The following is a 230686-nucleotide window of genomic DNA, read 5'->3' as shown; positions in this document are numbered from 1 at the left end:
TCAAAACCACCCGTGACCTTGGCGAAGTCGAAGCCGCACTCAGCAAGGCGTTTGTCCATTATGCAAGGGACATGAAAACAGGTCTGCTGGTTCCGTCTCGCATCGATGATGGGATGGTGCGCAAAAAGGCTACGCTGGAAGCAGATGTTCTGCTGGCCGGACTACAGGCCAGCCAGCCTGCGGCTTATATGCGGTCGCTGGTTCCGGATTCCGCCCAATACCGCGCTTTGATGCGGGAAAAACTCCGCCTTGAGCAGATCGCCACCAATGGCGGCTGGGGCAAATCCGTGCCTCAGGGTAAATATGAACCCGGCGACACCGGCGCGGGAGTTATTGCGCTGCGCAACCGGCTGATAGGGATGGGCTATTTGGCACGCAGTGCCTCCGCGACCTATGATGCGGCGCTCTCCAATGCGGTTATGACCTTCCAGGCCACCCATGGGTTGGAACAGGATGGAGTCGCCGGAGAGGGCACCATCAAGGAAATCAATGTCACCGCACGTGAGCGGTTGAAATCTATCATCGTTGCGATGGAGCGCGAACGCTGGTTGGCGCCGGAACGCGGCGAACGTCATGTTCTGGTCAACCAGACAGACTTTAGCGCCAAGATCGTGGACAATGGCGAAATCACCTTCCAGACCCGTTCTGTTATCGGCAAGAACGTGAGCGACCGCCGCTCGCCCGAGTTTTCGGATGTGATGGAACATATGGTCATCAATCCAAGCTGGTATGTGCCGCGCTCCATTATCACCAAGGAGTATTTGCCCAAGCTGCGCGCAAATCCCAATGCGGTGCGCCACCTGCAGATCACTGACAGCCGTGGTCGTGTTGTGAACCGCGGATCAGTGGATTTCTCGCAATACACTGCGCGCACGTTCCCCTTTGCCATGAAGCAGCCTCCAAGCACCCGCAACGCGCTTGGCCTGGTCAAATTCATGTTCCCGAACAAATACAACATCTACCTGCACGACACGCCCGAGAAACACCTGTTCTCGCGGGAGATACGCGCCTATTCCCATGGCTGCATCCGACTGCATCAGCCATTTGAATTTGCCTATGCGCTATTGGCAAAACAGACCGAGGATCCCCAGGCCTTTTTCCAACGTATCCTGAAATCCGGCAAGGAAACCAAGGTGGAACTGGAAAAACACGTACCGGTCCACATCATCTATCGCACCGCTTTTGTTCCGAACAAAGGTCCGGCGGAATTCCGTCGTGATGTATACGGACGTGACGCTAAAGTTTGGGCTGCATTGGAACGAGCAGGGGTGGCGCTGCCCGGCGTTCAAGGGTAAAGATCGGGGCCAATCCAACAGTTTGAGGAGAGGCCCCGATGTTCACTGTTCGCGAGATTGCACAGGCCCTTGGAGCCGAGGCCGCCGGAGATCTGGATCTGGTTATTTCCGGCGCCAGTGAGCCACAGGATGGCGCCATTGGCCTTCTGTCCATGGCGATGGATCCCAAATATGCCGAAAAGCTGAATGATGGAAATGCGGAAGCCGCGATCTTGTGGGAAGGGGCTGATTGGCAGTCTTTCGGACTAAAGGCGGCCATTTTTGCCACGCGGCCCCGCATGGCCATGGCGGGCATCACCGCGCAGCTTGATCCGGGCCAGCACTTTGGTGACGGCATTCATCCTTCTGCCATTATTGACCCGACAGCGGAGCTGGACGACGGCGTTACCGTTGGCCCACTTGCGGTCATCGGCCCGCGTGCAAAAATCGGCGCGGGCTCTGTAATTGGTCCGCAGTGTTTCATAGGGGCTGACGTGACCATGGGCGCGGGTGCCTATGTGCGGGAAGCGGTAACCATCGGTGCACGCGCAACAATCGGCGATCATTTCCGCGCTCAACCCGGCGCACGGGTGGGCGGTGATGGGTTTTCCTATGTCACCCCCGAAGTCTCCGGCGTCGAAAAAGCCCGCGAGTCCCTTGGCGATCAGGGAGAGGTCAAGGCCCAAGCCTGGGAACGTATTCACTCGCTGGGAGCTGTGAGCATCGGCGACAACGTTGAGCTTGGCGCGAACGTTACAATCGACAATGGAACCATTCGCGACACGGTTATCGGCGATGGCAGCAAGCTCGATAACCAGGTTCATATCGGCCACAACACCCGTGTGGGCCGCGACTGTCTTTTGTGTGGACAGGCTGGGGTTTCCGGTTCAGTTGAGATCGGAAATAATGTGGTTCTGGGTGGAAAAGTTGGTGTCAGTGACAATATCTTTATCGGCGATGGCGTCATCGCCGGCGGCAGTTCGATCATTTTGTCCAATGTTCCCGCAGGCCGTGTGATCCTTGGATACCCGGCTGTCAAAATGGAGACACATACTGAGATGTATAAGGCACAACGGCGTTTGCCGAGGCTGATGCGCGATATCGACGCGCTGAAAAAGGCTGTTTTCAAATAAACAACCTGCCGCTACATCAACACAAGAACCAAGGATTGGAGAGGCCCTATGAGCATTCAGGATCAGGTCATTGAAATCATCGCCGAGCAGGCGGTCCTGGAACCCTCCGACGTTAAACTGGACAGCACTCTTGAAGATCTTGGCATTGACAGCCTGGGTCTGGTCGAGAGCATCTTTGCCATCGAAGAAGCCTTTGACATTTCGGTTCCCTTTAATGCCAACGAACCGGAGCAGAGCGACTTTGATATTTCGAGTGTCGCGGCGATTATCGCGGGCATCGAAAAGCTGATTTCCGAAAAATAAGCCAGAATTAGCAATGAAACGCGTAGTCATCACCGGAGCTGGAACCATCAACGCATTGGGCCACTCGGTGCCCGAAACGTTGGCCGCAATGAGCGAAGGCCGTTGCGGCATCGGCCCATTGGAATTTCAGGACGTGGACCGTTTGTCGATCAAAATCGGCGGCCAGGTGCGCGGATTTGAAACCGACGGGCGGTTCAACCGCCAACAAATGGCGCTTTATGACCGGTTCACCCAATTCACCTTAATCGCGGCCAAAGAGGCAATTACGCAATCCGGCCTGGAATTTGTTGGCGATCTCGCTGCACGATCCGGCGTCATTCTGGGCACCGCCGGGGGCGGGGTTTCAACCTGGGATGCCAATTACCGTTCGGTTTACGAGGACGGCAAGAACCGAGTGCACCCGTTTGTGGTGCCAAAATTGATGAACAACGCGGCCGCCAGCCACGTGTCCATGGAGTATAACCTCAAAGGGCCAAGTTTCACCGTTTCTACGGCCTGTGCGTCCTCGAACCACGCGATGGCGCAAGCCTTCCAGATGGTGCGGTCGGGCATGGCGCCATCAATGGTGACGGGTGGCTCCGAATCCATGTTGTGTTTCGGCGGCGTAAAAGCCTGGGAAGGCCTGCGTGTGATGTCCAAGGACGCCTGTCGCCCATTCAGCGCCAACCGCAATGGAATGGTGCAGGGCGAAGGCGCGGGTATCTTTGTGTTCGAGGAATACGAACACGCCAAGGCGCGCGGAGCAGAAATCCTGTGCGAGGTGATTGGCTCTGCCATGTCATCGGATGCCTCGGATATTGTAATGCCGAGCAAACAAGGCGCAGCACGCGCGATTGCCGGTGCTTTGTCCGATGCACGTATTAATCCGTCCGAGGTCGGATATATCAATGCCCATGGCACCGGTACGGCGGCCAATGACAAAACGGAATGTGCTGCGGTTGCTGACGTTTTTGGCCCGCATGCGGACAATCTGATGATTTCATCAACAAAATCCATGCACGGCCACCTGATCGGAGGCACCGGCGGCGTTGAACTGCTGGCCTGTATCATGGCGCTGCGTGACGGCGTGATCGCGCCAACAATCGGCTATGAGGAAAACGACCCGGAATGCGCTTTGGATGTTGTTCCAAACGAAGCGCGTGAAGCAAAGGTCAATGTGGTTCTCAGCAATGCTTTTGCGTTTGGCGGCTTGAACGCCGTTCTTGCGCTGCGCGCGATCTAGACAGCACCTCCAAACACAACAAAGGCCGCGTTGAACATCAAACGCGGCCTTTTTCGTTGCGTGTTTTTCCTGTCGTCCTGGACGGTTACTGTTTTACCACATCCACAACATTGTAACCGGCGGTAAAGCCGCTCAACGACAGTTTCATATTGATAACACGATCTGGCGCAGGGGCAGGGCGAATGGTCATAACAGCCTCTTTGCCACGTTTATACGCGTCGATGTCTTCCTTGGTCAGACCAATCTGCGCCACACATCCGAGCGGGTTGCAAAAGGAGTAGTTGTATCGTTTGGCCGGTGCCCCATCAATCGAGACAGTCAGCCCAGCAGGCAGCAGGGTTTCCAGCGGCACAATTACGGTTGCGCCAGCAACGGCAGGGCTGCCTTCCTGTTCCAGACGGAACAGTGACATTTCAGCCATCGGATTGTTTTGCGAGTCGACGACGATCTGCAACAGCGAACACGGGTCTTGTTCCGCTTCGGTCTTTACACAGGCCAGATCCCAGTCACCGTGTTGCTCTTTGGAATAGCGTTCACCCAGTCGCGGGCCGTCTTGAACCGGCTGACCCAGATCCAATGCCGGACCGGTCGAAGCGGCGTCGGATTGACTGTCTTGGGGTGCGTCCTGCTCTGCTGCTGTTTCGGGCGCTGCCGTCTCTGTATCTTGTGCCATTGCTGCGGGCGCGGCTGCTGCCAGCATCACCGCCAGGGAAATTGGCGTCAGGGACTTAAACATGAATGCCTCTTTGTATTATGAAGGTCTCTCCGTCAGCGGGTTTAACATGCAACAGCACCGGTGTCAGTGGCATATCCACGCCCTCGCGTTGTTTTGCAAATGCCGAATGTGCTGAAAAGTTTCGGCCCGCCGCAGGACCTGATGCGGAAAAAAATAAAAGGAAACCCGAAGGTTTCCTTTTGAATTGGATCTCCCCGTCGGACTGGCCGACTTAGTTATTGAGTGAACGTTACGAGAGGGGAGCAATCCGGTCAACAGTCAATGACAAGAAAATGACAGTTTTCGGGCAGCCATGCGAACTTTTCCTGCGCGGAGATGTCTTATGGGCTGTTCTGCCTGTAATTACAAAAAAAATGGTCGTGCACTAGGCACGACCAGTCTGACAGGGAGGAAATGACCAGCGACACATCCGCATATGTTTCGTTGGTCACCTTTAACGCTAGTTGGAATTCGTTAATCATGTGTTTCTAATGATATTCGATCACGGAAAGGCCGGAGACGCGTATGATTCATGAAATATTCATTGGTGGCGGTGGTGAAAATCATTCTCAAAAGCAGTCACTTAACCCCAAATTCGCGAATAGGCATGGCCTAATTGCAGGCGCAACGGGAACTGGCAAAACTGTAACATTACAGATTTTGGCCGAAAGCTTTTCCAATTTAGGGGTGCCCGTGATTCTCACCGACATAAAAGGTGACCTGTCCGGCCTTGCAAAATCGGGCAGTGATACGCAAAAGCTGCATGATGCGTTTCAAAGCCGGGCAGCCCAGATTGGTTTTCAGGACTATCACTATCACGATTGCCCGGTAACATTCTGGGATCTTTTTGGGGAACAGGGCCATCCGGTGCGAACAACTGTGGCAGAAATGGGGCCGCTGCTTCTGTCGCGCCTGCTGGAGTTGAGCGAAACCCAGGAAGGTATTCTGAACATCGCGTTTCGCCTTGCCGATGAACAAGGCATGCCGCTGCTGGATTTGAAAGATCTACAGGCGCTGTTGGTTTGGGTCGGAGAAAACCGGGCGGATCTGTCCTTGCGCTATGGGAATGTCTCGACTGCATCCATCGGCGCGATTCAACGCCGTTTGCTGGTTCTGGAAAACCAGGGCGGCAATGATTTCTTTGGCGAACCGGCGCTTGCGCTCTCGGATCTGATGCGCATTTCAGCTGACGGGCGTGGCATGGTAAACATTCTGGCCGCCGACAAGTTGATGGCGTCGCCGCGGCTCTATTCGACCTTTCTTCTTTGGCTGCTAAGCGAACTTTTCGAAGAACTGCCCGAAGTAGGAGATCCCGAGAAACCGCGCCTTGTCTTCTTTTTTGATGAGGCACATTTGCTGTTTGATGATGCACCCAAGGTTTTGATCGACAAGGTTGAGCAGGTCGCGCGCCTGATCCGTTCCAAAGGGGTTGGTGTGTATTTCATCACCCAGTCACCTGCAGATGTGCCCGAAGATGTTCTGGGCCAGCTCGGAAATCGCATACAACATGCGTTGCGCGCCTTTACCGCACGCGACCGACGCAATCTGAAACTGGCTGCCGAGACCTATCGCGAGAACCCGGACTTTTCCACCGAAGACGCCATTCGCGAGGTTGGGGTTGGTGAAGCGGTGACCTCACTGCTTGAGAAAAAAGGCATCCCTGGCGTTGTTCAGCGCACCCTGATCCGCCCGCCCAGCACACAGTTGGGTCCCATTACACAGGCAGAGCGGGCTGAAATTCTGTCCCGATCCGACCTTGCGTCCAAGTATAATGACAGGGTTGATCGACTTTCCGCCTATGAGATTTTGCAAAAACGCGCAGAAGACGCCGCCCGGAATGCCGAAATTGCCGAGCAGAAGGCAGAAGAGGACCCAACCCCCATGGCGCGGGAATTCAGCGCCGCCCGGCGTTTTTCCGGTGGGCGTGTGGGCCGGTCGACCTCGCGGAGCTATCGGACACAAGACACCTTTGCCTCGGCCATGTCTGAAGCCGTGATCAAGGAGTTAAAAGGGACCACCGGTCGTCGCATTGTGCGCGGTATACTGGGCGGGCTGTTCAAAGGCAGATAGCCCCGCGCAAATGTGATCCGACAGGAGGGCATTTCGTATCATAATTAACCCGTGACAGGGTTGCAGCCCAAGCAGGAAAGAGGAAGAGGCGATGAAACATCCGATACTGGCATCCATATTGACCGGCGCGTTTGTGGCGATGGCTTCTTCCTCATGGGCCCAAGTGATGGAGACCAGCACCGGATCATTGAAGATCACCAGAATGGCAGATGGATTTGATGTGCCTTGGGGGTTTGATTTCCTGCCAGACGGGTCCGTTTTGATCACCGACCGTGAAGGCATTTTATACCGTGTCACACACGGTGCAAAATCCCGCATCCAAGGCTTACCCAAAGTTTCCGCGGTCGGGCAGGGTGGTTTGCTGGACGTGTTGGTGCCCCGTGATTTCAATGAAAGCCAGGAAATCCTTTTGACCCTATCGCGACAGGACAATGGTGGGTCAGGCACCGCACTGGTCAGTGCAACCCTGTCAAAGGATGCCAGCCGCATCACCCATTCAAAAGTGTTGTTGCAGGTTCCCGGCGCTGATGGCGGGCGGCATTTCGGCTCCCGTATTCGAGAAGCCGATGACGGCTCTATTTACCTCACCTCAGGGGAGCGCGGCGACCGTGACAGCGCGCAGGACCTCAACAGTTTGCAAGGGGCCGTGCTGCGCCTTAACCGTGATGGGACGCCTTTTGCGGGGAACCCGTTTCTTGGCCAATCAACCGTCCGTCCGGAAATCTGGTCCTATGGCCATCGAAACCCGCAAGGTCTGGCGATTGATGATACCGGTCAGGTCTGGGCTGTGGAGCATGGCGCAAAGGGCGGCGATGAGGTCAACCAGATTCGTAAGGGCGCAAATTACGGCTGGCCGGTGATTTCATACGGGCGCAATTACTCGGGAACCCGGATCGGCACGGGCACTGCCAAGGACGGAATGGAACAACCCGCATTTTATTGGGATCCATCCATTGCGCCGTCTGGGATGCTGGTCTATTCCGGCAAACTCTGGCCGCAATGGGCCGGTGATATGTTCATTGGCTCTCTAAAATTCGACTATATCGCGCGCCTTGATGGCACACCGCTTCAGGAGCAAGAACAGCTGCGGCATGCGCTGACCGGGCGGGTTCGCGACATTCGCGAAGCGCCCGACGGCAGTATCTGGTTTGCCTCCGAATATGAGGGGGCGCTGTTCCGGCTTACCCCTGCACCTTGACCCGGATTGGCTTACTCAACCGGGCCCGAGCGGGAACCGCGCTCGCGGTAGGGGGTCGTGTCGTAATGGGACCGATAGCATTTGGAGAAATGCGACGGGGATGCAAAACCACAGGCCAAGGCCACGTTGATGACGCTCAGATCTGTCTGCATCAACAGGTTGCGCGCCTTCTGCAAACGCAGTTCCATATAATATCGTTTGGGAGACCGGTTCAGATACCGCCGGAACAGCCGTTCCAGCTGACGGGTTGACATGCCAACTTCCTGCGCCAGAACGGCCGGGCTGATTGGCTCTTCGATATTGGTTTCCATTTTCTGGATTACTTGAGCCAGCTTTGGGTGACGGATTCCAATCCGCGTCGGCACCGAAAGTCGCTGACTGTCTTGTTCGGTGCGAATGTTGGAATAGATCATCTGATCCGCCACCGCATTGGCCAGATCTTCCCCCTCACGGGTCGCAATCAGCTTCAGCATCAGATCAATGGCCGAAGTCCCGCCCGCAGCCGTCACGCGCTTGCCATCCACCACATAGACGGATTTGGTCAGATCCACATCCATAAATTCTTCGGTAAAACTGTCGATATTTTCCCAATGTATGGTGGAGCGCTTCCCATCCAATAGCCCGGATTTCGCCAATGCGTATGAGCCGGTGCACAAGGCCCCCATTGTGGCCCCCTTGCGGGCTTCGCGGCGCAGCCAGCTGATCAGCTTGGGCGTGGTTGCGTCCCGCACATCGACGCCACCGCATATCAAAACCGTATCGTCGCGCGTAAGTTCGCAGAAATCACCGTCCAACAGGAAGGACGGGCCAGCAGAACATTGCGCTTCATCTCCGCCTTCGCCGATCAATACCCATTCAAATAGCGTTCGGCCGCTCATTTTGTTGGCCAAACGCAACGCATCCATGGCTGACGCGAACGGCAGCAATGTAAATCTGTCCAACAATACAAAAACAAACCGCTGAACCGGATTTGTTTGCGCAAGCTGAGTGGTCATGCCCTGCACCTGTCGATTTTAGTATATCATTGAATCAGACAAGTTGTGGCCTGTCCATCCAAATCCTGACGGCGACCCTGTTCACAGGATTTGGATTTGGTCAAGCCTTGGTAATTCTGAACTGGCCACATAGGATACGATTTTGTATAGGATGCCTCCAACGATCCCAATTCGCGATCACGGAGAATGAGCGATGACTGACTGGCAAAAATCGAGCTGGCGCAATAAGCCACGTGTTCAAATGCCGGACTATACCGATGCAGAGGCGCTGCACTCAGTTGAAGCACAGCTGTCCAAGTTCCCGCCGCTGGTCTTTGCCGGTGAAGCCCGTCGCCTGAAAGAGCAGCTGGGCGCGGCCGGTCGGGGCGAGGCCTTCTTGTTGCAAGGGGGCGACTGTGCTGAGAGTTTTGATCAATTCAGCGCTGACGCAATCCGCGACACGTTCAAGGTCATGCTGCAAATGGCATTGGTTCTGACCTATGCGGCCAAGGTGCCGGTGGTCAAAGTAGGCCGGATGGCCGGCCAATTTGCAAAACCTCGTTCTGCGCCGACTGAGACGATCGATGGCTTGGAACTGCCCAGCTATCGGGGCGACATCATCAACGATCTTGCCTTCACACCAGAGGCCCGCATTCCGAACCCGCAGAAAATGTTGCAAGCCTATACACAGGCCTCGGCTACATTGAACCTTCTGCGCGCCTTTTCCACCGGTGGTTACGCGGATCTCAACCAGGTGCATGCCTGGACCCTTGGGTTTACCGAGACCGAAAAAGCCGAAACCTACCGCGAGATGGCAAGCCGGATCACCGACGCGCTCGACTTCATGAAAGCCGCTGGCGTAAACGCGGATGTGGCCCATACGCTCCAGTCCGTAGACTTTTACACCAGCCACGAAGGCTTGCTGCTGGAGTATGAAGAAGCGCTGACCCGTATGGATTCGACCTCTGGTAAATGGCTGGCAGGCTCCGGCCATATGATCTGGATTGGCGACCGCACCCGTCAACCCGATGGGGCTCATGTGGAATTCTGCCGCGGCGTTCTGAACCCGATTGGCCTGAAATGTGGCCCGACCACAACCGCCGAAGACCTGAAAATTCTGATGGCCAAGCTGAACCCCGACAACGAAGAGGGTCGTCTGACCCTGATCGCGCGTTTCGGCGCGGGCAAAGCAGGCGACCACCTGCCGCGTCTGATCAAAGCCGTCAAAGAAGAAGGGGCCAATGTGACCTGGGTCTGCGATCCGATGCATGGCAACACTATCAAATCCGCCACAGGGTATAAAACCCGCCCGTTTGATCGGGTCTTGGGCGAAGTTCGTGATTTCTTTGACGTACACAACGCCGAAGGTACGGTTCCGGGGGGCGTTCATTTCGAAATGACCGGCCAGGACGTGACCGAATGCACCGGTGGTGTTCACGCAGTTACCGAAGAAGATCTGTCGGCACGCTATCACACCGCTTGCGACCCGCGCTTGAATGCAAGCCAGTCACTGGAGCTGGCGTTCCTGGTTGCGGAAGAGATCACCAAACAGCGCGGAACAACTCCGGCGCGCGCCGCAGGCTAATCTTTTCTGGAAAAGACATCTCAAAAGGCTCACCCTTGCGGTGGGCCTTTTTCATGTGCACCGCATATCACATGCACGCCTAACAAAGAGAAACGCCCCGAGCGTTCTGCTGCGAGGCGTTTGAGCTTAAAAAACGATGACCAATTCGTTCTAAAAGCGGGATAAATTTTCACTATCGGGCAGGGGTCAATCCTTGCTGACCACAAGACGCAGATGGGTGCCACGGGCTGACTTGGGCTGCTCCGGCTCATCCTTGGCACTGGCTTCACTTTGCTGAGAGGCTTTGTCTGCCTCTTCGTGACGCCGCTTCAACAGCTTGCGCGCTTCTTCCATGATGCTGGGTTCTGCCTTGAAACGCGACTGCGTTTCAGCAAAGCCCGGATTGACCACATTGGTCTCTTTCTTGGCATAGGCCGGGTCACGGTCTTTGGCCTTGAACTCCATATCCTGGATCGGATCGGCTGCAACGGAACGCATTTCTATATTGGTGATCGAGAAACGCTGTGAAGAACCTGTCGGGTTCCCCTCGGATACAAACACACCCAAGGCCCGGCTGATGTCACCAAGGTCGCTGCGCAGCGGTAGCAGCAGGATATGGGCTTCACGGGCACCGCGCATACGGGTGGTCTCGGTGTGCAGGCTCAATTCGATGATCGCGGGTGTTTCGAACATATGCTCCATCGCCGCGCTCAGCTGTTTGCGCGCATCCGGCGTGAAAAACGCGCTAAGCGGCATGCCACGTACTTCCATACCGGCCATTTCGTTTACCTGCTGACCGGCCAGACGGAAACGGGCAATCCCAGGCGCGATACGTTCAATAATGAAAGTCTGGCTCAGAATGTTTTCCAGGCCACGCGGATCCACTTGCGAACGGTTCGGAACGTCGTCTCCACGACGCAGAGCCGTCCAATAGGCCTCGGCCTGACGCATTGGTGTCATCGACACTTTGTTACGGAAGCGACCCATAGAAACCACCTTGTCCTGCTCCGACCCCTGTTTGGACCCTTTGCGACCGCCGAAAAACATATCTGTCATCCTCATTGCATCCGTTCAGAACCCGGTCCTCGCCAATGCATGATCGCATGTTAAGGCTTAGCTCTATTTTGGTTACCCATGAGTTAACATGCCATAATATGAATCAATTTTGGACGACTTCTTTAAGCAATGGTTAACGCATTCGTATAGTGGGCTAGCCTAACCGACTTGTACATTACATATCCAAAGGGATAGGTATTGCCTACGTCCTTGATTTTATACGGAGAACATCCATGCCCATTCGCTCCATGACCGGTTTTGCCTCTTCCCAGGGCACTTTGGACCTGCATGCCTGGAGCTGGGAAATCCGCTCAGTTAACGCAAAAGGATTGGATTTGCGCCTTCGGGTACCTGATTGGTTGGAAGGTTTGGAACAGCACCTGCGCAGCCAGCTGAGCAATGCGCTTTCACGTGGGAATGTTTCGCTCGCGTTGCGCATTTCCAATGAAGCCGCTGATGGCCAAACATTTTCTCTAAACGAAGCCGCGCTCAGCTCGGTTCTCAAGGCGGTGGGCATAGCGGAAAAGGCGGCCGAATCCGCCGGAGTTGTACTGGGTCAACCCAATATCGCCGACATTCTGGCGATCCGCGGCGTGTTGGAACAGGAACAAACTGCAACAGACCCCGCGCCATTGGTGGAAGCTCTCAAAAAGGATTTCGAAACCCTTTTGTCGGAATTCGTTCAAATGCGTGACAGCGAAGGTCGCGCGCTGGAGAAAGTATTAACCTCTCAGCTCGCCCAGATGGAGGAGCTGCGCCGCCAGGCCCTGGACTGTGTTGCTGCCCGCAAGGAGGACACCGCCCAGGCCTTCAAAGCCGCATTGGCGCGTGTCGTGGATAACATAGATGGCCTGGACCCGGACCGCGTTGCCCAGGAACTGGCGCTGCTGTCGGTCAAATCGGATGTGACCGAAGAGCTGGATCGGCTGGAAGCCCACATCGCCGCCGCGCGGGATCTTCTGGAAAAGGGCGGTGCAATCGGGCGCAAGTTCGATTTTCTCATGCAAGAGTTCAACCGCGAGGCCAATACATTGTGTTCCAAATCGCAGCACAGCGCGCTCACCACTGTGGGACTGGAGATGAAAGCAGTCATTGACCAAATGCGCGAGCAAGTTCAGAACGTCGAGTAACACCGACACGAAAGGGACACCCACATGAGCAACCGCCGCGGCCTTTTGATCATCCTCAGCTCTCCCTCTGGAGCAGGCAAATCCACATTGGCCAAACGGTTACGCGCCTGGGATCCTTCGATCTCTTTTTCAGTGTCGGCAACCACTCGAAACCCGCGCCCTGGTGAGGAAGACGGCAAGGACTATCACTTCTCGACCGTCGAGGATTTCAAAAGCGCGGTCTCAGACGGTGAAATGCTGGAACATGCCTTTGTCTTTGGCAATTTCTACGGTTCCCCCAAAGGGCCGGTCAAAGCAGCCATTGAGGCCGGGCAGGACGTGTTGTTCGACATCGACTGGCAGGGCGCACAGCAGATCCGCAATTCGGATCTGGGTCAGCACACGCTGTCGATCTTTCTTCTGCCGCCATCCATTCATGAACTGAAGCGCCGTCTGGAAAGCCGGGGACAGGATGATGCGGAAACAATCGAACGACGCATGCAAAAGAGCTGGGATGAAATCAGCCACTGGGGATCCTATGATCATGTGCTCGTCAATGATGATCTGGACGCAACGGAAGAGGCGCTGAAGACCATTATCACGGCCACCCGCCTGCGCCGCATTCAGCAACCTCAGCTGGTGGATCAGGTCCGTGCACTTCAATCCGAGTTTGAGGAGATGTCATGACCCTTTACGCACTTGGAGAGCTGAAGCCCGAGGTTGCCGAAGATACCTGGGTGGCACCGGATGCCAATCTTATTGGTCAGGTCATCCTGGAAAGCGGCGCATCGGTCTGGTTTGGCACTACAATTCGCGCGGATCACGAGGTGATCCGAATTTGCGCCGGGACGAATGTGCAGGAAAATGTCGTGATGCACATTGACCAAGGCTACCCGATGACAATCGGAGCCAATTGCACCATCGGTCACAAGGCGATGCTGCATGGTTGCGTGATTGGCGAAAACACTTTGATCGGCATGGGCGCGACCATTTTGAACGGTGCCAAGATCGGTAAGAATTGCCTGATCGGGGCCGGGGCCTTGATCACCGAGGGCAAAGAGATCCCTGACAATTCCCTGGTCATGGGGGCTCCGGGTAAAGTGGTGCGCACAGTCGACGCCACACTGGCAGCCAAACTCACCCAGAGCGCTTTGGGGTATCAGGAGAATATGCGCAAATTCCGGGACACATTGCGCCCGCTGTAGGCACATCCGCCACGGTTTGAGTGACGGATTTGCGGTAGTTTGAAAGGGTTGCCATGTGACCTTTACAATACCGGGGTAGGGAGCCGCACCCAATTCAGGATAGAAGACATGTCTGACGATCTTATTCGCGGTTTTTTGGACGCGATCCCTCAACCTGCTCTGCTGATAGACCAAAGCGAGCGTATGATTGGTGCCAATTCCGCGGCTGTGGCGCTTTTGGGGAATTCCATAGTTGGACGCCACTTTGCGACGATCTTGCGCCAGCCTCAGGTGATTGCCGCAATCGAAGCCTGTCTGCACGACCGCGCGCCAAAGGCCGCGCGCCATTTGTCCAACGATGGGGCGCAGGATACCAGCTTTGACGTGACATTGCGTTATGTTCCGGGGATCGGTGCCGTCAACGGCGGCGCTGCACTTCTGACCTTCATGGATGTGACAGACCGAGAGCAAGCCAGCCAGATGCGCCGGGATTTTGTCGCCAATGTCAGCCATGAGCTGCGCACGCCGTTGACGGCGTTGATGGGGTTTATCGAAACCCTGCGTGGCCCTGCACGGGACGACGCCGTTGCCCGCGACCGTTTCCTGGACATCATGGAAGGCGAAGCAAACCGGATGAACCGGCTGGTCGGAGATCTTCTGTCCCTGAACCGTGTTGAAACAGAAGAAAGGGTCAGACCCAAAGAAGACGTGGATCTCAACGGGCGTCTCGCATCGACGATCAAGACGCTTGACCCGCTTGCAAAAGCACAAGCGGCGCAGCTTGACCTGTATGTGCCCCAAGAAAACATATTTGTGAAAGGCGATCCCGATCAGCTGCAGCAGGTCTTCACCAACTTGGTAGAGAACGCCATAAAATATGGCGGCGACCGGGTGGAAGTGCGGCTGCACTCTTCTGAACGGGATCCTGCGATACGCGCCGCGGCAGCCCGCATCCAAGTCATTGATAACGGACCAGGAATAGACGCCGTCCACCTGCCGCGCCTGACAGAGCGATTTTATCGGGCAGACAGTCACAGATCTCGGGAAATGGGGGGCACAGGCCTTGGTCTGGCGATTGTGAAACATATCGTTAACCGTCATAGAGGCCGCATGCGGGTCGAAAGCCACCTCGGCAAAGGATCCGTTTTCACCGTGATTTTGCCTTTAGGCTAAACGACTTATTTATTTGCGGAAAAAACGTCGGAAATTTGCAAAGCAGGGTCGGCGCCCGGCTTTTACGGTGTTTTTTTGTAACCTAGATCACCATTGTCATGTATCTGTTACATAGCCGTCACAAAAGACACATGAGGCATGCTTAGGACGTGCCTCAGATCATCGTGGGGGTGATCGAATAAACTCTTACTCATGGAGACAGATATGTCCTTTGTGAAACTGACCGCATCCGCGCTGGCAATTGCCGCCGTTTCTGCAACTGCCGCTTCAGCACGTGACCAAGTGCAGGTTGCTGGTTCGTCCACCGTTCTGCCTTATGCTTCCATCGTTGCTGAAGCGTTTGGCGAAAACTTCGACTTCCCGACACCGGTTGTTGAATCTGGTGGTTCTTCCGCTGGCTTGAAGCGCTTCTGCGAAGGTGTTGGCGAAAACACCATCGACGTTGCAAACGCATCGCGCAAAATCAAAGAAAAAGAAATCAAAGCCTGTGCCGAAGCTGGTGTAACCGACATCATCGAAGTTCGCATCGGCTATGATGGCATCGTTTTTGCATCCGACATCAAGGGTAACGAATTCGCTTACACCCCGACCGACTGGTTCCTGGCTCTGTCCGACAAGGTTCTGGTTGACGGCAAGCTGGTTGACAACCCGAACAAAACTTGGGCCGACGTAAACGCAGCGTTCCCGGCACAGGACATCCAAGCCTTCATCCCGGGCACCAAACACGGCACCCGTGAAGTGTTCGAAGAAAAAGTGATCCTGGCTGGCTGTGAAGAAACTGGCGCCTTCGAAGCGCTCCTGCACGCAAATGGCGACGACAAGAAAGCTGCCGAGAAAGCCTGTATCGCTCTGCGTACCGATGGCGTTTCCGTTGACATCGACGGCGACTACACCGAGACCCTGGCACGTATCGAATCCAACAAAGACGGCATCGGCGTCTTCGGTCTGGCATTCTACGAGAACAACACCGACAAACTGCAAGTTGCAACCATGTCCGGTATCGTTCCCTCGACCGAGTCCATCGCGACCGGTGAATACCCTGTGTCCCGCCCGCTTTACTTCTATGTGAAGAAAGCACACATCGGCGTGATCCCTGGCCTGAAAGAATACGCTGAGTTCTTCGTATCTGACGAAGTTGCAGGTTCTGAAGGTCCTCTGTCCGAGTACGGCCTGGTTGCAGACCCCGAGCTGGCCAAAACTCAGGAAGCAGTTGCAGCAGAAGCAGTAATGGGCGGCAACTCCTAATCGCCCCGCGCAGCTAACGATAGTGGCCGGGGTAGGGGAACCTGCCCCGGCCTACTTTATTTCCCAGCAACAGATCCTTTCTGTCGGTTTCCGAACGGAGCTTTAAATGCCCACTCTTTGGCTCGTTGCTTCTCTTCTCGCTCTGGCCGCTGCCGGTTTTGTCGTCGGACGCCAGCGTGCGCTGTCTACGGCAGGAGGAGACGCAAAAGAACTTCACTCGTTGCCCTCGTACTATGGGCATAACGTCGCTTTCACCACTCTGCTTCCGGCATTGGGAGCTCTTGCGATCTGGCTGCTGGTCCAGCCGCTGTTTATTGAATCCCGCATCTCGAAGATGATCCCCGAGCACCTGGCCTCAGACAAGTCCACGATTGGTCTGGTCATGAGCGATGTGCGCCGCGTCGCCGAAGGTCTGGACGTCGCAGTGGCCGAAGGGGCCCTGACGGCGGATGAGGCCGGATCCTTGCGGTCAGAATTGACAAATGTTCGCGGACGCCTCGGCGAAGTGGGTGTCGCGCTTGGATCTGATGTCAGCCCCGAAGTTCTCAAAGCGGCGCAACGTTACCGCGTCATGAGCAAGACGGGTTCACGGATCATGGTGTTTGTGATCGGCGCGCTTGCCCTTGGCGGCTTTGCGTGGTCCTACATGCAGACGCATAAGGACTATCGTGCGCGCAACGTCGTGGAACAGGGCGTGCTTGCGCTTCTTATCATCGCGGCCTCGCTTGCGATCTTGACAACCATCGGCATCGTTTTGTCGATGTTCTTTGAAACGATCAACTTCTTCAAGCTCCATGATTGGACAGACTTCTTCTTTGGCACGACCTGGGCGCCAAACTTCCGTGGCGACTCGGAGCTGTCGTTCCTGCCTTTGCTGTGGGGAACGCTTTATATCTCCGTCATCGCGCTGTTGGTTGCTGTTCCCGTAGGTCTTTTTGCAGCGGTTTACCTGTCTGAATACGCCAATAAGACCGTTCGGTCTTTTGCCAAGCCGCTTCTGGAGATCCTTGCGGGTATCCCGACCATTGTTTACGGTCTTTTTGCCTTGCTGACTGTTGGTCCGCTTTTGGCGAATACCTTTGGCAAAGGTGGCCTGTTGGGCGTTGAATGGATGGCGGGTGCCACGTCAGTTCTGACGGCAGGCGTTGTGATGGGCATCATGTTGATCCCCTTTGTGTCCTCGCTGTCCGATGACATCATCAACGCGGTTCCTCAGACAATGCGCGATGGCTCTCTGGGTCTTGGCGCGACGAAGTCGGAAACCATCCGTCAGGTGGTTCTGCCTGCCGCTTTGCCAGGTATCGTGGGCGCCATTCTTCTCGCCGCCTCGCGTGCCATTGGTGAAACCATGATCGTGGTTATGGGGGCAGGTGCCATTGCGAAATTCTCGGCAAACCCGCTGGAGAGCATGACCACAATCACCACCCGTATTGTGAGCCAGCTGACCGGTGACACCGACTTTGCCTCAGCGGAAACGCTGGTTGCCTTTGCATTGGGTCTGACCCTCTTTGTTCTGACACTGGGTCTGAACGTTCTCGCGCTTTACATCGTGCGCAAATACCGGGAGCAGTACGAATAATGTCGGATACATCCAAAACCTCGCTGCTGGCTTTGACGCCGCGCACCCAAAAGCGCAACGCAGCCGAAAAGCGCTTCCGCGCCTATGGAATTGCCGCAATCGCCGTTGGCCTGATGATGCTGCTTGTCCTGGTTACCACAATCGTCGGCAAAGGCACTGGCGCGTTCCAGCAGACCTTTATCACCCTGAATGTGGACCTTCTCGAAAGCAAGCTCGACAAGAAGGGCAACCGCGACCTGGAAGACATCAAGAAGGTCACAACCTTTGGCTATAACCCGCTGATCCGCGGTGCAATGGAGGCCAAACTGGCCGAAATTGGCATTGAAACGGACATGAAAGGCAAAGACTTGGAAGGGATCCTTTCCAGAGGGTCCGTGGGTCAGCTGCGCGAATATGTGATCGCGAACCCGGACAAGATCGGTGAAACGGTTGAGTTCCGCTTCCTCGCTCAAAGCCGTGTGGATGGTTATCTGAAAGGGCGTGTCCATCGGGAAAGCATCGGCAACGACAAGGCGATCTCGGTTGAACAGCTTGACCTCGTGGATCAACTGGTTGAGGCAGGCGTGATTGTCAAAACCTTCAATATTGACTTCATTGTAGGTGCAGATGCCTCGGACCAACGTCCCGAAGCTGCCGGTATCGGTGTTGCCATGCTCGGCTCATTGTTCATGATGCTGGTGGTTCTGGCGCTGGCGCTTCCCATCGGTGTTGCTGCTTCGATCTACCTGGAAGAGTTCGCTCCCAAGAACCGCCTGACAGATATCATCGAGGTGAATATCTCAAACCTCGCGGCGGTTCCGTCGATCGTTTTTGGTATCCTTGGCCTTGCGGTTTTCATCAACTACCTGCACCTGCCGACATCAGCCCCGCTGGTGGGTGGTCTGGTGCTGACCCTGATGACACTTCCAACCATCATCATCTCGACCCGTGCCGCGCTCAAGGCGGTTCCGCCGTCAATCCGCGATGCGGCTCTGGGGGTCGGGGCATCAAAAATGCAGGCCGTGTTCCACCACGTTCTGCCACTGGCAGCACCAGGCATCCTAACCGGTACAATCATCGGTCTGGCACAGGCTTTGGGGGAAACTGCACCGCTTCTGCTGATCGGTATGGTGGGCTTCATCGCATCGAACCCGCCGGAAACACTGGTCGATGGCCTGCTGGCTCCAAACTCGGCCATGCCCGCACAAATCTACGAGTGGGCCAAACGGGCCGACCCCGCGTTTTATGAGCGCGCTTGGGGTGGCATTATCATCCTGCTCGTGTTCCTTGTCACAATGAACACTCTCGCCGTCATCCTGCGTCGTCGCTTTGAGCGCCGCTGGTAACTGGAGGACACTGTTATGAACGATATGCAATTTACGGATAGAGCCGTGGAACAAAAAGAAACCAAGATCGCAGCGCAAGGTGTCAACGTCCATTACGGTGAGGCCCACGCCATCAAGGACGTTAACGTAGAGATCGAGGACAAGACGGTTACGGCCTTTATCGGCCCGTCCGGTTGCGGCAAGTCGACTTTCCTGCGGTGCCTGAACCGGATGAACGATACCATCGACGTGTGCAAAGTCTCCGGCAACATCCTGCTGGATGGCGAAGACATCTATGACAAACGTGTGGATCCGGTTCAGCTGCGTGCCAAGGTTGGTATGGTTTTCCAGAAGCCGAACCCATTCCCCAAGTCGATCTATGACAATGTGGCCTATGGCCCGCGCATTCACGGCCTGTCCAAGAACAAGGCAGAACTGGATGAGATCGTCGAAAGAGCCCTGCGCCGGGGTGCGATCTGGGACGAGGTAAAAGACCGTCTGGATAAACCGGGCACCGGCCTTTCGGGTGGTCAGCAGCAGCGTCTGTGTATTGCACGCGCCGTTGCAACCGAGCCGGAAGTCCTGCTGATGGATGAGCCGTGCTCGGCGCTTGACCCGATTGCAACAGCACAGGTCGAAGAGCTTATCGACGAGCTTCGCGAGCAGTATTCGGTGGTGATCGTCACGCACTCCATGCAACAGGCCGCGCGCGTCAGCCAGAAGACGGCGTTCTTCCATTTGGGAACATTGGTTGAATTTGGTCATACCGGCCAGATCTTCACCAACCCGGAAGACCCGCGCACCGAAGCCTATATTACCGGCCGTATTGGTTAAGGTTAGGATAGTTTATGGACGAACAACACATCACTTCAGCCTTTGATCGTGACCTGGAGGCCATGCAGGCCCAGATCATGAAAATGGGTGGCCTTGTCGAGGCCGCAATCATGGAAGCCGCTGGTGCATTGGAAACCCGCGACGAAGAACTGGCCCAAAAGGTACTTGAGAACGACGCGGCCATTGATGGTCTCGAAGAAATCATCGATTCCGAAGCCGCCCGTGTGATCGCGCTGCGATCACCTACGGCGGTGGACCTGCGACTGATCCTCTCGGTCATGAAGATCGCGTCAAATCTGGAACGTATTGGCGATTATGCCAAGAACATCGCCAAACGGACCGGTGTTTTGGCCCAAAGCGGTCATATCCTTGACAGCGGACCGGCCCTGCGCCGTATGGCCCGCGAAGTAGAGCTGATGCTGAAGGATGCGCTGGATGCGCATGTTCAGCGTGACGCCGAACTGGCACAGGATGTGATCAACCGCGATCTGGATGTGGACCAGATGTACAACGCGATGTTCCGCGAGTTCCTGACATATATGATGGAAAACGCGCATAATATCACGCCCTGCATGCATCTGCATTTCATTGCCAAAAACATCGAGCGCATGGGTGACCATGTGACCGCGATTGCCGAACAGGTGATCTATGTCGTTGCCGGTGAAACCCCTTCCGAAGAACGGGCCAAAGGGGACACCACCTCGACCGTCTCTCAGGAGGGATAAGTCATGTCAGCCGATCAGCCTACCGTTCTGGTCGTCGAAGACGAACTCGCACAACGCGAGGTCCTTGGATACAACCTGGAAGCCGATGGCTTCCGGGTGATCAAGGCGGAAAACGGCGAAGAAGCGCTGTTGGTCGTCGACGAAGATACCCCAGACATTATTGTGTTGGACTGGATGATGCCCAATCTCAGTGGCATTGAAGTCTGTCGCCGCCTGAAGACCCGACCGGACACCCGTTCGATCCCGATCATCATGCTGTCCGCCCGCTCCGAGGAAGTGGACAAGGTTCGCGGCCTGGAAACCGGTGCGGATGACTATGTGGTGAAGCCCTATTCGGTGATCGAACTGATGGCACGTGTCCGCACGCAGCTGCGCCGCGTCCGTCCTGCCACAGTTGGGATGCGCCTGGAGTTCGAGGACATTATCCTCGATTCAGAGACCCACAAGGTCAGCCGCAGCGAAAAGTCTTTGAAACTCGGCCCAACCGAGTTCCGTCTGCTGTCGACCTTTATGGAAAAGCCGGGCCGTGTCTGGAGCCGTGAACAGCTTCTGGACCGCGTTTGGGGGCGTGACATCTATGTGGATACCCGCACCGTGGATGTTCACATTGGCCGTCTGCGCAAGGCTTTGACCCAACATGGCGGCGCTGATCCGGTTCGCACCGTTCGTGGTGCCGGATACGCTCTGGGCTAAGCCTCAAACAAAACAAGTGTCCGCTGCCTTAACGGGGCAGCGGATCTTCTGCCTGCGCCTGTGGCGCCAACCATGTGCGGAACTTGTCAAGCCCGGGATTTCGACGCCCATTTTTGGCCCAGACAAGGAAATAGGCCCCGCCGGTTTCAACCGGACGATCATAAAGCGCCACCAGTTTTCCCGTCGCAAGTTCTTGCTCCACCAGATAATCCGGCATCAGGGCCACGCCCATTCCATGCTGCGCGGCTTGGTTGATGGTTGCAAATTGATCAAAAACAGCGCCATCCAACGGACCCTCCGCCGTAACATCAACTGTCTTGAACCAATCGTTCCACGCAGATGGGCGCGTTTGAATGTGGAGGAGGGGGCAGGACAGCAGATCCGCCGGTTGATCAATCCGGCGTGTCTCCAGAAAGGCCGGCGAACACACAGGCAGCAGATGTTCGTGGCGCAACAGCAATGCCTCTGTATCTGGCCAGTCTGACGCATGCCCATAGTGGATCGCCGCGTCGAAACTTTCGCTGGCAAAGGCAAACGGGCGCAGGCGCGTGGCCATATTGATCGTCACATCCGGATGCAGGCGCGAAAAATCCGGCAAGCGTGGCATCAGCCAACGCATTCCGAACGCAGGCAAAATCGCCAGATGCAGGGTTCCAGCCACCGGCACCTGCTGCACGCGATGGCTCGCTTGGGCAATCACAGTCAAAGCCTGACGAATTTCCGCAGCATATTCAGACGCGTTTTCTGTCATCGTCAGTTGCTTATGGCTCCGATCGACCAAATCAACACCCAACTGCGCCTCCAGGGATTGCAGCTGACGGCTGACTGCGCCCTGTGTCAGGTTAAGATCGGCCGCAGCCCCAGAGGCGCTGCCCAGGCGATCCAGAGCTTCAAGGGCGCGGAGTGCGGAAATGGAAGGGAAATATCTTCTAGGTGCAACCATGTATTACATTTACTCATAGAAATGCGCAAATGTCTCGTTTTTCTTTGCCAATTTTTCGGAATACCAATGGGTCAAACCTGAATTCAACCGGAGCCTTCACATGCTGGACAACAAACCCTCCCTTCGCACCAAAGACGCCCCCGATCTTGGCCGGTTTTCCTGGGATGACCCGTTCCGTCTCGAGGATCAGCTGGGCGAAGATGAGCGGATGGTCGCAAATTCCGCCAGAGCATATGCCCAGGAAAAACTGGCCCCGCGTGTGCTGAACGCGTTTGAAAACGAAGAAACAGATCCCGCGATTTTTGCCGAAATGGGCGAGATGGGCCTTTTGGGCACAACCTTACCCGAAGAATACGGCGGGCTGGGCGCTGGCTATGTCACCTATGGCCTGGTCGCGCGCGAGATCGAGCGGGTGGACTCTGGCTACCGCTCCATGATGTCGGTACAAAGCTCGCTTGTGATCTATCCGATCTACGCCTATGGCAGTGAAGAACAGCGCCAGAAATATCTCCCCAAACTGGCCAGCGGCGAGTGGATTGGCTGTTTTGGCCTGACAGAACCCGATGCCGGATCGGACCCCGCGTCCATGAAGACCCGCGCCGAAAAAATTGACGGCGGCTATCGCCTGACGGGCTCTAAAATGTGGATCTCAAACGCGCCGATCGCGGATGTCTTTGTGGTCTGGGCCAAATCCGACGCACATGGCGGTAAAATCCGGGGCTTTGTCCTGGACAAGGGAACCAAGGGGCTGAGCGCGCCCAAGATCGCTAACAAAGCCTCCCTGCGCGCATCGATCACCGGTGAGATCGTGATGGATAATGTCGAAGTGGGAGAAGACGCGCTTTTGCCACATGTCGAAGGTTTGAAAGGTCCATTTGGCTGTTTGAACCGCGCCCGGTATGGCATTGCCTGGGGCACCATGGGCGCGGCAGAATTCTGTTGGCACGCGGCACGCCAGTATGGGTTGGACCGCACCCAATTTGGCCGACCACTGGCCAACACTCAGATTTTCCAGCTGAAATTGGCCAATATGCAGACTGAAATCGCATTGGGACTGCAAGCCGCGCTGCGGGTTGGTCGGTTGATGGACGAGGCCAATGCCGCACCCGAGATGATCTCGGTCATCAAACGCAACAACTGCGGCAAAGCTCTGGAGATCGCCCGCATGTCCCGCGACATGCATGGCGGGAATGGCATCAGCCTCGAGTTTGGCGTGATCCGCCATATGGTCAATCTGGAAACAGTGAACACCTATGAAGGCACTCACGACGTGCATGCTTTGATTTTGGGACGGTCCCAGACAGGGCTTCAGGCCTTTTACTAAGCATTTCTGCAAAGGCAAAAGCGCAAAATCACCTTTGCGCTTTTGCATTTCTTAACGAGGGACGTGTTCCTGTGGCCAGGCTCGGAGAAAAAACAGGTAAATTTATGCTCTCGCCACTATCAAAGCGCAAAATGACCAATGCATTTTTGCAAATATAGGCAAATCATGCAATTTTGCAAAGAAACCGCGCGTAGTCGCGCGCAGCTTGTGAAAAATTCCAAAAGCAAAACCACGCGGTCCCGACCCGTAAGTCAACGTTTTTAATGTTCCCTCAACTAAGGTTGCCAGCGCCCTACTATAAAACCTGATGAATCTACATTTCAGAGGAAACTCTGCGAGCTTTTGCAAAACGACACAGGGTTTACCGCAACGACTAGCCCCTTTTTACAAAATATACGGCGCAGCGTGAAACGCCGCAGAAGAGCATCCTCGAACACTTCCAAAAGGTTAACCCGCTAGCGGGAATAAAGCCAGGACAGCGGGAAACATGGTTAACGCCATTGCGCAGATACCCCGACGTACACAAGAATTACCGCACGCCTTTTGCAATTTATGCCCATTAAGGTTTCATTTCTCCCAGATTAACGGATATGCGCTGGCCCCAACGCGGCCACAAACGTTTCCTTGGGGGAAGATCCGATTGCGCAGGGTCAATGCCCACTCCAGGACAAAGCGGCGCAGCGGTCGCTTGGGGTCAACCAACTACAACTTGGGTCAGGACTGCGAACCAATAGGTAACGGTTGCAGCGAGGGCGATCGCGGGAAAGAAGATTTTGGGACAGCGATCATAACGTGTCGCAACGCGCCTCCAGCCCTTGGGCCTATCAAAACCATAACCTCAATACGGCTAAGCCAGTTCGTATCGGCGTTTATTTCACCTCATGGTTGGCTTGCGTTGCTTACGACCTGGGATGCAGGAGTATATTCCTTTGGCTATCAACACGTCTCGGAAACAGCTTGCATCAACAAACCTGCATCATAGTCGCGATCATCAAACAGTCAGAAGACGTCGCACAGATGGCCGGTCGGTTTTTAAAACTGCTGGCCGTGGAGTGCCTTAAAAATTCATGCAATCTGAGCCTAAGTAGATTGATCCCTCTAAACACACGTAAAAAAGGTCGTGCAAATCGCGCTCTGGTGGACCTCACGCCTGCGAGCGGGACCGGATCTGACCGAAGGCGCAGATTTGAAGGGCAGCTTATTCGCGGCTGAGTTCGACATCCTCTGCCCATTCAGGAGCAGGCAGGACACAGCCGGTTTCCTGGCAGATATGTGACAGCAATGCCTGCGCAAACAGTTTTCTATAGCGCAGCTTGGCCCCGCCGAAATTGCGGATAGGAACAATCAGACGCAGGCTGTTTGTGGCAAAGACTTCGTCAGCGTCTTGCAATACGTCGAGGGTCACGGAGCCGCCGCATAGGCGCAGTCCCAACGATGGCGCCAGGGCCAGAATACGGGCGCGGCAGATCCCGTCCAACGCACCGTCCGTCACAGGCGGTGTAAACAACAGATCCCCCTTTATCGCAAAAAGGTTCGCCATGGTGGTACATGTAACGTGCCCTTGGGTATTTAGGAACAACGCATCCCCTGCACCGGCGTCACGTGCCTGCCGCAACGCGATAATACCCTCAAGGTAGCAGGCTGATTTATGCCAAGACACCGGGCTGATCTCGTTACGGGGAAACGTGGCAACCGCCAGGTCAACAGGTTGAAACTGGATACCCGATGGCAAGGGCGAAAGCTGGGCAACCACGCGGGCGCGCTGCGTCGGCGTGATCGCCAGCCCGCGCGCGCCGGGCCCGCGACTGACCGAAATACGCAAGACCGATGGATCGGTCGCCTGTCGCGCCAGGTCATAGGCATCTTCGATCTGGCCGGGCGCGCAGTTATATCCGAAATACGCAACCGAACGGGTGAGCCGCTCCAGATGCGCAGCCCCATCGACGATAGACGCCCCACCGCACAGGGCGGTGTCAAAAACACCATCCCCCAAGGTAGCCCCGCGATCACTGGCCTGAAAGACCTCTGCATCCGGGGGGCGCAACGTTCCATCAACCCATAGCAGTGCTGTCATGCAACCTCCGCCCTGACCGGGCTCTGCTCCGAAAACTCAATCGAGCGGGCCAGCGCAGCGCGGAACGCTGGGATCAGCTCATTTTTCATATCGTCACTGCTGATCGCATCTTCATCCCACAAAAAGATCGCGCGCACCGTATCTGGCGTTGTGGTCATCAACAGCATAATTTTCCCCGGAGGAAACAGCTGCGGAAAGCTGAAATAGCGGCGAACAGGAAGGGAGCTGTTGGTCAAAAGCTCCGGTGGTACTGCACCGATATTGGACATGATAAAACGTGTTTTAAGTACGATCTTCAGCAGAAGCTTGGTTGTCAGCACCGTCGGCAGCACGTGCATCATCTTGTGATAGATCTCATAACGGGTCAGCTCGCGCAGGATTTTACCAGCCCGCAACTGTTCAACATGCGCAAAGATCTGCTGACGTTTTTCACGACTCGAGGGGCCGCTTGGCACTTCGATTGCGTAAGGAACCGCGCAAATATCGAAGAACCCATCGAGATTTCGCTCTGAGAACGGGCGTAGCGAGAAATTGTCCATGAATTTTACACGCGGACCAACCCGTTCTCCACGCGCTGCGTTAAAGGCACTAAGGGCTTCTGACCATGCCGCAAGATAAAACGGATGTCGACTGACGCCTTCGGCCCGTGCAAAACTGCGCAGCTGCTGCCACAGCTCAGGACCCAAATCCACAAATTCGACCCGCGCGCGACCACGTTTGGCGATATCGGTGCGGTCTCCGGCAAGCGGCATCGGCGAGGTAAACACTTCGCGCATCAGGTCCGCAGAAGTTGCAACAGCGGCCTTGAAGTGATCCATCAAGCGCCAATTTTTCTGAAACAACTGGGCATTTCGGCGATCGGGAACCTCAACCGGTGTATCATCCGGGCGCAAACCCCGTGCCAGCAAATCATAGGCTCGGAACAATTCGACCGATATCAAGTTCGCCGATTTCCCGCAGGTAAAGATATGTGTGGTGACACTTTGCAGGATCGTCAGGTCGTCGTATTGCGTCACATGCAACCGCCAAGGGGGGCCGGTTTCAACGTCCAGCGGCAGGTCCCAAATATTTTTGCGGACCAGTTGGTCCGGCGCGTCAGCGGGGCAGGCGCCGTTGATCCGCTCAAACTGGATCTGCGGTCGTGCCTCGGGATCGCGAATCCAGCTCCAGCCGTGTTTGCGCCCCAGAGAGGTGACCGCCTGCAACGCGGCGTGGCGGCGGCACACGCATTCGGCCGCCTGCGCCAACAGGTCAAGATCCGGCGCCTGATCCAGTTCGAACCAATCGCATGAGTTCGAGTTATGACCCTGCGGTTCCAACAGCCGTTCCAGATACCCGTAGGTCTGGTTCAGTGTGGTCATACGGTTGCGGTCTGACATGTCTCGGCCTCCTGCTGGCTGCGTGTTTGAGCGATCTGCTCTCCGACGGGGCCCGCACGCAGGCTGTCGCGCAGCGTCCGTTTAAGAACCTTTCCGGTCAAACCACGTGGGATTTCCCCAGGGGCGGCGACAACAATATCACTGACATGTTCTGCCCAACGACAGCTCAGCTTGAGCTGGGACAGCAAGTGGGCGGGATTGGCTACACTGCCTGGTTCCATCTGCACCATCACCACCGCATCGTCGCCTGTTTCACCCGGACGGGCCAACAGAACAGCTTCGGTCACGCCCGGTAGCTTCAGCGCCTCTTCTTCGATGGGAAGGCCGTACACAGGGCCATTTATGGTGTTGACCGTGTCCACATCGCGGTCGATCTGGTAAAACCGTCCAAAGTGGTCGCGATACCCGACGTCACCGCTCCACCACCAGCCTTCGCGGATCACGTCATGCCCGCGGTCATGGTTGTTCCAGTATCCTTTGAACAGCGTTGGTCCTTTGACCATGATGCGTCCGATGGTATGGGCGGGCAGGGGGCGGCCTTCGGCATCGCCGATCTGTACCGCGGGGCTTGCCGGAGTCGGTCGCCCAACCATGCGCGCATATTGGCGGGTGCGCCGCTCGCTGATTTTGACCAGCGCCGCAAAGCCGATTTCAGAGGTGCCGAAGAATTCCATAAAGAGAGAGCTGATCACGGGTTTTCCAAACATCCGCAAGAAAGCCCCTTGGGCCGTCAGCTGTCGAATAAACGTCTCGTGCATGGCGTCGCCGCTGGACATCCACATGCGCACCGAAGACAGATTGTAATGCGCAAGCCCGGCCTCGCACATACGTTGATAGACGTCAGGGAAGGACAGCAATAGACGGGGTTTTAGCCGCTCAATATTCTCTAGCACATGGGCGGCATCGTGGTTGGTGATCACGTGACACTGCACGCCCGCGGCCAAGGAGGTGAGGCAAGCCGCCTGGCTAATGTGGTGATTCATCCAGACCGGACACATCAGCGCGTTGCGGCGGGTAACAAACTGGATCTTCATTTGTCCCTTGGCCGCAGTGATAAAACTGTCCGTGCCATGCAGGACCCCTTTGGGAAGGCCCGTTGTGCCCGAAGTGTGGCAAATCATAACATGCTGATCCAGGCTCATATGGGGCACTTCAAACTCTGGCTGGGCCGCAGGGAGCCAGTCCTCCAACGGTTCCACCCGCGTCTCTGGCAAACGTCCTGTCCCATCGGTGACAAACACCTGCTCCAGAGCATCCAACGGGGCCCCACAGGCAGCCAGACGTTCCAGCCCGGCCTGGTCAGTGATCAGGGTCCGTGCGCCGCAGTGGCGAATGAAACGCAGCATGTTTTCGGCCGGCATTCCGCCATTGACCGGCACAGATATCGCGCCACGGCGCATAACTGAAAAACTCCACAGGAAGTAATCCAGAGAATTCGCCTTCCAGATTGCAACCCGGTCAAATCGCTGTACGCCACTGTTCAGGATGATGTTGCTGAGACGGTTAACGATTGAGCGCAGCCCGGCCCCTGTCAGGCCGCCGCGGTTGATGCCATAGTGTGCAAGACACTCATCCGAGGTAAAGAAGACCTCATCCTCGCGCCCCTCGATGGATTTTTCCAAAAGATTGGCAACCGTTAATTTGGAGTCCAAAATTAGGCTAAGACGTTTTGAAAGCATGGTGCGGTCCTTCTCGTTAGAAGAAAAATCGATATTCGAGGCTGAGGTTTGAGCTTTCGCTGAACACGCCATACAGGGTGTCCTGCGGGCCATCCGCCCAGCTTCCATTGAGGTAAAGCGCGCTGGTGTCAGAGACCCGGTAGCGCGCGCGTAGGGTCAGGTAGGTATCGCCTTCAAACCAGCTCGAGGCGGCAGCCTCTGCGCTCCATCGCGTGTCGTCGCTGGTCCAGGTGTAGGTGAGGCTGGCACCATTTTGCGTGGTGTCAAACTGGCCGTAGATATCGCGTACTGCGTCCGCCAGCGGTGCCGCCGCACCGGTCTGCGGGCTGCGCTTGTTCTGAAGCCTGCGATGAAACAGCTGTGCCCCAAGCGTGCTGTCGCCCTTTAGCTCCCGCTCCACTCCAACGACGGATTGAAGTTCGTCGTCTGGCAAAAAGCCATCACCTATCTCAAACTCACCGGCTGAGTAGCGGAAATATGCGACCTCCCCATAAACCCGCCACGGTCCAAAAACGAGGTCCGCGTCAAGACCCAACATTTCAAGCTCAGGCACCACTCCGCGGACGCTTGTTGTCGTTGGCACCAGCACGGGAAAGGCTGCGCCACCACTGTAATAGCTGAGCCCGATGTCACCAGCCGCCGTCAGATAGGCAAGGCGGCCGCCATATACGGCATCGTCGCTTTCGACGGGATCATCAGGCAAAGAGAGCTCGCCAGTATACAGGCCAGAGGGCAGCACACTGCTGCGTCGCCCGTCATAGGCATAGCCTTCCAAACTGAAACTGTCGGACAGAAAAACCGTCCCCCATACACCATCCAGACCAAAGCGGTTGCCCTCGGTCTCATAGCGTGTCAGGCGAAAGTTTCGCGGCGCGACCACATCTGTGGGGATAAACCCATCCGCCACGCCCTGAACGCGCACCTGTCTGCCAAATCCGATGCTTCCGGCCGCGCCGCTGAATTCGACGAAACCCTCGCGAAGCAGATGGGTTTCATTCAACTCCGGCTCGGATGCCCATGCTTCACCACCCAGCACAATGTTCACGCCGGCTGGACCGATCTGACCGTCATGTGTCAGCCGGTATTCCAACCGCCCGATCCCCTGCAGGCCGCTATTGTCAAAATCCGCGTCCCCGACATTGACGCCCAGCGCGATATGACCCTCCAACTCTGCGGCGAGCACAGGAGAGACGCAGATCGTTGCCAAAACCGCGCAGCCGAGGGTAAAGCGCACCGTCATGCCAGCAGTTCCTTACCAACATAGGATGAACAGAAATCGCGGAGGCGGTCGGAGCTGCAGATCAACTCGTCAAGCTGAGTCAGTTTGACCTCGTTTTCAAACGGGTTGCGATCAGGGGGAGCGTGCAAAAGATCGGTCATCCGCCATGACAAGGCCTGACCAGCCCAGGCCCGTTGTTGTGCCGCATCTGCATAGCGGGCCATTCCGTGGGCATCGGCCCCGGACAATACGGCATCCAGCGCATCCACCAGATGGGCCACGTCCGCAATTGCCATATTCAGCCCTTTGGCAGCGGATGGCGGTACGATATGCGCGGCATCTCCGGCCAGAACGACACGCCCCCGCTGGATCACACCTGCGACATAGCCTTGCATCCGAACAATCACGCGTTCGGTTGTGGGACCGGGCGAAATTTGCGCTTCCGGCCCCATGCGATGGCTGAACTCGGTCCAAAAACGATCATCGCTCCAATCATCGCTGGTGTCGTCCCGCCCACATTGCAAATAAGTCCGCGACACACTGGGCGAGCGCATAGACCAAAGCGCGAACCCATGGGGGTGGTACACGTAAGTCAACTCGTTTGAGATGGGCGCTGTTTCGCTTAGCAGGCCGACCCATGAAAATGGCAATCGCTGGGAAAAGGCCGCGGTGTCGCCATTCAGATAGGCACGGGTGACTCCATGCGCCCCGTCACACCCCACGATATAGTCGCACTCAAGCCGCTGCGTTTCGCCTGCGTGCTGGAAATGGATTGTGGCCGGATCCGAGATCGCCACATCGCTCACCTCATACAGCGGGGAATGACCCGCATCCGTGAGGGTCTCCATCAACTCGCGTGTCAGATCTGACTGCCCGTAAACCGTACAATAGGCCCCACCTGTGAGTTCTTCGAGGTTGATCCGCCGCGTCTCGTTGCGAAAGCGCAGGTTCATGCCACGTTGAGGCAACCCCCGCTCATCAAGCCCTGTACCCAGACCAATCCGGCGCAGATATTCCACGCTGGCGTGATCCAGCTGACCGGCTCTGACACGGGCCGCAACGCGGGCGCGGCTTCGATGTTCAAGGACGGTATTTTCAATTCCCATCCGGTCCAAAAGATAAGACAGCAAAAGCCCCGTAGGCCCGCCGCCGATGATGCCAACAGTCGTTTTCATGCCGGTCCGTGCTCCGTCCGTCATCACAGTTACCGCCCTGCCTAGTGCATCACGCCCCGGTGCTGGAACTGTCAAAGTCCGCAGGTGACAGCGTCCAGAGCCTTGCACTAGCAACCAAGGCAGTACGAGGCGAAATCTCCCCTCGTGAGTGTGGTTGTTCAAAGGAGGCAGCAGTCGTGAAGGTTCTCATCGTTGACAATTTCGATAGCTTTACCAACAATATAGCCGACTTTCTGCGTGGATTACGAAACAACATCACGGTTGATGTGATGCGCAATGACAGCTTTGACCAGCTGGGAAGCGAGCAGTTTAAAAGCTACGATGCCATTGTGATTTCCCCCGGCCCGGGCAATCCTGCCGAGCCTCAGGACCTGGGCATTTCAAAACAGATTCTGGCGGAAGAAACCCGGCCAGTTCTGGGCGTCTGCCTTGGACATCAAGCGATGGTTTTGGCTGCTGGTGGCAGCACACAGCTTGCGCCGGAACCGATGCACGGCCGCATTTCACAGATCGCGCATAATGGGCAGGGGGTCTTTGCCAACCTTCCGGATCCACTTCCAGTGATGCGCTATCATTCGTGGGCGGTCAGCCCTGAAATGCCGGACGGCTTTGTTGTTGATGCTTGGACAGAAGACGGCATTGTTATGGGAGTTCGCGCGCTGGACGCCCCGCGATGGGGGGTGCAATTTCATCCTGAATCCATCGGCACCGACTGTGGCCGCAAGCTTCTGGACAATTTCCTGAGCCTGGTAGAGGCCCATATGCACCCCGCCGCAGTGGCACCACTGCAGACCCCGCGTCAGGAGGCCCGGGCCCTCTATTGGAGGAAAATTGCCCCAGCGTTGGATCCGGCCTCCCTGGTCGAGGTACAGGGGCAGATTGCCGGGCGGCGGCCACTGCTGCTGGACAGCAGCCTCATTCGCGAAGGGCTGTCACGGTTTTCGGTAGTCGAGGTTCCCGATACTGCCGACCGCAGCGTCACCTATTGTGTGCAGTCCGGAACGATAAAGCTGTATGAGGGAACGCAGCTGGTCTCTGCTGAACAGAAGTCCATTTTTGACGTCTTGAACGACACCCAGTCCGAGGTCACCTTTCCCGACGGAGCACCACCTTTCGACTTCCACGGAGGCCTGGTCGGCTGGTTGGGCTATGAGCTGAAATCCGAGCTGATGGGCGTGACATCGTGGAAAAGCCCCACTGCCGATGCGGCGTTTCGCTTTGTGAACCGGTTCTTTGTCATCGACCACGAAAAAGACGCCACCTACGCGGGGGTATGCCTGTCACGGTCGCAGCAAGCGGACGACGTGGACGACATTCTATCGCAGATGCGCAGTATGGCCGCGGTGGCGACCGTCTCTCCTCCCACGCCGGAGCGGACGGCTGCGATCGTGCAGGACACGTTGGACTTTACGCCACGCCACCAGCCGGACACCTATCTGGAACTGATCCGAGAGTGCCAACGCCAGATCCGATTGGGCGAGAGCTACGAGCTTTGCCTTACCAATACAATAACAGGTCAGATGCCGCTGGATGCGTGGGGCTTTTACAAACTTTTGCGCGAACGCAATCCGGCGCCCTATGGTGCGTTCCTGCAAATCGGCGACACTGAAGTAATGGCCTCGTCACCAGAGCGTTTTTTGACCGTTGATGCACAGGGGCAAATGGAGAGCAAACCTATCAAGGGCACCACGCGGCGCGGCGCAACTCCTACCGAGGACAATGCGCTGAGCGAGGCACTCGAAAGCTCCGAAAAAGAACGGGCCGAAAACATCATGATTGTCGATCTGGTCCGGCACGATTTTGCAAATGTATCGATCCCTGGTTCGATCGACGTGTCCAAACTGTGTGGAATTGAGTCCTTCAAGGCAGTGCACCAGATGGTTTCTAGCGTGCGCGGTCGCCTGCGCCCTGGACTGACCGCCGTGGATGCGATCAGCGCAACATTTCCAGGCGGCTCCATGACCGGGGCTCCGAAAAAACGGTCTGTCGAAATTCTCGACCGGCTCGAACAAGGGCCGCGAGGGATCTACTCGGGGGCAATCGGCTGGATTGGATACGGAGGACAGGCAGATCTGTCGATTGTCATCCGGACCGTCGTCAAACAGGGCAACCACGTCACCATTGGCTGTGGCGGTGCGATCACCTACCTGTCGGACCCCCAAGCCGAACACGATGAAATTATCCTGAAATCACAAGCGCTTCTGCGCGCCATTTCCGAATATGTCACCGGCGATCCGGAGCAGTACAAACTGTCCCCGGCCTGCGTCGAAGCCTTCGCCTGATTTTTTTGCGAACTGCCCCTCAACAAGGAGGTTGATATGTCCAAAGTTTCTCTGCCTGTCACGCGACGTTTCCTGATCGGGACTGTCGGCGCGTCAGTTGCAACGGCGCTGTGTACGCCTAATATTCTGCGCGCAGCGACCGATGCGCTTGAGATTGCCCAAGCGATCAATGATATCGAACGCACCGCTGCTTATTCTGCCTTTGCCACGGTGGAACTGATCCGCAAGGGTGCACAGACGCGGACGCGAGGGCTTGAGGTCACAGCAGCGCGCCAAGGAGCCCAAAGTCTCAGCTTGCGGCGGTATGAGTTCACCGACCCAGGAGACATCCGTGGCACCAAGCTGTTGGTCCAGGAAAACACTGGCAAGGACAACAGCCTTTGGCTGATGCTTCCAAGTGTGGGCAAAGTGCGCCGCGTGTCTTCGTCAAACCAGTCAGATGCCTTTGCGGGCACCGACTTTAGCTATGCAAATCTGATGACACTGGATCTGGCCGATTTCGACCATGCCGTGACCGGGCAATCAGGCGGAACAATTACGCTTGAAAGCAGTGCCAAAACATCAAGCTTCGCCCGCAATATCGGATATGCCCGTGCGGTGACCGTAGCGGCCGCCAACAGCATGATCCCCAGCCGGATCGAATACTTTGACAGCAAAGGTCGTCCGGTCAAGACGCAGACCATGGGCGGTGCCAAACGTTCCCCGGATGGGAAATACATCCTGCAGTCGCGCCACATGGTGGTTCACGGCAAAGGCCGTGAGACCAAAATCAACCTCAGCAAACTGGACTTCGCGCCAAAGTTCTCGGGCGGGCATTTCCGTTCGCAAAGCCTCTGACAAGATTGGACTATACCTTATGCCGCTGGAATATTCAGAGGGCGCCAAGCACGGCGACCCGATCAATGCCCGTCTGTCTCGAAAACTGCAGGCCACTGGGCTTTACGCCGATTTTGTAAACGCCAACGACAACATCCTGACCGATGTAAACGGCCGACATGTGCTTGATATGGTGCCCGGTCACGGTGCGTTGCCCCTGGGCCATGGACCGACCTCGGTCACCCAGGCGGTGGCCAACGTGATGAACACTGAAAGCCCCAACCTGATCCAACCTTATTTCACCAACACGGCGCTGGCGCTGGCGCGTCGACTGATGGCACTGGCGCCAATGGTCACCGAACAGGTCAACCTGGCCACCACCGGCGCCGAAGCCGTTGAAATCGCGCTCAACAGCGCACGCCTGAAAACAGATCGTCTGCGTTTTATTGCGGCGATTGGCGGAGCTCATGGCAAATCCATAGGGGCGCTGTCAGTTACGCATACGCGCGAAGACAATGATTTTGCAGAACTGGCCGGAACAATTTTTGTCCCCTTTGGCGATGCGTCCGCGCTGGCCGAGGCCCTGAAAGCCGAAGGCGACAATATCGCCGGCGTGATCCTTGAACCGATGCAGTGCGAGGGTGGCGTCCATATTGCTCCAAAGGGATATTTCGACGAGGTGCGCGCGCTCTGTGACACCTATGGCGCGCTGCTGATCCACGATGAACAGATGTGTGGGCTGGGTCGCACCGGTCATGTCTTTGCAACCGAATGGACCGGTGGCAACCCCGATATCATCATTCTGGGCGAATCTCTGGGTGGTGGTGCAGCGCCGATTTCTGCCTGCCTTTTGGGCCCGCGCGCGGTATCCAAGTCGCTGGAGTTCCAACAACTGTCTTTGTTTGCGGGCAACACCTATGCGGCCACCGCGGCCCACGCATATCTGGATGCCCTGCTTGAGGAAGACGGCGGGCTGCTGCGCCAGGTGCGTCGACGCAGCGCGCGACTGTTAGACATCCACACACGCCTACAGAAACGCTTTCCAGAAATAATCAAGGACGTCCGTGGCTGTGGTTTGATGCATGGGGTCGAAATCTCCCCCTGTTCTGAGGTCGTATCCGGCAGTGAGGGCGGCTTTTTGCAGCTGGCACGTGCCGGTGATCAATACCCGTTTTTGATGATGGGGTACATGTTGTCGGAAGGTGTTCGTGTAAGCCCGGCGGCGAACACAGTGAATGTCCTGCGCGTGCTGCCCAGCCTGACCATTTCCGATGCGGATTGCGACGCCTATGGAGCCGGGTTGGAGGCCTGCCTCGAAGTTCTGGATGCCTCTGACACTGTCCGCGCCACCAAACATGTCACCGGCGCAACCATGGAGGCCCGCGTCGAGACCGCTGTAGAATTCACCGGTGCGGAACCTGTTGGAGAGATCGGCCCGGACGAAGGCAGGTTTGGTTTTTTTGTTCACCAGCTGGAGGTCGATGATCTGCAGAACGTTGATCCGCTATTGCGGCAGGTTACGGAAGAACAACGCCATTTGCTGACGGAAATGCTTGGCCAGTTTGACGAACCGCTGCTTCTAAGCCGGTCACGCATTCGGGGAACAGATGGCTCGTCAGCTGTGGGGGACATCTTCCTGCTCCCACGCAGCGCCCAGCAGTTGCTGGACATGCCCAGAGACGAAGCCGTTGAGATTGTACAGAAAGGCGTAAACGCGGCTGTCCGTCGCGGAGCCAAAATCGTGGGGCTGGGGGGGTATACCTCGGTTGTGACCCGTGGGGGTCAGCTGGTCGACCCATTGGGCGCGGCACTCACTACAGGAAACGGGTTCACCATCGAGGCCGCCCTGATGGCCGTAGATTACGCCTGCACGCTTCTGGGACGTGATCAAAGCCAAAGTACAGCGGCCATAATTGGTGCCGCAGGATCGATCGGGACCGGCCTTGTTCAGATGATCTCTGCACGCGCTCGGCGACTGTATCTGTTCCTCAATCCTGCAACCCCGATGGAAAAATCCGTTCGCCGTCTCAAGCGGTCTGTTACCTCGGCGATTGAAGCGGCTCAAGCCGGTGAGCTTGACGTGATGGAGGGGTCCCTGCTGTCCCGAGCGTTGCCGATGCTTGAGCAGGGTGACACGCCAGCAGAGATCGCAGTGCGGGTTTTGGAGGATCCCAGCTTTTTTGTCCTGTCCACCAGCTGCGCAGATGATCTTTATAACGCGGATGTCGTCTATTCCGCGACCAGTTCAACGGACCGGTTGATCAACCCGGAAGATCTGCGCACAAAATCCATCGTTTGCGATCTCTCGCGTCCCGGCAACATCAGCTTTCGCTGCCGTGAAGAGCGCGATGATGTGCTGTTGATGGACGGCGGTGTCATCGCGTTTCCGGGACGTCCCGAAATGGCGATTGGTATCCCAATGCCACGTGGGATTGCCTATGCCTGTATCGCTGAAACGGTCATGTTGGCGCTACGCAGACACTATCAGGATACGTCGGTGGGAGCCTCCCCATCCCCGCGTGAGATCTCAATGCTGCGCGGCATTGCAGCAGAAACCGGTTTTACGCTGGCCGATCTACGTGCGTTCGACAAACCCATTGGGCGCGTGGATTGGACGGGGCTGATTGACGAGACAATGCGAAGCGGCCCCAGCGAGACTGAAGCCCTGTCACGCACCAGCTTGCCTGCTGACCCGCGCTCGATCCATGGCGACACATTGATCGACTATTACGAGCGCCTTGTCGGAATGCGGGCGCTGGGGACTGAATGCGACGATCCCGCGCTCATTGCAGCCGACGGGACGGTCTATACATGGGCACAGCTCCATCAGGCTGCCGGCAATGTTGCGGGATATCTGCAAGGGCTTGATGTGGTGCAGGGGACACGGGTCCTGTTGGTGGCACGCGGGAACTTTGAGCACATCGCCTGTCTTGCCGGGCTCTGGCGCATTGGCGCATCTGCGGTGATCCTGGATGCGGACCTGCCCAAGGCGATCCTGGCGGAGATGATCCGCAGCACCCGGCCAACCTTGTGCCTGCATGCTCCGGGATCAGGTGCATGTCTTGAGGATCTTTTGCCGATGCATCCGATCCCGTCTGCTGCAGCCCTTTTGACACCTGGCGGACCGGTACCGAACTCGGTCTGTATGGCCGCAGCCTCCGAAGCGTTTGTGATCTTTACGTCTGGCTCTACCGGCGCCCCGAAAGCGGTCTCCCACAGCCTGCGCGATCTGGTCAATATGGCCGAGAACTATGGCCGTGTCATCGCGAACCTCAGCCCGCGGGACAACGTCCTGGTGACATCCAAACTGTGCTATTCCTACGGGATGTCGGTTTCAATGACTGCGCTGTATCACGGAGCGTCATTGCTGTTGGGCACCGGGCAGTTCGACCCCGAAGCGATCATGGACCAGATCGTCAGCCAACATGCCACCGTGATGTTCTCGGTTCCGACGATCTATGGCATCTTGCTGAAACAGCCGGAGCGCGAAGTCACCTCGTTGCGGCTCTGTGTTGCCGCAGGTGAGCCATCGTCTGTTTTTGTGGGCGACGCCTGGGAACGATTGACCGGTGTGGCAATTCAGGACGGTCTTGGCACCACGGAAATCATGTCATTTGCCTGCGCAACCCCGGCTGGGGAACGTGGTGGCAGATCCATTGGCAAGGTCACCCCCGGATTTGAGATTGAACTTCGCAATATGCAGGGCGAAGTCACCCGGATTGGAGAAGCGGGTGTCGCATGGGTGCGCGGCAATACACAGGCCACCAGCTATGTCGGGAACGCCAAAGCCCAAGCCGAAGTATTTGCCGACGGTTGGTATTGCACCAATGACCTGATGCGTATGGATGAAGCTGGATACCTCTATTACCTGTGTCGCGCCTCCGACACGATAAAGGTCGGCGGGGTTTGGATGTCTCCAACTGAAACCGAACAATTCCTGCTGCGCCATCCATTGGTTGCAGAATGCGCGGTGGTGCTTCGCGAACATCCCGAACCTCTGGTACGCCCTTATGCCTTTGTTGTGCCCGCAGCCGGGGTTCCTGCAAACGCGGACACCGAAGAGCGCATTCGCGCCGATCTGGCGGCCTGCCATGCGCGCTCACAGGTCCCACACAAGATTTTCTTTTTGGAAGAGCTGCCCCGCTCGGGCAACGGCAAGGTGCAACGCTTTGCCCTGTCCAGAACGGTTCAGGATTTCCTGAGCCTCGAACATCAGGATTGAGGAGATGAATATGCAACACGCAAAAACAGGGCTGGGCCGCATCATGCGCGGCTTTGCAGCCTGGGTTCTTGGCTACAAATTCATGGCGCTGGCTATTGTCTTTGTAACTGCCGCAGTCATGATGAGCGGTCTGGCGCGTCTGGGGTTTGATACCTCACCAGAGAGCTTCTTTCTGGACGGAGCGCCTGAGATCGGGAACTGGAAAGCCTTTAAGGACAAATACCAATCCGATGAGTTCTCCTTCATCGTCCTGAGACCGGAGGTTGCAAATGTCGAGTTTGTCGACGGTCTCCGGACCCTGGCAAACGAACTTGAGAACGTGGACGGGGTCGAGCGTGTCACATCCTTGCACAATGTGCGCTCCATCACCGGTGAGGACAGTTTCATCGACGTCGGAGACTACCTCAACGAGGATCTGACAGAATCCGAGGTGCTTGCACGCCTCGAAACCGCAGCCCAGCACCCCTATTATCGGGGATTGTTTGTCGATGATACCGGGCAGAAGTTTGGCATTTTGGTTGAAACTGTCAGCAGTTTCTCGGACGCGGATAAAGCCGGATTCACAGCCAGTCTGCGTGACATCCTGAGCCAGCCGCAACACGCCCAGTGGAACGGGGTTGCCATCGGAGCACCGCTTCTGGACCATGATGTGCAAACCATTGTTGGCACCGAAAGCGGCACCTTTGGGGCGATTACATTCGTGCTTGTGATGGCTGGTTTTGCAGTGGTCTTTCGCAGCAGACTGGCGCTTGCGCTGCCCCCTCTCATCTCGATCCTGTCGATTTCCTGTGCCTTGGGCGCGATGGGGCTTTGGGGGGCTGACGCAGGCCTCCTGACACCCATTGTTCCCTCGTTCCTGATCTCTGTCGGGCTGGGCACAGCCGTTTATTTGATGTCTGACTTCACAAGTCGACGCCGCCGCGGAGAAGACACCCGCAGCGCCATCATCGAAGCAATGGGAGACGCCGGCGGCGCCGCGCTTTTGGCCAACCTAACCACAGCCGGAGCCTTGTTTGCCTTTTCCGGATCGAGGGTTTTGCCGGTGCGCGATGTGGGTCTGTCCCTGGGTCTTGGTCTGCTGGCGGCCTGCCTGTTCACACTGATCCTGTTCCCCATCCTCGCCAACCTTTGGGGTGATCGGATCAAACCCGCGCCGGTACGTGACACGGACAATGCCTTGATGACACGCGCTGCCAATTTGGCGCTGTCTGCACCCTGGCTGGCGACCGGTGTATTTGCGGCAGCCGTTTTGTTCGCTCTGGCCGGTGTGGCAAAGTTGAACACCGACTATTACTATCTTGGCACGTTCAAGCGCAGCAGCGTTCTGTACCAAACCTACGAGACCACCAACGCGGCAATCCCTGTCTCCAATTCAATCGAGGTCCTGGTGTCCTTGGGGCAGGTGGACGCGCTCAAGGAACCTGCAGCACTGCGAGCCGTGGACGAGCTTGCCAAACGGGCCCTCGCCTCGGTCGAGCAGGGCGTGCCCGTCAAGGCCTATACCCTGGCGGATGTGGTCAAGGAGCTGAACGAGCAGAACCTCGGCAGCTATGCAATTCCTGATGACCGCGCGACCATTGCCCAGCTCATCCTATTGTTCGAAAGCTCGGGCAGCGATGAACTGACCCGTGTGAGCAACCCTGATTTCGAAGAGGCACGCCTGACGTTCCTGGTGCCGTCGCGCCCCTACAGTGCCTTCATCCCCATGGTTCAGCTGATCGAGGAACAGGCGCCCAAGCTTTTGGCAGAGGCCGGTTTCCCTGAGGCCAAGGTGATTGTCACCGGTGTTGTTCCCCTTTGGATGCAAATCTCGACGTTCCTCACGGAGACGCAGATCTCTTCGTTTTTGATGGCGTCGGTTTTTGTGACGCTTGTCATGATCCTGATCGCGCGCTCCGTTGTTGTGGGCTTGGCCATGGCGGGGATCAACATCGGCTGTGTGGCCATTGTGCTTGGGGCAATGGGACATCTGGGCATCTTGCTTGACCCGTTCACCATCCTGATTGGCGCAATTGCATTGGGGATCCTGGATGACGACACCATACACTTTGCCCGCAGCTATCTGGACCGCCGCAAAGAGGGGACCGGCCTGGACGATGCCATTCACCAAACGTTCCAGAGCTCCGGCAAAGCCATGGGCATCCAGACCCTGGTCCTGATTGTTGCGTTCATCGTCTACACCACAGGAACGGTACAAAGCCTGGCTCTCTTTGGGTGGGTCACAACCCTGACCATCTTGCTTGGATTGGTGGTCGAATACACGGTTACGCCGGCGCTTTTGATCTTGCTCACCCGGGGGCGCAAATTGCGCACCGCAAATGCCCCCATGCCAGCTGCCAACCCCGCACAATACCGGTCGCAGCCCGATCTTCCAGATGCGGTCTCTGTGCAGAGCTAAGCCTCGCTCCGGGCCCAACACCCGCTGTGCGGCGGGGGCCCGGTCTTTCACCAGAAGAACTCCACGAATGATGAAACACCAGGGGTGAGACCCCGATGCGGAAGGAACACGACGACATGGCGATCATACATCAGGCAGACCTGCTTAACCCTGCCACGGATTATCCAGAATGGCACCGTCAGGTAGCACGCGACTTGGATCAGCGCCTTGCCCAATCCATCCATTTTCCCTGCACGTTTGCCCGCAACGCTTTTGCGCGCGAGTTGGTCCGGTTTATCTTTGTCGAAGACGCAAGCGACGCTGCGATGGACAAACTCGCTGCGTCACTCTCTGAATATGTGGCCTTGTCGCGTGAATGGGACGGCAAACTTAGCTCGGCATATCCGATGGTTGTGGCGTTTTCACGCGCCGCCATCGCGGCAGACACCATAGAGGATTATCACGCGTTTGGTTGGAATGTCCTGCAAAAGCTTCATCTGCGCGACCCCGCGCCCTGGCCAGACGATGTGGCAGTTGATCCTCATTCGCCATATTGGACCATGTGCTTTGACGGGATGCAGATTTTTGTCAATATGAGCTGCCCCGCACACGAAAAACGCCGCAGCCGTAATCTGGGGGAGCATCTGTTGTTTATCGTCAACCCCCGTGAACGTTTTGACGTGGTGGCAGGCGCGTCGCCGGCTGGCCGCAAAGTCCGCGAAACAATCCGTGGCCGTATCGAAGCCTATGATGAGCAAGCACACTGTCCTCAGCTGGGCAGCTACATCATCGGTGAGATCGAATGGTGGCAGTATGGGATCACCGACACCAATCAGGATCGTGAGGATCGGTGCCCCTTCAAGGTCTATAAAAAAGAAGACGCGTGACGCCAATGAAACTTCTCTGTTTGCAGCGCAGCTTTGACGACGCGGGTCTTGCCGGGCAGCTTGATACCTTGATATCAGAGCTGGCTGCCCAGTCCCCCGATGCGGTTTTGTTGCCCGAAATGCCAGTCGGCCCTTGGCTGGCAGGATCCGGCAAACCGTCGTTTGACGCTGCGCAGCGCAGTGTGGCAGCGCATGACGAACTGGTCGAGCGTTTAGCTGAGGCGGGGGGGACATGGTTCCTCACCCGCCCGGTGCTTGAACAGCAGCGGCTTATCAACCAAGCCGGTGTGATCCGGGGAGGGCGATTTGAACCAACTCACTCAAAGCAAATCTTCCCATCAGAAGAGGGATGGTCAGAGGCAGCCTGGTTCAAGGCCGACACACTGCGTTTCAACGTGATCGACCATCTTGGCGTGCGGTTCGGCTTTGCCATTTGCACCGAAATGATGTGGTCCCAGATTGCGCGCGCCTATCTCAGGCAGAATGTCGATGTCTTGCTGTGCCCCCGTGCAACAGGAGGGGCATTGGACAATTGGATCCTGGCCGCCCGCATGCTGTCACTGGTCTCTGGTTGCTATGTTGCAAGCAGCAACCACGACGCCAGCCCGCAATTTAATGGCGGCGCATTTCACGTTCGGCCGGGGGGCGTTTCCTTGCAGCCAACGACGGCGCAGCACAACACAGATATGATCGAAATCGACCTGGCAGAGGTTGCGGTCGGACGCGCGGCATACCCGGCCTACATCGAGGAACCAGATTTGATATTTCCGAATGCTCGGAAGTGAAACCCATGCATGTTTCAAGATGTGAAAATCTTCGATAAATCTCCCTATGGTCGTGTTTTTTTCATTTTACACACGCTATAGGTGCGCTATTCATCCAGGCGTAGCTATTAACTATTACCTGACATGAGTTTGTTGACATTATGATTAATTTTCCTCTGGCAGACAGCGACTTCGTGGATCTGCACCCTCGCGGTGTGTTCGAAGAATTGCAGAAGGTTTTGGATGTTGATTACTGGTCGGGCTATCACATCCCAAAGGTAAACCGTCCCAAATTTAGCATGGCCTCTGAAAACCTTTGGTTCGACTATCAGAAGGAATGGACCGACCACTACACTGAACAGATGCTGCATGAGGTCGACCCGGTTTTACGATTTGCCGCGCGGACCAGTTTTGCAAGCAGCTGGGATGAGCTTGTGGAGCGGTTCTGCCGCACAGGGGCCTGTAAAAAGTTTCTCAAAAGCGCTGCAAAGCACGACATTAACTCGGGCGTTTGTCTGGCTACGCGTCAAATAAACGGAGACATGCAGATCATCTCCTTCGCCAGCGGTCGCAAAAAAGGATTTAAAGACACAGAACTGGTTGTGGCAACCTATTTTGGCCAGCTTATGGGACGAACGATCAGCCGCCAGCGTACAGAAGCCGAAACAAACGAAACAATCGAGATCTCACCGCGCGCATTGGAATGTTTGGAGCTGTGCGCACTGGGCAAGACGTCCTCGGAGATAGAGAGCATCCTTGGCATCAGCCGACACACGGTGGATTTTCATATTCGCAACGCAATGACAGCGCTGGACTCCAGCTCGCGCACCTATGCGGTCGTGCAGGCGGTCCAATTGGGGCTCTTACTCCCCGGCTGACATTCGCCAATACTGTAAAATTCGGTTGGAACCTCCGCGGTCCGCACGTAGGGAAGAAGCAGTCATTCTACTATTGCGGGCATTTCCATGCGGTTGATCAAGCGTTTTCTTCTGATTGTTTTTGTATTGGTCGTCGGGTTCGGGGCCTCCGGCTTTTTTGCAGTTCGGATGTGGCCGGACCGCTCGGCCCAGGCGATGTTGACGGCCTACTCATCCTCTGCCGGGCTTAGCATTAAATCGGTTCAGACCGACTTTGGACCGGTCGGTTATCTGGCAGGGGGAACCGGCGATCAAACGGTTGTCTTGCTACATGGTCTGTTTTCGAGAAAAGAGCATTGGATCGACATGTCACGCCAGATTTCTGACGGATATAACGTAGTCATCCTTGACCTTCCCGGCTTTGGCGATAACGAAATCCTGGGCAAGGGCGCGTATACCTATGCAAACCAGGTCACCAACATCGAATCGGTTTTGGACGCGATTGGCCTTCAGAAGGTCCATCTGGTTGGAAATTCCATGGGTGGTCAGATCTCGGGAATGCTAGCTGAAGCGCTTCCTGACCGGATCATGTCTGTGGCCTTTGTCGGCAGCCCTGTTGGGATCGACACCCCAACCAAAAGCCGTTTTGAAATCATGATGGAAAAGGAATCCTACTCTCTTGTCGTGCATGACATGGCAGAGTTTGAGAAACGGAATACTTTTTTATTCCCCGAGAAACCCTTTGTTCCGCAGACAATCGAGCAATACTGGGCCAAGGCTGAGATCGCGCAAGCCAAGGAACACGAGCGTATTTGGAATGAGGTCAATTCATCAAACCAGCAACCGCTGCAAACAATCGCACCCCGGATTGAACAACCCGCGCTTGTGGTGTGGTGCAAAGAAGACGAAATCTTTGATTTCAGCGGCGCACAGATCCTGGCTGACTCGCTCCAGCACGGCCAGATGGTGACCCTGACCGGCTGCGGTCATGTTCCCAGTCTTGATGCGCCAACCGAGACAGGCAAAGCCGTAAGGCAATTTCTGGACGGGTTGTGACCACCAGACCTGCCAAACTATCAAAGTCCAGTATGGACCAGCTATGCCCCGCCACGCGAGTCTGCCCGCAAGGGGCATACGCCTCGAATCGGACGTCCAGACTGCCCTCCGCGCACTTGCAAGCGCCAAGGGTGAAAGCCATCAAAATTGAAGAGAAGGCAGACATATCTCATGGTTCAAACACCTATCGGGACCGCCCCGCTGACCCCCCGCGACCGCATTTGTTTGACCGGAGGTGGCGGCTACCTCGGGCGGCACGTTGCGGTCGCGCTATTGGAGCAGGGGTTTGACCTGTTGATTACATTACGTAATCTCGACAAGGCAGAAGCCCTGCGCCAAGATCTGAAACGGCATCTAGGGCGCGATGAATTGCCGGTCGATTTTGTGCAGGCGGACCTGACATCGGACAGGGGCTGGGATCTCGCAACCGGGACCTGCAAAGCCGTGGTGCACACGGCGTCGCCCTTCCCAGATCGCGCTCCCAAAGACCCCCGCGCTCTGATCCGGCTTGCTGTAGAAGGCACAGAACGTGTTCTGCGATCTGCCCATGCGCAGGGCGTCAAACGGGTTGTGTTGACGTCATCCATTGCAGCGGTGACCAACACCGATCTTCCTGACAACCGAAAGGTGTATGACGAACGGGACTGGAGCCAGCCCGACGATCCGCGCACAGATGGCTATGCGATGTCCAAACTGGCCGCTGAACAACGTGCCTGGGAGCTGGCTGATGAACTGGGGCTCGCGCTTACGGTCCTGAACCCCGGCCTTATTTTTGGCCCTCCCATCGGCGAGAGCGGGGCAACGTCTGTGGGTGTCGTAAAGCGGTTCCTGCGCGGTCGAGATCCTGCGCTTCCGGATGCGGGCTTTCCCTCGGTCGATGTTCGCGATGTGGCTGCAGCTCATGCCCGCGCGCTTTTGCACCCGAACAGCATCGGCGCTCGCTTTATCTTGGTGCAGGAAACCCTCAGCATGGCCGAAATTGCCGCGATCATTGGCAAGCTCTACCCCAGCCGCGCCATCAAGACTGGAACCGCCACTCATGGGATGGTGCGCCAGGCCGCGCGGTTCGACCCAACATTGGAGATGCTTCTCCCACATCTGGGGGAGGCCCCGCAGGCTTCTGGAGATCGGGCGTGTGATGTGTTGGGGATGACGTATCGCCCTGTTCGCAACGCCGTCGCCGACACCGCGCGTAGCCTTATGCAACAGGAGCTGGAGAGCGCCGAAGCAGCGATCTAGCATCCACTTCTTACAGAACTCATAAAGTTGGTCGCCGCAAGCGAGTTCAAAAACACGGCATGCAGCTTTGTGACAAGAGAGGGCACGGGAGCCAATCCGCGTGTCCTCTTTGTGCTGAATGCAAACGCCATAAGACCGAAAGATTGTATCGGACCAAAAGAGGACAGCATGCGCGATCACATTACGCGGTGCGATCTGTTCTCTTGGGTCTTCTGGGCAAACTCATATGCGCCTATCTTCAGGCTCCTGGCGAACCCTGCTTTGTGCGGCGAACCATAGTGCCATTCAGACGGCGTCGTCTATCAAGTTAAGGCAAATACCTGGGGGTTCTGATCGTCCCCGCCGTGGATGCATTCTTGATCGCTGGCTTTGCAGAGAATTCAATGCTCCCCATATACCATAACCACATTATACATAAATGTGTTAGGCTGGGTTTGCTGGCCCAAGGGGGTATGGCGGGCCAAGAAGGAGAAACTTCGAACGCCCTTTTTGAGACTTTAGCGGAATGGAATGAGCAACTCCAGCACGTCCAAACGGTTATCCCCAAGGGACCGGAGGCGCGGCCATGAGACCGAAATCTGCCTCACTCCCCAAACTGCAACCCGCATTCGCGCGCAGTGGAGAAAAGCCCAAACCGGCAAAGACAGCCTCGGTGTTGTCTATTCGTGTATCGGCAAAAGAGCGTGCTGAACTTGAACGTCAGGCCGCCGGGCAAAACCTCAGCACATATGTGCGTTCTGCTCTGTTTACATCTGATCGCTCTGCCAAGGTCAAAACCGTTGAGTACAAACAGGCTGTCGCGCAAGCCCTCGGCAGGCTGGGAAAATCAGCCCATGTCGACACACTGAAAGGTATTCTGCGCGCTTGTGATGATGGCGCATTGCTCATGCAAGACGATGCAGAGGAGGCACTTCGGCGAGCCTGTGCACAGGTCGAAGACATGCGCCTTGAATTGTTGCAGGCATTGGGCCTGCGGCCAAAGTGAGGCTGATTTGATACTCAAGGGAAATCAGCGTGGAGGTGCCAGAGACTTGTCTCAGCACCTCCTTAAATGTGAGAATGAACGCGTTGAAGTGCATGAAATCCGAGGTTTCTTGGCTGATGATTTGCATGGCGCGTTGCAGGAGAGTTATGCTGTCAGCCGTGCGACACGCTGTAAGCAGCACCTCTATTCGCTGAGCCTAAACCCGCCGAAAAATGCCATTGTCGAGAACCATGAGTTTGTCGCCACCATTGACCGGGTGGAGCAGGAACTTGGCCTCAGCGACCAACCACGCGCCATTGTGTTTCACGAAAAGAACGGTCGGCGTCATGCCCACGCAGTTTGGAGCCGGATTGACACGGAACGCGGTCGCGCCATCCATCTGCCTTTCACAAAGAACAAGCTGCAAGAGATTTCACGCGATATCTATATTGAGCGCGGCTGGGATATGCCGCGCGGGTTTGTGGACAAGGAATTTGTCGATCCGCGCAATTTCACACTCGCTGAATGGCAACAAGCCAAGCGCGCCGAAAAGGACCCCAAAAAACTGAAAGGGTTCTTTCAGGACAGTTGGGCTATCTCTGACTCTCGCGCATCTTTCTCAAACGCGTTGGAAGAACGCGGGTTCTATCTGGCGCGGGGTGATCGGCGCGGTTTCATTGCGGTCGATCATACGGGCGAAGCCTATTCGTTATCTCGTTGGGTTGGTGCGAAAACTAAGGCGCTCAAAGAACGTCTGGGGGAGCCGAGCAAACTACCGAGCAAAGAAGACGCGCACGCCAAAGCTGCCCTGACCATAACGACCCGTCTTGAAGAGCTTCAGGCGGAACTCTGCAAGAAGGCCGATGAGGAGCAAAAAGCGCTTATCGCGGCGCAAGAGAAACTCTCCGCAGAGCAAGGACAGGCTGAAGCTCGATTGAAAGCTGAACAAACCGCACGCGCATCAATAGAAAACCAAACCCGCGAAGGCCGCTTGAGAAAGGGGCTCTTCGGTCTGTGGGATCGAGTGACCGGGAAGAGGCGCAAAACAATACGAGAGAACACCAAAGAGGAAGAACGTTGCCTTGCCCGTGATGTTGGAGAGATCGAAGGTTTAAGAGCCAAATTCGAGGCGGAAAAGCAACTGCGTGCGGAACGGGCGAAAGTTCTTGCCGACTCTGCTCTAACACAGTCCACTTGCATTGCCTCGGATATCGCAGCTTTGAGGCAAGAGCTTAGACTACCGGCAGAAAGAGAAATAAAACGCAATCGCAATAGGAAACTGCATGGCTCAGGACATACAAAAAATCAAGTTAGGTAGCGCTACTAGATATGCTGGCCTCTCATTTTCAATCTCTAGAGCTTGGACTTCGTTACGAAGATGCCAGGACATCTGCCGAACACCAAAAAAGGGCGCTTACAAAAACTGCACGTCGATCTGGCCCATCAACATCAGGTTCGTCGCCGTCTCGCCCTTGGGCGTGTAGTTAAACGACGACCGCGAGAGCGACAGCAGCTTGCACTGTTTACCAATCGACAGGTTGGTATTGACAGGCTCAACCATCTTGCGCCCCACTTGCCGATCCACGGCTTAAGCTTTCGTGACAAAAATCATTGGCGACGACTAGTTCCCCGATCTTGGCGTGCAGTTCTTTGATCTGCTCTTTGTCGATCTCTGGGAACTTCTTTCCGCCGCGTTCAAACACGCCGGACGCGCCTTCCAGCAAAGCGCGTTTCCAACTGTGGATCATCGTGGGATGGACGCCAAATTGGCTGGCAAGCTCAGCCACAGTTCGCTCACCCTTCAAAGCCACTTGAGTGGTAGGAGCTCATCTTGAACTAATTGTCTGTCACGATGGTAACGTAAGCTACAAGAGTAGGTCAAACATGTGGCTCGCCTCCCTCCGGTTCCATGTGGGTGCACAGTATTTTTCCTTGCATTCCAAGTAGCGACCACTAGCATTAGTTGAATGTAAATTTTTCTTTTTGCATGGCTGCCGATGTTTATTGAACAAAATTCAGTACCAAGATTTAGTGTTCAGGCCATGGAGGTCGGTTTTAGACAGGGACCGCAAAGAGCGAGCCGCACATTGGCTTTGCTCAATCAAGGTTTCATATTGCGTGCAAATGATGCTGATCTGGAAACCCGGTTTCGGGAGCGTGCTCCATTAAACGCTACTATTGCTCCAATTTCAGACACCCAACTGGAAGTACCAGCCGAAATCACATATCGCGGTCGCCACCGTCCAGACCTGCCTATGTTAGGTTTAAGATTCCGGGTTGGCGATACTGACCATCGCTGCCATGTGATTTTTCAAGATAGCGCCGACACGGACTACAGCTCAGACTTAGCATTCCGGAAAGTCTCAGCTTCCGAAGTATTTGCAGCCGAAAGCTATTCTTACTCAATACTAGAGCAGCTCACTAGCATCGCCTTAAGGTCATGCAGGGTAGAAGTAACTTGCGGCACTTCGAAACTCCGATGTCTGTTAGTCGAAGACCTTGAGCAAGGGGTAGAAGAGCGAGGGGGGGAGCTTTACAAGGGCGAAACACCACAGTTTGAAGCTTCAGATCTGTTTAATTTCTTCCTGATGCAATTCCTAGTCGGTAACAGCGATTTCAGCTTCGACTATTCAAATGCTGGCCGATTGGTAACCCACAATACAGTACTTTGGACCATCAAAGGTACTACGATTCCAGTCCCTTACGATTTTCAATACGTGTGGTCCGTCGCTCCTAACTATTGGAGATTCAGGACACCGCATGAATTGCCCGTCGCAACGTGCAACGGACGTCTATTGCTAGACATGATGACGACCTTAAGTGATGATTTTCGATCTCATTGTCTAAGTGCAATTCAAGCAGCAACGGGGATGACAGAAGAAAGTTACCTTCCCGAAAATTTGAAGCAGCGCCACATGGCGTATTTAGATGATCTACGCTCAATAATTGAGCACAACCGAGAGGCCATTTAGCATGCCATTATTTGAATCAGTTGCCAAAATTTCCGCGTCAGCAGCTACCTCAAAAATTGGGGACAGTTTAGTCGGATCCATTTTAGATGACGTGCAGGAAACCGTTGAAAGCATCGCAAGCAACACATCGATTTTGATCAAGAATGTGGTTGAGGACTTGCTGGTACAACTCACCACTGCGTTGGAGGAGATTCGGCGTGATGTGTTCCGCGATCTCAACAAGCTGGTCCAAGATGTATCCGAACAGGTTCGTGTGCAGCTGTATAGCTTGACGCTTGCAGCCGAAAAACTAATTATTTTGGCTGCGGAGGAGTTTGACAACGTTACAGAAGAGGCTATACGCGAAATCCGGCAAACTCTTAGCCGTACTGTAATCTACCCTGAAGACTTCGCTTTGGACGAAATAGACGGCACTTTGATTCAGGCTAACATTCAAAAAGACCCGATCATAACAGTAACTGGACTGAATGTGGGTTATGATTCTGAAGATATTCAGTCTTCACTTACACTGGTTTTAGATCCACCAAACTCTCCACCGCTACGCATTCCGGCGATGGAACTAAGCGCCAGCAAGGCCGAGTTTGTCATTCCTATAGAACTGATCGAAGAACTTCGCACCGACTATACAGCCACAATATTGGTGGGCTACTTGGATATTTTGATCAAGAAAGACCGTTTCTTGGTCTTCGACAAGAAGTTTCGAAAGAAGCAACCAATCAAGATCATCGTAGCCGCCCGGATTTCTGGGCAAATCGAAGCTGCTTCAGTCGTTGAAACGCTTGATTGGGTGAAACAGCCCGAATTGGATCAGGATTTATCAATTGAATTGCCAAGCGGGCATCACAAGAGTTCAAGCAAAGTGCGCATGCACACGACGACTCGAACAATGTCGGTACCACGTGCTTCCGTTCCACCCATTCTAAATGATAAACGGTTTTATAGTGCAAGTTATTCAGGTTGTTCAGGAGGCGGATGTTCTCATATTTGGACACATGATGCGAAGCTTGCCAACAACGGCTCGCAGGTCAACATTACGGTCCGCAACAATAGCCACGCATCCACAGTCACATTTAAAGCCAAGGTCGAACGGTTCGAAGTTGTTTCCAAAGAAACATCTGATGAACAAAGCGTACCAATCCGCCATGGCCAAATAATCGTTTGTACCTTTGATGCGCGTGCAACACGCTTTCGGTTCGAAGGTATGGACGCGGACTTTGGTCCGATCAATTTAGTTGCGAAACGCGCCAGCCAACAGGATAGTTATCCTATGCCCGAAGGGCACTTCGGAGGTCTCAACTACCTTGGTGCTGACGTAGACGGAAAACTGGTGCGCTATCGTTTCATGCGGAAAATACCACGGTAAGGTGCGACGGAGCCAAATCTTGCAGAACGATCACTGGATTGATCCGACTGCAAGAGCAGCAGTTACTAGGCAGTTCGTTTACGCCCAAACTTGTTCCGTAGGACTTTGAAATCGGGAGGATAGCAGTATTCGGTATCACTCATTCGTCGGCAGAAAGACCCGCCCGTAGCATGGCGCGTTCGGTGATATGGGCAAGGCACTCCTCGTGCGACATGCCCTTGCTCAGCATATCATCGAACATCGCCTCCTGCTCGGCGTCAAGCGGGTTGCCCTCAAGCGCTTGAAGATGCTTTGCTTCTCGCAAAACAGCTTTCTCGATCAACATGTCTTTTTGTGTGTTTGCCATCGATCTATCGTATCATTTTCTCGGAGATTTGTCAGTTTTTCCGCATCTTGGAACGGTTGTACTCTGGCGCATCAACGTTCCCCTGAAATAATGGGATCTCTTGTCCCAACTTTGGGCTCGGTTTCACCAAACCATCAAACATCGTCAGTTTTTGGGAAGTAGACTTTGTGATCCACGCGGGTGTGATTTGGTGCCGCAATGCGGTTCAGCCGAGAGGGCGGACGAGATGCGACCATCAGGGAAAACAACGGTATTCCATTCGCTGCTGTTTCTCATAAGAGTGACCTTTGCCTGACCGTCTACAAAAGGCCACGCGCAGGTGAAACGCGCCGGGATTACGATATTGAGATCGGGGTCGATGAATCCTATCAGGCCATTGTCAGCTACATACCTTGCCAGCCGTTCTTTTTCGGAGAAATAGTCCGGCCCGTTGTCAAAATTATATACGCGAATGAACCGCCCGGACTTCGAGGCATAGTGGAGCACATGTTCGCCACATATCACGCCAGTCAGCCCGTTTTCATTAAAAGAGAGCGTAGACAGAAACTCAGGGGCCAGCAGGCCCTCGGTAACTTCAACGGGCTGGAAATCCCCGTCGGGGAAGTCTCGGCAGTTTATCGATTCTGCGCTTGCGGCTCCGCTCAACAGCGAAATTAGCAACCCTGCGGTTCCAATCCCTTTTCTGCCGCAGGAGATTGTGTTTTCAAAAACAATTTGGGCAGTCATCATCATTGATATCCTTGCTATTTGTATTTGGTCTGCCTGAATTACCGTACAGTTTAGGCTCGCAACCCGTGCCGACGTAGGGCGCGTGTCAGGCTCCACGGGGCAACATCAAAACTCTGGGCCACCGATTTGATGGTCTCGTCCTTTGAAATGCGGGCTGCGGCACTCTCGAGCTTTGATTGAGTAAGCTTGGGTGGTGCGCCTAATCGTTTCCCCCGTCGGCGGGCGGCACGTAGACCGTCCTTGGTGCGCTCGGAAATACGCATACGTTCGTGTGTGGCGACGGCAGCGATGATGGTGAAGGCGAACATGCCGTCGGCAGTGGCCGTATCCACATCAAGGTTTGCTATCTGGATACGGACGCCACGCGCCATCAGGGCTTGAACTTGATTGACGGCATCCACGGTCGAACGAAACGCGCGGTCGATGGTCAGGACAACCAGAGTGTCACCGGGCGTGAGGTTGGAAACCACTGCGTCAAATACGGGGCGTTGTGGCGCAGCGGCGGAAATATACTCTACATGCATCTCGTCACAGATTGCCGCCAATCCGTCCTGCTGACGGGCGATATTTTGATCCTGCGTGGACACACGAAGGTAACCAACTTTTCTCATAGACATGCCCGCAATCCCTTACTGAGTGGGCGACAACCCGCTCAACACAATCGACCCTTTCTGTTGAATCTTCCATTTCCAGCAGTCTCCCCAAGCTCGACCGGGGCAAATCACCTGATTTCCTGCTGTTGTTGTTGATTATACCAGATTTAGCGGACATAAAGGAAATTTCAACACAAACGGTCCTATATGTTGTGGGCAAAACAGGCGGTGTTGGCGGGGATTTTGGCAGGATTGAGCACTTCTGCGCTGGCAGATGGCCAGATTACGGCTGGCTCTCTCGGTGACAATCTCAACACCAAAGAAGAATTTGCCTTTATCGCAGGCATTGTCGAAGGGCTAGCCTCCGCGCGGTATTACGCGGATGGAAAAGATCCAAGCGGCATGAAGTGTATTTACGACTGGTTTTACGGTGGCGACCGAACTCAAGCCAAGATTCAGGACGCCTTTGATCGCTATCCAGACAGTGCACCGGGACAAATAATTGCCATCCTCGCAAACAGAAAATGTGGTGCATAGATGAGTTGGCTTGATCGAAATTTAGGACAGGTATTCAGCGACAGCGCGGAGCGCGAACGCGTTTTACTCGCGCAACGCAACCGCCGTCGCGAAAAAGAGCGCGCGCAGGATAAGGATGCGCAAGAAGACGCCACTACTAACGATCTTGTCTCAGCTCTCGAACAGGTTGTCCAAATCCGCGAGATGGAACGCCGCCTTGATGCGTTGGAAGAACAAGTCACCGAAGCCTTGCTTGAAAACGACAGGCGCTTGGATTTGGTTAGAGAACGCCTCGACCTTCTGTTGTCGCAGGCCGTTGTTCTGCCTGATGGTCGAAGAGTGTTCAAAACTGAAGACGGCGCACAGGTGTTCGATGAACACGGGGAAGAGATCTCACCAGACGTGATTGATCCTGAAAGCATAAGTGACGATGCGCCATCTTGGGAATCTTACAAAGCTGAACTTGATGAGCTAGAGGCGCTTAAATCCCAAAGAGAAGAACTGCTTGATCTGCAACAGGATATTGATGCGGCGCGAGACGCTTCCGAAAACGGTGAACTCGGCATGAGCGAACTAGACGCGCTTGAAGCAGAGTTTGGAGAAATCAGGGATATAGACGCTAATTCCGCATCAGGGCCTGACAGTTCCGCTGAAACGCATTCGCCGTCCGGGCTCAGCGGGCAAGACCTTAATTCAAAATTCGAAATGTAGTGCCGCTGTAGTCGGCACGCCCCCCTAGCGCTGTTTCAGCCGCGCTTACAACGTGTGATCACGCGCAAATCTCGACCAACCTATCTGGCAAATCTGTAACGACTTCAAAACGTAGGAGCTGAAATGACCTATACAAGTTCGAGAATTACCCAAACAAAGACCTGCCCATCCTGCCGGGGCTCCGGTGGCAGCTATAAAAAACAACGATGTGGGAGCTGTGGAGGCAGTGGTCGCAGTTGGGGCAGCGACAAATGCTATTCCTGCGGCGGATCAGGCGGCAAGGACACTTATCAGACCTGCCTGAGCTGCAATGGATCGGGCCGCGTCGTGGCTTAGATCGGATATCCCAAAATGCGTTCTAAATAGCATTTCGCGCCGATGGCGAACATCGGCGCGTTTCGAAATTCTTCTTCCTTCTCATCTTGGTTCTCACGAAAGGCAATAGATCAGGTTTGTGCCGCCAAGGGTGATCTCGCAGTAATCGAAGGACAGATCCCGCGCGATGGCGTCATAGTCGAGGTAACCGCTCAGCCGTTCGGGAATGTCGCCAAACAAGCCTTCGTCAATGAAAAGCTCTGCAAACTCGCGCAGGCTGTCCACGTGGTACAGATCAATGTCATAGCTGTCGGGATCGACCTTGGGATCGAAGGCATAGCCTCCTTCGCCCACCGCGATGATCACGCAGGTCTTTTGATCTGTGTCCCAATCCTCGGCGCAGCTCAGGAAATCGGCAAAATTGGCTTGGTTCAATCCAATGGCCTTGGCCAGTTCCGCGTCCAACTCCTCGCCATCAATGAACTGGATTTCGAACTCTTCCACGGGTTGGCCAAAACGATCCTGATGACGGTGGCTTTTGTCGTAGAACTCTTCCGCGCTTTGAAAGGAAAAGCCAATTGCATCAATGTTATAGGGCTGGGCATAAAGGGTAATCATAGTTCGTCCTCGCTTTTGGTGGGTTCAAAAGCCCGGAGATCAACCATCACCCCGCGCTTGAACCTCTGCCCAGCGGCGAGCGTCCAAGACAGATCAGCGATAAAGCCGCCCCAGCCTGCTGGGGCGACAGCTGTTGGACGATCGGTCACAAGAAAGACGCCCCAAAGGTCAAATGCGGCCACACGGGAGGGCGGGTTTCCCGCCCGAATGGAGCGGGCAGACGCATTTGATCTATTGGGAAAGCGGCTTTTGGTGACACAAGCTGAAGGATCAGGTTCTCAAGCGTGGCACACGCGAAAAAAAGTGACGGGAACCGTAACAAAGACAGACCAAATCCCAACTCTTAAAGAGCATTTAGCAATACACCTGTATCGACCCAGCGGAATCTGTACAGGTTTCCCTCAAGAGGAAAAGATTTCTGAATTTCAATGTGTTGCAGTCATAAACTCAAGATTTGCTCCAAACGGACTCTCTAGTTTCCAGTGTCGAGAAACCCTTAGAGCAACATGGCGCACTTTAGAATTGAAAATTTAAGATCCTTGTGTTGGTGGTTTAATTTCGACCTGAGTAATCACGTCAGACCTGATTAATGCGAGCATAATCTGTGGCATGACCGTGGACCAACTATGGGATATAAATCGACACAGGTCTAACTTTCACCACTCTACAACTTATTTGGTCTTAACAGTTCCCGTTGGTACCGTCTGCAACGCAACAGTCAGGGCCGTTTTGTAGTGCGTCAAACATTGGTCGATACGAGACAAAAGCTCCGAAAAACCTGAAAAATCTACGGTTGACGCATTTGCGCGGACAACTTTCTCAGCAAAGACAACTTTTCCGTAAGCGGTTTCATCGCCGTGATCCTTCTTTTTATCGAAGAGTTTTCCGTCGAGGACAGTCGCTAGCAACTCAGACTGAAAAAGATCTTCAATGTCCCTATCTACCGGAGGTGTAGCTTCGGGAACTTTAACCAAATAAAGGTTGTCGCCAAGGTGGTAAAACGGATCGGTCGTTGTCTTGGAGATCTTCTTTCCGCATTTTTTGCTGGCATTTTTAAAGACTTTGTCTGGCCCCCCATCGTTGTCGCAGAGGATAATCACGGGGTGCTGGAGAGGTTTGTGGACATACTTTTTGAGGATGTTTGAGTATTGTGAAACAAGAGAAGCTTGTCCTGCTGCACCATGCCCCAAGTTCAACACATCACGTGTCGTTCCTGTAGGGCGAAGGAAATTGATAAAGTGTGTTGTCTTTCCATCCTTTTCCTCTACCAATGAAGGAAATGATTTGGCCAAGGACCTGATCGCACATTTTAGGTAGGTGATATCAGAAACCCCTTCCGTCACGATAACGGGAGCCGAAGGTGCTACAAAGTGCTTATACAGAAGGAATTTTCTGTAGAGATCGACAGGCGCATGAGGCGGCTGGAATTCTCCTGCTTTGACGGCGAGACGATTTACTTGTGGCTTTCGATCCCTTCGAGCTTTCACAAAATAGATGTGTGACAGCACCCCTTCCAGAGGATTGAGATTGTCAATTGTTTCTAAGGCATCGCCCGATTTCCTGTAATAGGTGCCGGTACGGAACAGTGAATTGCACATCGAACGAGCGGTTCGATAGTAGTCGGCATTAATGTTCGCCTTTGCGTTGACAACCAACCCTGTCACTGTTTGTCGAGACTGACGCAAGGACATTCTCGTCTTACCTTCATTCAGTGTGAACCCAGCGCGTTCGATTTGTTTGTTCAGTCGCTTACCAACTATCCATTCGCTGCCGTGAACGTTAATGGCAATCTCAGTCGGGAAAAGTTTTTCATTTGTTGAAAAGGTTAAGTCATCAGCATAGCGAGTATATGTACACTTTGCATCACGCGCCAATGCCAGCAATCGAAGATCAAGAATGTTACCGATTAAATTTGAAATTACTGGAGAACAAGGGCTCCCTTGGGGGAGCGCATTATCGTGGCAGGCAATTTGCGCGATAATAGTCGCGATAGCTGGGTCAAGCGAAAAGGCTTTGTCGTGAATGAAAAAGCCACGTACTCGTCCAAAATTCAAGGTACCAAAAAAATTCTCTATATCCACGTTGAAGACAAATCGGCGGCGACGATGTACCTCCGCATTTGAGATTATCGTGCGATCTTTCTGAAATCCATGTGATGCGTGCCAAAATCTTGGATGGCTTTTTTGGTGTTCGGCCACGCACTCATAAAGCAGCTCACCTAACCGCTTTTGTAACAACGAAAGTGATTTCTCTGGTGCACTAATCGTTCGCGTACCGCCACTCTTTTTCGGGATCTCAAACGTTCGGTATTTTTGAGAGGTGGGAAGTTGGTAGAGGATATAGCTTGCGCCCTTCGGGGTAAACCCAAGAAGCTTGGCAAGGTCTTTTAAGTTTTTTGCGCTTTGTAATTTCTCTAAGGTGCTCAAAATAAACCCATGTTGTTAGTTGCTTACGGGCACTCTTAAGCGAGGTTTACCGATCATCAGAAAATCGACAATACCGAAAGGAACTGAAGGTAGCAGCCTACCTGCCGTTGTTGTCATATGCCGCGATGCGCAGCAGAAAGTCTGCCCGTAAGCTTGCATGAGCTTGAATGAAACACGCTTGAATTGCAAGACTATCTGTTTGATTTTGTTCCAATATTCTTCACATGAAAAACCGGAAATCATAAACACGATCAACCATATCTGGGTTCTGCTGAAGAATCTCAGCGAATGCCTTTGAGTATCCGAGTGTTACGGGCAATTTCTTGTAAAGCGTGTTGTTGTTCCAGTCCATCTTGGTTAAACCAAGAACCCCTGAACAGGTATCATGCCACCCACCTTCACCTGAGTAGCGCCGCAGAAGGACAGGAGATGGTGTCGGTTTGAGTCCTCCTTCCTTGTAGACATTGTAGCGTGGGTTATCGACGTGAACTCCTTGCACGCTGCCTTGTGTCCAAAGTAAAGCTTCGTTTTTGCTGAGGGGAACATACGTGCCCCGATCTACTGGATATCCATGAGCAACAAGTGGCGAACCCTCGAAGCGAACACCTTTCCAGTCCGTGCCTTTAACAATTTGTACAAGCTCGACTTCTGTACCATCCCGAAAACTATCAAGTGCGCCAAGAATTTCATCTTCCTTGAACGGTGTGTTCTTGTGAATTGTCACTTTTTTCGGAATCGCACCGAAGTGGCCGCGCTGGTATATTTCGAGGCTGCGGGTCAACACTGATTGGATTTCGTAATATGACAAATAGGGGTTTCGCTGCTGGTCTTGCGTGAATTCTCGCGCATCATAAGCAACAAACTTAAACCCTGTACCATCTGGATCAAATACTTGACTGCAACAAGTACTATACTGCGTTCCAGTTTCTTTGTCGGTTTTCATGGCATAGCTAATGCCGATGAAGGCCTCATCCACATTAAGTCCGGCTAGTTTCCAAGGGATTCCGCCGGCTTTTGCATAGATGGCGACACTCAAACCCCACATGACGTTGGCGCGGCATTGTCTTTTGAAACTGGCCTCCCGAACAATTTGGATGGGAATATTTGAAGGTGCGCAATACGCTTTCAAATAGTCATGAAAGTCGAAATTTTCGCCGTCAAAGCAAGCCGCCCAGCTATCTGGAAGGTACACCAGAGCAACATCAAAATTGCTAGCATGCTTTTGCAAAGTGGCAATGTGTTGAAAAAGTCCGTGCGCCAGACCAACCTTGTCTCGTTTTCGGGCAAATGCGTCGAGCTCCTGAGGGAAAGCTAACATCAAAGCATTGTCTTGGGTGGCAATTGGTACTCTAAAAAGAGTGCTGAAACCCGGGTAATCAGGGTAATAATTTTTTGCTTCACGCGGGCGAGCTGTTCTGTTCATCTCCGTTGTAAGGCCTCGAAGGCGATCCATATCAGTCTGTGGAGCGAGAAGAGCAAAACGAACGGTTGCTGGAAACCCAAGCTTTAATCCGTAGGGACCATGCTGAATTAGGCCAAGTAGGGGATGTTTATGCTGCCTGCCATCGTTGAAAAGTAATTCAGGCTCCGCAATGCGGGAATATCCCCCAAGGGCGTTGTCTGATGCAGCCATTACACTAACCTCTTTGCAAAAGCAGTGCGCGTACCAATCGAGAACTCTGGATTCTCCGCTTGGTCACCATCGTCGAAAGCAGATAGTTTAACCTCAGTGTTACGCGCGTTCGTACCTAACGAAATACGAACCCAAGCATCGAGCAGCGCATTAAATGTCTTATTGAAACGATTGGAGCGGCGCTTGTCCAAAACCGGAATAGCATCCCTTCTTGCCCTCGGTGGCCAGACCCAGATATCAGGTTCAATTTGCAACCAAGCCTGCCCATTTTTGACCTCCAACGAGACGCGTGCGGCTTCTGCCCACCTTACCTGTTCTTGATAGGGATGTTCGTCGGTCACTTCAGTAAAAAGTCCCGAAATCTTAGCAGAGAAGAATCCTACGACTGACTTTAAGGGATCAAGCTGATCCAAATCGTCACTGTGAGGATCAACAATTAGCCAAGACGCATAGCGGTTCGACCTTGAAAGGAGCGGTTTATCCTTGGCAAGGGCCTTACAAAGAGCAGCTTCAATGAAACCTTTTATATGTAAGTTCTCTGGTGCAGCTGGGTCGCTTGGCAATTTCACTTCGCCAATAGAGGAAATCTCGCTTCCAAAATATTCCTCTACTAGTGATCGCTGCCCCCAACACCATACACTTTCGGCCTTGGTGAAAAGGAGTTTTCCCTCCGAGTCACCCTGCGCCTTGCGGAGGTCGGACCATGCCTTCGGTTTTCTGAAGTCTAGTGACAAGCAAGTATTCGGAATTACTTTGATGGGAAGAGCATTAAAGCGCACCAACGGGTTCGCTGTTCCCTTTGACGGCATCGGGATAGAAACCGTCGCGACGCTAGATCTCCTGACTTTAAGGTCCAATTTGGCGGTTTTGTCTTCTATGTTCCGCCAAATGCGTGAAAGTAGTGAATCAAAAGTTTCGACAGGCACGTAATGGGCGTTAATGCCCTTTTCAGTCGCTTGATCCAGCAAGTTTTGAACGGCGGGAAGCGGACGGCTCCCTTTCATACCAGTCCAGAATAAGCCATGAGGAAAAGGATTTGGCCCGCTAAGTGCAGAGCGAAAGAGTGCCATAATACTCTCATCACGACCACTATATCCGGTGACGACGAACCCAAAACGGCTACTTGCATTCTCTAAGCAGCGGGATAAGTGCGCGTTTTGACTTGCGAGATCAGTAGACAAATTCTTGAGGCTGTCGTAGCGAAAATCGCCATGGAGCTTGCAGTAGATTGGGAATTCTTCGTTGTTTAAAGCGTCGATAGCGGAATGAGCCCCCTCCAAGTGGAATGCTGACAACGACATGCCTCCCACTTCAGCCACCGCTTTTTCGATGACGCTATCAAAATTTGTAGTAAAAACAGCCCGTGTCATCCCAGATGTTAGCATTGCACCTAAGACGCGCTGTCCAACGGAAAGTGATACTTTCTCTTCCGATAACTTTGCTTTCAAATATCGTCGCTGCCGCTCTCTATCTTCACCAAAAATTTTCTCAAAACACAAAGAGTACTCTTCATCATCCCAAAGAGGTGGAAACCCTCTAGTCAACAGAAATGACTGGATTTTTTCCTGAACTGACCCAAGCTGCATGTCTTGACGAGATATCTCTTGATTTTCTTCTCTACAATAATAACGTCTTTTCATGTCCCACAGCAGGTCGGTAGCCGTCGGAAGACCTGCTGAACGAGATGAGCCTGCCCCCAGAAACCAAGCGAAGTTTTCTGGGCGTTCACATATTGATGCTGTTAATTGTGCTTGATCGATCAAATTACTGCTTCTACCATAATGCTAGTAAGTACTAGCTGCCGCTAGCATAGATTGTAACCACCGACATTTCCACAACAATATGTGGTGGCGTTGAAAGTGGCAGGGCCTTTTAGGTGTCACTGAATTCTTCGTTTTTCACAATTCACTAGATTGTACAAATGACCACTCTTAAGTTGTCGGTTGACAAAACTGCGATCAAAAAGTGTGGTCGATACCTGAGATGGAACGATGGATGCATGAAGAGATGGTCTCTGGTGAGTGAGGACCGTCAAAGCGGTCTACTGGCTCAGGGGAATATTCAACGCCCGCAAAGTGACATGGCTGGAGGGATGCAACGGGAGCGCGCAGCGGGCTCCCTTGCCGAGGACGGCGAAGCCGCCCGCAGCCAAGATGCTCAGTGTATGACACTGAGCACATCTTGCGCGCAGCGCAAATGAGCTTTCACCATACTGCCTTTCCGCAAAGGCTTGGATGTTCCTTGACATAAAAGTTAACGCAACCAGTATGATTAAGAAGTGCCTTTGATCAAACAATGCGGTTTCAACAATCGGAGAGCCAATGTCGGCAGAGCAATCAGTTAGGAAACCGCAGGAGGTGCTAGGTGTCTTTATCGAGCGCACCGGTGGGTATTTGTTGAGATCTCGTGCGACCCCCATGGCGGATGATAACTGGTCAATCGAATACCTGGAGGATGAAACCGTCGAATGGCACCCCGCCAACAAGAACTCTGTTGACAGTGGCTTAAGCCTATTGGGAGCCCTTGTCAGTTACTACAGAAATGAAGTCACGAGCGTCGCTGTAGCAAGCTATGGCCCGTTTGAATCTCTGTCTCCGGGTCCGAAATACGGAAAAATCCGCCGAAACAGGGCTGACGCTCCATTAGCCGGTTATGACATATGTGAATTATTTCAACGTTTCTTAGGTCGTGATTGGCTGGAAAAATCTGACACAAGGTTTCAGGTGCAAACTGATGCATCAGCTTGTGCCGTAGGAGAGGCCCACCGATTGGGAACGGGCCAAGATCACGTGCTAGCCTATTTGTTTGCAACAAAGGGAATAGGTCTTGGCTTTGTTCAAGGTCGCAAAATCTTAGCTAACGCTCTTCATCCCGAAGTAGGTCTTCTCACTGCATTACCACACCTCCGCGACAAAGAGGCAATCCAATTCGGAACTTCCCCGATACCTATCAACCACCGAAGTCCTCTAGCATTTCAAAGCATTTCAGCACTGGCAAAAGAGGAAACCCTCGTCTCACGTTACAATAAGATGAGGCACCATTCTGATCAGGAATTTAAATTTAAGAATAAGAACGATGAGGATCTGTTCTGGAATATTCGCGCGTGCTACTTGGCTGAAGCCTGTGTAGCCTGCACTGTTGTGCACCCACCGCATTCAATAGTCATTGGCGTCGATATAGACCCACTCGGAGACGCGCCAGAACGAGTATGGAATTATTTTAGTAATTTTCGAACTGGCTGGTCAAAGTCCGAAGAACCATACTTCGACTATGAAGAACTGCAAGAAGGCTTCATTAGCGCACCAAGACCTATCGAAATAAATGGACAGAGAAAACCCGCTCCGCCCAAAGCAAGCGGAGCAATAGGACTATGTTACTTGGCCGCAGCTTCAACCGCTGAAAGCAAGGATTATAGCTCACGACCAAAATACGAGATCAACCATGGCTAAGCCGAATTCAAGAAAGAGTGCAGAGCAACTCAAAACTTCACACGAATCTCCGTTGGGTTTGCCGAGAGCTTCTGATCGTTTGAAGTTAGACAAATCTCTATCCACAAAACTTGAAAATTCCCGACTAAAAGAGTATGATTTAAAGGGAGGTACAAAGGGGGATGAAAAAAGCACTCCGCTTAACCCAAAACTGAAAAAATTTAATCCTAATCAATTTCTAGATTTCATTTCCACACACGGAACTCAAGAAGATCGTGCTTGGGCTGCGGATATTTTGATTAAAGCAAAACCATCCTTGCTGTCGCACTTTGAAACTGCGGGAAAGCAATCCGACGTTTCTGTCCCCACCGACGAAAATGGGACCGTGAAAAGAACGGTTCAATGGGCTGACCGCACTACCGGCAGAGAAGTTTCTCCTGCCGATTTCATCAAACTAAACTACGGCAAAACACACGATGATGGTTCTTGGGACCCTTGCGGACTTACGCGTGCACAAATTGGGCATCTCGACCCAAAGCTATATGCTGCCTATGCGAGACAAATAAGCCGTTCGCCGGAGAAAGCTCTCAGCGAACTACTGTCGCAAGACCGTCAAAAAATTGACGACCCGAACACTGCTATTGAAAGAGTTCGGGAGCAAGCAAGAAATCGAATGAAGCGGCATCGAAAAAGGGATGTTACGTAACTTGACTAACTGAACGAATCGAGCGAAGCTTCTTACATCAGCAAATGCTGATAAACTTTTGCGTGAAAAGGAGAAGCAAATGTCCACCCCCGGTTTCCGTGCAGGCTACAACGCGCGCCAAAACAATCAGAACAAACCATACAGCCACAACTACACAACCCGTGTCCAAATTTCGCAGGGTTGGAACGCTGGCGGCAATAAATAGCTCTGCATCAGTGTTTCGCTTTCCGGGTAGGAAAGCGAAACCGCTCATAACAGCAATTGTGAACACCATGGGAACTGATCAGTATGGCATATATCGAGCACACAAACTGCCGTTTCTGCGAACGGTTTACAGCAACACCCGAAATTGAAACTACTGGCAGAAAACAGAGGCGCACTTGTTTCGGCTGTCGAAGACGCTCAACTGTGCATCTTCCCGAAGCGCCGCAGACTATAGTCTTCTGAAGCTAGACCGGCCCAAAACACTCAATACAAAGCTCTTAGTTTAATGCCCCCAGCGATGCCATCGTTGGGTAACAATACAGGATTGCGATATCATGAACAAAGCAGCGAAGGGAAATATCAAAAAAGCTGTCGAACAATTTCTAACCTACGCAGCGTTTGGACTAGCCGCCTATGGCATCATGAGCACCGAAATTGTTCGAAACCTGACGACGACCAACATCCATATCGTCTCGCGCGACACACGCTACGTTAAAAATCCAAACTATCGGCTCGGAAGTTCTCTCCCGATAGGAGAATACGCCTTTGATGTCACGCTTCAGAACACAGGACGTGCTGGCCAAGCCTATTTTTACGTCGTTCAAAACAAAAACCAGATCGTCTGCCGCGATCAGTTCTATATGAACTCAGGCGAGAGACGGTCATTCACGCTGGAATGTAAGCGTGCAAAAGACGGAAAAATTGAATTCATCGCCAGCAATCGCAAGCGGCACAGCTAAAAGTCTAACGCCCCAATGAAAATTGAATCGAAGCTTCATCGCTCGCCTTGAGCGAACGGTGAAGCTTTGCCTGAACCATAGGAGTAACCAATGAAAACGAAAAGGAACTTTCTTAGAAACACAGTCGCAATGGGGTTGATCTGTTTTGGCCTGTCAGGCTGTTTTGCAGCAAAACAACCTTTAGGAAGAACCGGTCAAGGTGCCATGAGCGTTCAAGAAATACATGAACTCTTTGGCTCGAACAGCCCGGTCCAATTCTCAGATATCGCCGGAGGCATGGATAATCAAACCTACGGTTTTGTTTCCGCCACGGCGGATGGGAAGGATTACATCGTTCGACTTTTCCCGTTTGAAAACGGAATTGCCATCGAGCTTGCACCGATTGAAGGTGTCAGCCCGTTATGGATCTATGGAGCCGTAATACCGCACAAGGACGGTGGTGCGGTTTACTTCGACGAATTTCAAAGTGTGCGTGCCCAAAACGGTGAGCGCGATCCGCAACTTGCACCGATGGTTCGAGCGCTGCCGGGAATCCGAAAAGCGGCGAAATACTATCCAGTGAACGAAAAGACCGGCGTCTGGGGGCCCAACAGCTTACAAGGCGTTGTCAATGCATATGAAGCAATGGCCGCTGCGGGTGTTAAGCCGATGTCAGTCATTCCTTTCAGCAAGGGATCACACTGATGCAGATTACGACGATTTTGACAGGTGCTGCGGCAGTCGCTGTGGCATGGACACTCCTCGCACCACCTCAATACACTCTGCCTGCTCAACTCGGCAGGTTGCTTGGGGAATTTGAAACCCAATGGACCAATGCGCGCAAGGAAGCCGTCGCGGCTCAGGCAGAGGAAATTGCGAGTGCAAATGCGCGAGTGGAACGCGAAACCTACGTTGCTAAAATCGCCACGGATGCTGAGGCGAGCGTAATTCAGCAGCAAGTTCAAGACACAAGCGCAACACATTGGGCTGCCCGCATCGGTGCCAATCTTGCAGATATCGGTTGCGGGTTTGGAATATTGGGCAGTGTGCAGGGCAATGAAGCATCAGAAAAGTACCTAGCTCTTTGCGGGATGAGTGATGGTGCCCGCAGGAATATGGCCCTGAACTATGGTGAAGCCTTAAATCAAGGGCGCACCAATGTCATGGAAGACATGAAGCGCACATTTCAACGTGCGCAAGGGACACGGTGATGCCCCCTGATTTTTCCAACGACCACTTAAACCGCATTGGATCTGGCAAAGGACAAGTTGGGCCATTCACCCAAATGATCAAAGCACTTGCTTTGCTTTTTAAAGCAGGTCGGTCTGCCTATGTTATGCATGAGACCGCGAAAATAAATCGCAGCATTGCGATGGGCCAAACATCTGGACTTCAGGGCAATGCGAGATTGGGTGGTCTAGAAGATCTTCGCAGGATGAATATGCTGGAACCGGGAGGCTTTCTGCTTGGCTTCCTCGAAGACCAGCCCGTCTATCTTAAAGAAGATTGGCACGTATTGATAATGGGAACAGCAGGGTACTTCAAAACTACGTCCCTGACCCTTGTTAATGCTGTGAAACTGCTGATGGGCGCTCCTGATGGCTCTCAACGGGAGTCCGTCGTCCTCCTTGACTGGAAAGATGGAGAACTTGCAAAAGCCCTTAAACGGGGAATTCGCACGATAACTGGCAAGCCAGCCATCGTGTTCGCGCCGTTTGACCCGGACAACCAAGTCTTTTTGAATGTTTTTCAGGACCTGATTGAAGCGGCGCAACGCGGGGAACTCATAACCGACGATGCAAAGGCGAGAATTCACTCTTTCTTCGCAAAACAACTGAAAAAAGCCGGTTCCAATTCATGGATTGTGTTAGATGCGCAAAACTTGGCGCATTTAGTATTGGTTTCAAGGTGTTATCTCACGCCAGAAGAAGCGACGTTGGGTGACCTTTGGGATTTTTCCGGGGCTTCGCTGGAACAAATAATGCTCTTTATGGAAGTCGCGTCCGAACATGAAGATATCGCAGGGGGCTTTGTGAGCGCCGCCGCAATTGGGTTTTTGAACAAATACGGTTCACCCGACAACGAAAAGGAACTTCGCTGGATCTTGCAGTGCATGAGTGAAACGTTTTCGCTTTTTGCACAGGGCTCCCGCCTCAGAGAGGCCACAAGCGCAACGAACGTTGATGTAGCAGCGCTTAAACGGGAACCTACGGCATTTACCATCAGTATATCTGAGCGATACTCAGACGTCGCATCAGAGTTTGTGATGGCAACCCTCGAATACACGGTTGAGACAATTGCACATTCACCCGGTCCCTACAGGGTCTCGATCTTAGCCGAAGAGGCAAGCGTGTTGCCGCCTTCAGCCTCAATTCTAAAATGGATCAGGGTCTATAGATCGTTGGGTTTGCGGATGGTGACGGTGGTGCAGGACCGTAGCGGCCTGTCTCAATTTAAAGATCAAGGTGGTAGCCAAACCTTTGAGTCTAATTCGGTGCAGATACTCTGCGGTACATCCGACACAAACCACATGCGTGACATTGAACAAAGGGCTGGAAAGCGTGCTGTTCTTGTTGAGACACGCTCCACATCGCTAGGCGTAAGCATTCCCGGCGGCACTCACGGCGGAAACGAAACACTTACGCCCGTTCTGCCAGTTTCGGAAATAGCACGCATTGGACCCAAACAATCAATACTGCTGATGAACGGTCATCCGCCATTCATCATCGAACGCAAACCTTGGTGGGAACACGATGATGAAGTCAGCACACTAATCGACGACACACGTTTCAACCGCCCGTAACGGGCTCCTACAGGAGTATGTCAGATGACATCGAAACTGCCACCCTCGCGGGTAGAGCGGAATGCACTTGTGCGCGCCCGCAAACGTGACCTTCCTAAAATAGCCCCGTCTCTTACGCCAAAAGGAATGGGGCATGGCAATGATCCAGCTCTTACCAAACAGCAACGAGACGCCAAGCTCAGAGAGCGGCGCATCAAAGAGATCGATACGCGCCTGCACCGGCAATCAGGCCGTGCAATTCGTGCATTTGATCGTGGACGCTAGATAGGACGAAAGTCCTATTTTTATTGAATGTTCTTAATTTGTTCTGTATGTTCAATTCCTTTTGGCAAACGAAAGAGAGGTACGCCATGGAAAACAACGAACCAGCCTTCACACTGCGAGACGGAGCACTGAAAGCGCGCGGGTGGAGAAACGAGCGAAAAGACGGCAAAGGCCAGTTCACCACAATAGAAATTTCAAAGAGCTACCGGGATGAAAACGGTGACTTTCATGAATCCCATAGCTTCAAACCCGATGAAATCCTTCGTGTGTCAGAATTATCTCGCCGCGCATACAATAAAGATCGGGAACTGCACCGGGAAAACGCTCCCGCAAAGTCTCGTCAGATCGAGTTGGAGCGCCGCTAATGAAGAAATTACACGCTACGAAAAGTGCCGAGGATGAAGAGCCTGAATGCCTCCGAATGAATTTCAACTCCCATGGAATAAAGAAGCCTCTATACCCGGCACTCATTCTTGAGCCCGCGCTCTACACTGAGCACGTCAAAGACCTCGACTTGAGCGAAACGCAGCAACGGGAGCTGTTGGAAACGCTTTGGTCAATCATGGTCGCATTTGTCGATCTTGGCTTTGCTGTGGATAAAATCGACCCAATTCTCGACGGCATTTTTGCAGCAGGAAGCGAAATCCGTCACAGTAAAGGAGACCTCGCAAACAACAAAAAACCACAAGGAGGAGAGTAATGAACGAAATCAACAACCTAGCACCGCAACCAGATCAATACATATCGCGACCAGCGGTGATCTATTGCCGTGTTTCCAGCACGCGGCAGAAAACCCAAGGTAGCGGCTTACAGAGCCAAGAGCACCGCTGTCGCCAATATGCAGAAGAACGCGGCTATGAGGTCGAAATGGTCTTCCCAGATGACGCTTCTGGCGGTGGCACATTCCTCAAACGCCCCGGCATGGTGGCGCTTCTCAGTTATCTCGATGCACAACCCGACAAAAACTATGTGATAGTCTTTGACGACCTTAAACGTTTTGCCCGCGACACGCAGTTTCATATACAACTTCGGAACGAACTCTCGGCACGCGATGCTGATGTTGAATGTCTCAATTTCAAATTCGAAGAAACACCGGAAGGCCGCTTTGCCGAAACCATCTTTGCGGCACAGGGGGAGTTGGAGCGGGAGCAAAATCGCCGCCAGACCATCCAGAAAATGAAGGCACGGGTGGAAAAGGGATATTACGTTTTTAGTGCCCCTGTGGGCTATCGGTTCGCTCGTGATCCGGCTCATGGCAATATTCTTGTGCGTGATGAGCCCGTGGCCTCTCTCATCCAAGAGGCTCTTGAAGGCTTTGCTTTGGGACGTTTCCAGACCAAAGCTGAAATCCAGCGCTTTCTTCAGGATCAACCAGCGTATCCCAAGAGCACGAAAACAGGTCATATCCACCCGCAACGCATCGACAATCTGCTGCATCGTCCTGTCTATGCTGGCATTATCGAAGCGCCATCTTGGGGCGTGTCTCCGCGCAAAGGTCATCATGAGCCAATTGTCAGCATCGAGACCCATGAGAAGATTCAAGACCGCTTGAATGGCAAAAGCGTCAAGGCAGCAAACCGCCAAGACATCAACGAAGCCTTCCCATTGCGCGGCTTTGTCACCCGTTCCTGTTGCGGTCAGCGCCTGACGGCCTCGTGGTCGCGCAGCAAAACTGGCAAACGCCACGCCTACTACTGGTGCAAAACGCGCGGCTGCTCACAGCACCGCAAATCCATTCGTCGCGATGACATTGAAGGGGCCGTTGAAGAAGTCCTAGCCGAATTAGAGCCCCAGCCAGCGCTTGTAGCCGCCGCTACGGCCATGTTTAGGCGCGCATGGGACATTCGCACCCAGCAAGCCAACGAGAGCCTCAGCGCCATAAAATCATCACTCACGGCCCTTGATCGCAAAATCGAGTCTTTGCTCGACCGCATTGTTGACGCGGAACAACCGACCGTGATTGCGGCCTATGAACGCAAAATAGCGGGGCTGGAGCGAGAGAAGCTAATTCTGCAAGAAAAAGCGGAGAAACCAACTGTTCCAACCTGCACCTTCGAGGATCTATTCGAACTCGCCCTTCAATTCCTCTCAAACCCTTGGAGTATATGGCAGAATGGCGGATTAGAGTGGAAGCGTACTGTCCTGAATTTGGCCTTTGTTGAGCCGATTTCATATGACAGAGAAAAGGGTATTCGAACCCCACAAATCACCTTGCCGTTCAAGGTGTTAGGAGGAAATCATATGCATGATTTGAAAATGGCGGAGAGACAGGGATTCGAACCCTGGGTCCCCGTGAAGGGACAACGGTTTTCGAGACCGCCCCGTTCGACCACTCCGGCACCTCTCCGCGGTGGAGTGTGAGGGGGCGTTTAAAGGTCGGGGGCAGGGGGTGCAAGCGGAAAATCAAACTTTTGTTGTATGAGTGCATTTTTCCTTGTCCTGAACAGTCTTTGGCTTAAGCTCTTGTTCATGGCTCCAAAAAACTTACTCCCCAGAACCCTGATTTTCGTTGTTGGTCTTTGCATTTTGACGGTGCAGTCGGCCGCTGTTTACGCCGCAGATCGCACGCGGATCGAGACTTTCCTGAACGTAACCGGATTTGACGTCGCGCTCGACAGTATCGCTCTGTCAGCAGAAAATGCACCGGGTATCATCGGACTGAATGCAAAAGACTTCGGCCCAGAATGGACCGGCATCGCCGATGATGTGTTCGCGCTGGATAGTATGCGCAAACAGGCCTTGGATTTCCTCGAAAAAGCGCTGAGCGACGACGCACTTTCCCATGCCGAAGCGTTTTATGCGACAGACCTTGGTCAACGGCTGGTCAAAGCAGAAAATGCAGCTCATCTGATCGAAGATGATGAGACAAAGCACATAGCGGGAGAGCGGATCATTTCCGATCTTCTGAAGGATGGCGATGCCCGTATCGAAATCCTAAAACGAATGGGACGGGCAGTTGATGCGGGGGATACCGCCGTCAAAGCAGTGCAGGAAGTACAGTTCCGCTTTATCATGGCGGCCACCGCAGCTGGCATCATCGAGCTTCAGATGGAGTCCGAAGACCTAAAAGAGCTGTTGGCCGAACAAGAGAGTGAAATGCGTCTGGATATGCAGGCCAGTAGCCTGACATCTTCAGCCTATGCCTATCAGGACTTTACCAATGGAGAGCTGGAGACCTATTCAGCCGCCTTGGAAACGCCGCAGATGCAGGAAGTCTACGGCTTGCTGAATGCAATCCAGTTTGAAATAACCGCCTCGCGTTATGAAGAGCTTGCGTATCGTCTGGCAAAGATCGGGCCTAGCGAAGATATTTGAGCCTTGCCCATTAAAACAGTTGACATCCGATCTTTTGGGCTGCAAAAGGCCACATCCCGGCACGGATTCTATCTGCGCCGGGATTATTCTGTCATACGCCCTTAAGGGCGCGCTGTTCGAGGTGGGACCATACGGCCCCTAAAACACCCTAACGGGGACCGTAGGACGCGGGTAACAAAAGGAAAACGCAATGTTCGCGGTCCTAAAGACTGGCGGCAAGCAGTACAAAGTACAGGCAGGTGATATCCTGCGTGTCGAAAAACTGGCTGCTGACGCTGGCGAAACTGTTCAATTCAACGACATCCTGATGCTGGGCGGTGACGCTCCGGTTGTTGGCGCACCTCTGGTTGACGGCGCAGCCGTACAAGCGGAAGTGATCGACCAGATCAAGGGCGACAAGGTCATCAACTTTGTCAAACGTCGTCGTAAACACAGCTCCAAGCGCACCAAAGGTCACCGTCAAAAACTGACCCTTGTCAAGATCACCGAGATCCTGGCGTCTGGCGCAGACAAAACCGGTATCAAAGTTGCAACCGGCAAAGGCGAAACTTCCGCTGCTCCGGCAGCTGCTGCAAAAGCCGCTCCGGCTGCTGCCGCAGGTGACGCAGACGATCTGACCAAGCTGACTGGTGTTGGCCCCGCAGCTGCCAAGAAATTGGTAGAAGCAGGTCTGTCTACTTTCGCCCAGATCGCAGCCTTGTCCGAAGACGCAATTGCTGCTATCGACACCATCAAAGTGAAGCCCGAATGGGTGGAACAGGCCAAAGAGCTGGCCTGAGGCTAAGGAGAGACACTTATGGCACATAAGAAAGCTGGCGGTTCATCCCGTAACGGTCGCGACTCTGCCGGTCGTCGTCTTGGCGTAAAACTGTTTGGTGGTCAGGCTGCAAACGCAGGCAACATCATCGTACGTCAGCGCGGCACCAAATTCTGGCCGGGCGCAGGCGTTGGCATGGGCAAAGATCATACCATCTTTGCAACTGTTGACGGCGCGGTAAGCTTCCAAAAAGGCCTGAAAGGCCGCACCTTTATTTCGGTTCTCCCGGTGGCGGAGGCCGCTGAGTAAGCCGAAACCTGAAAGGTTTATAAAAAATTCAGGGGGATCGGCTATAAGGCCGGTCCCTTTTCGTTTTTGACGCTGGACACATGTTAGAGTTAAGAAATATCAATATCACTCCACCTAAGGGAGAGGGTCGTATCGGTTGGCGGGTTCTGGCCGTTGCGTCGCGGAGCGATATTGTACGACGACATGTCGCTTCCTATCTCGGACAGGTGTCAGCACTGCGCAAAACAGATTGTTTTGCCATCGTATTTGCGTTCAAAGGAGGAGCGTTGACATGAGCTTGGATGAAATTGTTACACAGCCGTCGATAGAAACTCCTCGTTTCGATTTGCGCCCGCTGCGTAAATCCGACGAGGGATTGATTTCCCATTATGCTGCTGACATACGCGTCGCCGGCATGACCAGCTCTATCCCGCACCCTCTACCGCCCGGAGCGACAGAAGCCTTTGTGGCGCGCGCTATGCAGGCGGAACAGAACGAGTTTGTCTGGGCGATTGACGGCACTCGTGACGGTAGCGCGGAACTGATGGGAGTGATTTCCCTCAAACGAATGGACCGCAGCCAGTCCGAGGTTGGCTTCTGGATTGCACCGACATTCTGGAACACGGGTCTGGCCTCGGCGGCACTTCAGGCGCTGATCGACGCAAACCCGTTTGAAGACGCCACATTGTTTGCAACCGCGTTTCAGGACAATCCGGCCTCGGCCCGGGTTTTGACCCATTGCGGGTTTGAATATCTTGGCGATGCTGAGACTTTTTCAGTCGCGCGGGATGCAAATGTTCCAACTTGGACCTACAGCCGAAAACTGTGATTGGCCCTCCGGCCAGTTTACGGTAAAGCAGGCAAAATCGGTATAAGGGCAGGGGCCGAAACCACCTGCCCGACTTGACGTATTCGCGCGCGCATGATCTGGCGCGCATAGGAGCTGACATGAAATTCCTTGACCTGACAAAGGTTTACATTCGATCCGGCGGCGGTGGGAACGGCTGCGTCAGCTTTCGTCGCGAGAAATACATTGAATATGGCGGTCCCGATGGCGGTGACGGCGGCAGAGGCGGTTCGGTCTATGCCGAGGCTGTTGATGGCCTGAACACGCTGATCGACTTCCGCTACCAGCAGCATTTCTTTGCCCAGAACGGCCAATCCGGCATGGGGCGCCAACGTACCGGCCGCGACGGCGACGACATCATCCTGCGCGTCCCCGTTGGCACCGAGATTCTGGACGAGGACGAAGAAACAGTTCTGGCGGATCTGACTGAAGTTGGCGAAAAAGTTCTGCTGGCAAAGGGGGGCAACGGCGGCTTTGGCAACCTGCACTTCAAATCGGCCACCAACCAGGCACCGCGCCGGGCCAATTCCGGGCAAGAGGGTATTGACCGCACCATCTGGCTGCGCCTGAAACTGATCGCGGATGCAGGCCTGTTAGGGCTGCCTAATGCCGGCAAATCCACCTTTCTGGCGGCAACCTCCAATGCGCGCCCCAAAATTGCGGATTACCCCTTTACCACGCTGCACCCGAACCTGGGCGTTGTTGGCGTCGACAATGCGGAATTTGTGATGGCGGATATCCCCGGCCTGATCGAAGGCGCACATGAGGGCCGTGGTCTGGGCGATCTTTTCCTGGGGCATGTTGAACGCTGCTCGGTTCTGCTGCATCTCATCGACGGCACGTCTGAAACCGTGGCCGAAGATTACCGCACCATTATCAACGAGTTGGAAGCTTATGGTGGTGAGCTGGCCACCAAACCGCGCATTACGGCGCTGAATAAGATTGACGCTTTGGACGACGAAGAACGCGCCGAGGCCCGCGCTGCATTGGAAGCCGAAGTCGGGGGCCCTGTGATGATGCTCTCCGGCGTGAGCCGCGAAGGGCTCAACGAGGTTCTGCGCGCGGTTCGCGGCGAAATCACCGAAGATCGCATCCGTCAAAAACCTGCTGAGGAACCCGAACCGTGGCAACCCTGACCGCAGCCGACCGGGTTGTGGTCAAAATCGGCTCGGCGCTTTTGGTCGACCGCGCAACCGGAAAGCTGAAATCTGACTGGCTCAAGACCCTGGCTGCGGATGTGGCCTGGCTAAAGGGGCAGGGCAAGGATGTGATCCTTGTGTCGTCCGGCTCTATTGCTTTGGGGCGCGGGGTGTTGGGGCTGCCTGCGGCAGATCTTGCGCTGGAACAGTCGCAAGCAGCAGCGGCCGTTGGCCAAATTCAGCTCGCACGCGCCTATGAGGAAGCGCTGGCCCCGCATCAGATTACCACCGCTCAGGTCTTGGTAACGCTGGAAGACAGTGCCAACCGCCGTCGCTATCTCAACTCGCGTTCGACCCTTCGCACCCTGTTGAGCATGGGGGTGGTGCCAATTGTGAATGAAAATGACACGGTCGCCACGGATGAGATCCGGTACGGTGACAATGATCGCCTTGGCGCGCAGGTGGCCGTGACCGTGGGGGCCGATTGTCTGGTGCTTTTGTCAGACGTCGACGGGTTTTACAGCGCCAATCCTGGCCTTGACCCCAATGCCCGACGGTTTGACACCATCACCGAGATCACACCCGAGATCGAGACCATGGCCGGTGACGGTATTTCCGGCCTCTCAAAGGGCGGTATGATCACCAAACTGATGGCCGCCAAAATGGCCACAGCCGCCGGCTGCGCCATGGTGATCACCGAAGGATCGGCGCTGCATCCTCTGAAAACGCTGGAAGAAGGTGCCAACTGCACCTGGTTCACAGCCGACGGGGATCCGCATACCGCGCGCAAACGCTGGATTGCGACCATGAAACCCCGCGGCGAGATCACCGTGGATGAGGGGGCCGTTCGCGCCTTGAACTCTGGAAAGAGCCTGCTTCCCGCAGGTGTGCGTCATGTGGAGGGTGACTTTGGCCGCGGTGAACCGCTGGCCATCCGTTCCCCAGACGGGCACAAACTGGGTCAGGGGCTTGCCCGTTACACGGCAGAAGAGGCCAAACAGATCCTTGGTCGAAAGTCGGCTGAGATCGAAGAGATCCTGGGCTATCCTGCCCGTGCGGCTCTGATCCACCGCGATGACATGGCGCTCTGAGGCGGTTTAACGCCTCGCGTCTTTCATCCTGATGAGAAATACTCCCGCCGAAGCCATTCTTCGGCCTGCCAAAAACAAAGGCATCTGAGATATGATAGACTTGGAAAATATTCCCGCCCTTATGGAAGATCTGGGCAAACGCGCAAAGGCTGCAGCAGAAAAATTGGCGACAGCCAGCGCAGAACGCAAAGCATTGGCTTTGACAACTGCCGCCGATGCCGTTTGGGCCAATCGCGTCCGCATTATCGAAGCAAACGACAAAGATATGGCATTCGGCCGCGATAAAGGGCTGAGTGATGCGATGATGGATCGCCTGAAACTGGATGAGAGCCGTATCCAGGGGATCGTTGACGGTTTGCGCGCCATCGCGGGCCAAAGCGACCCCGTTGGGGAAGTGCTGACCGAATGGGATCAACCCTCGGGGCTCAACATCCAGCGCGTCCGCACCCCGCTGGGGGTGATCGGCGTGATCTATGAAAGCCGTCCCAATGTCACCGCAGATGCCGGCGCATTGTGCCTGAAATCCGGCAATGCAGTGATCCTGCGTGGCGGCTCAGAGGGGTTCAATTCCTCCCAGGCCATCCATGCCTGCCTGGTGGAAGGCTTAAAAGCAGCCAGCTTGCCCGAAGATGCGGTGCAATTAATCCCCACGCGCGACCGCGCAGCGGTGCAGGCCTTGCTGACCATGACGGACTATGTCGATGTTATTGTACCCCGTGGCGGCAAAGGCCTGGTAGGTCTGGTCCAGCGTGAAGCCCGCGTGCCGGTGTTTGCCCATCTGGAAGGCATCGTGCATATCTATGTAGACAAGTCTGCAGACCCAAAGAAAGCGCTGGATGTGGTGCTGAATGCCAAAACGCGGCGCACCGGAATCTGCGGCGCGGCGGAATGCTTGCTGATCCATCAGGATCTGGTCGACACGCTTGGCGCAGAGATCCTGACTGCGCTCTCTGCTGCCGGGGTTGAGATCCACGCAGCCGATGGCCTGAAAGGGCCGGAAGGTATGGTGACAGCCACAGATGAGGATTGGGGCAAAGAATACCTGGATGCCATCATCGCAGCCCGGCCCGTCGCGGATATTGACGAGGCGATTGCCTTTATCCGTGCGCATCACTCCCAGCATACCGATTGCATCCTCACCGAGGACGACGCCGCCGTGGCGCAGTTCTTTGCCGAGTTGGACAGCGCGATCCTGATGCACAATGCCTCCACCCAGTTTGCCGATGGCGGCGAATTTGGCATGGGCGCAGAGATCGGCATCGCCACAGGAAAAATGCACGCACGCGGGCCGGTTGGGGCAGCGCAACTGACCAGCTTTAAGTACCTGGTGCGCGGCAACGGAACGGTTCGCGGCTAAACGGAGCAGCAACAGAAACACAAAAAGCGCCGGTCTCCGGCGCTTTTTTCAGTCTTGGGATCACGCGATTAAAACGTCAGCGAAACGCTGGTTTCATCGTGCGAAAACGCAATACTGCGCCCAAGCTCAGACGCAAGAGTTGGCAAAAGCGCAAATTGCACCAGGGCAGGCGTGATCTTGGTCGCGCCTCCGGTTCCCTTTAGCCAAGCCCAGAGATCAGGATCATGGTTCACCTTGCGCCCCGTTCCTGAGATCTTCCAGCTTTCGCCCAGTTTGGTCATCTGAACTTCGCCGCCATAGGGCAGGGCGCTTTCCAGACAAAGGGACGCCAGAAAAACCAAGCGAACCTCTGCGCGGGTGACGGAGTCCGTAGGGTTCCACTGGTATTTCAGACGACCGCCTTTGCTCAAATCATCCAGAACCGACACAACTTCGGCGCGCCCCAAGCCCTGATCACCCGCGGCACCAAACGCGACCCGAAAGAAACGGATGCGCGCATTTGCATTGCCGACACTGTCAGAAATCAGTTCCAGCTCGGGTCCTTCAACAGCGCCCGCCATTCCCAGAAGCTCAAGCCCGTTGTTGATAGCGCCAACCGGGCTAATCAGGTCGTGACAAATACGAGACCCTATCAAAGTGGCGAGATTAACGTTATCTACAGCCATGTTTTCCTCCGATGTAGGCCACCCGTTATGACTGACCTCAATTCTGTGCTTGCTCCTGGCATGTTTGTAAAACACCCAGATCACCCCGAATGGGGTTTGGGGCAGGTTCAATCCAACGCAGGTGGCAAAATCACAGTAAATTTCCCAGATCAGGGAAAACTGGTTTTTGATGGCGCGCGGATTGCGTTAACCCCTGTTTTTGATCTGTGAAAACGGTTTACGAACCGTTAACTCACTCCAGAAGATTTGACTTAAACTTGCTTGATCTGTGCCTCATGGGCTAACTGCGCGCAAGTGAGAACCGACCCGGAAGACCTATGGCTGAGCCCAAACAAGATTTTACCGTAAAGATTGCCGAAAGTGACGACGAACTGCGCGCGGCCCAAGCCTTGCGATACGATGTGTTTGTCCGCGAATTGGGCGGTGACGGCGACATGGTGGATCACGAGGCCGGTCTGGAACAGGATCGGTTCGACCCTTATTTTGACCATATGATTGCCAAGGACAATGCAACCGGGCAGGTGATCGGCGTCTATCGGCTGCTGCGCTCAGAGCAGGCGGAGAAAATCGGCCAATTCTATTCTGACGATGAATATGACCTGAGCGTGCTGCAGAATTCGGGACGCAAGATATTGGAACTGGGCCGGTCGTGCCTGCACAAGGAGTATCGCGGCGGAATGGCCATGTATCACCTGTGGAACGGTCTGTCGCAGTATGTGCTATCCCACAAGATCGAAGTGCTTTTTGGCACTGCAAGTTTTCACGGAACAGACCTTGATGCGCTTGCTGCACCCTTGTCGATGCTACATCACAACCACATGGCCCCAAAAGACCTGCGGGTGCGGGCAAAAGCCTATCAGAGCATGGATCTGATCCCGGCAGATGATCTGGATCGTCGCGCGGCGATGTTGCAAATTCCGGCTCTAATCAAGGCCTATCTGCGTCTGGGCGGTTTTATCGGTGATGGAGCCTTTGTGGACCATGCATTCAATACCACGGATGTCTGCCTGATCCTCGACACGGCGCGCATGAACGAACGTCAGCGCAAAATCTACACCGGAGAGCGCTGAGCCATGTCTGTCAGCTGGCAAAGCGACACCGCCCCGGACCCGCTTGAGATTTCGGGCCTTGGCTGGCTGCTGATCGTGCTGCGCGGCCCGGTGCTGGCACTGGTGATATTTGGCGGGCTGCTGCTCCTGTTGCTACTGCGGATGGTGGAACGTCTGTTCTTTGGCGCCAGACGTCCGGTCACCTCCCATCTTCCCAAAATGGTAAGCCGCGCCGCACTGTGGATCATGGGGTTTGACTATCGGATCAGCGGGCACGCGATGAACGAACCGGGGGCGGTTGTTGCCAACCACTCCACCTGGCTGGATATTTTCACCCTCAATGCGGCCAAACGTGTGTTTTTTGTATCCAAGGCCGAAGTTGCCAATTGGCCCGGCATCGGTTGGCTTGCCAAAGCCACAGGAACCGTTTTCATAGAGCGCAACCGCGCCAAGGCGCGCGAACAGGCCGAGCTGTTTGAAAACAGGTTAAGGTCCGGCCATAAGTTATTGTTTTTCCCAGAAGGAACTTCAACAGACGGATGCCGGGTTCTACCGTTCAAAACCACACTTTTTGCGCCGTTTCTGACCGGTGAGCTGAAGGATCATCTTGCGATTCAGCCAGTCTCGGTTGTCTATCACGCGCCGGATGGCTCCCCGGACCGGTATTATGGCTGGTGGGGGGACATGGATTTTGGGGCAAACCTGCTCAAGATCCTGGCGACCCGAAAACAGGGCAAAATCGAGGTGGTGTTTCATCCGCCGTTGAGAGCGCGTGATTTTGAAAATCGCAAAACCCTTGCTGCGGCCTGTCAGGAATTGGTCCACACAGGGTTTGGCGCGCGAAAATAAATGATCGCCTGCGCCAGAAAACCAGCTTTTTACGCCTCCAGGCGCTTGTCAAACCAAATCAACTGCACTATACGCGCGCCATTCGAACCCGCAGGTGGGGTTTGGCCTGATCAGGGGAGACATCCCTGACAGACCGCCGGTTGGATGCAAACGTGTCTAAGACCCCCGCCGAGGACTGAAACCGGAAAAGGAATAAAGGCATGGCTCTTCCTGAGTTCACCATGCGTCAGCTGCTGGAAGCTGGCGTTCACTTTGGTCACCAGACACAGCGCTGGAACCCGCGCATGGCACCGTATATCTACGGTTCGCGCAATGGCATCCACATCATGGACCTGACACAGACTGTTCCGATGCTGGACCAGGCTCTGCAAGCCGTGCGTGACACCGTTGCAAAAGGTGGCCGCGTTCTGTTCGTAGGCACCAAGCGTCAGGCCGCTGCTCCGATCGCAGAAGCCGCTGAGAAATCCGCACAGTACTTCATGAACCACCGCTGGTTGGGCGGCACGCTGACCAACTGGAAAACCGTTTCCCAGTCGATCAACCGCTTGAAGGAAATCGACGAGCGCATGGCAACCGGCGCTGAAGGCCTGACCAAGAAAGAGCGTCTGGGCATGGAACGCGACCAAGAGAAGCTGAACGCGTCTCTGGGCGGCATCCGCGAAATGGGCGGTGTTCCTGATCTTCTGTTCGTTATCGACGTTAAAAAAGAAGCGCTGGCAATTGCAGAAGCCAACAAGCTGGGCATCCCGGTTGTGGCGATTGTTGACACCAACTGCTCCCCTGATGGCGTTGACTATGTAATCCCGGGCAACGACGACGCGTCCCGTGCGATCTCGCTGTACTGCGATCTGGCAGCGCGCGCAGCTCTGGACGGCATGTCCGCTCAACTGGGTGCGGCAGGCGTCGACCTGGGCGAGTTCGAAGAAGCTCCGGTTGAAGAGGCCGTGGCTGAGGAAGTCCAAGCCTGATCTTCCTGCATGTCACATGATTGACATATGGGGCAGGGTATGACCTGCCCCAAATCCCTTTCGAATTGAGGAGAGCCAAAGATGGCAATCACTGCAGCACTCGTGAAAGAACTGCGCGACAGCACCGGCGCCGGTATGATGGACGCCAAAAAAGCGCTGACCGAAACCGATGGCGACATGGAAGCGGCAATCGACTGGTTGCGCACCAAAGGTCTGGCCAAAGCGGCGAAAAAATCCGGCCGTACCGCAGCGGAAGGTCTGGTTGCAGTTGTCGTAGATGGCGGCAAAGGTGTTGCAGTTGAAGTCAACGCTGAAACCGACTTTGTTGCGAAAAACGCTGAATTCCAGGAGATGGTGTCCGGCATCGCGACTGCAGCTCTGGGCGTTTCGGACATCGACGCGCTGAACGCAGCAGAAGTCGCTGGCAAGCCGGTTTCCGAGCTGATCACCGACAAAATCGCCACCATCGGCGAGAATATGAACCTGCGTCGCATGGCGGCTATCGAAGGTGAAACCGTTGTTGCTTATGTTCACAACGCAGCCACCGCAGGCATGGGCAAAATCGGCGTTCTGGTTGCTATGAACGGCGGTGACGAGACCATTGGTAAGCAGGTTGCAATGCACATCGCAGCTGTAAACCCGGCGGCTCTGTCCGAAGCTGACATGGACGCAGCCATCGTTGAGAAGGAAAAGCAGGTTCAGATGGACATCGCCCGCGAATCCGGCAAGCCGGAACAGGTGATCGAAAAGATGATCGTGGGCCGTATGAAGAAGTTCATCGCGGAATCCACTCTGCTGAACCAGCAGTTCGTTGTGAACCCTGACCTGACCGTTGAAGCCGCAGCAAAAGAAGCTGGTGCAACCATCACCGGTTTTGTGCGTCTGGAAGTTGGTGAAGGCATCGAAGTCGAAAAAGAAGACTTCGCAGCTGAAGTTGCAAAGGCAGCTCAGGGCGCCTAAGCCAAACTCAGTTCGAGTTTAAGAATTCAGATCCGGAGCGTTTTCCTAAAACGCTCCGGATTTTTTTGTCTGCCGTTCGGAAAAATACAGGCAAAGAGCGCTGCCGCACTGCATCGACCATGCAGCAGCTACAACGGTCCAAGCCGTTTTCTTTACGTCGCAGAGTTTCGGGAATTAAAAATAAAAAGAGGGGTCCCATTGATGGGGATATATGGGACCCCTCATGAATTCTGGTTTGGACACAGATCAATATGCACCCACGGCCAGACAAGTCCAAGAGCCCTGAAATTGCAAGGATTAGACCCGACGTTCCTTGGCCAAAGCCACCACTCACGGAACATGCGCATTATGTTACTATATCTTTCAGGACTGTAGTAGTGATTTCCTTACCATTAGCGCAATCTGTGCTAAAAACCTGATTATTTTTCTTAGCCCTTTAAAAACAGCCCCTTACGCATCACCTTTAAGCTTCGATTTGATAGATCTGATTGCTCAGGGCTGCTTTCAGAACCGCCTGCGCCGTTGTGTCGACGCACAGGGCCTCACGCGCAAGACGAAGGTGTTTTTCAATCGTCGCAGTGGTTAAGCCCATAATGGTTGCAATATCCTGTGTGGTCTTGCCGTCTCCAACCCACTGCAAGGCTTCGCGTTGACGCTTGGTCAAGCTTCGATTTGGCGGCACATAGGGCAGGGTGAGGATCTTCAGGTGAACAATCTTGTTTATCAGCTCAATATCCGCGCCGTGTTCGTGCCACAGCGCGTCAACCTGCAGCTGCGATATGCCGCTGCGCGCCGCCAGGGAAACCGCCCCCTTGAAGCGCGACGAAAACGAAAAGAAACTGATCGTATATCCCGCGGTCATTTGCATTTTGCGGTTAAAATCCCAGACTTCCATGGCCTTAGAGGTCAATTCTCCCTTGCTCATCAACGAATGTGCCAGCCCCCAGCTGCAGGCACCTTCATTCTCAAGCGCCCATTTCACCATCGGCGCATGAAAATAAAGCCCTTTGCGCAGGAAACCGTCCATATAGGCCTTGTCGTGATTTGACAGGATCAGGAAATCGTCCGGATCCCCAAGGGAGTTTGCAACCTTGTGACGCGTGTAGCCATAAAGCACCCGGTCAAAACCATACTCTTCCATCTTTTCCTGAAAGCCTTTCCACAGCTGTTCAAGACTTCTGCAGTCGGCAACAAACGACAGGAATTCAATAACGCTCATAGCTTATTCGGTTCCCAGCTGAGACATCAGCGCATCAATAGCCATCAGATACCCAAAAGAGCCAAAGCCACAGATCTGCCCAACCACAGCGCGGGAAATATAGGATTTGTGACGGAACTCCTCACGGGCGTGAATGTTCGAGAGATGGACCTCAACCGTCGGCACTTCGACCGAGAAGATCGCATCCATCAGGGCAACCGACGTATGCGTATAGGCGCCTGCGTTTAGGATAATACCGTCCTGGGGTCCTTTGGCCGCATGGATCTGATCGATCAGCTCACCTTCATGATTGGACTGGTAGAAGCTGATCGCCGCGCCTTTGCTTGTCCCATGCGCACGACATTTGTCTTCGACCATAGCCAAAGTCTCACTGCCGTATACTTCGGGTTGGCGTGTGCCCAACAGGTTGAGGTTAGGCCCATTCAGGATCAAAAGCTTTGTCATTGGTTCTTCCATTTTTGTTGTGCCGCAGATCAGGGCAATGCCGCCAATCGCCGATGCCGCTTATCCCCAAAGCTGTAAAGACATCAGCGTCACCGACACATATTAACCTCCTTGGCATGCCAAAGCCCAGAGTCGTCAAGGTCTTTATTTCGACTATAGCGCGAACAGCCAAGGCAGGTTGGAGACATAAATCGTGGACCTGCAGCATTTTTCTGCGCCGCAATGCGTATTCGTAAGGCTTTGAACATCTTCAACTGGCATGAAATTGCCACTGCGTGGTTTTACCTACGGCGAAAGACCTCGACCCAAGGGGGATCACCGCGCTAGATGGAATAATCAGCGGAGAATACGCTATGACGTCGCAAGAATGGTTGAACCAAAGGGATCACGGGGCAGGGATCGTCGAACTGCAGCTTGGCAATGGTCCGTCAAATGCGTTTACCGCCCCGTTTTTACTGGATTTCACATCGCAGATTGACCGTTTGGACACCTCGGAGGAGGTTGCGGTCATTATGATCAGCAGCCCCTTCAAAGCGTTTTCCACGGGAACAGAAAACGACCAGAATACGCATGATTTTAAAGACGCGATGGATCAAGCGCTGCTTACTCTGTTTTCCTGCAAGACACCAACCGTTGCTGTTGTAAATGGTGACATACACGGTCCCGGGCTGAGCTTGGTTTTGACTTGTGATACTCGGATCGGGGTGGTCAAATCAGGGTATAGTTTCAACGCCGTTCAAAGCGGGCTTGAACTCAGCCCTGTAGAAACCGTTTTGGTCACCCAAATGCTGGATCCCAATGTGGTGCGACGTCTGCTGTTGACCGGGCAGACCATCGGGCCGGTTGCGGCACGCAACTATGGTCTTATCGACATTGTCGCCGAAGACCAGGAAGATCTGTGGATGTACGCATTGCGGGAGGCCAAGGCGATTTCAGCGCTACCAGCCGACAATTTTGCCCGCACAAAAAACACAATACGCGCCACCATTCTTGAAACCATGCGGGCGGCATCGGGCTGACCCGTCCCAATTAGGAAAGTAATTTTGGCGATATGCCTTTTAAAGTCATTACCGATTGGCAGAGGTCATATATCGACTCCGGCAAATATGCGGGAAGTTCCGTCCTGATCCATCAAGGTGGCAAAGAGCGGTTCTTCTCAGCCGTCGGACTGCGGGATATCGAGCGCAATCAACCGTTTACACGCGACACGGTGGTGCGGCTCTATTCGATGACCAAACCGGTCACATCGCTGGCCATACTGATGTTGGTGGAACGCGGCGAACTGAAGCTGGACACACCGCTTGATGCTATCCTGCCAGAGTTTTCCAACCCTAAAACCTTGCGTCCACACGCAACGCACATCGACCAAACAGAGCCAGGCCAAGCCCCGACAATCCTGCACCTTCTGACCCATCAGGCCGGTTTTTCCTATGCGTTTAATACAGGTCTGCTGCCACAGGCGATGAAGGAAAGCAGCTTCACGTTAAATGCCGACAAAGGCGCGCTGGAGCAACAAATTAGAGAACTGGCCAAACTGCCTTTGGCATTTCACCCGGGTCAGCGCTGGGAATATTCAACTGCGATCGACATTCTGGGCCGCGTCATCGAGGTCATCACCGGTCAAAGCCTGGCAGAGTTTTTGCACCAAGAAATCCTGAGCGTTCTGGGGATGAATGAAACGGGCTTTTGTGTGCAAAAGCATCAAAAGGATCGATTTGCGGCCCTGTATTCCGTCGGAGAGGAAGCCGGGTTCAACGTAGATGCAGTCACATCTGAGACTGCAAAACTGCACCTTTCGGAGGCCCGCGAAAACTCGGCTTTCATGCGCACATCTCTTTACTCCGGCGGTGGAGGTCTGGTTGGCACGATCGACGATTATGCCAAATTTACCAATATGTTGCTGTGTGATGGCAAAGTTGATCAGCAGCAGCTTATCAACCCGGAAACAGCCCGCATCATGCGACAGAACCATCTGCCGGGAGAGATTGCGGACATGGGCCCAACAAGCTTTGCGGAACAACCGATGAAAGGTATGGGTTTTGGATTGGGTGGTTCTGTTTTGCTGGATCCGGAACGTGCGGAAACTGCAGGCTCTGTTGGTGATTTCAGCTGGGGCGGTATCGCATCGACATATTTCTGGATCGACCCGGCACAACAGCTGTCTGTTATCTTCTTTACGCAGTTACTGCCATCCAGCGCATATCCATCGCGTGCAGAACTAAAATCGTTGGTTTCGGACGCATTGGCCAGTCAATAATATACATAATACACATTACGCAATAATACCCTGTAGCCGGGTGGTTTCACAAACGAAGTGCAAATCTGGATGAACGACGCAAGTTTGCAAAGTGGCTTGAAACCAAAATGCCGGTCTCGGAAACTGCGAGTTTTCATCGCTGAGAGATTGGGCGCGCCCCGTCTACGATCTACCGGGATATCAAACGGAACCGACATACGCACGATGAACTGCCAGAACTGAACGGCTACAGCGCCGCGCCATTCATCGAAAGATGCTCGTGCACCCTGAACTGAAGGAAGCCATCGAAGACCGTTTGAAGGCTGGATGGTCGCTTTAACAGATCGCAGGCAGGATGCGGCTTGATGATCCAACCATTACACCTGGGTCCACTATCCGGAGGAACCGGATCAAACGTTACGGCCCTGCCTCCGAAACCCGGCACTGCTGGAGGTCTACGGCGACAGAAAATGGCTCTTCGGCAGCTCCGACCCGGACAGATCAGCCGACCGAAGTGGATCGGCAGCTCAAGCTGCCAGCAACTGTATTTATCATACATTCTGAGGAGCCCAGTTTTGTCGTGATTTGACGAGTGCGTTGGCGATTGTGATGTGCTTTCGGGCGACTGCCGTGATTACGACCTTGTGCGGTTTTCCAGCAACGCGCAGACGATCGGCGAAGGTCTTGAGAACCGGATTGTGGTGACTGGCGACGAGCGCGGATTGGAACATCACATGCCTCAGCAGTCGCCGACCACCGCCGATGGTGCGCTTGCCCCGCATCGCGCCGCTGTCATGTGCGATTGGCGCAAGGCCTGTCAGCGCGGCAGCTTGCTCACCAGTGATCTGTCCGAGTTCCGGCATCTCTGCGATCAGCATCGTGCTTGCCACGGGGCCGATACCGGGAACAGAACGCAAGATGTCGGCGGTCCTTGCAAGGCTCTCATCGGTTGCAATGGTCTGTTCGATCCGGGCTTCAAGCTCAGCGATCTGACGATCCAGCAGGTTTTTCAATTCGCCGTTCATGGCTTCGAACATGTCAGCCGAACCCTGCTTGTCATGTGCCTTGATCTGAGCCAGTAGCCGCTTTCGTGTCTCGACGAGTTGACCGCGCTTTGACATCAAGGCTCTGAGAAAGCGTATCTTTTCATGTGGGATGGTGCGCCCGGCTTCAGGTCTGAAAACCATGAAAAGTGCAATCAACTTAGCGTCGTTTCCGTCCGTCTTGGCGCGCGTGCCCCGGCTCGCGGCGAAGGCCTTGACCTGCGCGGGTGGCAATTGCCGTGTCTTGATCCCCGCGGCATCCAGTGCAGCCCATAACCTCCACTCCTGTCCCCCTGTGGCCTCAAAGCACACCAATGCGCGTTCGCACAGAGCCATCTCACTCAACCGTTCATGTCCTTCGTCGGTATTTGGCAGTCGCTGACTGCAGTTGGAGGGCAAAATGTGAATGTCCAACCAATCGCGACTGACATCTATGCCGATGATTGCGTCCTGTGTTAATCTTTCCATGTTCTCTTCCTTCTGATCCGTGGTCCTGATCGGCCACATGCAACTGTTCGAGACTATGAAGAGAGACGGTGCTGGCTCGCTAGCAAACGTGGTCAACCCCACAAGGCTCAGACGCCATACACCGCCCCGTCAGCAACCTCGGCCAAGGCAGCTGACGGGGGCAACATAGCAAAGACGAGATACAGAAGGTTCAGAGCACCCCCCCACCAAGCCTTGAGCCACTATCCCCATAGCACCAAAATCCGCCTGCGCTTTCCTCCTTGTCAGATTTATCGCCGCTGCAGTTCACGCTGACAGCAGCCACAAACCTTGGACTTTGCTGCGGTTCCGCATACTTGCGTCAACGGCTGGTTTCCAAGAATGATGGCTGGCCACCGCGATCGATTAGAAATGTGCTAGGACGACACTTGTCGGTTGCTCCGCGAGCATTTTCTCAAGGCCAGCCCACGCGCCTGATGCGACCAGATTATTGATATGTGCTGCATGCTTGTCTGCGCTTTCCCAATCTTCAATGAGCATAAACACCGCTGGGTCGTCGTGGTGTGTCATTACGCGAACACCTGTACACCCATCTACCAAAGGCAATTCGCTCTTAACCGATTGCATAGCTTCGGTGAAGGCTGTGAGATGCTCTGACTTCGGTTTGAAAGTTACCGCAACGATATGGTTTTTTTTCATGAGGATGATGTCCTTTGTTACTTTGAGTTCCAATAATGAAAATGACACACAAGCTTTATTTCACTAATTCGCTTACTATTTACGTTGGTGTTAACCCATTTTCGACGGCAATATCCGAAACATGTCTTTCAAAAACAAAATACAAAACTGGGATGATCTCCGACTTTTTCTGGCTGTTGCTCAAGAAGGCGGATTGGTTGGTGCGGCGGTAACTTCGGGGTCAAGTTCGCCGACGTTGAGCCGCAGGATGCGACACCTGGAAGACACCCTGGATGTCCAGCTCTTTGACAGAACCTCAACCGGATATGACCTTACCTCCCACGGTCGCGAGCTTCTTAGTAGAGTTCTGGAAATGGATGGGCAGTCGAAGTCGATTCAAACGTGGCTTTCGCAACTTGATCATCGACCAGTTGTACGGGTCACGGCAGGCTTTTGGACAAGCGTCTTTTTGGCACGACACTTGAGAGACATTTCAACGGGCTCCACTGGACCTCGAATTGAGCTGCTAACAGGTGCGAATTTCCTCAACATGTCGCGACGTGAAGCGGATATTGCCGTGCGCAACAAAGTTCCCGACAATCAAGGGGTAACGAAGAAGCGGATCGGCCGTGTTAGTTTTGCGATTTATGGATCAATCGAATACTGCGCCTCGCATCCAGACGCATTTGCGGATCATCGCTACGCGCGCTGTGATTGGGTCGTCCCATCCGTCGCTGGGGGAACCGGCACCTCATCCTTTTGGTTGCGGCAGCAGGTCGGTGGCACGGCGGCCCTAATTTGCGATTCACCTCAAGCGGTTTTGGAGGCGGCGGCGGCAGGCGTGGGGCTGTGTATTCTTCCAGTGTTCATTGGCTCATCAGAGCCACGTCTACAGCAATGTTCGCCCCCAATAGAAAGCATCGAACATACGCAATGGTTGGTCAAACACCAAGACGACGGAAATCTTACTCACGTTCGAAAAGTCTTTCGCAAGATTGACTCCCTGTTTGAACAGCACAGGGCGTCATTTCATTAGATTGGCGTGAAGCTGGAAGGCTATACGCATTCCGGTAATTCATCGGCAATGCGGCATCTGTGATCTATAGGATGTGTCGGCTGCGTGCTGCCCAAGAAGTTAACGCGGTTGGCGTTGAAGTCGACGTTTAAAAAGATTCCACGCTGTATTGTCGGCATGAAAGCCTGCATGAGCGCGCATTTTGTCAGTCGCACGTTGCGAGAGCTGGGTTTTGAGCCCCGGATCATCCGGGCGATCTATGTGAAGCCATTCAACAAGGGCCAGAAGAACGATTACAACGACGCAGAGGCCATTGCGGAAGCAGCATTGCGCCCGAACCTGCGGACGGTGACGGAGAAAGCCAGGACCCGTTGGACCTGCCGGGTTAGGTCGAGGCTGGTGGCACGCCGCACCTCCATCATCAATCAGATCCGGGCGTTCCTGATCGAGCAAGGCATCACCGTGCGGGCGTGACTTCGCGGCGTGGCTCGGCCTCGTCCCGCGTCAGTTCAGCACGGGTGGGCGCACCATCCTTGGTCGGATCAGTAAACGTGGCAATGGATATCTCAGGATTCTGTTGGTGCATGCAAGCCGCTAATGTCATTCTCATGCGGCCGCACCGCTGGGATGCGATCGGTCTTGGCCCATGGCTGCGAGGGTTTGTGAGTTGGATGCCGCACAACAAGGCTGCTGTTGCGCTGGCCAACAAACTGGCGCGCACGACCTGGAGCGTTCTGCGTCATGTCAAAAAATACACGGTCATCGGAGATGAGGCTTTGGTCGCAATCTGACGCGCCCGAAGTCAAAAAGATGTTCGCGAAGGAGAATAACTTGGAACAGAGACAATACGCCCCCAGAATCTGAGAGCCCAAATGCTCGTCATCGACCTGGTCACGAATGAGATCAAGGCGTGTGCGTAACCCACAAATGGCCACGGCCCGCGAGCCGATAAACTCTATGTATGCCCTAGTGGCCGCTTTCTGCTCTGGATACACAAAGAAAAAGCCAGGCGCGTAAATGGCCCGGCTTTTTCTTCAGCTGTTTTTGAGTTCCTGGGGAATCAGCCGCGACGGCGGCGGCCACCTCCGCGACGACCGCGACCGGATGCGCCGTCTTCGTCACTTTTGTTGAAGCGGATCCACTCTGCGCCGCCTTCATCGTTATTGGTCAGGAAATTAGCAGCGCGGATGGCTTCCATTTCCTTGCCCGCGCGTGGTTTGGTCGAGCCCATGCCAAAGAGTTTCACAAAAGTCTCGTCATCCATACCCTCAGGCAGAATGACACCAGCTGCGGCGAGTTCTTCCTTTTTCGCCGCGATCTTCTTGGGGCCAACAGGCAAAGCAACCGGGTTCATGATCGCAGACGTCATCCCGGTGGCCATTGCCATCGGCAGGAAAGCATTGTTGATTCCATGTCGGTTCGGCAGTCCGAAAGAGATGTTGGAAGCGCCGCAGGTGGTGTTCACGCCCAGCTCCATCCGCAGACGACGGTTCAGTTCAAACACCTGAAGTCCCGCAGTTCCCATTGCGCCAATGGGCATAACCAGCGGATCCACAACGATATCATGCGCTGGGATGCCAAAATCGGCGGCGCGTTGAACGATCTTTTTTGCAACCGCAAATCGGACCTCGGGATCTTCTGAAATACCGGTGTCGTCATTGGAAATGGCGACAACTGGCACATTGTATTTCTTGACCAGAGGAAGAACAAGTTCCAGACGTTCTTCTTCACCGGTGACCGAGTTCAGCAGCGGACGGCCTTCGGCCGCTTCCAAACCGGCTTCCAATGCGCCAGGAACCGACGAGTCGATGCACAGCGGACAATCCGTCACAGCCTGAACCGTCTTGATCAACTTCGTCATCAGGTCCGGTTCAACAAAGTTGTTGTCCGCATACCGCGGATCTTCGGCCATCTTATTCGAAAAGACTGCCCCGGAGTTCACATCCAGAACCGTTGCCCCGGCTGCAACCTGCGCCAGTGCATCGGCCTCCACACGTGAAAAATCATCGCGCTCCAGTTCTTCGTTCAGGATCTTGCGACCGGTCGGATTGATACGCTCACCGATAACTGTGAACGGCTGATCGAAACCGATAATCGTGGTTTTCGTTTTCGATTCAATAACAGTACGGGTCATAGTTGATCCTTTAAGAGTTCACAGGTTTAGCAGATGAGCCACCATTGTTGATAGCCCAGGTCGCATTTGTCTTGATCCCGCCCAGCGGGAAGAAATGAACATTGGTGATATTGAAGTCTGGGTTTGCCGCCTTGTGAGCAGCCAATTCGGCAAGCACGTCTGTCGGCTCATACGGCAAGAGCAGTTTGCTCACGTCCATGGCCCGTTTTTGCAGAACCCTCAACGACGGCCCTACCCCGCAAGCGATGGCAAATTTGATCAGAGTTTGCAGCTTGGCCGGACCCGCAATCCCGATGTGCACCGGAATGTCGACACCCGCCTCTTTGATGGCATTGGCCCATTCGATAATCGGCTTGGCATCAAAGGCAAACTGCGTTGCCAGCGCCATTTTGGCGTCGGTGGTTTCCGAGAATTTCTGTTTCCAAAGAAGCGCTTCGGTGACGTTTTTCAGGGAGCCATCCGGATCAATGTCCTTATTTCCTTCGGGGTGGCCTGCAACGTGCAGATTGGTGAACCCTGCCTTGTCAAACAAGCCGGTTTCCAACAGCTGCATTGAAGAGTGGAATTCGCCATGGGGCTTGTCCACGCCCCCTGCCAGCAGCAGCGCCTGCTTGACGTCTGCCTCACCCTGATAGCGTGCGATCCAATCCGCCAGCGTCGTCTTATCCTTGATGATGCGCGCCGGGAAATGCGGCATAACCGAGTATCCTTCAGCGTTGATACGCTTGGCGGTCTCGACCATGTCTTCAATCGGGGTGCCGTCGATATGAGCGATATAGACACGGGTACCTGCTGGCAAAAGCTCCCGGAAATCTTCGACTTTGGAGGCCGTACGCGGCATAACCTCGATCGAATAGCCCTGCAGAAAGGCCTCAACCTCCGGGTTGACCGGCTGTGCACCGCTGTCGCGTTTCTTGAAGTTCAGCAAAGCCATCGCGGCCTCCCACAAATATCCCAAGGCTTACGCCCATCCGTCGTTGGCAATCAGAACCTTTAGACGCTCCTGATCATACTCCTGCTCCAGACGAGAGGCCTCGGCTTCGGCAACGACATCCGCCGCGCCTTCCACCACATAAGGAGCAGCCTTGCGCCATTCCGCCAGATAGGCATCCGCATCTTTTGCGCCAACCTTCATGGCTGCCCGGTCGATCGCTTGCTCGAACCGTTCATCCAGGACCCGTTTGGTGCCGCGACGGCCTTTGCCAACAATGACCTGCGCCGGGATATCCCGCCAGTAAACAATTGTGACGTCCGGCATGGCTCTGATCCCCTTATTCGTCTGGGTACTTGTGGTTTTTAAGGCGCACTGCAACCGGGCGTGCGTCGGTTTTCGACACGCCAGAGGTTTTCAGCGACCTTTCGACGGATCGTGAAATACGCGGAATGCGTTTGGAAATCCAGCACAAGCAAGGCTCATAATCTTCACACTCTTCATGAAAGTCTTTGGGGTTGGTGCCTGCGATTTGCACATAATCTCGTCTCCCGCGCTTGCGCCAAGACAAGTGGCACCATATTCTATTGATAACACGATAATCGGAGGGCGTGAATCATGGCGCCCAGGCGTTCGAAAGGTGCCCGTGCGTTTCCCCGCGCGGTTGAGACAACGGCACCTGCCCGTCCAGACCCAGATGCCCTTTATGCGGCTTTGGATCTGGGAACAAATAGTTGCAGGATGCTCATTGCCCAGCCAAAGGGCAGCGGGTTTCATGTTGTTGATAGCTTTTCCAAATCGGTTCAATTGGGGGCCGGTCTGGAAAAAACCGGGCGTTTGTCGCGCGGATCAATGGCGCGCACCATCCAAGCCCTGCGTATCTGCCAGAAAAAGCTGAAACGCCATCGGGTGCGCAATATGCGCCTCGTGGCAACAGAGGCTTGTCGGCGTGCCAGAAATGCCAAAGACTTCATCCATCAGGTGCGCTGTGAAACGGGGTTGAGGCTCGAAATCATCAAGCCCGAGGAAGAAGCACGTCTGGCCGTGATTTCATGTGCACCGCTGGTGTCAACCAAGACCGAGCAGCTTTTGGTTGTCGATATTGGCGGTGGCTCGACGGAGCTGGTGTGGATTGACCTGTCCTCCGTGCCGCGGCGGGACCGTCCCTCGGCCATCATGCGGCTTCAGGCGGGGTTTCAGATCATTGACTCCCCCTTTCCAGCCGCAAAGGTCGTCGACTGGATCAGTGTTCCCCTGGGGGTCGCGACACTGCGCGACCAGTTCAACGATGTTGAAGACGACTCTGCGCGTTTTGCCTTGATGAGCTGGTTTTTCGAAGAAAGCCTCGCCAATTTTGCTCCCTACAAGGACGAGCAAGACCGCGAAGGCTTTCAGATCGTTGGCACATCGGGAACCGTCACAACCGTGGCTGCCTCCCATTTGGGGCTTAAACGGTATGACAGGACCAAGGTCGACGGGTTAAGGATGACGTCGGATCAGATTGACAAAGTCATACGCGGGTATCTAGACCTCGGTCCTAACGGACGCCGCCATGATCCCCGGATTGGCGACGACCGGCAGGCTTTGATCATGTCGGGTTCAGCCATTCTGCAGACGTTGCTACGGTGCTGGCCCACGGATCGCCTGTCTGTTGCGGACCGGGGGCTGCGTGAAGGGCTGCTTTATGCCCAGATGAGCGCGGATGGTGTTCTGGAAGATGGGCCGTTCTGACCCAAATCCAACGAATAAAGACATGTGATCAAGTGGCCGCCAAACGCCGCTTTGAAAATGGTGATGATATGGCAAAAACGCCAACTGGAAAGAACACATCTGGCCGAGGTCAGCGCGACCTGAAGGTCAAGGTAAAGTCAGCCCGTGGGCGCAAGCTCAGCTCGACCCGCTGGTTGCAACGGCAGCTGAACGACCCTTATGTCCGTCGCGCCCAGCAGGAAGGCTATCGCGGGCGCGCGGCCTATAAGATCATGGAACTGGACGATAAATACCGGTTCCTGGTGCCTGGTGCGCGGATTGTGGACCTCGGCTGTGCGCCCGGCGGCTGGAGTCAGGTTGCGGTCAAACGGATCAATGCTTTGGGTGAAAAATCCGGCAAAGCCGTGGGCAGGATCGTCGGAGTTGATCTTCAAGAGGTCGAGCCCTTGGCAGGTGCGGAATTTCATCAGCTCGACTTTATGGATGACGGCGCCGATGACCAGGTCAAAGCCTGGCTGGGGGGGACTGCGGATGTTGTTATGTCAGACATGGCCGCAGCAAGTTCCGGGCACAAGCAAACAGATCACCTGCGGATCATTTCCCTTTGCGAAACAGCGGCTTACTTTGCCTTTGACGTGTTGGAAGTGGGTGGCACCTTTGTTGCCAAGGTCCTTGCAGGCGGCGCCGAGGGCGAGCTTCAGAAACTATTGAAGCAAAAATTCGACAAGGTGATGAACGTCAAACCACCCTCCTCCCGCTCGGACAGTTCCGAGAAATTCGTGGTGGCCATGGGCTTTCGCGGCTGATCCGACTGGACAGCCGCGCGCTGCATTCATTAACGTAGGGCGCGCGCGGTCAAAGACTGCTTGGCCAGTTCCCGCTGGATACGCGACAGATCATCTTCGTCCTCGGTCAGTGACCAGATCCGAACCGGCTCGTTCACACCTTTTGACCGGATGTCGGCTGCGGATTTCAGAGCTTTGAGAGTCTGTGTTATGAACGACATGGGCTTTTTCCAAACTGCTGCTGTATCTCTGCAATTTGTCTAAAATCCGACTGTGGACGTCTTATGGCCCAATTGTGGCAAAACTGCCTTATTGTTCTCGCTTTGGAAACAAATCACCCTACGGGCGGTTGGGATCCGTCTTGCCGCAGTGACATCAATGCACCGTTCAGCTCTGCTCCCAGGATCAGAATGGCGGCATTGAGGTAGAGAAACACAAGCGCAACCATCGCCCCCGCCAGCCCCGCATAAGTCGCGGAATACTGTGCGAAACCCGCGACATAGAAGGCAAAACAAAGCCCTGCACCCCACCAGAGAACAACGGTAAACGCAACCCCTGCCCCAAGATCCGCCAGACTGTGCAGCCGGTCGGGCAAGGCCAAATGGCAGATCAAAACCGCAGCAATCGGCACAACAAGCACGAGAATACCGTTCAGGCCATTTTCCCAGCTGTCAACAAACCCGGGGCTCATCAGCGGCATCCGATCTGCCAGATAATGAATAGACAATGGCAAAAGCACCTCAAACAACGCTGCGGCCAACAGGCCCAGCCCGCCAAGGATAACAATAACCACACAGATCAACCGCGCCTTCCAATATGGTCTGCGATCGTCTTCATGATAGGCAGATACCATCGCCAAACGGACCGCATCAACACCGTTGGATGCGAAGTAAAGCGTCAATACCCCGCTGAATGTCACCAACTGCAGGCCCGAATTCTGCAAAACTGCAACCACTTCCTGTTTGATCGGTCCTGCAACGGCCGCAGGCTAAGACCCAAACAGAAGATCAAGAATATTCTCGATATCAACGTCTTGCGCCGAAAACTCAGCAATCGCCCCGGCGAGGGAAACCGTGAACAGCGCAAAAGGAAACAGTGCCAGCATCATTGACATGGCAATATGGCTGCTGAGCACCCAGCCGTTCTTTTGATTAAAGCGCTTTGCCGCCAGCAACACGGCCCGAAAGAACAATCCCAAGGTCACCTCTCCCATCACAATGGCGCGACCACAGTGGCGAATCCGTATGCGCGCGCATTTGACACTTTCTTTTCCATGCCAGTGCCTTATCCCTGAATTCGTATCATGGTGGAACTGTCGACGCCCGCACAATCGGGCTTTGTCCATGCTGGGAGGCCCCTTTTGACGCTGGTGATGAAGAACGTAACCAAATCCTTTGTGGCGCAGGGCGTCAGCCGGGACATTCTGTGTGGTGTTTCTCTTGACCTCAAAGAAGGTGAAACACTGTCTTTGACAGGTGAGAGCGGCTCCGGAAAAAGCACGCTTTTGCATCTGGCAGGCGCGCTGGATCAGCATGACAGCGGAGATATTTTCGTCGATAAGCAATCACTTACCGGCCTTTCTGAAACAAGGCGTGCTTCTCTTCGGCGCGACAAGGTGGCGATCGTTTTTCAGCAGTTCAATCTGATACCATCGCTGAATGTTTGGCAAAACATCGCGTTGCACGCCAGAATGGCCAAACGCTTTGACCAGATCTGGTGCGAAGAGCTCTGTGCGGTCTTGGGCCTTAGGGATTTGATCGATCGTTACCCCGACCAGCTTTCTGGCGGGCAACAACAGCGCGTGGCCATCGCACGCGCCATGGCGGTCCGGCCAAAGCTCCTTCTGGCAGATGAACCAACCGGAAACCTGGATGAAAGAAGCAGCCAGAACGTGTTGGAATTTCTTCTTAAATTGGTCGAACAGGAAAAAACGGCTCTTTTGCTTGTGACCCATTCCGAGACAATCGCATCCCAAACAGGGCGACGCATACATCTGAGTGAGGGACAAATCACGTGACCCGCTGGGCTTTTATCGCGCTTTTATCGCATTGGCGCCGGGCTCCGGTTCAATTGTTTGCCATTGTCATCGGTCTCGCCCTGTCCGCCGCCCTTTGGTCTGCTGTTCAAGCGATAAATGCCACTGCGCGCGCAACCTACGCCGAGGCGCAGGATCAGCTTGAGATCTTTGGAGCAGACCGCATCCTGGCCCAGGACGGTTCACTTACGGTTGATGACTATGTCGCACTCAGGCGCGCTGGATGGCTTGTGTCACCGGTCTGGGACGAGAAAATTACATTAGGTTCGACTGACATCCGCCTGATGGCAATCGATATGGTGTCGCATCCACTGGTTCCGCTTTTGGTCGGAGGAACCAGCGCCGATGCCGGGCAAACGGGCGCTACGCCGATTTTGAGCGATCTGCCTCTGTTTGGCGCATCCTCCACCCTGAACCAATTGTCCGGGACCTTCGAGACGGCAGCCGTGCCGCAGTTACCGGACGGGCTTATCGTCACAGATTTGTCTGTTGCGCAGCGCTTTTCTGACACGAACACCCTGTCCTATCTCGTTGTTTTAGAAAACAACACCCTCCTCGCATCACAGCTTCCCGGTGGGTTCAGATGGCTGTCAGGCGCACGGACATCTCCCGGACAACTGACGGATAGTTTTCACCTCAACCTCACTGCATTCGGGCTGCTCGCCTTTGTTGTGGGCCTCTTTATTGTTCAAAGCACGATCAAATTGGCGGTTGAACAGCGTCGCCCGCTGATGCGTACTCTGCGAAGCCTCGGCCTGTCCTCCGCCCAGCTGATAAGCCTTTGCGCTATTGAGCTGACTTGCCTCGCCCTTGTGGCCGGATCCTTGGGGCTGCTGTTGGGGTATTTTATCGCGGGTGCCCTGCTGCCAGGGGTGAGCGCAACGTTGCAGGGGCTGTATGGAGCGGAGGTCAACGGCGGGCTCAGGATGGAACTGTCATGGGTTCTTCTCGGTCTGTCCATGACGTTGCTTGGTACTGCAATTGCCGGTGGCAGCTCCCTTTTTCAAGTTTATCGGCTGCCGATCCTGCAAGGACCGGCCATATCTGCGCGTGGACAGGCCTCTGCCCGTGGTCGTCTGTATGGGATTATTGCTGGTGGCATCCTTCTGGCGTTCACGCCATTGCTGCTTCAGATCCCCCATTTGATTGCAGGCTTTGCCTTGATGGGAGCGCTGATGTTGGGCAGCGTTCTCCTGATGCCCTCCCTGCTGGCGGCCGTGATCTTTTGGGCTGAACGTCTTGCACGCCCCGGACGCGGGGAATGGATCTGGTCTGACATGCGTATGCAGCTTGGCTCGCTGAATGTTCCGCTGATGGCGCTGGCCTTGGCAATTGCAACAAATATTGGCGTAGAAACAATGACCTCCAGCTTCCGGCTCGCCTTTGTCGGATGGATCAACCAACGTTTCGCCGCCGACCTATATGTCGACACAGAAGGCCAAAGGTCCCCCGCCGAGATCATTGCGTATCTGCAGGAACACGGTCACACGCCCCGCCCTTTGATGGCTGCGGATTTGCCCAATGCAGGCCATCCGACGCGGTTGCTGGGTGTCATCAATGATCCCTATTATGCCAATCACTGGCCCATGGTCGCCAAGACCGCCACAACCTGGCCGCAGCTTCATGCCAACAACGGCATCGTGATCAATGAGCAGATGGCCCGGTCCCGAAACCTGTGGCCCGGAGACACATTTTCCCTGCCCGCCGTTGGCGACGCCAAAATACTGGGCGTCTATCCCGATTATGGCAATCCAAACCATCAAATTGTGATGTCTGCAGAGATTCTGGAACAAATTTCACCCAACGCTTTGATCTCCAATATCGCGGTTTCGACGCATGATAAACTAGGCGTAAGAGCCAGCCTGCAAAAAGAATTCAATATTCCTACGACATCAATTCTGGATCAGGCAGAGTTGCGCGATCAATCGTTGCGGATCTTCGACCAGACATTTGTTGTGACTGCGGCTTTGAATGTACTGACACTGGCCGTGGCAAGTTTTGCGCTTCTTACCAGCTTCGCTGCTCTCTGGAACCAGCGCCTGCCACAGATTGCACCAATCTGGGCCATTGGCCTGCCCACAGCCGAGCTCGCAAAGCTGGAAATCATCCGCAGCCTTGGTCTCGCCCTTTTGACCGCACTTCTTGCCATTCCGCTTGGCCTTGTGCTGGCCTGGGTGCTGCTATCTGTGACCAACGTTCTTGCCTTTGGGTGGAAACTGCCGCTGTTTCTTTTTCCCACCAGCTGGTTACGGACCGTTCTTCTAGCGCTAATGGCGGCACTTCTGGCCTGCCTGCCGTCAGCCTTGCGCCTGGCCCGTACCGCTCCAACCGAATTGCTAAAGGTTTTTTCCAGTGAACGTTAAACACGTCCTCTTTCTCCTGGCTGCCTGTTTCCCCTTCAGCCTGTCAGCCCAAGGCTATGCTGGACTTGGTCAAAGCGCAGGAGAGGGCTATCAGATCCCGCGCCGAGGTACAGAATTCTCCTTCCCGCGCGATCATGGCGCTCATCCCGATTTTCGGATTGAATGGTGGTATTTAACTGCCAATCTTCAAGATGAAACTGGGCGTGATCTTGGTATTCAGTGGACCCTGTTTCGTTCTGCAGCAGCCCCCACCGAAACCCTGGATTGGACAAGCCCGCAATACTGGCTGGCCCATGCGGCATTGACCACGCCCGACAACCATTTTTATGCCGAAAAACTGTCCCGTGGCGGCATTGGTCAAGCAGGCGTCGAAACACAGCCTTTTTCAGCCTGGATTGATAACTGGCAGATGACCAGCACTGACACAACGCTGAACCAGCTCTCCCTGACCGCGTCGGGCGAGGATTTCTCTTATGCGCTGCAGCTGAGCGCACAGGGGCCGCTGATTTTTCACGGAGAGAACGGATATTCGGTAAAATCGGAAGCGGGGCAAGCCAGCTATTACTATTCGCAACCTCATTATACGGTGACCGGAAGCATAGTCCAGAACGGGTCCAGCCAGACCGTAACGGGCACCGCTTGGCTGGACAGAGAATGGTCGAGCCAGCCATTGGCCAGCGATCAAAGCGGCTGGGATTGGTTTTCACTGCATTTTGACGGTGGGGACAAGCTGATGGGGTTTGTGCTTCGCGGCGCAAGCGGTGATTTCACCTCGGGCAGTTGGATTACGGCGGACGGTCAGGTGACCCCGCTCGCACCAGGCGCTTTTACCGCCACGGCTCTGGATCACAACAGTGACATTTCTGACAAAATCCCAACAACTTGGCTGGTAAAGCTGCCGCAGTATTCCGTCGATGTTACGGTCACCGCTGTCAACCCCAATGCCTGGATGGGGACCTCGTTTGCCTATTGGGAGGGACCGGTTCGTGTAACCGGCAGCCATTCAGGGCGCGGCTATCTGGAAATGACGGGTTACGCGGAATAGTCTGCTTAACCTCCTGATAATCCAACATCCCCTATGCTTGCACAGTTTTTTCTCAACGGGGGAGAGCCCGATGAATTTGTATCACTGCTCAATCGACCTGGCGAATGACGCGAAGGCGCTTGCCTTTGCAAATGCTGTCGATCAATGGATGACCTACCTCAAAGAGCGAGAGACTGTGCGAAATTGGCGGTTGATGCGGCGCAAGCTGCATCTGGCAAACGACAGCTGCCGGGATTTCATACTGGAGGTGGAGTTTGACAATATGACCCAGCTCGACAGTGCATTCCGGGTCCTTGGGGAACATGACGCAAAGGTCGAACGCCTATATGCCGCCGTGTCATCGTTGATCTCAGAGGTCGATGTCGGTCTGTACCGCCCCTTTCCGGATGCGGAACGCGCAGAACGTATGGCTCTGGTCTGAAAAGAAAAGCCGGACGCACAAAGGGTCCGGCCTTTCTGATCCCATTGGGTGCGTTTTACAGATCGTAGAGCGCGCTGAATTTCGAGGTGAGATAACGCATCAACGGAGCATGGGTTGGCTCTGCTCCGCAGGCATGGCGAATGGTATCCACGGGCGAGCGCAGTCCACCATGTTGTTGCAGACCATCCTTCAGCCAGCCCGTTGCAGCGCGCGTGTCGCCTTTTGCAAGATCCGCGTCCAGATCCGGCACAGCCTTGCACAGCGCATCATACAGGCAGCCCGCATAGACATTGCCCAAGGAATAAGTCGGGAAATAGCCAAACAGACCAACCGACCAGTGCACATCCTGCAGGCAACCATTTGACGGTTTGTCGACAGCATATCCAAAGTCAGCCGCAAAGCGTGTGTTCCAGGCTTCTTCCAGATCAGCAACGTCCAGAGCGCCGCTCATCAGATCGCGCTCCAAGTCAAACCGCAGCATCACATGCAGGTTGTATTGCAACTCATCCGCTTCGGTCCGGATATAGCCATTGTGGACCGCGTTAACCGCAGAATAAAAATCATCTGCCGACGCAATACCAAAGTCACCAAAGCTGTCCCGCATCTGTTCAAACAGCCAACCGGTAAAGGCGCGGCTGCGGCCGATCTGGTTTTCATAAATCCGGCTTTGGCTTTCATGCACACCCATCGAAACGCCGGATCCAAGTGGTGTCAGCAGATAGTCACGAGCGATATTCTGTTCGTAACAAGCGTGACCAACCTCATGAATTGTCGAGTAAAAGCAATTGAACGGGTCGGTCTCGCTGGTACGGGTGGTGATCCGCACATCCAGTCCGCTGCCTGAGGAGAACGGATGCACGGCTTTGTCCAGACGCCCATGAGACATATCATACCCGAAGGTCTGAGCCAGAGTTGCGGCCAATTGCATCTGCTTTGCCGCATCGAACCGGCCCGACACCGTCTTGGGTGCGGCTTTTTCCAACACAGCAGCACGTAGGGCCACCAATTCAGGGCGCATGGCGTCAAAGATCGCCGCGATCTCTGCCGCGGTGGTGCCATGTTCATAGTCCTGGATCATGGCGTCATAAACGTCGCCACCATTGGCGAGCGCCTGACCTTCTTCGCGTTTGAGCTCCACAACCTCTTCGAGCACGGGGACAAAGGCCGCAACATCCTCATTTGCGCGGGCTTCGGCCCATTTTCCCTGCGCCTCTGACGTGACACGGGCCAGGGTTTTCGCCAATGCGGCAGGCACCTTCACCGCGCGGTCATAGCTGCGGCGGATCTCACGCAAATGCGCTGCGGCCACATCGTCCGCGGCCTCGGCCTGCTCCAGCCACTCTGCGACACACGGATCCGAGCGGCGCGCATGAAGGACCGCCTCAATCGCGGACATTTCCTCTCCCCTTTGGGAAGCTGCGCCGCGCGGCATCATGGTCTCCTGATCCCACCCCAAACGGCCGGCAATCTGTGCCAAAGCCTGCGTTTCGCGCTGAAATGCCATCAGTTCGTCATATGCGGCCATCTATCTGAAATCCTTATCTAATGATCCTTGATCGAAATGCTCACCGGGTATGCCGACAGGAAGCGCGCCCGCAAGATCAACACCCAGACCAGAACCGCCACCAACTGATGCGCAATCGCAGTCTGCCAAGGCGCGGCCTGTACCACGGTGATGATGCCCAGTCCGATCTGAATTGTCACGGCTGCCATAACGGCATTAAAGGCAAAACGCGTATGCGCATGGGCGCTTGCCCGCCCTTTCAGCCAAACAACAACTGTAAAGACAAACAGGAGATAGCCGCTCATCCGGTGAACAAACTGAACAAGGCCGGGATTTTCATAGAAATTCCGCCAAATCGGCTCCAGCCCAAATGCCTGGGGCGGAAGAAACTGTCCGCCCATCAGTGGCCAATCCGTATAGGAACGGCCCGCATCAATACCCGCAACCAGCGCGCCCAACAGGATCTGAAGCATGGCAAAATGCATCAAACCGGTGGACAGGCTGAACGGTTTGGCCTCCTTGGCGCGACGCGCTTGCATCAGATCCTGCTCTCGGCGGGCCAGCCCCATCATGCACCAAGCCAACAGGCCCAGAATGGTAAAGGCAAGACCCAGGTGAATGGCCAAGCGGTAAGAGGCAACCGTCGTCACCCCCTCACCTTGGGTTACGCCGGAATGGACCATCCACCAGCCAACGGCACCCTGCACGCCCCCCAGAACGCCCGGAAGCGCAAGACGTCCAGCCCAACCGGTTGGAATTTTCCGGGTGGCAAGAAACCCAAGGAACCCAAGGGCCCAGACCAGACCTATGACACGGCCCAGCTGGCGGTGGCCCCACTCCCACCAATAGATCTGTTTGAAATCAGAGAGTTCCATCCATTTGTTCTGGATGGCCCATTGATCGATCTGCTTGTATTTATCGAACTCCGCCTGCCAGTCGGCCTCTGTCATCGGAGGGACGGCTCCGGTGATCGGGCGCCATTCGGTGATCGAAAGCCCACTGTCGGTCAGACGCGTCAACCCGCCCACGGTGATCATTGCCACCACCAGCACAAACAACAGGCCCAGCCAGACGCGGATCCACTTGCGCGCGCCATCCTGACCACGGTCCAACAGGCCAGGCGTCGGTACGCTATGTTCTGCCTTGGCCCCGCCGACCTCTTCGAAAATACTGCGTTTGCTCATGCTTGCCTCGTTCCTTTGCGCCCCGAGCTGACTTTGGCTGATATAGCGTTGATCTGCGCGATCAGTCGCGATTTTCCCGCCAGCGGACCATCTGTCGCATGATCCCGTGCAGCATCTGTACATCTGCGCGGGTCAGACGCATACGGCTCCACAGGTTGCGAAACACAACTTTCATGCCCGGCGCTTTTTCTGGCGGATAGAAGTATCCCGCCTCTTCCAACCGATCCTCATAATGTTTGACCAGTGCCTCGACCTCTTGGCCTGTTGCCCAGTCCGATTTGCCGATATCCAGAACTTCATGTTCGATCTCTTCGACCTGACGACGCCATTCATAAGCCGCAAGCAAAACACATTGGCCCAGGTTCAGCGAGGCAAATTCCGGGTTCACCGGCACGGTGATTATTGCGTTGGCCTTGGCGATATCATCATTTTCAAGACCTGCACGTTCCGGACCAAACATCACAGCGACTTTCTCACCGGCATTGATCTTCTCGGCTGCCAGTTTCATCGCAGCCTCGGGACTGAAAACTGGTTTGGTCAACTCACGCGGGCGGGCGGTCGTGGCAAAGACATAGGTGCAATCTTCCAGCGCAGCAGGCAAATCATGGGCCAATTGTGCCTCATCCAGCAGACGCCCCGCACCAGAGGCCATTGCAACCGCTTTCTGGTTTGGCCAGCCATCCCGTGGGGCGACGATCCGCATCCGGTCCAGGCCAAAGTTCCACATCGCACGCGCAGCGGCACCGATGTTTTCCCCCATTTGGGGGCGCACCAGAACAAAGGAAGGTTGAGGGGTTGGGTTTGGCATCACAGTCTCCGCAAAATCCGCCCTGCTCTACTGGTCCGGACGCGCTGGGGCAAGATCTCTCATGGGTATTGAGGGATTTGTAACCCATCTTTCTATAGGACATATCCTTGCGTCTGCCCGCAATTCCGGTAAATACCGGTCAATCGTCACACAGGAGCCCGCGGAATGGACAATCAGGCCCAAGCCCCCGAGCAGCCACAAATCTATCTGATTACCCCGCCAACATTTGAACTGGTGCGGTTCACTGACCAACTGGCCCGCGTGCTGGATGCGGAAGATATCGCCTGTGTGCGTCTGGATCTGGCGAGCCGTGACGAAGACACCCTGAGCCGCGCCAGCGATGCGCTGCGCGAGGTGACCATTGCGCGCGATGTGGCGCTGGTGATTTCTGATCACGTGGTTCTGGCAGAGCGCCTGGGCCTGGACGGTGTACACCTGACTGACGCGACCAAATCGGTTCGCAATGCCCGCAAATCCCTGGGAGCGGACGCCATTGTTGGCAGCTTCTGCGGCTCGTCCCGCCATGACGGTATGACAGCTGGCGAAGCGGGCGTGGATTACGTTTCTTTTGGACCGGTTGGCGCATCCGGACTGGGCGATGGCGATCAGGCCGAAGCCGAACTTTTTGAGTGGTGGTCCCAGATGATCGAGGTGCCCGTCGTCGCAGAAGGTGGTCTGGACACAGACGTGATCCGCACGATCTCGCCCTTCACTGATTTCTTTGGTGTTGGGGACGAGATCTGGCGGACAGAAGATCCGCTGTCGACCTTGCGCAGTTTCCAGTCGGCTATGAGCTGATTTCTCAGGTCTCTGACCTCATAACCATAAAGTCAGGCCTCAGGCAAAGGCCCGATACAGAACAATCCCGATCAGGCTGATGCTTGCAGGCATGATGACTCGCCCGCGGTATTTCGGGTGGTGCCCGAACCAAATCCCAAGCGTCAGATATCCGGCTCCGACGATCGCACCAATGCCAAAGGTCACCCCTGCCCCAAAGCCCGCCGTTGCCGGCAAGCTCAGCGACTTCAACAGACCGGAATTCTCCATATCGGCTGCAAAGGCACAACTTTGCAAAGCTGACAAAAGAAAAAGAAGCGCAAGCCGCCAAAACCGCAAAGAACGCATAAGAAGATTATCCAGCGCAAGAACCACGGTTGCCGCTGGAACGGCCCAAGCCACAGCCTCGGCCGGTGGCGACCAGCTGACAAAGGACAGCGCGACAACAGCAACAGCATGCCCGATCGCCAGCATCGCAACCTGCGCGGCCATCGGCCCCAGCCAGCCACGTTGGAAAAAGATCGCAAGCGCCAGCAGGATCAGGGCTGCCCCTTTGGGCACCACCGTTGAAAACCCGTACAACAGGTTTTCAAAAGCGATCTCTTCCAAAGAGCGCGCCGCCCCGCCAGCCAATGAAATCGCTCCTGTTGGCTGACCTTGGGCAAAATATCCGCCAAAAGGCTCTGCCACGCCATGCTGACGCAGCACAACCGCGCCAAATACCTGCGGCCAGAAGAATGTCACGGTTTGCGCTCCTTCCGGTATGTCAACGTCGAGAGAGATCCTTATGTCGTCCAGGTCGGCCAGATCGGCTAAGCTGGGCATTTGCAAATCACGCAGCCGGATGTCCGTGAAATCGCCCTCGCCAAAGGCAACCATACCATCCGTGATTTGCGCAAAATACTGGTGGACCCTATCCGTTTCGTCAGCAGCGACAAGGGGCGCACTGCCGGGTTTGATGCGAATATCCACCGACAACCTGTCACCATCGCGGAGAAAATCCACAACTGACAGGTGGTCCGATTGTGCCATCGCGCCAGAAAGCGGCGGCAACCAGAGCAAAGCACTCCAGAGACACAGGAAGATCAAAATGGGCCTGAAGGTCCGCAGCGTATTCTCCCGCGAATGGTCTTATCCCTCTATCTTAATCAACCCGAAGGGCCGCTTACCAGTGCTTTGCCAGTCCTTTTCACGTGTTTTGACCGCTCGACCGCAACACAATTGCAAAGCCATCGCAAAGCCCCAACCCTCTCTTGGCCGCCAATTGTTCCAAAGCCGCTTGCGATAACGCAAAAAGGTTGCAATAGGAGGTAAAGGCAGAGGAATTCTTACTTATGCAGCCAAAGGTCATTTGCATCGGATCGGTTCTTTGGGACATTGTCGGCCGCACGCCGCGCAGTATGGCATTGTCCAACGATGTGCCTGGCCGGATTGTACGATTGCCCGGCGGTGTGGCCCTCAATATTGCACAGGCCCTCGCCAAATTTGACCTGTCCCCGGCTGCCTTGACTGCAATCGGGCGTGACGCCGAAGGCGACGATCTGATGCGCGCCACCCGCGAATTGGGCCTGGACACGCAATATGTCCATCGCCCCGCTGAGCTGCCTACGGACTGCTACATGGCGATAGAGGGCGCAAATGGGCTGGTTGCTGCAATTGCGGATGCCCACACGCTTGAGACCGTTGGGGACGCGATCCTGGAGCCGCTGACTGACGGTCGGCTTGGCAGCCAAGAGAGCCCCTATTCCGGTCTGATTGCCCTTGACGGGAACCTGACCCTTGCGCTGCTGCAAGACATCGCCCAAAGCCCCTTGTTCGCGGCCGCAGATTTGCGGATCGCCCCGGCCTCACCGGGCAAGGCGGAACGCCTCCGTCCCTTTCTGACCCATGGGCGCGGCACGCTTTATGTCAATCTGGAAGAGGCCGGCATTCTGGTCGACCGCCTTTTTGACAGCAGCCAAGAAGCCGCCCGCGCGCTGATGGCCGCTGGGGCCGCCCGTGTTATGGTGACGCATGGGGGGCGTGACGCAAGTTTTGGCACCTCTGATGGCGTGATTTCGCAGACCCCGCCTGCTGTTACCGTCACACGAATTACAGGTGCAGGCGATACCTTCATGGCGGCGCATATTGCTGCCGAACTCCGCGGAGAGAACCCCACGGAGGCCCTAAAAGCAGCCCTCCTCGCTGCCGCGTCATATGTTTCCGGAGACCCCAACTAGAAATGGATATCACTTACTCATCCGAGGTGGCCGCTGCCAAAGCGCAAGGCCAGCCTGTCGTCGCGCTGGAAAGCACGATCATCACCCATGGGATGCCCTACCCGCGTAACGTGGAAACCGCAGCGCTGGTAGAGCAAGACATCCGCGACGCAGGTGCGACACCGGCCACCATTGCGGTGCTCGACGGACAGCTGCACGTCGGTCTGGAGGCCGAACAGCTTCAGGCGCTTGGTCAGGCGAAGAATGTCGCCAAAGTTTCCCGCGCGGATATGGCGGCCTGCATCGCAACCGGCGGCACCGGAGCCACCACGGTTGCCGCCACCATGATTGCTGCGCATCTGGCCGGGATCTCGGTCTTTGCAACTGGCGGGATTGGTGGTGTTCACAAAGGTGCTGAGACGTCTTTTGACATTTCCGCAGACCTGCCCGAATTGGCGCAGACACCGGTAAACGTCGTTGCAGCCGGAGCCAAAGCGATCCTGGATCTGCCCAAAACCCTGGAATATCTGGAAACCAACGGCGTGCCAGTAATCGCATATGGTCAGGACAGCTTCCCCGCCTTTTGGTCAGCGCAATCCGATCTGGCAGCTCCATTGCGGATGGATGACGCCGCCAGCATCGCCGCGGCTTTTGCCACACGACGCGCCATGGGTCTGCCTGGCGGGCAACTGATCGCCAATCCCATTCCGGCAGATGCGCAAATCTCGACGGATATACTGGCCCCGATCATTGCACAGGCACAAAACGAGGCCGATGCACAGGGTGTCACCGGCAAGGCTGTCACCCCGTTCTTGCTGCAACGAATCTTTGAGCTGACCGAAGGGCGGTCGCTTGAGGCCAATATCGCGCTGGTGCGAAATAACGCCAAACTGGCAGCGCGTATTGCCCAAGAGTTAACCGCCCCGACCAGTTAAATATTTTTGCGTCAAGCTACCCATTGTCGGAACGGCAAGCCGACCCTAAGTTTCAGGCGCACAACGGAATTGATGAGCAATGACAACGCCATTTGACGAAGAGCCACATCGCAGACCTGGGCTGCTTGCACGTTTACGATCCTCCTTTCTGACAGGGATCGTCGTAATCGCCCCTGTTGGCCTGACCATCTGGCTGCTGTGGTCGGCCATGGGATGGATCGACGGCGTTGTTCTGCCCTTGGTCCCGTCGACCTTTCAGCCGGAAAAATACATCGGCATCAACCTGCGCGGCGTCGGTCTGATCATCTTCCTTCTGTTCACCATCATCGTTGGATGGATTGCCAAGGGGATCCTGGGACGCTCTCTGATCAGTTTCGCGGAAGGTCTGGTGGATCGCATGCCGGTGGTGCGGTCGATCTATTCCGGCATCAAACAGATCTCGGAAACTGTGTTTGCCCAATCCGAGCGAACGTTTGAACGGGCCTGCCTGGTACAATACCCGCGCAAGGGCATTTGGGCCATCGGGTTCATATCGACCCCGGCAAAGGGCGAAATCTCAGAGAAGGCGGAAACATCGGGTAAACTGCTGAGCGTTTTTGTCCCAACCACTCCCAACCCGACCTCTGGCTTCTTGCTCTATTTCCCGGAAGAAGACGTCACCGAATTGGATATGAGTGTCGAGGATGCCGCGAAACTGGTGATTTCAGCCGGGTTGGTTTACCCCAATTCCAAAGATCCAAGTCAGTTTAAGACTGACAGCTAAGCAACTAGAAAAAAAGGCACTCTTTACCGAGTGCCTTTTTTTGTTTTGTCCCGTAAAAAAGATCAGAGCGCGGTCCAGCCACCATCAACGCTGATCGTCGTTCCCGTGATCTGCGCGGCCGCATCAGACGCAAGGAAGACCGCAGTCCCGCCAAGCTGCTCCACTGTTGCAAATTCACGCGAAGGCTGACGCTCCAGCATTACCTTTTTGATCACCTCTTCCCGGCCCATATTGTATTTCTCCATCGTATCCGGGATTTGCGCCTCCACCAGAGGGGTCAGAACATAACCAGGGCAAATGGCATTGCAGGTGATCGGCTCTTCGGCGGTTTCCAGCGCGACCGTCTTGGTCATACCCACGACCCCATGTTTGGCTGCGACATAGGCAGATTTGTAGGGTGACGCCGTCAAACCATGTGCCGAGGCGATATTGATAATCCGCCCCCATCCAGCGGCGCGCATTTTGGGCAATGCGGCTGCGCTGGTGTGAAAGACCGAATTCATGTTTATTGCGATGATTGCGTTCCACTTCTCTACCGGGAATTCATCAATCGGTGCCACATGCTGAATTCCAGCATTGTTCACCAAAACATCGCAATTTCCGGCTTTTTCAATCAAAGCGCGACATTGATCGCCATCTGACATGTCCGCCTGAATATAACGTGCGTCCACACCGAATTCCTTGGCAATGCCTTCGGCAATGGCATGATCTTCGGCGCGATCCGTGAAGGAGTTCAGCACCACATTGGCACCTGCACGCGCGATTTCCCGCGCAACACCTAATCCAATGCCGGAATTTGACCCCGTGACAACCGCAGTTTTACCTTTTAATAGCATGGCTTCTTCCCTCCGAATTGTGTATCTCGCTCTGACGCGCACTCTGCCATGCTGCACCTGCAAAGGAAACGATTTTACCGGGGGTGTGAACTGCGTGACCCAACGGCAAGTCGGTGGCAAAATAACCGGGAAGCACTGCACAAAAAAACGCCCGCACGAAGCGGGCGTTGAGTTATTGAGGCAGGTTTCATACAGGCAAGAAACCTATCGAGCAGTGATCCTGTTATAAGCAATTTCCAGCCCTCATCCAAGCTAAAAGTTTGATTTAGCATGGATGAGCCGATAGCGTCGCCACCTAAGAAAATAAGGCTTCATCGGGATTGTTGCGAAATTGGCACCTAAATATTTCTCTCGCCACATCGGCTTCTTGGCCGGAATCATGGCGATTCTCAGCTCTGTACCTGTCTATGCAGAATCAGCACACGCCATAGCTATGTATGGCGACCCTGCGCTACCACCGGATTTTGTGTCCCTTCCCTATGCCAACCCTGATGCCCCCAAGGGCGGGCGCATCACCTTTGGCGCGACCGGAGGGTTCGACACTTTGAACCCATTTGTGCGCAAAGGCAGCACGCCTTGGCATTACAGATATTGGGCGGCCGAAAGCCTGATGGGACGTAGCATCGACGAACCCTTCACGCTTTATGGCCTTTTGGCCGAATCGATAGAGGTTCCTGAGGACAGATCATGGGTTGAATTTACATTGAACCCGGCTGCCAAGTTCTCAGACGGAAGCCCGGTGACCGTCGAAGACGTGATCTGGTCTTACGAAACCCTCGGCTCAACCGGCCACAGGCGCCATCGCGGGTTCTGGACGCAAGTTTCCAAAATAGAAACAACCGGCCCGGGCAAAGTCCGCCTGACATTTGCATCCGACAACCGAGAACTGGCACTGATTGCCGGGTTGCAGCCCATTTTGAAGAAGGCGCAATGGGAGGGAAAAGACTTCGCCGAATCCGGCCTGTCCGAGGCGCCAATCTCAACATCGGCCTATGTGCTCTCGGAATACGAGCCAAACCGCTATCTTACGATGAAGCGGAATCCGGACTATTGGGGCAAAGATCTCCCTTTTCGCAAAGGCACGCAGAACGCCGACGAACTGAGAGTGGAGCTGTTTGGCGACGGAACCGTGATGTTTGAAGCCTTCAAAGCGGGCGAACTGAGCACCTACCGCGAGTACAACGCCAATCTCTGGGCGACCGCATATGATTTTCCCCGTCTGCGGTCCGGCGACGTTGTGAAGTCAGAGATCCCTCATCAAAAGCCAACCGGCATCACCGGGCTGGCCCTGAATACACGCCGCGAACCGCTGGATGATTGGCAGGTACGCGAGGCGCTGATGCTGGCGTTCAATTTCGAATACATCAATGAGACAATCACCGGCAGCCTGCAAAAACGTATCTCCTCCTACTTCTCGGGGTCGCAACTTGGACTGATCCCCGGCGAAGCAACCGGAAAAACAAAAGAGCTTTTAGAACCTTACGCCGAAAACTTAATTCCCGGTACGCTTGAAGGATATGAAGCGCCGGCGTCGGATGGCAGCCTGCGCAACCGCAAAAACCTGCGCAAAGCTGTGAAGCTCCTGCAAAATGCAGGTTGTCGGGTGACCGATGGAGCCTTGCGATGCAACGGCAACGATCCGGTTGAGCTGACCGTTTTGATCCGTCAGGCCGATCAGCAAACCAAATCCATCGTTCAAATCTATGGGCAAGCTCTGGAACGGCTGGGGATCGCGCTGAAAGCGGAAGTGGTCGATAACGCTCAGTTCGTGGAGCGTGAAAGCAACTATGAATTCGACATCATCCCCATTCGTCGTGAAATTTCGCTCAGTCCGGGCAATGAGCAGTTTCTCTATTGGGGCAGTGCCGGAGCGGATCAGCCCGGCTCACGCAATTTGCCGGGTATCAACAGCCCGGCCGTCGACGCGATGATTACTGCGATGTTGTCTGCGCAAAGCACCGAAGATTTTCAGGCTGCAGCCCGCGCCCTGGATCGGCTTCTGACCGCAGGACGATATGTGATTCCGATCTGGCAATACGACAGTGCCTATATCGCCCATGTCAAAGAGCTGAAGTTTCCGGACTACACTCCGATCTACGGCGACAAGGAGACTTATTTCCTACCAGATGTTTGGTGGATCGAACCTTAGAAGGCCAGCCAAAACCACAAACCGCGCTTTTGGGAAATGGCGCGGTTTTTTGTTGCCTTTTCAGTATTTTTCTATATTTCATGAATTATGGAAATAGAGATCATAAATAAGCTGTCGGCGCTTGCGCATGAAAAACGTCTGGACTTGTTCCGACTGCTGCTGCGCCGCTATCCCGATGCTGTGCCGGCCGGTGAAATTGCCGAGGCACTGGGCTTCAAGGCCAATACGACCTCAACCTATTTGTCGATCTTACGAAACGCCGGGCTGATTGATCAGCGCCGGACCGGCACATCCCTGTGTTACGTGGCAAAGCTCTCCGGGGTGCAGGGCATGTTTGATACGCTCCTGAACGAGTGCTGCCAGAACCGGCCGGACATCTGCACGACCGCGCCAAGCAGCCCCCTGCCAGCGCCCAGCCCGGAGCATCCGTTGAATGTGCTTTTTGTATGTTCTGGCAATTCGGCCCGCTCGATCCTTGCAGAAGCCCTCCTGAATGGTGAGGGCGCGGGACGGTTTCACGCCTATTCCGCCGGAACCGCGCCGTCGTCCGCACCGCATGGGGACGCGCTTTCGACGCTCGCCGCGCGAGGATATGAGATCAAAAACCTCTCATCCAAGGGGCTCGCCCCGTTCCTGGGTGAGACTGCGCCGCAAATGGACCTGATTGTTACGGTGTGTAATCAAGCCGCCAACGGGGAGATGCCCGGGCTACCGGGCCAGCCGCTTCACGCCCATTGGGGGGTACCCAACCCGATCACTGGCGACACCTCTGATCGGGTCGCAATGCGCGATGCGTTTGAAACACTAAAACATCGGATTCAGGCGTTCACCTGGCTTCCATTTGAAAGATTGGACCGTCTGTCTCTGCAACAGCGCATTGACGAGATCGGCCTCATGAAACCCACACATCTGACGTCTTAACAAGGGACAGTAAGTTCATGAATATATTGGTACTCTGCACTGGAAATTCCGCACGATCCATCCTTCTGGAGTCGATTTTCAACACGCTTGGAAACGGCCGCGTCACGGCGTTTTCCGCAGGCTCCCAGCCCGCTGGCAAAGTGCACCCGCAGTCCATCAAACTGCTGACCGAACTGGGTCATGACGTGTCCAATGCGCGCTCCAAATCCTGGGATGAGTTTGGCGGGCCCGATGCTCCGCGCATGGACATCGTCATTACCGTCTGCGCGTCTGCCGCAGGTGAGACCTGCCCGGTTTGGGCCGGCGCCCCCGTGCGCTGTCACTGGGGTGTGGAAGATCCCGCAGCGGCGCAGGAACCTGACTGGGATGAGGCTTTCAAAACCGCCTATAAGATCTTGAAAACGCGCGCCGAAGCCCTTTTGGAAACCAAATTCGAAAACCTCGAGTTGCCCGCGCTGACAGCTGAGCTAAAGCGGATTGGAGATCTGTCATGAGCGCGCAGAAGCTCCTGTCCGAAGGGCTCGGCACCGCATTTCTGCTCATCAGCGTTATCGGGTCAGGTATCATGGCCGAAACCCTGTCCCAAGGGAACGTGGCCCTGGCGCTTCTGGCCAATGCAATTGCCACCGGCTGTATGCTGTTTGCCATTATCACCACGCTTGGGCCAATCTCTGGCGCCCATTTCAACCCTGCGGTCACCCTGGCATTTGCTCTGCGTGGCGATCACGCATGGAAGGACGTGACACCCTATGTGATCGTTCAAATTATTGGCGGGATTCTGGGGGTTTGGGCCTGCCACTGGATGTTTGACCTGCCAATCCTGCAAACCTCCGGAACCATGCATCGCACTGGCGTGTCACAGTGGTTCTCGGAAATCGTGGCGACCTTTGGGCTGTTGTTTGTGATCTTTGGCGGTCTGCGCAGCAAACCGGAGGCGATCCCGATGCTTGTCGGCCTCTATATCACCGGGGCGTACTGGTATACATCCTCGACCAGCTTTGCGAACCCGGCTGTGACCATTGCCCGTGGTTTTTCGGATACCTTTGCAGGCATCTACCCCGGTCACATCGTGATGTTCATCGTTATGCAGCTTGTCGCTGTCGGCATCGGACACATGGTTTTGACCCGTCTCTTTGCCGAAGAGTAACCAATACCAAGGCGTTAGGCCAAGGACGTCACCCAGAGAATGGTGGCGTCCTCATCACTGACAGAGACTACATTATGCCCCATGGTCGCGTCGTAATAGGCGCTGTCGCCGCGGCGCATTTCGATCGGCTCATAAAACTCTGTATACAGTTTGATCACACCGGTCAGCACATACAGGAATTCCTCACCGTCATGGCGCACCCACCCATCAAATTCATCCATGGCACGCGCGCGCACCCGTGCACGATACGGCAGCATCTGCTTGCGCGACAAACCATCTGCCAGCAGCTCATGCTCATAGGTCGCGGTTGCATGTGCAGCGCCTTGGCCCGATTTGGTCACCGTAAAGCGTCCGTTGATCTGTTCCCGCTTTGGTGGCGTAAACAGCTGCGGAATGGAAATCTCCAACCCTTCGGCCAGTTTTTTGAGCGCCTCATAAGTGGGTGACATCTGTCCGTTTTCAATCTTGGACAGGGTTGACCGCGCCAGACCCGCCTGATTGGCGGCATGTTCCAATGTCCAATCGCGCGCCTTACGCAGCTCACGCACCCGCGCTCCCAGATCCAGCGGTTCTGGTTCAGAGGTATTCCCGTTCTCACGGGCAATCGAGATGAGGGACTTTGGATCTTTTTCTGTCATGGGCCATCTATAAGCTGCGCGCACAGGGCTTGCAACGTGTCCTGCTGCGCGGTAGCCCAATGATATGTTGTCAATTTTTGATCAAGGCCGCCATCCACCCTGCCCGCCTGACTTTAACCTCAGTGCGCATGTACTTCGTCTGGCACAAAATTATCCAGACAAAGCCGCCCTTGTCACCGCCACACGGGCGAACAGTGAAACCCTCGATTTCAAAACACTCGAAACCCGTGTTCGGGGCGTGGGCACCGGATTGCTGCAATCGGGCCTGGTCCCTGGCGATATTGTCTTGATGCGTCTGGGCAATACAGTCGATTTTCCCATCGCGTTTCTGGGCGCAATTGCCGCTGGGCTGGTCCCTGTGCCGACCTCAACACAATTGACCGTGTCTGAGACTGAGGCGATCATCAAAACCCTGTCACCGCGCGCCATTCTGCACGACCCATCCGTTGCCTCCGCTCCCTACAATACCATCCTGACACGTGATACTTTGCGGACCATGTGGGATCTGCCGCCCTGCGACTATGATCGAGGAGATCCGGAGCGTTTGGCCTATGTGGTCTATACATCCGGCACCAGCGGCACCCCCCGTCCCGTGGCCCATGCGCATCGTGCGATCTGGGCCCGCAAGATGATGATCCGGGACTGGTATGATCTGTCTGAAGGCGATCGCCTGATGCACGCAGGGGCTTTCAACTGGACCTTTACGCTGGGCACGGGTTTGATGGACCCTTGGTCGGTTGGAGCAACCGCTGTCATTCCGGGCGCGGGCGTGACTCCGTTAGATTTTCCGGACCTCCTCCGCGCAGAAAATATCAGCGTTTTCGCCGCTGTTCCGGGCATTTACAGAAAACTCCTCAAGCATCCAGATTTGTTGAACTTTACAACCCTGCGCCACGCGCTGAGCGCCGGAGAGAAACTGTCGCCCAGCATCCGTTCCGCGTGGGAGGCTGCCACAGGCCACAAGATCTACGAAGCATTTGGCATGTCGGAATGCTCGACCTTTATCTCTCATAGTCCGCGCCACACAGCGGAGCCTGACAGCCTGGGACGCCCACAGACGGGCCGCCGGATCGCGATTATTGGCGATGACGGACCTGTTCCATTGGGCGAGCCTGGCACCATCGCGGTTCACGCCTCAGATCCCGGCTTGATGAAAGCCTATATCGGTGCCGAAGATGAGACCAGGGCGCGATTTGTCGGCGAATGGTTCCTGACCGGCGATCAGGGGATCATGTCAGAGGACGGCAGCATCCATTATCAGGGTCGCAACGATGATATGATGAACGCCGGGGGCTTTCGCGTCTCGCCGTTGGAGGTCGAACATGCGCTCAGCCACTGTCCCGGTGTTACACAAATTGCCGTCACAACGGTTTCTCCCAAAGAGGATGTTGAAATCATCGCTGCCTTTTTTGTCGGGTCACCGGATCTTGATCCCGACGCTCTTTCACAATTTGCACAAACATGTTTGGCTGACTATAAGCGCCCGAAAACCTATACTCGGGTCGAAAGCCTGCCAACCAACCCGAATGGCAAATTGAACCGACACGCTTTGAGGGCGAAGTTTGAAGGATAAACCGTTATGGCAACTGTAAAACTGGATATCCTGTCAGATCCGATTTGCCCGTGGTGCTATATCGGCAAGGCAAATCTGGACAAGGCGCTGTCAGAGGTGGGTGACCATCCCTTTGTAATCGAATGGCACCCGTTTCAGCTTAATCCCGACATGCCGACCGATGGCGTGGATCGTCGCGCCTATTTGGAAACGAAATTTGGCGGCAAAGAAGGCGCAGTACAGGCCTATGCACCTGTTGTGGAACATGCGGAAAACGCCGGGCTGACTCTTAATCTGGATAAAATCACCCGCACCCCAAATACTTTGAATGCACATCGCTTGATCCATTGGGCTGGCGTTGAAGGCAATCAGACCCAGGTCGTGGACGCGCTGTTCCAAGCCTATTTTGTCGATGGTAAAGACATCGGCACCGTGGACACTCTGATTGAAATTGGCGCGTCTGTTGGTTTCGAGGCGGATGTCTTGCGAAACCTTTTGAACAGTGACAATGACTTAAACGACATTCGTGACCGGGACGCGCATTCTCGAAAGATGGGTGTCAGCTCTGTTCCAACCTTCATCGTTGCCAATCAACACGCCGTCCCAGGCGCTCAGCCGCCTGAGCTGTGGAAGCAAGTGATCGCCGATATCCAAAGCCAGCTGGCGGATACCGAAGACGCAAGCGACGCACATTAACGCGAGCCTCCTTTTGCAGTGCCGCTTTTCTGTGCTGCACTTCGGACTGGTCGATCAAAAATTGTTTCTACACTAGTGTTATTCGTTAACATGTTCTATTGCAGCGGCAGGACGCGAGGCGTGCGTGCACCGCGCCGTTTTTAATTAGAGCACCAGCCCATTGACCCAAAACACCGATGCCCCACTCGGGAAGACCGAACTGACCGCAATGGTCGCGCTCATGTTCGCAGTTGTGGCCTTCTCCATTGATGCAATGTTGCCAGCGCTGCCTGATATCGCAGCGCAGCTTTCACCAGAAGACAGCAACAAAGCACAGTTGGTCTTAACCGTTTTCCTGCTGGGAATGGGCATCGGGACGTTTTTTGCCGGGCCCCTGTCTGACACATTCGGGCGCAGGCCGGTCATCTTGCTGGGCACCGCCCTTTATGGGGTGTCCTCTGTCGTGGCAATGTTCAGCCCCTCCCTGGAACTGCTTCTTTTTTCACGATTTGTCATGGGCGTATGCGCGGCTGGACCACGTATTGTAAGCCTTGCCGTTGTGCGAGACCTCTTCAAGGGCCGCGATATGGCCCAAGTCATGTCCTACGCGATCATGGTGTTTACGCTGTTTCCAGCGGTCGCGCCTGCAATGGGGGATGCAATCATACATGTTTCAGGCTGGCGCAGCATTTTTGGTGCCTTCTTCCTGTTTTCCATGGCGGTTGTCTTTTGGGTCTTCATGCGATTGCCAGAAACAAACGGCAAGGACAGCCGCAGAACCTTGCAGCTTGGCGCTCTTGGGGCCGCCACAAAAGAGCTGTTCTCCCACCCGGTGGCGCGCGTCTCCATTGTAATCCAATCCCTTTGCATGGGCATGCTCTTTGCGACTCTGACATCGATCCAGCAAATCTACGGCGATATCTATGACCGTGCCGACAGTTTTCCCTATTGGTTCGCGCTGGTCGCTCTGGTGTCGGGTCTGGGCAGTATGATGAATGCCAAATTGGTACCACGCCTTGGCATGCGCTACATTGCGTCTGCCGGCTTGTGGTTTCAGACCGTTATAAGCTTTGCGATGCTGGTCTTCAGCCTTACCGTCCCCGCTGATCACATACCGTTTTTGTTCTTCTTGATCTGGCAATGCTCGATCTTTTTTATGATCTCGACCACGATGGGCAACCTTAACGCAATGGCGATGGAGCCTCTCGGTCACATCGCAGGATTGGCCGCATCAGTTATTGCTGCAATTTCAACCATCTGTGGCGTTATCCTAGCCACACCGGTCGGGCTGATGTTTGATGGCACACTGCGACCGATGGCTGGAGGTATGTTCTTTATGGCGCTATGTGCCGCTTTGATCATGTACAGTCTGATCAGAAGCGAGGCCCAAACGCCTAAAGCGGCGGAGTAATCCGCCGCCTAGGTTTTTGACTTCTTCTGTTGCGCGACAACTTTCTCCGCCAGATCCCGGGCAATTGCAAAGGCCCCTTTGATCTTGTCCGCGTCAGAACGCCAATCGCGACGCACCACAATCTTGTTGTCTTTGACCTTGGCCAGACCGTTTTGCCCCTGGATGAACTCCACCAACCCCTGGGGAGAGGCAAATTTGTCGTTATGGAATTGAATGGTCGCACCCTTCGGCCCGCCATCCAGCTTGGCAATTCCCGCCCGTTTGCACATCGCCTTGATGCGAACAACAAGCATCAAGGTGTTGACCTCCTTAGGCAATTTCCCAAACCGGTCAATCAGCTCCGCGGCAAAACCTTCCAGCTCCACTTTCTTGGACAAAGACGACAGACGGCGGTAAAGCCCAAGGCGTACATCCAGATCCGGCACATAGTCTTCGGGGATCAGAACCGGTACACCCAGATTGATCTGCGGCGCCCATTGATCGTCCTGTTCGGTCAGACCTTCGGCCTCGCCTGATTTGATTTTGGCAATCGCCTCTTCCAACATGGATTGATAAAGCTCGTAACCCACGTCGCGCATCTGCCCCGATTGCTCTTCACCCAGCAGGTTGCCAGCCCCGCGGATATCAAGGTCTTGAGAAGCAAGGGTAAATCCAGCCCCCAGCGTATCCAGAGACCCCAGAACCCGCAGGCGTTTTTCGGCCGTGTCGGTCAGCCTCTGGCGCGGCTTGGTGGTAAGATAGGCATAAGCGCGCGTCTTGGAGCGGCCCACACGCCCACGGATCTGGTACAGCTGCGCGAGGCCGAACATGTCGGCCCGATGGACAATCATCGTATTTGCCGTGGGGATATCAAGGCCGGATTCAACAATAGTTGTGGCCAGCAAAACATTGAATTTCCCGTCATAAAACGCATTCATACGGTCGTCCAGCTCACCCGCTGCAAGCTGGCCGTGCGCCACCACATAGTTCAGTTCTGGCAGCTGTTCCTTCAAGAACGCCTCGATCTCCGGCAGATCGGAAATACGCGGAACAACGTAAAAGCTCTGCCCCCCCCGATAATGCTCGCGCAACAGGGCTTCGCGGATGGTGACTGCGTCAAACTCGCTCACATAGGTCCGGATCGCCAGACGGTCCACCGGCGGCGTCCCTATGATCGACAAGTCCCGCACCCCGGTCAGGCTCAACTGCAAAGTCCGCGGGATCGGGGTTGCAGTCAGTGTCAGCACGTGAATGTCGCTGCGCAGTTGCTTCAAACGCTCCTTATGAGCCACACCAAAATGCTGCTCCTCGTCGATGATCAGCAAGCCAAGGTTCTGGAACTTGATATTTTTGGCCAACAAAGCATGGGTGCCGACAACAATATCTACAGTCCCGCGCGCCAGACCTTCCCGCGTTTTAGCCGCCTCCTTTGCTGAAACAAAGCGCGACAACTGCCTGACTTGTAACGGAAACCCACGGAAACGCTCGGCAAAACCGGCCGCATGTTGACGGGCCAGCAAAGTCGTTGGGGCCACAACCGCCACCTGCATGCCCGACATGGCGGCAACAAAGGCCGCGCGCATCGCAACCTCAGTTTTGCCAAAGCCCACGTCGCCGCAAACCAACCGGTCCATCGGCGCACCCGATTGCAGGTCTTCCATCACATCCGTAATCGCACGCAGCTGATCTTCGGTTTCCTGATAGGGAAAGCGTGCGGAAAATTCTTCCCAAGCATGCGGCGACGGATCCATGATCGGGGCTTTGCGCAACGCACGTTCCGCAGCAATTCGGATCAGGCGATCAGCCATCTCGCGAATACGCTCTTTCAGCTTGGCCTTTTTCGCCTGCCAGGCCCCGCCACCCAAACGGTCCAGCAAGCCCTCGTCATGGCCGTATTTGCTGAGCAGCTCGATATTTTCAACGGGCAGATACAGTTTCGCGCTTTCGGCATATTCCAGCAGCAGGCATTCATGCGCAGCTCCGGCAGCGGTGACCACTTCCAATCCCTGATAGCGCCCGATACCGTGATCGACGTGAACCACCAGATTTCCAGGTGTCAGAGATTGCGTTTCGGTCAGGAAATTCTCGGCCTTGCGCCGTTTTTTGGGAGCCCGGATCAAACGATCCCCCAAAACATCCTGCTCCGAAATTACCGTCATATCCGGGGCTTCAAACCCGTGCTCCAAGGCCCAGACCGCCAGATGCAGACCTGTTTTTCCAATCCGCGTGCCATCCGGAATTGGAACCGCCTCTGCCAGGCCTTCATCCTCAATCAAGCCTGTGAGGCGCTCACGTGCACCTTCGGAGTATGAGGCAATCACCACCGGACCTTCGGCCAGACGCGCTTTTACATGTGCGGCCAACGCCCCGAAAAGACTGATACTTTGCTGCAGTCGTTCAGGCGCAAAATTTCGTCCGATACGCGCACCTGCATCCACGACACCGGGACCGGACGCCTGGGCCAGCGGATGGAATTGGACCACCCGATGCGCAGCCACTGCGGCGTCCCATGCCGCCTCGTTCAGATACAGCAACTCGGGCGGAGTCGGTTTATAGACCGAGTCCAAACGACCCTTTTGCGCCATGGCAATTTTACGGGTTTCATATTGATCCGCGATGGTTTCCCACCGGGCCAGCCGCGCCGGCGTCACCTGATCATCAAGCGTAACCGTTGCACCCGGCAGATAGTCAAACAGGGTTTCCAGCTCTTCATGAAAGAAGGGCAGCCAATGCTCCATCCCCTGATGTTTACGCCCTGCACTGACGGCTTCATACAGAGGATCATCGCTCCCCGCCGCGCCAAATTCGATCCGGTAATTCTGGCGAAATCGCGTAATCGCCGCCTCATCCAGGATCACTTCGGACACGGGTGCCAGCTCAACAGCGTCCAACTTCTCGGTTGTGCGCTGAGACACCGGGTCAAATCGGCGTGCACTCTCCAGCACATCGCCAAAGAGATCCAGCCGCACCGGACCGCTTTCACCTGGAGGAAAGATATCAATAATGCCGCCACGCACAGCGTAATCGCCGGGTTCCATCACCGTCGGGCTTTGGGAAAACCCCATTCGAACCAGAAACTTACGCAGCGCTTCTTCGTCGATGCGATGATCAACACGCCCGTGGAAAACGGCCCCTTTCAAGACCGAACGCGCAGGCAAGCGCTGCGTGGCCGCATTAAGAGAGGTCAGTAGGACAAACTGTTTGGGGGCCTGATGCAGAAGAACCGCCAGCGTGGCCATGCGGGCTGCGGAAACATCCGGATTGGGCGACACCCGGTCATAAGGTAAACAATCCCAGCCTGGAAACACAAAGACGGGCATGTCCGGCGCAAAGAAGGCCAAAGCCGCCCGTGTCGCCTCCATCCGTTTGTCATCGCGCGCAACGTGAACAACCGGTTTGCCCGACTTATTGAGTTCTTTCAGAATCTGGCGCGCGTCAAACCCTTCGGGGACGCCACCCATTTTTACCAGTTGTGCGGTCATCACCGGTGCTCCCGCTTTAAATCGCGCCGATTTGAATGTTTTGGTACATCCCCCAAAGGGACGTTACGAAAATAGAAACAACTCCAATGAGTTGCGTGGCGAACCTGCAAGTATTCAACTGGCGCAAAAGGTCATCTCCGACCAGGCCCAGCCCATCAATCTTGTAGGCCGCACGCAGACTGACAAGAGACACCCCCACCATTGGGAAGGCGATCAGGAACACCGCCTGCGCAAATTCAATGTCAAACCAGAATCCCAAAACCGCCAAAGTGCTAAGCAGGAAACAGGCCAAAGCAACGATCCAAAGGCCTGCCACCTCCATCACATACAAGCGGCGTGCGACGTTGATCCGAACCAGAGCTTCCAGATCCTGATAGGGCTGGCCACCGCGTCTGCGGGCCCTGTTCACCAGATCAAAGGGAACGCCCAGGATCCAATGGCTGGCCGTGGACCAGGCAATCGCCAGAACAATCCAGTACCAGAGGTTGGAAAATGACCGCATATCAATCATTTCCGCCAACAAGTGAAAGAGATCCACGCTCAGGTCCTTTTTTATTCGTCATTTCTGGTGCTTGCGCGCACGTCTCTATATCAACTGTCCGGCGACCGGACACAAGCCTGTCGCGCCTGCGGCAACCTGCGCACCTTGTTTTCGACGGCTTTCCATGCAAACCAAGGGAAAAGCCCAAGCGAGAGCCAGAAGATGAAACCTACCGTCGCCTCCTTTCCAGCCGCACGCCCGCGCCGCACCAGAACTACGCAGGCGATGCGCAACTTGGTTCGTGAAAACACGCTGACGGTGGATGATCTGATCTGGCCGGTTTTCCTGCGGGACGGCACAGATGTAATGGAGCCGGTTTCCTCTATGCCCGGTGTCGTGCGGCAGTCGCTGGACAATGTGGTTAAATCCGCCAAAACCGCGCGAGATCTGGGCATCCCGGCGATTTGTCTGTTTCCCTATACCGACCCGGCCCTCAAGACAGAAGATTGCGCCGAGGCTTGGAACCCAAACAATCTGACCAACACCGCAATTCGCGCCATCAAGGACGCGGTGCCTGAACTGGCCGTGATGACCGATGTCGCGCTGGACCCTTATAATATCAATGGTCATGACGGTTTTGTGGTGGATGGGGAAGTTGTGAATGACCGCTCTGTCGAGGCCCTGGTCAAAATGACACTGGCGCAGGCGCGCTCTGGTGCGGATATTATCGGCCCTTCGGACATGATGGATGGACGCATTGGTGCGATGCGCAAGGCGCTTGAAACGGAAGGGTTTCAACACGTCTCCATCCTGTCCTATTCAGCGAAATATGCATCGGGCTTTTACGGACCGTTTCGGGATGCGGTTGGGGCTTCTGGGGCGCTCAAAGGGGACAAGAAGACCTATCAGATGGACCCTGGCAACACGGACGAAGCGCTGCGCCTGGTGGAACGTGACCTCCAAGAGGGTGCCGACATGGTTATGGTCAAACCCGGTATTGCTTATTTGGATATCTGCCACCGTGTCAAAACCACTTTTGGCACGCCGACCTTTGCCTATCAGGTCTCGGGCGAATACGCCATGATCATGGCCGCAGCGCAGAACGGTTGGATCAACGAAGACCAGGTGATGATGGAGAGCCTTCTGGCCTTTAAACGCGCAGGATGCGACGGGATCCTCACCTATTTCGCACCTGCAGCAGCCAGGCTTCTGAACGGGTAAGGCCAATTGTAAAAAATGGCAATTTGTCGCTGTTCTCTGCCGCGCGCAGATGACAATCAGCAAAGTTGAGCTTATAAATCCCAATTAAGAACGACAAAAAGTCGAGCTTGAAAACAGGACAGGCAAAATGAGCAGCAATCGTAACACGAATTTCACACGTCGGGGGTTCGCCCTCAGCGCGATGGCCGGTCTTGGTGTGACCGCCGCATGTGGCAACGGTGTCGGCACCAGCAATGCCGCCAAAATCGATGCCCGTGTGGATGCCACTCTGGACCAGATGTACAGTCTTTATCCAAACACCCGTGGCCTTGCGGAAAAGGCAACGGGCCTTCTGGTGATGCCACTGGTAACCGAGGCGGGCTTTGTCTTTGGCGGGGCCTATGGCCGGGGGGCACTGCGGATCAATGATGTGACCGTGGATTATTACTCCACCGTAAAAGGCAACGCGGGTCTGCAAATCGGCGCGCAGCAATATGCACATGTGCTCTTTTTCATGACCCAAGATGCGCTGTCGAACTTCCGCCGGTCTTCCGGTTGGGCCGCCGGCGCGGATCTGGAATATGTGATCCAGAACGAAGGGAATGCGCTTGCAGCGGACACCAACACGTTGACCTCGCCCATTCTGGCAGCGATTTTTGGACAGGCTGGCCTACGCATCGGAGCCACTCTGGAAGGCACCAAATACACGCGTATCATTCCATAAGGCGCCTGTTTTTCTTGAAAAAGCCCCGGTCAAAAGATCCGGGGCTTTTGTGTTATCCCAGCTTGCGCAGACGTTTAAACAGGCTTGACGTGTCCCAACGCCCGCCTCCCATTTTCTGCACATCTTTGTAAAATTGATCGACCAACGCGGTTACCGGAAGGCTTGCGCCATTTTCATCCGCCGCATCCAGGCAGATGCCCAGATCCTTGCGCATCCAATCGACCGCAAACCCATGTTCAAACTCATCTGCCAACATGGTCTCATAGCGGTTGGCCATCTGCCAGCTTCCGGCCGCTCCTTGGGAAATGACTTCGACAACCGCCTTGCCATCAAGATCCGATTTTTCGGCAAAATGCAGCGCTTCGGACAGGCCCTGAACCAGACCTGCAATGGCAATCTGGTTGCACATCTTGGTCATCTGCCCGGCCCCGCATTCCCCGATACGGCGGCAGATACGCGCATAGGCCTGCATGACAGGCTCCGCGCGATCATAGGCATCCGCGTCGCCACCACACATGACAGAAAGAACGCCGTTTTCCGCTCCGGCCTGCCCGCCGGACACAGGCGCATCAACAAAGGAAATGCCCGTTTCTTTGGCAACATCATAGAGTTCACGCGTCACTTTGGCCGAAACGGTGGTATGATCCACAAAGACAGCGCCCGAAGCCATACCGGCAAAGGCACCGTTTTCGCCCGCGCAGACAGAGCGCAAATCATCGTCATTGCCGACGCAGCTCATGACAAAATCAGCGCCTTGTACCGCAGCACGCGGGGTTTCGCCGAATGCGCCGCCAAATTCCGCAACCCAGGCCTCCGCCTTTGCAATTGTGCGGTTATAAACCGTCACTTCATGCCCTGCCTTTTGCAAATGTCCAGCCATAGGATACCCCATGACCCCCAAGCCCAAGAACGCAACTTTTGCCATGTGCTTTCCCCTCTGAATAACTTGCCTTATGGTCGCGCTGACCCTACCAGCCTAGGGCGCAAGCGCAAGCGACGCATCCGCTAAAGTTTTGAAAGCTCGGGAAAGATCACCACATGGCGCGACTGGTAAATTGGCTCTTGAAACTGACGGCTGTGGGCGTGCTTCTGGCTCTTGTATGCGCCATTGCGGTCTACTTCCTCGCGTCGCAATCCCTGCCGGAATATGACAAGGAGATCGCCCTGCCCGGCGTCACCGCCCCGGTTGAGATCGTGCGCGATAACGCAAATGTCCCGCATATTTTCAGCAGTTTCGGAGCCAGTGACGAAGACGTCTATTTTGGCCTCGGCTATGCCCATGCTCAGGACCGCCTGTGGCAAATGACAGTTTTGCGCCGCACCGCACAGGGACGCCTGTCTGAAGTCTTTGGAAACCGCACCATCGAGAGCGACAACCTGATGCGGCGACTGGATATCTATCGTCTGGCCCAACAATCAGTTGCATCCCAATCGGCAGAAACGCTCACAGCGCTACAAGCCTATGCCGCAGGGGTGAATGCCCGCCTGCTTGAGATCAACGAACATGCTCTGGGGCGCGGTGCTCCTGAAATGTTCCTTTACGCTGCACCTGTTGCGCCATGGCAGCCGGCTGACAGTCTGGCGCTGTTGAAGCTCTTGGCGGTGCAATCTTCAACTCAGATGCAGAACGAGATCCTGCGCACCCGAACCTCTCTGGCCCTGGAAAACCCGGACCGCCTGCGCGATATCCTGCCGGATGCGCCGGGCAATGGCATTTCCGTTCTCCCGGAATACACGGAGCTGTTTCCGCAAATGCAGGGGTATGCCAGTGCGAACAAGACGGCCCCGACAATTTGGCCCATCCCCGAACGCGGCCTTGCCAGCGCATCAAACGCCTGGGCTGCAGCGCCGAGCCGCTCGGCGGCGGGTGGAACACTTTTGGCCAATGACCCCCATAATGCGCTCAAGGCGCCCTCGGCCTGGTATCTGGCGCGGCTGGAGCTGGCGACCGGTGGCGTGATCGGAGCAACGATGCCGGGCATTCCTGCCGTACTGTCCGGCCGTTCGAACCATCTGGGCTGGGGGATTACCGCCTCATATCTGGATGACCAGGATCTGTTCATCGAACAACTCAACCCGGCCAATCCAGAGGAATATCAGACCCCAACCGGGTTCAAATCCTTCCGCACCCGCCGCGCGATTATCAACGTCAAGGATGCGCCGCCCGTTACCTCGACACTGCGCTGGACAGAAAACGGCCCGGTGCTGCCGGGGGGGATGTTCAACCTCTCGACCATAACGCCTCCTGGACATGTGGTGAGCCTCAGCTCCACGGCGCTTAGCCCTGCCGACACCACCATGACAGCTGCGCTGGATCTGATGCGCAGTCAGGACGTGGATCAAGCCATTGACGCTGCCGAAAATTTTGTTGCCCCCTCTTACAACCTCGTGCTGGCTGACATCACCCATATCGCGATGAAGACCATTGGTGCCGTGCCGCAACGCAGCAGCCGCCACCAGAGCAAAGGCCGCCTGCCGAGCCCTGGCTGGAGGCGCGAAAACCGCTGGCAGGGCCGTGCCCCCTATGCCGCCAATCCGGTATTCCGCAATCCAATCGGCGGAATTCTTGGGAACACAAACAACAAAATCGTCGAGCGCCCCTTTCCAAACCATATTTCCTATGACTGGGGTGACTCTCAACGTATTCACCGCTGGCAACGACTGATGCAATCTCGAGAGGTTCACACCCGCGACAGTTTCATCGAAGCCCAGCAAGACACCGTATCCTTTGCCGCCCGGACACTGCTGCCATTGATCGGCGCGGACCTCTGGTTCACCGGAGAAGCCGCGCCCGAGGGGACACCTGCCCGCAAGCGGCAAACTGCGCTGAATCTTCTGGCGCAGTGGAATGGCGAAATGAACGAGCATCTGCCAGAGCCTTTGATCTATGCCGCATGGGTCCGAGCTTTGCAAAAACGTCTGATTGAGGATGACATAGGCACATTGGCCGATGCGTATCCACGCGTAGACCCCCTGTTTCTGGAACGGGTGTTTCGCGATATTGACGGGGCTTCAGCATGGTGTGACATCCGACAAAGCGCGCTGGTCGAAAGCTGCACGGATATTTCGCGCCTGGCTCTTGATGACGCTATTTTGTGGATAGATGAGACCTTCGGGGGCAGGCTGGAAGCCTTGCGGTGGGGCGACGCCCATCAGGCCAGCCACATGCACGAAGCCATGGGCCGCATCCCGGTGGCGCGGTATTTTGTGAACATCAGCCAATCCACCAGCGGCGGCGACAATACTTTGCAACGCGGTCTAACCTCGGGCCGCGCTTCTGCCCCCTTCACCAATATTCACGCATCCGGCTATCGAGGCGTATACGACTTTGCCGACCCGGACAGCTCTGTCTTTGTGATCTCAACCGGGCAGTCGGGGCATTTTCTGTCGCGGTATTACGACGACATGTCCCAACTGTGGCGGCGGGGCGAATATATACCTATGTCTCTGGATGAAAACCTTGCGCGAGCGGCAGCGGTTGGTATTACACGCATACTACCGCAATAGGTGAGTGGAATCACTCGCCGTTCCCGACAAGAGAGCAATGCCCAAAGTTATTCAATACCTACTTCTTTTGACCGCATTGTTTTGTGTCGCATTGGTCTCTGTGCCACAGGCGGACAAGGAGATAACTGCGTTCTTGTCACCAGCCCAAGCTGCCCCGGTTCAACCCGGAAGCGGCAGCTATGCAAAAGTTGTCCGCACAACACTCCAGAGCCGGGCTCTGGCGGAGCATTCCTACAGCCCATCGGAACAGGTAACATCGCTTGCCACCCGGTACAGCTATGGCGACAACAGCTGGTATCTTTATGCGCCCAAAGGGGACACCCCCGCGCCCTTGGTCATTCTGTTTCACGGCTCAGGTCGTAACGGGCTGTCGATGATCGATATGTGGAAAGAGACCGCCAAGGATCAGGACGTGATCCTTCTCGCGCCCAATGCCAGCGGTCGTTCCTGGGGAACCTCCGATTTTACCATGACCAGCCTGCAAAAGATGTTGGACGCGGCGGCTCAGGAGCGAAAGATCGACCGGGAGCGGATCTATTTGTTTGGCCATTCAAACGGCGGCAGCTTTGTGACGCTTTTACTCAATGGGTTTGAGGGCCCCTGGAAGGCCGCCGCAACTCATGCGGGGTTTGCCTCTGCCGAAAACATTATCGCCCCTCTAACGGCGAAACCTTTCCGGATCTACCTCGGCGAAAAGGACCATATCTTTGGCGAAGCTCCGGCAGAAGAGACCGCACGCGCCATGGCCCGTGCTGGTCATTCGGTCACTCTTCAGTTGATCCCTGATCATTCCCACTGGTTTTACGAAATCGGCCCCCAGATCGCCCGAGACAGCTGGGCCTGGTTCAACACCCTGCCGCGGTAACAGTCACAGTTTGGCGTAACGCGCCTTCTGAGTGTCGGTCCACAAAACAGTCAGCTCAAACCCAGTGTCCGTCTGCGTTTCGCTTTGCACAACTTCCTGTTCAAACAACCATGCGCGTTGTTTACCCTGCGCAAAGGTTAGAACCAGATCTTCTTCGAAACGTTTTCCCTGTAGAAGTTGGGCAATCGTGTCCAACAACTCGGGCAATCCCTCTCCGGTCAGAGCGGAAATCGCAAGAAGGTTATCCTCACGCGTCGCGCGCTCGCGCCGCGCCTCGGCCTCATCTTCTGGCAATTGATCGATCTTGTTCCAGACCTCCAACATCGGACGATTTTCATCCACCCCCAATGACGCCAAGATCGCCTCGACATCTTCGGCCTGCGTTTGGGTTTCCTCGTGGCTGATGTCGCGCACATGCAAGATCACATCAGCCGCCAGAACTTCCTCCAGTGTCGCTCGGAAAGCGGCAACCAACTCGGTGGGCAAATCCGAAATAAAGCCAACCGTGTCCGACAGGATCACCTCTGGCCCATCGGGCAGTTCCACACGGCGCATCGTGGGGTCAAGCGTGGCAAAGAGCATGTCTTTGGCCATCACCTCTGCCCCGGTCAACCGATTGAACAGCGTGGATTTTCCGGCGTTGGTATAGCCAACAAGCGCCACAATCGGATAAGGGATCTTGGCCCGAGCGGCACGGTGCAGGGTGCGGGTTTTTACAACTTTTTCCAGCTGGCGCCGAAGTCGCACCAACTGTTCGTCAATGGCACGCCGGTCGGCTTCGATCTGGGTTTCCCCAGGACCACCAACAAAGCCCAAACCGCCCCGCTGCCGCTCCAGGTGCGTCCAGGCGCGCACCAGACGCGTGCGCTGATAGCTGAGCGCCGCCATCTCCACCTGCAAAACACCTTCACGCGTACGCGCCCGATCCGAAAAAATCTCAAGGATCAGACCCGTGCGGTCCAGGATCTTGACCTTCCAGGCTTTTTCCAGATTGCGCTGCTGCACAGGCGAAACCGGGCCGTCAATCAGCACCAGTTCGATGTCTTCCGCTTTGAGCTTCTGCGCCAATTCTTCGATCTTGCCAGAGCCAAAAAGATAGCCCGGCTGCGCTCTGGGCAGGCGGATGACATCATTGCCGATCACATCAAGATCGGGCAATGCAACAGCAAGGGAAACAGCTTCCTGAAGCGCTGCCGCTGGTTCGCGGCGCGATTGTTCAGATTTGATATCCGGATGCAACACCCAAGCCCGGGTGCGCTTCCTGTCGTGTTCCATCAAGAGGCGTCTTCACCTTCATAAAGGCTGATCGGCTGGGCGGGCATGATGGTCGAAATTGCGTGTTTATACACCAACTGCGATTGGCCATCGCGGCGCAGCAGAACGCAGAAATTATCAAACCAGGTGATCACTCCCTGAAGTTTCACACCGTTGATAAGGAAAATTGTTACTGGAACCTTGGTTTTGCGAACATGGTTCAGGAAGGCGTCCTGAAGATTCTGTCTGTCCGAAGCCATTTTTATTATCTCGCTTTTTTTCTTGTGCCACGCGCTGCGGACCAACGCGCCTGGTTTTTCTTAGTATGAACGCAGAGTAAACAAGTTTCCACCCGAAAATTCTGCATTTGCCACATGGTTAACCGCGATTGATCAGCTGCGCCAGAGGTTAGGCGAAAGAAGCGCAATGAAAGCTAAAGTTTCCAATCGCCCCAGAATCATCGCTACACAAAGGATCAATTTCGCCGGGGCCGACAACAGTTCGAGCGCAATCGGCGCGGTTCCGGCAATCTCGGTCAACGGGCCAGTGGTCGACAGCATTGCAACCGACAGAATCAAAGCCTCCTCAAAACTCGCCCCGACCGCAGAGAGCGCAGTACTGACCACCGCCAGCGACAGGGCAAAGAGCATAAAGAAGACCCAAGCCACATAGGCACCGTTGCGTTGAAGGCGCTTTGTGTTTCGCCTGGCTCCTGAAACAGAGGAAGGATGCACCAAACGCTCCAGTTCGCGCACCCCATTGAGGTAAAGGGCGAACACCCGCAACAACTTGACCCCACCCGCAGTGGTCGCGACGCCGCCGCCGATCATTGCCATTCCCATCAATATCATACCTGGCGTGGCGAGACCGGACCAATCCTGCGCGGATTGCCATTGGGCGCTTTCAAACCCCGTGGTGCTCAGGAAGGAAAGAACCGTAAAGATCGCGCCCCAAAACGCGTTGAGCGCCACCACCAAACTGTCTCCGGCATTCACCTCAAGCGCAGCAACCCAATGGCGCAGGAACAGCATCAACGGCACCGAAAGAACCAAAAACACCCCAAGGCGGAATTCGGGGTCCTGATCCAATCGTCGGCTATCAGAGCTCAGCGTGTCCGAAGAGAACGTCAGTCGTGAAAGCGAAAAGAACATGAACAGGAACATGATCATTTCACCACCCAGCCCGCTCTGGGCGTTTTCAACCCCGCCGACAGCAGAGATACCGGATGTCGACATAACAGACATTGCATGGACCACGGACGGCGTCGGACGTCCGCCTGTGATCATCAGAAGCAGCCACAAGGCCAAGGTCAGACTACAGTAAATCGGTGCAAGCGTCCGAAAGACGAGAACCAAATGCCGCCGCGCCTCTCCTTTTTCCATGTGAGATGCTGTGACAATACCTCCGGGTTCTCCGCGGGCCGTGACCTCAAACCCACCCAGGGACAAAGGGGCCAGCACTGCGGACGCCGCCACCAGCATCAACAAGCCCCCCAGCCAGGCAACCAACCCACGCCAAAGATGAACGCTCATGGGCAGACGATCGCCGTCTCCGAATATCGCAGCACCGGTGGTGGTGATAGAACTCACCATATCAAAATATGCGTTCAAAAACCGCGTATTGCCAAGCGCATCGACAACCGGCATGGCCAGAAACAACGGCAGGATCACAAATGTCGCAAGCAGTGACAGCAGCTGTCCCGGCATCCCATATTGCGGAACCTTATTACCCATCGACAGACCGATCAGGGTGACCAGCATCAGGCCAACAATACCTGAAAAAAAGAAACTCTGCGATGTGGGGTGATCGTCCAGGATCAAGGCGTGGATCGCAGGGATCCACATCGCCAGCGACGCCACACCCCAGATCAACAAAAACAGGGGCAAGCGCAAAATGCCGCGCGTTCTCTGACCCTTGCTGCGCATTCTAAAAGTAGTCAATGGAGACCTGCAACAGCCGCTCCACCTCGGGCACATCGCTGGACACAGCAAAGATTGCGATCACATCCCCTTCCTCGATACGCATATCACCGGCAGGGCGCTTCATCTCTCCACCTTTGAGGATCCCGCCGACCAGTGCCCCTTCCGGGAAATCAATCTCTTTTAGGGTTTTCCCGGCAATCGGAGAGGTCGACAACACCTGCGCCTCAATCACTTCGGCTTCGGCATCACCCAGCGAATACACCTGCCGCACCCGACCATAGCGGATGTGCCGCAGGATAGAGCTCACAGTTGTGGCGCGCGGGTTAATATATGCATCGATGCCCAAATGCGTAGCAAGCGGCACCAATGTGGGGTCGTTGATCAACGCAATTACAAAGGCACAACCTTGCGATTTTGCCCGGACCGCAGCCAGCAGGTTGGTCTTGTCATCATCAGTCACAGCCAGCATCGCATCCGCGCGCTCGATCCCCGCCTCTGTCATCAGATTGCGATCCAGACCGTCTCCGTGCAAGACAATGGTCCGCTCCAGTGCCTCTGCGGCACGCTCAGCTGCCTTGCGGTTTTTCTCAATCACTTTTGCCCGGGTTCTGGATTGGCGGGTTTCCAAGGCTTTGGCAACTTCCAGGCCAACGTTACCACCACCGACAAGAACCACGCGATCCTGGCGTTTTTCTTTTTTACCAAATACTTCAATGGTTCTGTTCATGTCATCGGAATGACAAAAGACATAGCAGCTGTCGCCGACAAAAAGCTGATCACCCGGGTCCGGCGCCAAAAGCGTACCATCGCGGCGCACCCCCACCACAATCGCCCGCAAGGTCGAGAACAAATCGGTTAATTGGCGCAGGGGCGTGTTGATAATCGGACAGTCCTCATCGACCTGGATACCCAACAGCTGCGCCTTACCTTCCATAAAGGTTTCGATATCAAAAGCAGCCGGCGCCGAAAGGCGCTGCATCGCAGCAGCGGCCACCTCGCGTTCGGGGCTGATCACCACATCAATCGGCAGGTGATCCCGGCGGTAAAGGTCGGAATAGATCGCATGCAGATAGCTCTTGGCCCGCAGGCGTGCAATCTTGCGCTGAACGCCAAAGACCGAATGCGCAACCTGGCACACAACCATGTTAACCTCATCCGAATGGGTTGCGGCAATCACCATATCCGCATCCCTCGCCCCTGCCCGTTCCAGCACATCCGGATAGGAAGCAAAGCCCGCGATACCCTGCACATCCAGAGTATCAGTGGCCAGACGAACCAGCTCTGGGTTGCTGTCTACGACGGTCACATCATTGAATTCGCCGGACAAATGGCGCGCGATCTGCCAGCCCACCTGTCCCGCGCCGCAGATGATTACCTTCATGTTGTGTCCCCTCGGCGCATCATTGCCAAGACTGAATGACAGAAGGGGAAAGACCGGTCAATGCAATTGTAAATATTCTGAAATTCCGCCATTCTGACTCGCATGGCACATCAAAAAATAGCATCGAATTTATGCCTTTTGGGTCTTCTCCTGTCCGCCTGCGGGCCGGTTCCAGTCTATTACAAAGAACAGACAAGTTTTGCAGCCTTGGACCAGGATCTTTTGAGCTGCCAGGTCACGGCGCTGCGCGATGCGCCTGTGGCCAATGAAATCCGTCAGGATCCGCCGGTCTTTTACCCCGGTCACCGTGTATGCCGCGATGGCACTTGCTATCACACGGGCGGCTATTGGCGCGAAGGTCGGACTTACACCGTCGACATGAACGCGCCTTTGCGACAACGGCTGGAGCGCAGTTGCATGGTTGAGAAAAACTACCGCCTGATCGAAGCCCAACGCTGCCCGCCGGGCACGGTGCGCCCGCCCAAGGATGCCTTGCGAACACTTCTCCCCCCCTCGTCAGAGACCTGCGCAATCTCGGTAAAGGACGGCCCAATCGTCCTGCGACCTGCGCCGTGACCGGCCCTCAGACGCACTCAACCGTTGTCAGAACGTAAAAGGCAGCCTAGGCTTGGTTAACAACCTTGTTTTCGAGTCACCTGTTTCTGAGGTATTGCCATGCGTCTATTTGGCCGAGTGTTTGCGCCCATTTCTGCGATTTCCGTTGCAGCCATCAGCCTGAGCGGCTGCATCCCCATTATCGAAGAAGAGCCGGAAGCCGAGAGCCCTCCAGCGGAAAGCATTGCTCCGGCAACATCTTCTTCAGGCGGCACGTCGTACACAACAGGCGCAAGAAGTTATGACGACGATCGCGGCGACGGAGGTGGTGACAGCGGAGGTGGAGACAGCGGCGGCGGCGGCGGCGGCGGCGGCGGCGGCGGCGGCGGAAGCTGGGGTTGAGCCGCGGGAGGCGCAATATGCTTCTAAGGTCATTCATCCGAAAAACACCGGCAACGGCCCTCGGCTTTTGTTTGTTTGGGCTGCCCTCCCACGCGTTGACCCTGGTCGAGATCAAGGAAGAAACAGCGCCCCAGAACATTGCCGTGGTTATCGGCATTCAGTCCTATGACCATATCCAGGACTTGAACAATACCCGACACGACGCTGAGTCCGTTGCAAAAATGTTGCGTGAGTTCGGATATAGCGTCTTTGACGGATATGATCTCGACAAACGCGGGGTTGAGCAGCTGTTGCGTGCGGCCGCCCTTAATATCCGCTCACAGGACCAGTTGTTTTTCTACTATGCAGGCCATGGCGTTCAGCTTGGGCGGCGGAACTATCTGCTGACCCGCGATGCGGCCTTGCGCGATATTCACGACCTTCCGTTCCAATCCATCACGCTGGATCAGGTCTCTGCCATTTTGGGAGGCAAGGCTGCTCAGCAAATCCTGATGCTGGACAGCTGCCGCGAAAACCCAGTGCCGGATGCGAAGGTGACAGCGGAGCTTGGTGCTGAATTATACGAAGCCCGCCAGGGGTTTGACGTGTTCCGCCCGCCCCTGAATACCTTGGTCGCCTTCTCAACATCTCCCGGCGATACCGCATTGGATGGCGAGCCCGGCGAAAACAGCCCATATACGGCAGCGGTTCTGCGTCAGTTCCCGGATCGCACAGATGAAGACGCAATGTCCGTGCTTTCCCGCATCCGCCAAGATGTTCTGACCCAAACAGCCAACCGCCAATTACCTTGGGAAAGCTCAACCTTAACCAACAAAGCTTATGTTCGCCCTGTTGCATCAGTCGCGCCAGTCACCTTGCCCCAATCCGCACCCGAACCACAGCCGATGCCGGACAGATTGGCAATCAATGTCCCTTTGGGGCGGGCCTTGGAACTGGCTGGTGAACTCCGACCCTATCTATCCGGTGACATTGATGCGGCCTTGGTCAATGCGCCCCAAAATGGCCTTTCGACAATCGGATCGCAAAAAGATGGCGGCTTCAGCCTGATATACCGCCCTAATCTTCAGGATCGCCCTGCCTCGATGGGAGCGGACAAGATCACGGATCAGTTTACCATTCGCATCGCTCAGGCTGGCGGTCCGCAGAATCTGACGGTCGACCTGAACCTCGCGCCCTCCGAGTGCGACCTTCAAGCGGGAGATCTTCTCGACCTGCAGGGGGTTGGCTTCCATCGTTTTCCGAATGAGATTGACCTGCCAGCCGCAGAGGCAGCCTGCCGCGCCGCAATTGAAGAACAGCCTGAAATCGGCCGGTTTCATTACCAACTGGGCCGAGCTCTTCAGGGCCAAGGGCGGTTGTCAGACGCTTATGTCGCCTTTGACACCGCGCAGCGTCTAGGCCATATACGCGCCAACAACGCCTTGGCATATCTGCATATCACCCCCAATATTGACCGCACGGCGGTTGCGATAAAACTGGATAAAGATCGCGCCATATCCTATTGGGAAAAAGGCGCTTCCTCGGGCGACCCCTTTTCCATGCACGCGCTGGGTAAACGCCTGTTACGGGACGAGAACAACACAACGCGTCAAAGAGGATTTGACCTGCTGAGCCGCGCGCTGGAACTGGGCCACACCTATTCCATGAACGAACTGGGCGTTTATTACCTTTGGTCGAAAACGGATCCGCAGCCGGAACGCGGGCTGTCATACCTCAATGCTTCAGCTGAACGTGGCGACATTTTCGGGATCGCAAACCTTGCCTATGTGCATCGGGACGGGCTGGCAGGACTGAATGCGAGTCCGCAGAAAGCATTTGAACTCTTTGCACAGGCCTCTGATGGCGGTCATCCCTATGCACCCGCAGAGATTGGGCGGATGATCATGGCCGAAAACTTCCCCGGCAAAGGGCCTATTGATGCATTGAAATGGTACGATATTGGCCTGACACGTGGCGATGCCTGGAGCGGTGCAAATGGCGCCTGGATCGCGCTCAACCCGCTTTCGGACAGTATCCCGCGCCCCGAGGCGATTGCGCGCGCAGGAAAGGCCTTGGCACTGCCAAATAAGGAGGCGCGCACGTCAGCTCGGAAGCTGTTGTCCGGCCGAGGCTCCACTGAAATCAACGCAGGAACTCAGTTTATCCTCAAATCCTTAGGCGCAGATATTGAAGTGGACGGCCAGTTTGGGCCAGCCTCTCGCAGTGCTTTGAATGCCCTGGCCGTTCAAGCAAATATAGAGGGCACGGCACCTGGGGATCCCGTGAAGCGTCTTGCATTTGCCGCCCGCATTCACTTTGCACTCAATCCGGTGCGGCAGGACCTCTTTTAAGGACCTGCCGTTTCAGACTTAGGCCGGGTTTTCCTCGGCCTCTTCCACGTGAGCAATCCTTGCGCCAGACTTGTTGGAAGTCACCACGCCCAGGGATTTCAACTTCCTGTGCAGCGCCGAGCGCTCCATCCCCACAAAAGAGGCGGTCCGGCTAATATTGCCGCCAAAACGGTTGATCTGGGTCAGCAAATACTCCCGCTCAAACGCTTCCCGCGCTTCGCGCAGCGGCAGGGTTGCCAGCCCACCGGCCAGCATCACACGCCCGTCCTGGCCGCTTTTCTCCTCCTCGCGGGGCAGATCCTTGGCTTCTATCAAGCCTTGCCCATCCCCCAAAATCAGTACGCGCTCCATCATGTTCTTCAGCTGGCGCACGTTACCCGGCCAGATCATCGTCTGAAGCAACGCTTCTGCATCATCAGAAAGCTGTCGCAGAGGAAGTCCTTGTGTCTCATTGAAATACTTCAAGAAATACTCAGCAAGAACAGGAATGTCCTCCCGCCGGTCCGCCAAAGACGGCACGATAATCGGCACCACATTCAATCGATGGTAAAGCTCTTGCCGGAACCGTTCCGCCGCGATCTCCTCGTCCAGATCGCGGTTTGTCGAAGAGATCACCCGAAGATCAACCTCGACCAATTCTCTGCCCCCGACGCGCTGGAACTTCTGGTCGACCAAAACCCGCAGAATTTTCGATTGTGTCCCAAGCGGCATATCTGCCACCTCATCAAAGAACACCACACCGCCATTGGCCTGCTCCAGCAATCCTGGCTCAATCCCACGCTCGTGGCTCTCCTTTCCGAACAGCACTTCCTCCATCCGGTCGGCGTCGATATTGGCACAGTTCACGGTGACAAAAGGCGCCGACGCCCGGTTGGAATGGGTATGGATATACCGCGCGGCGATCTCCTTGCCACTGCCTGCGGGGCCGGACAGCATCACACGCCCATTGGATTTGGTCACCTTGTCCAACTGGCTGATCAACATGCGAAATGCCGATGAGTTTCCAATCATGTCAGACGCGCCGGTTTCACGACGTTTAAGCGTGGTATTTTCCCGCCGCAGTCGCGATGTTTCCATTGCGCGGCGAATAACAACCATTAACTGGTCGATATTAAAAGGTTTTTCGATGAAATCATAAGCGCCTTGCTTGATGGCCGCGACCGCGATCTCGACGTTTCCGTGGCCTGAAATAATCACCACCGGAACCTCGGGCGTATCACGTTTGACCGACTTCAATATGTCGATCCCATCCATATTGCTGTCCTTCAGCCAGATATCCAGGATCAGAAGCGACGGCAGCCCATCGGCCAATTGCGCCATGCACTCATCAGAGTTGCCCGCCTTTCGCGTCGTAAACCCTTCATCTTCAAGAATATCCGAGATCAGCTCGCGAATGTCGCGCTCATCATCAACGATCAGAATGTCACTCATGTCAGACCCGTCATTACTATATTTTTATGTTTATGTGTGGTGTTCATGGCAGCAGGCAGCCGGATCACGGCCATTGCGCCAAAATGTTCATGTCCCTCAAAGACCGGCGCATCCTCAAGAGTGAGCGTACCGCCATGTTCTTCGATAATTTTCTTCACGATCGGCAGGCCCAGCCCTGTTCCCGCATCCCGCGTGGTCACATAGGGCTCAAACAAGCGCGCTCGATCCTCGGGCAAACCAATTCCGTTGTCGGCGATCGTGATTTCCAATAGTTCACTCGCCCGACGCAAACCCACGCGAATTTCCGGTTTCATGGTTTTGCCCAGTTCGGTTTTCTGTGCTGTTTCAATAGCCTCTCCCGCGTTCTTTATCAAATTTGTCAAGGCTTGCCCAATCATGGTTGAATCCAAATCCGCCATGAACGTTTCGTTTGGAATATCAGATGAGATCCGCAGATCTGGCTGTCCGGACTGCTGCAGCAGGACCGCACTGCGCAAAAGATCCCCCAGATCTTCGGGCTGCCTTTTGGGTTCAGGCATGCGGGCGAACTTGGAAAACTCGTCAACAATGCGCCGCAAGTCATTGGTCTGGCGCACAATTACATCTGTCATACTTTGCAGGATATCGCTGTTCTCTTCCCCGAGTTTCGGCGCGAATTTGCGTTTGATCCGCTCCGCGCTCAGCTGGATTGGAGTAAGCGGGTTCTTGATCTCATGCGCAATCCGGCGTGCGACATCCCCCCAGGCGGCCATCCGTTGTGCACTCACCAGATCGGTCACATCGTCAAACGCAACAACATAGCCTTCCAGCTCTCCGTCTTCGGTTTTTCGCGGCGACATCCGCACCAGCAGGTTTTCCAATTGCCCCTGCCGGGAGACCTTGATCTCTTCCTGAATCGCGTCGGCTTTGCCGGTGACAAGTTCTTCAAACAAAGGGCCGAACTCCGGCACCGCTACGGCCAGCGCGACCGACTGCTGATTTTCTTGCCAGTCCAACAGGCGCTCTGCAGACCGGTTCACAAAGGCAATCCGCCCTTTGGAATCCAAGCCCACAACTCCTGATGTGACCGAGCTCAGCACAGAATCAAACAGGCGACGGCGTTTTTCGATTTGTCGGGTGTTGCCCAAAAGCTCTTCACGCTGCGCTTTAAGTTTCCCGGTCATCTGATTGAAATACTGTCCCAATTGGGCGATCTCATCACCGGTATCTTCAGCAAGAACCTTGGCATCCAAGTCACCGGACCCCACCCGTTGCGCGGCGACGGTCAAACGTCCGACAGGACGGGACAGACGTTCCGCAAACCACATGCCCAGCCACATGGCGGCCAACACCAGGATCAAAACGAACCCAAGATACAACAGACCAAATTCAAACAGGACACGGCCGCGATCATTTTCCAGCTGATGGTACAAATCCGCGGTTTTCTGTGTCTCGTCCAAAAGGTTCAGCAGATCCCCCTCGACCTCGCGGCTGATGTAGAGGAACCGGTCGACAAAATTGGAAAGCGGAACCAGAGCGCGTAATTCACTGTTGTCCCAGTCTTCGATAATCAACAGCCCTGCCCGCTCTGCCGCTGCGATCTGTTCCGCTGTAGGACGTTCAAAGTCAAACTCATAGGATCGGTCACCGCGAACACGGATCGCGCCGCTGCCGTCGATGACATAGGCCTCTCTCAGCCCGCGCTGAACCAATGATTGCCCCTGGCCCAGCACCTCTCGCAGCTCTGCATCACTGATAAAGAAACTGCGTTGGCGGCTGTTTTCAACAAACCGCGACAGCGCTACAGCATCGTCAGTCAGATCTGCCCGCTGCACATCGTGGTAGGCTTCGGCGGCAGACAGAGAGCTACCGACAGCATCCCGCACACGGTTGGAAAACCATCCCTCCATCCCCACGTTCACAGACAAAACCGCAAAGACCGCGACGATAACTGCCGGAACCAAGGCCAGGAACGCAAAGGTTCCCGTTAGCCGCAAGTGCAGTCGCGAACCGGCTGACTTGGACCGGCGTGCCGATCGCAGCCTCACAATCTGCGTCAACACCAGAACCGCAATGGTCAGGATATAAACTAGGTCCGCCAGCAGTACCAAGCGCAACGATGATGAAGCCGAGCCCATCCCCAGCGGACCGATAATAAGATAGGTCAAAACCGCAAGGACTGGTCCCAGCAGAACCAGCCCAAAGGTTGTTACATTCCGCGTACGGCGAGACTTGCGCCACCGGTCCAGTGTCACAAACGCTCCATACGCTGAACGAAGTTGTGACCGATACGCCACTGCTCGTCCTCATTCCAATGTGAGCCATTCAGGCTCAACCGCCATATTTTGTGGTCGCATCTACGGCTACGGCGCAGTGTGACCTTATCATGTGGCGATATTACATCAGTTTGCGGCGGCGTGTCACCTCAATATCGAGATCAGTGATTTTTTTACGAAGTGTATTTCGGTTGATTCCCAAAAGTTCCGCACATCGAGCCTGATTTCCGCCCGTTGCAGCAAGGGTTATCTCGATCATCGGGGTTTCCACTTCGCGCAGAATACGCCCATAAAGGCCAGGAGGTGGCAGCATGTCCCCATGCAGGTCGAAATATCGTTGCAAGTGACGCGCCACCGAATCTGCCAGTTTCTCATTTGGCACCGCCCCGCCACCGCTGACCGGCTCACTTGCAGTTTGCGGGCCAAGTGCATTGGCAACATCGGTCTTGGTTATCTCCTCTCCGCGGGCCGTCAGCGCCAGGGAGCGCACAACGTTTTCAAGCTGGCGCACATTGCCGGGCCAGGAGAAGTGACGCAGCAGCTCGCTTGCTTCCTCATCCAGGGTCCGGTGTGGAGCACCGTCTGCTTCGGCGCGCACCAAAAAGTGGTTGGCAAGCAGCACAATATCTTCCACACGCTCGCGCAAGGCAGGCACATGCAGCTCGGTTCCGTTGATCCGGTAATACAGATCCTGACGCAGTTTGCCGGCCTCAAGCGCTTCATTTAAGTTGCGCTGACAGGTGGCCATAAACCGCGGTGCGTGCTCCCCGGGATTATCGATCATACGCACCAAACGGGCCTGAACATCATCGGGCAGATCTGCAACCTCATCCACCAGTATGGTGCCCGCCTTGGCCTGTGACAACAGACGCGAAGGACCGTCGATGGCTGTCATCACGCTTGGACTTGCGGTGACAAACGGCAGGGTCCGGCGATCCGAAAAGTCATGAATGGCACGTGCAATCAGTGACTTACCAGTTCCACTTTCGCCAGTGACCAACAGCGGCATGTCCGAATTCATCACCCGCGCAATCAACCGGTAGAGCGCTTGCATCACCTCGGTGCGACCAACCAAGGGCAACTCTTCGGGCCGCTCGTCGCTTTCGACCTGAATAGAGGTCGCCACGCTGCGCTTTTCCGTCAGCGCCTTGGCGGTGCGCTTCATCAGTTCGGGCAGATCAAAAGGCTTGGGCAGATAATCATAGGCATCCGCTTCCGCCGCCTTGATCGCAGTCATAATGGTGTTCTGAGCCGAAATGACAATCACCGGCAGGCCCGGACGGTCTTCGGCAATTTTTGGCAACATTTCCAAACCATTGCCATCCGGCATCATCACGTCCGAGATCACAACATCCCCCTTGCCTTCACCAACCCAGCGCATCAGGGTGGTCAGGGACGAGGTGGCATGCACCTTACATCCAGCACGTGTCAATGCCTGGGTCAGAACCGTGCGAATCGTACGATCGTCATCAGCAACAAGTACAGTTCCATCCATTGGCTTACTCCTTGGTTTTGCGTCCACGCGGTACGCGCGGCAGCGATAGTCTGAATTTGGTTTCGCCCGGCTCAGAATGGACAGAGATCCAACCATTGTGATCGGCGATAATCTTGCTCACCAGCGCGAGGCCCAGACCGGTTCCGTTTTCCTTGCCCGACACAAATGGGTCAAAAATATCGTCTTTGATCGCCGCCGGCAGGCCGGGGCCGTCGTCGATGATCTCTATTTGCAAGGGCAACGCACCGCCCTGCCCGTCGCGGCGTCTGAGGTTGAAAGAATGCTCATAGAATGTGCGGATCCGGATTACACCGCCGTCTCGCCCGCAGGCCTCAGAGGCGTTTTTCAGAAGATTCAGCACCACCTGCAACAGCTGGTCCCCGTCCCCCCAAGCTGGCGGCAAAGAAGGGTCATACTCTTCTATGATTGTCATATGGGCGCCAAATCCCAAAATGGCAGAGCGCCGCGCCCGGTCCAGAATATCATGCAAATTCACAGGCTTGAAATCCGGCTCAGTCAGATTTCCAAACTGTTCCACCTGCTCCAGCAGCTTCACAATCCGGCGGCTTTCGCTCACGATCAGCTCAGTCAGCTCCAGATCCTCAGGGTTCAGGTTCATGCTCAGAAGCTGAGCCGCCCCCGTGATCCCGGCCAGCGGGTTCTTGATCTCATGCGCCAACATTTCGGCCATTCCGATTGCCGATTGCGCCGCGGATTTGGCCGATTGGTTGCGGGTCAGACGCCCGGCCAATTCACGCGGTGACAGCATCAACAGCATAATACCGTTGCCACCCTGAACAGGCGCCACCTGCACCCCGCACTGCAAAGGCGACCGGTTGCGGGTTCCCACATCCAAATCATTCACAAACAAGGTGGTATTGTTGGCGCGCGCCCGGTTGAACGCCTCTTCAATCGGTGCGTCCACAGCAAGGATCTGCCAGATCTTTTTCCCTTCCAGCACCTTCTGAGATGCGTTCATGAACCCCTCGGCGGCAGAGTTGACCTCAACCACGCGATTATCGGTGCCCACCAGAAAGCTCGGCACGGGAATGGAAGCCCAGATCGAAGAATCGCTATAGGTCATGCGGCCTGCTCCCTTGGATTGGACACCAGGGCATCCGGGAGCATCTGCAAAACTTCATGCGGATCACGTGCCGTAAGCACGCGTTTTCGCAAAGCGGCCTCGGTACCGACCTCGTCCATATACCACCCAAGATGCTTGCGCGCGACGCGCACACCCAGGTCAGTTCCATAAAATGCCAGCATCGCCTCGTAATGGCGGCTCACCAGATCCACCAAAGCAACCCCGGTTGGAACCTCTGGTGCGTCAGTCCCCCACAGCGCATGGGCCACCTCTGCCAGAACCCAGGGACGCCCCTGGCTGCCACGTCCGATCATGACGCCATCGGCTCCGGATTGCTCCAAGGCCTGCCTCGCCGTCATATCATCGACGATGTCGCCATTGGCCACCACCGGAATGCTCACGGCCTCTTTGATGGTTCGGATTGCAGCCCAATCTGCCGAGCCTTTGTAGAACTGACAGCGTGTGCGACCGTGAATGGTCACCATCTGGATGCCCGCCGCCTCTGCCCGGCGCGCCACATCCGCTGCATTCAAGCTGTTGTCATCCCAGCCCAGTCGGGTTTTCAGGGTGACCGGCACCGGTGAAGCCTCAACCACCGCTTCAATCAGGCGCAACGCATGGTCGGGCGTCTTCAACAAGGCCGATCCGGAATAGCCGTTGGTGACCTTTTTGGCCGGGCATCCCATATTGATGTCGATCAGACGTGCGCCGCTGTCGGCCACGCGCCGGGTGGCCTCTGCCATCCAATAGGCGTCACGGCCTGCAATCTGCACGCTGGTATTCTCCACATCCGCGCTCAGCTCGGCGCGCTCACGCACGCCGGGTTTGGCCTGGACCATTTCCTGGCTTGCAACCATCTCGCTTACCATAAGGCCAACACCGAAGGAGCGGACCAGATCGCGAAACGGGCGATCTGTGATTCCGGCCATCGGCGCGAGCGCTATCGGCGGGGTCATGGATGTGGTTCCGATGTCAAAAGACAACTGCGTAATCCTTGTGCAATTGGGGTTAAATTAACCGAAGCGCGGGCTATGCCACAATGAAAGGCAGTTTAAAAACGCTTAGCAAATCGGCTGATGCTTATTTTTTGGGCACATTGACCCCGGTCATTGCCTCCCCTCGCATCACCCCATAAACAACAGCCACCTCTGACGGAGTAAAAAATGACCATAGCTGCACTTATTGTTGCCGCCGGACAGGGCACCCGCGCAGGAGGTGGTCTGGCAAAACAATGGCGCCCCCTTCAGGACCGCCTCGTAATTGACTGGTCTATCAAGGCCTTCCGCGATTTCGGCCTGCATCAGATCTGTGTGGTTTTGAACCCCGAAGACCCGACCGGCTGGGACCACTTTACCGGTGCTGAGGATATTTTGCTTGTCAAAGGTGCATCAGAACGGTCCGGATCGGTAAAAAACGGCCTCATGGCGCTCAGAAACCGAAATATAAACAAAGTTTTAATCCATGACGGCGCCCGCCCCTGCCTGTCGCAGCGTCTGATCTCAGATATCTGTGACGCATTGGATCACAACCGGGCGGCAGCCCCCGCAACCGAGGTCACCGATGCCTTGTGGCGCGGCACCTCGGGCCAGGTCAGCGGCACCCAAGATCGCCGCGGCCTTTATGCAGCGCAAACCCCGCAAGGGTTTGACTTTGAAACCATTCTTGCGGCTCATGCAGCCTTTCCCGGCCTCGCCGCCGATGATGTAGAGGTCGCCCGCGCTGCAGGTCACCCAGTGCACATTGTGCCCGGCGACATCGACAATATAAAGATCACCCGACCCGAGGATTTTACCCGGGCCGAACGGATCCTGACACAGACAACAGTGATACATCAGACGGAGAAGACCCCCTTGGATATCAGACTGGGCAATGGCTATGACGTGCACCGATTTGGCGACGGCGATCATGTGATCCTCTGCGGCGTCAAAATTCCCCATGAACGGGGGCTTCAGGGCCATTCTGACGCAGATGTGGGCATGCACGCGGTAACAGATGCAATCTATGGCGCATTGTCCCAAGGCGATATCGGCCAGCATTTCCCCCCCTCAGATCCCCAGTGGAAAGGGGCCGCGTCCGACATATTCCTACGCCACGCCGCAGACCTGGCACGCGGAATGGGGTTCCAGATCAGCAATGTGGATTGCACTCTTGTCTGTGAATACCCCAAAGTCGGCCCGCATGCTTTGCAAATGCGCCAAGTGATGGCTGAAATTCTCGGGATGGATGTCGATCGCGTCTCGGTCAAAGCAACCACCTCTGAACGTCTGGGCTTCACCGGGCGCAAAGAAGGCATTGCCGCGCTTGCCACGGCCAGCCTGATCAAAAACACCTGAACCAAAAGGACACGCCCATGCGCCGCGCCGCCACGATTATCGCCACTGTTGGAGGCGCGGGCTATCTGCGCCCGGCCCCCGGAACCTGGGGCTCTGCCGTCTCACTGCCGCTGGCCTATGGGCTGTTTCAAATCGGAGGGTTCCCTTTGGTAGCGGCTGGTACATTTGTAGCCTGCGCCATTGGCTGGTGGGCCACGGCCAAAGTGACCCATGGCGCAACCGATCATGACCCGTCTGAGATTGTGATTGATGAGCTGGCAGGCCAGTGGATTGCGCTATTGCCGCTTCTTTATGCGGCGTGGTCCCACGATATCCCCGCTTTGGCGCTTTATCCCGGTTGGATCAGCGCCTTTTTGCTGTTCCGGCTGTTTGACATCATCAAACCCGGTCCCGTCGGCTGGGCGGACCGGCGTGGCGATGCGCTCGGCGTCATGCTCGATGATGTCATCGCTGGCATTTTTGCCGGCATTGGCACTATGATCCTGGCAGGGATCGCACATGGAGTTCTGGGACTATGACCAAAGACCTTACCGCGCTGATCGCTACCGCGCGCGACAAGGGTGTGATGATCACCACCGCCGAAAGCTGCACCGCTGGCATGATCGCCGCCGCCCTGACCGATATCCCGGGAAGCTCAGCCGTTTTTGAACGCGGCTTTGTCACCTACTCCAATGCCGCCAAGATTGAGATGCTGGGCGTCCAGAACTCCACGCTCGATCAGTTTGGGGCCGTCAGCGAAGAAGTCGCCCGGGAAATGGCCGAAGGCGCACTTTTGCATTCGCAGGCGCAGGTGGCAGTCGCAGTTACGGGAATCGCAGGCCCAGGTGGATCCGACTTCAAACCCGAAGGCCGCGTTTGCTTTGGCCTTGCGCGGAACGGTGAAAAAACAGTCACAAAAACAGTGGAATACGGTGCAATTGGTCGCAAAAACGTGCGCGAGGCGACGAAAAATGAAGCAATCCTGCTTCTACAAGGCGCAATTTTCAGCGGTTGATTATTTTTTAGACAAACAGGGGGATTTTGCGCGTTCTTTTTATGCGATTTGCAATTTGCCCTAATTTCAACCTCGTTAATCCACCTCGCTTCTTTTTTAATCTGCAAATACCCGCTTTTTCGACCTTCAAACAAAAACACCTTGGAGGAAGAACCCGATGAATGGAGCGGACACCGCCTGGATCATCACCGCCACCGCGCTGGTCCTGTTGATGACCCTGCCCGGCCTCGCGCTGTTTTATGGCGGCCTGGTACGTGCGCGCAACGTGCTCAGCGTCTTTATGCATTGCTACGCCATTGCCTGCCTGATGAGCATCCTCTGGCTGGCTTTTGGCTATTCCATCGCCTTTGGCAGCGGCACCAGCGGCTATTGGGGCGGAATGGACAAGGTTATGCTGAATGGGGTTACCGCTGACAGCCTGTCTGGCACCCTGCCGGAAATCCTGTTCTTTGCCTTCCAGATGACATTTGCAATCATCACCCCCGCGCTGATTGTTGGCGCCTATGTGGAACGTGTGGGTTTTGGATTTGTCATGGTATTTTCCGGCCTCTGGATGCTGTTGTGCTATGCGCCGGTAGTCCACTGGATCTGGGGCGGCGGCATGCTGGCCGATGGCGGCATCTTTGGCGAAACCGGCGTGCGCGATTTTGCGGGCGGCATTGTGGTGCATGAAACAGCAGGTCTGGCCGCGCTGATCATTGCCGTGGTTCTGGGCCCACGCAAGGTGCAGAACAAACCACCCCATAACCCCGGCTATGTGGTGATCGGCGCATCGCTTTTGTGGGTTGGCTGGTTTGGCTTCAACGGCGGCTCGCAGCTGGCTGCGGATGGTGGGGCCGCTATGGCGATCACGGTCACCCATATCTCTGCCGCAACCGCATCACTGACCTGGGTTATCTGGGAACGGATCAAATACGGCAAGGCATCTGTGGTCGGCCTGGTCACCGGCACAATCGCAGGGCTTGCGTCAATCACCCCCGCGTCCGGCTTTGTAGGTCCGATGGAAGCACTGATCATTGGCGCAATCGCAGGCATCCTTTGCCAGGAAGCCGTGAACGTGGTGCGCAACCTGCTCAAGATCGACGACACGCTGGATGTCTTTGCGGTCCATGGAGTCGGCGGCATTTTTGGCACCATCATGATTGCGGCGTTTGGCCAGGGCACTTGGGCTGCGCAACTGGGCGGGCTGGCCGTGGTGGGCGTCTTTACCTTTGTGGTCACGCTGGTCCTGGTGAAACTGGTCGCCGCCGTCACCCCCATCCGCGTGGATGACGAAGCCGAGACCAACGGGCTTGACCTCTCAGCCCATGGCGAACGCGCCTATGAGCTGACGTCCTGACTGTTAAGCAATCACAAAACAACGAAACGGGCCGCTGCGGCCCGTTTTCCATATGTGGCTCTAATGTGCGGTTTAGAGACTGTTTTCAGCCATAAAGCTCGGCAGCACGCCGTTCAAACGCACGCACGATCCTCTGCATCGCCTCGTTGAAGACAACACCGATAATTCCCTGCAGAACTGCGTTCTTGAATTCAAAATCAACAAAGAACGACACATCGCAACCGCCGTCTTCGCGATCCTTGAAGGCCCAGTTTGACTTCATATGCCGAAACGGCCCGTCAAGATACTCGGTGTCGATCTCATGCACCTTGGGCCGCAGCACAACGCGACTGCCAAACCGTTCGCGAAACACTTTGAAAGAGATCACCAGATCCGCTTCCATCACCACGGCATCTCCGTTGGGCACGGTGCTGCGAATGCGCGCCGCCGCACACCAGGGCAGAAACTTGGGATATTGCGCCACATCCGCCACCAGATCATACATCTGCTGGGCGCTATAGGGCAGCGGCCGGGTTTCAGCATGGGTTGGCATGGCGGATCGCGTTTCCTTCTGTCGTTTTGCAGGCTGATGTCTTAGAAACAGAAGCAAATTTCAAGGGGGCAATCATGGAACAGCGTCCATATGTCATTGACGTGATGATCTCGGCCAAGGCAATCGCCGCTCGGATCGAGGAATTGAGCCGCGAAATCACGCAGGAATTCGCCGACACTGACAAGCTGGTTGTCGTGGGCCTCCTGCGCGGCAGCTTTGTCTTTATTGCCGATCTGGTGAGAGAACTGGACCTGCCGATCGAGGTCGATTTCCTCGAGGCGTCCTCATACGGGAATGCCATGGAAAGCAGTCGGGAAGTTCGCATTCTCAAAGACTTGCGCGGCGCAATTGAAGGTCGTGACGTGCTTGTGGTTGAAGATATCGTCGACACCGGGCACACGCTGGACCACGTGACGAAACTCTTGCGCAGCCGAAATCCCGCCCGCCTGAAAACCATTGCATTGCTGGACAAACCCTCCCGGCGCGAGGCGGATTTCAGTGCAGATTGGATCGGATTTGAGATCCCCGACGAATTTGTAGTTGGCTATGGCATTGATTTCGCACAACGAAACCGAAACCTGCCCTTTATTGGCAAGGTGCGTTTCACTGACAGCTAGAAACCTGCGCCAAATCATGTTTCAAATACTCACACATTCGTGATCCCAGCACGGCCGGATGTCGGCGTATCCTGCGCCTTGAAAAATGCATTTTACGATTTCAGCCAGCTATAAACAGGGGCCAGCATGACCATTTCCTCCAAATTGACCGCGCTTGCAGTATCCGCAATCTTTCTGAGCGCGCCCGCCTTTGCACAGGACGCCAAAGCCATCGAAGCCGCCGTAAAAGCGCGCCAGGCCCAGATGACGCTTTATGCGTTCAACCTTGGCCTTTTGGGAGGCATGGCCAAAGGGAAAATCGACTATGACGCCGAAAAAGCGCAAGCCGCAGCCTCGGGCATCGCGGCGCTGGCAAGTTTAGATGCGTCGCGTATGTGGTTGCCAGGTACGGATAATTCAGCAATTGAAAACACCCGCGCCCTACCCGCGATCTGGGCAGAGGGTTCAGACATTGGTGTCAAATCCCAAGAGTTCGGCGCCGCAGTCGCCGCAATGAACGCCGCCGCAGGCCAAGGTCTGGACGCGCTGCAAGGAGCCATGGGAGATCTGGGCGGAGCCTGTGGCAGCTGCCACAAAGCCTACCGCGCGCCCAAAAATTAAGACCACGACAGGAGCTCCAGAATGGGCAAGCTGACGCGCAGTCTTCTGGGGCTGGTTCTGATAGGCAGTGCCGGGGCGTGGTGGATCACCGCCCCGCGCCCCGTAGATCCCCAGCGTTTCGCCGAATTGGAAGGCGATACGGCCCGCGGAGAGCTGGTGTTCTGGACCGGCGGCTGTGCCTCCTGCCACGCGGCGCCCAAATCGGAAGGGGATGCGCTGCGCGTGCTGAGCGGTGGCAAATCCTTTGAAACGGATTTTGGCACTTTCTACGCGCCCAATATCTCACCCGATCCTGAACATGGGATCGGCGACTGGAGCGCTCTGGATCTGGCCAATGCAATGATGGCGGGTGTTTCACCAGACAAACGCCATTATTACCCCGCCTTTCCATACACTTCCTACGCGCGATTAAAGCCGCAGGATGTGGTGGACCTATGGGCATTTCTGCAGACACTGCCAGCCAGTTCCGTGGACAATACTCCGCATGATGTGGGCTTTCCCTTTTCGGTCCGGCGAGGCCTTGGCCTGTGGAAAACGCTCTTTGCGCATCCTGACCCAGTGATCAGCGCTAGCATGTCTGCCGAGGAACAACGCGGGCAATATCTGGTCGAAGGAGCCGCCCATTGCGGCGAATGCCACTCTCCGCGCAATGTTTTTGGCGGGATCGACTATGGTCGCTGGTTGGGCGGCGCACCGAACCCGTCGGGACAGGGAAAGATCCCCAATATAACTCCGGCAGCGCTGGATTGGTCCAAAGAGGACATTGTTGAATATCTGACCAGCGGCTTTACACCGGACTATGACAGTGCTGGCGGAGAGATGGCCGAGGTCATCGAAAACACCGCACGCATCCCGGACGAGGACCGCGCAGCAATTGCCGCATATCTGAAATCCGTCCCCACCGTCGCAAATGAATAACGCCGTCCTTCGGATAAAGAACGGCGCTTAACAGATTGATCTTACGCAAGATCAGGCCTGACCAAGTTTCGCATTTCGCGCATCTCGCAAGCGGGCAAAGTCATCACCCGCGTGGTAAGAGGAGCGCGTCAACGGGGTCGCGGACACCATCAGGAACCCTTTGCCAAAGGCTGCCTTTTCATAGGTCTCAAACTCTTCCGGCGTTACAAAACGATCCACCGCGTGGTGTTTTGGAGTCGGCTGCAGGTACTGGCCGATGGTCAGAAAGTCGATGTCCGCAGCACGCATGTCGTCCATCACTTGCTTTACCTCGCGGGCCTGCTCACCCAAACCAACCATGATCCCGGATTTGGTAAAGATCGAAGGGTCCAGCTCCTTCACCCGCTGCAACAAACGCAAAGAGTGGAAGTACCGCGCGCCCGGACGTACCTCGGCATAGAGACCCGGCACTGTTTCCAGGTTGTGATTGAACACATCGGGCTTGGCTTCAACAACGGTTTCAAGCACTTCTGGCGCACACTTCAAGAAGTCCGGAGTCAGGATCTCGATTGTGGTTTTAGGGGAGCGATGCCGCACGGCCCGAATGGTCTGGGCAAAGTGGTCCGCACCGCCATCCGCCAGATCGTCCCGGTCAACCGAGGTGATGACCACATGGTTCAGTCCCAGTTTTTCAACCGCATGGGCCACACGGCCAGGTTCAAACACGTCCAGCGCATCCGGACGGCCCGTTGCAATATTGCAGAACGTACATCCACGGGTACAGATCTCGCCCATGATCATCATGGTGGCGTGGCCCTGGCTCCAGCATTCGCCAACATTCGGACAACCCGCTTCTTCGCAGACCGTAACCAGATTGTTTTCCCGCATAATCTTGTGGGTATCGGCATACCCCTTGCCACCGGGGGCTTTGACGCGGATCCAGCTTGGCTTTTTCGGCTGGGCATTGTCAGGGCGATGCGCCTTTTCCGGGTGGCGCTGCTCAGGGATCTTGAGGTCTCTCACGCGTGTACTCTTTCGCTTGGGCCCGGACACCATGCTCCGGGCCGGTTTCGCCCATCAATTTAACATGGTTTCCAGGGAATGACACCCACCCATTCCGCAACTGTCTCATGGCTGTCTCAACCGGACATGCGGGGGCGCGCAAATCTATCAAAAACCAGTGTATTCCAAGTGCGCGGCAATGCAGCGCCACTGCGAAAAATGACTGAAATTTTGGCAACAAGCCGCTAAAATGTTGGTTAATTCCACCTCGCCGCATCGCAGCACTCACAAGATTGAATGTTCACAAAAACATCCGTTGCGATCACTTTAGAAACATTATAAATCCCTCTCCGAAGCTGTTTCGAAGTATGGATTGGAGACAATTATGAAAGCTGGCGTAACCCTCCCCGACGTGACCTTTCACACCCGCGTACGTGACGAGTCGATTGAAGGCCCGAACCCGTTCCGCTGGGAAGACAAAACCACCGCAGATTACTTTGCGGGCAAGCGCGTAATCCTGTTCTCGCTGCCGGGTGCCTTCACCCCGACATGTTCCACCTATCAGCTGCCGGGCTTTGAAAAAGGCTTTGGCGACTTCAAAGCGGAAGGCATCGACGCAATCTACTGCATGTCCGTAAACGACAGCTTTGTCATGAACAAATGGGCAGAATCCCAGAACCTGGAAAACGTCGACGTGATCCCTGACGGCTCCGGTGAATTCACCCGCAAAATGGGCATGCTGGTCGACAAAGCAAACCTGGGCTTTGGCGCGCGCTCCTGGCGGTATGCGGCCATCGTTAACAATGGTGTTGTAGAAGCATGGTTCGAAGAGCCTGGTCTGTCCGACAACCACCCGGAAGATCCCTATGGTGTCTCTTCCCCTGAAAACCTGATGAAGCACCTGAAAGAGACCGCGTCTGAAGCTGTCTAACCCCAGAGTGTCGTATCCAAAGGGCGTGCTGGTGCGCGCCCTTTCTTCCATAGGTGAACTATTCCCTATAACCCATTACCCAATCATCATTTCCTGTGTTTCTAGCGCGTCATAATGCGCCTTGAGCTGTTGCAGTGCGATACGCAGTACAATCTTGCCGGACCGCGCAGACCAGCCGAGCTGTTTTTCCGCAGCTTCCAGCCCCTCCAAATGACAACAGCAGCGGATTGCAATATCGCTGAGCCCCGGCCCAAGAGCCGCAAGCGCATCCATTGCGCGTTTGTTGGCATCCTCAGCCGGAGGGCGAAGACCAACCGGTGCGGGTTCGCAGCTGTCTGCAAATTGCTCGCGCGCCGCGGCCACATGTTCGCCGATCTGCGCCAGTTCAAAATCCTCACGCAACCGCTCTCCAGCCCGGACCAGATCCCCTGTCACAAAAGGCGTCCCATTCCGGTCGGTCAGCCGAGACAACATCGTCAGCGGCGTATCCGCGCTTTGAATCCGAGTGCGTCGCAGACGATCGCCCCCCACGGATGAAGCTGCCTGAAAATGGGCTGCAGCCTCTGCAAAGCCGCCTTCCAGTTCCAGTCGCGCCCGATTTTCCTGATCAGCCATCATCTGGGACAAAGCCGCGCGCCCCTGGTCGTTGATCTGATACCGCGAAATGCGTCCCACCTTTAGGCAGGACACCCATCCTCGCAGTGCAACTTCACCGGCGAGCACATTGGGAACGCTTATCTTCTCCCGGTCCCCGCAAACAATTACGGCCCGTTCCATCCCCTGTGCATAGGCCAGGACGGACTGGGCCGGATTAAGCCAGCCCAAAATTTGCAGCAGCTTATGTTTTGGCGCGCCCTGTTCGTCGGTCGCACAGTCGGCGAGCGGCAAAGATCCAGCGCTGTCTTTGGAGAAGTTTGTTTGCGACAAAAATTGCAAGATGATGTCAATCAGCGGATCATCCCGCATGATCTCTATCCGGCGCACCTGGCGCATGACCGTGGACGGGTGGCAGCCCGCGAAACGCGCAATCTGACGGATCGACCGCCCATTTTCCGTGTGCTCCAGATACCGCCGCGCGTCTTCTGGCACCCAACGTGGCACGCGGGTCACGTGTAATGTTTGCATTGATTTTGCCCCAGTTCTCTGTGTGTGATCTTCACCCCAATCCAAACGACAGCCCGTCGCCTCGCCCTGATTGCTTCGCCAAATGCCCGAAATCCGGCTCGGACTGACTGATTGTTTCTCCAATTTTATCAATCAAGACTAAAGGCAGCGCGCGCTCGCAGGCCACTCCCCGCAACACCTCGATAGGTTGTGATACCTTTTCATCGCTCATCGTTTAAGGAAACAGACATGCAAGATCTCACGTCGCGCCTCACAAGCCTTTCCCGCCCGCAGCTGATGATAGAAACAGCACGTCATGGACAGAAAAAATATATTCGAAACAAACATCTACACCGCGCGATAGGCCAGGCGCAGACACCGGGGATCGCAGCCGGTCTGGCCCGCCTTCTGGATTTGGAACATGAGATGAATCGTCGGCGCAAACAGCAAAACCCGGGCTACAGCCTTGTGCGCCACGTCGAATTACTCATTGCATTATTGTCGGAGTCCGAACTCTATTTGGCTGCTCAACATGCAAAAACGGGCGTCTCCCCGGTGAGGGAGCCGCCCGTTCAATCCTGTAACGCCCAGCGCGATGCCGAGCTTACATAAAGCTGTCCGGCATTGAGGCCTTCTTGGCCGCGACATAGTCTTCGAGCCTCTGTTTGATCTCCGGATCCAGCGTCGGTTCCTGATAGGTTGCAATCAGATGCTCTACCCGATTGGTCGCCAGCGTATAGGTGTCGCGTGCGCCCTCTTCTTCCCAGGTTTCAAAGGGCTTGTAGTCCAGCAAATCGGTTTTCCAGAAGGCCGTTTTGAAATTCCGCTGGGTATGCGCGCAGCCCAGATAATGCCCGCCCGGCCCCACTTCACGAATGGCGTCCATTGCCTGGGCGTTTTCATCCACCTCAATGCCTTTGGCCAAACCGTGAAGGGTACCCAGTTGATCGGCATCCATCACAAACTTTTCGAAATCGGCCACCAGACCACCTTCAAGCCAGCCACAGGAGTGCAACATAAAGTTCACGCCGGACAGAAGGCCCATATTGAGCGAATTCGCGGTTTCATAGGCAGCCTGCGCATCCGGCAGTTTCGAGCCGCAGAACGACCCCGCGGAGCGGTACGGCAGATTGAGGCGACGGGCCAGCTGCCCAGCGCCATAAGTCACCAGAGAGGCCTCTGGCGTGCCAAAGGTCGGCGCACCGGAGTTCATGTCGATCGAGGACACAAAGGCGCCAAAGATCACCGGCGCCCCCGGGCGCACCAGTTGGCTATAGGCGACACCGGCCAGAACTTCGGCCAGAACCTGCGTCAGCGTGCCCGCAACCGAGACAGGAGCCATAGCCCCGCCCACAATAAACGGAGAAATAATGCAGGCCTGGTTGTTCTTGGCATAGACTTCCAGCGCTCCCATCATCACATCGTCAAAGGTCAACGGCGAATTGATGTTGATGAGCGATGTCATCACGGTGTTTTCCTGCACGAACTCCTTGCCAAACAGGATCTCGCACATCTCCACACTGTCCTGTGCCCGACTGGGTTCCGTGACCGACCCCATAAAGGGTTTGTCCGACAGGGTCATATGCGCCAACATCATATCGAGGTGGCGTTTGTTCACAGGCACATCTGTTGGCTCACAGACCGTGCCGCCGGAATGGTGCAACCATTTCGACATATAGCCGAGCTTTACAAATTTCTGGAAATCCTCCAGCGTCGCATACCGGCGCCCGCCTTTGGCGTCGCGTACGAAGGGTGGACCATAGACCGGGGCCAGAACCAGATTGTTGCCACCGATGACCACGGATTTCTCCGGGTTGCGGGCATGTTGGGTAAACTGGCTCGGCGCGGTTTCGCAGAGTTTGCGCGCAAGCCCCCGTGGGATCCGAACACGCTCCCCTTCAATGGACGCGCCAGCCGCACGCCAGCGTTCCAGCGCCGCCGGGTTGTCGACAAAGTTGACACCGACCTCTTCCAGCACGGCTTCCGCGTTGGCTTCGATGACCTGAAGCGCTTCTTCGGTCAGAACCTCAAAGTTAGGCACCTTGCGTTCGATGTATTTTGCGGTTTCGATCTTGACCGCAGTACGTTCTGCGCGGCGGGCGGCCCCACCGCCCCCACGCGCCCGACGACGTGGTGCTCTTTCAGCTTCAGCCATGTGTTTATCCTCGGCACAGGTCTTGTGATTTGAAAGACACATACCGGACAGAGAGCTGGTGTCGCCGTTGGATTGCGTCGCATCGGGTTGAAAAGCGACATTTTGCGGCAGGAACAGATCAATTCAGGACCGTCAGTAGAGCTTGAAGCTCGCAACAAAGGGCAGATGGTCCGACACCTCATCCTTGAAATGCTCTCGTCCCATATTCATGGTCCAATGCATGGGAAACAGACGCAGGCTCCCGCGGACATAATCCGTTGCATAGGTGCGCGACACCGCAAACCCATCCAGCAAATTCGCCCGTCCTTTATCAAGGATATGGGAAAACCGGTCCTGCAGATCCCAGCAACTGACAAAATCCATCAGGTCATCTCCCCCCAGATGGTGGAAATTGCTGACGTCCTGTCCAGGGATCATGTTGAAATCCCCCATCAACAGGATTGTCTTGCGTTGGGTTCCCGGTGTTTGCCGCAATGTGGCGATATGCGCGCCAATGACCTTGCACTGGCTGTCACGCAGCTGCTGTTCACCCCGATCGCGCCCCGACTTCAAATGCACCCCGATCAGCCGGGCAGAGAATTTACCGCATTTGACATCCACCTCGATCGCCTTGCGCCCTCCGTCGTAATCGCCATTGGAACCCGGAATAAAGTTCGGATTCTCGACCGTGATCCCCTGTTTATGCAAAAAGCCGATGTGTAAATCGCCTTCCTGCTGCAAAATTGTGGCTTCGTAATTCAGTCCCATGGCCTGCAAACCCTCGGCCAGGCGATGGATGTAGGTCACCGGGTTCACCTCAACCAGCGTCACCAGTTCAGCATCCAACAAGGCAAGCCCCTCAACTTGCTTTTCAAATCGTTCCGTTGGTATCCCGCCAAATCCGGCAAGGTTCCATACGGCAATCCGCATCAATGCATGTTCAAAACTCGGCACGACAAGCCCCCCCCCAAACCAGAACAGTTTCAACCTAGCATATCAACTTAAAGGGGATTTGACGCCCATGTTGGCAGAGCCTTTCAGAAAATCCCCCGCATCATGTCCTTCACTCTTGCGAAAACCCTGTTTTCCGCCTATGGCCCAGCCATGACAGAGACATCCCATGACCGCCTTCTTATCATCGACTTTGGCAGCCAGGTAACGCAGCTGATTGCGCGTCGCTTGCGCGAGCTGAATGTCTATTGCGAAATTCATCCCTACCAGAATGTATCCATGGAATTTGTGCGTGATTTTGCGCCCAAAGCCGTGATCTTTTCTGGTGGGCCGGACAGTGTAACCCGCGAAGGGTCTCCTCGCGCGCCGCAGGAGATCTTTGATTATGGCGTGCCGATCCTTGGCATCTGCTATGGTCAGCAGACCATGATGACCCAGCTGGGTGGTAAGGTCGAAAGCGGCCATGGCACCGCTGAATTTGGCCGCGCCTATGTGACCCCGCAAAACAAGCTGGACATTCTGGATGGCTGGTTTGCGGAAGGTGACGAGCAGGTCTGGATGTCCCACGGCGACCACGTGTCAGACATTGCACCGGGGTTTGAGGTCTATGGCACCTCCCCCAATGCGCCCTTTGCAATCACCGCCGATGTCTCGCGCCACTTTTACGCTGTGCAGTTCCACCCGGAAGTGCATCACACCCCCAATGGCGCCAAGCTTTATGAGAACTTTGTCAAACTGGCAGGTTTCAAGGGCGACTGGACCATGGGCGCCTACCGCGAGCAGATGATCGAGAAGATCCGCGAGCAGGTTGGCGACAAAAAGGTGATCTGTGGCCTGTCGGGCGGCGTTGACAGTTCGGTGGCGGCTGTTCTGATCCATGAAGCGATCGGCGACCAGCTGACCTGTGTGTTTGTCGACCACGGCCTGTTGCGCAAAGGTGAGGCTGAGGAAGTCGTCACCATGTTCCGCGACAATTACAATATGCAGCTCATTCACGCCGACGAACAAGAGCTGTTCCTGGGTGAGCTGGACGGCCAGTCCGATCCCGAAACCAAGCGCAAGATCATCGGCAAGCTGTTCATCGACGTGTTCCAGAAACACGCCGACACCATCGAAGGTGCGGAATTCCTGGCACAGGGCACGCTTTACCCGGATGTGATCGAAAGCGTCTCCTTCTCTGGCGGCCCTTCGGTCACGATCAAATCGCACCACAATGTGGGCGGCCTGCCGGAAAAGATGGGTCTGAAACTGGTCGAGCCTCTGCGTGAGCTGTTCAAGGATGAGGTTCGCGCGCTCGGTCGCGAGTTGGGCCTCCCTTCGAGCTTTATCGGCCGCCACCCCTTCCCCGGACCGGGCCTTGCAATTCGTTGCCCCGGCGAGATCACCCGCGAAAAGCTGGAGATCCTGCGCGAGGCGGATGCTGTCTATATCGACCAGATCCGCAAGCACGGTCTCTATGATGAGATCTGGCAGGCTTTTGTGGCGATCCTTCCGGTGCGCACCGTGGGCGTGATGGGCGATGGCCGCACCTATGATTATGCCTGCGCCCTGCGCGCGGTGACATCCGTGGATGGGATGACTGCGGATTATTACCCTTTCACCCATGAGTTCCTGGGTGAAACCGCAACCCGGATCATCAACGAAGTCAAAGGCATCAACCGCTGCACCTATGACATCACCTCGAAACCTCCGGGAACAATCGAGTGGGAATAAGACGCCGCATAACGTGGCTTGCAAAGGCCGGGGTTCTCCTCGGCCTTTTGACCTATGGGGCTGTGATTACATGGACCTATCTCTGGCCCAGCCAACGGTTTGCGGATTTGCGCCCCGCCTCGGCGATTATCTGTTTGGCCGCAGGTTTGCGCCCCGATGGCAGCATGGGGCGCTATACTGAAGCGCGGGCGCGGCGCTGCATTGCAGCCTATAACGCGGGCCTTGCGCCAGTGTTGGCCTTCACCGGGGGAAATTCCACCCACCAAGCGCCGCCAACCGGTGAACAGATGGCTGAATTGGCGCGAGACCTAGGCGTCCCCGATCACGCGATTGTGGTGGAAAACGCCTCTGAATCAACGCTTCAAAACGCGCTGTTTACTTTGCCAAAACTTGCACAAACCCAGAACCTGATCCTGGTCACCGACAGTTTCCACCTGCCCCGCTCGGCTGTGTCGTTCTGGTGGGCGGGCGGAAGGGATCTCCAACTGTTGGCCGCAAACCCGGATTTGAAATTTGGCGAGGTGCGCCAGGCTTTGCTGATTGCGGAAACCGTTAAATTCTGGGCCAATGGTCTGCGCGCGCCCTTGTACTCGCTGGCAGGCTTCTTGGGCGTTCCGGCCTCAGCGCGCTATTGGATCGTGGAGTGAGTGTATGACGGTAGTTCTGACAGGTTACATCGACGTGCCCCTGGAACGTCTGGAGGCGGTGGAAGCCGCCCTGCAAGACCACCTCCGCCTGACCCGCGCGGAACCCGGATGCCTCAGTTTTCACGTCACCGCAAACCCGGATACCGCGGGACGTTTCGATGTCAAAGAAACATTCGTGGATCAAGCGGCCTTTGACCACCACCAGATGCGCACAAAAGCCTCGCCCTGGGCCGAGACAACCAAAGGCATGAAACGCAACTATTCCATTGAGACATCCGCCCCTTAGCGCCAGAATCGCAGGGTTTTGGAATGTGATTTTTACACCAATTTTAACTGAATAATCAGGAGTCAGCGCCTATACCCAAGACAAACCTATCTGTGCGTCTCGGAGTCTGACATGATCATTTGCCATCCGTTAAAGTTGATTTTTGTCAAACCGAAACAGGCAGGTGGCACGCCTTTTGAAATCGCCCTTTCAAAGTTTTGCGAAGCTGATTGCGTGATCACCCCGCTCTCACAGGAAGGCGAAAAAGTAAGACGTGAACTGGGGTACCCAAAGGCGCAAAATTTCACAGATCCCACATGGCCTGACGGATCAAAATCCTCAGGCGCATTTTATGACCACATCAATACCACCGATGCGCGCGATCTGATCCCGCAAGACATATGGGACACCTACACAAAAATCACAATTGTCCGAAATCCTTTCGACGTGCTGGTCTCACGGTATATCGGGGACAAGAAGACATTGAACCTGGCCACCGACTTTGGTCAGTACGCTCACATATATCGAAACGTTCTGCTGGAAAACGGTGACATCGCCCCCGTTGAGGGCGCTGATAAGCCCGATATTGTTCTTAGGTACGAGCATTTGGAAGAAGACGTAAACGGCCTTGGGATTGACGGGCTCTGGGATGTTCTTTGCAAGATCCAGGAAATCTCCCAGTGTTCCCCGGAAACAGCGGGTTCTGTTCGGGACATGTACCAAGACGCTCCGGAAGCCGCCGAAATTGTCTACGCACAATGCCGTCCTGAGATCGAGAGGTTCGGCTACTCTGCTCCGGTCATCGGTCGCGCATCAGAAACTGACGATCCGAATTCCGAAACTCCGGGTTTCATTTTCACATTGTCTTCGGGCCGCTCTGGAACATCCTGGCTTGCCAAGTTTCTTGGCGCAAATCTGAACATCAATTCTGTACACGAGCCTTTTGGGCTGGACGACTTTGGCACGCAGATGCCCGAAATCAGCGTTATGCGCAAATTCAACGAAGTCGGCATGGACCGTACTGTCCGGGAGTTCTGGAAAAACAAACTTTCGAAACTGAAAGCGCCATATGCCGAGAGCAATCACACGCTGTGCAAATGCGGGCTCGTTGAATCTCTTGCCAAAAGTGACATTGCTGATCGGACCAAGATAATCGTTCTGCGCCGTGATCTTGTCAAACAGTGTCTCAGCTACATAAACCGAAATGATTTCAACAACATCGGCCTGGTATGGCAGTTCTACCTGAGCCCGACGTATCGAAACCGCATTGTCGACAGCACCATGTTCCAGCCGATGGGCAAGATCGGGTACGCGCTTTGGTACTGTTTGGAAATGGAAGCGCGTCAGACCTATTACACGCTGAAATACGGCGACAGGCTCGACTTTATTGAAGCAAGGCTTGAGGATGTCACAAAACCGCAAGGGGCACAAAAGCTACTGGCGGCACTGGGGCACGATAAGCCTGCAATTCTGCCCGAGAAAGCAAACGCCAACAAAATGCAAAGCGACCCGAGGCTGGAAGCAGAAATCAGAACGTTTCTGACGAACCAAAACTTTAACCCACACGAAGTTGCAACGTCCTACATGGAGCAAGGTCGCCGCCTGGACCAACCTCCTTTGATACGTGCGGCTTAGCCGTCTTCCAAAAGCAGCTTGACCATTCGGTCAAATCAAGGCCTTTCTACTGCACAAAGGAGGCCCTGATGCAGCAGGTCAATCCAATTTTCAAAACCGTGGCCTGGATGACGGGCACCATTGTGTCCTTTTCTGTCATGGCAGTGGCCGGGCGGGAGATCAGCGGCGTGCATGACACGTTCGAGATCATGGCCTTTCGCAGTGTGGTCGGTTTTGCAATTGTGGTTCTGGCCCTGACCGTCACAGGGCAATGGGGAACAGTTTCCCGTCAGAACCTGCGCACCCATGGGATTCGCAACATTTGTCACTTTACGGGCCAGAACCTTTGGTTTTTTGCAATAGCCTGGGCCCCGCTGGCACAGGTCTTTGCGCTGGAGTTCACCTCCCCCCTTTGGGCGATCTTTCTGGCACCTTTGTTTCTGGGAGACAGGATTACGCGGGTACAGCTGACGGCCGCGCTGATCGGGTTCCTGGGCGTTCTGATGGTCACACGCCCCGGCATTGGAGAAATGTCCTGGGGCGTCCCCTTTGCGGCAGGTTCTGCGATCTTTTTTGCTCTGACCGGGCTTTTGACAAAACGGCTGACCCGTATTGAAAGCGTGGCGTCCATCATGTTCTGGTTAACACTGATGCAATTGATCCTTGGCGTTCTGAGCGCCGGGATCGACGCAGATGTGACCTGGCCCACACAGGATACCTGGTATTGGCTGGTGTTGATCGGTCTGGGCGGAGTGTGTGCGCATTTCTGTCTCTCAACTGCGCTGTCGCTCTCTCCAATTGTTGTGGTCATGCCGATTGATTTCACGCGCCTGCCCGCAATTGCCGTTATTGGCGCTCTCCTTTATGGGGAGCCCTTGGATTTCTGGATAATTTGCGGTGCAGCGGTGATTTTCTTGGGAAATTACGTGAATATCATGGCTTCCCAGCGCCAAAAGACGTAACGAAACATTTACATTTCAAGAATCTTTACCTTGGGTTAGCGTTGATCCTTGCGGATTTCGGACACTACCCTTGGCATGTGGCACCCCAAAGAGGGCGCCGCCTAGGGAGGGACAAAATGAACAAGATTATGCTCGGCGCGGTTGTGCCGACTCTGTTTTTACATCTCACATCCGGCGCTTCGGCTGGTGGTCTGGACCGCAGCGGTCAGCCGATTGGCATTCTGTTTGAGGAAGGCAACTATGTTGAGTTTGCCTTTGGCCGAACCGATCCAACCGGTCATGGTACGGATGCGGCATTTGGAACGGATACAGGCGACGTTCTGGGCGGGTTTAACCAGGCCGGCGCGGGTATCAAGCTGCAACTGACCGAAAAACTGTCAGCTGCGCTCATCTACGACAAACCCTGGGGCGCAAATACTGCCTTCCCGGGTGTTGTGGGCAACACCACGTCGATGTTGGGCGGCACGCGTGCCTTTGCGGAATCTGACGCGCTGACAGGGGTTCTGCGCTATAAATTCAACGAGAACTGGAGTGTCCACGGCGGCCTGCGGTATCAGGAAATTGCCGGAGAGATCACGCTCAGCGGTTTGGCCTATGGTCCGGTCAATGGCTATAATGTTTCGCTGGAACGCGATGGCGGAACCGGCTGGCTGGTCGGCGGCGCCTATGAGCGGCCGGAAATCGCGATGCGTCTGGCGGTGACCTATAATTCGGAAGTCGACCATAACTTCAGATCGCGGGAAAACATCGCCCCCGGTGCTGTCAGCGTGACCCAGGCGACCAAGGCCAGCTCGGTCAATGTTGACTTTCAGACCGGTATTGCGCCCAAAACTCTGTTGCTGGCCAATGTACGATGGGCGGACAACAGCGTAACGGATCTGGTGCCCGCGGCCCTTGGAGCGGATCTGATCAACCTGGATGATGCGGTCACCTATACTTTGGGGGTGGCACATCGGTTTAATGAAAACTGGGTGGGATCGCTGTCGTTTACCTATGATGACGTGCACGGAGACGACGTTGTCTCCCCTCTGTCGCCGGTGCATGGCTATCAGGCGATTACGCTTGGGGTCCGCTACGAGAAAGACAATATGCGCATCTCAGGCGGTATACGGTACACCAAACTGGGAGACGCATTCGCAGCCCCACGTGGCGGCACCGTACGCGCAAGTTTTGACGACAGCGATGCGATCAGCCTCGGGTTCAAGGTCGGCTTTTCCTTCTGATACCCCATCCGACGGGGCGTGATTTTGCACCATCGCGCCCCGCCAAGCATTGACCCGCAGCCGGACGCTGGATAGCTAGTTCTGAGATCAACAGGAACCGGACGTCAATGCTGTATCCAAATGCCCAAGCCTGGCGCGATGCGCCGCATAAACGGATTTTGTTTTTTGGTATGTCAGGTCTTGGCAAGACCTATATTTCCAACATCCTGCGAGGCGCGGGCAGCTGGTTCCACTATTCGGTCGATTACCGGATCGGAACGCGGTATATGGGCGAATTCATTGCGGATAATGCCAAGGCAGAAGCAATGAAAGTCCCCTTCCTGCGGGAGCTTTTACTGTCGGATTCGATCTATATCGGGTCCAATATAAGTTTTGAAAACCTGACACCTGTTGCGGCCTATCTGGGTAAGCCCGGCGACCCTGCAAAAGGGGGGCTGCCGATTGCGGAATACCGCAAGCGTCAGGAACAGTTCCGCCAGGCTGAGATCCGCGCGCTGATGGATACAGAGTATTTCATCAACCGCTCGCAAACCTTGTATGATTACCCGAATTTCATCTGTGACAGCGGCGGGTCGATTTGCGAATGGGTGAATCCCGAAGATCCCAAGGATCCGATCCTGTCCGAGCTGGTAAAACAGACGCTGATGATCTGGATCAAGGGAGATGACGCCCACACGGCAGAATTGGTGCGCCGCTTTGACCGCGCCCCCAAGCCGATGTCTTATCAGCCGGAGTTTCTGGAACGCTCCTGGTCCGCCTATCTGGAAGAAAAACACCTGCCCGAGGATGCGGTGAACCCGGATGACTTTATCCGCTGGACTTATGCGCAGGCTCTGGCACACCGTCAGCCGCGCTATGCTGCCATGGCCAGAAACTGGGGCGTAACCGTTACCGCAAATGAAATAAGTCAGGTAAAATCCGAAACTGATTTCGAAGGTTTGATCGCCAAAGCCCTTGAGGACCGTGGCTAGCCTTCCTATTTTCCGGTCTCCATTCGAATCCAAAGGACCGTGTCCCCATGCCCATCAAGATCCCATCCGATCTCCCCGCCTTTGACGTTCTGACGAACGAAGGCGTGATGGTCATGTCGCCCGATCAGGCGGCCCGGCAGGACATTCGCCCGATCAAAATCGCTCTTCTCAATCTGATGCCCAAGAAGATCCAGACGGAGAACCAGTTCGCCCGTCTGATCGGCGCAACTCCCTTGCAGATCGAGCTGTCGCTGATCCGCATGACCGAGCATAAGACAAAAAATACCGCAGCCGCCCATATGGCGGAGTTCTATCGCCCCTTTCAGGAGGTCAAGGACGAGAAGTTCGATGGGCTGATCATCACCGGCGCGCCGATTGAGCATATGCCCTTTGAAGATGTCACCTATTGGGATGAGCTGCGCGAGGTTTTTGACTGGACGCAGACCAATGTGCACTCCACTTTTGGTGTGTGCTGGGGCGGAATGGCGATGATCAATTACTTCCACGGAGTCAAAAAGCACCTGCTGGACGCAAAATATTTTGGCTGCTACCGCCATCAGAACATGCATCCGGCTTCGCCCTATTTACGTGGATTTTCAGACGATTGCACCATCCCCGTAAGCCGCTGGACCGAGATCCGCCAGGATGAGATAGACGCCCGTCCCGGCCTTAGGACCCTGTTGGGCAGTGCCGAAGTGGGCCCTTGTTTGGTCGAAGACCCGGCCCATCGTGCGCTCTATATCTTCAATCATTTTGAATACGACAGCGACACGTTGAAACAGGAATATGACCGAGACGTTGCTGGCGGTGCCGCGATTGACGTTCCAGTCAACTACTTCCCGGATGATGATCCCGCGCAAACGCCCAAGAACCGCTGGCGCAGCCATGCGCATCTTTTGTATGGCAACTGGATCAGTGAGATCTATCAGACCACGACATTTGATCTGTCCAAAATCGGCCAGGAAAGCACGGATCTGCGGGCGTAAACACCAGCCCTGATGCTGCGGGGTTTCCCTTCCTGCGCGGCTTGGTCTATGCTTGGGCCTTGAAAACAGGAGGTTTTACCATGTCCCTGCCGTTTGATGGTGCGATCAGCAACTACTACAAAAACGAAGCCCCCAAAGAGGTGCACAAGGCGATCAAAACGGCGGCAAAAGGAAAAATCCTGAACCCGTCATACCCCTATGATGAACGGATGCCCCGCAAAGCCTATGAAAAGGCGATTGAAGGCCTTCAGATCGAACTGGTCAAAATGCAGGCCTCGATCAAGGCGCGCGGGAAACGGGTTGCCATTGTGCTGGAAGGCCGTGACGCCGCCGGAAAAGGCGGTACAATCAAGCGATTTCGCGAAAACCTGAACCCTCGTGGGGCGCGGGTTGTGGCTCTGCCCAAACCGACGGATGCAGAAAAGACGCAATGGTATTTCCAACGCTACATCGCACATCTGCCGTCAGCCGGAGAAATTACATTTTTTGACCGCAGTTGGTACAATCGCGGCGTGGTCGAAAAAGTGTTTGGCTTTTGTACCGATCAGGAACGGGAGCGCTTTTTTCATCAGGTCCGCGGTTTTGAAGAGGCGCTGGTGGATGACGGGATCAAACTGTTCAAATTCTGGCTTAACGTTGGCCGCGCTGAACAGCTGCGTCGGTTCATGGACCGTGAAAACGATCTGCTGAAACAGTGGAAGCTCAGCCCCGTCGATGTAAACGGTCTGGCCAAGTGGGACGATTATACCAAAGCGATCCAAGAGACGCTGGACCGCAGCCATTCTTTGGTTGCGCCCTGGACGATTGTGCGATCAGACGACAAACGCCGTGCACGGCTGGCAGCGATCTGCACGGTGCTGGGCCAGGTGGAATATGACAACAAGAACGAAAGCGCACTGGGGTTTTGTGATGCGCTGATCTGTGGTGGGCCGGACCTCTGGGATGGCTAAACGCGGCTACCACCACGGCAATCTGCGCCAGGCGCTGGTGGAAGCGGCGTTGCAACTGGTTGAAATAAAAGGACCAACGGGGTTTACCCTTTCTGAAGCGGCCAAGCTAGCAGGGGTGACGCCGGCAGCCGTCTATCGCCATTTCGAGGGGCGAGAGGATCTGATTGCCGAGGCCGCGCGGCAGGGCTTTGCCATGTTTGCCGATCTGATGCAGCACGCTTATGACAAGTATCAACCCTCGGCGCTGGCTGCCTTCGAAGCGACGGGCCGCGCCTATCTGGCGTTTGCCCGCAAACATCCGGGTCACTATATTGCGATGTTTGAAAGCGGAATTTCCGTAAACCGCACGCCGGAACTGGCCGAGGCCGCAGCCCGTGCGCGGGCCATTCTGGAACGCGCGGCCACTGATCTGAGCCAGCATATCCCCGAAGACAAACGCCCGCCGGCTTCAATGTTTTCCGCACACATCATGGCCATGAGCCACGGTGTGGTAGAGCTTTATGCCCGTAACGCACCCGGCGCGAGCGCCCCTTTTGCACCCGAGGATCTGCTGGAAAGCGGGATCGGCATTTACCTGCGGGGCCTCGGGCTGATTGATCCGGACAGCTGACGTTACTTCTGTGCAATCTCACCCGCACAAAAGCGAAGCGGCACAGGCAATGCAAAGGTGGCGCGGATAAAACGCTGCCTAAGCAAAGGCGCAAGGCTCAAAGACCAAAAGAGCCCCGCCCCCAGTCAGATCAATCCGGGCAGCGTGCAAGAATTTCGATGCCCAGACGATAGCGCTTGCTGACATGCAGACCCACAAGTTCCAGACCCAGATCAACCAGCAGCCCTTCGAGATCAGAGCGGTTGAAATTGTGGCAATGCTCAAACTGTGCGTAATACGGATTTGCCCCGGCCGTGGTCAGCTCGCGCCAAAAGACGCTTTCGCGATTTGGTACAGAGATCATACAAATGCCACCGGGAGCCAGATGCGCGATTGCCGATTTTAAAAAGGATTTGGGGAATGGCACATGCTCAACGACATCCATCATGCTGATGACGTTGCACTTTTCGTCGAACTCTAGCTCATCAAGATCCTTGCAGTGCGCCTCGATACCAAAACTTTTGAGCCGCTCAACATTGTCCTCACGCAAATCCAGGCCAATCGGGTGAAAGCCAAGCTCCCCTGCCGCCATCAGCAGTGCGCCATTGCCAAAGCCAATATCAAGCCATTTCCCACCTTGCACATGGCGTCGCACATTTTCGACCATTTCGGCAGAGACAGCACGCGTGCCTTCGATATTGTTGCCCGCCTTTTGCTTGTCGCTGGTGCGCGTGGCAACCAGCGCGGCGGCTTCTTCGGTGAAATAACCTTCGGTAAACTCATGGCCGCAGCCAGTGCAGGCCACCCATGTCATAAGCGGGTTTAAATCGGGGTGATAGAGTGGGTGTTTGGAGCAATCCGCCGTGCCAATATTGGTCGCTTCTGTGCAACCACAAAGCGGGCAGGCCTCATAGGCGTGCCTATCCTTGGTCTCATGCGTATGTCTTACCGGGATATTCATACAAAAGCGTCCTATGTTCGAGTCTCCGGCAACACTGAACAAATTTCACTAAAATTCCTTGAACCGATTGTCACGGTTTGCGCAAAGGACAAAAGAAAAAGGGCCGCCCAAAGGCGACCCCATAATTCGTAACTGCCAGCGATTAACGCTTGGAGAACTGGAAGGAACGACGCGCTTTGCGGCGGCCGAATTTCTTACGTTCAACAACACGGCTGTCGCGGGTCAGGAAGCCAGCGGCTTTCAGTGCGCCACGCAGGGACGGTTCGTACAGTTGCAGAGCTTTGGAAATGCCGTGCTTGACCGCGCCCGCTTGGCCGGACAGACCGCCGCCTTTTACGGTTGCGTATACGTCAAACTCGCCTTCGACGCCAGCTACGCCAAACGGCTGACGCACGATCAGCTGCAGAACGGGGCGTGCAAAGTATTTGTTCATCTCTTTGCCGTTCACTTCGATCTTGCCGGAACCCGGCTTGATCCAAACACGGGCAACAGCGTCTTTACGCTTGCCGGTGGCGTAGGAACGACCCAGCTCGTCACGAACGGGCTCACGCGGGGCCAGCTCTTCGACGGTGGTTTCAACGCCTGCAACGGCGCTCAGCTCTTCGAGAGTAGTGATCTGATCAGCCATTGATATTAGCTCCGGGTGTTTTTCTTGTTCATGGACTTAACGTCCAGAACTTCGGGGCTCTGTGCTTCATGGCCGTGCTCAGTGCCGGCATAGATGCGCAGGTTGGTCATTTGCTTGCGGGACAGGCGGTTGCCTGGCAGCATGCGCTTAACCGCTTGGAACACAACGCGCTCCGGGTGATCACCTTCCAGGATTTCCTGTTTGGTGCGCGACTTGATGCCGCCCGGGTGGCCGGTGTGCCAGTAGAATTTCTCGTCGCGTTTCTTGCCGGTCATTTGAACTTTGTCGGCATTGATCACGATGACATTGTCGCCCATATCCATGTTCGGAGTGAAGGACGGTTTGTGCTTGCCACGCAGACGCATGGCGACGATCGATGCAAGACGGCCCAGCACCACGCCTTCGGCGTCGATGATGATCCACTTCTTGTCGATGTCTGCCGGAGTAGCAGAGAAGGTTTTCATATCAGGTCAATCCTGTTGTTCGTGAAGGCCAACAGACATAAGGCTGCGACCTGAATTCGATGGAGGGGGTTTAAGGGTATCCCGCGCAGTGGTCAACACGCAAAAACATGTTTTAATTGTTGTTTTTCAATGTGTTAAAAAATAGGTATTATTATACCCCATTATGGCAGGCTCAATTGTGAGGTTTTGGCCCCTGTTGCCCCCCAGGCGGCGCTTCATCGTGCAGCTCGGGCGTAAATCCGCTTGCCCGGTGCTGATGCCAAATGTATCAAACCGGCATAAATGCGGAGAACTCACGTGTCCTATCCCAAAATTGCCGCAGTGCTTGCTGTGAGCGCAGTTGCCGCATGTAACCCCGTTGCGCCAACAACTTCTCCGCCCGTCACGGTGGCGATCAAGAACCCGGACATCAACAACAAGCGGATCACCGGGTTTCAGGAAGTCACAATCCGTTCCTACGTGCCGGGGGTTGGGGTGGAACAGTTCGACCGGGCGCTTGGTCCTTCTCCGGATGAGCGAGAAGAAATCGAAAATGCCAAATGTGTCATAGAGACGGCAGAGTTCATTCTGACATTCACCACGCCACGCACGCTGGCCCTGCCCAAATTCACCTCCCGCCCCACACGGGGAACACTCAAATGTGTGCGGGACAATCTGGAAGGCGGCGTTGGAATTTCGCCGGTGCCCAATACGCCCGTGTTTGGAACCGCGACCCCCACAGGCATTCTTGTGGCGGCATTGACTGCAAGCATTGCCGCCAATCGCGATGTCTGGGTCTATTCGATCCCGCAGGTCACATTGTACCCCGCCGAGGCTTTGCCCAGTGAACCGGAAGCAGAGGCCGCACAGGGTGCCTCTGGAGCGGATCACCCGTGACTTGCCTTATCCGCTGATCTGTTCGGGCGGATTGTCCAACAGGATACACAGGCGGCGCATTGCGTCTTCGAATTTACCAATGGACACATGGGCGTTGACCGCAATGCGCACCGCATGAGGCGCACGCCCATCCCGCAGAGCAAACTCGTCTGCGGAGCGGATCTGGATGCCTTCCGCCTCTGCAGCACGTGTAAAGGGTCCGGCCCGCCAACCCACCGGCAAACGCAACCAGATAAAGGGCACATCCGGGCTCCAATTGATGTCAAACCCGCCAATGGCGTTGACAGCCACCCGCACGTAACGGCTCATCTCTTTGCGCACGTCCTGCATCAGGCGCGGCGTACGGGGGTCGGTCAGCAAGAGACGGGTCAACTCCGCCGTATGCTGCCCCACACCAAAGAAACTGTACTCCGCAGCACGGCGCAGCACATTCACTCCTCCCTGTGGAGCCACCGCAAAGCCCACGCGGATGGCCGGGGTCAGAAGTTTCGACAGCGAGGTCACATACCAGGCCAGCTCCGGTGCCAGTGACCGGTAGCTTGGTGCCTGTGCTTCGCCCAGCCTGTAACAATCATCTTCGATGATCTGTACATTGTGTCGCCGCGCGACCTCTACAATTTCGAGCCTGCGTTCCAACGGGGTAAACAAACCAGTCGGATTGTGCACTTCCGGGCTGGTACAAAGCACAGTCGCGCCGGTTTTTCGGATCATCAACTCCAGAATATCCGGTCGAAGCCCATGTTCATCCATCGCAACACCAACGACATTGGCCCGCAGCATGTCCGCAGCCCGGCGAAATCCGGCATAGGCCAGCTCTTCCACCATAATCACAGGGTTTGGTCCCCGCAGGCAGGCCTGCAATGTGATCATCAATCCGTTTTGTCCCCCATGGGTCAATACAATATCCTGCTCCCGTACCGGACCAATTGGCGCTTTGGAAATCCACTGCGCCACGGCCTCGCGCACTGGTTCATAAGCGTCGCGGGTCGGGTAGTTCAGCAACGTGTGCGGGTCGCATTCCGCAATCTTGCGCAGGGCTTCGCGAATGGCCGCCACCTGCCCCATATCCGCGATCCGCGGGCTGAAGAGACTTACGTGTTTCGGGTCCTTGGATTCAAACAGATGTAACTGCCGAGACCAGACATCATCCTGAACCGGCGACATTTTTTCTGCAACAAATGTGCCGCGGCCGACTTCGGCGTTCAGAATTCCCTCGTCGGTCAGCACGCTGTAGGCGCGCGCCACCGTGCCGGGTGTTATCGACAGCTGATAGGCCAATTCACGCACCGGCGGAAGTTTGGTTCCCACCTTGAGCGTCCCAGCTTCAATCGCGCCGCGAATGGTTTCGGCAACTCTCCGGTACTTGGGGCCGGATTTTGTACCGAGATCGGCGCTCCACATTGTACCCATAACAATCCTTCCTTGGACTTTGGCACAACATATAATGTACCCAACACTTCGCATAAAAGTGCAAAATTGTAATGGTACAATTGGAGTAACAAACCATGACCTATATAGCAAGACATCATCCGCAGATCGCCTATCTTTTGGAACGCCCCGCGCTGCCCATGCTGGCTCAGATCGCGATCGTTTTTGCCGTCGTGGTCACGAAATGGGGCATCCGCCGTCGCACGCGGCGACAGCTTGCCAAGCTAGATGCGCATCTCCTCAAAGATATTGGCTTAAATCAAAGCCAGGCACAGCACGAAAGCACTCTTCCGTTCTGGCACCCCTGATCCCCAGGCGCCAGAACCACCTGTAAAGGCCGGACTTGCTCCGGCCTCTTTTTTTGCACCGCGTCAAGGATTGGCACAAATCACTGCATAAAAATGGTACAATCAAAGGATCAAAACGCATTGAACCCCCTGAAGGCACGCCCTATCTTGCGCCACGCCGGCTGAGTGTTCGGACCAATACCGATAGGACCCATGACCGCCATTACATCCTCGCCGATCTCCCCCTCCACCGAAGGGCTTCATCTTATTGTAGATGTACGCCACGCGCAGGGGTTGAACGATCCGGAACGACTGCGACGCGCCTTTCATAAAATCGTCGAAGTCTGCGGCGCGACATTGCTGCAATGCCACGTGCATCCTTTCACGCCCCAGGGGCTGTCAGGCGTCGCTCTTCTGGCCGAAAGCCATATCTCCGCACATACTTGGCCTGAACTGGACTATGGCGCGTTTGATGTCTTTATGTGCGGAAAGGCAGACCCTTGGGCCGCGATACCGGTATTGAAATCAATCTATGAGACCGACGCCGTATCGGTTCAGGCCATTCGCCGCTCGGCAACAGGTGATTGACAACAAACGTATTTTTCATATTGCGCGCATATTTTTACGCTACAAAAAGACATTTCATTTAAAATTTTAGTCTTTGTTTACCATTTCGCGCGCATTGTTTCCGTAGTCGCCCTTTCAATTGGGGCAGCAATATGGCAAAGATCGGGCACAGGCTGGAAACATCCTGTCACGATTTGGGCCGCGCCTGCGGAAGGTTCCTCCAACCGGACCTCTCACTCCGGGTTAACATTCCCGCAGCGCGGCCCCAAAATCCCCCCAACTGTGCAAAACACCATATCTACCGCTGTTTCAGACAGTTTTACCCTTGTCGTTCTGCAATTTGACGCCCGCTTTGGAACAGGCGTTCCCTGATACGACCTATTTTCCCACAGCACCCGTTGCGCATTTTACCCCCCTGCCCTATGTGGCGTCTTATGACACAGAAATTGCATATTGTTGGCGGCGGGATGGCCGGGTCCGAGGCTGCCTGGCAGGCGGCGCATATGGGCGTTGAGGTGGTTCTGCACGAGATGCGGCCCAAGGTAGAGACCTTTGCCCACCAGACCGGCAACCTGGGAGAGATGGTATGTTCCAACTCTTTCCGGTCAGATGATGATGAGCAGAACGCCGTGGGCCTCCTGCATTGGGAAATGCGCCAGGCCAACGGGCTGATCATGACTACGGCCGATCAACACCGCCTGCCCGCAGGGGGCGCATTGGCCGTGGATCGCGATCCCTTTGCAGAGGCCGTGACGGCCAAACTGAAGGCTTTGCCCAATGTTAGTGTCTCATATGAGGAAGTCACCACGCTTCCACAGGACGGCCACTGGATCTTTGCAACTGGGCCATTGACCTCACCAGCCCTGGGCGAAGCGATCCAGAGAGAAACCGGAGCCGAGGCGCTGGCGTTTTTTGATGCGATCGCTCCGATTGTCTATGCCGAGAGCATCGACATGTCTCAGGCCTGGATGCAGTCGCGTTATGACAAAGGCGAGACCGAAGAAGAGCGCACCGCCTATCTGAACTGTCCGATGAACAAGGATCAGTATGAGGCCTTTATCGACGCGCTTCTGGCTGCTGATAAGACAGAATTTCACGAGGGCGAAACCGCCGGGTATTTTGACGGCTGCCTGCCGATCGAAGTGATGGCGGAACGCGGGCGCGAAACCCTGCGCCATGGGCCGATGAAGCCCGTTGGCCTGACCAACCCGCACAAGCCCGAAGAAAAGGCCCACGCGGTGGTGCAGCTGCGTCGCGACAATGCGCTGGGGACCTTGTTCAATATTGTCGGCTTTCAGACTAAGATGAAGTACGGCGCGCAAACCGATGTTTTCCGTATGATTCCCGGGCTTGAAAACGCAAGTTTTGCGCGCCTTGGCGGCATTCATCGCAACACTTTCCTGAATTCGCCAACCTTGCTGGATTCGCAGATGCGATTGAAATCCAAACCACACCTTCGATTTGCCGGACAGATCACCGGGGTTGAAGGTTATGTGGAAAGTGCCGCAATGGGGCTGCTGGCTGGCCGACTGGCTGCGGCTGAAATCCTGGGCCGTAGCCTAAGCGACGTGCCTCAGGACAGCGCAATGGGTGCTCTGATCCACCACATCACCGGGGGAGCTGAGGCCAAGACGTTCCAGCCGATGAATGTGAACTTTGGCCTGTTCCGTCCGGTTGACGGACTGAAAGGCGGCCGTCGCGGGCGCAAGGACCGGTACAAAGCCTATACCGACCGGGCGAAATCCGCCTGGACGGACTGGTTGAAACAATTCGCGTAAGAAACTGGAGGTGCAATGTTTTTTCGAACTCGATTTGCGCCTTCGCCTACGGGTCCTTTACATTTGGGTCATGCTTATTCTGCGCTTCTGGCCCATGATATGGCACGCGCGACGGGGGGTGAATTCCTGCTGCGGATGGAGGACACCGACCTTCAGCGCGCAAAACCCGAATGGGACGCGGCCGTCATTGATGATCTGACCTGGCTGGGCATCCGTTGGGATGGACCTGTTCTGCGTCAATCCCAACAATTGGACGGCTATAACAAGCACCTGGAAACTCTTGAAAGCATGGATCTTTTATATCCTTGCTCCTGCAGCCGCGCAGATATACGCGCAGCGCTGGCCGCGCCGCAGGAAGGGGTATCTCATGAGGTTTATCCCGGCACCTGCAAACCGCGCCCGATGGCGGATCGCAAACCCGGTGATGCGCTGCGGTTACATCTGGATCGTGCGTTGGCGCTGCTGGACAACCAAAGCGTGACCTTTGAAGAAACCGGGGAACGGCATCGGGGCGTACACAAGCTCGACCCGGACCAAGCCGCATGTGAAATTGGTGACGTGGTTTTGTCGCGCAAGGGCGAGGACATAATTGCCTACTTCCTGGCCTCGGCACTGGACGACGTGCAGCAGAGCATATCGGATGTGGTGCGCGGCGAGGATCTGTTTGGGTTCACCCAGATCCAAGTCTTGCTGCTTACCCTACTTGGGCTGCCCATCCCACGATACCATCACCATCAGCTGATCCGTGATGACGACGGGAAACGGCTGGCCAAACGCGATGATGCCCGCGCAATTTCGAAGTACCGGGCCGAAGGCGCCACGCCAGAGGATATCCGGCGCATGATCGGCCTTTGACCCGAAACCCGAATGCATGTCCTGGAACGCGGTGTTACACGATCATTGGCTTCATCAGTTCCTGCTCTTCCCCGTCGCGCACCGCCGTATAAAAGCAGCTTCGCCGGTTGGTATGGCAGGCCGGCCCCTTTTGACGGACCAGCACAAGCAGGCAGTCCCGATCGCAATCGAGTCGAAAATCCACCAGTTCCTGCGTGTGGCCCGAGCTTTCGCCCTTGACCCAGAAGCTTTGACGCGAGCGCGACCAATAGGTCACCGTGCGCGTTTCGAATGTACGCATGACGCTCTCGGCGTTCATCCATGCCATCATCAGAATTTCGCCGCTGGCTTCGTCCTGCGCGATGCAGGGGATCAGGCCCGCTTCGTTGTAGCGCAATGTGTTTGGATCAAAGGACATGTTAAAAACCTTTTGCATCTGCGGGTTGGGCACCTATGTAAGAGAAACCAAACGGCAGGGAAAGGCCTCAGACTGGCCAATCCGGAAGGCACGAGAGACGTATGACCCGAGAGACCGACCTAATCAAACTCTACTCGCAACGCATTCTGGAGCTTGCTGCAGATATTCCGAATCTGGAACGGTTGGAAAATCCGGACGCCACGGCCAAGAAACGCTCGCCTTTGTGCGGGTCGACGGTGACTGTGGATCTGGCTATAGACCAAGGTCGTATAACCAATTTTGGCCAGGATGTGAAAGCCTGCGCACTGGGCCAGGCAGCTGCCGCTGTATTGGGAGACGTGGTCATAGGGCGCAGCTATGAGGAGCTGGAAAAAGCCCGTAACCAATTAAAAGACATGCTAACTTCGGATGGCCCCATCCCGGATGCACCGTTTGATGGTTTTGAGGTCCTGATCCCCGCTCGGGAATTTAAGAACCGTCACGCGTCCATAATGCTGGCGTTAGACGCGACTTTGGTCGCAATGAACGAATATTATGTTACCTCTCAAATTTAGGATATATTAATTCGCCATCACCACCTTGGGTCAAAATCCGGTTAAAGTGGTGCGAATAATGCGAGACCTAGACACTTATTATTCAGATCTGCCCGTTGCAGAACTGACCGCCCTTGCGCGTACAGCGTCGCAATTGGGGTTCGAGATTGTGGATATCGCCGGTTTTCTGGACTTGGTCGACACACATTCGCAGGAACAACGTACAGCCGTCACGCATTTGACGCAGAGCACGGATCTGGTCAACAATGCAAACGTACAAGTCATCGATCTGATCCGCAACATGTCCGCCACAGCGGAAGAAACACTGGAAAGTGTCAGCACTTCTGTAGCCAGCGTGCGCGAAAATGGGGAACGCAGCCAACAAATCGCCGAATGGGTTCAGGAGCTTAACGAGCGCACAAGCCGGATCGAGGAGACCGTTCAGGCCATGCGTCAGGACAACTCCAAAATCACCTCCATTGCAAGCCAGGTGAATATCCTGGCGATCAATGCCAAAATCGAAGCCGGGCGCGCAGGCGCTGCCGGGCGCGGTTTTGCAGTTGTGGCAGAGGCAATCAACGATCTGTCAAAACGCACACAAAAAGCCGCTGCCGATATCAACACCAATATTGAATCACTCGGCGACTGGCTGCAATCGCTCAGCGCTGAGGCCGAGGTGATCTCTACCTCAGCGTCTCAGGTGCTGTCAGAGGCGCAAACCATCGATAAATCGCTCAGCGAAATCGAAAACAATGCGCAAAGCGTTCAGAACCAAAGCACAAAAGTCGCTCAAGAAAGTGAGACTGCGCAGACGGCTTTGCAGGAGTTCAAAGGTGGTCTCGCGCAGATTGATTCAACATCAGCCAAAGCGGTTGAGGGGATCCGAACCTCTCGTGACCGGATTGAGAATTTGATCAATGCGTCGGAAAGCTTGGTACAGGGAACCGTCGCACTGGGCGGGCAATCGGACGATGCGCAGTTCATCGACTTTGTCAAAGCGACCTCGAAGGAAATCGGGAAACTGTTCGAAAACGCCTTGGCAACGCATGAGATCAGCGAAGGGGCGCTGTTTGATCGTCTCTACCAGCCAATTCCAAACACGGACCCACAACAGGTCATGGCAGGCTGCACACCGTTGACGGATAAGCTGTTGCCACCGCTGACAGAAGCCGCCCTGGACCTGGATGAGCGCGTGGTGTTCTGTGCTGCCGTGGATGTGAATGGCTATCTTCCGACACATAACAAAAAGTTCTCACAGCCGCAAAGCGATGATCCGGTCTGGAATATGGCCAACTGCCGCAACCGCCGGATCTTTGACGACCGCGTGGGGCTGAAAGCCGGGCGGAATCTGACCCCCTTCCTGATGCAGGTCTATCGCCGCGATATGGGCGGCGGAGAATTTGTGATGATGAAAGACCTCTCTGCCCCGATCTATGTGAATGAACGCCATTGGGGCGGGCTACGCTTGGCGTTCAAAATCTAAAAAGCCGCCGCAACCCGAATTCGGGTGCGGCGGTTAGTATTGCGTCCGGATGCGGGACCCGACAACACGCGGCAGATCAAGAGGCGATAGCCAGGGTGCGGGACGGCACCCAAAAAGTTCGGGACAGGAACTTGTGTTGACGGAAAAAGGACGCAGGTCAGGAAAACCCTAAAGCGACGCTCAAATCACCGAGGGTAAATGCAGCGCGGCAATCAGCATTACGACCAATGCTGCAGCGCCGAATGCATCCTGCAGCAGGGTGCGGTGTGTATTCTCTACGGTCTGTTTCAACTGTGCAATCATAGAAGCCTCCACTCGGTGTCAATCGCGCTCTGCGTCGCTTTGTTGCCACTTTGTTCTCATGATTCCGGAGTAAAGTAAAGAACTTTATGAGAACAAAACGCAGCACCATGAGAACATTTGGGAAACCTGTAGCTAACCCACCGAAATCAAACGAATTGCCTGATCCTGCTTCATCAACCACAAAAGAACACGCGCGGCGCGGCCCCGGTCCGTTGTCAGGCTGGGATCCTGGGTCAATAAGGTGCGCGCATCGCTTTGAGCAACAGCCATCAGATCTGGTTGCTGCTCGAGATCGGCGATCTGAAAGCGCGGCAAGCCCGATTGTGCCGTCCCAATCATATCGCCAGCGCCGCGCATTTGCAGGTCTGTCTCGGAAATCCGGAACCCGTCCTCGCTTTCGCGCAAAACCTCCAAACGTCTGCGCCCATTCTCGCTCAGCGGGGCCTGGTACATCAACAGGCAAGTGGATTCCGCACTTCCGCGGCCCACACGTCCGCGTAGCTGATGCAACTGGGCCAAACCAAAAATCTCGGCCCGTTCGATCACCATTATGGTGGCGTTGGGCACATTGACCCCCACCTCAATAACAGTGGTTGCCACCAAAACCTGCGTCTTGCCGGCCTGAAAGGCCGCCATGGCCGCGTCTTTTTCCGCCGCAGGCATTTGACCGTGAACCAGACCAACAATCCCATCCCCCAGCTCTGCGCGCAGCTGCTTGAACCGTTCTTCAGCCGCAACAAGATCCACGACCTCTGATTCTTCGACCAACGGGCAGACCCAATAACATTGCCGCCCCTCTGCGATCGCGCGGCGCAGGTGCCCCACAACCTCGGCGATGCGTTCCGTGTTCACTATGGCGGTTTTGACAGGTTTTCGTCCCGGCGGCTTTTCATCCAGGACCGAGACATCCATATCACCATACTGTGCCAAGGCCAAAGAGCGCGGGATTGGCGTCGCCGTCATCACCAGGACATCGGCACCCTGCCCCTTTTCGGCCAATTCCAGCCGTTGGCGCACACCAAACCGGTGCTGCTCATCCACAATGGCAAGGCGCAGATCCCGGAACGCCACATCACTTTGGAACACCGCATGCGTACCAACCAGGATATGAATATCACCCCGCGCCAAGGCCGCCAGCTTGCGCATGCGATCCTTCCCCTTGTCGCGGCCCGTTAAAATCTCCGTGACCACCCCGGCACTCTCGGCCAGTGGCTGAAGACCCTCCATATGCTGACGCGCCAGAATTTCGGTTGGAGCCATCAAAACGCCTTGACCACCCGCTTCAACAGCGACCAGTAATGACATGAAAGCAACCAATGTTTTGCCGGACCCCACATCCCCCTGCAAGAGCCGGTTCATCCGGTGGGGATCCGCCATATCGGCTGCAATCTCATCAATCGCACGGGCCTGCGCATTGGTTGGGCGATATGGCAACGCCTTCAAAACCCGCCCCTGCAGCGCCCCCGTTGCAATTGATGTCAGCCCCCGCTGTTTGCGCTCTGTCTGCCGCGCGAGAGCCAGCGTCAGCTGATGGGCAAACAGCTCGTCATAGGCCAGACGCATCCGGGCAGGATCATGCGTGGCAACCCCGTCCAGAGATTGTGGTGCATGAGCCAGACGCATCGCAGTATCCCAGCTTGGCCAGCCTTTGCTTTTCTGCAACGAAGGGTCGATCCACTCCGCCAGTTCCGGCAAACGTTGCAAAGCACCCTGGGCAGCCTTGAACATTGTTCTTTGCGTAACCCCATGGGTCAGATGGTACACCGGTTCAAATGTAGGAATGCTGTCAGCCTCTTCGGCGGGTAACATATGATCCGGGTGCACCATCTGTGCGGTACCGTCAAAAAGCTCGATCTTTCCGGAGACCACGCGACGCGCACCAATCGGCAATTGGGCCTCCAGATACCGAGAGCGCCCGTGGAAAAACACCAGTTGAAAATCGGTCTTGGCATCCGAGACCTGCACCCGATACGCACCCCCATGGTTGCGCGCAGGATGATGTCGGCCAACCGTGACCTCAACCGTAATGACCCCGGGTATTTCCGCGCCTTGAATGGTATCTCGCTTCTGGCGATCTAAAACCGAATAAGGAAGCGAAAACAAAAGATCACGCGGTGTTTCTAAAGCAATCTGGGCAAAGGACTGCGCCGTTTTAGGACCAACCCCCGGCAGTGTTTCCAGACCGGCAAAAAGCGGAAAAAGGATTTCTGGCCGCCCGCTCATGCTTGCCCGATCAGCTCCAGCCAACTGTCTTCATCCAGGGTCTGAATGCCAAGGTCCGCAGCCTTCTTGGCCTTTGACCCTGCCCCCGGACCCGCGATCAAGATGTCAGTCTTTTTTGAAACAGAGCCCGCGACTTTGGCCCCCAGCGCTTCTGCGCGGGCCTTAGCCTCGGCACGGGTCATTTTTTCCAGCGTTCCGGTGAACACCACGGTTTTCCCCGCCACAGGGCTATCTGCCGTGTCGGCGCGCTCCGCACTTTGAATCTGCAACTTGCTGGCCAACCGGTCGAGGGCCGCGCGCTCTTCGGGATTGCTGAGCGCGTCCGACAGCGACAACCCCAGAACCGGGCCGATCCCATCCGCATCAATGAGATCGGACCACGCAGCCGCTGCCTCTGCCGGGACATCACAGGCGGCAATCGCTCTGGCGCGACTGTCCGCAATCTTGGGTTTGCGTCCCTCTGTGGCGGCAGCATGACGCTCTGCCTCAACCGCGTCATCACCCGCCCGATGCGCCAAGGCAGCCGGGCGCGCCTGATCAAGCGCTTCGCTCAAAGCCTCCCATGATCCGTAGTGCAGCGCAAGATCCCGAGCGGCGACTTCACCCGTGTGGCGAATGCCAAGGGCAAAAACAAAGCGGCGCAAGGGGATTACCCGCTTTTCTTCAATTGCGGCAAAGAGGTTATCAGCGGATTTCTCCCCCCAGCCTTCCTTATTCTTCAATTGCTGAAGGCCACCCCCATAATTTTCTTTTAGATCAAAGATATCAGCAGGCTCTTTAATCCAGCCGTCGGAGTAAAATTGTTCAACCTGTTTCGCACCAAGCCCTTCGATATCAAAGGCACCCCGAGATACGAAATGTTTTATATTTTCAACGGCTTGCGCGGGGCAGATCATCCCGCCACTACAGCGACGAACCGAATCCCCTTCCTCACGGATGGCTGGGCTTTGACATTCCGGACAAATATGTGGAAATTCATACACTTGCGCGTCACTTGTGCGCTTGGACAGATCCACATCCGCGACTTTGGGGATCACATCGCCAGCGCGATAGATCTGAACCCAGTCGCCGACGCGAATGTCTTTGCCGTCGCGGATAACCTCCCCTTTGGAGTCAAAACCTGCGATGTAGTCCTCGTTATGGAGCGTCGCATTAGAGACCACGACACCGCCGACAGTTACGGGCGACAGTCGTGCAACAGGGCTTAACGCACCTGTCCGGCCAACCTGAATGTCGATCGCCTCAAGACGTGTCCAGGCAAGTTCGGCCGGAAATTTATGTGCGATCGCCCACCGCGGCGTCGTCGCACGGAACCCCAGGCGGGCTTGTAGCGCCAGGTCATTGACTTTGTAGACGACGCCATCAATGTCATAGCCCAAGGTCGCGCGCTGTGCTTCGATGTCTTTGTAATGCGCGATAAGATCTGCGACCGATGGGCACAAGCGGGTCAAGGGATTGGTTTGGAAGCCAAAGTCCGAAAATCTGTTAATCGCCGCGAATTGCGTTTCTGCCAAAGGTTCGGACAGTTCCCCCCACGCATAGGCAAAGAAACGCAAAGGCCGCGCCTTGGTTATTGTTGCATCCAGCTGTCGCAAACTACCTGCCGCCGCATTGCGGGGATTGGCAAAGGTCTTGTCACCTGCTGCCGCCTGACGCGCGTTCAGCGCAGTAAAATCCGCATGGCTCATGTAGACTTCGCCGCGCACCTCAAGAATGTCCGGTGCGTTGTCAATAAACTGTGGAATGTCCGTAATGGTGCGCGCATTGGCGGTGACATTCTCCCCTTCGCTCCCGTCACCACGGGTGGTGGCCTGAATCAGTTGCCCCTGTTCGTACCGCAATGACAGAGACAGACCGTCAATCTTGGGCTCTGCTGTAAAGCTCAGCTCGTCGGCATCCGAATAGCCCAAGTATTTTCGGATACTCTTGGCAAAATCAGTGACATCGCCGTCTTCAAACGCATTGCCCAAAGACAACATACGCACGGCATGCTGAACCTTTTCAAATCCGCTGCTGACTGGTGCGCCAACGCTGGCTTTTCGTTCCGAAAGTTCAGTCAGATCCGGGAAGCTGTCCTGAAGATCGGAAAATTCCCGGCGCAGGGAATCATATTCAGCGTCAGAAATCTCTGGCGCGTCCTTCTGGTGATAAGCCAGATCTGCCGCGTTCAGCTTTTCTTGTAGCTCCAAAAACCGCGTCTTTGCGTCTTCTGGTGACAGATTTCCGATCTTCTGGCGCATCTGCGATCCCCTTTCGTTCTTAAGAACCGGTGATAGGACGCAAATTCGGTCAGGTCGAGTAAAAAACAAAAGCCCGAGGTGATCCCTCGAGCCCTTGCAATCAGACGCTATTGGGGCGCCAAATCCTCACCCTTTCAGGCGCCAACAGCCATCCGGGGATCATCAACCAATTGGTCTTCTTGCGGATCACGCAGAACATAACCACGGCCCCAGACCGTTTCGATGTAATTGTCGCCGCCCGTCGCAGTGCTGAGCTTCTTGCGCAATTTACAGATGAACACGTCAATGATCTTCAGCTCTGGCTCATCCATGCCGCCATAGAGGTGGTTAAGGAACATCTCCTTGGTCAGCGTGGTCCCTTTGCGCAGGGACAGAAGCTCCAGCATCTGGTATTCCTTACCGGTCAGATGCACCGTCTTATTGTCAACCTCCACCGTTTTGGCGTCCAGGTTAACCGAGATCTTGCCGGTTTTGATGATCGACTGCGAGTGGCCTTTGGAGCGGCGGATAATGGCGTGAATACGCGCCACCAGTTCTTCGCGGTGGAAGGGCTTTGTCAGATAGTCATCTGCGCCAAAGCCAAACCCTTTGATTTTGTTTTCAGTGTCATCCGCGCCCGACAGGATGAGGATCGGTGTTTCGATCCGTGCCATGCGCAACTGGCGCAGCACTTCATGGCCGTTCATGTCCGGCAAGCCAAGATCCAACAGGATCAAGTCGTAATCGTAGAGCTTTGCCAGGTCGATTCCCTCTTCACCCAGATCCGTTGTGTAAACGTTCAGGTTCGCGTGGGTCAGCATCAGTTCGATGCTTTTTGCTGTTGTCGGATCGTCCTCGACCAGAAGAATACGCATGTAAAGTTCTCCGCCTGTATCTGTTTCCCTCAGGTTGAATTAACCGTGATGGAAAAAGGTTAACGCGTCGTTACCATAATTGTTAATTCTTAAATTAGTCGGGCGCGGATATTTTTTTCTATGAATTTCGGTACTTTTTAAGCTGTGTCGTTTTCAGGGCGTCTTCGCCATGGTCGGCAACAGCGCCAACCCAGCTGCGAAACTCCTCCTCGCTGAGGCCATAGCGGCGCAAGGCCTCTGATTGGGGAATCAATCCATAAAGCACTCCACGCACGACAGCTGCCTTGCGCGAAGCAACCCAGCGGCGCGTGGTTTCCGGCGGCAAGTCCGCGCGCGTCATAATTGTCCCATCTGGCAGAGTAACAGCACGGGGTCCGTCAACTTTCTTTAAAAACATGGGCCTATCCCCTTGCAGGTCTTTATCGTTCTGGTCCGAGGGGAAAATTCACAGGTTACACTTAACGATACATGAACCACGCCCCTTGAGAGTCTTTAGGATTTTCCTATATTCTGCGACGCCTCCCCTCTTGACCCAAAGGAGTCGCCTCATGGCGCTGGATAATGATCACCCTGTGAACCTTTTGGGGTTCGCCAAACCGCCCTCGGAAACCCGGGTTGTGGTTGCCATGTCGGGCGGTGTCGACAGCTCTGTGGTGGCAGCATACCTTGCAGATCAAGGGTTTGACGTTGTTGGCGTCACACTTCAACTTTATGATCACGGAGCGGCACTGGCCAAAAAAGGCGCCTGCTGCGCGGGAATCGATATCCATGACGCGCGCCGAGTCGCAGAAGAGCGCGGCTTTCCGCATTACGTTCTGGATTATGAGAACATTTTTAAAGATGCAGTGATTGATGAGTTTGCGGACAGCTATCTGGCCGGCGCAACGCCGGTTCCCTGCATCCGCTGCAACGAACGGGTCAAATTCAAGGACTTGCTGGAAACGGCCAAAGATCTGGAGGCCGACTGTATGGCCACCGGTCATTACATTCAGCGGATGGAGGGCCCAAACGGGCCGGAACTGCATTGCGCCGAAGATTCCAACCGCGATCAGAGCTATTTCCTGTTCTCCACCACCCCGGATCAGCTGAACTTCCTGCGCTTCCCGCTGGGACATTTGCCGTCCAAGGACGCAACGCGTGAAATGGCGGCCGAATACGGTCTGGCTGTAGCGGACAAGCCTGACAGTCAGGACATCTGTTTTGTGCCGGACGGCAACTATGCCAGTGTCATCGAAAAGCTGCGGCCCGGTGCTGCGGAGCCGGGCGAGATTGTCCATTCCGATGGCCGCGTTCTCGGCACGCATAATGGTGTGCTGCATTATACGATCGGACAACGCCGGGGTTTGGGCATCGGCGGGCTGAGCGAGCCGCTTTATGTGGTGAAGCTGGACGTGGACAAAAAACAGGTCATCGTCGGTCCAAAGGAGCTGTTGGCCACACGTACTGTTCCCGTGCGCGAGATCAACTGGCTGGGAGATGAGCCGTTCACATCTCGTGAGGAATGGCATCTGAAGGTCAAGGTGCGCTCAACCCGCCCCCCGCGCGAAGCGATCATTCGTCCGATCTCAGAGACCGAGGCAGAGGTAGAGCTGCTGACACCCGAAGAAGGCATTTCTCCCGGTCAGGCCTGCGTATTTTATGCTAGTGAAGGCAGCCGTATCTTTGGTGGCGGCTGGATCTGGCGCGGTTATTGATCCAGTTTACTGCGGCAGGCGGGCCAGCACCGCTTTGGCCGCTCTGAGGCCCGGAGCCTCTCCGCCCTGCCCAAGGCGCTCCATGGTCAGGGCCATCGCCTCCAGCTGGGCCTGCGGGTTTGCAGCAACGGTGTTCAGTTTTTCGGTAATCAGATCCGGTTCACACGCGGGGCCCAGACATTCGGGCACCACCCGCGTGTCGCTGACCAGATTGACAAGCGTTGCCGTATCAATCAGCGCCATGCGCTTCATGATCTGCCAGGTCAGCCAGTTAAAGGTATAGGCGATAACCATTGGTGTTTGGGCCTGCGCAAGTTCCAGAGACACTGTACCAGAAGCCGCAAGCGCCAGATCAGCGCCTGCAAAAGCCGCGCGTTTGTGAACCTTGGCTGTGCCCTTATCCAATGTGTTTGGATCCAAGAGAGTTGTATTCTCCGGCCAGCTTTGCAGGTTTTCCCGCACCAAGTCGGCCACGGGGGCGGCGGCTGGCACGACCACCCGCATGTCTGGGTGTTTCAGAACAAAATTCCGGATCGCTTCGCCAAAAACCGGCGCAAGCCTCCCGACCTCGGATCGGCGTGATCCGGGCAAGGCCAGCACATAGGGCGCATCTCCCAGATCATAGGCCTCGCGAAACGCTGCAATCTCCGCTTCGGTTGCCAAGGGTTCATTCACCACCGGGTGACCAACAAAGTCGCAGTCCATCCCTGCCGCTGTCATATAGGGCGGTTCAAACGGCAACAGAGCCAGAACGTGGTCGATGCATTTGGCCATTTTCTGCGCGCGTTTTGGCCGCCAGGCCCAGACAGACGGGGCCACGTAATGCACGGTACGCACATCTGACGCGTCTTTGACCCGTTTGGCGACGCGCAACGAAAAATCCGGGCTGTCGATGGTGATCATCACATCCGGCTTCGTAGCAATCACCGCATCTGCTGTCTCTCGGATGCGGCGTTTCAGGTGGCGGTACTTGGGCAGCACCTCGGCGATGCCCATAACCGAAAGCTCTTCCATCGGAAACCGAGAGGTCAGCCCCTGCTCCTGCATCAGTGGGCCACCGATACCATCAAAGCTGACATCCGGTACAAGCTGATGAAGCCCTGCCATCAAGGCACCGCCCAGACGGTCGCCCGAAGGTTCGCCAGCCAGAATAAAAACCCTGAGGCTCACGCGCTGCGCACCCAAAAGAACAGACCGAGACGGTCACAAATGGCGATGACCTCGGCGCGATCCAGCACAATGACACCGCCCGCCTCCACCACAATACCCGACAGTTTGGCCGCGGCCGCTGCCACAACCGTGTTGGGGCCGATGGTCGGCAGATCCGCGCGGCGGTCTTGGCCGGGTTTGGGGGCTTTGAACAACAAGCCACCCTGCCCGTCAGGACGTTCGACCAGGCTTTGAAGCATCCAATCGGTGCCAAAGGCGTTTTCCACCGCGATGGCCTGATGATTGCGCACGGCACAGGACTGCCCCACATCCGCAGCGGCCATCGCGGCCACCACTTGCGCCCCACGTGCGGCATCAGGTTTGTCCAATTCACCCGGTTGCACTTTGGTCAGGACGCCCTCAGCCATCAACAGATCCGGCGCGATCTCCTGGGCGGCGCGCACGGCAAAACCGGTTTCTTCCAGGATCATAATAATGGCGCGCAACGCCCCATCGTCACCTTTGGCCAAAGCGGTTTGCAACATGGGCACCAAGGGTAAGGTTGGCCCATCAATAGCGGCCGGATCAACGGCGGGGCGGCTGACGGCGCCTGCCATGCAGATTTCAGTCACGCCCCGATTTTTCAGCTCGGCCAAGAAACTGCCGAGCTGTTCAAAGCGAAACACCAAATCAGGCTGTACCTCGTCCGGTTCTGAGCCCATCATGGCGCAGACCAGCGGGCGCGCGGGCAGATTTGCAACGATTTCACGCGGCAACGCCCCACGTCCGGCTATCAACGCAATCATGGCTTAGCCCCTTTATTACCCGCCAGGTGTCAGGAAAGACCGATCGCTTTCACCGGTGATGAAGGCGACAATCTCTTCTACATATTGGCTTTCGGTCTCTTCCCCCAGACGACGGGCACGTTCCTGAAAGGTGCCTTCGCCCTGCGCCAGCATCTGGAACGCAGCGCGCAAGGCCGTGATGTCAGAGCGTTGCACGCCACGGCGTTTAAGGCCGACAAGATTCAGACCATCCAGCTCACCACGCGGCGCCTGCACCAGACCATAGGGGATGACATCATTGGTCACCATCGTGACCGCGCCGATAATGGCACCACGGCCAATACGGACCCACTGGTGAATACCGGACAGACCACCGATAATCACGTCATCTTCCAACACACAGTGCCCGGCCACAGCAGCCGAATTCACAACGATCACACGGTCCCCGACCTGCGCATCATGGGCGATATGACACCCGGTCATAAACAGCCCATCGTCGCCAATGCGCGTCACGCCGCCACCGCCTTCGGTTCCGGCATTCACCGTGACATGTTCCCGGATCCGGTTACGCGCGCCGATCACGGTGCTGCATTTCTCTCCCTTGAACTTCAGATCCTGCGGGATCTCTCCGATCACGGAGAAGGAGAAGATAACCGTATCCTCGCCGATCACCGTATTGCCGGTGACAACCACATGCGATTTCAGAACCACCCGGTCTGCCAGTTCGACCTCGGCACCAACAATGCAGAACGGACCGATTTCGCAGCCTTCGCCGATCTTGGCGCCGGGTTCAATAATGGCGCTGGGGTGGATCGTGGACATCGCAGTTATCCCTCCTGACGGTCAACCATTGCAGTAAAGTCAGCTTCGGCTGCAACTTCACCGTCAACAGTGGCAACACCGTGGAATTTGAAGATTTTGCCGCCCAGTTTGCCGCGGGTGGTGGTGACGTTCATTTCAAGCACATCACCCGGAACAACTTTGCGGCGGAATTTGCAGTTGTCGATATTCATGAAATAGATCAGCAGTTCGGTGTCGATCATATCCATGCCCACCCCTAGCATCACGCCAGCGGTCTGCGCCATGGCTTCGACAATGGTGACGCCCGGCATAATCGGCGTGCCCGGGAAATGGCCCTGGAAATGAGGCTCGTTCATGGTGACATTCTTGATGCCACGTGCCGCGCTATAGCCGTCGATGTCCACGACTTTATCAACCAGAAGGAAGGGATAACGGTGCGGCAGGATCCGCTGGATCAGGTGGATGTCGGCGCTTTTGAGCTCGGCAGTCATTGGAATGCGTCCTGTTTTTCTTGGTTACTTGGGAATGTGGGTAGCAAGGGATGGCGCTCTGAGCAAGCCGCGTGGGGGTTATTTGCCACTATCATCCTGAGAGCGGCCGTCACCCAGAATGGCGTCCACGCGCTGAATAGCCAATTGGGTGATATCGGCGGCATCCGCACTGAGGAGAACGGTGTTCTTTTCCAAAATGGCGCCAGCCCCGGTTTCGCGCATGATCTCTTGCAGAATAGGTAAGGAGACAGAGAGAAATTCCCGTCGCGCCTCATCCCGGAGCCTGTTGATGTCTTCGAGTTTTGCGTCCTGAACCCGGCGTATTTCCTGAACCTTCTGATCGAATGCATCGGCCAGGCGACGGAAATCATCGGGTTGCATGGTCTTGCGCCGCTCTGTCAGCTCCTGCTCTTCGGCGCGCAGCTCAGCCTCAATCCGGCGATTTTCGGCAGTCAAAACAGCACCTTCGGCATCTATCTCTTGCGCAACGCGACGTCCAAAGGCGCTGTCAGAGAATAAAACATCCGAGCGTAACGTCAAAACACCGCTGAGCGGCACCCCGAGTTGCAGGGTTTGTCCATGAGGAAACGAGGGCACCACGGGCGCGGTTTGCGCATAAGCAAAACCAGAGGCGGCCCCGATAAGGACCGCCCCTGAAATCACAAGACGTGTGACATGTCTGATCATCGCCAATTTAGAACCGCGCTTGCAGCGTCAGATCAAAGTTGCGCTCTTCGTCGAATTCTTCGCTCGAAATCGGCTTGGAGAAATTGAACCGCAAGGGGCCCAATGCAGTTGTCCACAGCAAAGAGAAGCCGACGACTTGGCGATAGGAACCGTCTTGACCGACAATATTGTTCGACCCAGCGGTATTCACATCACTCAGCCCCCAGACGTTGCCGATGTCATAGAACAGACCGCCCCGCAGACCAATTTCCTCGGGTAGACCCAGTGGGAATTCCGCATCCAGACGTGCAACGGCGAAATAGTTACCGCCAAGCGCATCCGAATAAGAGGTGCCGCCAGAGCTAGAGAGATCCCGCGGACCAATCCCGCCCGGATCAAAGCCACGCAGCTGATCCGGCCCCAGCAGGAAGCGATCGGTTGCACGGCTGAAGCCATCGCCCTGCCATTGGAACGCGCCCGCTTCGACGGTTGCACGCAGGGTGACCTCCTCGTTGAAGATCTTTTTCTGCGCGACAATTTTTGCCGAGGTTCGGAGATACTCCGAATCTCCGCCAAGCCCCGCATAATCGGCCCCAACTTCGAACAGGAATGTGCGGGTCGGGTCGATTTCTTCCAGACGGCTGTCAAATTTATAGGTGAAGCCAAATGAGCTGGACGTTTGGCTGCCCAACGCGATCTCGTTGCTGATGACCGGCCCGGCAATTGGATTGCCCAGACTGTCCTCACCCCGCGATTGCAGTTCGGTATCATCCCAGGTGTAACGCAGGCTCAGCCGCGAATATTCATTCAGCGGGAAGGTTACGGCCGGGCTAAAGAACAGCCGTTCGGTGTCATAAGACGCAAAACTGGAGTCCGATGTCGCCAGACCAAAGTCCAGATCCAGCTGCAGATCACGCCCCAACAGACGCGGCTCGGTAAAGCTGACCGAATATTCCTGGTTTTCTTCGGCAGTTGACAGGTTCAGCGACAGGCGCTGACCACGGCCCAGGAAGTTGTTTTCGCTCAGCCCCAGAACCACACCGATCCCGTCCTCAGCGGAGAACGCACCCCCGATGGAGAGCGAGCCGGTCGGTTGTTCGACCACATCCACATCAACGATCACCTGACCGTCCGTGGAACCTTCGCGCACATCAACATTGGATTCGGAGAAGAACCCAAGCGCGCGAATTCGATCTGCACTTTCGCGTATTTCACGCGGGTTATAGGGGTCACCCTCCGCTGTGCGGAACCGTTGACGGATCACACGGTCCAATGTTGTGGTGTTGCCTTCGATGTCGATACGTTCGACAAAGACGCGCGGGCCACGGACCAAGGCCAGTTCCAGGTCCAGCGTCAGATCACGGTCATTCCGGACAATCCGAGGCTCTACCCGCAGAAAGTCGATACCCTGACGAACAGCCAGACGCTCCAGCTTCATCATTTCAGCATCAACCAGCGCGGGGTTATACACAACACCCGGCTTCACCCGCAAAACGCGCTGATACAGATCGGCGTCCGCTTCGGGCACTTCGCTGGTAACGGTGATATTGCCAAACTTGAACTGCTGGCCTTCGGTCACATCCACGACCAGGAACACGCCGTCGCGTTCCGGCGTCAGCTCTGCATTGGCGCTGTTGACGCGAAAGTCTACATAGCCGCGCGACTGGTAAAAATCGCGCAGGACCTGTTTATCAAATTCCAGACGGTCCTGAACCAATGTATCCCGGTTGATAAACGTACGCAGAAGGTTCGCTTGTTTGGTGCCCAGAACACGACGCAGCCTGCGGTCCGAGAACTTGCGGTTGCCCACAAAGGACACGCGCTCGACTTCGGTGGTGTCGCCTTCGGCAATTTCAAAAATCAGGTCAACGCGATTGTCGCTGCGCCGAATGATGCGCGGGTTGACGGTTGACGCCAGACGACCTTGGGCGCTGTAAAGCTCCGCGATCAGATCTGCGTCCCGTTCAGCCGTCTCGGGATTGAACACACGGCGCGGCGCGGATTCCACAAGATCGCTCAGGGCGTCATCTTTGATCCGGCGATTGCCTTCAAACGCAATGCGGCTGATCGTTGGAAACTCGGTTACTTTGATCACCAGCGTATTCCCGCTGGGGACAAGCTCAACCGTTTCAAAAACACCGCTGTCCAGAATGCGCTGGTAGGCGTCGTTCAATTCCCCCGCCGAAACCGCACGCCCCTGCTCAAGGCCGGTATAGGCGATGATGGTCGAGGTCTGAATCCTCTGGTTCCCCTCAACCCGAACGTTATTAAATTGAAAACTCTGTGCCGAAACAAAATTCGGTAATGTCGCTAGACCTACTGCTACCGACAACGCCACGGCAGACACGTTGCGGAACAAAATGTTGGAGCGTTTTGCTCCCCCCACACAGGATGTTCCTGCCGAAAAACCCCTTGCCATCTCTCAAACCCAATTATTCGCTGCTTTTGAAAAGTGCGTATCGGGTTTGAATGCCGATGTCAAAACTAACCAAACATTAACGGGCAATCACGGGCAACTTGTTTCGCATTTACCTCGATGAAGGCTTTCGGGGCCTGCAGAATTGGAAATCAGGATGCGAGATATGACGCAAACATCAAAGATCCGGCGATGGTTGCAATCCAAATAATCCGGTCCAGATTGAGCCTTAGAAGCAGATCAACGCCGCGATAAGAAAGTGTTGAAGAGCTCATGGTTTTCCCCGATTCCCGTTCGTCCCTTGGGTGTTAAGAAAGGATAAACAGCGAATGGGGCGAGAGTGAGGCAACGCCACCGCTGCCGCACTCTGATTGATGTCTCGGTTAACAGAAAATGTCGTTCCCCAGAGCAAAGACCATCATCGACAGAACCAAAGCGATGCCAACGGTCATCAGCACCTGAAGAGCGCGATCATTGGGCGGACGGCCTGTAACCGCTTCATAGGCGTGAAACACCAGATGCCCCCCATCAAGCGCCGGAACCGGGAAGAGGTTCAGCAGGCCAACAGCCGTCGAGATCACGGCAATGAACCGCAGGAAGCTTTCGCCCCCCTGCTTGGCCATCGAAGAAGAGGTTTCCGCAATCCCGATTGGTCCCGACAGGTTGCAGGTGCTGATCGCGCCGGTGATCATATGTTTCAGCCCGGACAGGGACATCTCCATGACCGCATAAACCTGGCGCACACCGCCCCACAGGGCTGTGCCAAAGCCCAGGGCCTCGGTGCCGGGGTCAAAGGCCATGCCGCCGACGATGCCAATCCGCCATTGCGTGGCAAAACCGCCATCGGCCTGGGGTTCATCCGTCGCACGCGGAGCCAGCGCAAATTCCAAAACCTGCCCGTCACGCCAGATATCCAGCAGCAGCACCTTGCCGTCGCCGCTCTCTACCAGATCCTTCAGCTGAGAAAACGCAAAGATCGGCTGGCCATCCACAGCAGTGATCACGTCGCCTGCCATGATTCCGATATCAGACGCGGCGCTGCGTGGCGCAATGGAGCGCACATAAGGAGGCGACAGAACAGGGCCCGAAACCTCTACCACTGTGTCATCACGACGCACCGTGTAGGTCAGCTGGCCGGCCACCGGCAACGCATCGGTAAAAGCTGTCCAAGCCTCGCCATCGCTGAAGTCCGGCAGATCCACATCGTTGATCTTGAGGATTTCGTCCCCTTCGCGCAGCTCGTTCTGAATACCAGGCAACGGCACAACAGACCCAACAGACAGCGGCTCGCGGATGGTGCCTTCGGACAGGAGGATCGCGCAAAAGATGACGGCGGACAGGATAAAGTTGAACACCGGACCGGCCGCAACAGTTGCAGAGCGCGCCCAAAGGGGGGCGCCATGCATGGTGCGACGCATTGCAGCCGCGTCACCTTCGGCCGCAGACATGACGTCCTCATCTTTGCCCGAAGCCGCATTCGAATCCCCAAGAAATTTCACATACCCGCCAAAGGGCAGCGCTGCGATCTGCCAGCGGGTGCCGCGCTTGTCCACACGGCTCCAGATCACCGGGCCAAAACCAAGCGAGAACACCTCGGCGTGAATTCCAGACCAGCGCCCGACGATGTAGTGGCCATATTCATGCACCGCAACGATGACCGAAAGAACGGCCACGAAGGTGAAAATCGTGAAGGCAAAGCCTCCAACCTGAGGCAAAAATGAAATGACGTCCAAAGTCTTATCCTATCCGTTCCAACACGAGATCATCCGCTGCTTGACGTGCGAGATGGTCAGCGCGCAGCACGTTATCAAGGGTCATTGGGGCATCAATGAGGCCGCTTTGGCCATCCAGAGACTCCATCGTCCCCTGAACAATATGGGCCATATCGAGAAAGCCCAGTTTCTTTGCGATAAAGTGATCCAGCGCGCGTTCCTTGGCTGCGTTGAAGACCGCGCCCATCAGCCCGCCCCTGTCCATCACCTGATAGGCAAGCTCCAATGCCGGATAGCGCGCCGCTTCGGGGGCTTTGAACGTAAGGCTAGCGATCTTGGCGAGATCCAGGCGTTCCACCGGCAATTCCTGACGCTCGGGCCAATGCAGCGCATAGCCGATGGCATGGCGCATGTCCGGCGCTCCCAGATGCGCCATCATCGCGCCATCGCGAAATCCCACAATGGAATGGATCAGCGATTCCGGGTGAACAATGACCTCAATCTGCTCGGGGCGCACACCAAAGAACTCATGTGTTTCAATGACTTCCAGCGCCTTGTTGAACATTGAGGCGCTGTCGATCGTGATCCGCTGCCCCATGTTCCAATTCGGGTGGGATGAGGCCTGTTCAACAGTTGCCGATGCCAGCTGATCCAGCGGCCAGTCGCGGAAGGCCCCACCGGATGCGGTGATTATGATCCGCTCTACCGCCTCCATATCTTCGCCCACCAAACCCTGAAAAATGGCGGAATGCTCGCTATCGACCGGCAACACGGTGGCATTATGCGCTCGCGCTGTTTCCATCAGCAACTTGCCCGCGCAAACAAGAGATTCCTTGTTGGCAAGCGCCAGTGTCGCGCCCTGCTCCAAGGCCGCAAGCCCGGGTTCCAGCCCTGCCGCCCCTACAATTGCGGACATTACCCAGTCAGCCGGGCGGCTGGCAGCCTCGACCAGCGCAGAAGCGCCTGCGGCGGCTTCGACGGAGGATCCCACCAGTGCCTGGCGCAAGTGGTCCAACTTCTCGGGAAATGCGGTCACGGCAATATCCGCGCCCAGTTCAATCGCGTCCTTGGCCAGCCGTTCAATATTGCCGCCACCGCTGAGCGCTACAACATCATAGGCCTCTGGCGCGCGGCGGATCAGGTCGATGGTGTTTTGCCCGATCGAACCGGTAGCGCCGAAAATGGAAACTTTGCGCATTGTCATGCTCCGCATTTACGCGTGTTTTTAAAGGCTAACCACAGCAACCAGAACAAGGAAGACAGCCGCCGCCCCCAGCATCCCATCAAAGCGGTCAAACAGCCCGCCGTGGCCAGGGATCAAATTGCTGGAGTCCTTGACCGACCGACGCCGCTTCAAGGCGCTTTCCGCCACATCCCCCGCCTGGCTTGCCATGGAGATCAGAACCGACAGAATGACAAGAGACACCCCGTGGTCCAAAGCTCCGGTAAAGAAGATCCCAACAATCGCTGCGGCGATCCAGCCAGCCGATGTGCCGGACCAGGTCTTTTTGGGGCTGACCCGCGGCCAGAACTTACGACCGCCGATGGTTTTACCCGCAAAATACCCTGCAATATCCGTCGCAACCACAACACAGACCAGCCACAACAGCCATTCAACACTTAATGCGTTTCGCAGCCAGATAAAGCCAAAGCCTGCCGCCATGATCCACAGGGCAAAGGGGGCAATGCTGCGGGCACATGTGCCGCGATCTTCGAGGGCGGCCAGTATGACGGGAAGCACCAGGATCGGCACAGCAAGGTAGACCGGCACAAGTGTTGCGGCAAAGACCGCAATTGCGGCCACCCCACCCAGTTTCAGAGCCCGCATGCCCTGCCCTGGCCAGAACATATTGGCCAGTTCCCAGAAAATGCCGCCGCAGACGAGGGCCACAATGGCGTTATAGAAGACACCACCTGTCCATATGGCAAAACCGGCCAGAGCAACCATCACCACCGCCGAAGCCGCACGTGGCGCAAGGTCTGCCCAACGAGAGGAGGCGCTCATGTTTTCACCGCACCAAAGCGCCGGTCGCGCTTTCCAAAATTCGCACAAAGACGCCCCAGTTCCTCGCCAGAGAAATCCGGCCACAGCGTGTCGATGAACTCATATTCCGCATAGGCCGACTGCCACAGCAAAAAGTTCGAGATCCGCGCTTCACCGCTTGTGCGCACCACCAGATCAGGATCTGGCAGAACATGGGTATCAAGATACTTCGGCAGGGTTTCTTCATCGACTTTTTCAGGGTCAAGCTTACCCGCCGCAACATCCTGCGCCAGACGTTTTGTTGCACGGGCAACCTCATCCCGGCCCCCATAATTCAGGGCGATGGTCAGATGCGTGCCATCGTTATTTTGGGTTTTGGCTTCCAGCTTGTCCATCAGGTTGATCAGCTTTTCATCCAGCCGAACCCGGTCCCCGATAAACCGCACACGCACGTTTTGTGCAGCCAAAGCATTCATTTCTTTGGAGATGTAACGGCGGAACAGGCTCATCAGTCCGGCGACCTCCACCTGGGTCCGTTTCCAATTCTCGGTCGAAAATGCAAAGATAGTAAGGTATTTGACACCCAAACCTGGGCAGCACTCTACAATCTCACGGACACGTTTGGCCCCCGCGTGGTGACCAAACAGTCGCGGTCGCCCCCGAGCCTGTGCCCAACGGCCGTTGCCGTCCATAATTATGGCAACGTGACGCGGGCCCGGCCTGTCGCCGGATCCCGCATTCGGTTCACTTACACCCATGCTCCGGTCTCAGACCTGCATGATTTCGGTTTGTTTGTTTTCCAGCGCATCATCGATAACTTTGATCATTTTATCGGTGAGCTCCTGAACTTCGGCTTCCCAGAACTTTTGGTCATCCTCGGACATGCCGTCGGATTTGGCCTTCTTGATCTGGTCCATGCCGTCCCGACGCACGTTGCGCACGGATACGCGTGCGTGTTCTGCGTATTGACCGGCCACTTTGCCCAGTTCGCGACGGCGCTCTTCGTTCAGTTCCGGGATCGGCAGCATGATGATGGTGCCGTTGAGCTGAGGGTTGATCCCCAAGCCAGATTCACGGATCGCTTTTTCAACCTTACCCACCAGGCCTTTGTCCCATACATTGATGGTAACCATGCGCGGCTCAGGCACGTTGACCGTACCCACCTGGTTGATTGGCGTCATGGACCCATAGGCGTCCACCATAATCGGTTCCAGCATTGATGCCGAAGCGCGACCGGTCCGCAGGCTTGCGAATTCGGTCTTCAGGTTGGCCATTGCGCCATCCATGCGGCGTTTCAGGTCGTCGGTATCCAGTTCAAAATCGTCAGACATTCTTCTCTCCCCTTCTTTTGAGGCGGTCTGTTCGTGCCTCTTACGCCATAGGCGCGCCAATGTATAGCGATCATGCGCGGATGGCGAGGTGGTTGATATATGAAAACACGCCCTTAACGGGCGTGTTTCGCTTTCACTACGGGTGGTTAACCAGGTCAGCCATGTACCGTCGTATAGGTGCCTTGACCGGCCAGGATCCCTTTGAACCCGCCCGGTTCGTCCAACGGAAACACAATAAGCGGCAGATTGTTGTCACGCGCCAGCGCAATCGCAGAGGCATCCATAACCTTCAGCCGTTTGGCCAGCACATCGTCATAAGAGACATGATCAAAGCGCACAGCGTCCGCGTGTTCCTTGGGGTCTTTGTCATAAACCCCATCAACCCCGTTTTTCCCCATAAAGATCGCCTCGCACGCCATTTCATTGGCCCGCAGGGTCGCAGCAGTATCAGTGGTGAAATAGGGGTTACCGGTGCCGGCAGCAAAGATACAAACCCGTTTTTTCTCCAGGTGACGCACCGCACGGCGGCGAATATAAGGCTCTGCCACCTCATCCATGCGGATGGCGGAAATCACACGGGTGAAGACCCCCAGATCTTCCAGCGCGGATTGCATACCCAAGGCATTCATCACGGTGGCCAACATGCCCATATAATCTGCCGTTGTGCGCTCCATCCCCTGAGCCGATCCCGACAGACCACGGAAAATGTTCCCACCGCCAATCACCATACAGATTTCAACCCCCATATCGTGGACAGTTTTAACTTCCTGGGCGATACGTTGCACGGTGGGCGGGTGCAGACCAAACCCCTGGTCGCCCATCAGCGCCTCACCCGAAATCTTCAACATGACGCGATTATATTTAACGGCCGAACTGAAATCCGGCTGGTCCGAGGTAAGGGGCATGTTGCGCTCCACAAGATGTAGGGGTTAATTTGGCCGCAAAATGGCGGAAATCGCCGCAAGTATCAATGAGGTCTATGGCCTTAATCGCGCAAAAATCGCACCCAAGCCTATGCTTTACCCAGGACAGCCCGACATGATGTTGCCGCAAACGGATCCAGACTTGCCAGTTCTTATCGCGGGACCAACTGCCTCCGGAAAATCAGAGTTGGCCCTTCGGATTGCCGAGTCGCAGGGAGGTGTGGTTGTCAATGCGGATGCCAGCCAGGTGTTCGACTGCTGGCGGGTGGTCACCGCGCGCCCTTCGCAGGAAGAGGAAGCGCGCGCCAGTCATGCGCTTTATGGCCATGTCGGATATGATCAGCCCTACTCTGCCGGTCACTGGCTGCGCGAGGTTCAGGCCTTGCTTCTGACAGGTCAACGGCTGATCATCGTTGGCGGCACCGGGCTTTATTTTCAAACACTGACACGCGGAATGGCCGACATTCCCGCCACACCAGCAGACCTGCGGGCCGAGGCAGATCAATTACCGCTCGAAATCTTACGCGACGCCCTGGACCCGACAACGGCCGCCGGTTTGGATTTACAAAACCGGATGCGGGTACAGAGAGCCTGGGAAGTCCAAAAGGCAACCGGGCGCAGCCTCGCCGACTGGCAGGCGGACACCCCACCGCCCACGCTTGATCCGGCAAACTGCAACAGGATTGTCATGCGCTCGGACAAAGACTGGTTGGAAACTCGGATCCGTCAGCGATTTGACAAGATGGTTGCCGCCGGAGCCTTGGATGAGGTTGCGGCCATGCGCGACCGCTATGACCCAAAGCTCCCATCCTGCAAGGCGATCGGCGTACCTGAGCTGATGGCTTATACAAACGGAGAGACTGATCTGGACACCGCGCGGGAACGAGCCTCGATCTCGACCCGCCAGTTTGCCAAACGTCAGCGTACGTGGTTCCGCTCAAAGATGTCGGATTGGACGGCTTTTCACCCTGACCGGTAGGTCTTGAACAGAAAACAACCTGTGCACCGCAGCATCCTTTGACCAAACGGTGGGGAACCTTGCCAGAATCATATTTTCATGCGGAAGTGAAGGTAAGTAAATTATTTTTCTAAAGAACCCCACCGCCAAATATGCTGCAGAATGCTCCGTCTTCTTCCGAAATTGAGGTGACTACGCTCCCTCATCTTTCCCCCGTCGGACGTTGGCAGATAGAACTTTCACACGATCGCGCAAAGGATTTGGTGATTTGGATCACCCGGGGTCAGGGACGTGTGTTTATGGATGGAAAACGGCACGGTTTTGGCCCGCACAACGCGTTTTTTATTCCGGCAGGGTCGCTTTGGTCTCTGGAGCTTGGTCGCCAGTGCATCGGCAGCTGCCTGTTCCTGCCACCACCACAGATTTCAAACACTGACCGATCTGCCTTTTATTTGCGGATCACCAACAGCCAGGAACAGGCCTATCTCACGTTTCTGATGGACCGGTTACAACGTGAGCAGCGGGAACAGGCACAAGACTGGGCGCAGACGATGCAAGCCCTGTCAAAAGTGCTGTTGATCGAACTGGAACGCGCAGCCCAGGTTCAAAAAGATCACAAACGCCCAAGCGCGGCGCAGAAATTGACCCGCGCCTACTGTGCGCGGGTGGCGCGTATGTATTGTGAGGGCGCCACAATGTCTGACCATGCGGACGCGCTGGAGGTCACCCCGACGCATCTGACCCGCGTTTGCAAAGCCCAGACAGGTAAGACAGCGGCCAATCTATTGACGGAGCGCCAATTGCATTCCGCACGGTCGCTGCTGATTTATAGTGACTTGCCGATCCATGAAATCGCCGCCAAGCTGGGATTTGGCAGCCCGGCATATTTCACACGTTTCATCACCCAGCACACCGGGCTGACACCCAGCCGCCTACGCAAAGAAACCCGGACGGCCGCGTGATCAACTGATCAATAGCACCAAAATCATCAACATATTGAACAGAGAAAAGCGCAACAGCTGAGGGACCCGCTTGCGCAGTGGAATGGCCAGGATGGTCAAACTGGTTGATACGGCTCCGGCCAGCAAACACAAAGCTCCCACCACAAAGCCAAATGCATCTGCATGCGCGCCAAAAGGTCCACCAGGCACGATTGTGCCCTTGATCCCAAAACCGATCAGGATACCACAGACCACCCCGGCCAAAATCCACTCAAACCGCAACGGCTTTGCATTTGAACGTCCAAGGATATCATCCACAATCTGCTGCGAGGGTACAGCAGTTGGATGCCAGTCCATACGTCTCAAACGGTTCTCAAAGCTATGTACTGTCACGGTCTTTCTCCCACTTCCGCGACAGCTTTCATCAAATTTTAAGGCAACTTAATGGCAGGCCTGGGCCGTTAACGCGGCATTAACCCTGATGAACAAATTGTTTACCAGGTCGTGACAATAGGGCGGGATGCAGCCCCTGTTAACCTGGTAAGTAACCCTGGGATTGGATCAGCTGCCGAGAATTTTTTTCACGTAATTCTCGGTCTCTTTATATGGGGGCACACCGCCATATTTCTCGACCGCTGCAGGACCGGCGTTATAGGCGGCAAGCGCCAGACGCCAGGACCCGAATTTGCGATACTGCTGCGCAAGGTAGCGTGCACCACCTTCCAGATTCTGTTTGGGATTGGTTGGATCCACCCCAAGATTCGCAGCGGTGGTCGGCATCAGCTGCGCCAGGCCAAGCGCGCCTTTATGCGATCGTGCTTTGGGGTTCCAATTGCTTTCTTGCTGAACAAGACGCAAGAAGAGATCTTCAGGGATGCCGTTCTGGCGCGCTGCAGTTCGGGCAACCTTCAGATATTGCCCCCGATATTTACCGGTATACCGCAGGTTTTTGGGCGTCAGTTCGATCCTGTAGCTCTCAGGACGGAGCCGATCAGATCCTTTATATTGGCTTGAAGCACGCCCATCTAGCACCCGCGTATGGGATGCAAAAAGGTCTCGTCTGTTTTTGCTTGAGAATACCTGCGCAGCAGCAGTATCCGCAAATAACGCGCAAGCTACGCTCGCCCCCACAAACATTTTACGCATATTGGCGCTCTGACTCCCCTCAGTCCGAATGCGAATATAGCTTTTTCTGTAAGTTTTTAAAGCCTCAGATGATCAGTCGGCATATCATTGCCAAAATATAGATTTTCCACGATGCAACCGAGTTCCGCGCAGTCCGCCATTGGCGGGTTTCCTCCGAAGGAGCAGAAAGATAGGGTGGCATAAACCGCGTTGAAGGGATTCGACGCGGCAATTGGATTTATGCATGCCTGTATGCACAGTGAAACGATAAAGGACACGACCAAGATGGCCGGATCTCTCAACAAAGTCATGATAATCGGTAATCTGGGTCGCGACCCCGAGGTGCGCAGCTTCCAGAACGGTGGCAAAGTCTGCAACCTGCGGATTGCGACCTCGGAAACCTGGAAAGACCGCAACACCGGGGAGCGTCGCGAAAAGACCGAATGGCATTCGGTTGCGATCTTCAACGAAGGCCTGGTGCGTGTGGCGGAACAGTATCTGCGCAAAGGTTCCAAGGTCTATGTCGAAGGCCAGCTGCAAACCCGCAAATGGCAGGATCAAAGCGGCCAGGACCGCTATTCGACCGAAGTTGTTCTGCAAGGGTTCGGCTCCACGCTGACCATGCTAGACGGCCGTGGCGAAGGTGGCGGCAGCGGCTTTGGTGGCGGCCAAGGCGGCGGCGGTAACTTTGGTGGCGGTGGCTATGACAGTGGCCCACAAGGCGGCGGCTACGACAGCGGCCCGCAAGGTGGTGGCGGATTTGGCGGCGGCAACCAAGGCGGCGGCGCATCCCACAACATCGACGACGACGAAATCCCGTTCTAAGTCAACCGGAGCAAACCAGAAGAAACCGCCGCCCATTCGGAGCGGCGGTTTTTCTTTGTAATGTAGATCTTTAGCAAATCCGCGGCAGCTGTTCGCCCACCAACATGTCAACAATCCGCTGACCGCCAAACAGAGTCTGCATTGTAACCCGTCCCGGCGGACCCTTGCAGATTTTGCCGATGTCCACAGCACCCTGCCCCTCGGGCAAAGCCCGCATCGCCGCAAGAGCCGCTTCGGCTTCATCTGCGGGAACGATCAGCACCAGCGTCCCCTCATTTGCCAGATACAGGGGATCAAGCCCGAGGATCTCACACATGCCTTTGACCTCGGCGCGTAGGGGCAAGGCGGTCTCTTGGATCTGGATAGACGTCCCGGCGGCTTCGGCAATTTCGTTTAAAACCGAGGCCACCCCGCCACGCGTTGCATCGCGGGCCGCACGGGTGTTTGGGGCCGCCGCCAACACCGCTTCCATCAGATGGCCAAGGCCGGCACAATCCGATTGGACCTCTGTCGACAAGGCCATGTCGCCGCGCGCGGCCAGAATCGCAGCGCCGTGATCCCCCAGCATCCCATTCACCAGCACCATATCGCCAACCTGCGCCTGATCAGCAGACAGGCAGCGCCCCGGCGGGATCACCCCCACGCCGGATGTTGTGACAAATACTTTATCCGCGCTGCCCCTGCCCACAACCTTGGTATCGCCGGTGACAATCCGCACGCCCGCTTTCTCGGCCTCGGCAGCCATCGAGGCCACAATGCGCTGCAAAAGGGCGATCTCGGTGCCTTCTTCGATGATAAAGGCGGCCGACAGCCACAGGGGTTTTGCGCCCCCCACAGCCAGATCGTTCACCGTGCCGCAGACCGCGATCTTGCCAATGTCGCCGCCGGGAAATTCCACGGGGTCCACCACAAAACTGTCAGTAGTAAAAGCCAGCCGTGCGCCGGGCTCCTGCAAGGCGTCGCTCATCAGACGGGCCTGATCTTCCATCGTGTCGGGTTGAAAGACCGAGGTGAACACGGTTTCAATCAACGCGCGCATGGCTTTACCGCCCCCGCCATGGGACAGCGTCACCCGCGCATCGCGCATGGGTTTGGGATGTGTCACTGCTGTTGTCCCCTTATTCTGCGGGTTCAACGGCACGGGCGCCGCCGTATTGGTAATAGGCCGCACAGGCCCCTTCGGAGCTGACCATCAGCGCACCCAGCGGCATTTCCGGCGTGCAGCCTTTGCCAAATTGCGGGCACTGAACCGGTTTCATCCGACCCGTCATAACAGATCCGCAGGCGCACCCTTCGGGTTCTGCAACCAGACGGCTTTCTGCGCCATAGCCGATACCGAACTTCTCCTCGGCGTCAAAGGCTGCGTATTTGGGACGGATGCGCAGGCCGCTTTCGTCGATTTCCCCCAACCCCCGCCATTCAAAGGTTGGGCGCGCCTCATAGACATCGGCAATGGCGGCCATTGAAACCGGGTTGCCATCCTCCGGCACCACGCGGGCATATTGGTTCTCCACCTCGGCGCGGCCATCGCGGATCTGTTCCAGGACCATCAACACGGATTGCAGCAGATCAAGCGGTTCGAACCCGGCGACAACAATTGGTTTACCATAGTCTTGAGCAATGAAATCATAAGGATGGGTGCCAATCACCATCGACACATGCCCCGGACCGACAAATCCGTCGAGCACCATATGCGGATCCTGCAACAAGGCCAGAATGGGCGGTGGTACAGTGATATGATTGCAGAAGACCGTGAAATTGGTCAGCCCTTCGCGCGCTGCCTGCTGGATCGACAGCGCCGTGGAGGGTGTCGTGGTTTCAAACCCAAGACCAAAGAAAACAACCTCGCGTTCGGGATTGCGGCGCGCAATTTCCAGCGCATCCAGTGGCGAATAGACCATGCGGATATCCGCTCCGTCCGCCTTGGCCTGCATCAGCGATTTCTTGGTGCCGGGCACCCGCATGGCATCCCCGAAAGTGGTGAAAATCACCTCGGGACGTTCTGCCAGTTCCACACATTCATCCACGCGGCTCATGGGCAGGACACAGACCGGACAGCCGGGGCCGTGGATAAACTCGATCCCGGCAGGGGTCAGCTTGTCCAGCCCATAGCGAAAGATCGCATGGGTATGGCCGCCGCAGATCTCCATAATGTGGACAGGTTGTTCGGCGGTTGCGCCAATGTCTGCCACAACTTTGCTGATCTCATCCAACAGAGCTTTGGCGGCAACCGGATCGCGGAATTCGTCGGCGTATTTCATTGTGTCCCCTCCAAGGCCTTGTCCCCTTCGGCCATGGCCTCCAACGTTTCCTGCGCTTCTCCCAGACCACGTAGGGCTTCCAGCGTCTTGGCGGCTTCCTCCTCGTCAATCTCGCTCATGGCAAAGCCAACATGGATCAACGCCCATTTCCCAACCAGAGCGTCCAGATCACCCAGCGCGATGCAGGCCACATTGACCTCGCGGCGCACTCCAGAGACTTCGGCCATGGCCATCATCCTGGTTTCATCGGTGATGGCTACAATCTGGCCTGGCATCCCAAGGCACATGGCTATTCCTCCTCTTGGTGCTGGGCGCCGCGCTTCTTGTCCGGAGCAGCGATCCCGTATCGGTCAATCTTGGCGCGCAACCCCACCCGGCTGAGGCCAAGTTCATTGGCGGCGCGGCTTTTGTTCCATTTCAGCCGTGTCAGCGTTTCCCGCAGGATACGCATTTCAATCTGCTCCACCCGGTCTTTCAATGTGCCTTCTGACACCAGAACACTGTCCAGCTTCGCGTCACTTTCGCGACCTGTTTCTGGATTGGCTTGCAAAATGTGGCGGCTGATCAGTTCGGGGCCCAGAATGCTGTCCTGCGAGAAGATCAGCATGCGCACCATTTCGTTTTCCAGCTCGCGCAGATTTCCGGGCCAGTCATAGCGTTCCAGAAACCGCAGCGCGTCGTCTGAGAGGCCATGCACCGGCTTGCCATGTTTGGCAGCGGCATCAAACAGGTAGTTCTGCGCCAGAACCGGCAGATCGGCCAGACGGGACCGTAAAGGCGGCATGGTCAGCGCGGTTTTGTTGATCGCATAGTACAGATCCGCCCGGAACCGATCGGCAGCGACCTCCTTGGCCATGTCTTTTTCACAGCCCACAATCAGGCGTACGTCGCTGCGCTCCATCTCTCCACCACCAATGGGGCGGAATTCACCGGTGATTGCAAACCGGGCCATAGAACGCTGCAGACGCGCTGTGAGTTCAGTGAACCCGGTCATATAGAGCGTGCCCTGATCCGCCTTGCGCAGCAGGCCCAGTTTCTGCGTGTTCCGCCCTTGCATACCGCGGCGACGCACGCCAAACAGCTCCTCCTCCAACAGATCCTCATCAACTCCGACGCAGTTGATCGCATAAAACGGCCGATCCGAACGTAACGAGCTGTAATGCATCGCCCGTGCAACCGAAGCCTTGTCTGTTCCCGCTTCCCCATGGATCATCACCGGAACGTCAAAACTGGCAAACTGGCGCGCCTGTTCGATGACACCGTTGACGGGTGAATTGGGCGCACGCAGCACGTTTTCAAAACCCAGACCTTCACGCAGGGCGCGGCGCTGCTCTTCGACCTTGCTTTCTACACTGCGTGAGAGGTAGCGCATCTCCAGCGTCATCTGCGCATTTTCCCGGTTAAGGCGGAACAGATCGGCAGCGTTCTTGGCGCTCATGACCAGATGGTCCGGGTGCCAGGGTTTGGTCAGGAACTGATAGATACCCGCATCATTGATCGCCGCGATAATGTCGTTGGTCTCGGTATAACCGGTGATGATGATCCGCACCGTGTCCGGCCACTGCTCCCGCACTTCGCTGAGGAAAGCGACACCGGACTTCCCCGGCATGCGCTGATCACAGAAGATCACCTGAACAAAATGCTCCTGCATCAGACGTGCCGCGTCATCTGCGTTGGTTGCGGTCAGACAGTCAAAGTCATCCTCAAGCGCCATGCGCATGGAGGCCAGCGAATGTTCCTCATCATCAACCAATAGAACAGTGGGGAGCGTCTCTGACATGGTTTACTCCGCTGCGGCCCGGCCCTGTTTACGTGCCAGACTGCCTTTGAGCCAATTGATCCAATGCTCCATCCCTTCGCCGGTGCGGGCAGACAGGCGGATCACTTCGATACCCGGGTTCACACGACGCAGGTTTTTCTCATAAAGGTCCAGATCCACGTCGCAATAAGGGGCCAGATCGACCTTGTTCAGCAAAGCAATCCGGGATGCGGTGAACATATCCGGGTATTTCAACGGCTTGTCTTCACCTTCGGTGACGCTGATCACCGCGACTTTGCAATCTTCGCCCAGGTCAAAAGCCGCAGGGCAGACCAGATTTCCGACATTTTCGATAAACAGGAACGATTGCTGCGCCAGTTCCAGATGCTCCATGGCATGCCCTACCATATGTCCATCCAGATGACAGCCCTTGCCAGTGTTGACCTGGATCGCAGTGGCACCGGTTGCACGAATACGCTCGGCGTCATTGGCGGTTTGCTGATCACCTTCGATCACGGCCAAGGGTTGATCCCCCAGCATCTCGATCGTTTTGCATAACAAGGTAGTCTTGCCCGACCCTGGCGAGGAGACAAGGTTCACAGCAAAGGCGTCCAACCCTTTCAGCACAGCGCGGTTGGCATCGGCATAGCGGTCGTTTTTGGCCAAGATATCAGTTTCGATCTCGATCAGCCGATCCTGGCTCATGCCTGGTACGGCCACACCCGCAGGACCTTGGCCAAAATGCATGTCATGGCTGTGGCTATGGACATGATCATGGCTGTGGTCGTGCGCGTGGCTGTGCGCCTGGTCCGAGCCGCTGCCATGATCATGATGGTGATGATGCCCTTCAACGCTGGCTGTTCCGCATCCGCAAACGGTACACATCAGTTGACCTCCAAGTCTTTTATTCGCATTTCGTCGCCGCCCATCGGCATCAAGCGGCCTCCGCCGCATTTCGGGCAAGGCGCAAGACGGTCATCAATTTCAACTTCTTGCGCGCAATCATAACACATGGCGCGCCCGGGCAAGTCGAGCATGATCAGCTCCGCCCCTTCGGCCACAGACCCGCGCATCACCACCTCAAAAGCGAATTCAAGCGCGGGCTTTTCAACACCGGCAAAACGGCCAATTTCCACCCGCACGCGTTTGACCTGCGTGATGTTGTGTTGGGTGGCCTGATCCTCGATCACTTGCCGGATCCCCTCACACAGAGACATTTCATGCATGTCTTGCCCCTTCTTTGATAGCCACCGGCTGGCACGGGTCAAAAATATCAATCACGAGCGACGCGCGATGCGCCTTGTGATCCGGAAGATTTGCCAAAGCCTGCTCCAAAACGCCGCCTTGCGCCAGCAAATGATCGGTTGGCGTCACCCGTGTAAAGCCTGTGACCCGCCCCGCAGACTGGCTGGCCCGTACTACAAAAAGACCGCGCGCAGCTGGAACACACACCGAGCGATGACTACAGACGGGCGCAGGCAACAGCTCATTCTCTGTGTTTTCGACGTCGAGTATGCGCCCCACAATCTGCCACAATGGGCCGTGCCCGCGGGTTGCTGCGATATGCTGCATCACCCGGTGATGTGCTGCGCGCGCGGCAACCGTATTGTCCTGCGGCGCATGTGTTTCTGCCGTCTCAATCGAAGTGGGCACAAGGTCGTGATAACAGGCCTCTCCCGGCGCAAAACAGCGGTCAACCGCCTGCAGCAGAAGGGCGGCCGGAGATAGCCCTGTCAAAAACCGCTCGAACGCCTCCGCAGTATCCGGAAACCCGGATGTGCCAACAAAGGAGGCCGACCAACCCGTTGCGACCCCCTCCCCGCGCGGCATCGCCAAAGGTTGCAGACCCAACCGGCCAGGCAACAGGATACCCAGACGAAACTGATGCTCACGCAGGATATCCGCCTGTAACTGCGCTTGCCAATCTTGGGGCAACTCCACGTCCAACGCGAGTTTCACCGCCACCTCCTGCGTCATGCGACACAGGTTAAAGATCCGCGGCACAATCGCCACTGCATCGGCCACAGAACGTCCGATCAAATAGTCCCCAATCGGCGGCGCCGGGGCGATATCAAGATCCGATAGCTGCGGCGTGCGATCCAACATGTCTCAGCTCGCATCACCGGACAGACCTGCGGTCAGCACCTGACGGCGGGTAGCCTCGGCCGGCAGATCGCTTGTGCCCTCTGCTTCGGAGGAGGCGGCGTCTTCTTCAACCTGGCGTTTGGCTTCCAGTTCACCCTCCCGCATTTCGCGGATGTCAGCGGCGCGGTCGGTTTCAGCACGGTGCTCTTCCATAAAGAGCGCCTGCATCACCGCACGCCCCACATCCACCGCTTGTTGCTGTGAACGAAACTCGCCCATTGGTGAAAACAGCGAGCAGGCTTTGTAGCCACCTGTCATCTCCCGCGTGTTGTGAATGAACTCATAGTCCCCGGATTCAAAAGACAGATACTCTTTTGCTCCCGGTGTCAGATCTGACCAATCCTCATCTTCCCCCGGCAGCTGGATCAGGTTCATGAACCACGGAGAGATCAGCACCCCCAAGGGGCGGCCCTTGTGGATCACCCACCCCACGGCTTCCACGTTCAACAGCTTGTTGACCATGGGAACATCCCGCATCTTGGCGTGCCAGACCTCGGTAAAATCCGCAACCAATGCGTCAGTCTTGTTTTTCAGAACCTGCGCCTCACGCACCATATCGGCACCCGGATCATCAGAGACCATGAACTGTTCCTTGGGCGCGTCACAGGTCGGGCATTTCCAATCCTCTGGCAGGGCCAGAAACGCGGTGCCGGGCAGGATCGAACGTGTGTCATCCCCTTCGGCCGGATCATACGGCGTCCAGCAGATTTTGCACTCCATGATCGCCTGGTCGCTGATCTTGTCAGCAGCCCCCATAAAAGAGCCTTCAAAACCGCTCATCGGATCGCCTCCAGCACTTCGATGATGCGTTCGCCGCTGTCGATCAAATCCTCGGGCGCGGCAATCGCAACCTCCGGCATGGCGGTGACCTCATAGGTGTCAAGGATGAGCACATCCATGGAATTATAAAACCGAACCTGCCAGACATGCGGCAACGCCGTTGCCGTAACCCGGCAGTTGCCATAGCCGCGCGACAGGATTTCCACCGCGCCCTGCCCCATGGCCTGTTCCAGCCAGGCCAGATCGTCCTCGGTATGGGGCAGAAGGGTCAGGTTCACCACATGGGTGTCCGTCTCGGGCGTGAAGGCTTTGGACTTGTCTTCCAGTTCCACCAACAAGGGCGGCGCATTGACCACCGATGGGGTGCGCGGTGTCTTTGCGCCGGTGGGCGCACGTTTCGCCGTAAACGCCTCATCCCGTGCGGCGCGTGGAACCGCGCCGACCTCCACCGCATCCACATTTGCTCCGCCCAGCACCCAGACCCCGGCAAACACGCTTTCTTGCACGCCAATTGCGGGGATCGTGCGGATTTTCATGGCCACTTCGCCCTCGCCCAGGGTTTCCGCCATGAGGTCCCGGTTTTCCTTGTCGAGTGTCGACAGATCAAAGGTCTGGTTTTCGCCACCCTGCCCGACCGCAGTTGCAGCCGCGGCGATATCGGCCAAAAGATCCAAGGCAGGTTGCAAATGGCTGGTGTCTTCGACTTCGGGCAGATGCGTCACATAGGAGCTCATGTCCTGCGGCATCTGCAAATACTTCAGCTCGTTGCCGTCCTCTTCGGAAGGTTGTGATCCTGGGCCGTACCCCATAGGGGGCATATGAAAATTGCCAACCATTTTATGGCTCCTTACTGAACGGCTTCGGGTTGCGAGATAATCTGGGTGATGCGCAGAACATATTCGTCCCAGTCACGCACCTTGGGCAGTGCACCGATCATCTTGCCGTCGCGGAAGAAGATCAGGCTGGGCGTTTTCAGAACTTTGGTGTCCTGACGCAGATCGGCCTCGATCGCATCGGCCACCACCGCACAGTCAAATTTGCCCTGAAAGGCCATTTTTAGCTCGGGCAGGATCACCGCCACATCGGCGGTTTCCAGATTGCGCTTTGGGTCGCCCGGCACAAACAAGACATGTACACCCGGGCGACCCACATACGCGGCCAGCGCCTCTTTTTCGGCCAGCAACGGCCAGCCCATCTCATCAGTCAGTCGGTCAATCAAGGGATGTGTCATTTTACGTATTCCTCCGGTCAGCCCACTGTTTTTCCCTGCGCGGCTGCCGCCTGCAGATGGGGTGGTAAACTTGGTGTGCGCGCTTCCAGATCGGCAAAGGCGTTGCCCAGATCGCCCCCCTCCATCAGAGAGCGCAGACCATCCAGCGCGTTTGATATGTTTCCGGCCTCTTCGGCACTGATCACTTCACGCGCAGCCCCCAGGAAGCTGAGCACCCAAGCGCCCTTCTCAAGCGGGCCGGTGAGTGACAGGTCAATGATCTCGACCGGTCTGTCTGCACGTTCGCGTGCCTGCGCCGCAATGCCGTCGACCGAGAGGATCTGCATGGGAATGCCAACACACATCCCCCTAAACCTCACTCGGGAAGAAACGATCGTCGCCGGTGCGGCACGCCTCTGCTGCGTCGGGTCGCCCTTTTTCGTAAGCGCTGCGCTGAATGGAAGGGTCAGCAATCATGCTGTCATCGCCCCGCCCCTTTTCAGCAACCGCGCCCCAGATTGCGAGCTTTTCCAAAGCAATCCTAACAGCCGGTTCGATCTGGGCGGCCACGATGTCCCGCAGACCTCCGCCATAGTCATCCAGTTCTTCGGGCTGGCAGCCGATCAGCGTCAGCGCTTCCGGGCAATATCCCATCAGCTGCGCTGTGGCGATCACGTCCTGAAACCCGGTCTGATGCAGGCTCATCTTCTTGGCGCCCATAAAGCGGGGCACCTCGTCATTTTCGACGATTTTCAAGGTTCCTGGTGCAAGACCGTAATCAATGGCGTCAAACACCAAAAGCGCGTCTGCCTCTTCCAGAAACGGCAAGAGATATAGCCCCTGCGTGCCACCATCCAGAACAGTTACATGGGGCTCGAACTTATAATTCTCGCTCAGATGTTCGACACAGCGAACCCCGAACCCCTCATCCGCCCATAAAACATTGCCGATGCCCATCACCAGGATGCGTAACGCCATATTGGCCTCCTCCAGCGCCGGAAAATTGGTTGCTAACTTTCCGGTTTCCTCTGGAATGAAAGCTATCTGGCTAAGGCATCACAGGACACAGATTTATGGAATACCATTGAATACACTGCAATACATTGATTTTATTCTCATTTAACCAAAAACCCACATTTTCACCTCAGCTTTTGGTGAAAGCCCACCTCTCACTTTGAGCAAAAACCGGAAACCAACAAACCAAAGGGGCGGAACACACTGTCCCGCCCCCTTGATTCGAGCACCGATTTCAACGCAATTACGGGCGGTCGTCCTTGAAGGTCCGAGTGCCCGAGATCATGGTTGAAACCATGGACTGGCGGGACATGATGTCTTCGCGGATTGCCACATAGATGTGGATGATCATAAAGATCAGGATGAACCACATGCCCATATGGTGCAGCGAATGCACAGCCTGGGAATTGCCCACCAGCGTCAGGAACCAGCCTGCCACCATATCAGCAAAACTGCCCCGGCCTGTGCCTTCGGAATAGAGTGCCCAGCCTGAGATGATCATGAAGGTCGATCCCAGCGTGATAAACCCAAACATCGCCAGCTGTGCCAACGGGTTGTGGCCCACGTATTTCTGCGGCTCTTTCTCCAGGAACATATACCAGCGGATCTCAAAATAGATCTCTTTCCACCAGTGTTTGTTAAACAGAGGGATAATGAACAGCTGTTTGGCGTGGTGATTGCCCGCCCAGGCCCAATACATGCGGCCAAAGAAACCCACAGTCATGATCATACCCGCCGCAAAATGGGCAAAGCGGATATAGCCGAACACAAACTGATGGGTCGCCTCGGCGATCTGCATCGACGGCGGCGGCGAGCCAATAAACCAACCGGTCAGGCACAGCACTGTAATCGCCAGCGCATTGACCCAATGCCACAGGCGCACCGGCCATTCGTAGACAAAGACCGAGGTCCGCACCCGCACGCTTTCAATGTCTTCCGCCGTTGCATCCCCCGTCAGTTGGGCCGTTTCCAGCGGCGGCGGACTTTTGGGATTTGGAATATGGATTGTATCCTCTGACATGGATCACTCCTCCTGACGGGAGGCGCGCCATGACTTCAGGATCTGCACCCCAGCCCAGACAATCCCCGCAGCCAAGACGGCCAGAAGGATATGCGCCAATGTGTGGCCGGCGGCCCCCGGCAGCTCTGCGTGGCCCGGATGAGCCAACGCAGGGGTTGCAGCAGTGGCAAGAACAACAGCCAGTTTTTTCATGATCTTCCTCCCTTAGCGCACTTTGACGGTGCTGAGCTCATCGCCATCCGGCGACATGACATGTGTGGAACAGGCCAGGCAGGGGTCGAAACTGTGCAGGGTGCGCAGGATTTCCACCGGCTCTTCCGGACGTTCCATCGGTGTGTTCATCAGCGACGCCTCAAAGGCACCGATATTGCCCTGGGTGTCGCGCGGAGAGCCGTTCCACGTGGTTGGAACCACCGCCTGATAATTCTCGATGCGACCGTCCTTGATCTTGATCCAATGCCCCAACGCACCGCGCGGTGCTTCGGTGACACCCACACCTTTGACCTCTTTGGGCCATGTGGACGGATCCCATTTGGCCACATTGGCCGTATTCTCGTCGCCGTTTTTGATGTTGGTGATCAGCTTGTTCATAAAGTGCGTCATCAAACGGCACTGGTACTCGGATTCCAGCGCCCGCGCCGCCGTCCGCCCCAAGGTGGAGAAGACTGCATCAAACGGCAGATCCATGGTGCGCAGGAAACCATCCACCTGGTTCTTGATATCCTCGTGACCGGCGGCGTAACCGACAATGTAACGCGCCAGCGGTCCCACCTCCATCGGATGCCCACGCCAGCGCGGCGCTTTGATCCAGGAATATTTGCCAGCCTCGTCCAGCTGTTTGATGTTGGTCTTGGTGCCTTTGGCATTGGGACCCAGTTCAAATTTGGGGCTGGTGTCGCCGTCCCAGGGGTGCAGACCTTTGCCCGGCTCCCCATAGGTGTACCAACTGTGATCCACAAACTCCTGAATTTCATCAGGGTTGCGGATGTCCACATCATGCACTTCGTTGAGGTTGCCGTTGATGATCGCACCGCGCGGCAAGTGTAACTGACCGGCAGAGAAGTCATTGGGATGTTCGGGAATATCGCCATAAGACAGCACCGACTGCGAAGAGATACCGCCGCCATAAAGCCAGGATTTATAGAACCCACCAATGGCCTGCACATCCGGGATGTAGACGTTGCGGCAGAAATCCGTGGTCTGTTTGATGATGGATTCAACCAGGTTCAAACGTTCAATGTTGATCGCCCCCACTGCACCGGTGCTGTGAACATTGATCGGGCACGGCACGCCGCCCACCAGCCAATTGGGGTGCGGGTTCTTACCGCCAAAGATCGTGTGGATCTTGACGATCTCTTTCTGCAGATCCAGCGCTTCAAGGTAGTGGGTGGTCGCCATCAGATCCGCTTCGGCAGACAGCTTATAGGCCGGGTTGTCCCAATAGCCGTTTTTGAACAGGCCAAGTTGGCCGGATTCCACGAATTTTTTCAGACGGTTCTGAACATCGCGGAAATACCCCGGCGACGACATCGGATGCGACGGCGACACCGCCTGTTGCAGCTCGGATGTTGCCTTGGGATCCGCGCGCAGTGCGTTGACCGGGTTCACCCAATCGAGCGCGTGCAGGTGGTAGAAATGCACAACGTGGTCGTGGATATGCAACGCCAGCTGCATCAGGTTCCGGATTGAATTGGCATTGTCCGGGATGTCGATTTTCAACGCATCCTCAACCGCACGCACAGACGTCAGCGCATGGGTGCCGGTGCAGACGCCGCAAACACGCTCAGCAAAGGCCCAGGCATCCCGCGGATCGCGCCCCTTCAAGATCACTTCCAACCCGCGCCACATGGTGCCGGTGGAGACTGCGTTGCGGATGACACCGTCTTCATCCACGTTCACTTCGCATCGCATATGGCCTTCGATCCGGGTCACCGGGTCCACAACAATACGGCGGCCGGTATCATCAAGGTCGAAACCATTCGGGGTCGTCGCCATCTATCAGGCCTCCTCTTTTTCAGTTCGGGTTTGGGTTTTACGTTGCGCCGCCTTGAGCGCGGTGACAGCCGCATGCGCCGCGACACCTGCGCCCACCACCCCGGTTGCCGCGATGCCGATCTTGTCCGCGTTTGCCTCGACCCCGAATTGGGTCAGATCGGTCACCCGGTCATAGAAACTGCCCTGATCCCAGAAACCATCCTCAGAACAGCCGATACAGCCATGGCCGGATTGGATCGGGAAAGAGACACCTTCGTTCCAACGCACGGTGGAACAGGCGTTGTATGTGGTCGGGCCTTTGCAGCCCATTTTATAAAGGCAGTAGCCCTTGCGCGCGTTCTCATCGTCCCAGGCTTCGACGAACTGGCCCGCGTCAAAGTGCGGACGGCGGTAGCATTTGTCGTGGATCCGCTGGGAATAGAACATCGCCGGGCGGCCCTGACGGTCCAGTTCGGGCAGACGGTCAAAGGTCAGCATATAGGTGATAACACCGGTCATCACCTCGGCAATCGGCGGGCAGCCCGGAACCTTGATGATCGGCTTGTCGGTGATCACCTTGTGGACCGGAGTCGCCTGGGTCGGGTTCGGCTTGGCCGCCTGCACACAGCCATAAGAGGCGCAGGCCCCCCAGCTGATAATCGCCTTGGCGTCCTTGGCCGCGTGGCGGAGTTTCTCAACAAAGGGCTTGCCACCGGTGATGCAGTACATCCCATCTTCGTTCAAAGGCGGGTTGCCCTCCACGGCGAGGATATAGTTACCCCTGTATTTCTCGATGGTCTCTTCAAAGGCCGCTTCGGCCGCGTGCCCCGCAGCCGCCATCAACGTGTCATCATAATCGAGCGAGATCATCGACAGCACAACATCCTTGGCCAGCGGGTGGGCGGAACGGATGAAGCTTTCAGAACAGCAGGTGCACTCCAAACCGTGCACCCAGATCACCGGTGTGCGCGGCTTGTTTTCCATCGCATGGGCGATTTTGGGCACAAAGGACGGCGACAGGCCAAGGGCTGCTGCCGTCAGCGAACAGTATTTCATGAAGCTGCGGCGGGTAATCCCCTGCCGGCGCATCACGTCGTAAAAGGTCTCAATCTCGCTCAATGCTGGTCCTCCCAAACGCGTCTGGTGTGCGGTGGAATGCGGCTATCGCATTCCGTTGCATACATCAGACCAGCCCAGAGACAGCTAAAGCAATTTCAAATCCAAAAGAGGCACATATGAAATTTTCACATTAAATATCAAGGCACTAGCGGGATAAATCGGTACACCCACCGCAAACGCGCCGGCCAGTGGATAACCGGCTTCCAGAATATCCGGTCAATGGCTTTCCGGCTGTAAAATATGGCGCGCCGCCGCAACCACCGCCTGCCCCAAGGCCAAACCACCATCATTGACGGGGGTTTTGTGATGCAACAAGACATCATATTGATGCAGCGATCCAACCATTAATTCCAGCAACAAAGCGTTCTGAAAACATCCACCTGACAGAACAACCGCCTTGGCCTCTGTCTTGGCTATGGCAGTCGTCACGGCCCCCTCAAAACACCGGGCAAGCCAATGATGAAACGCAAAGGCCAGATCGGCGAGTTCAGCTCCCGCTTTGCGCTTGGTGATCAAATGGCGGATCATTTCCGACGGGTCCAAGGCCCCATCTATCATTGACGTCCCAGGAACCCCAATCGCATGGCCATTGCGACGCAGCCCTGAAGACGCCCGCGCCAGCGCTTCAAGACGCATAGCTGCTTCACCCTCATAGCTCTGACCATCCATACAGAGTCCCAGGATCGCCGCCACCGCATCAAACAGCCGCCCGACGCTGGACGACATCGGCGCATTCACGCCACGCTCTGCCGCCATCCGCGCCATGGCCAACGGCTTGTCCGCGAACAGCTCATCGGCCCAATCGGACAGCCCCGCCTGATCCAGCCGCACCAACGCATTGCGCCAAGGCTCCCGCGCGGCCATATCGCCGCCAATCAACGGCGCCGGCTTCAGCCACGCCCGTCGCTCGAATCCACGATAATCGCCAAGCAAAACCTCCCCTCCCCAAAGCGTCCCGTCGTCACCAAGCCCGGTCCCGTCAAGGATGATCCCGGCCACCTTGCCCCCATCCAAAGGCCAGCCATTCTCAGCCAGACAGGAGGCCAGATGCGCGTGGTGGTGCTGAACACGCTCAAGGTGCAGCCCGTCTTGGCCTGCCCGCGCCTGACCATGTTTGGTGGCGCGATATTCGGGGTGCGAATCGACCGCCACAACCCCGGGGCGATGATCAAACAGATCCGCGTAATCCGCATCTGCCTGCAGGAAAGCGTCATAGGTCAGCGCATCGTCCAACTCTCCCAGATGGTGACCCAACAGCGCCTGGCCCTTTTTGATCAGGCAAATCGCGCCCTTCATCTGCCCGCCAAAGGCGGCAACCTGCGGAGCCTCTCCAAATCCCGGCGGAAGCGGCAAGGTTCCCGGCACCCGCCCACGCGCCCGGCGCAGCACCATGGGCCCCTGCGACGTGATCCGCTCCACACTGTCATCCAGCCGTCGGGCGATCTCTCGATCGTGCATCAGGAACGCATCTGCAAAACCGCCGAGTTTCTCCCGTGCTTCGTCGTTGCCGATCACCTGAGGCTCGCCCGTCAGGTTGCCAGAGGTCATGACCAAGGGGCCATCAAAAGCGTCCAGCAGAAGGTGATGCAGCGGCGTATAGGGCAACATCCACCCCAGCGTCGCCTGCCCCGGCGCAATACCATCGGGCAGTGCAGCGCCAATTTGTTCCAACAAAACGATCGGCGCGGCAGAACTGCAAAGCAGGTCGCGTTCTTGTTCGGTAGGGGCGGCATATTCACAAACCACATCCAGCGCCGCCATCAGGGCAAAGGGCTTGCTGGGCCGGTGCTTCCGGCGGCGCAACAGGTCAATCGCTTCTGCATTGCTGGCGTCCACAGCCAGGTGAAACCCGCCCAAGCCCTTGATGGCCAATACCCGCCCGGCCTTTAGATGGCGCGTGGCTTCTGCGATGGGATCCAAATCGGTTCGCGGCTCGATCCAGAGTTTGGGCCCACACTCCGGGCAGGCGACGGGCTGCGCATGAAACCGTCGATCCACGGGATTCTCATATTCAGACTGGCAAACAGGACACAGCGCAAAAGGGGCCATGGTTGTTTTTTCACGGTCGTAGGGCAAAGCTTGGAGAATAGTGAACCGCGGGCCACAATGGGTGCAATTGGCAAAGGCATAGCCAAACCGCCGCTCTGCGGGGTCACGGATCTCAGCCAGACAGGCCGGACATGTGGCGGCATCGGGGGTCACGCGCGTTTCAGCCCCCGTCCCGGTGGAGGCAGCAATCCGGAAATCAGGGCCAAAATCCCCCTGAAGCGTATGGCTTTCCACCGCATCGACCCGTGCAAGCGGTGGTGCTTCTGCGATCAAAGCGGCCTCGAACCCATCCAGATCTGCGCCGACGGCATTGATCAAGACCCCTTCTGGGTCATTCAACACATGTCCCCGCAGACCCAGACGCCGGGCCAAAGTCCAGACAAAGGGACGAAAGCCAACACCTTGAACCTGTCCCCGCACGCGGATTGAACGTCCGTTCTCCATTCACCCCTCCCAGTGCAGCGATGCAAAGCCAGCCCTTAGTGAACCGTGCAAACCATGCACGGATCAAAGCTGCGCACAATGTGTTGAACGCTCAGCGGTGTCTCTTCCCCTTCGGCCACCGGCGCGCCAACCAAGGCAGCCTCAACCGGACCTGGCACCCCCCGGCTGTCGCGCGGACTGAAATTCCAGGTGGTTGGTGCGATGATCTGATAGGAGGCGATTTTACCTCCTTCGATCCGCAGCCAATGACCCAGACTGCCGCGCGCGGCTTCCACCAGCCCGATCCCCTCCCCCTCCTTTGGCAGGGTCACATCACGCATAAACGCGGCCTCTGGCTGAATGCCCTGCACAAGCGCCTCTACCGCGATTTGGGTCAGAGCGATTTCCAACATGCGACCGACCACGCGCGCGCGGACACCGTTTTCATCTGCCAGAGCACGTGCCAACGGGTGGCCGTCAATCACCTGCCGTGCCAAAGCACCGGTTTCGTAGACTTCCCCGCCTAGGCGCGGTGCTTTGCACCAGCTATAGGCCTCCTCGCGCATGGTTTCATCCGGCACGGTCAATCCTTGCGTCGGATGGGAGGCCTCCCCCAGCATCCAGGCATGGCTCAGATCTTCCTGAAGGCTATCCAGGACCAAGGGCCCAAGCTGCCCCTGCTCCCACAGGCCTGGCGCAAACATATGCCCAACCGCCGTTGGGTAAGCGCCATAGGACAGATATCGCGCCCGTCCAACACCCGATGATTTCAGGTCAAGCTCGGCGGCAATCTCCAGAAACAGCCCGATGTCGCCGGTGCGCCAGTTTTCCAGAGCCTCCGCCGAGGACAACGATGCGAAGTCTTCCACCGGGGCACCAAACAGATGTTCTTCGAGGTAGTGACGAAAAGTCTTGAGATCCGCCGCAATCCGGATCTTGTCCCGAAGACTGGGCGCCCGCGTGACCCCTCCGGGTTGAATGGCCAAAGTATGCGGCCACTTGCCCCCCAAAAGCCCGACGATATGGAAAAGCTGCGCGCGCGCCTCGGTCGCGGCCCGCAAACCGGACCCCTGTAACGCCGTAAACCGGGCAACTGCACGGTCGTGCCATGGGCGCTTGGCGTAATCCGGGCGGGCAAAATCCGGCATAAAGAAGAGATTGAAATGCGTCAGATGATCCGCGAGATTTTCCACCGCATGCAGAAGAGCGGCAACTTTCTCCCCCTCGGGCGCAGGGTCCGCCCCTGCGACATCAGCCAATGCCCGCGCCGCTGCCGCTGATTGGCTGATGGAACAAATGCCGCAGATCCGTGGCGTGATGGTCAGCGCATCAATCGGGTCTTTGCCCTGCAGGATCCGCTCGAACCCGCGAAACAGTGGCGAATTCACATAGGCCGCGCTGACATGACCCTCACTTACCTCAAGCCGGATCTCCAAATCGCCTTCAACCCGGTTAAACGGCCCCACCAACAGGGAAGTTTTGGTCATGATTTTGGTGCTTTCAGTGTAGGCGGGACTTTAATTCGGTCAGAGGTCGCATTGGCACCGATCCGTTTTGGTGTTGCCGCCTTGGACAGGGACGCCAGCGCCATAAACCAGGCTTTGGGCATATCGCTGGGCAAGCCCACCGGAATGCCGCCGAACTTTGGCGTTTCAGTGAATTTATGGCCGGGCTCTTCGAACTCGGGGGCGGTACAGTTGATACATGGATAGCCTGCGCGCGTGCAACTGCCGGCTCCGTTCCAACCCCGAATGTTGCAGTCCCCCACGGCCTGGGTTCCAACGCAGCCCAGATGCTCCATCATGCAGCCAATCTCGGACAGTTTGGTGGCACTGGCCTTATATTCATAAAACTCATTCTTGGGACACGCATGGTGGATCAGCGTATCCGCATAAAATCGCGGACGGGCAAAGCCGTCCAGACTGCTGGTCCGCATCTCTCCGGCGGCCAGCATCATCAACGTCTCTGTAACCCAATCCGGGTGGGTCGGGCAGCCTGCGACATTGATCACCGGCAACCCGGATCTGCTTTTGAAGTCCGCTGGCAGCACGCCGCCTTGATGCGTGCCTTCATATTGCAGGCCAGAGGCGTCCGTTACATTTTCACCAGCCGAGCTGACCCCTCCAAAGGCTGCACAGGTGCCAACGGCCACCACATGCTGCGCGAGCGGTGCCAGACTTTGCACCCAATCGAGCATACTGCGCCCCGTCCCCCCCAGCATGTGAAACTTGCCTGTACCGTTGGGTCCGCGGGTCACGGCACCTTCAACACAAAGAATATCCAGAGACCGCTCACCCGTCTCAATATCGTTCAGCAGGCGGCGCACTTCGGCGCCGGTCTCAACACTCAGCGAGGGGTGCCAAAGAAACGACAATCCCGCCCCCGACAAGAGATCCAGCACATTCGGGCTTTCGGCGCATAAAAGAGACATGGTGCAGCCGCCACATCCCGCAGATTGCAACCAGAGAATATTCAAAGAGTCTCTCCTCGTGGCAGGTCCAAACGGAAACAGGCCCCGCGTTCAGTTTGCGGCAACAGCGTGAGCGTTCCACCGTGTTCCTCTGCGATCTTGTGGGAAATCGAAAGTCCAAGCCCGGTTCCATCCCCCACTGGTTTTGTCGTGAAGAACGGATCGAAAATAGCACTGCGCAGTTCATCCGCAATCCCCGGCCCATTGTCACAGACCGTAAGCCTGGCGCGACCTTCACAATAGGTGAGATCCATGGTTATTTCCAAAGTATTATCAAGTGTTTCGCAGCCGTTCATCGCATCAACAGCATTTTGAACAAGGTTCATGACAACCTGTTGCACGTGCCCCGGACGCCCTAGAGCGATACACCGGGCTTCGCCTTTGAACATGATGCGAATGTCGGATTTTGTCCCGCGCTTGACCCATTCCGCGGCCACACGGGCCGTATCCGTCAGATCAAACGGTGCAAAATCGCCCGATCCGTCGGCCGACAAGCGCCGCAGGTCTTCGACAATGCTGCGCACCCGTTCGGAGCCATCACGCGCACCTTCAATTGCAGTGCGCAAATTCCTGAGATCACGGTCTAATTTCAGAGTTTTTCGCAGTTCGATCAAATCTTCCCGCGCCGCACCAGCCTGCACCCGATCGAAATAGGTTTCGAAACGATCCAGATATTTTTCAAGCGCATGGGTATTGGCATAGACGAAGCTGATGGGATTGTTCAGCTCATGCGCAACACCGGCCAGCAACCGCCCGAGCGAGGCCAGTTTTTCGTTTCGCACCAATTGCATCTGGGCCTGTTTTAAATCCTCGTGGCTTTGTTCCAGCTTGGAAAACGCGCGCCGCAGGACCCCCAAAGGCCGACCAGTTAGAACAAATCCCGTGACCCGGCGACGCTTATCCAGTCGCGGTGCCAGTTTGAATTCTACAGGTTCCGCGCCCGACGGTGTGCGCAGATTGGCTTCAAAGGTTACTTCCTGTTTGAGAGCACCAACCTCTGCCAACCCGTCCAGCAATATCTGTTTGTGCTCTTCCGTGACGAAATCCACGATATCGCAGCCAATCAGCCGATCCGGTGTCAGCCCCACCACCGCCGAAAACGAGGCGCTGACCTCGGCCATACTGCGATCTTTTGATGTCACCACCAGATAGTCACTGATCGAAGCCATGACGGATGACAGGAACGACCGAAGCTGCAACATCTCTGCGTTGCGCGCTTCCAGTTGCTCCTGATAGTCGATCATCTCCGCATAGGTTTTGTCGACGGCCTGAAGGACGTCGTTCCATGCTTCTTCTCCAAGATCGAGTGAGTTTTCGATGGCTCTACCTCCGGGACGGATCTGCACGACCCAAGGCAAAGCCTAAGACATTTTCCACCAAAAGCAAAACCTTACAGAGAACCTTCGATTTTGCCCCTATGGTAACGCCCAATTAACAGGGCGTTACCTGCATTCGTTCATCTTCGCGGTTTGACTGCCTCTGACATTCAATATGACAGGCTCGGCGCTTGGTGCAGAAAGGTGGCGTTGTCGATCTGGCGCACCATAAAGTCCGCCACATCCGCGCGCCGCATTTTCAGCGACAGCTGACCGCGTTTTTCCCGCAAATCTCCGACGTGATATGTGCCCAGCGGATCACCATCCTGAAAGGCTCCGGGACGTACAATAGTCCAGTCCAGACCGGAGGTTTTTACAAGATCTTCCTGCGTGTGATGATCCGCAAAGGCTGCGCGCAGGAGCAGGCCGAACATGATACGCCGCCACCAGAAATTCAAAACCGGCTCACTATCTCCAACCCCCAAGGAAGACAGGCAAATCAAACGCTTAACACCAGTTTCTTGCATGCCAGAAACAATGGTTTTGGTCCCCTTCGTGCGAATTTCCCCCTTCATCCCGGCCCCCAAGGCACAGATCACGGCGTCCTGCCCCTGAAGAGCCGCAGCCACCTGCCCAGCGTTCAAAACATCCCCCCGCAACATATGCGCATGCACGCCCTCTACTCCCTCGGGCCACTGCCCACGGCGGGAAAATCCGGTCACTTCGTGGCCCTGTGCTTGAAGACTTTTTACGACATGCTGGCCGATGCTTCCGGTCGCGCCAAATACAATCACTTTCATCGTCGATCCTCTTACCTTTTCCAAAACTTGACACATCGCCAATTGACACAGTGTCTATTTACACCATGTCAATTTACACAGTGTCAATTGACATGGTGTAAACATTGTGATTGATTGACACCATGTCAAGTGAGAAAAATGAAACCCGTGAAAAAATCCTGACCGCATGTTGGCAGCTCACAGAGGCCAACCTGGGCAAAGGGGTCCGTATGTCCGACATCGCCAAAACCGCTGGCGTGTCGCGACAAGCCTTGTATCTACATTTTGAAAACCGCGCTGACCTTCTGATTGCCACAACGCGGTTTATTGATGAAAAACAGAATATTACAGAGCGACTTGAACCTTACAGAAGTGCAGAAACCGGCAGCGACAAACTGCGGGAACTGGTGACATTCTGGGCGCATCAGATGGAGATAATCCAGGGAATGGCACGCGCACTTCTGGCTCTGCGGGCCACCGATTCTGAGGCGAATGCAGCCTGGCAGGAACGAATGGAAGCGTTGCGCGCAGAGATTCGCACTACGTTTGAACAGATCGAGACCGAGGGAGATCTGGCACCTGGCTGGGCGGTGGACAGCGCAACCAATATGCTATGGTCAGCCATGTCGTTCCAAGGGTGGGAACAGCTGAAGCAGGCGCCTGATTTCAGCACCGAGGCTTATATTGCCGACATGTGGTGGCTGGCAAAGCGTGGGTTCCTCAAATGAGGAACCCAAACAGGTTTTGAATTCAAAACCTTAGAGAGCGTCTTTCATGACCTGCACCACCGCTTCACGCGGCACATCCGCGGTCACGAAGGCCTCACCAATGCCACGCGCCAGAATAAAGCGCAGCTGGCCATCAACAACTTTTTTGTCCTGCGACATCAGGTCGGCCAGCGCCTCGGCGTCCGGCAGTTCACCCGGAATGTCGCTGAGGTCGGTTTTCATGTTCATCGCTTTCAGATGGGCCCGCACACGACTGGGGTCTTCCTGACTGCACAGCCCAAGGCGTGCAGACAGTTCAAAAGCCAAGGCACAGCCGATTGCAACGCCTTCCCCATGCAGCAGCCGGTCAGAATAGCCCGTGGCGGCCTCCAGCGCGTGGCAGAAAGTATGCCCCAAGTTCAACAGCGCGCGGTCGCCCTGCTCGGTCTCGTCTCGCGCAACGATATCCGCTTTCATCTGAACAGAGCGGGTCACCGCCTCGACCCGCTTTTGCATATCACCAGACGCCAGCGCCGGGCCGTTTTCCTCGAGCCAGTCAAAGAACTCAGCGTCCCCCAGAAGACCGTATTTGACAACCTCACCATACCCGGCAAGGAAATCACGCGGCTTGAGCGTTCCCAGAACTTCGGTATCGGCCAGCACCAGCGACGGCTGATGGAAAGCACCGACGAGGTTCTTGCCATGCATGGTGTTGATACCGGTCTTACCGCCGACAGAGCTGTCGACCTGTGCCAGAAGGCTGGTCGGGATCTGTACAAACCGCACCCCACGGCGCAGCACGGCGGCCGCAAACCCGGCCAAATCGCCGATCACACCACCACCAAAGGCGACCACAACGTCATTGCGCTCTACCTTCTTGTCGAGCAGCCATTCAACAGTGCGGGTAAATTGCGGCCAACCTTTTGTGCTTTCACCTTCGGGCAAAGCCAGCGCTTCCATTTCTACCCCTGCGGCGGCAAGCCCTGCGCGCAAGGCGTCCAGATGCAGACTTGCGACGGTTTCGTCGGTGATTACAGCTACCTTGGGACGGCGCAGCAAGGGCAAGATCCGTGCGCCAGCCTCTGCAATGAGCCCAGGGCCAACAATGACATCATAAGAGCGTTCGCCCAGATCGACGTGAACCGTTTGTTCCATCACTTCCATTCCAATACGTCGGGACGGGCGCGCAAGGCGTCCAACACCCGGTCTACCATATCTTCGATTGTCGCCTTACCGTCCGAAACCACGGATATATCCGCCAGTTGGTACAGTGGCACCCGCTTTTCATAAAGCTCCTTGAGCGTTGCAAAAGGATCTGCGGTCCGCAGCAATGGACGGGTATCGCGATGCCGTACACGGTTCCACAGAACCTCCAGATCCGCCTGCAAGCATACAGAGGCACCAAAATGAGAGATATTGTTGCGGTTTTCCTCTGACAGAAAGGCCCCGCCTCCGGTCGACAGAACCCCGCGTTCCTCCTCCAAGAGGCGGTGAATCACCATCCGCTCCTTTTCGCGGAAAAACGATTCGCCGTGGCGTTCAAATATCTCCGGAATGGTCATATTTGCAGCCGTTTCGATCTCGTGATCGCTGTCCAGGAACGGCACGCCAAGACGCTGGGCCAATGCTCGGCCCACCGCGGTCTTTCCCGCACCCATCATACCCACCATGACCACAGTCTTGTGGAGCTCACCGGGCTGCGCCGGTTCGGTCGGCGCGTCTTTGTGCTCTTTTTCGCTCATTCTTCCGTGAATGACGTGATATTGCTAAAAAGGCCATATATAACTTTTAGAAAAGACAGTGAAGCGGGCAGAGCATACAATGGGGCGCATATTCAAATACTTGTTTTATTTGGTGATATTGGCGGGCATCGGATTAGTCGTTTACGCCTATATCGGACCATTCTTCGGAGCGGATTTCAGCGCACCAACCAGTGAAGTGCGCAAACCGGTGATTTTGGATGCAAATTAAACCAGTTGCGGCGGCCTTGCATGCGGCATTGGCCGTTTGGGCCAGTGCAAGTACGGCACAGGAACCCCTGGCCGCCATCGACTGGCTGAATGCCGCGCCGCAACCGGCGGCCTTACCCGAAACGATCCTTTTGGAACCTCCTGTTGCGGGCAGTGCAACGCAACCGGAAATCACAGTGACCCCGTTACGCAGCGTGCCCCAGCCCGTCGGTTTGGTGTCAGCGGCGACCACAGGGCTGCCCGCGGACCTCTGGCGTGGCAGTGATCCAGAGGGTCTGGCCCGGTTGATCACATCAGTCCGCGTGACGGATACGCCAGCCATGCAGGCGCTTCTGTTCACGCTTTTACTGTCAGAGACCCGCCCCCCCGAAGAAGATCAGGATCAGTTATTGCTGGCGCGTTTGGATCGCCTAATGGAGCTTGGCGCAACCGACCCTGCCCAGGCTTTGGCGCAGCAGGCGGACCCGACCAAGACAAGTGACCGTTTCAAACGCTGGTTCGATGCCAGCCTGTTGACCGGCGATGAGGACCGCGCCTGCGCCACGCTGCACCAGGCACCACATCTGGCCCCAAGTTATGCTGAACGCATTTTCTGTGACGCGCGGCGAGGAGACTGGGCCACTGCGGCACTGCTGCTCGAAAGCGCCCATACTCTGGACCTTTTGCCCGAACAGGAGTTGGGGCTTCTGGACCGTTTTTTGAACCCGGACGTTTTTGAATTTGCTCCGCCACCTGCGGCACCTGCCACGGTCACCCCGCTGACGTTTCGATTGTTTGAAGCCATCGGCGAACCACTGCCGACCTCGAATTTGCCGCGCGCCTTTGCCTCTGCGGATTTGCGCGATCTGGCCGGATGGAAAGCCCAGTTGGAAGCCGCCGAGCGGCTGGCACACATCGGGGCCCTGCACCCGAACCAGTTCATTGGCTTGTTCAGCGCCCGCAAGCCCGCGGCATCTGGAGGGATCTGGGACCGAGTTTCCGCGCTGCAACGTTTTGAAACGGCTTTAAGAACAGGCAGCCCGGAAGCTGTTGGAAAAACCCTGCCCCGTGCTTGGGAGGCCGCCAAAGAAGCGGGGGTTGAAACCGGGTTTGCCGAACTTTTTGGGGAAGAATTAGCCCGGTATGACCTGACCGGTGCCGTTGCAGAGCAGGCATGGCGTATTCGGCTGCTGGCGCCGGAATATGAACTGGCTGCCATGCTGCCCCCAAGCGACAGCGCCGAAAACAATTTCCTGGCCGCAGTTGCGATGGGCAAAAGCAGCACAAATGCAGAAGGTCTTTCATCACGCCAGTCCGCGATCTCACGCGCGTTTGCAGAGGACGCGACCCAGACGTTGGTGCCGTCCTCGTTGCGCCAAAAGATCGAAAGCGGACGCCTCGGAGAAGCCATTTTGGACGCAATGGTCTTGTTCGCACAGGGAAGTGATGGCAATTGGGCAGCGCTCAGCGGTGCCTTGGCGACCTTCCGTCTTGTTGGATTGGAAGAAACGGCGCGCCGCGCGGCCCTGCAACTCCTTCTATTGGAACGATAAACATGCCAGCGCCCGCCTCTTCTCATGACTGGATTTCGCTGTTTCTGGATGCTCAGGCGGCCGAAATCGGAGCCGCGCGCAATACGCTTCTTGCCTATGGGCGCGACCTGCGGGATGTGGCGGGCTGGCTGGGGCATCGCAAGCTGAGCTTTGCAACCGCAGAACGCGAGCATGTCGAAGACTACCTGATTTCCTGCGACGCCCAAGGCCTGTCCAAATCCACCCGCGCGCGCCGCCTGTCCGCGATCAAGCAGATCTACCGTTTTGCATTTGAGGAAGGCTGGCGATCGGACAATCCCGCGATCCAGATCAAAGGGCCCGGACGATCCAAACGCCTCCCCAAGACGCTGGATATCAGTGAGGTGGACCGGTTGCTGGATGCGGCGCGAAAATCCGGACGCAACCAATCAGACCGGCTGCGGAACACCTGCCTGCTGGAACTGCTTTATGCGACCGGAATGCGGGTCAGCGAACTGGTTTCTTTGCCCGTTGCAACGGCACGGGGCAATCCGCAGATGCTTTTGGTTCTGGGCAAAGGCAGCAAAGAACGATTGGTGCCCCTGTCCCCCCCTGCCCGTGCCGCATTGGCAGCCTGGATACAGGTGCGCGACGACGTGGATGAGGCGGCTCAAGCCAAGGGAAAGCCCACGTCCCGCTTCCTGTTTCCGTCGCGCGGGCAAGCCGGTCACCTGACACGCCACAGGTTTTATCTTCTGGTCAAAGAGCTCGCGGTGGCTGGGGGTGTTTCACCGGAAAAGGTCACGCCGCATACCCTGCGCCATGCCTTTGCGACGCATCTCTTGGCCAATGGGGCTGATTTACGGGCCATTCAGGCCATGCTGGGGCACGCGGATATTGCGACCACAGAGATCTATACCCATGTGCTGCAAACCCAGCTTGAAGAACTGGTCCATGAACACCACCCACTCGCTGAGGCCGCTGCGTCGGCGCAACCCCTAACGGAAAAACCCAGATAATCCGGTATCTTCCCCAGATACCCTTGATCGACGCCGCGCGGGTGCCCATAACCAGATCAAACCTAACCTAGAGCGCGATTGATGGATATTTCGGACGTATCACCCTTTGACAGCACTTTCTGGATTACCGCCGGAGGGATTTTGCTCCTTTTGGTATTGTCTGGTTTTTTCTCGGGCTCTGAAACTGCGCTTACCGCTGCATCCCGTGGCAAGCTGCGGCTGCAGGCTGACAAGGGATCGCGGGGCGCACAAAGAGCGCTTGCTGTGACCGAGGACAGCGAACGGCTGATCGGCTCGGTCCTGTTGGGCAACAACCTGGTAAACATCCTCGCGGCATCGTTGGCCACTGCTCTGTTTACACGCGCCTTTGGCGAAAGTGGCGTAGCGCTGGCCACCCTGGTCATGACTTTGCTGGTACTGATTTTTGCCGAGGTTCTGCCCAAGACCTATGCCATTTCCAACGCCGAGAAAGCAGCCTCGACCGTTGCGCCGATCATCGGGTTTCTGGTGACCATCCTGGCCCCCGTTGTTGGGGCGGTGCGTCTTCTGGTGCGCGGCGTCTTGCGCATCTTTGGGGTTCGGATCGACCCGGACAGCCATATCATGGCCGTACGCGAAGAGATTGAAGGCGCGCTGAACCTAGGCCACTCTGAAGGACTGGTGGAAAAAGAGGACCGCGACCGGATTCTGGGCGCGCTGGATCTGTCGGAACGCTTGGTCGAAGAGATTATGCTCCACCGTTCCAACATTGAAATGATCAATGCCGGCGACGCCCCCGAGGCCATCCTGACCCAATGTCTGGAAAGCCCCCACACCCGTTTGCCGGTCTACAAGGATGAGCCGGAAAACATCATTGGCGTTGTGCACGCCAAAGATCTGTCCCGCCAGCTTTATGCCCTTGTCAGCGCGGCCAATGGGGATGGCGCAGTGCTCAAGAATTTTGAAATCACCGATGTCGCCAAACCGCCCTATTTTGTCCCCGAAACCACGTCGCTGGATGACCAGATGCGTCAATTTCTGCGTCAGCGGTCGCATTTCGCTTTGGTTGTAGATGAATATGGCGCGCTGCGGGGATTGATTACGCTTGAAGATATTCTTGAAGAAATCGTTGGCGAGATTACCGATGAATTCGACCCCGATGCCGAGAAGGTCGCGATCAAAAGCGCAGACGGGCATTTCATGGTCGACGGGGCCACAACAATCCGTGATCTTAACCGGGCCACAGATTGGTCGCTGCCGGATGAGGAAGCCAACACTATTGCAGGCCTTGTGATCCACGAAGCCCAGATGATCCCGACCATTGGCCAGGTCTTTTCGTTCCATGGCTTCCGATTTGAAGTGACCGCCCGCGAAGGCAACCGGGTGACCGGCCTCAAAGTTCGCCCGTTAAAGTGACGGGTCGCGTCGCGATCCTCTTGTTGGCAGCCGGGCAATCCACACGTATGCGCGGGGCTGACAAGCTGATGGAGGAGGTCGACGGAAAGCCTCTGCTTGCGCGCATGTGTGACCGGGCAATGGCAACAGGCCACCCCTGTTTTGTGACTCTGCCCGCCGCGTCTCATCCACGTAATAACCTGATTGGTGCGGCGACGCCCGTTTATGTTCCCAACGCATCTGACGGCATGGGCATTTCCCTTCGAACAGGCGTGTCAGCGTTGTCGGCCGATTTGGATGGGGTCATGATCCTGCCCGCGGATATGCCAGAACTCCACACATCCGATCTGACGGCTGTTATCGACGCTTTCGAAGGGGCGGATGGTCCAGTGATCCGCGCGACAACTGTGGAGGGCACGCCGGGGCACCCTGTTCTGTTTCCCAAACGGCTCTTTTCCGGCTTATACGCGCTTGATGGAGATGAAGGCGCACGGCGCGTGCTGAAAGGGCAGCCGGTAAAAGCGGTCGCCCTGCCAGGCAACCGCGCGATGACAGATCTCGACACACCAGAAGCCTGGGCAAACTGGCGCGCCTCGCGCAACTCCTAGCCACAAGAAAAGGCAGGCCCTCACAGACCTGCCTTTTTTTTGTGTTTTCCAGATCTGGCGGAGCTTAATGCACCAGCAAACGCGCCTCGTGTTTCTTGAGAGACCGGCGGGCCGAGACAAAGTTCTCCCGGCCTGCTTCGGACTTCAGCTCTGGGAAAATCGCAAATATCTCAGCCCGTTGCGCGCTGTCCAGGCCACGCAAGGTTTGATCCCCCGGCTGGAAGCTCTCGGTCCAGGCACCGTCTGACAGGACAACCTCATGTTGGTCGAACATAAAGTGAATATAGGTGACCTCCCCGGTCTGCACCGCATCGATCCCCTCCAGACCCACCAGATGTTTCGCAGCCACCAGAACTTCGCGGTCTTCGAAATAGAGCGCGGTTTTGTCATTGGCCACCAAAACACGGTGGTTTGGAGACACCAGCATATCACGTTCGGGCAAACCGTTGCCAAGCGCACCTTGGCAGATCAAAATCGGCTGCAGTTTTGCGTTAGCGGTCATATCCTGACGGGTCATGTGACGCTGACCATACCAGCGGATTTCCTGGATCCCGTTGTCGCGGGTGATCACACGGTCTCCCACTTTCAGATCCTCAACCCGGCGCTCCCCTTGAGGGGTTGCGATGAGCGTGCCTGGCGTAAAGCAGGGAATAACACTTTCGATCTCAGAAAAGGTCGCGGTTCCAGTCAGCGCACCATCCGAATCGTAGTACGAGACCGTACCGCTTTCGCGATCAGGCGATGTGTATTCAACCGACAAGGAACCGCCGGGTTCAGCCGTGCCCGTCAGGTCCAGAACGTCAACGTCTGAGCCATCCGGGTTTTCGCCGCCCACGATAACATCGCCGACACCCGCGCCGGTGATGCTGTCGGAATCCAGCCCGCCGCTTACACTGTCGGCCTGATCATCCGCGCCAAGGTCAATAGTGTCTTCGCCCAGACCACCCGAAAGTGTATCCGCGCCTTCGCCACCCTGAATACTGTCTGCCCCGCCGCCGCCGCTGACCACGTCATCGCCGTCACCTGCCAGGATGGTGTCATCGCCATTGCCTGCGGTCGGGTCAATCACAGGATCGGAGTCATAGCTCACGTCATCACTGTCAAAAGAGGCACCGGACTCGCCCAGGTCGATATTGACCTGCACATCGTTGAAGTCGTTGTCCGTCCAGTCCTCAAACCCGATAACCACAGGGCCATCGCTGCCATCCTGGCTGATCAGCTGAATACGGTCTTCGCCGCCGGAGTTCAGATCGGAGTTGGAGTAATAGGTCTCGCCGCCCGGGGTTGTGAAGCCAACACCAACGGTTTCGCCGGGCGCGACATCAACTGTATAGCTCTCACCTATATCATCCCGAGCGCCATCGCTCAGTGGGATGGTGCGGACAATCACACCACTGTCATCCCGCACATATGCAAAGACGGCGTGATTCTGAGAACTCTCTGCTTCGGTGATTGTGATCGTCACCGGGCCAGAGACCACATCGCCGTCGCCGTAGATGGTATCGTCACCCGTGCCGCCAATCAGGCTGTCAGACCCGGAGCCGCCCAAAATACTGTCATCGTCAATGCCACCATCAACGGTGTCGTCACCGGAGCCACCATAAATTACGTCGTCATCGTCCTGACCATAGATGACATCATTGCCTTCGCCACCGTCGATCGTGTCCCTACCGTTGGTGGGGTCCGGATCCGGATCGCGGCCGTCGGAGCCGTCATCGGTGATGTTCAGACCATCCGGGAAGGCAGGATCCAAGCCACCAAAGATCGTGTCGTCGCCTTCGCCACCCTGAATACTGTCAGAGCCTTCGCCCCCCGTAATCTGGTCCGCGTCATTGCCCCCATCAATGGTATCGTCATCAATGCCGCCGTCAATGACATCCAGACCGTCACCACCGGTGATCAGGTCGGCGTCGTCGCCGGTTGTGATCGTGTCGTCTCCTGCGCCAGCATCAACCGTGTCGCGGTCATTGTTCGGGTCGCTATCGGCGGGCACCGCCGGAATATCAGGAGTTGTATCGGTATAGCCGTCAAAACCACGATCCGGCAAAGGCACGCTGCCAGAGGTGTCGATGACGTCATTGCCATCGCCGCCGGTCACACTATCGGAACCGTCACCACCAATAACCGAGTCGTCGCCGCCACCTGCGACAATAATGTCATCACCGTCACCACCATCCAGCGTGTCATTGCCAGGCGTGGGGTCTGTCGGCACAACAACCGGATCGAAGTACACATCCGTAACCTGGACGCCGGAATTGTCGCCGTCCTGCTCATGCTCGATCTCGATCCGGGTGATCGGTCCGGGAATTGTCACAAGAACCGAGTAATTCGGGCTGTCAGTGTCCTCGTAGTTGCCATCGGAGATTGCAGTGTCCGCCCCAGCAACTGTATCCGTGTCCGCCAGAGAAAGGTTGGAACCGGCAGACAGGTCGACTTCTACCGCGTTTCCATCCGCATCATAGGCCGTGACGGTAACACGTGCACCTCCGTCGATGTCGTTGATACGGAACGAGACATCTTCAACCGGGCCAGAGAAATCCAGCTGATAGGCCGCCTGATTTCCATTGCCATTGGTCACAGAACCAAGCGCGCTATTAACGTCAACAGTTCCACCACCAGAATCGATACCGGAAACATTATTTGTTGAGGTTGAGAAATCCGTTTCGACCCCCGGATCCTGATTGAGAACTGAGAAATCTACGGTTACCGTTCCGGTGTTCTGGCTGAAACCGGAAGAGATATTGTCATCGTTGTCGACTTGGCCACCATCGTCGGGGTCGGGTGCCAGATCCCACTGAAACACCTCGCGTCCGGGCGTGGTTGACGTTCCAGGCGCGTTGGTGTCGCCTTCCAGAACGTCGTTCCCTTCGCCGCCAACAAGACTGTCATCACCACCTGCGCCATGCAGGGTATCATCGCCATCCCCACCAAGAATGGTGTCATTTCCTTCACCACCGTCGATGGTGTCATTGCCCGCATCACCGTCGATGCTGTCATCACCGCCGTTGCCCACGATGCTGTCGTCACCAGTTGTGATCACATCCCCTTGAGCGTCGGTAAATCCTAGCTCCATGGTCTCGCCAGAATCGGCACCATCCACCACGCCGTCCCCGCTCGGCAAGAGCCCAGCATCAACCGTGTCAATCGTCTCACCCGAGCCGAGGTAAATCACGTCGCTCACGCCATTGGCGTTCGCATCACTGTCGACTTCGAATTCCGAACCGCCATTCACGTCTTTTGTGGTGTAGTCACCAGATCCAAAATCAACGCGGTAGTTGCCGCTTGAAAGATTCGCAAAGCTGTAGTTGCCGGAACTATCTGTCGTCGTAGTGGCAACAACATTTCCGTATTGGTCCAGCAGCTGAACTGTGCGGCCCTCTACACCGTTATTGGCGTCATTATCGCGTCCATCACCGTCGATATCGGTGAACACGCGACCAGAGATCGTGCCGTTGTTATAATAGGTCATTCTACAATCTCCTCGGCCGCAAAGACCGCACTTTCCATTCGGCTGACACCGCAGACCGACAACCGCCACTCCACCGGAATTCCGGAAAAACGCGGCCAACAAACTCATTTTCAGGGGAAGGCATTAAATGAGCCCTAATCCCGAGCGCCGAATACGGCTCAGGATGTCAGTAAAGACAGCGGGCACACCGGACACACTTGTCCACTGGCGTCGCTGTCAGAAGGCGCAAGAAACCTGCACCTCACTCATTGTATTCTACCCCCCCAAGGGCTCTGACTGTTCTAAAGCCCTGCAGCTTAGCGACAAAGTCCAAAAGTCGCTCCGCACCGCGATAAGGTCCCCAAAACTGACATTTCAAAGTCGTATAAATGCTTACGTGCACGCAATGATTGTAAGATATGTTTCCACAAAAGAGACAAAGCTAGGCTAAGCCAATCAAACTCTACATAATTTTCGGGAATTGTGCACAGCTACGAAACCATCGGCATAGATTCGCCTGTAGGTAATTTTCAGGTCCGCTGACTTGGCACGATGCAGCGTGACTGGCACAGGAAACGCAACAAAACTCCCCCAAAGCCAGAGAATGTCGCGAATTTCGGAACAAGCCATTGTACGAATGCGATTCGTATCGCCGGATAGACTACATTCCTGACCAAACGGATAAGGCTGTAAAAGCCGCAGAATAAAGGCACATGCAGAATGAGAGCCGGACAATAGCACCAAAATTGTCCGGCCAAACAGAGATGTCGTAGCGTTACGCAATCCTATTTTTCCGCGCAACACCCTTTTACACGTAACTCTAGCTGCTCAATGATGTCCTTACGAATGCGTGATCCCGTCGGCTCTGAAATCTCGTCAGGAACACGGGCATACGGGTTTTCAAAGTCCCGGCTTAATTCTTGCCCATAGCGGCCAAGGATCTGATGCAGGCGGCCATCCTGAAACTGACGATCAATAAGGTCCTGAAAGTCCATCTCGGACAGCGCATCCATGTGACGCAGGCTAATGCTCAGCGGGTAATGGCCTGGGATGCCCAGCATATCCGTAGACCTGACAGTAAAAAGATCACCCGGATTTTGATGGATAAACCAGTCATAGGCTATGTTGCTCACGACGCCTGCCGCCACCTTTCCGGACTGTATCGCCTTCAAAATGTCCGCATCGTTCTTATAGGCGACGCGCAGGTCGGCGCCCTGGTCGATCAAAGCAAAATGAGCAAGCGAGGCGCTGGGAGCTGCAATCACCATCCCCGCTAGATCGGCGGCCTCCTCCACCTCTTGCCCCGCGCGGAAAACCAACAAGGTCTGCACATCACTCAAGGCCTGAACATAGCGCGCAAATCCCCCGGGCTTCGGATCTCGGGCAGCCCCCAGAACCACATCGCAGTCTGTGTAGCGTGACTGATACCTGGCCCAGATCCAGTCGATTTGCAGCCGCACCCCCAAATCACGCGCGGCTTCCTGCACGATTTCAAGCTGATACCCTGGTTGCGGACCATCGCTGGAAATGGGCAGCGCATCGCGATTGGCACAGACCTGCAAGACGCCCGCGCGCTGGATATCTTCCATATCACGGGCCCATGCCCCCGGTGCGGTTACCCAGTTTGCAACCGCACAGAGACACAGAACGTGCCTCAACCGCATGTTTCAAGCGCGCCCAATGACAGAATAAACGCCACAAGCTCCCAGCGTTTTTCCTCACTAAACGCATCCTCCCATGGCGGCATAAAGAAAGATCCACTTTCCAGGCCAAAGGTAATGGTATCAAACAGGTAATCCGGTTCGAAACTGCGGCATTGCAGTTTTCGGTGTTTTCCGCCGACGCCTTCGGCACCGTGGCAATAGGCGCAATTCTGGGCAAACCTCAGCTTGCCATTGTCGATATGGGGCTGCAGCTCCAGATCAAAGGGGGCCGTCGCATTTCCGGCGGCCACAGGCGTGGGTGAAAAAGGGGAACCGCCCGTGGCGGCAAAGCTCGATCCGGCGATCAGCCCCGACAGCAAAAACACCGGCACAAGACGAAAGGTAGAGAGTTTCATTGATCCGCTCATTGTCAAAGGAAAATCGGCGGGACGCGGAGCATGCGTCCCGCATTCATGGGCTT

At 55.7% G+C, this 230686-nt stretch carries 222 protein-coding genes, 1 tRNA gene and 3 pseudogenes (2 of these 226 cut by a window edge); 121 read left to right on the top strand and 105 right to left on the bottom strand.

Annotated features, from left to right (window positions below; genetic code table 11):
- The 4 genes in view from ACXAEW_RS15350 to ACXAEW_RS15335 are tightly spaced (at most 48 nt apart) and all read left to right on the top strand, a layout consistent with a single transcriptional unit that may run on beyond the window.
- Nucleotides 1-1295, top strand: the 3' portion of a protein-coding gene (locus tag ACXAEW_RS15350; protein ID WP_474942149.1) for a L,D-transpeptidase family protein. The gene continues 325 nt to the left of window position 1, outside the view; only the last 1295 of its 1620 coding nucleotides appear in the window; its start codon lies beyond the left edge, outside the window; it ends in the stop codon at nt 1293-1295.
- 38 nt (nt 1296-1333) lie between these two features.
- Complete coding sequence (lpxD, locus tag ACXAEW_RS15345; RefSeq protein ID WP_474942148.1) at nt 1334-2407, top strand: UDP-3-O-(3-hydroxymyristoyl)glucosamine N-acyltransferase; 1074 nt, start codon at nt 1334-1336, stop codon at nt 2405-2407.
- A gap of 48 nt (nt 2408-2455) precedes the next feature.
- Nucleotides 2456-2710: an acyl carrier protein gene (locus ACXAEW_RS15340; protein ID WP_474942147.1), complete on the top strand. Its 255-nt coding sequence runs from the start codon at nt 2456-2458 to the stop codon at nt 2708-2710.
- A gap of 13 nt (nt 2711-2723) precedes the next feature.
- Nucleotides 2724-3932 (top strand): beta-ketoacyl-[acyl-carrier-protein] synthase family protein, encoded by a 1209-nt coding sequence (locus tag ACXAEW_RS15335; RefSeq protein WP_474942146.1) that lies wholly within the window; start codon nt 2724-2726, stop codon nt 3930-3932.
- A gap of 85 nt (nt 3933-4017) precedes the next feature.
- On the opposite strand, the gene ACXAEW_RS15330 is transcribed toward ACXAEW_RS15335, so the two are convergent.
- On the bottom strand, nt 4018-4668 hold the full coding sequence (locus tag ACXAEW_RS15330) for an invasion associated locus B family protein (RefSeq protein WP_474942145.1): 651 nt from the start codon (nt 4666-4668) through the stop codon (nt 4018-4020).
- A gap of 504 nt (nt 4669-5172) precedes the next feature.
- Here ACXAEW_RS15330 and ACXAEW_RS15325 point away from each other — a divergent pair.
- Both ACXAEW_RS15325 and ACXAEW_RS15320 read left to right on the top strand, forming a co-directional pair.
- Complete coding sequence (locus tag ACXAEW_RS15325) at nt 5173-6717, top strand: helicase HerA-like domain-containing protein (protein WP_474942144.1); 1545 nt, start codon at nt 5173-5175, stop codon at nt 6715-6717.
- A 91-nt stretch (nt 6718-6808) separates the two neighbouring features.
- Nucleotides 6809-7915 (top strand): PQQ-dependent sugar dehydrogenase, encoded by a 1107-nt coding sequence (locus ACXAEW_RS15320; RefSeq protein ID WP_474942143.1) that lies wholly within the window; start codon nt 6809-6811, stop codon nt 7913-7915.
- Nucleotides 7916-7926: 11 nt separating this feature from the next.
- On the opposite strand, the gene ACXAEW_RS15315 is transcribed toward ACXAEW_RS15320, so the two are convergent.
- Nucleotides 7927-8910 carry a GlxA family transcriptional regulator gene (locus tag ACXAEW_RS15315; protein ID WP_474942142.1) on the bottom strand — a complete coding sequence of 328 codons (984 nt, stop codon included), beginning with the start codon at nt 8908-8910 and terminating at the stop codon, nt 7927-7929.
- A gap of 193 nt (nt 8911-9103) precedes the next feature.
- Here ACXAEW_RS15315 and ACXAEW_RS15310 point away from each other — a divergent pair, with 193 nt between their 5' ends.
- Nucleotides 9104-10474, top strand: a complete 1371-nt coding sequence (locus ACXAEW_RS15310; RefSeq protein WP_474942141.1) for a class II 3-deoxy-7-phosphoheptulonate synthase — start codon at nt 9104-9106, stop codon at nt 10472-10474.
- Between the two features lie 186 nt (nt 10475-10660).
- Here ACXAEW_RS15310 and ACXAEW_RS15305 read toward each other — a convergent pair whose 3' ends face one another.
- A complete protein-coding gene (locus ACXAEW_RS15305) occupies nt 10661-11500 on the bottom strand; it encodes a PAS domain-containing protein (protein ID WP_474943047.1) in 840 nt (279 codons plus the stop codon).
- A gap of 242 nt (nt 11501-11742) precedes the next feature.
- On the opposite strand from ACXAEW_RS15305, the gene ACXAEW_RS15300 reads away from it, so the two are divergent.
- The 10 genes from ACXAEW_RS15300 to phoB all read left to right on the top strand — a co-directional run bounded on the left by ACXAEW_RS15300 (nt 11743) and on the right by phoB (nt 21355).
- Nucleotides 11743-12639 carry a YicC/YloC family endoribonuclease gene (locus ACXAEW_RS15300; protein WP_474942140.1) on the top strand — a complete coding sequence of 299 codons (897 nt, stop codon included), beginning with the start codon at nt 11743-11745 and terminating at the stop codon, nt 12637-12639.
- A 24-nt stretch (nt 12640-12663) separates the two neighbouring features.
- Complete coding sequence (gmk, locus tag ACXAEW_RS15295; RefSeq protein ID WP_474942139.1) at nt 12664-13305, top strand: guanylate kinase; 642 nt, start codon at nt 12664-12666, stop codon at nt 13303-13305.
- On the top strand, nt 13302-13823 hold the full coding sequence (locus ACXAEW_RS15290; protein ID WP_474942138.1) for a gamma carbonic anhydrase family protein: 522 nt from the start codon (nt 13302-13304) through the stop codon (nt 13821-13823). Before gmk ends, ACXAEW_RS15290 begins: the two co-directional genes overlap by 4 nt.
- Nucleotides 13824-13931: 108 nt before the next feature.
- Nucleotides 13932-14975 (top strand): sensor histidine kinase, encoded by a 1044-nt coding sequence (locus tag ACXAEW_RS15285; protein ID WP_474942137.1) that lies wholly within the window; start codon nt 13932-13934, stop codon nt 14973-14975.
- Nucleotides 14976-15179: 204 nt separating this feature from the next.
- Entirely contained in the window at nt 15180-16220 is a 1041-nt protein-coding gene (locus ACXAEW_RS15280; RefSeq protein ID WP_474942136.1) for a substrate-binding domain-containing protein, read from the top strand.
- Between the two features lie 106 nt (nt 16221-16326).
- Entirely contained in the window at nt 16327-17799 is a 1473-nt protein-coding gene (pstC, locus tag ACXAEW_RS15275; protein WP_474942135.1) for a phosphate ABC transporter permease subunit PstC, read from the top strand.
- Nucleotides 17799-19124 (top strand): phosphate ABC transporter permease PstA, encoded by a 1326-nt coding sequence (pstA, locus tag ACXAEW_RS15270; RefSeq protein WP_474942134.1) that lies wholly within the window; start codon nt 17799-17801, stop codon nt 19122-19124. The genes pstC and pstA overlap by 1 nt, the downstream gene beginning before the upstream one ends.
- A 15-nt stretch (nt 19125-19139) precedes the next feature.
- Nucleotides 19140-19937 carry a phosphate ABC transporter ATP-binding protein PstB gene (gene pstB, locus ACXAEW_RS15265; protein WP_474942133.1) on the top strand — a complete coding sequence of 266 codons (798 nt, stop codon included), beginning with the start codon at nt 19140-19142 and terminating at the stop codon, nt 19935-19937.
- A 14-nt stretch (nt 19938-19951) separates the two neighbouring features.
- Nucleotides 19952-20662: a phosphate signaling complex protein PhoU gene (gene phoU, locus ACXAEW_RS15260; RefSeq protein ID WP_474942132.1), complete on the top strand. Its 711-nt coding sequence runs from the start codon at nt 19952-19954 to the stop codon at nt 20660-20662.
- A gap of 3 nt (nt 20663-20665) precedes the next feature.
- Entirely contained in the window at nt 20666-21355 is a 690-nt protein-coding gene (gene phoB, locus ACXAEW_RS15255) for a phosphate regulon transcriptional regulator PhoB (RefSeq protein ID WP_474942131.1), read from the top strand.
- Nucleotides 21356-21383: 28 nt separating this feature from the next.
- Here phoB and ACXAEW_RS15250 read toward each other — a convergent pair whose 3' ends face one another.
- Nucleotides 21384-22298, bottom strand: a complete 915-nt coding sequence (locus tag ACXAEW_RS15250) for a LysR family transcriptional regulator (protein ID WP_474942130.1) — start codon at nt 22296-22298, stop codon at nt 21384-21386.
- Between the two features lie 100 nt (nt 22299-22398).
- Between ACXAEW_RS15250 and ACXAEW_RS15245 the strand changes: the two genes are divergently transcribed.
- Entirely contained in the window at nt 22399-23622 is a 1224-nt protein-coding gene (locus tag ACXAEW_RS15245) for an acyl-CoA dehydrogenase (RefSeq protein WP_474942129.1), read from the top strand.
- A gap of 694 nt (nt 23623-24316) precedes the next feature.
- Here the strand turns inward: ACXAEW_RS15245 and ACXAEW_RS15240 are convergent.
- From ACXAEW_RS15240 to ACXAEW_RS15215, 6 genes and pseudogenes are all read right to left on the bottom strand, one after another.
- A pseudogene (locus tag ACXAEW_RS15240) lies at nt 24317-24595 on the bottom strand (hypothetical protein); the annotation flags it as partial.
- Nucleotides 24596-24820: 225 nt separating this feature from the next.
- Nucleotides 24821-25696, bottom strand: coding sequence for an aminotransferase class IV (locus ACXAEW_RS15235; protein ID WP_474942128.1), 876 nt, complete (start codon nt 25694-25696; stop codon nt 24821-24823).
- A complete protein-coding gene (locus ACXAEW_RS15230; RefSeq protein WP_474942127.1) occupies nt 25693-27075 on the bottom strand; it encodes a condensation domain-containing protein in 1383 nt (460 codons plus the stop codon). The genes ACXAEW_RS15235 and ACXAEW_RS15230 overlap by 4 nt, the downstream gene beginning before the upstream one ends.
- Entirely contained in the window at nt 27054-28754 is a 1701-nt protein-coding gene (locus tag ACXAEW_RS15225; protein ID WP_474942126.1) for a class I adenylate-forming enzyme family protein, read from the bottom strand. The genes ACXAEW_RS15230 and ACXAEW_RS15225 overlap by 22 nt, the downstream gene beginning before the upstream one ends.
- 16 nt (nt 28755-28770) lie before the next feature.
- A complete protein-coding gene (locus tag ACXAEW_RS15220) occupies nt 28771-29994 on the bottom strand; it encodes a hypothetical protein (RefSeq protein ID WP_474942125.1) in 1224 nt (407 codons plus the stop codon).
- A complete protein-coding gene (locus tag ACXAEW_RS15215) occupies nt 29991-31148 on the bottom strand; it encodes a 4-hydroxybenzoate 3-monooxygenase (RefSeq protein WP_474942124.1) in 1158 nt (385 codons plus the stop codon). The genes ACXAEW_RS15220 and ACXAEW_RS15215 overlap by 4 nt, the downstream gene beginning before the upstream one ends.
- Before the next feature lie 176 nt (nt 31149-31324).
- On the opposite strand from ACXAEW_RS15215, the gene pabB reads away from it, so the two are divergent.
- The 11 genes from pabB (at nt 31325) to ACXAEW_RS15160 (ending at nt 47930) form a co-directional block, all read left to right on the top strand.
- A complete protein-coding gene (gene pabB, locus ACXAEW_RS15210; protein WP_474942123.1) occupies nt 31325-33430 on the top strand; it encodes an aminodeoxychorismate synthase component I in 2106 nt (701 codons plus the stop codon).
- A gap of 36 nt (nt 33431-33466) precedes the next feature.
- Nucleotides 33467-34267: an outer membrane lipoprotein-sorting protein gene (locus ACXAEW_RS15205; protein WP_474942122.1), complete on the top strand. Its 801-nt coding sequence runs from the start codon at nt 33467-33469 to the stop codon at nt 34265-34267.
- Nucleotides 34268-34286: 19 nt separating this feature from the next.
- On the top strand, nt 34287-38468 hold the full coding sequence (locus tag ACXAEW_RS15200; RefSeq protein WP_474942121.1) for an aminotransferase class III-fold pyridoxal phosphate-dependent enzyme: 4182 nt from the start codon (nt 34287-34289) through the stop codon (nt 38466-38468).
- Between the two features lie 10 nt (nt 38469-38478).
- Nucleotides 38479-40866 carry an efflux RND transporter permease subunit gene (locus ACXAEW_RS15195; protein WP_474942120.1) on the top strand — a complete coding sequence of 796 codons (2388 nt, stop codon included), beginning with the start codon at nt 38479-38481 and terminating at the stop codon, nt 40864-40866.
- A gap of 95 nt (nt 40867-40961) precedes the next feature.
- On the top strand, nt 40962-41732 hold the full coding sequence (locus tag ACXAEW_RS15190; protein ID WP_474942119.1) for a YqcI/YcgG family protein: 771 nt from the start codon (nt 40962-40964) through the stop codon (nt 41730-41732).
- Between the two features lie 5 nt (nt 41733-41737).
- Nucleotides 41738-42517, top strand: a complete 780-nt coding sequence (locus ACXAEW_RS15185) for a carbon-nitrogen hydrolase family protein (RefSeq protein ID WP_474942118.1) — start codon at nt 41738-41740, stop codon at nt 42515-42517.
- A 140-nt stretch (nt 42518-42657) separates the two neighbouring features.
- Entirely contained in the window at nt 42658-43374 is a 717-nt protein-coding gene (locus tag ACXAEW_RS15180) for an autoinducer binding domain-containing protein (protein ID WP_474942117.1), read from the top strand.
- An 87-nt stretch (nt 43375-43461) separates the two neighbouring features.
- On the top strand, nt 43462-44409 hold the full coding sequence (locus ACXAEW_RS15175; RefSeq protein WP_474942116.1) for an alpha/beta fold hydrolase: 948 nt from the start codon (nt 43462-43464) through the stop codon (nt 44407-44409).
- 171 nt (nt 44410-44580) lie between these two features.
- Nucleotides 44581-45648 (top strand): SDR family NAD(P)-dependent oxidoreductase, encoded by a 1068-nt coding sequence (locus ACXAEW_RS15170; RefSeq protein ID WP_474942115.1) that lies wholly within the window; start codon nt 44581-44583, stop codon nt 45646-45648.
- Between the two features lie 565 nt (nt 45649-46213).
- A complete protein-coding gene (locus tag ACXAEW_RS15165; protein WP_474942114.1) occupies nt 46214-46633 on the top strand; it encodes a hypothetical protein in 420 nt (139 codons plus the stop codon).
- The gene (locus ACXAEW_RS15160; protein ID WP_474942113.1) at nt 46518-47930 is read left to right on the top strand and encodes a relaxase/mobilization nuclease domain-containing protein; all 1413 of its coding nucleotides are present in this window, start codon (nt 46518-46520) and stop codon (nt 47928-47930) included. The genes ACXAEW_RS15165 and ACXAEW_RS15160 overlap by 116 nt, the downstream gene beginning before the upstream one ends.
- Nucleotides 47931-48026: 96 nt before the next feature.
- On the opposite strand, the gene ACXAEW_RS15155 is transcribed toward ACXAEW_RS15160, so the two are convergent.
- Both ACXAEW_RS15155 and ACXAEW_RS15150 read right to left on the bottom strand, forming a co-directional pair.
- The gene (locus tag ACXAEW_RS15155; protein ID WP_474942112.1) at nt 48027-48173 is read right to left on the bottom strand and encodes a hypothetical protein; all 147 of its coding nucleotides are present in this window, start codon (nt 48171-48173) and stop codon (nt 48027-48029) included.
- On the bottom strand, nt 48166-48399 hold the full coding sequence (locus ACXAEW_RS15150) for a transposase (protein WP_474942111.1): 234 nt from the start codon (nt 48397-48399) through the stop codon (nt 48166-48168). The genes ACXAEW_RS15155 and ACXAEW_RS15150 overlap by 8 nt, the downstream gene beginning before the upstream one ends.
- A gap of 210 nt (nt 48400-48609) precedes the next feature.
- Here ACXAEW_RS15150 and ACXAEW_RS15145 point away from each other — a divergent pair, with 210 nt between their 5' ends.
- Together ACXAEW_RS15145 and ACXAEW_RS15140 are read left to right on the top strand one after the other, a co-directional pair.
- The gene (locus ACXAEW_RS15145; RefSeq protein ID WP_474942110.1) at nt 48610-49584 is read left to right on the top strand and encodes a hypothetical protein; all 975 of its coding nucleotides are present in this window, start codon (nt 48610-48612) and stop codon (nt 49582-49584) included.
- A gap of 1 nt (nt 49585) precedes the next feature.
- Nucleotides 49586-50947, top strand: a complete 1362-nt coding sequence (locus ACXAEW_RS15140) for a hypothetical protein (protein WP_474942109.1) — start codon at nt 49586-49588, stop codon at nt 50945-50947.
- Between the two features lie 139 nt (nt 50948-51086).
- Here ACXAEW_RS15140 and ACXAEW_RS15135 read toward each other — a convergent pair whose 3' ends face one another.
- From ACXAEW_RS15135 to ACXAEW_RS15125, 3 genes are all read right to left on the bottom strand, one after another.
- Nucleotides 51087-51293: a hypothetical protein gene (locus tag ACXAEW_RS15135; RefSeq protein WP_474942108.1), complete on the bottom strand. Its 207-nt coding sequence runs from the start codon at nt 51291-51293 to the stop codon at nt 51087-51089.
- 144 nt (nt 51294-51437) lie between these two features.
- Nucleotides 51438-52025, bottom strand: coding sequence for a WG repeat-containing protein (locus tag ACXAEW_RS15130; RefSeq protein ID WP_474942107.1), 588 nt, complete (start codon nt 52023-52025; stop codon nt 51438-51440).
- 47 nt (nt 52026-52072) lie between these two features.
- Nucleotides 52073-52639, bottom strand: a complete 567-nt coding sequence (locus tag ACXAEW_RS15125; RefSeq protein ID WP_474942106.1) for a recombinase family protein — start codon at nt 52637-52639, stop codon at nt 52073-52075.
- A gap of 219 nt (nt 52640-52858) precedes the next feature.
- Between ACXAEW_RS15125 and ACXAEW_RS15120 the strand changes: the two genes are divergently transcribed.
- Both ACXAEW_RS15120 and ACXAEW_RS15115 read left to right on the top strand, forming a co-directional pair.
- The gene (locus tag ACXAEW_RS15120) at nt 52859-53152 is read left to right on the top strand and encodes a hypothetical protein (RefSeq protein WP_474942105.1); all 294 of its coding nucleotides are present in this window, start codon (nt 52859-52861) and stop codon (nt 53150-53152) included.
- Entirely contained in the window at nt 53153-53842 is a 690-nt protein-coding gene (locus ACXAEW_RS15115) for a hypothetical protein (protein ID WP_474942104.1), read from the top strand. It abuts the gene before it with no gap.
- Nucleotides 53843-54271: 429 nt separating this feature from the next.
- On the opposite strand, the gene ACXAEW_RS15110 is transcribed toward ACXAEW_RS15115, so the two are convergent.
- From ACXAEW_RS15110 to ACXAEW_RS15095, 4 genes are all read right to left on the bottom strand, one after another.
- Complete coding sequence (locus ACXAEW_RS15110) at nt 54272-54775, bottom strand: antirestriction protein ArdA (protein ID WP_474942103.1); 504 nt, start codon at nt 54773-54775, stop codon at nt 54272-54274.
- 671 nt (nt 54776-55446) lie between these two features.
- Nucleotides 55447-57201, bottom strand: coding sequence for a retron Ec67 family RNA-directed DNA polymerase/endonuclease (locus ACXAEW_RS15105; RefSeq protein ID WP_474942102.1), 1755 nt, complete (start codon nt 57199-57201; stop codon nt 55447-55449).
- A gap of 220 nt (nt 57202-57421) precedes the next feature.
- Nucleotides 57422-58834: an argonaute/piwi family protein gene (locus ACXAEW_RS15100; protein WP_474942101.1), complete on the bottom strand. Its 1413-nt coding sequence runs from the start codon at nt 58832-58834 to the stop codon at nt 57422-57424.
- Nucleotides 58834-60597, bottom strand: coding sequence for an SIR2 family protein (locus tag ACXAEW_RS15095; protein ID WP_474942100.1), 1764 nt, complete (start codon nt 60595-60597; stop codon nt 58834-58836). Before ACXAEW_RS15095 ends, ACXAEW_RS15100 begins: the two co-directional genes overlap by 1 nt.
- 236 nt (nt 60598-60833) lie before the next feature.
- Between ACXAEW_RS15095 and ACXAEW_RS15090 the strand changes: the two genes are divergently transcribed.
- From ACXAEW_RS15090 to ACXAEW_RS15040, 11 genes and pseudogenes are all read left to right on the top strand, one after another.
- Nucleotides 60834-61034 (top strand): hypothetical protein, encoded by a 201-nt coding sequence (locus ACXAEW_RS15090; protein ID WP_474942099.1) that lies wholly within the window; start codon nt 60834-60836, stop codon nt 61032-61034.
- A 121-nt stretch (nt 61035-61155) separates the two neighbouring features.
- Nucleotides 61156-62283, top strand: a complete 1128-nt coding sequence (locus tag ACXAEW_RS15085; protein WP_474942098.1) for a hypothetical protein — start codon at nt 61156-61158, stop codon at nt 62281-62283.
- Complete coding sequence (locus ACXAEW_RS15080; protein ID WP_474942097.1) at nt 62276-62968, top strand: hypothetical protein; 693 nt, start codon at nt 62276-62278, stop codon at nt 62966-62968. Before ACXAEW_RS15085 ends, ACXAEW_RS15080 begins: the two co-directional genes overlap by 8 nt.
- A gap of 539 nt (nt 62969-63507) precedes the next feature.
- Entirely contained in the window at nt 63508-63912 is a 405-nt protein-coding gene (locus ACXAEW_RS15075) for a hypothetical protein (protein ID WP_474942096.1), read from the top strand.
- Nucleotides 63913-64002: 90 nt separating this feature from the next.
- The gene (locus ACXAEW_RS15070; protein ID WP_474942095.1) at nt 64003-64596 is read left to right on the top strand and encodes a hypothetical protein; all 594 of its coding nucleotides are present in this window, start codon (nt 64003-64005) and stop codon (nt 64594-64596) included.
- Entirely contained in the window at nt 64596-65102 is a 507-nt protein-coding gene (locus ACXAEW_RS15065) for a hypothetical protein (RefSeq protein WP_474942094.1), read from the top strand. Before ACXAEW_RS15070 ends, ACXAEW_RS15065 begins: the two co-directional genes overlap by 1 nt.
- Entirely contained in the window at nt 65102-66694 is a 1593-nt protein-coding gene (locus ACXAEW_RS15060; protein ID WP_474942093.1) for a type IV secretory system conjugative DNA transfer family protein, read from the top strand. Before ACXAEW_RS15065 ends, ACXAEW_RS15060 begins: the two co-directional genes overlap by 1 nt.
- Before the next feature lie 24 nt (nt 66695-66718).
- The gene (locus ACXAEW_RS15055; RefSeq protein ID WP_474942092.1) at nt 66719-66958 is read left to right on the top strand and encodes a hypothetical protein; all 240 of its coding nucleotides are present in this window, start codon (nt 66719-66721) and stop codon (nt 66956-66958) included.
- Nucleotides 66959-67044: 86 nt separating this feature from the next.
- On the top strand, nt 67045-67323 hold the full coding sequence (locus tag ACXAEW_RS15050; RefSeq protein WP_474942091.1) for a hypothetical protein: 279 nt from the start codon (nt 67045-67047) through the stop codon (nt 67321-67323).
- The gene (locus ACXAEW_RS15045; RefSeq protein WP_474942090.1) at nt 67323-67658 is read left to right on the top strand and encodes a hypothetical protein; all 336 of its coding nucleotides are present in this window, start codon (nt 67323-67325) and stop codon (nt 67656-67658) included. The genes ACXAEW_RS15050 and ACXAEW_RS15045 overlap by 1 nt, the downstream gene beginning before the upstream one ends.
- Nucleotides 67658-68674, top strand: a pseudogene (locus tag ACXAEW_RS15040) (recombinase family protein); the annotation flags it as partial. The gene ACXAEW_RS15045 and the pseudogene ACXAEW_RS15040, both read left to right, overlap by 1 nt.
- 541 nt (nt 68675-69215) lie before the next feature.
- On the opposite strand, the gene ACXAEW_RS15035 reads toward ACXAEW_RS15040, so the two are convergent.
- Nucleotides 69216-69305, bottom strand: a tRNA-Ser gene (locus tag ACXAEW_RS15035).
- A gap of 185 nt (nt 69306-69490) precedes the next feature.
- On the opposite strand from ACXAEW_RS15035, the gene ACXAEW_RS15030 reads away from it, so the two are divergent.
- The 7 genes from ACXAEW_RS15030 to ACXAEW_RS15000 all read left to right on the top strand — a co-directional run bounded on the left by ACXAEW_RS15030 (nt 69491) and on the right by ACXAEW_RS15000 (nt 75752).
- Nucleotides 69491-70273: a DUF2059 domain-containing protein gene (locus tag ACXAEW_RS15030; RefSeq protein ID WP_474943046.1), complete on the top strand. Its 783-nt coding sequence runs from the start codon at nt 69491-69493 to the stop codon at nt 70271-70273.
- 190 nt (nt 70274-70463) lie between these two features.
- Nucleotides 70464-71051 (top strand): 50S ribosomal protein L21, encoded by a 588-nt coding sequence (locus ACXAEW_RS15025; protein ID WP_474942089.1) that lies wholly within the window; start codon nt 70464-70466, stop codon nt 71049-71051.
- 18 nt (nt 71052-71069) lie between these two features.
- Nucleotides 71070-71339, top strand: coding sequence for a 50S ribosomal protein L27 (rpmA, locus tag ACXAEW_RS15020; protein ID WP_474942088.1), 270 nt, complete (start codon nt 71070-71072; stop codon nt 71337-71339).
- A gap of 271 nt (nt 71340-71610) precedes the next feature.
- Nucleotides 71611-72147 carry a GNAT family N-acetyltransferase gene (locus ACXAEW_RS15015; RefSeq protein WP_474942087.1) on the top strand — a complete coding sequence of 179 codons (537 nt, stop codon included), beginning with the start codon at nt 71611-71613 and terminating at the stop codon, nt 72145-72147.
- A gap of 119 nt (nt 72148-72266) precedes the next feature.
- A complete protein-coding gene (gene obgE, locus ACXAEW_RS15010) occupies nt 72267-73301 on the top strand; it encodes a GTPase ObgE (RefSeq protein WP_474942086.1) in 1035 nt (344 codons plus the stop codon).
- Nucleotides 73289-74395 (top strand): glutamate 5-kinase, encoded by a 1107-nt coding sequence (proB, locus tag ACXAEW_RS15005; RefSeq protein ID WP_474942085.1) that lies wholly within the window; start codon nt 73289-73291, stop codon nt 74393-74395. The genes obgE and proB overlap by 13 nt, the downstream gene beginning before the upstream one ends.
- A gap of 91 nt (nt 74396-74486) precedes the next feature.
- Nucleotides 74487-75752, top strand: coding sequence for a glutamate-5-semialdehyde dehydrogenase (locus ACXAEW_RS15000; protein ID WP_474942084.1), 1266 nt, complete (start codon nt 74487-74489; stop codon nt 75750-75752).
- A 68-nt stretch (nt 75753-75820) separates the two neighbouring features.
- On the opposite strand, the gene ACXAEW_RS14995 is transcribed toward ACXAEW_RS15000, so the two are convergent.
- Nucleotides 75821-76417 (bottom strand): histidine phosphotransferase family protein, encoded by a 597-nt coding sequence (locus ACXAEW_RS14995; RefSeq protein WP_474942083.1) that lies wholly within the window; start codon nt 76415-76417, stop codon nt 75821-75823.
- A 27-nt stretch (nt 76418-76444) separates the two neighbouring features.
- On the opposite strand from ACXAEW_RS14995, the gene ACXAEW_RS14990 reads away from it, so the two are divergent.
- The 5 genes from ACXAEW_RS14990 (at nt 76445) to tsf (ending at nt 80243) form a co-directional block, all read left to right on the top strand.
- Nucleotides 76445-76627 carry a DUF3553 domain-containing protein gene (locus ACXAEW_RS14990; RefSeq protein ID WP_474942082.1) on the top strand — a complete coding sequence of 61 codons (183 nt, stop codon included), beginning with the start codon at nt 76445-76447 and terminating at the stop codon, nt 76625-76627.
- A 107-nt stretch (nt 76628-76734) separates the two neighbouring features.
- The gene (olsB, locus tag ACXAEW_RS14985; protein ID WP_474942081.1) at nt 76735-77487 is read left to right on the top strand and encodes an L-ornithine N(alpha)-acyltransferase; all 753 of its coding nucleotides are present in this window, start codon (nt 76735-76737) and stop codon (nt 77485-77487) included.
- Nucleotides 77488-77490: 3 nt separating this feature from the next.
- Entirely contained in the window at nt 77491-78315 is an 825-nt protein-coding gene (gene olsA, locus ACXAEW_RS14980) for a lyso-ornithine lipid O-acyltransferase (RefSeq protein ID WP_474942080.1), read from the top strand.
- A gap of 200 nt (nt 78316-78515) precedes the next feature.
- Nucleotides 78516-79283, top strand: a complete 768-nt coding sequence (rpsB, locus tag ACXAEW_RS14975) for a 30S ribosomal protein S2 (protein WP_474942079.1) — start codon at nt 78516-78518, stop codon at nt 79281-79283.
- 81 nt (nt 79284-79364) lie between these two features.
- Nucleotides 79365-80243, top strand: a complete 879-nt coding sequence (gene tsf / locus ACXAEW_RS14970; protein WP_474942078.1) for a translation elongation factor Ts — start codon at nt 79365-79367, stop codon at nt 80241-80243.
- Between the two features lie 463 nt (nt 80244-80706).
- Here tsf and ACXAEW_RS14965 read toward each other — a convergent pair whose 3' ends face one another.
- Both ACXAEW_RS14965 and aroQ read right to left on the bottom strand, forming a co-directional pair.
- The gene (locus ACXAEW_RS14965; protein ID WP_474942077.1) at nt 80707-81462 is read right to left on the bottom strand and encodes an autoinducer binding domain-containing protein; all 756 of its coding nucleotides are present in this window, start codon (nt 81460-81462) and stop codon (nt 80707-80709) included.
- Between the two features lie 3 nt (nt 81463-81465).
- Entirely contained in the window at nt 81466-81906 is a 441-nt protein-coding gene (aroQ, locus tag ACXAEW_RS14960; protein ID WP_474942076.1) for a type II 3-dehydroquinate dehydratase, read from the bottom strand.
- A 353-nt stretch (nt 81907-82259) separates the two neighbouring features.
- Between aroQ and ACXAEW_RS14955 the strand changes: the two genes are divergently transcribed.
- Together ACXAEW_RS14955 and ACXAEW_RS14950 are read left to right on the top strand one after the other, a co-directional pair.
- The gene (locus ACXAEW_RS14955; protein ID WP_474942075.1) at nt 82260-82925 is read left to right on the top strand and encodes an enoyl-CoA hydratase/isomerase family protein; all 666 of its coding nucleotides are present in this window, start codon (nt 82260-82262) and stop codon (nt 82923-82925) included.
- Nucleotides 82926-82957: 32 nt separating this feature from the next.
- The gene (locus tag ACXAEW_RS14950) at nt 82958-84163 is read left to right on the top strand and encodes a serine hydrolase domain-containing protein (RefSeq protein WP_474942074.1); all 1206 of its coding nucleotides are present in this window, start codon (nt 82958-82960) and stop codon (nt 84161-84163) included.
- Between the two features lie 530 nt (nt 84164-84693).
- Here ACXAEW_RS14950 and ACXAEW_RS14945 read toward each other — a convergent pair.
- Nucleotides 84694-85653 carry an IS110 family RNA-guided transposase gene (locus tag ACXAEW_RS14945; RefSeq protein ID WP_474940063.1) on the bottom strand — a complete coding sequence of 320 codons (960 nt, stop codon included), beginning with the start codon at nt 85651-85653 and terminating at the stop codon, nt 84694-84696.
- A 384-nt stretch (nt 85654-86037) separates the two neighbouring features.
- The gene (locus ACXAEW_RS14940) at nt 86038-86331 is read right to left on the bottom strand and encodes a putative quinol monooxygenase (protein ID WP_474942073.1); all 294 of its coding nucleotides are present in this window, start codon (nt 86329-86331) and stop codon (nt 86038-86040) included.
- 121 nt (nt 86332-86452) lie between these two features.
- Here ACXAEW_RS14940 and ACXAEW_RS14935 point away from each other — a divergent pair, with 121 nt between their 5' ends.
- The 4 genes and pseudogenes from ACXAEW_RS14935 to ACXAEW_RS14920 all read left to right on the top strand — a co-directional run bounded on the left by ACXAEW_RS14935 (nt 86453) and on the right by ACXAEW_RS14920 (nt 88116).
- Nucleotides 86453-87346 carry a LysR family transcriptional regulator gene (locus ACXAEW_RS14935; protein WP_474942072.1) on the top strand — a complete coding sequence of 298 codons (894 nt, stop codon included), beginning with the start codon at nt 86453-86455 and terminating at the stop codon, nt 87344-87346.
- Nucleotides 87347-87502: 156 nt separating this feature from the next.
- Complete coding sequence (locus tag ACXAEW_RS14930; RefSeq protein WP_474943045.1) at nt 87503-87799, top strand: IS110 family transposase; 297 nt, start codon at nt 87503-87505, stop codon at nt 87797-87799.
- Nucleotides 87789-87922, top strand: a pseudogene (locus tag ACXAEW_RS14925) (transposase); the annotation flags it as partial. The gene ACXAEW_RS14930 and the pseudogene ACXAEW_RS14925, both read left to right, overlap by 11 nt.
- Nucleotides 87910-88116: a hypothetical protein gene (locus ACXAEW_RS14920; RefSeq protein WP_474943079.1), complete on the top strand. Its 207-nt coding sequence runs from the start codon at nt 87910-87912 to the stop codon at nt 88114-88116. The pseudogene ACXAEW_RS14925 and the gene ACXAEW_RS14920, both read left to right, overlap by 13 nt.
- A gap of 269 nt (nt 88117-88385) precedes the next feature.
- Here ACXAEW_RS14920 and ACXAEW_RS14915 read toward each other — a convergent pair whose 3' ends face one another.
- The 3 genes from ACXAEW_RS14915 to ACXAEW_RS14905 are packed head-to-tail and all read right to left on the bottom strand — an operon-like array spanning nt 88386 to nt 90717.
- A complete protein-coding gene (locus tag ACXAEW_RS14915; RefSeq protein ID WP_474942071.1) occupies nt 88386-89459 on the bottom strand; it encodes a methyltetrahydrofolate cobalamin methyltransferase in 1074 nt (357 codons plus the stop codon).
- Nucleotides 89460-89469: 10 nt separating this feature from the next.
- A complete protein-coding gene (locus ACXAEW_RS14910) occupies nt 89470-90393 on the bottom strand; it encodes a methylenetetrahydrofolate reductase (RefSeq protein ID WP_474942070.1) in 924 nt (307 codons plus the stop codon).
- Between the two features lie 27 nt (nt 90394-90420).
- Nucleotides 90421-90717, bottom strand: coding sequence for a virulence factor (locus ACXAEW_RS14905; RefSeq protein WP_474942069.1), 297 nt, complete (start codon nt 90715-90717; stop codon nt 90421-90423).
- Nucleotides 90718-91008: 291 nt separating this feature from the next.
- On the opposite strand from ACXAEW_RS14905, the gene ACXAEW_RS14900 reads away from it, so the two are divergent.
- Together ACXAEW_RS14900 and ACXAEW_RS14895 are read left to right on the top strand one after the other, a co-directional pair.
- Complete coding sequence (locus tag ACXAEW_RS14900; RefSeq protein ID WP_474942068.1) at nt 91009-92121, top strand: Ppx/GppA phosphatase family protein; 1113 nt, start codon at nt 91009-91011, stop codon at nt 92119-92121.
- Between the two features lie 68 nt (nt 92122-92189).
- Complete coding sequence (locus ACXAEW_RS14895; protein WP_474942067.1) at nt 92190-92906, top strand: RlmE family RNA methyltransferase; 717 nt, start codon at nt 92190-92192, stop codon at nt 92904-92906.
- Between the two features lie 29 nt (nt 92907-92935).
- Here the strand turns inward: ACXAEW_RS14895 and ACXAEW_RS14890 are convergent, their stop codons facing one another.
- From ACXAEW_RS14890 to ACXAEW_RS14880, 3 genes are all read right to left on the bottom strand, one after another.
- Nucleotides 92936-93106: a hypothetical protein gene (locus ACXAEW_RS14890; RefSeq protein WP_474942066.1), complete on the bottom strand. Its 171-nt coding sequence runs from the start codon at nt 93104-93106 to the stop codon at nt 92936-92938.
- 113 nt (nt 93107-93219) lie between these two features.
- Nucleotides 93220-93852 carry a YihY/virulence factor BrkB family protein gene (locus ACXAEW_RS14885; protein ID WP_474943044.1) on the bottom strand — a complete coding sequence of 211 codons (633 nt, stop codon included), beginning with the start codon at nt 93850-93852 and terminating at the stop codon, nt 93220-93222.
- 21 nt (nt 93853-93873) lie between these two features.
- A complete protein-coding gene (locus ACXAEW_RS14880; RefSeq protein WP_474942065.1) occupies nt 93874-94083 on the bottom strand; it encodes a hypothetical protein in 210 nt (69 codons plus the stop codon).
- Between the two features lie 174 nt (nt 94084-94257).
- Between ACXAEW_RS14880 and ACXAEW_RS14875 the strand changes: the two genes are divergently transcribed.
- From ACXAEW_RS14875 to ACXAEW_RS14860, 4 genes are all read left to right on the top strand, one after another.
- On the top strand, nt 94258-94902 hold the full coding sequence (locus ACXAEW_RS14875) for an ABC transporter ATP-binding protein (RefSeq protein ID WP_474942064.1): 645 nt from the start codon (nt 94258-94260) through the stop codon (nt 94900-94902).
- On the top strand, nt 94899-97283 hold the full coding sequence (locus ACXAEW_RS14870) for an FtsX-like permease family protein (RefSeq protein ID WP_474942063.1): 2385 nt from the start codon (nt 94899-94901) through the stop codon (nt 97281-97283). Before ACXAEW_RS14875 ends, ACXAEW_RS14870 begins: the two co-directional genes overlap by 4 nt.
- Nucleotides 97273-98328, top strand: a complete 1056-nt coding sequence (locus ACXAEW_RS14865) for a lipocalin-like domain-containing protein (RefSeq protein ID WP_474942062.1) — start codon at nt 97273-97275, stop codon at nt 98326-98328. The genes ACXAEW_RS14870 and ACXAEW_RS14865 overlap by 11 nt, the downstream gene beginning before the upstream one ends.
- A gap of 70 nt (nt 98329-98398) precedes the next feature.
- Nucleotides 98399-98749, top strand: coding sequence for a DUF6614 family protein (locus ACXAEW_RS14860; protein ID WP_474942061.1), 351 nt, complete (start codon nt 98399-98401; stop codon nt 98747-98749).
- A gap of 55 nt (nt 98750-98804) precedes the next feature.
- On the opposite strand, the gene ACXAEW_RS14855 is transcribed toward ACXAEW_RS14860, so the two are convergent.
- From ACXAEW_RS14855 to ACXAEW_RS14845, 3 genes are all read right to left on the bottom strand, one after another.
- On the bottom strand, nt 98805-100274 hold the full coding sequence (locus ACXAEW_RS14855; RefSeq protein WP_474942060.1) for a carboxypeptidase M32: 1470 nt from the start codon (nt 100272-100274) through the stop codon (nt 98805-98807).
- Nucleotides 100275-100291: 17 nt separating this feature from the next.
- A complete protein-coding gene (gene ctaA / locus ACXAEW_RS14850; protein ID WP_474942059.1) occupies nt 100292-101437 on the bottom strand; it encodes a heme A synthase in 1146 nt (381 codons plus the stop codon).
- Between the two features lie 61 nt (nt 101438-101498).
- On the bottom strand, nt 101499-102245 hold the full coding sequence (locus ACXAEW_RS14845) for an RNA methyltransferase (protein ID WP_474942058.1): 747 nt from the start codon (nt 102243-102245) through the stop codon (nt 101499-101501).
- A gap of 165 nt (nt 102246-102410) precedes the next feature.
- Between ACXAEW_RS14845 and ACXAEW_RS14840 the strand changes: the two genes are divergently transcribed.
- Complete coding sequence (locus ACXAEW_RS14840) at nt 102411-103043, top strand: thiamine phosphate synthase (RefSeq protein ID WP_474942057.1); 633 nt, start codon at nt 102411-102413, stop codon at nt 103041-103043.
- Between the two features lie 39 nt (nt 103044-103082).
- Here ACXAEW_RS14840 and ACXAEW_RS14835 read toward each other — a convergent pair whose 3' ends face one another.
- Complete coding sequence (locus tag ACXAEW_RS14835; protein ID WP_474942056.1) at nt 103083-104054, bottom strand: hypothetical protein; 972 nt, start codon at nt 104052-104054, stop codon at nt 103083-103085.
- Between the two features lie 302 nt (nt 104055-104356).
- On the opposite strand from ACXAEW_RS14835, the gene ACXAEW_RS14830 reads away from it, so the two are divergent.
- The 3 genes from ACXAEW_RS14830 to ACXAEW_RS14820 all read left to right on the top strand — a co-directional run bounded on the left by ACXAEW_RS14830 (nt 104357) and on the right by ACXAEW_RS14820 (nt 106918).
- Complete coding sequence (locus ACXAEW_RS14830) at nt 104357-105241, top strand: PfkB family carbohydrate kinase (RefSeq protein WP_474942055.1); 885 nt, start codon at nt 104357-104359, stop codon at nt 105239-105241.
- A 2-nt stretch (nt 105242-105243) separates the two neighbouring features.
- Nucleotides 105244-106155, top strand: a complete 912-nt coding sequence (locus tag ACXAEW_RS14825; RefSeq protein WP_474942054.1) for a pseudouridine-5'-phosphate glycosidase — start codon at nt 105244-105246, stop codon at nt 106153-106155.
- 79 nt (nt 106156-106234) lie between these two features.
- Nucleotides 106235-106918 (top strand): DUF502 domain-containing protein, encoded by a 684-nt coding sequence (locus tag ACXAEW_RS14820; RefSeq protein ID WP_474942053.1) that lies wholly within the window; start codon nt 106235-106237, stop codon nt 106916-106918.
- Between the two features lie 62 nt (nt 106919-106980).
- Here the strand turns inward: ACXAEW_RS14820 and ACXAEW_RS14815 are convergent, their stop codons facing one another.
- On the bottom strand, nt 106981-107754 hold the full coding sequence (locus ACXAEW_RS14815; RefSeq protein WP_474942052.1) for a 3-hydroxybutyrate dehydrogenase: 774 nt from the start codon (nt 107752-107754) through the stop codon (nt 106981-106983).
- A 379-nt stretch (nt 107755-108133) separates the two neighbouring features.
- Between ACXAEW_RS14815 and ACXAEW_RS14810 the strand changes: the two genes are divergently transcribed.
- From ACXAEW_RS14810 to ACXAEW_RS14795, 4 genes are all read left to right on the top strand, one after another.
- Nucleotides 108134-109903 (top strand): extracellular solute-binding protein, encoded by a 1770-nt coding sequence (locus ACXAEW_RS14810; protein ID WP_474942051.1) that lies wholly within the window; start codon nt 108134-108136, stop codon nt 109901-109903.
- 87 nt (nt 109904-109990) lie between these two features.
- Complete coding sequence (locus ACXAEW_RS14805; protein WP_474942050.1) at nt 109991-110824, top strand: arsenate reductase/protein-tyrosine-phosphatase family protein; 834 nt, start codon at nt 109991-109993, stop codon at nt 110822-110824.
- 17 nt (nt 110825-110841) lie between these two features.
- A complete protein-coding gene (locus ACXAEW_RS14800) occupies nt 110842-111318 on the top strand; it encodes an arsenate reductase ArsC (RefSeq protein ID WP_474942049.1) in 477 nt (158 codons plus the stop codon).
- A complete protein-coding gene (locus ACXAEW_RS14795; protein ID WP_474942048.1) occupies nt 111315-111971 on the top strand; it encodes an aquaporin in 657 nt (218 codons plus the stop codon). Before ACXAEW_RS14800 ends, ACXAEW_RS14795 begins: the two co-directional genes overlap by 4 nt.
- Nucleotides 111972-111985: 14 nt before the next feature.
- Here ACXAEW_RS14795 and ACXAEW_RS14790 read toward each other — a convergent pair whose 3' ends face one another.
- Nucleotides 111986-112609: a helix-turn-helix domain-containing protein gene (locus ACXAEW_RS14790; protein WP_474942047.1), complete on the bottom strand. Its 624-nt coding sequence runs from the start codon at nt 112607-112609 to the stop codon at nt 111986-111988.
- Nucleotides 112610-112673: 64 nt separating this feature from the next.
- Here ACXAEW_RS14790 and ACXAEW_RS14785 point away from each other — a divergent pair, with 64 nt between their 5' ends.
- From ACXAEW_RS14785 to ACXAEW_RS14775, 3 genes are all read left to right on the top strand, one after another.
- Entirely contained in the window at nt 112674-114182 is a 1509-nt protein-coding gene (locus ACXAEW_RS14785; RefSeq protein WP_474942046.1) for a class I adenylate-forming enzyme family protein, read from the top strand.
- A 6-nt stretch (nt 114183-114188) separates the two neighbouring features.
- Nucleotides 114189-114857 carry a DsbA family oxidoreductase gene (locus ACXAEW_RS14780; RefSeq protein WP_474942045.1) on the top strand — a complete coding sequence of 223 codons (669 nt, stop codon included), beginning with the start codon at nt 114189-114191 and terminating at the stop codon, nt 114855-114857.
- A 160-nt stretch (nt 114858-115017) separates the two neighbouring features.
- Nucleotides 115018-116247: a multidrug effflux MFS transporter gene (locus ACXAEW_RS14775; protein WP_474942044.1), complete on the top strand. Its 1230-nt coding sequence runs from the start codon at nt 115018-115020 to the stop codon at nt 116245-116247.
- Nucleotides 116248-116255: 8 nt separating this feature from the next.
- Here ACXAEW_RS14775 and mfd read toward each other — a convergent pair whose 3' ends face one another.
- Entirely contained in the window at nt 116256-119708 is a 3453-nt protein-coding gene (mfd, locus tag ACXAEW_RS14770; protein WP_474942043.1) for a transcription-repair coupling factor, read from the bottom strand.
- A gap of 16 nt (nt 119709-119724) precedes the next feature.
- Nucleotides 119725-120246, bottom strand: a complete 522-nt coding sequence (locus tag ACXAEW_RS14765; protein WP_474942042.1) for a component of SufBCD complex — start codon at nt 120244-120246, stop codon at nt 119725-119727.
- Between the two features lie 165 nt (nt 120247-120411).
- Here ACXAEW_RS14765 and hemB point away from each other — a divergent pair, with 165 nt between their 5' ends.
- Together hemB and ACXAEW_RS14755 are read left to right on the top strand one after the other, a co-directional pair.
- Nucleotides 120412-121410, top strand: coding sequence for a porphobilinogen synthase (hemB, locus tag ACXAEW_RS14760; RefSeq protein ID WP_474942041.1), 999 nt, complete (start codon nt 120412-120414; stop codon nt 121408-121410).
- Between the two features lie 127 nt (nt 121411-121537).
- A complete protein-coding gene (locus ACXAEW_RS14755; RefSeq protein ID WP_474942040.1) occupies nt 121538-122113 on the top strand; it encodes a lipid-binding SYLF domain-containing protein in 576 nt (191 codons plus the stop codon).
- Nucleotides 122114-122165: 52 nt separating this feature from the next.
- Here the strand turns inward: ACXAEW_RS14755 and ACXAEW_RS14750 are convergent, their stop codons facing one another.
- A complete protein-coding gene (locus ACXAEW_RS14750; protein ID WP_474942039.1) occupies nt 122166-123038 on the bottom strand; it encodes an NAD(P)-dependent oxidoreductase in 873 nt (290 codons plus the stop codon).
- 113 nt (nt 123039-123151) lie between these two features.
- Between ACXAEW_RS14750 and ACXAEW_RS14745 the strand changes: the two genes are divergently transcribed.
- Complete coding sequence (locus ACXAEW_RS14745) at nt 123152-125620, top strand: penicillin acylase family protein (protein WP_474942038.1); 2469 nt, start codon at nt 123152-123154, stop codon at nt 125618-125620.
- Nucleotides 125621-125657: 37 nt separating this feature from the next.
- Nucleotides 125658-126485: an alpha/beta fold hydrolase gene (locus tag ACXAEW_RS14740; protein WP_474942037.1), complete on the top strand. Its 828-nt coding sequence runs from the start codon at nt 125658-125660 to the stop codon at nt 126483-126485.
- A 3-nt stretch (nt 126486-126488) separates the two neighbouring features.
- Here the strand turns inward: ACXAEW_RS14740 and hflX are convergent, their stop codons facing one another.
- From hflX to trkA, 4 genes are all read right to left on the bottom strand, one after another.
- On the bottom strand, nt 126489-127760 hold the full coding sequence (gene hflX / locus ACXAEW_RS14735) for a GTPase HflX (protein ID WP_474942036.1): 1272 nt from the start codon (nt 127758-127760) through the stop codon (nt 126489-126491).
- Entirely contained in the window at nt 127760-127999 is a 240-nt protein-coding gene (gene hfq / locus ACXAEW_RS14730) for an RNA chaperone Hfq (protein ID WP_008204623.1), read from the bottom strand. The genes hflX and hfq overlap by 1 nt, the downstream gene beginning before the upstream one ends.
- A 132-nt stretch (nt 128000-128131) precedes the next feature.
- On the bottom strand, nt 128132-129664 hold the full coding sequence (locus ACXAEW_RS14725; RefSeq protein WP_474943043.1) for a TrkH family potassium uptake protein: 1533 nt from the start codon (nt 129662-129664) through the stop codon (nt 128132-128134).
- A gap of 1 nt (nt 129665) precedes the next feature.
- Nucleotides 129666-131042 (bottom strand): Trk system potassium transporter TrkA, encoded by a 1377-nt coding sequence (gene trkA / locus ACXAEW_RS14720; protein ID WP_474942035.1) that lies wholly within the window; start codon nt 131040-131042, stop codon nt 129666-129668.
- A 102-nt stretch (nt 131043-131144) separates the two neighbouring features.
- Between trkA and ACXAEW_RS14715 the strand changes: the two genes are divergently transcribed.
- The 3 genes from ACXAEW_RS14715 (at nt 131145) to ACXAEW_RS14705 (ending at nt 134329) form a co-directional block, all read left to right on the top strand.
- Nucleotides 131145-131618, top strand: a complete 474-nt coding sequence (locus tag ACXAEW_RS14715; protein WP_474942034.1) for a hypothetical protein — start codon at nt 131145-131147, stop codon at nt 131616-131618.
- 99 nt (nt 131619-131717) lie between these two features.
- Nucleotides 131718-131999: a hypothetical protein gene (locus ACXAEW_RS14710; protein WP_474942033.1), complete on the top strand. Its 282-nt coding sequence runs from the start codon at nt 131718-131720 to the stop codon at nt 131997-131999.
- Nucleotides 132000-132016: 17 nt separating this feature from the next.
- Nucleotides 132017-134329 carry a caspase family protein gene (locus ACXAEW_RS14705; RefSeq protein WP_474942032.1) on the top strand — a complete coding sequence of 771 codons (2313 nt, stop codon included), beginning with the start codon at nt 132017-132019 and terminating at the stop codon, nt 134327-134329.
- 18 nt (nt 134330-134347) lie between these two features.
- Here ACXAEW_RS14705 and ntrX read toward each other — a convergent pair whose 3' ends face one another.
- From ntrX to dusB, 5 genes are all read right to left on the bottom strand, one after another.
- On the bottom strand, nt 134348-135760 hold the full coding sequence (gene ntrX / locus ACXAEW_RS14700; protein ID WP_474942031.1) for a nitrogen assimilation response regulator NtrX: 1413 nt from the start codon (nt 135758-135760) through the stop codon (nt 134348-134350).
- Nucleotides 135757-138036, bottom strand: coding sequence for a sensor histidine kinase NtrY-like (locus ACXAEW_RS14695; protein ID WP_474942030.1), 2280 nt, complete (start codon nt 138034-138036; stop codon nt 135757-135759). The genes ntrX and ACXAEW_RS14695 overlap by 4 nt, the downstream gene beginning before the upstream one ends.
- Nucleotides 138037-138136: 100 nt before the next feature.
- A complete protein-coding gene (locus tag ACXAEW_RS14690) occupies nt 138137-139510 on the bottom strand; it encodes a response regulator (protein WP_474942029.1) in 1374 nt (457 codons plus the stop codon).
- 4 nt (nt 139511-139514) lie between these two features.
- On the bottom strand, nt 139515-140594 hold the full coding sequence (locus tag ACXAEW_RS14685) for a two-component system sensor histidine kinase NtrB (protein WP_474942028.1): 1080 nt from the start codon (nt 140592-140594) through the stop codon (nt 139515-139517).
- The gene (gene dusB / locus ACXAEW_RS14680; protein ID WP_474942027.1) at nt 140591-141577 is read right to left on the bottom strand and encodes a tRNA dihydrouridine synthase DusB; all 987 of its coding nucleotides are present in this window, start codon (nt 141575-141577) and stop codon (nt 140591-140593) included. The genes ACXAEW_RS14685 and dusB overlap by 4 nt, the downstream gene beginning before the upstream one ends.
- A 180-nt stretch (nt 141578-141757) precedes the next feature.
- Between dusB and ACXAEW_RS14675 the strand changes: the two genes are divergently transcribed.
- From ACXAEW_RS14675 to ACXAEW_RS14660, 4 genes are all read left to right on the top strand, one after another.
- The gene (locus tag ACXAEW_RS14675; protein ID WP_474942026.1) at nt 141758-142927 is read left to right on the top strand and encodes a bifunctional 2-C-methyl-D-erythritol 4-phosphate cytidylyltransferase/2-C-methyl-D-erythritol 2,4-cyclodiphosphate synthase; all 1170 of its coding nucleotides are present in this window, start codon (nt 141758-141760) and stop codon (nt 142925-142927) included.
- A gap of 17 nt (nt 142928-142944) precedes the next feature.
- A complete protein-coding gene (locus ACXAEW_RS14670; protein WP_474942025.1) occupies nt 142945-143445 on the top strand; it encodes a phosphatidylglycerophosphatase A family protein in 501 nt (166 codons plus the stop codon).
- Nucleotides 143442-143921: a CinA family protein gene (locus ACXAEW_RS14665; protein WP_474942024.1), complete on the top strand. Its 480-nt coding sequence runs from the start codon at nt 143442-143444 to the stop codon at nt 143919-143921. Before ACXAEW_RS14670 ends, ACXAEW_RS14665 begins: the two co-directional genes overlap by 4 nt.
- A gap of 157 nt (nt 143922-144078) precedes the next feature.
- Nucleotides 144079-145260 (top strand): ammonium transporter, encoded by a 1182-nt coding sequence (locus ACXAEW_RS14660; protein WP_474942023.1) that lies wholly within the window; start codon nt 144079-144081, stop codon nt 145258-145260.
- Between the two features lie 85 nt (nt 145261-145345).
- Here the strand turns inward: ACXAEW_RS14660 and ACXAEW_RS14655 are convergent, their stop codons facing one another.
- Entirely contained in the window at nt 145346-145792 is a 447-nt protein-coding gene (locus ACXAEW_RS14655) for a type II toxin-antitoxin system RatA family toxin (RefSeq protein ID WP_474942022.1), read from the bottom strand.
- 74 nt (nt 145793-145866) lie between these two features.
- Here ACXAEW_RS14655 and hpt point away from each other — a divergent pair, with 74 nt between their 5' ends.
- From hpt to ACXAEW_RS14640, 3 genes are all read left to right on the top strand, one after another.
- Nucleotides 145867-146409: a hypoxanthine phosphoribosyltransferase gene (hpt, locus tag ACXAEW_RS14650; protein WP_474942021.1), complete on the top strand. Its 543-nt coding sequence runs from the start codon at nt 145867-145869 to the stop codon at nt 146407-146409.
- Nucleotides 146410-146535: 126 nt separating this feature from the next.
- Nucleotides 146536-147009, top strand: a complete 474-nt coding sequence (locus tag ACXAEW_RS14645) for a c-type cytochrome (protein ID WP_474942020.1) — start codon at nt 146536-146538, stop codon at nt 147007-147009.
- 30 nt (nt 147010-147039) lie between these two features.
- The gene (locus tag ACXAEW_RS14640) at nt 147040-147927 is read left to right on the top strand and encodes a c-type cytochrome (protein WP_474943042.1); all 888 of its coding nucleotides are present in this window, start codon (nt 147040-147042) and stop codon (nt 147925-147927) included.
- 51 nt (nt 147928-147978) lie between these two features.
- On the opposite strand, the gene lipA is transcribed toward ACXAEW_RS14640, so the two are convergent.
- A complete protein-coding gene (lipA, locus tag ACXAEW_RS14635) occupies nt 147979-148929 on the bottom strand; it encodes a lipoyl synthase (RefSeq protein ID WP_474942019.1) in 951 nt (316 codons plus the stop codon).
- A 364-nt stretch (nt 148930-149293) separates the two neighbouring features.
- Between lipA and ACXAEW_RS14630 the strand changes: the two genes are divergently transcribed.
- Entirely contained in the window at nt 149294-149839 is a 546-nt protein-coding gene (locus ACXAEW_RS14630) for a redoxin family protein (protein WP_474942018.1), read from the top strand.
- 75 nt (nt 149840-149914) lie between these two features.
- Here ACXAEW_RS14630 and ACXAEW_RS14625 read toward each other — a convergent pair whose 3' ends face one another.
- Nucleotides 149915-150964 (bottom strand): DUF6456 domain-containing protein, encoded by a 1050-nt coding sequence (locus tag ACXAEW_RS14625; protein ID WP_474942017.1) that lies wholly within the window; start codon nt 150962-150964, stop codon nt 149915-149917.
- 228 nt (nt 150965-151192) lie between these two features.
- Here ACXAEW_RS14625 and ACXAEW_RS14620 point away from each other — a divergent pair, with 228 nt between their 5' ends.
- Nucleotides 151193-151555, top strand: a complete 363-nt coding sequence (locus ACXAEW_RS14620) for a DUF6477 family protein (protein WP_474942016.1) — start codon at nt 151193-151195, stop codon at nt 151553-151555.
- Here the strand turns inward: ACXAEW_RS14620 and ACXAEW_RS14615 are convergent.
- Together ACXAEW_RS14615 and ACXAEW_RS14610 are read right to left on the bottom strand one after the other, a co-directional pair.
- A complete protein-coding gene (locus ACXAEW_RS14615; protein ID WP_474942015.1) occupies nt 151548-153098 on the bottom strand; it encodes a trimethylamine methyltransferase family protein in 1551 nt (516 codons plus the stop codon). The two genes, ACXAEW_RS14620 and ACXAEW_RS14615, sit on opposite strands and share 8 nt — an antisense overlap.
- A gap of 132 nt (nt 153099-153230) precedes the next feature.
- Complete coding sequence (locus tag ACXAEW_RS14610; RefSeq protein WP_474942014.1) at nt 153231-154031, bottom strand: GMP synthase; 801 nt, start codon at nt 154029-154031, stop codon at nt 153231-153233.
- Between the two features lie 150 nt (nt 154032-154181).
- Here ACXAEW_RS14610 and guaA point away from each other — a divergent pair, with 150 nt between their 5' ends.
- The 10 genes from guaA (at nt 154182) to ACXAEW_RS14560 (ending at nt 163969) form a co-directional block, all read left to right on the top strand.
- Entirely contained in the window at nt 154182-155741 is a 1560-nt protein-coding gene (gene guaA / locus ACXAEW_RS14605; protein WP_474943041.1) for a glutamine-hydrolyzing GMP synthase, read from the top strand.
- Nucleotides 155732-156388, top strand: coding sequence for a YdcF family protein (locus ACXAEW_RS14600; protein ID WP_474942013.1), 657 nt, complete (start codon nt 155732-155734; stop codon nt 156386-156388). Before guaA ends, ACXAEW_RS14600 begins: the two co-directional genes overlap by 10 nt.
- Before the next feature lie 4 nt (nt 156389-156392).
- A complete protein-coding gene (locus ACXAEW_RS14595; protein ID WP_474942012.1) occupies nt 156393-156674 on the top strand; it encodes a putative quinol monooxygenase in 282 nt (93 codons plus the stop codon).
- 111 nt (nt 156675-156785) lie between these two features.
- A complete protein-coding gene (locus ACXAEW_RS14590; RefSeq protein ID WP_474942011.1) occupies nt 156786-158288 on the top strand; it encodes a hypothetical protein in 1503 nt (500 codons plus the stop codon).
- A gap of 68 nt (nt 158289-158356) precedes the next feature.
- Nucleotides 158357-159229 carry a DMT family transporter gene (locus tag ACXAEW_RS14585; protein ID WP_474942010.1) on the top strand — a complete coding sequence of 291 codons (873 nt, stop codon included), beginning with the start codon at nt 158357-158359 and terminating at the stop codon, nt 159227-159229.
- Between the two features lie 116 nt (nt 159230-159345).
- Nucleotides 159346-160452 carry an OmpP1/FadL family transporter gene (locus tag ACXAEW_RS14580; protein ID WP_474942009.1) on the top strand — a complete coding sequence of 369 codons (1107 nt, stop codon included), beginning with the start codon at nt 159346-159348 and terminating at the stop codon, nt 160450-160452.
- Nucleotides 160453-160559: 107 nt separating this feature from the next.
- The gene (locus tag ACXAEW_RS14575; protein ID WP_474942008.1) at nt 160560-161423 is read left to right on the top strand and encodes an ATPase; all 864 of its coding nucleotides are present in this window, start codon (nt 160560-160562) and stop codon (nt 161421-161423) included.
- Nucleotides 161424-161470: 47 nt separating this feature from the next.
- Nucleotides 161471-162409, top strand: coding sequence for a homoserine O-acetyltransferase MetA (gene metA, locus ACXAEW_RS14570; protein ID WP_474942007.1), 939 nt, complete (start codon nt 161471-161473; stop codon nt 162407-162409).
- An 80-nt stretch (nt 162410-162489) separates the two neighbouring features.
- Nucleotides 162490-163359 carry a polyphosphate kinase 2 gene (gene ppk2 / locus ACXAEW_RS14565; protein ID WP_474942006.1) on the top strand — a complete coding sequence of 290 codons (870 nt, stop codon included), beginning with the start codon at nt 162490-162492 and terminating at the stop codon, nt 163357-163359.
- On the top strand, nt 163352-163969 hold the full coding sequence (locus tag ACXAEW_RS14560) for a TetR/AcrR family transcriptional regulator (protein WP_474942005.1): 618 nt from the start codon (nt 163352-163354) through the stop codon (nt 163967-163969). The genes ppk2 and ACXAEW_RS14560 overlap by 8 nt, the downstream gene beginning before the upstream one ends.
- A 130-nt stretch (nt 163970-164099) precedes the next feature.
- Here the strand turns inward: ACXAEW_RS14560 and ACXAEW_RS14555 are convergent, their stop codons facing one another.
- From ACXAEW_RS14555 to rplM, 3 genes are all read right to left on the bottom strand, one after another.
- Entirely contained in the window at nt 164100-164909 is an 810-nt protein-coding gene (locus ACXAEW_RS14555) for a class I SAM-dependent methyltransferase (protein ID WP_474942004.1), read from the bottom strand.
- Between the two features lie 142 nt (nt 164910-165051).
- Nucleotides 165052-165537, bottom strand: a complete 486-nt coding sequence (rpsI, locus tag ACXAEW_RS14550) for a 30S ribosomal protein S9 (protein WP_474942003.1) — start codon at nt 165535-165537, stop codon at nt 165052-165054.
- Nucleotides 165538-165542: 5 nt separating this feature from the next.
- Entirely contained in the window at nt 165543-166001 is a 459-nt protein-coding gene (gene rplM / locus ACXAEW_RS14545; protein ID WP_474942002.1) for a 50S ribosomal protein L13, read from the bottom strand.
- A 297-nt stretch (nt 166002-166298) separates the two neighbouring features.
- On the opposite strand from rplM, the gene ACXAEW_RS14540 reads away from it, so the two are divergent.
- Nucleotides 166299-166877: a hypothetical protein gene (locus ACXAEW_RS14540; protein ID WP_474942001.1), complete on the top strand. Its 579-nt coding sequence runs from the start codon at nt 166299-166301 to the stop codon at nt 166875-166877.
- Nucleotides 166878-166883: 6 nt separating this feature from the next.
- Here the strand turns inward: ACXAEW_RS14540 and ACXAEW_RS14535 are convergent, their stop codons facing one another.
- On the bottom strand, nt 166884-168287 hold the full coding sequence (locus ACXAEW_RS14535) for an aminotransferase-like domain-containing protein (protein ID WP_474942000.1): 1404 nt from the start codon (nt 168285-168287) through the stop codon (nt 166884-166886).
- Nucleotides 168288-168382: 95 nt separating this feature from the next.
- Between ACXAEW_RS14535 and ACXAEW_RS14530 the strand changes: the two genes are divergently transcribed.
- The 4 genes from ACXAEW_RS14530 (at nt 168383) to gluQRS (ending at nt 171792) form a co-directional block, all read left to right on the top strand.
- Entirely contained in the window at nt 168383-168613 is a 231-nt protein-coding gene (locus ACXAEW_RS14530; protein ID WP_474941999.1) for a DUF1127 domain-containing protein, read from the top strand.
- Between the two features lie 192 nt (nt 168614-168805).
- Nucleotides 168806-169180, top strand: coding sequence for an adenosylmethionine decarboxylase (gene speD, locus ACXAEW_RS14525; RefSeq protein ID WP_474941998.1), 375 nt, complete (start codon nt 168806-168808; stop codon nt 169178-169180).
- A 413-nt stretch (nt 169181-169593) separates the two neighbouring features.
- The gene (gene trmFO / locus ACXAEW_RS14520) at nt 169594-170937 is read left to right on the top strand and encodes a methylenetetrahydrofolate--tRNA-(uracil(54)-C(5))-methyltransferase (FADH(2)-oxidizing) TrmFO (protein ID WP_474941997.1); all 1344 of its coding nucleotides are present in this window, start codon (nt 169594-169596) and stop codon (nt 170935-170937) included.
- 15 nt (nt 170938-170952) lie between these two features.
- Entirely contained in the window at nt 170953-171792 is an 840-nt protein-coding gene (gene gluQRS / locus ACXAEW_RS14515) for a tRNA glutamyl-Q(34) synthetase GluQRS (RefSeq protein WP_474941996.1), read from the top strand.
- A gap of 34 nt (nt 171793-171826) precedes the next feature.
- Here the strand turns inward: gluQRS and hisI are convergent, their stop codons facing one another.
- Entirely contained in the window at nt 171827-172207 is a 381-nt protein-coding gene (gene hisI / locus ACXAEW_RS14510) for a phosphoribosyl-AMP cyclohydrolase (protein WP_474941995.1), read from the bottom strand.
- 83 nt (nt 172208-172290) lie between these two features.
- On the opposite strand from hisI, the gene ACXAEW_RS14505 reads away from it, so the two are divergent.
- On the top strand, nt 172291-172743 hold the full coding sequence (locus tag ACXAEW_RS14505; protein WP_474941994.1) for an iron-sulfur cluster assembly scaffold protein: 453 nt from the start codon (nt 172291-172293) through the stop codon (nt 172741-172743).
- 58 nt (nt 172744-172801) lie between these two features.
- Nucleotides 172802-174205, top strand: a complete 1404-nt coding sequence (locus ACXAEW_RS14500; RefSeq protein WP_474941993.1) for a methyl-accepting chemotaxis protein — start codon at nt 172802-172804, stop codon at nt 174203-174205.
- 180 nt (nt 174206-174385) lie between these two features.
- On the opposite strand, the gene ACXAEW_RS14495 is transcribed toward ACXAEW_RS14500, so the two are convergent.
- The 5 genes from ACXAEW_RS14495 to sciP all read right to left on the bottom strand — a co-directional run bounded on the left by ACXAEW_RS14495 (nt 174386) and on the right by sciP (nt 180222).
- A complete protein-coding gene (locus tag ACXAEW_RS14495; RefSeq protein WP_474941992.1) occupies nt 174386-174508 on the bottom strand; it encodes a hypothetical protein in 123 nt (40 codons plus the stop codon).
- A 132-nt stretch (nt 174509-174640) separates the two neighbouring features.
- Nucleotides 174641-176731, bottom strand: a complete 2091-nt coding sequence (gene recG, locus ACXAEW_RS14490; protein WP_474941991.1) for an ATP-dependent DNA helicase RecG — start codon at nt 176729-176731, stop codon at nt 174641-174643.
- Nucleotides 176728-178971: an NAD-dependent DNA ligase LigA gene (gene ligA, locus ACXAEW_RS14485; RefSeq protein ID WP_474941990.1), complete on the bottom strand. Its 2244-nt coding sequence runs from the start codon at nt 178969-178971 to the stop codon at nt 176728-176730. The genes recG and ligA overlap by 4 nt, the downstream gene beginning before the upstream one ends.
- A 134-nt stretch (nt 178972-179105) precedes the next feature.
- Nucleotides 179106-179825, bottom strand: coding sequence for a response regulator transcription factor CtrA (gene ctrA, locus ACXAEW_RS14480; protein ID WP_474941989.1), 720 nt, complete (start codon nt 179823-179825; stop codon nt 179106-179108).
- Between the two features lie 118 nt (nt 179826-179943).
- Entirely contained in the window at nt 179944-180222 is a 279-nt protein-coding gene (gene sciP / locus ACXAEW_RS14475) for a CtrA inhibitor SciP (protein WP_474941988.1), read from the bottom strand.
- Nucleotides 180223-180373: 151 nt separating this feature from the next.
- On the opposite strand from sciP, the gene mnmA reads away from it, so the two are divergent.
- The gene (mnmA, locus tag ACXAEW_RS14470) at nt 180374-181519 is read left to right on the top strand and encodes a tRNA 2-thiouridine(34) synthase MnmA (RefSeq protein ID WP_474941987.1); all 1146 of its coding nucleotides are present in this window, start codon (nt 180374-180376) and stop codon (nt 181517-181519) included.
- Nucleotides 181520-181525: 6 nt separating this feature from the next.
- On the opposite strand, the gene lpxB is transcribed toward mnmA, so the two are convergent.
- The 12 genes from lpxB to pyrH all read right to left on the bottom strand — a co-directional run bounded on the left by lpxB (nt 181526) and on the right by pyrH (nt 193759).
- Nucleotides 181526-182689: a lipid-A-disaccharide synthase gene (lpxB, locus tag ACXAEW_RS14465; RefSeq protein WP_474941986.1), complete on the bottom strand. Its 1164-nt coding sequence runs from the start codon at nt 182687-182689 to the stop codon at nt 181526-181528.
- Nucleotides 182686-183474: an LpxI family protein gene (locus tag ACXAEW_RS14460; RefSeq protein WP_474941985.1), complete on the bottom strand. Its 789-nt coding sequence runs from the start codon at nt 183472-183474 to the stop codon at nt 182686-182688. The genes lpxB and ACXAEW_RS14460 overlap by 4 nt, the downstream gene beginning before the upstream one ends.
- A 15-nt stretch (nt 183475-183489) precedes the next feature.
- Nucleotides 183490-184275, bottom strand: a complete 786-nt coding sequence (lpxA, locus tag ACXAEW_RS14455; protein ID WP_474941984.1) for an acyl-ACP--UDP-N-acetylglucosamine O-acyltransferase — start codon at nt 184273-184275, stop codon at nt 183490-183492.
- A 5-nt stretch (nt 184276-184280) separates the two neighbouring features.
- Nucleotides 184281-184745, bottom strand: a complete 465-nt coding sequence (gene fabZ / locus ACXAEW_RS14450) for a 3-hydroxyacyl-ACP dehydratase FabZ (protein ID WP_474941983.1) — start codon at nt 184743-184745, stop codon at nt 184281-184283.
- 78 nt (nt 184746-184823) lie between these two features.
- Nucleotides 184824-185432: an OmpH/Skp family outer membrane protein gene (locus tag ACXAEW_RS14445; protein ID WP_474941982.1), complete on the bottom strand. Its 609-nt coding sequence runs from the start codon at nt 185430-185432 to the stop codon at nt 184824-184826.
- Between the two features lie 7 nt (nt 185433-185439).
- The gene (bamA, locus tag ACXAEW_RS14440) at nt 185440-187830 is read right to left on the bottom strand and encodes an outer membrane protein assembly factor BamA (protein WP_474941981.1); all 2391 of its coding nucleotides are present in this window, start codon (nt 187828-187830) and stop codon (nt 185440-185442) included.
- 380 nt (nt 187831-188210) lie between these two features.
- Nucleotides 188211-189560 carry an RIP metalloprotease RseP gene (gene rseP / locus ACXAEW_RS14435; RefSeq protein ID WP_474941980.1) on the bottom strand — a complete coding sequence of 450 codons (1350 nt, stop codon included), beginning with the start codon at nt 189558-189560 and terminating at the stop codon, nt 188211-188213.
- A gap of 4 nt (nt 189561-189564) precedes the next feature.
- On the bottom strand, nt 189565-190737 hold the full coding sequence (dxr, locus tag ACXAEW_RS14430; protein WP_474941979.1) for a 1-deoxy-D-xylulose-5-phosphate reductoisomerase: 1173 nt from the start codon (nt 190735-190737) through the stop codon (nt 189565-189567).
- A gap of 27 nt (nt 190738-190764) precedes the next feature.
- Nucleotides 190765-191544: a phosphatidate cytidylyltransferase gene (locus ACXAEW_RS14425; protein ID WP_474941978.1), complete on the bottom strand. Its 780-nt coding sequence runs from the start codon at nt 191542-191544 to the stop codon at nt 190765-190767.
- Entirely contained in the window at nt 191541-192281 is a 741-nt protein-coding gene (locus ACXAEW_RS14420) for an isoprenyl transferase (protein ID WP_474941977.1), read from the bottom strand. The genes ACXAEW_RS14425 and ACXAEW_RS14420 overlap by 4 nt, the downstream gene beginning before the upstream one ends.
- Nucleotides 192282-192290: 9 nt before the next feature.
- Nucleotides 192291-192854, bottom strand: a complete 564-nt coding sequence (frr, locus tag ACXAEW_RS14415; protein WP_474941976.1) for a ribosome recycling factor — start codon at nt 192852-192854, stop codon at nt 192291-192293.
- A 155-nt stretch (nt 192855-193009) separates the two neighbouring features.
- On the bottom strand, nt 193010-193759 hold the full coding sequence (pyrH, locus tag ACXAEW_RS14410) for a UMP kinase (protein WP_474941975.1): 750 nt from the start codon (nt 193757-193759) through the stop codon (nt 193010-193012).
- 133 nt (nt 193760-193892) lie between these two features.
- Here pyrH and miaA point away from each other — a divergent pair, with 133 nt between their 5' ends.
- Nucleotides 193893-194756 (top strand): tRNA (adenosine(37)-N6)-dimethylallyltransferase MiaA, encoded by an 864-nt coding sequence (gene miaA, locus ACXAEW_RS14405; protein ID WP_474941974.1) that lies wholly within the window; start codon nt 193893-193895, stop codon nt 194754-194756.
- 278 nt (nt 194757-195034) lie between these two features.
- Nucleotides 195035-195697 carry an AraC family transcriptional regulator gene (locus ACXAEW_RS14400; protein ID WP_474941973.1) on the top strand — a complete coding sequence of 221 codons (663 nt, stop codon included), beginning with the start codon at nt 195035-195037 and terminating at the stop codon, nt 195695-195697.
- Here ACXAEW_RS14400 and ACXAEW_RS14395 read toward each other — a convergent pair whose 3' ends face one another.
- Together ACXAEW_RS14395 and ACXAEW_RS14390 are read right to left on the bottom strand one after the other, a co-directional pair.
- Complete coding sequence (locus ACXAEW_RS14395) at nt 195698-196069, bottom strand: hypothetical protein (protein WP_474941972.1); 372 nt, start codon at nt 196067-196069, stop codon at nt 195698-195700. It abuts the gene before it with no gap.
- 168 nt (nt 196070-196237) lie between these two features.
- Entirely contained in the window at nt 196238-196822 is a 585-nt protein-coding gene (locus tag ACXAEW_RS14390) for a lytic transglycosylase domain-containing protein (protein WP_474941971.1), read from the bottom strand.
- Between the two features lie 264 nt (nt 196823-197086).
- Here ACXAEW_RS14390 and ssb point away from each other — a divergent pair, with 264 nt between their 5' ends.
- A complete protein-coding gene (gene ssb, locus ACXAEW_RS14385; protein ID WP_474941970.1) occupies nt 197087-197626 on the top strand; it encodes a single-stranded DNA-binding protein in 540 nt (179 codons plus the stop codon).
- A gap of 70 nt (nt 197627-197696) precedes the next feature.
- Here the strand turns inward: ssb and hypE are convergent, their stop codons facing one another.
- The 21 genes from hypE to ACXAEW_RS14280 form a co-directional block, all read right to left on the bottom strand.
- Complete coding sequence (hypE, locus tag ACXAEW_RS14380) at nt 197697-198713, bottom strand: hydrogenase expression/formation protein HypE (protein WP_474943040.1); 1017 nt, start codon at nt 198711-198713, stop codon at nt 197697-197699.
- 31 nt (nt 198714-198744) lie between these two features.
- A complete protein-coding gene (gene hypD / locus ACXAEW_RS14375) occupies nt 198745-199887 on the bottom strand; it encodes a hydrogenase formation protein HypD (protein ID WP_474941969.1) in 1143 nt (380 codons plus the stop codon).
- Nucleotides 199884-200174, bottom strand: coding sequence for a HypC/HybG/HupF family hydrogenase formation chaperone (gene hypC, locus ACXAEW_RS14370; RefSeq protein ID WP_474941968.1), 291 nt, complete (start codon nt 200172-200174; stop codon nt 199884-199886). The genes hypD and hypC (ACXAEW_RS14370) overlap by 4 nt, the downstream gene beginning before the upstream one ends.
- Nucleotides 200175-200176: 2 nt before the next feature.
- On the bottom strand, nt 200177-201667 hold the full coding sequence (locus ACXAEW_RS14365) for a sigma-54-dependent transcriptional regulator (RefSeq protein ID WP_474941967.1): 1491 nt from the start codon (nt 201665-201667) through the stop codon (nt 200177-200179).
- Between the two features lie 3 nt (nt 201668-201670).
- Nucleotides 201671-202531, bottom strand: coding sequence for a hydrogenase nickel incorporation protein HypB (gene hypB / locus ACXAEW_RS14360; RefSeq protein ID WP_474941966.1), 861 nt, complete (start codon nt 202529-202531; stop codon nt 201671-201673).
- Nucleotides 202531-202872, bottom strand: a complete 342-nt coding sequence (gene hypA, locus ACXAEW_RS14355) for a hydrogenase maturation nickel metallochaperone HypA (protein ID WP_153214161.1) — start codon at nt 202870-202872, stop codon at nt 202531-202533. The genes hypB and hypA overlap by 1 nt, the downstream gene beginning before the upstream one ends.
- Nucleotides 202865-203752, bottom strand: a complete 888-nt coding sequence (locus tag ACXAEW_RS14350; RefSeq protein WP_474941965.1) for a hypothetical protein — start codon at nt 203750-203752, stop codon at nt 202865-202867. Before ACXAEW_RS14350 ends, hypA begins: the two co-directional genes overlap by 8 nt.
- Before the next feature lie 3 nt (nt 203753-203755).
- Complete coding sequence (gene hybE / locus ACXAEW_RS14345) at nt 203756-204571, bottom strand: [NiFe]-hydrogenase assembly chaperone HybE (RefSeq protein ID WP_474941964.1); 816 nt, start codon at nt 204569-204571, stop codon at nt 203756-203758.
- Entirely contained in the window at nt 204568-205407 is an 840-nt protein-coding gene (locus tag ACXAEW_RS14340; protein ID WP_474941963.1) for a hydrogenase expression/formation protein, read from the bottom strand. The genes hybE and ACXAEW_RS14340 overlap by 4 nt, the downstream gene beginning before the upstream one ends.
- Nucleotides 205408-205418: 11 nt before the next feature.
- Entirely contained in the window at nt 205419-205802 is a 384-nt protein-coding gene (locus ACXAEW_RS14335; protein ID WP_474941962.1) for a thioredoxin domain-containing protein, read from the bottom strand.
- A 17-nt stretch (nt 205803-205819) separates the two neighbouring features.
- The gene (hypC, locus tag ACXAEW_RS14330) at nt 205820-206146 is read right to left on the bottom strand and encodes a HypC/HybG/HupF family hydrogenase formation chaperone (protein ID WP_474941961.1); all 327 of its coding nucleotides are present in this window, start codon (nt 206144-206146) and stop codon (nt 205820-205822) included.
- 4 nt (nt 206147-206150) lie between these two features.
- Nucleotides 206151-206759, bottom strand: coding sequence for a HyaD/HybD family hydrogenase maturation endopeptidase (locus tag ACXAEW_RS14325; RefSeq protein WP_474941960.1), 609 nt, complete (start codon nt 206757-206759; stop codon nt 206151-206153).
- Between the two features lie 280 nt (nt 206760-207039).
- Entirely contained in the window at nt 207040-207816 is a 777-nt protein-coding gene (gene cybH, locus ACXAEW_RS14320) for a Ni/Fe-hydrogenase, b-type cytochrome subunit (protein ID WP_474941959.1), read from the bottom strand.
- A gap of 3 nt (nt 207817-207819) precedes the next feature.
- Nucleotides 207820-208008, bottom strand: a complete 189-nt coding sequence (locus tag ACXAEW_RS14315; protein WP_153214169.1) for a hypothetical protein — start codon at nt 208006-208008, stop codon at nt 207820-207822.
- Between the two features lie 12 nt (nt 208009-208020).
- On the bottom strand, nt 208021-209811 hold the full coding sequence (locus ACXAEW_RS14310; RefSeq protein WP_474941958.1) for a nickel-dependent hydrogenase large subunit: 1791 nt from the start codon (nt 209809-209811) through the stop codon (nt 208021-208023).
- 3 nt (nt 209812-209814) lie between these two features.
- Nucleotides 209815-210909 (bottom strand): hydrogenase small subunit, encoded by a 1095-nt coding sequence (locus tag ACXAEW_RS14305; RefSeq protein WP_153214171.1) that lies wholly within the window; start codon nt 210907-210909, stop codon nt 209815-209817.
- A 216-nt stretch (nt 210910-211125) separates the two neighbouring features.
- A complete protein-coding gene (hypF, locus tag ACXAEW_RS14300; protein WP_474941957.1) occupies nt 211126-213402 on the bottom strand; it encodes a carbamoyltransferase HypF in 2277 nt (758 codons plus the stop codon).
- Between the two features lie 35 nt (nt 213403-213437).
- Nucleotides 213438-214868: a nickel-dependent hydrogenase large subunit gene (locus tag ACXAEW_RS14295; RefSeq protein ID WP_474941956.1), complete on the bottom strand. Its 1431-nt coding sequence runs from the start codon at nt 214866-214868 to the stop codon at nt 213438-213440.
- A complete protein-coding gene (locus tag ACXAEW_RS14290) occupies nt 214865-215857 on the bottom strand; it encodes an NADH-quinone oxidoreductase subunit B family protein (protein ID WP_474941955.1) in 993 nt (330 codons plus the stop codon). Before ACXAEW_RS14290 ends, ACXAEW_RS14295 begins: the two co-directional genes overlap by 4 nt.
- Nucleotides 215854-217191 carry a sensor histidine kinase gene (locus ACXAEW_RS14285; RefSeq protein WP_474943039.1) on the bottom strand — a complete coding sequence of 446 codons (1338 nt, stop codon included), beginning with the start codon at nt 217189-217191 and terminating at the stop codon, nt 215854-215856. The genes ACXAEW_RS14290 and ACXAEW_RS14285 overlap by 4 nt, the downstream gene beginning before the upstream one ends.
- 146 nt (nt 217192-217337) lie before the next feature.
- Nucleotides 217338-217967, bottom strand: a complete 630-nt coding sequence (locus ACXAEW_RS14280; RefSeq protein WP_474941954.1) for an NAD(P)-dependent oxidoreductase — start codon at nt 217965-217967, stop codon at nt 217338-217340.
- Between the two features lie 122 nt (nt 217968-218089).
- Between ACXAEW_RS14280 and ACXAEW_RS14275 the strand changes: the two genes are divergently transcribed.
- Nucleotides 218090-218674, top strand: a complete 585-nt coding sequence (locus ACXAEW_RS14275; protein WP_474941953.1) for a TetR/AcrR family transcriptional regulator — start codon at nt 218090-218092, stop codon at nt 218672-218674.
- A 30-nt stretch (nt 218675-218704) separates the two neighbouring features.
- Here the strand turns inward: ACXAEW_RS14275 and aroB are convergent, their stop codons facing one another.
- Nucleotides 218705-219808: a 3-dehydroquinate synthase gene (aroB, locus tag ACXAEW_RS14270; protein WP_474941952.1), complete on the bottom strand. Its 1104-nt coding sequence runs from the start codon at nt 219806-219808 to the stop codon at nt 218705-218707.
- The gene (locus ACXAEW_RS14265) at nt 219808-220395 is read right to left on the bottom strand and encodes a shikimate kinase (protein WP_474941951.1); all 588 of its coding nucleotides are present in this window, start codon (nt 220393-220395) and stop codon (nt 219808-219810) included. The genes aroB and ACXAEW_RS14265 overlap by 1 nt, the downstream gene beginning before the upstream one ends.
- Before the next feature lie 218 nt (nt 220396-220613).
- Here ACXAEW_RS14265 and ACXAEW_RS14260 point away from each other — a divergent pair, with 218 nt between their 5' ends.
- The 4 genes from ACXAEW_RS14260 (at nt 220614) to ACXAEW_RS14245 (ending at nt 225114) form a co-directional block, all read left to right on the top strand.
- Nucleotides 220614-222155, top strand: a complete 1542-nt coding sequence (locus tag ACXAEW_RS14260; protein WP_474941950.1) for a hypothetical protein — start codon at nt 220614-220616, stop codon at nt 222153-222155.
- 2 nt (nt 222156-222157) lie between these two features.
- Entirely contained in the window at nt 222158-223132 is a 975-nt protein-coding gene (locus tag ACXAEW_RS14255) for a site-specific tyrosine recombinase XerD (RefSeq protein WP_474941949.1), read from the top strand.
- An 81-nt stretch (nt 223133-223213) separates the two neighbouring features.
- The gene (locus tag ACXAEW_RS14250) at nt 223214-224527 is read left to right on the top strand and encodes an HlyC/CorC family transporter (RefSeq protein WP_474941948.1); all 1314 of its coding nucleotides are present in this window, start codon (nt 223214-223216) and stop codon (nt 224525-224527) included.
- On the top strand, nt 224524-225114 hold the full coding sequence (locus tag ACXAEW_RS14245) for a nucleotidyltransferase family protein (protein WP_474941947.1): 591 nt from the start codon (nt 224524-224526) through the stop codon (nt 225112-225114). Before ACXAEW_RS14250 ends, ACXAEW_RS14245 begins: the two co-directional genes overlap by 4 nt.
- 64 nt (nt 225115-225178) lie before the next feature.
- Here ACXAEW_RS14245 and ACXAEW_RS14240 read toward each other — a convergent pair whose 3' ends face one another.
- The 4 genes from ACXAEW_RS14240 to ACXAEW_RS14225 all read right to left on the bottom strand — a co-directional run.
- Nucleotides 225179-228583, bottom strand: a complete 3405-nt coding sequence (locus ACXAEW_RS14240) for a Hint domain-containing protein (protein WP_474941946.1) — start codon at nt 228581-228583, stop codon at nt 225179-225181.
- A gap of 764 nt (nt 228584-229347) precedes the next feature.
- Complete coding sequence (locus tag ACXAEW_RS14235) at nt 229348-230226, bottom strand: substrate-binding periplasmic protein (RefSeq protein ID WP_474941945.1); 879 nt, start codon at nt 230224-230226, stop codon at nt 229348-229350.
- Nucleotides 230217-230621: a c-type cytochrome gene (locus ACXAEW_RS14230; RefSeq protein WP_474941944.1), complete on the bottom strand. Its 405-nt coding sequence runs from the start codon at nt 230619-230621 to the stop codon at nt 230217-230219. Before ACXAEW_RS14230 ends, ACXAEW_RS14235 begins: the two co-directional genes overlap by 10 nt.
- Before the next feature lie 63 nt (nt 230622-230684).
- Nucleotides 230685-230686 carry a 2-nt sliver of an outer membrane protein assembly factor BamB family protein gene (locus tag ACXAEW_RS14225; protein WP_474941943.1) on the bottom strand. Its footprint extends 1660 nt past the window's final position, so only 2 of the gene's 1662 nt are visible here; its start codon lies beyond the right edge, outside the window — the gene reads right to left on this strand; the stop codon is cut by the window's right edge — 2 of its three bases fall inside, at nt 230685-230686.

It is taken from the genome of Epibacterium sp. ABZ3_068 (assembly GCF_056159265.1).
This window is presented reverse-complemented; position numbering and strand designations above follow the sequence as displayed.

Excerpts from the sequence above, each read along its gene's own strand:
- ACXAEW_RS14670 (WP_474942025.1), top strand. The coding sequence starts at position 142,945 with ATGCGCCGCGCCGCCACGATTATCGCCACTGTTGGAGGCGCGGGCTAT.
- mfd (WP_474942043.1), bottom strand. The coding sequence starts at position 119,708 with ATGACCGCACAACTGGTAAAAATGGGTGGCGTCCCCGAAGGGTTTGAC.
- ACXAEW_RS15110 (WP_474942103.1), bottom strand. The coding sequence starts at position 54,775 with ATGATTACCCTTTATGCCCAGCCCTATAACATTGATGCAATTGGCTTT.
- ACXAEW_RS14420 (WP_474941977.1), bottom strand. The coding sequence starts at position 192,281 with ATGGGTGTAAGTGAACCGAATGCGGGATCCGGCGACAGGCCGGGCCCG.
- olsB (WP_474942081.1), top strand. The coding sequence starts at position 76,735 with ATGGCTGAGCCCAAACAAGATTTTACCGTAAAGATTGCCGAAAGTGAC.
- ACXAEW_RS14240 (WP_474941946.1), bottom strand. The coding sequence starts at position 228,583 with ATGACCTATTATAACAACGGCACGATCTCTGGTCGCGTGTTCACCGAT.
- ACXAEW_RS14900 (WP_474942068.1), top strand. The coding sequence starts at position 91,009 with ATGGCGCCCAGGCGTTCGAAAGGTGCCCGTGCGTTTCCCCGCGCGGTT.
- ACXAEW_RS14535 (WP_474942000.1), bottom strand. The coding sequence starts at position 168,287 with ATGGGTACAATGTGGAGCGCCGATCTCGGTACAAAATCCGGCCCCAAG.
- ACXAEW_RS14715 (WP_474942034.1), top strand. The coding sequence starts at position 131,145 with ATGGCACATCAAAAAATAGCATCGAATTTATGCCTTTTGGGTCTTCTC.
- ctrA (WP_474941989.1), bottom strand. The coding sequence starts at position 179,825 with ATGCGTATTCTTCTGGTCGAGGACGATCCGACAACAGCAAAAAGCATC.
- ACXAEW_RS14425 (WP_474941978.1), bottom strand. The coding sequence starts at position 191,544 with ATGAGCGCCTCCTCTCGTTGGGCAGACCTTGCGCCACGTGCGGCTTCG.
- ACXAEW_RS14530 (WP_474941999.1), top strand. The coding sequence starts at position 168,383 with ATGACCTATATAGCAAGACATCATCCGCAGATCGCCTATCTTTTGGAA.
- ACXAEW_RS15130 (WP_474942107.1), bottom strand. The coding sequence starts at position 52,025 with ATGATGATGACTGCCCAAATTGTTTTTGAAAACACAATCTCCTGCGGC.
- lpxD (WP_474942148.1), top strand. The coding sequence starts at position 1,334 with ATGTTCACTGTTCGCGAGATTGCACAGGCCCTTGGAGCCGAGGCCGCC.
- ACXAEW_RS14620 (WP_474942016.1), top strand. The coding sequence starts at position 151,193 with ATGCAAGATCTCACGTCGCGCCTCACAAGCCTTTCCCGCCCGCAGCTG.
- ACXAEW_RS15280 (WP_474942136.1), top strand. The coding sequence starts at position 15,180 with ATGTCCTTTGTGAAACTGACCGCATCCGCGCTGGCAATTGCCGCCGTT.
- ACXAEW_RS15155 (WP_474942112.1), bottom strand. The coding sequence starts at position 48,173 with ATGGTTGAGCCTGTCAATACCAACCTGTCGATTGGTAAACAGTGCAAG.
- ACXAEW_RS15285 (WP_474942137.1), top strand. The coding sequence starts at position 13,932 with ATGTCTGACGATCTTATTCGCGGTTTTTTGGACGCGATCCCTCAACCT.
- ACXAEW_RS14950 (WP_474942074.1), top strand. The coding sequence starts at position 82,958 with ATGCCTTTTAAAGTCATTACCGATTGGCAGAGGTCATATATCGACTCC.
- ACXAEW_RS14390 (WP_474941971.1), bottom strand. The coding sequence starts at position 196,822 with ATGCGTAAAATGTTTGTGGGGGCGAGCGTAGCTTGCGCGTTATTTGCG.
- ACXAEW_RS14825 (WP_474942054.1), top strand. The coding sequence starts at position 105,244 with ATGGATATCACTTACTCATCCGAGGTGGCCGCTGCCAAAGCGCAAGGC.
- ACXAEW_RS15190 (WP_474942119.1), top strand. The coding sequence starts at position 40,962 with ATGCGGAAGGAACACGACGACATGGCGATCATACATCAGGCAGACCTG.
- ACXAEW_RS14750 (WP_474942039.1), bottom strand. The coding sequence starts at position 123,038 with ATGGCAAAAGTTGCGTTCTTGGGCTTGGGGGTCATGGGGTATCCTATG.
- ctaA (WP_474942059.1), bottom strand. The coding sequence starts at position 101,437 with ATGAGCAAACGCAGTATTTTCGAAGAGGTCGGCGGGGCCAAGGCAGAA.
- ACXAEW_RS14755 (WP_474942040.1), top strand. The coding sequence starts at position 121,538 with ATGAGCAGCAATCGTAACACGAATTTCACACGTCGGGGGTTCGCCCTC.
- ACXAEW_RS14920 (WP_474943079.1), top strand. The coding sequence starts at position 87,910 with ATGCAAGCCGCTAATGTCATTCTCATGCGGCCGCACCGCTGGGATGCG.
- ACXAEW_RS14815 (WP_474942052.1), bottom strand. The coding sequence starts at position 107,754 with ATGCTATTAAAAGGTAAAACTGCGGTTGTCACGGGGTCAAATTCCGGC.
- ACXAEW_RS14585 (WP_474942010.1), top strand. The coding sequence starts at position 158,357 with ATGCAGCAGGTCAATCCAATTTTCAAAACCGTGGCCTGGATGACGGGC.
- ACXAEW_RS15300 (WP_474942140.1), top strand. The coding sequence starts at position 11,743 with ATGCCCATTCGCTCCATGACCGGTTTTGCCTCTTCCCAGGGCACTTTG.
- ACXAEW_RS14810 (WP_474942051.1), top strand. The coding sequence starts at position 108,134 with ATGGCGATTCTCAGCTCTGTACCTGTCTATGCAGAATCAGCACACGCC.
- ACXAEW_RS14365 (WP_474941967.1), bottom strand. The coding sequence starts at position 201,667 with ATGTCAGAGACGCTCCCCACTGTTCTATTGGTTGATGATGAGGAACAT.
- ACXAEW_RS14785 (WP_474942046.1), top strand. The coding sequence starts at position 112,674 with ATGTTGTCAATTTTTGATCAAGGCCGCCATCCACCCTGCCCGCCTGAC.
- hypA (WP_153214161.1), bottom strand. The coding sequence starts at position 202,872 with ATGCATGAAATGTCTCTGTGTGAGGGGATCCGGCAAGTGATCGAGGAT.
- ACXAEW_RS14790 (WP_474942047.1), bottom strand. The coding sequence starts at position 112,609 with ATGACAGAAAAAGATCCAAAGTCCCTCATCTCGATTGCCCGTGAGAAC.
- ACXAEW_RS14930 (WP_474943045.1), top strand. The coding sequence starts at position 87,503 with ATGAAAGCCTGCATGAGCGCGCATTTTGTCAGTCGCACGTTGCGAGAG.
- ACXAEW_RS14725 (WP_474943043.1), bottom strand. The coding sequence starts at position 129,664 with ATGCGCAGCAAGGGTCAGAGAACGCGCGGCATTTTGCGCTTGCCCCTG.
- ACXAEW_RS14555 (WP_474942004.1), bottom strand. The coding sequence starts at position 164,909 with ATGAATATCCCGGTAAGACATACGCATGAGACCAAGGATAGGCACGCC.
- cybH (WP_474941959.1), bottom strand. The coding sequence starts at position 207,816 with ATGTCAGAGGATACAATCCATATTCCAAATCCCAAAAGTCCGCCGCCG.
- ACXAEW_RS15065 (WP_474942094.1), top strand. The coding sequence starts at position 64,596 with ATGCAGATTACGACGATTTTGACAGGTGCTGCGGCAGTCGCTGTGGCA.
- ACXAEW_RS15330 (WP_474942145.1), bottom strand. The coding sequence starts at position 4,668 with ATGTTTAAGTCCCTGACGCCAATTTCCCTGGCGGTGATGCTGGCAGCA.
- metA (WP_474942007.1), top strand. The coding sequence starts at position 161,471 with ATGCCCATCAAGATCCCATCCGATCTCCCCGCCTTTGACGTTCTGACG.
- ACXAEW_RS15055 (WP_474942092.1), top strand. The coding sequence starts at position 66,719 with ATGACATCGAAACTGCCACCCTCGCGGGTAGAGCGGAATGCACTTGTG.
- ACXAEW_RS15225 (WP_474942126.1), bottom strand. The coding sequence starts at position 28,754 with ATGCTTTCAAAACGTCTTAGCCTAATTTTGGACTCCAAATTAACGGTT.
- ACXAEW_RS14230 (WP_474941944.1), bottom strand. The coding sequence starts at position 230,621 with ATGAAACTCTCTACCTTTCGTCTTGTGCCGGTGTTTTTGCTGTCGGGG.
- ACXAEW_RS14835 (WP_474942056.1), bottom strand. The coding sequence starts at position 104,054 with ATGGCACAATCGGACCACCTGTCAGTTGTGGATTTTCTCCGCGATGGT.
- ACXAEW_RS15170 (WP_474942115.1), top strand. The coding sequence starts at position 44,581 with ATGGTTCAAACACCTATCGGGACCGCCCCGCTGACCCCCCGCGACCGC.
- hflX (WP_474942036.1), bottom strand. The coding sequence starts at position 127,760 with ATGGAACACGACAGGAAGCGCACCCGGGCTTGGGTGTTGCATCCGGAT.
- ACXAEW_RS14685 (WP_474942028.1), bottom strand. The coding sequence starts at position 140,594 with ATGACCTATAGCGATTCTTCGATCTGGGCTTCCATTCCCGTGCCGAGC.
- ACXAEW_RS15165 (WP_474942114.1), top strand. The coding sequence starts at position 46,214 with ATGAGACCGAAATCTGCCTCACTCCCCAAACTGCAACCCGCATTCGCG.
- ACXAEW_RS14910 (WP_474942070.1), bottom strand. The coding sequence starts at position 90,393 with ATGGCTTTGCTGAACTTCAAGAAACGCGACAGCGGTGCACAGCCGGTC.
- ACXAEW_RS14500 (WP_474941993.1), top strand. The coding sequence starts at position 172,802 with ATGCGAGACCTAGACACTTATTATTCAGATCTGCCCGTTGCAGAACTG.
- ACXAEW_RS14955 (WP_474942075.1), top strand. The coding sequence starts at position 82,260 with ATGACGTCGCAAGAATGGTTGAACCAAAGGGATCACGGGGCAGGGATC.
- ACXAEW_RS14580 (WP_474942009.1), top strand. The coding sequence starts at position 159,346 with ATGAACAAGATTATGCTCGGCGCGGTTGTGCCGACTCTGTTTTTACAT.
- rpsI (WP_474942003.1), bottom strand. The coding sequence starts at position 165,537 with ATGGCTGATCAGATCACTACTCTCGAAGAGCTGAGCGCCGTTGCAGGC.
- ACXAEW_RS14830 (WP_474942055.1), top strand. The coding sequence starts at position 104,357 with ATGCAGCCAAAGGTCATTTGCATCGGATCGGTTCTTTGGGACATTGTC.
- ACXAEW_RS14505 (WP_474941994.1), top strand. The coding sequence starts at position 172,291 with ATGACCCGAGAGACCGACCTAATCAAACTCTACTCGCAACGCATTCTG.
- ACXAEW_RS15175 (WP_474942116.1), top strand. The coding sequence starts at position 43,462 with ATGCGGTTGATCAAGCGTTTTCTTCTGATTGTTTTTGTATTGGTCGTC.
- dxr (WP_474941979.1), bottom strand. The coding sequence starts at position 190,737 with ATGCGCAAAGTTTCCATTTTCGGCGCTACCGGTTCGATCGGGCAAAAC.
- ACXAEW_RS14595 (WP_474942012.1), top strand. The coding sequence starts at position 156,393 with ATGACGGTAGTTCTGACAGGTTACATCGACGTGCCCCTGGAACGTCTG.
- pstC (WP_474942135.1), top strand. The coding sequence starts at position 16,327 with ATGCCCACTCTTTGGCTCGTTGCTTCTCTTCTCGCTCTGGCCGCTGCC.
- pyrH (WP_474941975.1), bottom strand. The coding sequence starts at position 193,759 with ATGCCCCTTACCTCGGACCAGCCGGATTTCAGTTCGGCCGTTAAATAT.
- hypB (WP_474941966.1), bottom strand. The coding sequence starts at position 202,531 with ATGTGTACCGTTTGCGGATGCGGAACAGCCAGCGTTGAAGGGCATCAT.
- ACXAEW_RS14315 (WP_153214169.1), bottom strand. The coding sequence starts at position 208,008 with ATGAAAAAACTGGCTGTTGTTCTTGCCACTGCTGCAACCCCTGCGTTG.
- ACXAEW_RS15180 (WP_474942117.1), top strand. The coding sequence starts at position 42,658 with ATGATTAATTTTCCTCTGGCAGACAGCGACTTCGTGGATCTGCACCCT.
- ACXAEW_RS15205 (WP_474942122.1), top strand. The coding sequence starts at position 33,467 with ATGTCCAAAGTTTCTCTGCCTGTCACGCGACGTTTCCTGATCGGGACT.
- ACXAEW_RS15160 (WP_474942113.1), top strand. The coding sequence starts at position 46,518 with ATGATGGCGCATTGCTCATGCAAGACGATGCAGAGGAGGCACTTCGGC.
- rpsB (WP_474942079.1), top strand. The coding sequence starts at position 78,516 with ATGGCTCTTCCTGAGTTCACCATGCGTCAGCTGCTGGAAGCTGGCGTT.
- ACXAEW_RS15215 (WP_474942124.1), bottom strand. The coding sequence starts at position 31,148 with ATGAAAACGACTGTTGGCATCATCGGCGGCGGGCCTACGGGGCTTTTG.
- ACXAEW_RS14820 (WP_474942053.1), top strand. The coding sequence starts at position 106,235 with ATGACAACGCCATTTGACGAAGAGCCACATCGCAGACCTGGGCTGCTT.
- ACXAEW_RS14690 (WP_474942029.1), bottom strand. The coding sequence starts at position 139,510 with ATGGATGGAACTGTACTTGTTGCTGATGACGATCGTACGATTCGCACG.
- ACXAEW_RS14665 (WP_474942024.1), top strand. The coding sequence starts at position 143,442 with ATGACCAAAGACCTTACCGCGCTGATCGCTACCGCGCGCGACAAGGGT.
- hemB (WP_474942041.1), top strand. The coding sequence starts at position 120,412 with ATGAAACCTACCGTCGCCTCCTTTCCAGCCGCACGCCCGCGCCGCACC.
- ACXAEW_RS14840 (WP_474942057.1), top strand. The coding sequence starts at position 102,411 with ATGGACAATCAGGCCCAAGCCCCCGAGCAGCCACAAATCTATCTGATT.
- ACXAEW_RS14855 (WP_474942060.1), bottom strand. The coding sequence starts at position 100,274 with ATGGCCGCATATGACGAACTGATGGCATTTCAGCGCGAAACGCAGGCT.
- hisI (WP_474941995.1), bottom strand. The coding sequence starts at position 172,207 with ATGCAAAAGGTTTTTAACATGTCCTTTGATCCAAACACATTGCGCTAC.
- ACXAEW_RS14295 (WP_474941956.1), bottom strand. The coding sequence starts at position 214,868 with ATGACCAAAACTTCCCTGTTGGTGGGGCCGTTTAACCGGGTTGAAGGC.
- ACXAEW_RS14990 (WP_474942082.1), top strand. The coding sequence starts at position 76,445 with ATGACTGACCTCAATTCTGTGCTTGCTCCTGGCATGTTTGTAAAACAC.
- ACXAEW_RS14235 (WP_474941945.1), bottom strand. The coding sequence starts at position 230,226 with ATGCGGTTGAGGCACGTTCTGTGTCTCTGTGCGGTTGCAAACTGGGTA.
- ACXAEW_RS14915 (WP_474942071.1), bottom strand. The coding sequence starts at position 89,459 with ATGACCCGTACTGTTATTGAATCGAAAACGAAAACCACGATTATCGGT.
- ACXAEW_RS15085 (WP_474942098.1), top strand. The coding sequence starts at position 61,156 with ATGTCGGCAGAGCAATCAGTTAGGAAACCGCAGGAGGTGCTAGGTGTC.
- ACXAEW_RS15075 (WP_474942096.1), top strand. The coding sequence starts at position 63,508 with ATGAACAAAGCAGCGAAGGGAAATATCAAAAAAGCTGTCGAACAATTT.
- hpt (WP_474942021.1), top strand. The coding sequence starts at position 145,867 with ATGGAACAGCGTCCATATGTCATTGACGTGATGATCTCGGCCAAGGCA.
- pstB (WP_474942133.1), top strand. The coding sequence starts at position 19,140 with ATGAACGATATGCAATTTACGGATAGAGCCGTGGAACAAAAAGAAACC.
- ACXAEW_RS15245 (WP_474942129.1), top strand. The coding sequence starts at position 22,399 with ATGCTGGACAACAAACCCTCCCTTCGCACCAAAGACGCCCCCGATCTT.
- ACXAEW_RS15305 (WP_474943047.1), bottom strand. The coding sequence starts at position 11,500 with ATGTTTTTCGGCGGTCGCAAAGGGTCCAAACAGGGGTCGGAGCAGGAC.
- ACXAEW_RS14250 (WP_474941948.1), top strand. The coding sequence starts at position 223,214 with ATGGATATTTCGGACGTATCACCCTTTGACAGCACTTTCTGGATTACC.
- ACXAEW_RS15235 (WP_474942128.1), bottom strand. The coding sequence starts at position 25,696 with ATGACAGCACTGCTATGGGTTGATGGAACGTTGCGCCCCCCGGATGCA.
- ACXAEW_RS14800 (WP_474942049.1), top strand. The coding sequence starts at position 110,842 with ATGAATATATTGGTACTCTGCACTGGAAATTCCGCACGATCCATCCTT.
- ACXAEW_RS14615 (WP_474942015.1), bottom strand. The coding sequence starts at position 153,098 with ATGGCTGAAGCTGAAAGAGCACCACGTCGTCGGGCGCGTGGGGGCGGT.
- ACXAEW_RS14965 (WP_474942077.1), bottom strand. The coding sequence starts at position 81,462 with ATGAGCGTTATTGAATTCCTGTCGTTTGTTGCCGACTGCAGAAGTCTT.
- ACXAEW_RS14710 (WP_474942033.1), top strand. The coding sequence starts at position 131,718 with ATGCGTCTATTTGGCCGAGTGTTTGCGCCCATTTCTGCGATTTCCGTT.
- ACXAEW_RS15340 (WP_474942147.1), top strand. The coding sequence starts at position 2,456 with ATGAGCATTCAGGATCAGGTCATTGAAATCATCGCCGAGCAGGCGGTC.
- ACXAEW_RS14660 (WP_474942023.1), top strand. The coding sequence starts at position 144,079 with ATGAATGGAGCGGACACCGCCTGGATCATCACCGCCACCGCGCTGGTC.
- ACXAEW_RS15220 (WP_474942125.1), bottom strand. The coding sequence starts at position 29,994 with ATGACGGTGCGCTTTACCCTCGGCTGCGCGGTTTTGGCAACGATCTGC.
- guaA (WP_474943041.1), top strand. The coding sequence starts at position 154,182 with ATGACAGAGACATCCCATGACCGCCTTCTTATCATCGACTTTGGCAGC.
- ACXAEW_RS15125 (WP_474942106.1), bottom strand. The coding sequence starts at position 52,639 with ATGTCTATGAGAAAAGTTGGTTACCTTCGTGTGTCCACGCAGGATCAA.
- aroQ (WP_474942076.1), bottom strand. The coding sequence starts at position 81,906 with ATGACAAAGCTTTTGATCCTGAATGGGCCTAACCTCAACCTGTTGGGC.
- frr (WP_474941976.1), bottom strand. The coding sequence starts at position 192,854 with ATGTCTGACGATTTTGAACTGGATACCGACGACCTGAAACGCCGCATG.
- ACXAEW_RS15140 (WP_474942109.1), top strand. The coding sequence starts at position 49,586 with ATGCCATTATTTGAATCAGTTGCCAAAATTTCCGCGTCAGCAGCTACC.
- ACXAEW_RS14945 (WP_474940063.1), bottom strand. The coding sequence starts at position 85,653 with ATGGAAAGATTAACACAGGACGCAATCATCGGCATAGATGTCAGTCGC.
- ACXAEW_RS14655 (WP_474942022.1), bottom strand. The coding sequence starts at position 145,792 with ATGCCAACCCATGCTGAAACCCGGCCGCTGCCCTATAGCGCCCAGCAG.
- ACXAEW_RS15290 (WP_474942138.1), top strand. The coding sequence starts at position 13,302 with ATGACCCTTTACGCACTTGGAGAGCTGAAGCCCGAGGTTGCCGAAGAT.
- ACXAEW_RS15015 (WP_474942087.1), top strand. The coding sequence starts at position 71,611 with ATGAGCTTGGATGAAATTGTTACACAGCCGTCGATAGAAACTCCTCGT.
- phoB (WP_474942131.1), top strand. The coding sequence starts at position 20,666 with ATGTCAGCCGATCAGCCTACCGTTCTGGTCGTCGAAGACGAACTCGCA.
- ACXAEW_RS14645 (WP_474942020.1), top strand. The coding sequence starts at position 146,536 with ATGACCATTTCCTCCAAATTGACCGCGCTTGCAGTATCCGCAATCTTT.
- ACXAEW_RS14740 (WP_474942037.1), top strand. The coding sequence starts at position 125,658 with ATGCCCAAAGTTATTCAATACCTACTTCTTTTGACCGCATTGTTTTGT.
- gluQRS (WP_474941996.1), top strand. The coding sequence starts at position 170,953 with ATGTTTTTTCGAACTCGATTTGCGCCTTCGCCTACGGGTCCTTTACAT.
- ACXAEW_RS14795 (WP_474942048.1), top strand. The coding sequence starts at position 111,315 with ATGAGCGCGCAGAAGCTCCTGTCCGAAGGGCTCGGCACCGCATTTCTG.
- ACXAEW_RS14995 (WP_474942083.1), bottom strand. The coding sequence starts at position 76,417 with ATGGCTGTAGATAACGTTAATCTCGCCACTTTGATAGGGTCTCGTATT.
- ACXAEW_RS14625 (WP_474942017.1), bottom strand. The coding sequence starts at position 150,964 with ATGCAAACATTACACGTGACCCGCGTGCCACGTTGGGTGCCAGAAGAC.
- obgE (WP_474942086.1), top strand. The coding sequence starts at position 72,267 with ATGAAATTCCTTGACCTGACAAAGGTTTACATTCGATCCGGCGGCGGT.
- ACXAEW_RS15060 (WP_474942093.1), top strand. The coding sequence starts at position 65,102 with ATGCCCCCTGATTTTTCCAACGACCACTTAAACCGCATTGGATCTGGC.
- ACXAEW_RS14860 (WP_474942061.1), top strand. The coding sequence starts at position 98,399 with ATGAATTTGTATCACTGCTCAATCGACCTGGCGAATGACGCGAAGGCG.
- ACXAEW_RS15070 (WP_474942095.1), top strand. The coding sequence starts at position 64,003 with ATGAAAACGAAAAGGAACTTTCTTAGAAACACAGTCGCAATGGGGTTG.
- ACXAEW_RS14275 (WP_474941953.1), top strand. The coding sequence starts at position 218,090 with ATGTCAAGTGAGAAAAATGAAACCCGTGAAAAAATCCTGACCGCATGT.
- fabZ (WP_474941983.1), bottom strand. The coding sequence starts at position 184,745 with ATGACTGCCGAGCTCAAAAGCGCCGACATCCACCTGATCCAGCGGATC.
- pstA (WP_474942134.1), top strand. The coding sequence starts at position 17,799 with ATGTCGGATACATCCAAAACCTCGCTGCTGGCTTTGACGCCGCGCACC.
- ACXAEW_RS14675 (WP_474942026.1), top strand. The coding sequence starts at position 141,758 with ATGACCATAGCTGCACTTATTGTTGCCGCCGGACAGGGCACCCGCGCA.
- ACXAEW_RS14445 (WP_474941982.1), bottom strand. The coding sequence starts at position 185,432 with ATGATCAGACATGTCACACGTCTTGTGATTTCAGGGGCGGTCCTTATC.
- ACXAEW_RS14400 (WP_474941973.1), top strand. The coding sequence starts at position 195,035 with ATGGATGGAAAACGGCACGGTTTTGGCCCGCACAACGCGTTTTTTATT.
- ACXAEW_RS14905 (WP_474942069.1), bottom strand. The coding sequence starts at position 90,717 with ATGCCGGACGTCACAATTGTTTACTGGCGGGATATCCCGGCGCAGGTC.
- ACXAEW_RS15200 (WP_474942121.1), top strand. The coding sequence starts at position 34,287 with ATGCCGCTGGAATATTCAGAGGGCGCCAAGCACGGCGACCCGATCAAT.
- ssb (WP_474941970.1), top strand. The coding sequence starts at position 197,087 with ATGGCCGGATCTCTCAACAAAGTCATGATAATCGGTAATCTGGGTCGC.
- ACXAEW_RS15090 (WP_474942099.1), top strand. The coding sequence starts at position 60,834 with ATGAAGAGATGGTCTCTGGTGAGTGAGGACCGTCAAAGCGGTCTACTG.
- gmk (WP_474942139.1), top strand. The coding sequence starts at position 12,664 with ATGAGCAACCGCCGCGGCCTTTTGATCATCCTCAGCTCTCCCTCTGGA.
- ACXAEW_RS15320 (WP_474942143.1), top strand. The coding sequence starts at position 6,809 with ATGAAACATCCGATACTGGCATCCATATTGACCGGCGCGTTTGTGGCG.
- trkA (WP_474942035.1), bottom strand. The coding sequence starts at position 131,042 with ATGAAGGTAATCATCTGCGGCGCGGGACAGGTGGGCTGGCAGATCGCG.
- ACXAEW_RS14560 (WP_474942005.1), top strand. The coding sequence starts at position 163,352 with ATGGCTAAACGCGGCTACCACCACGGCAATCTGCGCCAGGCGCTGGTG.
- ACXAEW_RS15025 (WP_474942089.1), top strand. The coding sequence starts at position 70,464 with ATGTTCGCGGTCCTAAAGACTGGCGGCAAGCAGTACAAAGTACAGGCA.
- ACXAEW_RS15100 (WP_474942101.1), bottom strand. The coding sequence starts at position 58,834 with ATGGCTGCATCAGACAACGCCCTTGGGGGATATTCCCGCATTGCGGAG.
- aroB (WP_474941952.1), bottom strand. The coding sequence starts at position 219,808 with ATGGAACAAACGGTTCACGTCGATCTGGGCGAACGCTCTTATGATGTC.
- ACXAEW_RS14495 (WP_474941992.1), bottom strand. The coding sequence starts at position 174,508 with ATGATTGCACAGTTGAAACAGACCGTAGAGAATACACACCGCACCCTG.
- ACXAEW_RS15045 (WP_474942090.1), top strand. The coding sequence starts at position 67,323 with ATGAAGAAATTACACGCTACGAAAAGTGCCGAGGATGAAGAGCCTGAA.
- ACXAEW_RS15230 (WP_474942127.1), bottom strand. The coding sequence starts at position 27,075 with ATGTCAGACCGCAACCGTATGACCACACTGAACCAGACCTACGGGTAT.
- ACXAEW_RS15145 (WP_474942110.1), top strand. The coding sequence starts at position 48,610 with ATGTTTATTGAACAAAATTCAGTACCAAGATTTAGTGTTCAGGCCATG.
- trmFO (WP_474941997.1), top strand. The coding sequence starts at position 169,594 with ATGACACAGAAATTGCATATTGTTGGCGGCGGGATGGCCGGGTCCGAG.
- ntrX (WP_474942031.1), bottom strand. The coding sequence starts at position 135,760 with ATGAGTGACATTCTGATCGTTGATGATGAGCGCGACATTCGCGAGCTG.
- ACXAEW_RS14350 (WP_474941965.1), bottom strand. The coding sequence starts at position 203,752 with ATGTTGGATCGCACGCCGCAGCTATCGGATCTTGATATCGCCCCGGCG.
- tsf (WP_474942078.1), top strand. The coding sequence starts at position 79,365 with ATGGCAATCACTGCAGCACTCGTGAAAGAACTGCGCGACAGCACCGGC.
- ACXAEW_RS14460 (WP_474941985.1), bottom strand. The coding sequence starts at position 183,474 with ATGATTGCGTTGATAGCCGGACGTGGGGCGTTGCCGCGTGAAATCGTT.
- recG (WP_474941991.1), bottom strand. The coding sequence starts at position 176,731 with ATGAGCGGGCGGCCAGAAATCCTTTTTCCGCTTTTTGCCGGTCTGGAA.
- ACXAEW_RS14875 (WP_474942064.1), top strand. The coding sequence starts at position 94,258 with ATGAAGAACGTAACCAAATCCTTTGTGGCGCAGGGCGTCAGCCGGGAC.
- bamA (WP_474941981.1), bottom strand. The coding sequence starts at position 187,830 with ATGGCAAGGGGTTTTTCGGCAGGAACATCCTGTGTGGGGGGAGCAAAA.
- ACXAEW_RS14630 (WP_474942018.1), top strand. The coding sequence starts at position 149,294 with ATGAAAGCTGGCGTAACCCTCCCCGACGTGACCTTTCACACCCGCGTA.
- hypD (WP_474941969.1), bottom strand. The coding sequence starts at position 199,887 with ATGAAATACGCCGACGAATTCCGCGATCCGGTTGCCGCCAAAGCTCTG.
- ACXAEW_RS15335 (WP_474942146.1), top strand. The coding sequence starts at position 2,724 with ATGAAACGCGTAGTCATCACCGGAGCTGGAACCATCAACGCATTGGGC.
- ACXAEW_RS14705 (WP_474942032.1), top strand. The coding sequence starts at position 132,017 with ATGCTTCTAAGGTCATTCATCCGAAAAACACCGGCAACGGCCCTCGGC.
- ACXAEW_RS15310 (WP_474942141.1), top strand. The coding sequence starts at position 9,104 with ATGACTGACTGGCAAAAATCGAGCTGGCGCAATAAGCCACGTGTTCAA.
- hypE (WP_474943040.1), bottom strand. The coding sequence starts at position 198,713 with ATGCGCGATGCGCGGGTGACGCTGTCCCATGGCGGGGGCGGTAAAGCC.
- rplM (WP_474942002.1), bottom strand. The coding sequence starts at position 166,001 with ATGAAAACCTTCTCTGCTACTCCGGCAGACATCGACAAGAAGTGGATC.
- lpxA (WP_474941984.1), bottom strand. The coding sequence starts at position 184,275 with ATGTCCACGATCCACCCCAGCGCCATTATTGAACCCGGCGCCAAGATC.
- sciP (WP_474941988.1), bottom strand. The coding sequence starts at position 180,222 with ATGTTTTTAAAGAAAGTTGACGGACCCCGTGCTGTTACTCTGCCAGAT.
- phoU (WP_474942132.1), top strand. The coding sequence starts at position 19,952 with ATGGACGAACAACACATCACTTCAGCCTTTGATCGTGACCTGGAGGCC.
- ACXAEW_RS14335 (WP_474941962.1), bottom strand. The coding sequence starts at position 205,802 with ATGACACATCCCTTGATTGACCGACTGACTGATGAGATGGGCTGGCCG.
- ACXAEW_RS15050 (WP_474942091.1), top strand. The coding sequence starts at position 67,045 with ATGGAAAACAACGAACCAGCCTTCACACTGCGAGACGGAGCACTGAAA.
- ACXAEW_RS14260 (WP_474941950.1), top strand. The coding sequence starts at position 220,614 with ATGCAAATTAAACCAGTTGCGGCGGCCTTGCATGCGGCATTGGCCGTT.
- hfq (WP_008204623.1), bottom strand. The coding sequence starts at position 127,999 with ATGGCTTCGGACAGACAGAATCTTCAGGACGCCTTCCTGAACCATGTT.
- ACXAEW_RS14310 (WP_474941958.1), bottom strand. The coding sequence starts at position 209,811 with ATGGCGACGACCCCGAATGGTTTCGACCTTGATGATACCGGCCGCCGT.
- hypC (WP_474941961.1), bottom strand. The coding sequence starts at position 206,146 with ATGTGTGTTGGCATTCCCATGCAGATCCTCTCGGTCGACGGCATTGCG.
- ligA (WP_474941990.1), bottom strand. The coding sequence starts at position 178,971 with ATGCGCCAGAAGATCGGAAATCTGTCACCAGAAGACGCAAAGACGCGG.
- ACXAEW_RS14805 (WP_474942050.1), top strand. The coding sequence starts at position 109,991 with ATGGAAATAGAGATCATAAATAAGCTGTCGGCGCTTGCGCATGAAAAA.
- ACXAEW_RS14780 (WP_474942045.1), top strand. The coding sequence starts at position 114,189 with ATGGCAACTGTAAAACTGGATATCCTGTCAGATCCGATTTGCCCGTGG.
- ACXAEW_RS15195 (WP_474942120.1), top strand. The coding sequence starts at position 38,479 with ATGCAACACGCAAAAACAGGGCTGGGCCGCATCATGCGCGGCTTTGCA.
- ACXAEW_RS15080 (WP_474942097.1), top strand. The coding sequence starts at position 62,276 with ATGGCTAAGCCGAATTCAAGAAAGAGTGCAGAGCAACTCAAAACTTCA.
- rpmA (WP_474942088.1), top strand. The coding sequence starts at position 71,070 with ATGGCACATAAGAAAGCTGGCGGTTCATCCCGTAACGGTCGCGACTCT.
- ACXAEW_RS15115 (WP_474942104.1), top strand. The coding sequence starts at position 53,153 with ATGAGTTGGCTTGATCGAAATTTAGGACAGGTATTCAGCGACAGCGCG.
- ACXAEW_RS15185 (WP_474942118.1), top strand. The coding sequence starts at position 41,738 with ATGAAACTTCTCTGTTTGCAGCGCAGCTTTGACGACGCGGGTCTTGCC.
- ppk2 (WP_474942006.1), top strand. The coding sequence starts at position 162,490 with ATGTCCCTGCCGTTTGATGGTGCGATCAGCAACTACTACAAAAACGAA.
- ACXAEW_RS14590 (WP_474942011.1), top strand. The coding sequence starts at position 156,786 with ATGATCATTTGCCATCCGTTAAAGTTGATTTTTGTCAAACCGAAACAG.
- ACXAEW_RS14280 (WP_474941954.1), bottom strand. The coding sequence starts at position 217,967 with ATGAAAGTGATTGTATTTGGCGCGACCGGAAGCATCGGCCAGCATGTC.
- ACXAEW_RS14340 (WP_474941963.1), bottom strand. The coding sequence starts at position 205,407 with ATGGTTGGCAATTTTCATATGCCCCCTATGGGGTACGGCCCAGGATCA.
- olsA (WP_474942080.1), top strand. The coding sequence starts at position 77,491 with ATGTCTGTCAGCTGGCAAAGCGACACCGCCCCGGACCCGCTTGAGATT.
- ACXAEW_RS14895 (WP_474942067.1), top strand. The coding sequence starts at position 92,190 with ATGGCAAAAACGCCAACTGGAAAGAACACATCTGGCCGAGGTCAGCGC.
- ACXAEW_RS14890 (WP_474942066.1), bottom strand. The coding sequence starts at position 93,106 with ATGTCGTTCATAACACAGACTCTCAAAGCTCTGAAATCCGCAGCCGAC.
- ACXAEW_RS14745 (WP_474942038.1), top strand. The coding sequence starts at position 123,152 with ATGGCGCGACTGGTAAATTGGCTCTTGAAACTGACGGCTGTGGGCGTG.
- hypF (WP_474941957.1), bottom strand. The coding sequence starts at position 213,402 with ATGGAGAACGGACGTTCAATCCGCGTGCGGGGACAGGTTCAAGGTGTT.
- hybE (WP_474941964.1), bottom strand. The coding sequence starts at position 204,571 with ATGAGCGGTTTTGAAGGCTCTTTTATGGGGGCTGCTGACAAGATCAGC.
- ACXAEW_RS14940 (WP_474942073.1), bottom strand. The coding sequence starts at position 86,331 with ATGAAAAAAAACCATATCGTTGCGGTAACTTTCAAACCGAAGTCAGAG.
- ACXAEW_RS14845 (WP_474942058.1), bottom strand. The coding sequence starts at position 102,245 with ATGCCAAACCCAACCCCTCAACCTTCCTTTGTTCTGGTGCGCCCCCAA.
- ACXAEW_RS15000 (WP_474942084.1), top strand. The coding sequence starts at position 74,487 with ATGATAGACTTGGAAAATATTCCCGCCCTTATGGAAGATCTGGGCAAA.
- mnmA (WP_474941987.1), top strand. The coding sequence starts at position 180,374 with ATGGCGCTGGATAATGATCACCCTGTGAACCTTTTGGGGTTCGCCAAA.
- ACXAEW_RS15315 (WP_474942142.1), bottom strand. The coding sequence starts at position 8,910 with ATGACCACTCAGCTTGCGCAAACAAATCCGGTTCAGCGGTTTGTTTTT.
- ACXAEW_RS15135 (WP_474942108.1), bottom strand. The coding sequence starts at position 51,293 with ATGGCAAACACACAAAAAGACATGTTGATCGAGAAAGCTGTTTTGCGA.
- ACXAEW_RS14575 (WP_474942008.1), top strand. The coding sequence starts at position 160,560 with ATGCTGTATCCAAATGCCCAAGCCTGGCGCGATGCGCCGCATAAACGG.
- hypC (WP_474941968.1), bottom strand. The coding sequence starts at position 200,174 with ATGTGCCTTGGGATGCCAGGCCAGATTGTAGCCATCACCGATGAAACC.
- ACXAEW_RS14265 (WP_474941951.1), bottom strand. The coding sequence starts at position 220,395 with ATGAGCGAAAAAGAGCACAAAGACGCGCCGACCGAACCGGCGCAGCCC.
- ACXAEW_RS14255 (WP_474941949.1), top strand. The coding sequence starts at position 222,158 with ATGCCAGCGCCCGCCTCTTCTCATGACTGGATTTCGCTGTTTCTGGAT.
- speD (WP_474941998.1), top strand. The coding sequence starts at position 168,806 with ATGACCGCCATTACATCCTCGCCGATCTCCCCCTCCACCGAAGGGCTT.
- ACXAEW_RS15325 (WP_474942144.1), top strand. The coding sequence starts at position 5,173 with ATGATTCATGAAATATTCATTGGTGGCGGTGGTGAAAATCATTCTCAA.
- ACXAEW_RS15250 (WP_474942130.1), bottom strand. The coding sequence starts at position 22,298 with ATGGTTGCACCTAGAAGATATTTCCCTTCCATTTCCGCACTCCGCGCC.
- ACXAEW_RS14325 (WP_474941960.1), bottom strand. The coding sequence starts at position 206,759 with ATGGCGTTACGCATCCTGGTGATGGGCATCGGCAATGTTTTATGGGCG.
- ACXAEW_RS14935 (WP_474942072.1), top strand. The coding sequence starts at position 86,453 with ATGTCTTTCAAAAACAAAATACAAAACTGGGATGATCTCCGACTTTTT.
- miaA (WP_474941974.1), top strand. The coding sequence starts at position 193,893 with ATGATGTTGCCGCAAACGGATCCAGACTTGCCAGTTCTTATCGCGGGA.